Origin of the sequence: Nocardia sp. NPDC051052, from assembly GCF_044456045.1 — a bacterium.
GTDB lineage: Bacteria > Actinomycetota > Actinomycetes > Mycobacteriales > Mycobacteriaceae > Nocardia.
Map to the genome: position 1 here is coordinate 170,020 of NZ_JBITFL010000005.1, position 223,577 is coordinate 393,596.

The following is a 223,577-nucleotide window of genomic DNA, read 5'->3' on the forward strand; positions in this document are numbered from 1 at the left end:
GGCCGATCTCCGGCAGCCAGGTCCGGCCGGGTCGAGTCCAGGTGCGGTCCTTGATCATTCGGCGGGCCGCCCGCTGATTCCGCCCGATCAGCCGTTCGAGGTAGAGGCGGCCCGCGAGGTGGTCGGTCTCGTGCTGCAGGCAGCGCGCCAGGTATCCGGTGGCTTCGACGGCGACCGGCCGACCGGTCACGTCCACCCCGGTGACCCTCGACCAGTGCGCACGCCCGGTGGGATACCACTCGCCCGGCACCGACAGGCAGCCTTCGAGGTCGTCGTCGGGGTCGGGCATGGTCTCCGGAATCTCGGAGGTCTCGAGGATCGGGTTGACGACGCAGCCGCGGTGCCGAACCTCGTTGTCCACCAGGTCATAGACGAACACCGCCCGGCCGTCGCCGACCTGATTGGCCGCCAGGCCCGCCCCGTTGGCGGCGGTATTGGTCTCGTAGAGATCGTCGACGAAGGCCGCGAGTTCGTCATCGAAAGTGGTGACAAGTGTTGCCGGAGTAGCCAACCGAGGGTCGCCCGCGATCAGTATTGGTCGAACAGCCATGCCCCACAGATTACTCAAATCGACCACCAACCCGACCACCGCCGGCCGGACCAGAACATCGTCGACGACCTGATAGTCGACCACGCGGAATCCGCGTCCCATCCGAAATAGACTGGCACAAAACACTTCTCGCCAACATCGATAATCTCGACGCCGCCCATTGACACCGGGCCCCGGATCCTGCCCGCAGTCGACCGACGCCGCCGTCATGATGGGTGGGTGGCTGAATTCTTGGTATTGGTCAATGGGTTGCCAGGGGCGGGGAAGTCGACGTTGGGGCGGCCGTTGGCGGCGGCGCTAGGTGGGACCTTCCTGTCGAAGGACGCGGTCAAGGAGGCTTTGGCGGAGTGCGTTGGTGATGACGCGGTGATTCCCGCGTTGGGTGGCATTGCGATGGACGCGGTGTGGGCGTTGGCCCAGGCGGTCTCGGGGACTGTCGTCGTTGACTCGTGGTGGTTCAGGCCTCGGGATTTGGGGTTTGCCAGGGCGGGGATCGAGAAGGCTGGGGCTGATCGGGTTGTGGAGGTCTGGTGTGACGTCCCGGCGGAGGTGGCGAAACGTCGCTATGTGAGCAGGCGGCGGGGGGCGTTGTACTGCGACGAGCAGCGTCTCACCGAGCAATGGGATACCTGGGTTGCGCGGGCCGTGCCGCTCGGGCTTGCGCCCATTGTGTGGGTCGATACGACACAGCCGGTTCGGCTTGCCGACCTGGCCGCGCAAATAGAGCGGCTGGCGTGATCGCGCGGAAGGGTCGAGTTGGGTTGTGGGGCAGATAGGTTCGCGGTCAGTGGCGGCGGATGCGCAGGACGTTGTCTTTGCGGACACCGGGCTGACCCTCGGGGCCCGGTTGCTCACGTTCGGCTAGGCCGTCGACTTCGACTGTCCATTCGGCGGGGTCGAGGTGCAGGCCGTCCAGGACCTCGGCGGTGGTCGGGAAGTGGACGTCGTGGGGTGGGACCGCTACCCAGGAGGGCCATTCGGCGTGGCCGACGATCAGGAGCTGGCCGCCGGGGGCGACTGCCGCGGCGGCGCGGCGGAGGATCTCTTCGCGTTCGTCTGTCTTGGCGACGGGGGAGTGCAGGTATTGGGCGGTGACGAGGTCGAACTGGCCGGCGGGGAAGGTGTTCGCGAGGTCGTGGCGCTGCCAGTCGATGTCGGTGTAGCCCTGTTCGCCGGCGCGGGCGCGGGCGCGGCCGAGCGCGGTCTCGGAGACGTCGACGGCGGTGACCCGCCAGCCGCGTTCGGCGAGCCAGATCGCGTCGGCGCCCTCGGCGCAGCCGAGATCGAGTGCCGAACCCGCCGGCGCCGCCTCGATCTCGCGGACCAGCAGGAAGTTGGGCGAGCCGGACCAGACGCGTTCCCGCTCCTGGTAGAAGTTCTCCCAGAACTCGACCGCGGTGCCGTCGGCGTCGTGAGTGTGTGTCTCGGTCATGGACACCACGATCCCCGGCACGGCGCTATAACGGCAAACTTCTTTGCTGCTTCGGCAAAACTATTCGGGCGTCGGCTCGGTATCCGGGCGTTTCTCCAGCGACGGTCCGGCCTGCTCCTCGGCTACCGCACGGTCCTCGATGAGCATGGCCGACCGCTGCCCGGATCCCCAGCCCGCGTGCGCCTCGGTCCGCATCCGCTTGACCATGTGCGGGTAGTGCAGCTCGAACGCCGGACGCTCGGACCGGATCCGCGGCAGCTCGTAGAAGTTGTGCCGCGGCGGCGGGCAGGTGGTCGCCCACTCGAGGGAGTTGCCGTAACCCCACGGGTCATCGACCGTGACAACTTCGCCATACCGGAAGCTCTTGAAGACATTCCAGATGAACGGCAACATCGAGGCACCGAGAAGGAAAGCCCCGATGGTGGAAATGGTGTTCAGCGTGGTGAAACCGTCGCTGGGCAGGTAGTCGGCATATCGTCGCGGCATACCCTCGGCCCCCACCCAGTGCTGCACCAGGAACGTGGTGTGAAACCCGACAAAGGTGGTCCAGAAGTGCCACTTACCGAGCCGCTCGTCCATCATCCGCCCGGTCATCTTCGGGAACCAGAAGTAGATCCCCGCGAACGTCGCGAACACGATGGTCCCGAACAGCACGTAATGGAAGTGCGCGACAACGAAATACGAGTCGGTGACATGAAAGTCCAGCGGCGGACTGGCCAGGATGACACCGGACAGCCCACCGAACAAGAAGGTGGTCAGGAAGCCGAGAGACCACAGCATCGGCGTCTCGAACGTCAACTGCCCGCGCCACATGGTGAAGATCCAGTTGAAGAACTTCACGCCGGTCGGCACCGCGATCAAGAACGTCATCAGTGAAAAGAACGGCAGCAGAACCGATCCCGTCGCATACATGTGATGCGCCCACACCGCCACCGACAGCGCGCCGATCGAGATCGTCGCGTACACCAGTGCGCTGTAACCGAACAGCGGCTTGCGCGAGAACACCGGGAAGATCTCGGTCACGATGCCGAAAAACGGCAACGCCACGATGTACACCTCGGGATGCCCGAAGAACCAGAACAGATGCTGCCAGAGCAGCACACCGCCGTTGGCCGGGTCGTAGATGTGCCCGCCGAGATGCCGGTCGATCGCCAACGCGAACAGCGCCGCCGTGAGGATCGGAAAGGCAAGCAGCACAAGGATGCTGGTGACCAAGATGTTCCAGGTGAAGATCGGCATCCGGAACATGATCATGCCGGGGGCGCGCAGGCAGATGATCGTGGTGATCATGTTGACGCCGCCGAGGATGGTGCCGAGGCCGGACAGGATCAGGCCCATGATCCACAGGTCGGCGCCCGCGTTCGGCGCGTGCGCCATGGTGCTGAGCGGCGTGTAGCCGGTCCAGCCGAAGTCGGCGGCGCCGCCGGGGGTGAGGAAGCCCGCGGTCGCGATGGTCGCCCCGAACAGGTACAGCCAATAGCTGAACGCATTGAGCCGGGGGAACGCGACGTCCGGGGCCCCGATCTGCAAGGGCAGCACGGCGTTTGCGAAGCCGAACACGATCGGCGTCGCGTAGAACAGCAGCATCAGCGTGCCGTGCATGGTGAACAACTGATTGAACTGTTCCGTCGACAGGAACTGCATTCCCGGCCTGGCCAGTTCACCGCGCATCAGCAAGGCCATCAGGCCGCCGATGAAGAAGAAGCTCATCGCCGTGACCAGATACATGATCCCGAGCACCTTGGGATCGGTGGTCGTGATCATCTTCCACAGGTAGGAACCCTTGGGCCCCAACCGACGCGGATACGGTCGAACCGCCTGAAGTTGTTCGGTCTGCGTCACACTCACAGCCGTCGCCACCTTCCGAACCGCCGGGCAACTCGAGGCCGGCGCGACCGGCCTGCATCAACCAAACCATGTGACCGCTGTCTCACGCCACCCCTAGATCGACTTTGCCAAAGGTTTGCCATGCGGACGCGAATGAGTCCCGCCAACTGGGCTTCTCCGGCTAGGTCAGCGCTCTGCGGCCCTCGTGGAGTGATACGTCCTGGGTATCAGGGCTATCTGCGACCGGGGACTGATGCGCCGCGGCACGCCGGTGCGTACCGTGAGGACCTACCGACCATAGGCGGGGGCCGATATGAAGAGCTGGATTCGTTGGGCGATATTGCACGGTGTACCGAGCATCTACCTCGGCAGGCGTGCCCGTCGCGGTGAGCCGCTGTCGGAGATCCTCACGAACTCGCACGCCGGACAGAATCCCTACCAGTTCGGCGACCGCATTCGCGCGCAAGGCCGACTGGTACGCACCCCGGTCACCTGGGTCACCGCCGACTACGAAGTGTGTCGAACAATTCTGCGTGACAAAAACTTCGGCACCACCCCGCCGGACGCGCTGAACCTACCCCGGCCGATACTGCGGCTGCTGCGGGCGACCGACCTGAAGCTGGCCAACCCGGTCGAGCCGCCGTCGATGCTGATGGTCGACCCGCCGGAACACACCAGGTATCGCAAGCTCGTCGCGCAGGAATTCACCCCGCGCGCGGTCGGCAGGCTGCACGACCGCATCGTCGAGGTGACCGACGAGCTGCTCGCCGGACTGGCGGCGCGTCCACAGGCCGACCTGATCACCGACTTCGCCAGGCTGCTTCCGGTGGCGATCATCTGCGAAATCCTCGGTGTGCCAAGGCAAGACCAGGATTACATGCTCGAGCTGGGCCACGCGGGCGCACCGCTGCTCGACGTCGGCATCTCGTGGCGCACGTTCCGTACCGCCATCGCCGCCTTACGGGCGAGCGAGGAATTCGTGGCGGGGCATATCGCCCGGCTGCGCGCCGACCCCGGCGACAACATCCTCAGCGAACTGGCCGTGAGCGGCAGCCTGACCATGCCCGAACTGAAGGCAATCGCCACGCTGGTGGCCGGTGCCGGCTTCGAAACCACCGTCAACCTGCTCGGCAACGGCATGATGGCGCTGCACGACCATCCGGACCAGCTCGACCTGCTGCGCGCCGAGCCGGACCGGTGGCCCGCCGCGATCGAGGAGATCCTGCGATTCGACAGCCCGGTGCAGCTGACCTCGCGAACCGCGTTGTCCGACACCGAGATTGCCGGACAGCCGATCGGCGGCGGCGAGTCGGTCGCGCTGCTGCTCGGCTCGGCCAACCGCGACCCCGCCGTCTTCGCCGACCCCGGCGCCTTCGATGTCACCAGGGTCAACGCGCGCGAACATCTGTCGTTCAGCAGCGGCGTGCACGCCTGCCTCGGCGCCAGCCTGGCCAGGATGGAGGGTGCCGTCGCGCTGTCGGCGCTGTACGAACGCTTCCCCGAACTGCGGCTGGCCGGCACCGCCGAGCGGCGCGGTCTCGTCAATCTCCGTGGCTATCAACGGATACCGGCCGTACTGGGACTGCCCGCGGCCAGTCGCACCGCTTGAATCCGGCTCAGCAGTCGAGCGGATCCTCGATGAGCATGCCCTCGACGGCGCGCAGGCGGTCGCTCATGGTGGACAACAGGTCGATGGAGTCGTGCGAGAGACCGACCGCGGTGTGCACCAGTCGGCGCAGCCGCGGGCTGTCGAACGAGCTGGCCACGGTCGCGTCGTAGTCGGTCGGTGTGCTGCCTGAAGGTCGGACGAGCTGGTCGAGATCCACGGCGAAGTACTCACAATCGGTCATCTGGCCCCCTTGGACCATTGTGGGCGCGCTGGACCGCGCGCCTGCGCGATGTGCCGCCGGCGAGTACTGCCTGATGCTGCGACGCACACCGCACTCACTTCGTCGCTGCGCCGACCCGGAACGTTTCGTGTGTAGTTCTGGACAATACGAACGTAAACGGCAACTTCACGACCTGCCCGCGTGAAACGATGGATTCGGCCGAACAAATACTGATCTGGTGGGGGGGGGGGCCGGCATGGGCAATCTCGACGGCAAGGTAGCGGTGATCACCGGCGGCGCCCGAGGTCAGGGGCGTGCGCACGCGGTGGCGCTTGCGGTGGCCGGCGCGGACATCGTGGTGTGCGATATCGCCGAGCAGGTCGCGAGCGTGCCGTATCCGATGAGTTCGGCGTCCGATCTGGCCGAGACGGCCAAGCTGGTCGAGGAAACCGGACGCCGCTGCGTGCCGCTCGAGGCCGATGTGCGCAGCCAGACGGCGATGAACGCGGTCGCCCAGCGCGCGATCGATGACTTCGGTCACATCGACATCCTGATCGCCAACGCGGGCATCGCCACCAACTCCTCGATCGCCGAGATGGGCGAGCAGATGTGGCAGGACATGATCGACATCAACCTCAACGGTGTCTTCCGCAGCTTCCGCGCGGTGGTGCCGCACATGATCGAACGCCGGTGGGGCCGCATCGTGGCCACCTCCTCCATCGTGGCCAGGATGGGCGTGCGCAACGCCGGGCACTACGCGGCCGCGAAATGGGGCGTAATCGGGCTGGTGAAGTCGTTGTCGCTGGAGGTGGTCGAATACGGCATCACCGTCAACGCGGTACTGCCCGGCGGCGTGGACACCGACATGATCCAGAATCCGGACATGTATCGAATGATGCTGCCGGACATGGAGAATCCCACCAAAGAGGACGTGATGGCGATGTTCGCCGCCGGCCCGCCGAACGCCGATCTGATCTCGCCCGCCGAGGTCGCCGACGCGGTGCTGATGCTGGTGTCCGAGCAAGGGCGCCACTTCAACGGCGAGGCATTGACGATCTCCGGCGGGCTCAGCGCCAACACCGTGTAACTCCTGGCTCCACTATCGAAAAGAATGTGACCTGCGTCGCAGTCGCGGCGGCACCGGAACTTTCCCGGCACCGCATCCGACCGGTCAGCGAGACCTGGTTCAGGTGCAAACTTTCGTTCTCGAGGGATGGTGGGCGTCAACGTGCAGGTGAAGCGCTCGACAGTCCACCTCGTCTGGTTGGTCGCGGCGGCGGTTCTGCTTGCCCTCGTCATCGGCTCGGTGGTGGAAGCGGGTGACGCGCCCTACCGAGCCGCGGGTACCGCCTACCCCGGTTTCGCGGACGTGCTCGGCTATGTGCTGCTGCGCGTCGTCGCCGCGCTCGCCGGTGCGACCGCGCTCGGCGCGCTGGTCTACGCGGTGTGCTGTACCGCCGTCACCGGCCGCGGCCGCCTCGACGTCGACGGTTATTCCGGGCTGCGACTCGCCGAGCGGGCCGGCCTGGTCTGGCTGCTGTCGGCGCTGGCGCTGATCCCGGCGACCGCGGCGAATGTGGGTGGGCTGACGGTCTCCGGGCTCTTCCGGATCGGCGCGCTCGGTGCGCTGATCGATGCCAGCGAGAAGCCGAAGGCGTGGATCGTGGTCGCCGTGCTGGCCGGTCTGGTGACGCTGGGCGCCCGAATGTTGTTGTCCTGGAACGGTGCGGCGGTGCTGCTGCTGGTGGCCGCCATCGGCGTGCTGCCGCCCGCGATGGTCGGCAACGCGGGGGAGGGGCCGAATCACGACTACGGCACCGGCGCGATGATCATTTTCCAGCTCGCGGTGTCGGTGCTGCCCGGACTGCTCTGGTGCGTCGCGGACCACCTGCGCCGCAACGGATCACACGCGCGCACCGCGGTCCGGCGTGGCGCGGTGATCGCGCTGCTGTGCCTGGCGGCGGCCACCCTCAGCGGCCTCGTGCTCTGGCTGATCCTGCTGCCGTGGTCAGCTGTGCTGACCACCGGGTACGGACGGCTGGCGCTGGTGGTGGTCGCCGTCGCCGCCGACCTCGGGCTGACGATGCGCGCGGTACTGCGGCACCGGGAGCCCGGCGCTCGTACCGCCTTCATGATCGCCTGCGGCGGAGCGCTTTCCGCGATAGCGCTGGCCGCGACCGTGGCCATGGCGGTACAGCCCGCCCCGGCCTTCGCCGACCGATCGTTCACCGCGCAGGAGGTGTTCCTCGGGTTCGACCTGTTCGATCGGCCGAACCTGCTGCGGCTGATCACGTTGTGGCGCTTCGACATGGTGCTCGGCACCGCCGCGCTGGCCGCGATCGTGCTGTACACGCTCGGCGTGCTGCGCTTGTGGCGACGCGGCGACACCTGGTCGCGCTGGCGCACCACCTCGTGGATCGGCGGCTGCGTAGCGCTGCTGATCGCGACCTCCTCGGGCATCGGCACCTACGGTTTCGCGATGTTCAGCATGCACATGATCACGCACATGGCCTTGAACATGTTCGTGCCGGTGCTGCTGGTGCTCGGCGCGCCGGTGACCCTGCTGCTGCGCGCCGTGCCTGCGGCCAAGCGCGGCCAGGTGCACGGCGTACGCGAATGGGTGCTGGCCCTGCTGCATTCGCGACCGACCGCGGTGATCGCGCATCCGGCGACGGCGCTGTCGTTGTTCGTGATCTCGCTCTACGGACTGTATTTCACGCCGCTGTTCGAGAGCCTGATCCGCTATCACTGGGGGCACGTGCTGATGAACGTGCACTTCCTGATCGTCGGCTACCTGTACTACTGGGGCATCATCGGCATCGACCCGGGCCCGCGCCGACTGCCGCATCTGGGCAGGCTGGGCGTCCTGTTCGCGGTCATGCCTTTTCACGCCTTCTTCGGCGTCGCGGTGATGTCGATGAACACCGTCATCGGCTCCCGCTTCTACACCAACCTGCAACTCCCATGGAACATCGACCTGCTCGCCGACCAACGCGTCGGCGGCGGAATAGCCTGGGTCTCCGGCGAAATCCCGATCCTGCTCGTAGTCGGCGCCCTACTCACCCAATGGGTAGCCCAAGACCGCCGCACCGCGGTACGCACCGACCGCAAGGACGACGACTACGCCGACTCCGACCTGGCCGCCTACAATGCCATGCTCGAGCAACTGGCCCAGTCCCGCCGCTAACCCCCCGACCGAAGGTTAGCGGTTGAAGCGAACTCGCCGCAGTCGCAGGCTGTTCGAGACCACGAAGAAGGATGAGAAGGCCATCGCCGCGCCGGCGATCAGTGGGTTGAGGAAGCCGAGCGCGGCCACCGGAATGGCGATCACGTTGTAGCCGAACGCCCACACCAGGTTTCCCTTGATGGTGCGCAGGGTGGCGTGTGCCAGCTCGATGGCGTCGGCGACCGCGCCGAGATCCTCGCGGACCAGGATGACGTCGGCGGCCGCGATCGCGACGTCGGTGCCCGCGCCGATCGCCATGCCGAGGTCGGCGGTGGCCAGCGCGGCGCCGTCGTTGATGCCGTCGCCGACCATCACCACGCGATGCCCCTGCTCCTGCATGCGGGCGATCAGTTCGACCTTGCCCTCCGGAAGTAGTTCGGCGACAACCTCATCGATGCCGATCTCGTCGGCCACCGACTGTGCCGCGTAGGCGTTGTCGCCGGTGAACATCAGCACCCGCAGCCCGAGCCGGTGCAGCCGGGCGATCGCGGCCGCCGCCGTCTCCTTGACGGTGTCGGCCACCGCGATCACCGCGACGACCGCGCCATCGACGGCGACGAGCACGACGGTGCGTCCGGACCGTTCCTGCTGCCGGACAGCACGATTCATGTCCTGCGGGATGTCGATGCCCTGATCGTCGAACAGCCGGGCCCGGCCGACCAGCACCGTGCGGCCGTCCACCGTGCCGCGCGCACCCAAACCTGTTAGGGCTTCGAAGGATTCGACCGAGGGCAGGTCGCCGGCCGTTTCGCGGGCGTGGCGCGTGATCGCCGCGGCCACCGCGTGCTCGGACGCCGCCTCCACCGCACCGGCCAGGCGCAGCACCCGCGCCGCGGTGAACGGCTCGCGCTCGGTCACCGCGACCACGCTCATCGCGCCGTTGGTGACCGTCCCGGTCTTGTCCAGCACCACCGTGTCCACGTCCCGGGTGGCTTCCAACGCCTGATGGCCCTTGATGAAAATGCCGAGCTGCGCACCACGTCCGGAGGCCACCATCAGCGCGGTCGGAATCGCCAGACCCAGCGCACAGGGGCACGCCACGACCAGTACCGCCAGCGCGGCCGCCGCGGCTCGATCCGCACCGGAGCCGGTGGCCAACCAGATCACGAAGGTCACCGCCGTCACCAGGAAGACGAACGGAACGAACACCGCGGCCACCCGATCGGCGATTCGCTGCATCCGCGCCTTGCCGGTCTGCGCCTGCTCGACCAGGCGGATCATCCCGGACAGCTTCGTATCCGCCCCTACCGCAGCGGCTTCCACGATCAGCCGCCCGGTGAGCGCGGTGGTGCCGCCGATCACCGCCATGCCCGCCGTCACGTCGACCGGGATGGATTCACCGGTCATCGCGCTGGCATCGACACTCGAATCACCGGACACCACAAGGCCATCGGTGGCGATGGTCTCGCCGGGTCGCACCACGAAGCGCTGCCCCTCCACGAGTTCGCCGATGGGCACCCGCATTTCGCGATCGTCGCGGGTCAGTACGGTGACCTCACGCGCACCGAGCGCGGCGAGCGCCCGCAACGCGCTGCCCGCCGACCGCTTGGCCTTCGCCTCGAAATACCGCCCCGCCAACACGAACGCGGTGACGCCCGCGGCCACCTCGAGGTAGATCGCATCACTGGCCCAGATCGCCGCCCACACCCCGTCGGGCGCGGGCCCGGAACGATTGGGGTGCAAGAACATGGTGTCCAGCGACCACAGCGTCGCGGTGAGCACGCCGACCGAGACCAGCGTGTCCATGCTCGCCGCACCGACCCTGGCATTGGCAAAAGCCTTGCGGTGGAACGGCGCCGCCGACCAGACCACCACCGGCAGCGCCAGCACGGTGAGGATCAGCTGCCACCCGGTGATCCTGGTGCTCGGGATGGTGGCGAACATCACCGACAGGTCGGCCAGCGGGAAGAACGCCATCAGCGCCACCACCAGCCTGCGCAACAGGTCGTTGACCGCCGCGTCCTCCGGCGCCGAACCGATCGGCTCGCTGCGGTCGGTGATCGGCGACGCACCGAACCCGGTGGCGTCGACCTCGGCACACAGCTGCTCGGCGGTGATATCGCCGACCGCGTCGATCGTCGCGATCCCGGTGGCATAGTTCACCGACGCGGTGATCCCGTCGATCTTGTTGAGCTTGCGTTCCACCCGAGTGGAGCAGGCCGCGCAGCTCATTCCGGTGACGGCCAGGGAGATGCGGTTGGGGTCGGTGCGAGTGATCGAGTCGAGCTCGATGGTCATGACATTCCGTTCAGGCGGCGGGATCTTGGGTCGAGCGGAGGTGGCGGGTGCGCCTGCCGAGCTGAGCGCCCGGCGGCAGCACCAAGTCGGTGGGGACGCGGTCGCTGGTCGGCGGCGATGTCTCCGGGCGGCGCGTCCGATGCACGACAACGACCAGCGCCAGGGCGACGACGAGCAGCCCGTGCGAGAGGACCCGGGAGATCGGCACCACCCCGGAGTACAGATCGGACACCACGAATGCGCTCAACGCGGCGACCAGCACACCGAGCACCGGCAGCACACCGGCGGCGGCATGCGGCCGCAGCGCGCAGTAGAGGAACCCGACGCCGATCGCCAGGCTCCACGCGGTGCTCTCGTTGAGCAGGTGGCGGGTCATCTCGGCGCCGTGGTGGTGGCTCATGCCGAAGTCGAGCCCGGCCAGCTGGGCCAGCGCCAACGCGCATTGCACGACGCCGAGCACACCGAGCAGGACGCGGGCCGACGCGATCCGCGAGGTCGGCACCGCGGCACGCAGCCTGGCCAGCGGCGTCGGCCGCGGCCGCTCCAACTCGGCGGCGGCGAAGATCGCGTCGGTCAGGTCCGGCGCGTACGACGAGGCGCCGCGCAATCGCTTCGAGGTCTCCACCGCGGCGACGTACCAGGAGCAGCACTCGGCGCACTGCTCCAGGTGCTCGTCCACCCGGGCGGCGGGCACGGTTTCGCGCTCACCGTCGATCCGGGCCGACAGCGCCGTCCGGCACACTTTGCACTCCACGTCCAGATTGTCGTCTATCCGGACACCGAAGTTCCCGGCGGTTGTGATTGGTGGCCGCGCTCACTGAAGCGGCGGTGGTGACGCAGGTTACGGCGGGTCGGCCGGTTATTGTCGACACCATGCCGACGCCCGCCGAGGATGACGAGACGACCCGCCTGGCACTGGCGGCGGCGCGTGGCGACCGGCGGGCGCTGGAAGGTTTCATCCGGGCCACCCAGAAGGATGTGTGGCGGCTGCTCGCGCATCTGACCGAGGTCGGCCGGGCCGACGACCTGACCCAGGAGACCTACCTGCGGGCACTCGGCAGCATCAAGCGTTTCGAGGGCCGGGCCAGCGCGCGCACCTGGCTGCTGTCCATCGCGCGCCGGGTCGTGGTCGATCAGGTGCGGATGGCGGTGGCCCGGCCGAAGATCGCGCACGGCGTCGACTGGGTCGCGGCGGCCGACCGGCAGGTGCCGCGCCGCGACGGGCTCACCGAGATCGTCGAACTCAATCTGCTGCTGGACGATCTCGCGCCGGAGCGGCGGGAGGCGCTGGTGCTCACCCAGGTGCTCGGCCTGTCCTACGCCGAGGCCGCCACGGTCTGCGGTTGCCCAGTCGGCACCGTCCGTTCCCGGGTGGCCCGCGGTCGCGAAGATCTGGTCGCCGCAACCCGATTCGGCATGCGCCGCAGCGCCAACGGCTGACCTGAGCGCCGTAGGCAGCACCCTCGGTTGGGATCTGCCTGGCACCGGGGTATCGCAAGACCGCGTACCAGGTGGCTCTCGGGGGTGAGGTGTATCCGGCCAGAGCTTCCTAGCATGAGTTCTGCCAACGGTTGGAGGACCAAATGCGAAGGCACACCTATATTTTCGGCGCTCTGTGCGCCACGGCCGCACTGACGCTGTGCGCGTGCGGGACCGGCGACCATACGAATACCGCGGACTCGTCCAGCTATACCGACGTACAAAACATTCTGCGGCGATTGACCACCGCCGACGGCGCACCGGGAGCGCTGCTCGAAGTGCGCGACGCGCGCGGCCGGACGGTACTGAAGAGCGGTGTCGCGGATGTCAGGACCCGTGCGCCGATCGCCGACGACAGCCGGTTCCGCATCGGCAGCATGACCAAGATGTTCGTGGCCACCGTGGTGCTGCAACTCGTGGGGGAGCAACGGGTGGCACTCGACGCGCCGGTCGAGCAGTACCTGCCCGGCATCGTCGGGGGCAACGGCAATGACGGACACGACATCACTGTGCGTCAGCTGCTCCAGCACACCAGCGGACTGCCCGACTACTTGGACTATCTGTCCGTGGAGCAGGTCCTGAAAGCTCCACTCGAACACCATGATCGACTGGAGCTGGTGCGCCTCGCCCTGGCCCACCCGCCGTCGTTCCCACCGGGAACCAGCTACGCGTACTCCAACACGGATTATCTGGTAGCAGGCCTACTCATCGAGAAGCTCACCGGCCTGCCGTACGCGGAGGCGATCGGCCAGCGCGTCATCGCGCCGCTCGGCCTGCGCGATACGTCAGTTCCCGGGGATGGAACGAGCATCCCGGGCGATCACCCGCGGGGTTACCTCGCGCAGGGAAACTCCGGTCTCGTCGACCTGTCCGAAGTCAATCCGTCGGTCGCGGGCTCCGCCGGGGGGATGATCTCCAGCGCGGCGGACCTGAACGAGTTCCTCGCCGCCCTCGTGAACGGTGACCTCCTGCGCCCGGCGGAACTCCAGGAGATGATGTCGACCCGGCCGACCGGCAATTCCTACCACGATGCCTACGGGCTGGGTCTGCAGAGCACACCGCTGCCGTGCGGTGGCTTGTACTGGGGACACGACGGCGGCTTCCCGGGCTTCCAGACGATGGGCGTGATCACGACCGACGGCCGCGGCGCGACGGTGATGGCCAACCTCTACCCGGGCGAAAGCGACGCGCAGGACGCGGATGTCCGTACCGCGCTCGCCTCGGCACTGTGCGCGAGTAGCCCCGCGAAACCCAAGCTCTGACCCGGCAAATCAGCCCGCACCGCGCCTGGCCGGCCCGGCACGATGCCACCGCGGGTGGACGGACTCAGCTGGAGGCGTCCATGCGTTGGGTGCCGATGACCGACAGCAATTGCATGGCTTGCTCGGTCGGTGAGCCCGGGGTAGCGGTGTAGATCACGACCCGCTGATCTCGATCGGTGATGTCGAGGACATCGCAATTGACGGCGATCGGACCGACCAGCGGATGTTCGAAGGTCTTGCACAAGGCGGGCTCGGCAGTCACATCGTGGGCGGCCCACAGGCGCGCGAACTCCGGGCTTCCGGCGAGGAGCTCGGCCACCAGCTCGGTCACCTCTGGATCGTCGGGGTAGCGGGCGGCGGTGGCGCGCAGATCCTGGGCCGCGCTTCGGGCGAACGTGTCCGCGTCCGACACTCCGTACAACCGCCGTCCGTGCAGGCGCGGGCCGAGGAAGGTGCGCCGCACCAGGTTTCGGTCGCGTCGCGACAGGGCGGAGAAGTCCTCCATCAACGCGGTCGCCAGCTCGTTCCAGGCGATCACCTCCCAGGTAGCCGACGTCACGATCGCGGCGGCCTGCGGCAGCCGATGCAGCAGGTCGAGGATGCTCTGCCGTACCTCGCGGGACGGCCCGGCGGGTGGGCCGGGTGGCGCCCCGGCGAGGTGGTGCAAATGGCCCCGTTCGGCGTCCGAAAGGCGCAGTGCGCGAGTCAAACCGCTCAGTACTTCGCGCGACGGACGCGGACCGCGGGCCTGCTCCAGCCGCGTGTAGTACTCGGTCGAGATGAAAGCCAGCTGTGCCACCTCCTCGCGGCGCAACCCCGGGGTGCGGCGGCGTGGTCCCGCCGGCAGCCCGACGTCGGCCGGGGTGATCCGCTCGCGCCTGCTGCGCAGGAAGTCCGCCAGTTCTCGTCTGTCCACACCTTCAGTCTGCTCGGCGGTCGCGGAACCGAGCCAGGTACAGCCGGTACCTGGCTCGGCTCGGCATTCGAGCCGAGGCTCGCAACCATGGAAAACACACTGACTACGCAGGCGGGCCTCCTGGCGGACAAGGTCGCCTTCATCACCGGTGCGGGACGCGGTATCGGCGCCGCCGCGGCCCGACTGTTCGCCAAGGAGGGAGCTCGGGTAATGCTCGCGGCACGGACGGAGGCGCAGCTGAAGGCGGTGACCGAGGAGGTCAGGGCGGCGGGCGGGACGGCGGACTATGTGGTGTGCGACCTGGCCGATCCGGATAGCGTGCGCGCTGCCGTCGACCACACGGTCGAGCGGTACGGACAGCTCGATGTCGCCTTCAACAACGGTGCGGCATTGGTGCCGTCCGGTCCGATGGATCAGGTGCGGGAGGCCGACTTCGACTACGTCTACGCCGTGAACCTCAAGGGCCCGTGGCTGGCCATGGTCGCTGAGGTCGCGGCCATCCGGGCGACCGCGGGCACCGGCGCCATCGTCAACACCTCCAGCGTCGGCAGCCTGATGGGCAACGCGGAACTGCCCGCCTACGGAGCGATGAAGCGGGCGCTCAACAGCCTCACCGAATCGGCCGCTGTCACGTACGGCCCGGAGGGTATCCGGGTGAACGCGATCGCGCCGGGCAGCACGCTGACCGAGATGATCCAGGACTGGGAAGCGGACTCGCCGGGCGTCATCGAGCGACTCAACGCGCTTACCCCGCTGGGCCGGGTGGCCGACCCGGACGAAATCGCCCAGGCCGCCGCGTGGCTGCTCAGTGACCGCTCCTCCTATGTGACCGGCACCGTGATTCGCGTCGACGGCGGCCTGCGCGCGTGAAGTCAGGAGTCCGCCAAAGGCTTTGCAGCGTAATGCAACCGGATGATGCCGTCGTCGTGGCGGGTTGCGGTGGCATGCACGCCGAACACTTTTCGGAGTAGTTCGGGCGTCATCACCTCGAGCACCTCGCCCGCTGCGACGACGCTGCCGTGGTCGAGGACGACCAGCCGGTCGCAGCAACGCACGGCGAGGTCGAGCTCGTGCAGCACCGCGAGGGTGGTGATGCCGGTCGTGCGTATCAGCTCGAGTAGCTCGAACCGGGCTCGGACGTCGAGATGATTGGTCAGTTCGTCGAGCACGAGCAGGCGCGGCTGTTGGGCAAGTGCCCTGGCGAGCAGCACGCGCTGGCGTTCACCGCCGGACAGCGAGCCGATGGTGCGGTCGGCGTAGGCGGTGCTGCCGGTCCGCGCCATGGCGTCGTCGACGGCCTGATGGTCGGCCGCGGAGTCCCGGCTGAACAGGCCGTGGTGCGGATTGCGGCCGAGCCCGACCACCTCGGCGACGGTGAGTTCTGGTGAGCCGGAACCATTCTGGAGAACGGTGGCGGTCGTGCGTGCCGCAGCGCGGATCGACATCCCGGAGATGTCGGCACCATCGATCGCGACAATGCCGGTGGTGGGTTGGAGCGACCGATAGATGGTGCGCAGCAGGGTGGTCTTGCCGCTGCCGTTGGGGCCGACGATGCCGACGACCGAGCCCGGCGGTGCGTGCAGGGTCACCTTCTCGAGGACCGGAACGTCGCCGAACGTGACACTTACTCCCGCAACGGACAATTCGGCCGAGGACGTCATGTGAGCCCACCGTTTCGGCGCAGCAGCCAAAGGAAGAACGGGGCGCCGAAGGCGGCGGTGAAGATGCCGAGGGGCAATTCGTTCGGGGCGTCGATGGTGCGCGAAAGCAGGTCTACCGCAACCAGATACGCGGCACCGATCAGCGCGGACAGCGGCAGCACCCGCCGATGATCCAGGCCGAAGGCGAGGCGGACCAGGTGCGGAATCATCAAGCCGACGAAGCCGATGCCGCCTGCCACCGCGATCAGCACGCCGGTCAGCAGCGAGGCAAGCACCAGCAGCACGATCCGCAGCGTGCGCACGTCGACGCCGAGCGCGGTGGCCTGTTCATCGCCGGTGCCGAGCACATTGAGGCGACGACCGAAGGCGAGCACCACGGCGACGGTCGCCAGCACCACCACGGTGACGGTGCCGAGCCGATCCCAACTCGCCCCGGCGACGCTGCCCATCGTCCAGAACATCACCGCCCGTAGCTCATTCGGGGTCGCGCGCAACTGCAGATAGTTCGTTGCGGCGAGCAGTAGATAGCCCACCGCGACGCCGGCCAGCACCAACCGAGTCGGCACCAGGGTGCCGCGTTGCTGCCCGAGCAGGAACACCACCGCGATGGTCGCGATCGCGCCGCAGAAGGCCGCGGCGGTCACCCCGACGCCGCCGAGTACGCCACCCGCGGTGACGATCACGGTCACCGCGCCGAGCGAAGCGCCGGAGGACAGCCCGAGCACATACGGGTCGGCAAGCGGATTGTTCACCAGCGCTTGCAGAATTACGCCGGCCACCGCGAGACCGCAGCCGCACAGCGCGGCCAGGATCACCCGGGGCAGCCGGTAGTTCCAGACGATCTGGTCGACGGTGAAGCCGACATCCGGTGTCTTCCCGGACAAATGGGCAAGAATCACCCGGCCGGTGTCGGCGGCGGACACGGTGACCGAGCCCGCCGCGATCGACAGCAGCATCACGGCGAGCAGTACCGCCGCCGACGCGGCGAGCACGATCGGCAGCGGCGCCGCCGCCAGTGGTGGCCGGGTGGTGGTCGCGCTCCTGCCGGTCATCGGAACTGCTCGGGGTGCACCAGTTTCGCGATGTGCCGCACCGCGACGTCATTGCTCGGGCCGAGATAGATCGAATCCGCAAGCACCGCGTAGTTATTGGTTTTCGTCGCGGTCCACTGGGGGAACTGCGCGAGGATTCGCTCAGCGACCGCGTCGATGTCGGGGCTGCGGTAGTTGACCACCACGAGTCCGTCGATCGGCGTCACCGCGAGCTGCTCCTTGCTGATCGTGACGAAGGTGGTGCCGTCGGCACGGTTGAACGGGTTCACCGCGCCCGCCTTGTCGATCACGTCGTTCCAGATGCCGCCCGCCGCGATCGCGGAGAAATCCGAGGAGTCGCCCATGCCCATGCCGGGGAACACGAGCAGCACGTTCTTCTTCGGTTGCCCGGCCACCCGACCCGCGGTGTCGGCGATCGCGCGTTGCGAGTCGGCGACGAGGCGTTCGGCTCGGCCTGGCACGTCGAAGATGGTGCCGAGATCGCGCAGCAGGGCGTAGCTGTCCTCGATCGTCGGTGTGCCGGTGACGGCACCGGTCACGCCGCAATTCGCGCGGGGCACATAGGTATTGGCGCCCGCGGCGGCCAGCTCCTCGCGGGTCGCGAAGCCCTGGTCGGCGGCGAAACCGCCGCCGCCGGTGGAGATCACCAGGTCGGGGTGCTGGCCGAGCATCGCCTCGCGGGGAATGTCCTGCAGACTGTTCGGCGTGAACTTGCCGGTCGGAATGGCCTCGATCGCGGCGGCGCGGTCCGGTACGTCGGAGGCGCCGTAGGACTGCGCGTTGGCCACCACCCGGTCGGCGACACCGAGCGCGATGAGCGAGGACACCTCGCCGACCGAACCGCCGTTCATCACGACCACGCGTTTCGGTGCTTCGGTGAACGTGTAGGTTTTGCCGCAATTCTCCAGGGACACCGGATATTTGGTGACACCCTCGGTAGCCGCCGACGGTTTGGCGTCGGGGGTTTCGGTCACCGAGGTGCTGCAGCCGGTGACGGCGAGGGTGCTTGCCGCGAGTGTCAGTAGCAGCGCGCGCTTGATCAGCATGGGTGCCTCTTCGATAGTTGCGCCAGAGCCGGGACGGCCGGTGGCGCGGGGAGGAATCGGGTCTCGATCAGGTAGTCGATCCCGGCGGTAAGCGCGGTGGCGGAATCCGGTTGTGGGAGAGCCGAATCGGTGAGTGCCGCGTGCAGGTTGCCGCGTCCGTAGGTGACCGCGTCGCCCGGGGGAGCCAGGTGTGCGGTGTGCGCGCGGGCAATCGTCAACGAGTGGTCGCCCTGTGCGGACGCACGATCCGCCATGGCGGTCAACCGGGCGCGCCAGATCGAGGACGGGACGGCCGAGACCGGGTAACCGCGATCACGCAGCGCGTCGACGATGGTGGCGAACGGCAGCGGATGCTCGCTGGTCAGGTGCAAGGTCATGGCCGTCGGCCGGCGCGCGACCAGGTGTGCGATGGTGGCGGCGACCCAATCCACCGGCACCATGTCGATGCTGCCCGCGTCGTAGATCTCCGCCGGGACGGCCTCGAGCACGACCATCGCGCGGATCAGGCTCCAGAACGCGTCTTCCGGGCCGGACGCTCCGGTCCGCGAGTGACCGCCGATGCGACCGGGCCGGTAGACGGTGACCGGCACGCCGCGGTGTGCGGCGGCGTACACCAGACCCTCCGCCACCCACTTGCTCGCGACGTATCCGTTGTGCGGCAACGAAGTCGCGGCCACGCGTCGGTCTTCGGTGAGGATCGGCGGATTGCCGTCAACGGCGAACGCGGTGTCGACGGAGGAGACGAAGTGGACCGGCTTGGGCGTGCCGGTGGCCGCGAGGCGCAGAATGCGTTCGGTGCCTTCGACATTCGCCGGGCGCAGCCGGGAGTACGGCTCGAAATGATGCACTCTGGCGCCGTTGTGCACGATCGCATCGACGGTGTTGGCCAGCTCCTGGTAGCGCGTGTGCGAGAGGCCGAACTGGGGGAGTGCGAGATCGCCCGCGATGGCGGTGATCCGGCGCGCGAGGCCAGCTGTCGGTGTGCTGTCGAGACGATAACGGGCGAAAGCGGATTGGATGCGATGGAGCGCGGCAGGATCATCGTTCGCGCGAACCAGGCAGTACACGTGCAGGTCGGTGCGTTCGAGCAGAGCCGCCAGCAGGAACGCTCCGAGGAATCCAGTGGCACCGGTGAGTAACACCGCGCGCGCCTTCGCCGGTGGCTCGGCCGTCGCGCACATGGTGCCGCCGAGCTGCACATCCGCATCGAGATCCACCGGTGTCCAAGACAACTCGTCACTATCACGGCCGGATTCGAGGCGCTCCGCGAGTCCGGCGACGGTAGGTGTGTCGAACATGGCGCGCAGATCCCACCGCACCCCGAAGGCCGCCCTGACCCCGTTCAGCACCCGCGCCGCGCGTAGCGAATGCCCACCGCGCGCGAAGAAGTCGTCGTCGATGCCGACCGACTCGACCTCGAGCGCCTCGGCGAACAGCCGGGCCAGCGCGTGCTCGGTGGGGGTACGCGCTGGCCGCTCGGTGAACTCGCCATCCGGCGGCGCGGGCAGCGCCGCTCGATCCAGTTTCCCGTTCGCGGTGTGCGGCAGCCGATCCAGCGCGACGTACACCGACGGCACCATGTAGTCGGGCAGCCGTTCGGCCATGTGCACGCGTACGGACTGCGCCGCCGGTGCACCCGAGCCGGGGGCGGGCACCACATAGGCGACCAGGACCTCCGCGTCGACACGCACCGCGGCCGCGTCGACCTGTGGATGGGCGACAAGTGCGGCCTCGACCTCGCCGACCTCGATCCGATAGCCGCGCAACGACATCTGGCTGTCGCCGCGGCCCAGATACTCGAGGTGACCGTCCTTGTGCCACCGCACCAGATCGCCGGTGCGGTAGAGGCGGCTGCCGTTCGCGTCGAACGGGTCGGCAACGAATCGCGCCGCGGTCGCCGCCGGCTGGCCGAGATATCGCTGACCGACCGGTGTTCCGCCGACATACAGTTCGCCGACGACTCCCGGCGGCACCGGACGCAGGGCGCGATCCAGCACATGGCAGCGGCCATTGGCGACCGGAACCCCGATAGATGGCGCGGTATGGGCGGCGATGCCGGTCCAGGTGGCGTCGACAGTGCATTCCGTTGGGCCGTACAGGTTGTAGACCGAGACCCCCGGCGCAGTGCGCAGCGTGGTCCACAACGCCGGATCGGCGGCCTCACCGCCGAGCGCGATCACCGTCGGACGGTGCGCTCCGGCGAACAACCCGGCGGTCAGCAGCTCCCGTGCGAAAGTCGGTGTCACATCGAGAAAGTCGATGCGCTGGTCCTGGATGTAGCGCACCAGACGATCCGGATCGCGTCGCAGATCGTCATCGATGAAATGCAGCTCATGCCCGGCGAGTAACCAGAGCAGACCCTCCCACGCGGTATCGAAGGTCATCGACGCGGTGAGCGCGGCCCGCATCCGCCGCCCGCCCTGCGCCGCGACCGCGGGCTCGATCAGATGTTCACGATGGTGGTGGTACAGGTTCACCACCGACTGGTGCGAAATCACCACGGCCTTAGGTGTTCCTGTGGTTCCTGAAGTGTGGATGATCCAGGCCGGATGCTCGGGGTGCAGCCGGACCGGCGGACGCGCGTGCTCGGTTGATGGTGTTGCGGTACTTGGGGTTTCATCGAGCTTGATGGTGCGGTCACGCAATATGGAGGGAATCAGCCCGGCCAGCCCGGTCGTGGTGATAATCGCGGCTAGTGGTGCCCTGTCGGCGAGGTCCTCTAGAAGTAGCGCCAATCGGGGCGGAGGCTGCCCGGGATCGAGAGGCACATAGGTTGCACCGCAGATGAGTACGGCGAAGAGTGCGGCAATGGCGTCGCTGGTGCGAGGAAGCAATACCGCCACGGCGTCACCGTGGCGAGTACCCGCTGACATCAGCGCGGCACTCACTATCCGTGCCCGCAGCGCGAGTTCGGCATAGGTGAGAGCGTGTTTCGTCCCGTCCGCATTCGTGGCGACGAGTGCGGTAGCCGTCGTCGTGCGGGCCACCTGGGCGGCCAGCAGATCGTGCACCGTGCTGTCCGGCCATGGGCGTTCCGCGCCGCGACCGTTGGTGCGCAACCACTCTCGTTCGCCAGGTAAGAAGAGATCGGCGGCATCGAGCGGTTGATCCGGTGCGTCCAGAACGCGGCGGAGGAACGTGGTGAATCGCCTCAGGTGGGTGGCCAACTCGGTCGACGTGTACGAGCTCGGATGCCCGTCGAGATACAGCGTGGGACCGGTGCCGTCGATCCGGTCGTACAGATTGAAGACCAGGTCGTCGATCATCCCCGCGGTGACATTGCGCACCACACTGGCGCAGTAGCCGAAGCGCAGGTCGTAGTCGAACAGCATGATGTTGACCGACGGGCCGTACATGCTGCGATCGCTGCCGACCAGGCCGAGGTCACGGCGGACCTGTTCGCTGCGGTAGCGCTGATGGCGCCGGCCGCGGACCAGATGCCGCGCCACCCGGCCGGTCAGCTCGGTCAGCGTCGGATCGTCCGCGAAGTCGGTCCACAGGGCGACTCCGTTGAGCGTCATGCACGGAACGCGCAGCGCCGGTGTGCCGGTCCGCAGCATGACCGGAAGCGCGAGACACACCTCGCGGGCGCCGGTCATTCGGTGCACGTACCCGGCAATCGCGGCGGTGAGCACGTCGGTCCAGTTGGCGCGGGAGGTCTCCGCGACGTTCCGCAGCAGCGCGACGGTCTCGGGATCCAGTGCGGTGTACTCCCGAAGTGCCTGCCCGGCGACTGATGTCGAGCGTGGTGCCGCGTCGGACAGGGTCACCGGGGCAGGCCGATCGCGGAGGTAGTCGAGCCAGAACGCGCGGTCGCGTTCGAGATCCGCGGAATCGGCGTACGCGACATCCGCGTCGACCACGGCGTACCACGACCCGAATGCATAAGGCGGCTGCGCGGTTCCGGTCACCCTCGCCGTGTACAGCTCGGCGACACGTCGCGCGATCAGCGCCATCCCATAGCCATCGAGCAGGATGTGATGCACCCGGTGGTACCAGAGTGTCCGCCGCGTATCGAGCCGGAACACGATGTGCGCGAACAGGATGTCGCTGGTCAGGTCGACGGGCCGGGAAACGTCTCGATCCATCAGATCCAGCGCGGCACGCAACGGATCCGGTTCTCCCGAAACATCCACCACCCGGACCGCCCAGATGGGCGACTCCGCAATCTGCCGTGGACCATCATCGATGAACCGAACGTGCAGCGCCGCAGCCTCATCGATGGCCGCGTGAATGGCGGCCACCAGTGCGTCCACCACAACCGATCCGGAAATGTCCACGTACTCCGCGATATTGAACACCGCAGAGGTCGGGTCGAGCTGCTGACCGAGCCAGACGCCCAACTGCGCGGAGGTCAGCGGCCGCCCCGAACTCACGACCGCGCCTCGCTGACGCTCGCTCACGGCGCGGGCCGCGGCGCGAGCAACGGCCACCATGCGGCCAGCGTCGGATTCTCGGCCAGGTCGACGAAAGCCGGTGCGGCGCCGCGCGACTTCCAGCGTTCGATCAAGCCGATCAACCGCACCGAATCCAGTCCGGCGGCGAACAGGTCGTCGGTGTCGGTCAATTCGTGCGGCTCCAGATAGAGCACATCGGCGATATCCGCCCGCACGGTGTCGTAGGTGAGTTGTTCCATCGCGCTCAGTTGACCTGTCTCTCCCGGTCGGCCCAGAACCGGTCGCGCAGCTGCCAGCGCAGGATCTTGCCGCTGGGATTGCGCGGGATGCGTTCGACGAACTCGAATCGCACCGGAATCTTGAACCACGCCAGGTGCTCTCGGCAGAACGTCATCAGCTCGCGCACCCGGACCTGCTCGCCCGGCCGGCACGCGACGAACGCGTGCACCGATTCGCCGAGCGCGTCGTCCGGCACGCCGATCACCGCCGAGTCCGCCACGGCCGGATGCCGGGCGAGGGCGTTCTCGATCTCGGCGGGATAGATGTTCTCGCCGCCGACAATGATCATGTCTTTCAACCGGTCTCGGATGTACAGGTAGCCGTCGGCATCGACGTATCCGGCGTCCCCGGTGTGGATCCAGCCGTCGATGAGCGTTTCCGCTGTCGCGTCCGGCAGATTCCAGTAGCCGAGCATGGCGGCGGGCGAGTGCAGGCAGATCTCGCCGACCTCACCGGGTCGTCGCGGCGTGCCTGCCGCATCGATGATCCGCACGGACACACCGGGATACGGGCGGCCCGCCGCGGCCAGCCGATGATTGCCGGGCACGTGTTCGGTGGGCGGCAGGCAGATCGCGGTGTTCCCGGTTTCGGTCAGACCGTAGATCTGTGCGAACTCGGCACCGAAGAGCTCCAGCGCTTCTCGCAGCAGCGTCGCCGAAATGGGCGATCCGCCATAGACGACCTTGCGCACCGAGCCGACCGATTCCGGCGTCACGCGCGGTTCACCGAGGATCAGCCGCAGCATCGACGGAACGACACACATGGTGGTGATCCGAGCCTCTTCGATGAGGGCGACCGCAGAGGTGCTGTCGAACCGCGGCATCGCCACATTGGTGATCCCCGCCGCGAAACCCTGCATGGCCCACCAGATGCCACCGACGTGAAAGCCGGGGATGCCGATCAGATTGCGGTCGCCGTCGCGGAACTCGAGCCAGTCCAGCCCGGCCTCGTCGAGTGCGTCCGCGATGGCGAAGAAGCTGCGCTGCGCCAGCACAACACCTTTGGGCAGCCCGGTGGTTCCGCTGGTGTACAGCTGGATCAGGGCGTCATCGCGCCCCGAGGACCGCTCGTCGGGATCGGGGTCGGCGACACCGGCCAGCCATGCGGTGAACTCGTCGCCGTCCATCCGGACCGACCGCACTTGCGGTGCGGCCGACCGGGCGATGTCGGCGGTATCGGCATCGACCAGCACGAGCGCGCTACCCGAATCGCGAATGATGTGCTCGACCTCCGGCGCGGTGAGCCGGAAATTGATGGGCACCAGCACCGCGCCGAGCCGCGCGCAGGCGAAGAACACGCCGTAGTAGTAGACGGACTCCTTGCCCAGGTAGGCCACTCGGGCGCCGTTGTCGATCCCGGCAGCACGCAGCGCACGCGCCAGCCGGATGCTGTCGGCACGCAGTCCCGCGTAGTCGAGTCCCGCCCCGGCGCACGCGATGGCGAGGGTGTCCGGACGATTCCGCGCGTGCTCGGCCAGCATCGACGTCACGGTGCGCGTTCTCAACGCACCGCTCCCAGCGGACGTGCCGCGCCAACGATGGCCAAGCGAACGGTGCCCGAGCAGTGCCCGCCGTTGTCGTCCCAGCACCGAAACGACGTGTCCAGCGAGGTGAACGGCGCACCGTCGACCGAGCTCGTGCGCTCCTGGCTACCGCCGAGGGCGAACTCGCCGTAGAACCGTCGTGGATCGATCGGCCGTCGATATTCGCTGTCGAGCCGGGTGATCAGGATGTCGGGTAGCTGGCGCCGCCAGTACTCCGCCATCGTCCAGTCGCCGAACAGCGCGCCGACGCGGTGCCGTACCAGCACCGCGATGGTCTGATACAGCATCTGGTTGTAGCAGATGTTCACCTCGACCGAATTGAGGTGACCGGTCGCGTCGATGTAACAGGACTCGGGAATCTCGAACGTTCCTGTGGCACTGGCCTGTTCGCCCCGCGCCTGGACCGTGAGCTCGCGCAAATAGCGGCAGTGCGGCTGGTAACAGCGCAGCACCTCCGACAGCAGCACCGGATCGTTCGGGAACACCTCGCCAGTCATGCCGGGATGCCCTCGTCGTCGTACACGGTGACCCGGTGCGAGACCGCGGGTTCACAGGTGGTGTTGTGCAGCGCCCGGTGCACCAGGCTGCGGTTGTCCCAGATGAGCAGATCGCCCCGCTCGAAGGTCTGCAAACGGATCGCCGGATGCTCGAAGGTGTCGTCGAGCTGCCCTGTGGCGGAGAGCAATTCGTGCAGGAGATCCGGTCGGTCGGTGCCGTCGGCCGCGGTGATGGATTCGGTGAGCCCCTCGCTGACGTACACAACGGGCTGGCCGGTGTGCGGGTGGAGGTGCACCGTCGGCAGTTGCACCGGCGGCGTCTTGCGGTCGATCTCGGCGAGCACCTCCGAGATCGGCCGGTAGACGTCGCTCGGGCGGATCTTGAAGTAGCGGCGGACGCTGTGCGTCGCCACCGTGTCGGCCACGGATCGCCGCAACTCGGGGCTGAGCTGCTGGTAGGCGGCGGCGAGGTCGATGAAATACGTGCCGCGACTGTGTGTCGGCACCACCTGGGTGTGGGTGAAGGTCAGGTCGAACGGGCGCGCCATGAACTGGTAGTCCGAATGCCAGAACTTCCCGGTCTTGGGCACCCCGACCCGCTGCTTACCGGTGTCGACGTTGGACGACACGAACACTTCCGGCACGTCCGGGTGGTGGTAGATCGGCTCGTAGTACCGGATCGGCTCGCCGAAACCACGTGCCAGCGCGACGAATTGGCGCGGATCGAGCTCGATGCCCTTGATCACCGCGATCCGCTCGCGGTACACGGCGCGCTTGACCGCACGGATGTCATCGCGCGATGTGGGATCGAAGTCCTCGACCGCCACACCGAAATCTCCCTGCGGGCTGATCCGCATGGCTGTTCGCTGCATAACCACTTAGTCGGCCCACTACGCCCTGTAGTTCCCGGAGATTCAGGGCGGTCGCTGTGAGCTAGCTGACACTCGGCGAGTAGTGGTTGCACGGTGCGCCCGACTGGGGCTAGCGTCCTTTCGCGGTAGCGAGTACCGCTCCGCACGGCGACCCGGCCAGTCTCGGCTGATTCGCCAATACTGCTTCTCTGCAACAATTTTCGTACTCAGTAGTGCGTCACGGACGCACGTGAGATCGCGCGCCCGGATTGTGCTGGCATCGGCTGCATGGCGGGCGGTGCGCTCGTCGGTGCGGCGACGGCGGTCCCGACCATCGTCGTCCTGGCCGTCCTCTGAGGCTGCCTGGTGACGGGCGCCGCCGCAGCCCGATCGGCGCGATCCTCGGCACCATCGCACTCGGCCGTACCCGCCGCGGTCATCGGCGGCCTGCTGTTCGCGGGAGCGATGGGCAAACAGGCGACGAGCTGACCGACTCAGGCCGCTGTACAGACCTGACCTGCCATGCTTCACTTGGTAGAGAGGTCTGTCCCGTGTGGTGGCAGGCCGAGGAGTCGGCATATGTCCCGCAACGACGACGACCGGTTCGCTGCCCCACCTTTGGACCGCTCGGTACCGGAAGTCACTGACGTCCTACGTTTTTCGGTGTGCCGTCCGCGCCGCAATATCGTCATGATGCTGGTCGACGGCGAGATCGATCTGCGGACCGCGCCGAGCTTCCGTGATCAGCTTTGCCGGGTCTTCGGTGCCGGTCCGGTCACGGTCGTCATCGACCTGTCACCGGTCACCTTCCTGGGTGCCGCTGGGCTCCGGGTGCTGGTCGACGCTCAGGCACAAGCTGAAAAGAGCAGGCGCCGCCTGGTATTGATCACCGCGGCGCGCGGTGTCGATCGCGCGCTCGAGGTGACCGGCTTGGCGCCCAGCTTCCATCGGGTGAGGTCGCTGGACGCCGCACTGGCCGACGCCGCTGTCGGATACGAGGAAACGGCCTGACTTTCGGTTCAGTTCAGCTTTTTTTCGACACGGTGCCGCGCGGTATCGGCGAACCGGCCCCCGCGCTTGCGGGCGGTGTCGGCGAGCTCGGGACCACGCTCCCGTGCGGTGTCCGCCAATTCGGCACTGCGTTCCTTGGCGACCTCCGCGAACTCGGCGCCGCGCTCCTTGGCGAGTTCGGCCCATTCGGCCCCACGGTGTTTGGCTACATCGGCGAGTTCCGCGCCGCGTTCCCTGGCGAGTTCGGCCAGCTCGGCACCGCGTTCGCGGGCGAACTCGGCCCACTTCGGTCCGCGTTCCCGCGCGAGTTCGGCCCATTCGGCGCCGCGGTGTTTGGCCACATCGGCGAATTCCGCGCCGCGCTCCTTGGCGGTCTCCGCCAGCGGGGCGGCGTGTTCCTTTGCGGCAGCGGCCCATTCGGGGCTGTGCTGCTGCACGGTCTCGGCGAGCTCGGAACCCTTGGCAGCGGCCGCGCTACCGAAACTGCCTGCCGCGGAGGCGACTTCGTGTGCACGGCGCTTCAGCACCTCGCCGGTGGCGCTGTCCGAGGAGCCGGTGAACGGCAGCGCGGCGGTGACCGTCGCGGCCGCGTCACGGGCGGCACGCTTGCCGCGCCAGCCGAGCGACGGCTTGCCCTCGGTATCCGCCGCGGCGATCATCAACCCGCCGAGCAGCCCGAGGTCCTTGAGGAACGCATTGCGCTTGGTCGCCTTCTGCGCCGGGTCCGGTTCGTTCCAGAAGTCCTGCTCGGTGACCGTGGCCGGGATGACGGTCGCGGCCAAGACCAGTGCGGCCAGGCGTGGCGCCTTGCCGAGGGCCAACAGCACACCACCAGCTACCTGGGCCCCCGCATTGATCCGAACCACAGTTCCTGGATCGCTCGGCAACTTCGCGGCGTATTCTTCGGGCAACTGACGCTGGCCTCGCTGCACCAGCTCGGTCGCCGCCTTGACGCGCGTTTCCGGGTGCCGCAACGTATCGACACCCTCCACGACAAAGACAGTGGCCAAAAGCGGGCGGGCAAGTCGGCGTAACAACATGACGGATCCCTTTCCTCGACGGCTCTATTCGACCGGGTTCCCGGAAGGTCTCGCATCAAACCCGGTGGGCGGGGAGTAACGGGCGTAGCTTATCCGCCTCTCCGCGTATTCAGGCCAGACTCAGATGCGGCGCCAGTGGCGTTGGCGACCGGCGGTGGTGTTCGTGTGGGACTTAGCTCGTCCCCGATGAGTTACCCATGTGCAAACGAGATCTGTTGTCTCTGGATAAGAGATTCAGAATTGCCGGTCGCAGTGAGTGTCGCAGTGTGTTCGGACAGCTTCTCGGTGTGACCCGGGCACCGCTGTGAGGTGAGCGGTCAGGAACCGCCGACGGCCTTCGGGACCGTGGCCCGGCTCGTCGTCGCCAGGAAGTCGGTGATGATCGAGGTGACCTTGTCCGGGTCCTCCACCATCGGAAGATGGCCGCAGTCCGGCAGCTCGACCGCGGTGTGGGCGTGCAACGTGCGATTGAGGCGGGCACCGGCGCGGGCCGAGAGGATGCGGTTCTGCTTGCCCCAGATCGTGCAGATCGGCGGGAAGCCGGGCGGCGGGTCGAATCGGTCGAGGGCGGCGTAGGCGGGGAAGTCCTGGACGAGCTCGTGCAGCGCGTGCAGGCGGCCGCGATCGGACCAGTGCGCGCGCAGGCGCGGGGAATGCTGCAGCCGCTGGCGCTTGCCGCGGGCTCCGAGCTGGTTGGCGACGATCAGTGAGACGGCGCGGCCGGGCAGCGCGAGCCTGCGGGCCAGCGGTCCCAGTGGCAGCCTGGCATCCGCCCAGGCCATCGGCGCGGATTGGCCGGAGCTGACGGTGTCCCAGGTCAGCGGGTTGATCAGGACGAGGGCCCGCACTCTGTCCGGATGGCCGATGGCGTAGCTCAGCGAGGTGGCGCTGCCGAGGCAGTTGCCGACCAGCACGACGTCGGTGAGTCGGTGGGTGTCCAGGAAGGCGCCGAGCATGTGCGTGTAGTCGGCGAGGCGATAGCCGTCCGCAGGCTGGTCGGATTGGCCGTAACCGGGCAGGTCGATGGCGAAGACCTGATGGTCGCGCCGAAGCTCCGCCACCTGGTCGTCCCAGATATGGCGTTGGGTGCCCGCGTTGTGCAGGAACACCATCGGCGCGCCGCTACCGGCGCGGTCGAAGGCCACCGCTCTGCCCTGATGCTCGAAAATGTCCACGTTGACTCCTCGCGAGCGGCCGGGCGCACACGTCGCCCGATCCGTCCCAATTTTACGATGTAGTCAAGGGGTGAGCTGGGCCTTCGGCGATACCGTGCGGGCGGGCCCGCGGTCACACCTCGATGCCGGTGCGCACCACCTTGCCGGTGGCGTTGCGCGGTAGCGCCGTGGTGGTGAGCCGCCAGCGAGCGGGCACCTTGTAGTAGGCGATTCGCTCGGCGGCGAAAGTGCGTAGCTCCTCTTCCGTTGTCGCCGAGGCATTGTCGACGACGACCAAGGCGGCGACCTGCTGACCGAGGTCTGCGTGCGGCACGCCGACGACCGCGCATTCACGCACCGCGGGATGCTCCTCCAGGCACTGTTCGATCTCGGTGGGATAGACGTTCTCGCCGCCGCGCAGGATGAGATCCGAACGCCGACCGGATAATCGGAGCCTGCCGTCGGTCAGTACGCCGATATCGCCGGTACGCAGCCATCGGTCCGCGGTGATCGCGGCCGCGGTGGCCGCCTCGTCGTCCCAGTAGCCGAGCATCACGTACTGGCTGCGCAGGCAGATCTCGCCTTCGGTGCCGTCCGGAACGGCGTTGCCCGCGCTGTCGCGGATCTGCACGGTGACCCCGATGACGGGGCGGCCCACGGTATCCGGGAACGCGGCGAGCTCGGCGGGACTGGCCAGCGTGGCCGCGGTGCTGCACTCGGTGAGCCCGTAGCTGATCACCAGCGCCGCCTTGGCCACCGGAAGTTGTTCGCGCAGTTGGTGTTGCAGCGATGCCGAGGACGGCGCCGAATTCAGCGAGAACGAGGCCAGCGAGGACAAGTCGTACCGGGACAGATCCCGCTCCAGCAGCCGGGTGGCCATGGTCGGCATGGCGCCCCAGTTGGTGATGCGTTCGCGTTCGATCAGTCGCAGCACCCGATCCGCGTCGTAGGAGCCCTGGTAGAGCACCGAGGTATCGCCGGTCACCAGCCGAGGGACCACCAGGTTGTGCAGGCTGGCGATGTGGAACAGCGGCGAGGTGAGTAGAAACCGCCGGCCACTCGGCGGTTCGCTCGCGCCAGCGAACTCGGCGGCCAAGGCGTCGTTGAACTGGTGATATCCGATGACCGCCAGCATGTTTCGGTGTGAATGCACCGCGCCCTTCGGCCGTCCGCTGGTGCCGCTCGTGTACAAGATGACTGCCGGGTCGTCTTCGTCGGTTTCGGTGCGCGGCAGTGCGCCGCTGGCGAATTCGGCGATCAGCGCGGGCAGATCGTTGTCCATGGTGAGCACGGGCACGCGAATATCCAGCTCCGCCACCAGCGCCGCGCGTTTCGCGTCGACGACCAGCACGCTGGGCTTGGTGTGCTCGACGCCGTAGGCGATTTCGCGCGGTGTCCACCAGGCGTTGTAGCCCACCGCGATCGCGCCGAGGCATTGCGCCGCCCAGAACGTCATCACCCATTCCGCGGTGTTCGCGGCCAAAATGCCTACCCGGTCCCCCTTTTCGATGCCGAATCGGTCGCGCAGCGCCCTGGCCAGCGCGCCGACCGCGGCCGCGTGCTCGGTGAACGACATCCGGCGGTTCTCGGTGACGAGATAATCGCGTGCACCCCAGGTGGTGGACGCGGCGAGGACGTCACCGAGCGATGTCCCTCGATGCCGCAGCACCGGCAGCCGCGCGCCGAGCACGTCCTCGACCGTCATCTCGAATCGCCCACCGGACCCGGTCAGCCGGGCCACCGCCGCGGCGGCGAACGCCTGTGCATCGAAAGGCTTTGTCATCTACCGCCACTCTCTTTGTCTATGGAATCAATACCGCGCGGCCGGTGACCAGACCACGCTCCAGCCGGTCGAGCGCGTCGCGGCCTGCCGCGAGGTCGTAGCGCTCGACCTCGACCCTGAGCTTGCCCGAGCGGGCCAGGGCGACGGACTCGATCAAGTCGGATTTGGTGCCGCCGTACGACTTTCGAATGGAGGCTCCCCACGGCCAACCAGGCCCACCCGCCGGACCGGCCGTGATCTCCGGTGCACCACCGCCGAGGCCGATCATCCGGTAGGCGCCGTTGGGCGCCACCGATTCCACGGCGAGCGTCGCCGTCTGGTCGACGCCGACGAAGTCGAAGACCGCGTCGGCCCCGCGACCGCCGGTACGGTCGAGAATCTCCCGCGCGGTGTCGGCGCCGGCGAGCAGACCCTCGGCCGCGCCGCAGCGGGCCGCCAATTCGAGCTTGTCGGTGCCGATGTCTATGGCGATCACCCGGGTCGCGCTGGTCGCGGCGAGAATCTGCACCGCGACATGGCCGAGCCCGCCGATGCCGATCACCACCGCGACCGAGTCGGGCCGAAGGTGTTCGCGGGCACCGCGAATCGCGTGATAGCTGGACAGCGCCGCGTCCGCGAGCGGAGCCGCCTGCGCGAAGTCGAGGTCACCGATCGGCACGAAAGAGCTTGCCGGAATGCGGATGTACTCGGCCATGCCGCCGTCCGGGCCGAGCCCAGGACACGGCGGCATCGCGGTGCGGCCCGCGGCCAGGCAGACATTCTCGTTGCCGCGCACGCATTCCCGGCACACACCGCACGACCAGCACAGGTAGACGATGCCGCGATCACCGGCGGCGCGGCCGTCGACCTCGGCGCCGACCGCCTCGATGGTGCCCGCGACCTCGTGACCGAGGGTCAGCGGCTCGTCGCGCATGCGGAACGGAATGTGCAGCACATGCAGATCGGAATGGCAGATCCCGGCCGCGCCGACCCGGAGCAGTAGATCGGTGGGACCGATCTCGGGGATCGGCACCTTGCGCAGCTCCAGCACGCCGGGCTCGGTCAGTTGCAGCGCCCGCATCATGCGCGGACCCCGACGGCGGTGAAGACCGAGCGTAGGTAGGCGTCGGCGCGCGCGGACCCGATCAGCCCGGGTGCCATTTTGTTCATGGTGTAGGCGAAGGTGATTCGACGATCGAGATCGTTGACGACGATCGCGCCGCCGAGCCCCGCCCACCAGCAGACCCGGCCGTCGGGGACCTGCGGTGCGGTCTGCGGCTGGGGGAGCCCGTAGCCTATGCCGAAGCGCAGCGGCACCAGCAGCGCCAAATCGGCGCCGTCCGACTGCTGCTCGAAGATCAGGCTGATCGTCTTCTCCGACAACATCCTTCGGCCATCCAACACGCCGCCGTTGGAGACGAGCGCCTGGACCCGCGCCACCGAGCGGGCATTGCCGTGGCCGTTCACCGCGCCGATCTCGGCCTGCCGCCACGCGGCGCTATTCGCCTCCTGAAGGTCGAGCAGGGGACTGGTGAGGGTCTTGACCAGAATGCTCGTCTGATCGAGCGAGGCCATGTCGAATTCCAGCATCGGCGGCGGGACCAGCGGCGCGATCCGGTGATGATGCTCGGCGCCGGTGCCGATGTGGAAGTCCGCGCTCAGCGGACCGGCGAGCTCCTCGGCGAAGAACTGCCCTAGGCCACGGCCGGTGATGCGGCGGATCACCTCGCCGACCAGATGCCCGTAGTTCAGCGCGTGATAGCCCGAGGCGGTGCCCGGCTCCCACCATGGCGGTTGCGCCGCGAGGCGGGCGCTGGCCGCTTCGGTGTCGTAGATATCGGCCAGCTCGATCGGTCGCTCCCAGCCGGAGACGCCGGAGGTATGGCCGAGAATGTGCCGAATCTCGATGTCGCCCTTGCCGTTTGCCGCGAACTCCGGCCAGTAGTGGCCGACCCGCTGCCGCACGTCCAGCTCGCCGCGATCGACAAGCAGCAGTGCGGCGAGCGCCGTCATCGTCTTGCTGATCGAGAAGACGTTGACCAGGGTGTCCTCGGTCCACGGCACGGTGCGCTCGATATCGCGGTAGCCGCCCCAGAGGTCGACGACGGGTTCGCCGTCGACGGTCACGCAGATGGCCGCGCCGAGTTCCTCGCCCGAGGCCAGTTGGTTCGCCAATTCTTCTCGCACACCGGCGAATTGGTCGGTGCAGCAGCCCGAAGTCGTCATCGTCTCACGCGTTCTCGAGCACCCTGGCGGGCACCGGTAGCGCGTAGCCGTTCGCGGCGGCGCGCTTCGCACCGCGCGCCATCTCCTTGTTCAAGTCGCGCACGTACGGCTCGAACTCGATCTGGATGGTGTGCCGCGGTGAGTGGTAGTAGCGCCCACGCCGACGCTGCTCGGCTACCCGGATCGCCTCGTGCATCTCCGGCTCCGACGGCGGCAGGTACCTGCCGATCAGATAGGCGGCGACCAACTTGCTCTGCTGCTCAGCGAAATTTACCAGCGTCGGCAGCGGCTGCGCCAAGCCCATGAAGAACAGGTTGTCCACGCCGGGCTTCATCATCTGCTTGAACAGCGGGATGCGGTTCTGTTCGTCCGGCACCAGGTTCGGATCCGAGAAAAACGGGAAGCTGATGTGATAGCCGGTGGCACAGACGATCACGTCCACCTCCTCGGTGCTGCCGTCGGCGAAGCGCACGCGCGGGCCCTCCAGCGCCGTGATGGCAGGCTTGAACGCGATATCGCCGCAGCCCGCGCGGTGCAGGAATTCCTCGCTGGCCGACGGGTGCGCCTCGAACGGCCGGTGATCGGGCTTGGGCAGCCCGTAGAACTCCATGTCGCCGCGGAACTTGCGGACGAAGCGCTGCTTGAGTTTCATGCTGACCTTGCGCGGAATCCACGCGGGCACACTCTGCTTGTCGCCGACCTTGCCGTGCACGTATTTCGGCAGCACCCAGACCCCGCGCCGGGCGGAGACGGTGAGCTTTTCCGCGACGAAGCGCTGGGACAATTCCGAGGCGATGTCCAGCCCGGAATTTCCCATGCCGACCACGACGACCTTCTTGCCGCGCATATCGACCGGGTCGAACGGGTCGTTGTAGGCATGGCTGTGGATCAGCACGCCGTCGAATTCGCCGGGGTAGTCGGGGGTGCGCGGATCCCAGTGGTGTCCGTTGCACACGATCAAAACGTCGTAATCGCGGGTACGGCCGTCGCTGGCGGTGATCAGCCAGCGGCCGTCGGCGTGCCGTTCGGCCGCGGTGACTTTGGTGTCGAAGAGGATCTTGTCCCGGAAGCCGAAATGGTCGACGTAATCCTTGAAGTACTGGAACAGCTGCGAATGGTGCGGGAAGTCCGGCCAGCCCGCAGGCGCCGGATAGTCCTCGAAGGCCAGCCGGAACTTGCTGGTATCGATGTGCAGCGACTGGTAGCAGGCCGACATGCCGTTGGGATTCTTGAAGTACCAGTTGCCGCCGACCTCGTCGGAGGCTTCGAACAGGTCGAACGGAATTCCGAAGTCCTGCAGCCGTTTCGCGGTGGTGATCCCGGAGGGGCCCGCGCCGATGAGGCAGACCTTGGGCAGAGTGGGTTGGGTCAATTCACTTGTCCTCGTGCTGGGAGGGCGGTCACCTGCCTGCGGCGGCGCGCCCGGCGCCGAAACCGTCCGTAGCCGTGTGGCTTCCGGAGTGACGTAGGCAACAACGTAACATTGGCTAGACAGCGTGTCTAGTGAATGACGTATTGTCTAGTAAAGGCCGCGGGCGGCGCGGCCATCAGTAGACTGCTCACCGAAAGTCGCACGTCAGCAGAACTTTCGACCGACACGAGGTAGCCGTTGCGTACGAACCCGAATCCGGCGGGCCCCAGCCTGCGGGATGAGCAGAAGCAGCAGACCAGGGCCAGGCTGATGGCCGGTGCCAAGGAGCTGTTCAGCACGCGCGGTTACGCGGCGGTGCGGGTCGACGACATCGCCGCCGCCGTCGGCTGCAGTCGCGCCACCTTCTATCTGCACTTCACCAGCAAGCTCGAGGTGCTGCGCGCGATCGCCGAGCAGACCACCGCCCCCAGCGCACTGCATTTCTACGAGGACCTGGATCGGGTGCTGGACACCGGCTCCCGTGTCGAGTTCGTCGCCTGGATGACCCGCGCCATCGAGTGGTTCCACGAATACCGCGACCTGCTGCCCGCCTGGGACGAGGCCACCGCGCTCGAACCGGAATTCCGCGAGATCGCCCGCAACGGGATCATCGCCCTGCCCAACGCGATGACCTCATACCTCGCCCGCTGGCCCGCCGACCGCGCCGACGAGGCGCGGCTGCGGGTGGAACTGCTTGTCGCCCAACTCGAGCGCTTTTTCACCCGCTGGGCGGTCCAGGGCACCATCAATGTCTCCGCCGAGCGGGCCGCCGAGGTGCTCACCGATATCTGGTTCCCCGCGCTGCGGGCGCCGGCCGAACAGGGCTGAGTGGCGCGGCGATTCGCGCTCACCCGGGCATAGCTCGATATTCGCTGGCCGCGCGGAAATCGTGTTCTGGGACTCGATTTGGAAGCGGAGTGTAAATCTGTCGGTGCGGTGCGGCATCATCTGTGCACGCAGCCATCCACGAATATTGCTCGGAGTCACCATGCCGTCGCCTAAAACCAAGCCCAAGCCATTGTCGGACAGCGAGATTCAGCGGATCGCCACGGATATCGCCGGCGGCCGCCCGCCCATGGTGTGGTTCACCGCTGCCGCGGTGGGCGTGCCGGAAGGACGGTCGGGAAAGGTGATCTCCCTCGGCGATCCGGCCGATGGAGACTTCCTGCAGGTCCGGCCCACCGGATCGAAGGATGTACTGTCCTTTTCTCCGACAGAAGTGACGTTGACCAAGCCGCCACGAGGGGCGGCAACCGTTTCCACTGCCCAGCCGAAGTCGACAACCAGGAAGGAATCACCCGTGACCCAGCCGTCGACCTTGACGAGCACTGCGACACCAACCACCCCCAGTTCTGTCACGCCGCCACCGGTCGTCCCGAAACCCGTTGCGAGCACACCGGAATCGGACGAACAAGACAGCGGCGCGAGCAAGCCCGCGCCCAAGCCTGCCACCGCGGGCACCGCCGCCAAGGCGGCGAAGGCCCCCGCGCGACCGAAGGCGAAGACGCCCGAGGTCACCGTCACGCTGACCGGCACCGCCGACGGCGAATGGTCCGTCGACGTGGTCAGCGGCAAGAAGCGCGCCGTGCGTGGACTCGCGGTGCCGAGTTCCGCCGTGGCCCAGGCCGCCAAGATTCTGCACCCCGAGGTGGCCGAAGTGGTGGCGGGCATCCTGGACGCGGCCAGGGAAGCGCAGGAGGCCAAGGTGCAGCAGTTGCAGGCCGAGCTCGAGGCGGCCCGGCGACTGCTCGACGAGCTGGTCGACTAGGTCAGACCGCGGTGCTGGTGGATCTGGTGCCCGTGCGCCAGATCCGCCGGCCCGACTCGTTCGCGTTGTGCCGCGCCGGGTCGTTCGCCATGTGCCGCACGGTGTCCGGCGCGTGCCGCGCGTCGTCGTGGAACGCGTAGCCGAGCGAGTATTCCTTCGCGTGGTACATGGCCGAATCGGCGTCCCGGATGAGGTCGTAGACGGTGGACTCGGTGCTGCGCGGGCCACCGCAGGCGATCCCGATGCTCGCGGTAATCGGGATCTCGCCCGCGCTCAACTCGAACGGCCGGACAAACGCCCCGAGCAGCTGTTCGGCGAGCGTCGCGGCCTCCTGCCGCCCCAGCGGGGACAGCACCACGAACTCGTCGCCGCCATAGCGCGCGACCACGTCGTCGCGCAGCACCACCCGTCGAATTCGTGAGGCCGCGTTCGCGATCAGCTCATCGCCGACCGCGTGCCCGTAACTGTCGTTGACCATCTTGAAGCCGTCCAGGTCGATGAACAGCAGACTCACCGGCCGCTCCGCCCACCGCTCATTGTTGAGGTTCAGTGTGCGAAGCAGCGCCGATCGATTCAACAATCCACTGAGCATGTCGTGGTCCGCCTGATACTGCGCCCGCCGCTCGCTGCGAGAACTGCGCACAATCGCCCGCTCACTGCGCACCAGCACCCCGATGAGCAGCAGCGCGAACAACGACGACACCACCACCCGGTTCAGCGTGTCCAGCGAGGACCCGACCACCGGCACGAGCGACGCCACGATCAAGACGATCGCGATGAAGCTGGCGCGCTGCCGGGAGTGGTGCGGATGGATATGCCGCGGCGCGCCCAGACTGGTCATCGTCGGGTGCAGTGCCGCGACGCCGGCGATCGCATACGCCGCGAGGAGTGGCGCCAGCTGTATATCGCGGCTGAGCGTCGCGGTGCCCGCCGCGGTCAGGTTGTCGGCGAGATCGCCGATCAGTGCCGCGATCAGCGCTAGATGCACCAGGTCCAGCGAGGTTTCCGAACGGGTCGAGGTAGCCACCGAATGCGCGACCAACGTCAGCAACATCGCGTCGAGCACCGGATAGGCGGCGGCCACCGTCATGTTCAGCACGGTGTCGTGCGACTGGAGGATCGGCGAGATGAGGAAGGTCCACGACGCGAGGAGCGCGCCGAGCCCGATCAGCCCCGAGTCCAGCAGCAGCTCATAATTGCCACGCACCCGCCGCGGGCGCAGCCAGATCAGGGCGGCTAGGCCGACTGTCAGATAGCCGAGCAGCGTGAACGCGTCATTGAGGCTGTTGTCGGCATCGCGCAACGCGGCTCCCGTCGCGGACAACACGGCCGAGCACGACAGTAGATACCAAGGCAGCGGATTGGCAGGCCGGTGCGCCCACAGGCCGAAGCCGATCATGGCCAGCGTGCCCGCCACGGTGGCCGTCATCGTGAGATACGACAGCAGGGCGGAATCGACCGTCAGATGGAGCGCGATGATGACCCCGCTGACCCCGAGAAGCAGTGCGTACCATCGTCTTCGGAGCAGGTATCGCCGCTCCGACTGTCGCTCTGCGACTGCCATCAGCCCCCCTAGTTCGCTCCATCCCCGGTGAACCAAGCGCCGTAGAAGGTTAGTGTATCCTCCACCGAGACCTCGAGGTTCGCTGCGCCGAGCATTGTCAACACGCGTTCGATGAACCAGGACCGCGTGTTGTTGTACGAGCAGATGTCCCAACCGACCGCAGCACGGTCGGCAACCAGAACCTGGACAACTGATTCGATCATGGCACGAAACGCGGGTCCTTGTCGTGCACTTGGCGCAACAAGAGTGATACCGACATAGTAGATTGCGTCGCGCGCCGCGTGGTCCGGGAATCGAGCGGTGAGGTATTCCGGACTGATCCACGAGATAGTGTCGAGGTGTTTGGTCAGTGTGGTCAGCCCGATCGGCTCCCCGGCATCGTTGCGCACCACATGTTTGTCCACCCGGGGATCGACCATTTCCGCGCGGAATTCGTCAGGATCCAGCACTTGCTTGACGAGCGTTTTGGTGCGTAGCGGGCCGAACGCCTCCTCGTAGAGGCGGTGGAATACGGCTATCTGGTCATCCGGAATCTTGGTTTCGATGGTTAGGTGCACGTTGTTCAATGGGGCCAACTCCAGCGGATGGTGTGGTACGCGGCCAGCCCCCGTGCGCAGATCGGTGTGTCGTCGGAGCGAGTTTCGGTCGTGCACAGGCGGACGGACCGAAGGTTCTCGGTCGATTGATTGTCATGTCTTCAAGCCTTGACAGGATCGCTTGCGTACCCGGCCGAAGGGTTCCAGGGTGAGCCTCTGATCAGGCCATTCCCGTACCCCCACGATCGTGAGCTGTGACTTGAATGACCCTATTTCGTCTTCATCCCTAGTATTACCCAGGTGACGTACGAACCCGCAGTGTGGGCCGCCGTAGCGATGGGGGCGGTGCTGGCCTATCGGATGCGCTGGTGGCAGAACTTCCCTGAATCGCGGCTGTTCACAATGGCATTCGGAGCGCTCGGTTCCGCTTACATCCTGGCCATCTCGCCGGTCGTCGAGGGACTCAACCAGATCTCGATCAACGTCACGGGCAATGCGATCGCACTGCTCGCCTCCGTCCTGCTGGCGACGCTGTCCTTCAGCTCTCTTGCCGTGGCCGCGCTCGAAATCCTCACCGGCTCTCGACATTCCGGCCGCTATGTCGGCACGGCATGGGCGGTGGGGGCGGCGGTTTTGATCGCATGCTGGTTCACGAGTCAGGCGCGGCACGCCAAGACCTTGAATTCGTTTACTGCGCTTGACGTGTCCGCGCGAGTTTTCGCCATCACCTACGTGGTTCTTTCGATCGCCACAGGGGTGGCCACCCTGGTGGCGACCTGGCCGATTCTTCAGCGAAAAGGCTTGCGCCCCAAGCTTCGCCGCGCCGCTGGCGGATTGTTTGTGACGGCAGTCTGCTTGATCGGGCTGGCCGCCACGCTGCTGCTCAACGCGCTGGTGTTGGACCTGTCGTCGGGAAGCGCCCAGATCATCGAGCAGATTTGGTGGGTGCCCATCACTATCGCTCTCGTGGTCGCGGGGTTGTGATCGAAGCGCGGGTCTTGCGGTTGACCGTGTTCGCCACCAGCTCAACGTGATTGCCCGCGATTCGCGATGGGCACGCTGCCAGGGCGGTCGGCGCCGCATCGCAGCGGCGAGCAGGGCGCCTGCCAGAGTCGCCTCGGCGTACCGGATTACTCCAGACCGATCATGCGGCCATAGATTCTTGCCGCTCGAGCGGATGGTTCCTCCCTGCTGTCGAGCACCTCGGGGGGAGCGGCAAGACCGCCAGGGAGAGCGGTCTCATCGAGGGATCGCTTCGCCTCGTTGATGATGCCGACGGCTGTCGTGTCAAGCGCCCAAGCGATTAACTCGAGGCGGCCGACGTCCGGCAAGGTCTCGCCCTTCTCGATCCGGTCGTAGGTGGCGCGGGCCAGTTCGGCTTTCGTGTAGACCTGCTCCCTCGTCATCTCCCGTTTGCGACGGCGATCCCGGATAACTCGAGCCACGGCGGTATTGAGCCGGTCGCGCGCTACGGCGTTCGGCGGATCCTCTGTCGCCATCGGACCAGCGTATCCGTGGCATGCCCAAGTGGGTGCTTCCCACGAAAGTTCTCCCGGGTAAGGCGGTGAGTACCTGGGAAGATCGGGTCTTGTGGTACTCAGATGTGAGTAATAGAGTCTCCTGCACGGGCATCGACCCGACGCACCGGCCGCAACAGATTCGAGGAGGCTGGCCGACGTGACGCGCTCACGAACGTCACCAATCGCCGACAGGACTGCTGATCGAACTGGGTCCGCTGTGCATGGCGCTGGAAGTTATCGACCACGCCAGCGGGCTTGCGGGGCCGGTGCGTCTGGTTCGCAGAATAGGACTTACGGGCGGTGCGCCGATCCTTGACTAAGCGGAGGGGGAATATCGGTTATCACGCTGAAGTGCGGCGGACTGACTTACTGGGCATATCGCTGAATGCGGTCACACCCTCTTGGGTGGTGATGTGATGCGGCCATAATTGCAGTCGCCGAAATAGGGTCAGACGCTGAAATTATCGCATTGCCCGGCATTTCCGTATGCGGGGTGGATTGGCATTCAACGCTTGTACTGTCGAGCGCATACATGGCACGCAATGGTGTTTTCCGGGGGGCCCGCTGAACTCTGGCTGTCCACCGCAGTCGGGCTCGGTGCCTCGGGAGTGTCCACTGTTCACCGCCGGAAATTCTGACATCAAGATGGCGATGTGAATAGGGCCCACGCCACTAGTAGTAGCCAATCGGGGGAGTCGGACAATAAGGCCGACAATTGTTGGCCCGGGCCTGCCACGCTGACGATGCTCATGTGCCCGCACCCGTCGTTCGTATTGTCTGATCGGCTATCAGCCTGGGGAAGGCAAGAAGCGGAACTGAACAGTTTCCGTAATCGTCTTGCGCCGGCGATCGGCCGTCCTACTTTCAGCGCAGTGCGTCTGAGCGGTGCACCGATCTGAACAATATGGAGGGGAGAGATCGGTGCACCGCCCAGACGCTCTGTCATCAACCTGTCAGGGGGTGTCGAGGAGCAGGTCTGGTCGTGTGATGAGGGCGTCGGGCCCGGTGGTGGCGTCGGCTTTCATGGTCGTCATTGGCACTACGCTCGTTGGTGCCGAATCCTGATCGAGTGTCCATGCTGCGCGTCCCCAGTCGGGGGGCTTCGTGCCCGTTCGGCGTCCACCCCGGTGTGTCTCGTAACGTGTGGCAAGGCTTGGTGAACACGACAGACAGGGAGGGCATGTGCGGACGTGGGTAGCGCCGGGACGGGTCAACATCATCGGTGAGCACACCGATTACAACGATGGTTTCGTGCTGCCCATCGCGCTGCCGCTGGTGGTGGAGTGCGCGGCGCGGGTGCGCGCGGACGCGATGGTGCGGGTGGTCTCGCGGCAGCGGCCGGACGAGACAGTTCTCGTCGCGGTGGCTGAGCTGGCGGTCGAGCGGGATCGGGTGCCGGGATGGTCGCGTTACCCGCTCGGCGTTGTTGCCGAATTCGTGCGGCGCGGCCATGCGATCGGCGGGGTCGACCTCGAGTTGGACGGTGCGGTGCCGATCGGCGCGGGGTTGTCGTCCTCGGCGGCACTGTCCTGCGCGGTGGCGATCGCGTTGCGGGATCTGTTCGCGCCCACTGTCGCCGATCGTGAGCTGATCGAGATCGCGCGCGCTGCGGAGAACGACTACGTCGGCGCGCCGACCGGTTTGCTGGATCAGTCGGCCTCGATCCTGTGCACGGCGGGGCACGCGCTGTTCCTCGACATCCGGCGCTTCGTCGAGATCGGCCGTGATGATGATACGAATACTGTTGCGCACGAACAGATTCCGTTCGACCTCGCGCGATTCGAACTGGAGCTGTTGGTGATCGACACCGGCCAGCCGCACGAGCATGTCGACGGCGGTTACGCCGAGCGCCGTGCCCAATGTGAGGCTGCCGCCGCGCAACTCGGTGTGCCCGCGCTGCGCGACGTCGATTCGGTGGCCGCGCTGGACCGGATCGCCGACGACGTGTCGCGTCGCCGGGCACGCCATGTGGTGACCGAGAATGCCCGAGTGCTGACTGTTGCCCAAAGATTGCGAGATGGTGCCGATCCGCGCACGATCGGGTCGGTCCTCACCGAGGGACACGCCTCGCTGCGTGACGATTTCGAGGTGTCGACACCCGCGCTGGACGCCGCCGTTGCCGCCGCACTGGGGGCCGGGGCGCACGGCGCGCGGATGGTCGGCGGCGGATTCGGCGGCAGCGTGATCGCGCTCGTCGATCGGGACAGCACCGACGCCGTGGTGGCCGCGGTGCGGAATCGGTTCGCCGACGCGGGCTTTGCCGAGCCGCGCACCTTCGTCGTCGGCCCGGCGGCCGGTGCGCACCGCGCCGATTGAGCGACCGCCCAGGTTTTTGTGCACGATTGTGGCCCGCGAGTGAGGCACAATCACGCAGAGTAGGTGTCGGCCGAGACACCATTCGGCCGGCGACGAGTGAGTCGCGCGCCATGCAGTACCACCCGTAGACGCACGATCTCGCACCACGAAAGATCTCGCTCGACGCCCGGTTTCACCGCCAGGAGGGACGCTGTGCCGCTTGCCGATTCACCTGTTCTGACGTCCGCGCTGCTCGCCGCCGAACCGCGGTCGACGGCATCGACCTATTTAGACGCCTCATCGACCCTGCGGCTGGACGCGGCTCCCGTCGACTTCGCCCTGGTCGCCCTGTATTTCGTGTTCGTGCTCGGCATCGGCCTGCTGGCCAGACAGCGCGTCTCGTCCAGCATCGACTTCTTCCTGTCCGGGCGTTCGCTGCCCGCCTGGGTTACCGGTCTCGCGTTCATCTCCGCGAACCTCGGTGCCGTCGAGATCATGGGCATGTCGGCGAACGGCGCCCAGTTCGGCTTCCCGACCTTCCACTACTTCTGGATCGGCGCGATCCCGGCCATGCTGTTCCTCGGCGTGGTGATGATGCCGTTCTACTACGGCTCCAAGGTCCGTAGCGTGCCCGAGTTCATGCGCAGGCGCTTCGGCACCGGCGCGCACCTGGTGAACGCGCTCAGCTTCGCCATCGCCCAGGTGCTGATCGCGGGCGTCAACCTGTATCTGCTCGGCACCATCCTGAACGTGCTGCTTGGCTGGTCGCTGTGGCTGTCGGTGATCATCGCGGCGGTGATCGTGCTCTCCTACATCACCCTCGGCGGGCTGTCGGCCGCCATCTACAACGAGGTGTTGCAGTTCTTCGTCATCGTGGCCGCGCTGCTGCCGCTCACGCTGGTCGGCCTGCACAAGGTCGGCGGCTGGGATGGCCTGCGGGACAAGGTGACCGCCTCGCCGGGCGGCGGGGCACAACTGGAATCCTGGCCGGGTAACGAGCTGAGCGGATTCAGCAACAACATCCTCTCGGTGATCGGTATCGTGTTCGGCCTCGGGTTCGTGCTCTCCTTCGGGTACTGGACCACGAACTTCGTCGAGGTGCAGCGCGCGCTGGCGACGCACTCCATCTCGGCGGCGCGGCGCACCCCGATCCTCGGCGCCTATCCGAAGATGTTCATCCCGCTGATCGTGGTGATCCCCGGCATGATCAGCGCGGTGCTCGTCCCGCAGATGAGCGAGTACAAGGCGGCGAAGGTGGCGAATCCGGACTTCACCGGCGACACCACCTACAACCAGGCGTTGCTGTATCTGATGAAGGACGTGCTGCCGAACGGCCTGCTCGGAGTCGGCATCGCCGGTCTGCTCGCGGCGTTCATGGCGGGGATGGCGGCCAATATCTCCGCATTCAACACGGTGTTCAGCTATGACCTGTGGCAGCAGTACGTGCGCAAGGATCGCCCGGACGGGCACTACCTGACCGTCGGTCGCCTGGCCACCGTCGGCGCGACGGTGACGGCGATCTTCACCGCCTTCATCGCGTCGAACTTCAGCAACATGATGGACTATCTGCAGACCCTGTTCAGCTTCTTCAACGCGCCGCTGTTCGCGACGTTCATCCTCGGCATGTTCTGGAAACGGATGACGCCGACGGCGGGCTGGATGGGTCTGGTCTGCGGAACCGGTTCCGCCGTGGTGATTTTCATCCTGCATCAGACGAAGGTGTTCCACCTGTCCGGCCAGGGTTCGAGTTTCGTGGCCGCGGGCACCGCGTTCGCGGTCGACATCGTGGTCAGCGTGCTCGTCACGCAGGTGACCACGCCGAAACCCGTCGCCGAACTCGTCGGCCTGGTCTATTCGGAAACCCCGAAGGAGGTGCGCACCGATCCGGATCAGGCCTCCCTGCCCTGGTATCAGCGCCCGGTGCTGCTCGCGGGCATCGCCCTTGTCCTCGTCATCGCCCTCAACATCCTCGTCGGATAAGGAGCCGCAATGCTTTTCGACATCCGCACCATCGTCGGCGCCCTACTCGGCTGCTACGGGGTGGTCCTTGTGATCACCGGTCTGGTCAGCAATACCGCCGCCGACCAGGCCAAAACCGGCAATATCAATGTCAACCTGTGGGCGGGGCTCGGCATGGGGGTCGTCGCCCTGCTCTTCATCGCCTGGGTGATCCTGCGCCCGATCGCGGTGCCGGACAAGTCCCCGGCCGCGGAGCTCCCGGACGAGCCGTCGGAAACTCCCTGACCCGTGCGAAACCCCGCCAGGACCGCCCTGGCGGGGTTTCGTGTCTCTGGGCCTGTTTGTGTCATCCGGACGACCGATCGGTCTGGTGATGCTGTTCACAAGTAGCTGACCAGCAGGTATTTCTGGGTGAAATGCGTTTGTTCGATGCCGGTCGCGCCCCGTAACGTCACTTCGGTTTTGTTCACCGACAAATCAGAACGGAGTGAAACCGCCATGAAACCAGTGACTGAGCGCGACATCAGGTCGTCGTTCATCAACTGTTCCAAGACCGAGGCCAAAAAACTACCGGTGCCAAAGGACCTCGACGACCGCCCCTGGGACGATCTCGACTTTCTCGGCTGGAGCGACCCGTCGCTGCCGGGCCGGTGCTATCTGGTCATCCCGAAGGACGACGACGAGCTCGTCGGGGTCGCGCTGCGCTACGAAACCGGTGGGTCGGGCCGAGCCCAGATGTGCTCGATCTGCCTGACCACGCACACCGGCACCGGCGTGTCCCTGCTGACGGCGGCCAAGGCAGGTCCGTCCGGACGCAAGGGCAATACGGTCGGCACCTACATGTGCACCGACCTCGCCTGCTCGCTGTACGCGCGGGGCAAAAAGACACCGGCACTGGGCAATCGGTATCGGGAGAATTTGAATCCCGAGCAGAAGGTCGAGCGGATGCTCGCCAATATGCAGGCGTTTGTCGCCAGGCTGTACACCTAGATCCAGCCGCTAGCCGACACTGACCGCTAGCTGATCACGTCCGCACTATTCGAAATGGAGGTAGATGCCATGCGCCGACACTTGACACTCGGCTCGCCGAACCCGCACCCCGAGTTCCGCGACAGCACAAGCACACTCAGGGTACGCGAGGTTCCTCTCCGGTCGAGACGGCCTGGCTGCCGTTGCACGCAGCGCTGACCAGACCGCCTCATCCGGAGAGGAACCGCCTACCGATTACGCGCTTCGCAGCCTTGTCCCCAGACCGATCAACACGTCGATGGCAAGGAAGGCGAGCAGGCTCGACCCGACCAGCGGGACGAACCAGCCGACCACCAGCGCCGCGGCGACCACCGACACCGCCAACCACGGCGAGGTCCGGCGCAGCGCGCCCCGCTTCGGCGCCCGGCCCAGTGCGGGCCGTCCGGTTCGGCGCGTCGGCCGCCTGCGCCACCACATCAGATAGCCGCGCACCAGCACCGTGATCAGCCCGATCATCACGGCGAGCAGCAGCAACTGGTTGAGCAGACCGAACAGCAGACCCATGTGGAATTGGATTCCCCAGTTGGTGAGCTTGGCCATCAGCGGCCAGTCGGCGTAGGCGAGCCGGTCGGTGACCGCGCCGGTGGTGCCGTCGACCGCGACCGCGTCGACCGTGTAGCTGCCCGACATCCGGCGCTCTTTCACCGCGAACGCCTGATCCGACGCGGACGGGAAGGTGATCTCCGCGGCCTGGGTCACGCCATTGGCGCGTGCGGTCTCGAAGACGCGGTCTACCTGGGCGACTCGGAAGATCGGGTCGACCGGGGCGGGCGTCATCTCATGGCCCTCATGGTGCCCGCCGCCCGAAGTGTGTTCGGGTGCTGCGGTTCCCGGCAGCGCCGTGGTGACTGCCGGTGTGGTCCAACTCAATTGCTGACGCAGGTCGGTGATGTTCGCGCCCGCGTAGGTCGACCAGGTCATGCCGGTGGCGGACAGCAGCAGGATGATCGGGAGCACCCACATGCCGACGGAGCCGTGCCAGTTCACCGTGCGGCCGCGGCCGTGCTGCGAGCGGTCCGGGGCGAACAGCCAGCCCGCGGAGTTCCGATTACGGCGGGTGCGCACGCGGCGCACCCAGACGACCAAACCGGCCAGCGCGATGACCCACAGCCAGGACGCGGCAAGCTCGCTGTAGAGGCGGCCGGGTTCGCCGAGGTGCAGGTCGCGATGCAGGCGATCGATCCAGGTGCGCAGGGGGAGTGCACCGGAGCTGCCGTAGACGACGGCGTCCCCGACCGGCTCGGCAGTGTACGGATTGACGAAGACCGCGCGGCGTTCGGACTCGCCGAGCGACGGGTCGTTGAAGAGGGTGCGGGTGGTGTCCTCGGCGCCGGGAGCGGGTGCGACCGCGGCCAAGGTGAGGTTCGGCTGGGTCGCGACGGCGGCGTTGATCTGCTCGGCCAGGGGTTTCGGCGCGCCGCCCGCCTCGACCGTCAGCAGGTCGCGCGACACGATCGATTCGAGGGTGGGTGAGATGGCGTAGAGGGCGCCGGTGACGGCGGCGATGAGAATGAAGGGGGCGACGAATATGCCCGCGTAGAAATGCAGGCGCATCGCCAACGCGTACAACCCATTTCGAGCTGTCGGTTTGTTACGTACCTGGGACGGCTGCGGTTCCGGTGCCTGCGGTGGTAATTCGGCGTCGGGGGTGATGGTTTCTGTTGTGCTCACGGTCATTTCGTTTCTTCGGCTCGGGAGCGCGAGGGCGCGTTGTTCCCGAATAAGCGGTCGGAATATGTGCTTCGGCCTTGGCGCGCGTCGGCGGCATCGAGGGGACGACCGCACAGGTCGAGGAATTGCGTACGGCGACAACGAAGTCGGCGCAACGGCGCGGACAACGAGACGGCGATGTCGACGCGTCGGCAATGCCGGTGACGCAATGCGTACACCGGAACATGCGCTGCATATTAGCGCTGGAGCGAAGTCAGCTGGCGACGGCGAAGGGTGGCCCGCGAGTCCGCAGCGATGCCGCGGCGAGGACACGCAGAATCACGCGGTCCCGGTGCGCGGTCCGCAGTGCCGCCGGATCGGCGAGAACAGGTGCGGGCCGATGCGGTCGCAATACTCGGAAGAGCGCCGCGGTAGCGGTCCGATAAGCGGCCTCGGTACTGCGGATAACAAGTGCGGCGACAACGGCCGCGAGCAGATGTGCGCTGAGCATCGGCGGCGTCAGTTGCGCATCGCCATGGTGCAGGTGCCCGGAGCTGAACCCCATGGTCAGATGCCCGAGCAGCTGCCCGGCGACGAGCGCGGTGACGAGTCCGGCGGACGTATCCCGCAGCGGGGCGAGCCCGGCCACCAGCGCGCCGACCACCGCGGCGGCGGCCACCAGCAGCGCGAGCGTCGTACTGTCCGGCGACATTCCCCCGGACGCCCAGCCGTGTGCCGCAACGGAAATGGTCCCCGAGATCGCGCCGGCCGAACCACCGCGCACCCGCGCGACGGCGCCGCGATGCTCCGCGACAGATCGGCCGAACTCGATACTCACGCGCTGATAGTAGCCGACGAATTGCGCGCGAATTCCCCAGTGACAAACGCCCGGAGAACGGCAGAAATTACCATCGCACGCCCGTTGATCTTCCGCACCGGCATCGCATGCGATTATCGGAGGGAAACATCGAGGGGCGTGTGCGGGTGGTCAGCTCGCTTCGATGTCCATCTCGATGAGCGGTTTGCGGAGCAGCTTGCCGGTGGCGTTGCGGGGGAGTTCGTCGAGGAAGATCACCTCGCGCGGCACCTTGTAGCGGGCCAGGTTCGCCTTGACGAAATCCTTGATCTCCTGCGAGTCACGCTTGGAGTCCGGGCCCGGGACGACGAAGGCCCGCAGCCGCTTGCCGAATTCGCGATCGTCGACGCCGACCACGGCGGCCTCGAAGATGTCCGCGCGCCCGGCGATCAGGTTCTCCACCTCGAGCGGGAAGACGTTCTCGCCGCCGGAGACGATCATGTCGTCGTCGCGGCCGTCGATGTAGAGCAGGCCGTCGGCATCGAAATGCCCGACGTCGCCGCTGTTCATCATGCCGTCCACGATCTCCTTGGTGCGGCCGTCGGTGTACCCGCTGAACGCGAAGCCGTTGTCGACGAAGATGGTTCCGGTGACACCGGGCCGGGTGATCGGCTTGCGGTTCTCGTCGAGCAACACGATCCGGATCCCGACCGGTGCCTTGCCCGCGGTGGTCGGCGCCTTGCGCAGGTCCTCGGGGGTGGCGACCGTCATGACGGCGCACTCGGTGGAGCCGTACAGGTTGTAGAGGGTGTCGCCGAAGTAGTCGAGGGTGCGGGTGACCACATCGGGCGCGATGGCCGAGCCCGCCGCGAAGATCACCTTGATGGTGCTCGGGTCGTATTTGGCCAGCACCGCGTCGTCGAGGTCGAGGATGCGCTGCAGCATGGTCGGCACCACCACCAGCGAATCGGCGCGGTACTTCACGATGTTCGCCAGCGTCTGCTCCGGGTCGAAGCGGCGCTGCTGGAAGATCACCCGGTTGCCGAGGGCCACCCCGATGGTGAACTGGGAAAGGCCGGTGCCGTGGAAGATCGGCGCCGCCATCACCATGGTGCCGTTGTGCGGCATCGGCACCCGGTCGACGAACTGGGCCGACGCGAACGGGCTCACCTTGTCGCGCGGCGCGCCCTTGGGGGTTCCGGTGGTGCCGCTGGTCAGGATGATCATGCCGCCCGCCTTCGCGGGCGCGGGCAGCGCGGCGGTGGACTGGCCCGCGGACAGCGACTCGATGGTCGCGATCGACGGATCGACATTGTCCTTCGCGTCGACCCAGGTGAGTACCCGGGGAATCTCGGCGGGAATGGCGCTCATCAGGTCGACGAACTCGCTGTCGTGCAGCACCGCCTTCACCTTTTCGCGCGCGGCGACGTCGGCGAACTGCGGCTTGGCGAACCCGGTGTTCATCAGCACCGCGCGCACCCCGAGCTTGCCTGCCGCGAGCAGGCTCAGCACCATGCCTCGGTGGTCGCGGGCCAGTACCGCCACCACGTCACCGGGCTTGATGCCGTGTGCCGCGAGGCCGCGGGCAAACGCGCTCGACTGCTCGTTCAGCTGGCCGAAGGTCAGCTCACCGCGCTCGTCGACGATGGCGCCCGCCTCCGGCCTGGTCTGGGCGGCATGCATGGCGACGCCGGCGAACGGGCCGAACTTGGCCACGTTGAACGCGGAACGCGCGGCATGATCGAGCCGGAGCGGATTGAACAGCCGCCGCTTGACCATGACGTTCACGCCCAGGGCGAGATCGCTCGCTTTGCGGGCAGTGCCACTCAACGCGGGGAGGGAGACAACCATTCGACAACAACCTTCCGGCGGCCCCACCCGGTGTGAGCCAAGGGGTGGTGCGGACCGCAGCTTCGGGATCCAGTGCTATCGCTAACAATAGCAAGCATCTGTAACCCGATGTGTCACGTATCTCAACAATAGCTACCGATGGGTAACCAGTTGGGGTTGCCTCGCCGGGATCAGGTGGTGACCTCGTACTCCACCAGCACCCGGCGCAGCAGCTTGCCGGTCGGGTTGCGCGGCAGGTCGTCGAGGAACACCACCTCGCGCGGCACCTTGTAGCGGGCCAGGTTGTTCTTCACGTAGGCCTTGATCTCCTCGCTGTCGGGCGTGTGGCCCGGCTCGGGAACGACGAAGGCGCGCAACCGCTTACCGAATTCGGCGTCGTCCACCCCCACAACGGCCGCGTCGAAAATGTCCGCGCGCTCCAGCAGCAGGTTCTCCACCTCCTGCGGGAAGACGTTCTCGCCGCCGGAAACGATCATGTCGTCGTCGCGGCCGTCCACCATCAGGAGGCCGTGCTCATCGAAGTGACCGACATCACCGCTGGACATGTAGCCGTCGATGACCTGCTTGTGGCGACCGTCGGTGTAGCCCTCGAACGGCGTGCCGCTGCGAATGAAGATGCGCGCGGTCGTGTTGATCGCGCTGACCTGCTTGTCGTTGTCGTCGTAGAGCCGCACCTCGCAGGTGATCGGCGCGCGTCCGACGGTGCCGGGGGCCATCGCGAGCTCCTCCGGATTAGCGATGGAAGCGACCGAGCACTCGGTGGAGCCGTAGAGGTTGTAGAGGACAGGCCCGAACGCCTGGGTGGCCTTGATGGTGAGCTCTGGCGACAGCGCCGAGCCCGCGAGCAGGATGACCCGCAGCGAGGAGATGTCGTACTTGGCGCGGATCGCCGGATCCAGTTCGGTCATCCGGTGCAGCATGGTCGGCACCGCGACCAGCAGTTCCGCCTTGTGATCGGCGATCATCTTCAGCGTTGCCTCGGCGTCGAACCGCCTGCGCATCACCACTTTGTTGCTCATGGCCATGCCGACCAGCCAGCTGCCGAACCCGGTGCTGTGGAAGATCGGCGACACGATCACCTGGGTGCCCTTGAACGGGAACGGGACTCGGTCGAGGAACTGCGCGGTGGCCAGCGGCGACACCTTGACGCGGGTGGCGCCCTTCGGCAGGCCGGTGGTGCCGCTGGTGAGGATGATGAAGCCGCCGGGCTTGCTCGGCTTGGGCAGCTCGGCGCTGGAGTTGCCGGTGACCAGATCGTCGAGAGTCTTTGCGCCTTCGGGCAATTCGGTGCCCTCGTCGACCCAGGTGAGGAAGCGCGGGAGGTCGGCGGGCAGCGCGTCGAGCAGGCCGAGGAACTCGCTGTCGTGCAGCATCGCCTTGACCTTCTCGCGCTGGCACACCTCGGCGAACTGCGGCTTGGCGAACCCGGTGTTCATCAGCGCGACGCGCACGCCGAGCTTGCTCGCGGCGACCATCGCCAGGATGAGGCCGCGGTGATCGCGGGCGAGCACGCCGACGACGGTGCCCTCGGTGATCCCGGCCGCCTGCAAACCCCGCGCGATCGCGGTGGACTGCTTGTCGATCTGTCCGTAGGTCAGTTCACCGCGCTCATCGGCCAGGCCGATGGCCTCGGGATTGATCCGCGCGTTGTGCCGGATCAGCGTGGCCTGCGGGCCGAATATCTGCGATTCCTTCAGTGTCCGAAGGGTTTCCAGCGGCTTGCGCGGGTCGGAAACACCGCGGGACCTGAGCACTCCGAGCGCCTTGAGGCTCTCGAGCGCGTGCGCCATCTTCATGTCGAACACCTCCACCAGCAAACTCGCGTCGGTACTCGACCTAGCGATATCGAACGGCGTAACTGAGGTCATAACCGTAGCAGCGGCGTGTCGGGTGTCACACGGCTACGCCTCGAGCATGGGCCCTCGGCGTTTCGTGCCGACCGCACCGGTGGCTATTTGACAGCGCACCATCGAGCGCGTTCGATACCGGTAGGGGGTAGTCGAACAAAGAATGGAGCTGAGTCAATGATGATCATCAAGCTTGTTCGATCGACTTCGGTACCTGCGGACTGCTCATGCGGTCCGTCCTGTCAGTGCGGGTGCCAGTCCGGCGGCGCGTGCAGCTGCGGTAGCGATAACTGCTGACCCCGTGGTCAGCGTCGTGCGCTGGCCAACGCGATGAGTAGTGGCACCAACCGGGCCGCGGGCACCTCGAAACGCCCGCGGCCCGCCGTGTGCAGCCAGCCGACCGCCGCCAGCTGGCGCAGATGGTGATAGACCTGCCCGGAGGTGCCGACGCCCTCCAGTCCGACGAGTTCGGCCGCGGTCCGTCGGCCACCGATGATCTCCCGCAGCAGCCGTAGTCGCACCGGATTGCCGAGCGCGGCAAGGCATTCCGCGGTCTCGGCCCAGTCGTCCTCGATCAGATCGCCGGTGGTGAACGTCGCCTGCCACCCGTAGTGCTCGTCGGTCGGTAGCCGCACCGACCCGGCGAAGAGGACGCCGCCGTTCGGCTCGTCGTCCGCGACGAACTCCTCATGCAGGCGGACCGCCGCCCACCGGTCGTCGGTGGTCGTCGCCACCTGCCCGTTCGCGTGCTCGCCGGCCAATTCGTCGAGCCGCCGTTCGAGTTCCGCAACCCGCTCTTCCAGACTCACGTCACCGAAACTACGGAATTACGTAATTCCAGACAAGAGGTGAATTCGGTGACAGGTCGGGCCCCACGGCGCATGCCGCGGGGCCCGAAGGGTCGAGTCGATCTAGTTGTAGACGGCGCCGAACGAGGGCACCGAGATCGTGCCCAGCTGGTACTGGAACCCGTCCGGATTCGCATCGCTCACCGGAACCGACCAGCGGTGCCACAGGCTGCCGTACACCGCGGCCACGATCATGCCGCCACCCGTGTCGAGGGGCCTGGTGCGGATGGTGGTGTCCACGGGAACGTCCTGGTGCTCGTACAGCACCTCGGTCCCGCTGCGCCCGTTGGACAGGTTGATCCACAGCACTTCCAGCTTCGCCCCGCCCTGATTCGGCGCGATCGTGCCCGGTCCGCCGAAGAATCCGAAGCGGAAGCCGTCGAGTCCGAGTGCGATGCCGGAGCCGTACACGCCCGGCCCGTCACCACGTCCGATGTCCGACTGCGCCGGAATCTGGAACGGTTGCGCGGGCAGCGCAACCTGCCCGGCCTTGGTCATCTGCCCGGAGGCCAGCAGCCGATCCACCGCCTGTTCGGCCGCCGGGTTGCCCGCGGCCGCGACCCGTAGCTGCCGCGCGGCACCGGCCAAGTCCACGGTCGCCGGTGCGGCACCGGCATTACCAGCAAAAACACTCGCTACGACCGCCGTGGTGGCGAAAACGGTAGCGAGGCGACGCGTCACGCTCAGTCGTTCCATATCCAGTTGCTCCTCGAGGTCTCTGGTACAGCTCGAAAGAAATAAACGCAGGCCGTTACGTTGCCAGCGTTTCCCTGCCCGGTCCACTATCCGCCTGAACGTGTCCCGTTCGGGCTAAGGGGATCTCGGAGGCGCGCGTGTCTCGACCGAAGACCGACAGGGACGTAGCGGCCGACCGCCCACCTGCGCGTGAGCGGTTCGAAAGTGAAACGGTCTCGTTCGCACGGATTTGCGAATCGGGCCGAAAGTTGTTGGTAGGCCCAGGGATTGTGATGCCACTTCCTCCCGAGGGGCGATGGACACGGTCCAAACATCGCGCCCAGGGAGGAGGTGGTGGGGAACGGCGAAACATCGCCGGGGGAAGAGCAAGGCCCCGGTCGATTACGGCATCGTGCTTGCAACAAGTGTCGTAATCGCCGGGGCGCTCATCCTGGTCCGCCGAGTTTGGCAGGCTAGATAACCCGCCAGGTGGGGCCGCTGTTAGCGCAGCGGTCTCACCGCTCGGCATCACTCTCGTGATGACTGCATCGTACCAAGGTGTGCGCCGTGCGGACATGTAGTTCGAGGCGCCGCTCCGTATGCGAAATGTGAAACTGACGTGTTCGCACAGGTTTGCGAATCGGGCCGAAAGTTGTTGGTGGGCCCAGGTATTGTGATGCCACTTCCTTCCGAGGGGCGATGGACATGGTCCAGACATCGCGCCCAGGAAGGAGGTGGTGGGTATGGCGAAACATCGCCGGAAAAAGAGCAAGGCCCCGGTCGACTACGGCATCATCCTTGCAGTTGCTGCCGTGATCGCCGGGGCGCTCGTTGCGGTCCGCCGAGTGCGGGCGCATAGGTAATACCCACCAGGTGAGGCCGCTGTGTACAGCAGCGGTCTCACCGCTCGGCATCACTCTCGTGATGAGCCGATCTTACCAAGCCTTCCGGCCTGTCTGCAGGTAGTTCGAGGCGTCCTGCGGTGATGTCTTCCTCGTGAAAACTGGCCGTGGCGCCTAGCTACTTAGGATGCTAGCATCCTAGTGTGGGCGATGAGGAGATCAAGCAGTTCAACGTGTACCTGCCGATCGGGCTGATCAAGCGGGTCAAACACCACTCCATCGAGTCGGGGCTCTCGCTGTCGGCGTTGGTCGCCGCGGCGCTGCGCGCCTACCTCGACGACGCCGACAGGCAACAGCGGAACTCGACCGAGAAGGAATCCTGATGACTACCAATGGCATTGAGGCCGTGTTCCTGGAGACGCACAACTGGGGCAAGGCGGCGAAGTTCTTCCAGGCGCTCGGCTACGAACTGGAGTTCTCGACCGACCACAACTCCGGTCAGCTCCGAAACGGCGACGGCCCTTACGTATTCATCGCCGAGGTCCCCGAGGATCGAAAGCCCGGAATGCAACTCGTGCTGAAAGCCGCCGACGAGGACGCGCTCGCCGCCGATCCCGCCATCGAGGTGGTCACCCCATTCGAGGAAACCCATTACGGGACAAGGGAAATGACCGTTCGTGATCCCGACGGGCGGCTCTGGACCATGCAGGTCGAGAAGTAACCGTAAGGAGAACTCTGATGGCAGAGGTGCCGGACAATACGGCAGTACGAACCGCCCTGTGGCGAGCGATGCACGTTCGGGTCGACCCGCCGCCGCACGTGCTGGAAGACGAGATCGGCCTGCGACTTGTCGCCCCCGACGCGGACTGGCGCAGCCGCCCGGACATGGATCCTATTGGCACCAGCGGGTTTCGGGCATCGATGGTGGCCCGCGCGCGGTTCGTCGAGGACCTGGTTGCCGAACAGGCAGACCACGGTGTCGCCCAATACGTCTTGCTTGGCGCGGGTCTGGATACCTTCGCTCAGCGCAGACCAGAGATCGCCTCGCGTCTAACGGTTTTCGAAATAGACCAGCCTGATACCCAGGCCTGGAAACGGCAGCGCCTGACCGAGCTCGACCTCGGCGTGCCGGACTGGTTGCGGCTGGTGCCGGTCGATTTCGAGGCGAATCAGTCCTGGTGGGCGCAACTGATCGCGGCCGGGTTCGAACCGGCTCGCCCCGCGGTCGTCACCTCCACCGGCGTAAGCATGTACCTCACCAAGGAAACCACTGCGGCGACCCTGCGTCAGCTATCCGCGCTCGCCCCCGGATCGACCCTGGCAATGACCTTCCTGCTACCGACCGACCTACTCGCCGCCACCGACCGCTCCGGGCTCAAAGCCTCCGAGGATGGCGCACGAGCCGCCGGAACCCCGTTCATCAGCTTCTACACCCCACAGGAGATGCAGGACCTAGCCCGCGAAGCCGGTTTCAAAGCCACCCAACACGTTTCAGGAACCGCCCTCGCCGACCGCTACTTCACAGACCGCACCGACGGCCTTCGCCCATCGACCGGCGAGGATTTCCTACTCGCCACCACATGAGACAGAAAACCGGCGCCGGTCCACCCTGGGCCGACGCCGGTTTCGCTGTGCGACTTACTACTTCAGCTCGGCACTGGTCTTGCCGAGCACCCGGCGAGCCACGATGAGCTGCTGGATCTGCTGGGTACCTTCGAAGATGTCGAGGATCTTGGAGTCGCGGCCCCACTTCTCCAGCAGGGTGCGCTGCGAGTAGCCGATGGCGCCGGCCAGCTCGACGGCCTTGAGGGAGACGTCGGTTCCGGTGCGGCCTGCCTTGGCCTTGGACATCGAGGCCTCGAGCGAGTTCGGCTTCTTGTTGTCGGCCATCCACGCGGCACGCAGCGACAGCAGGTAGGCGGCCTCGTAATCGGCTTCCATGCGCAGGAATTCGGCGGCCGCGGCGTGCTGGTTGTTCGGCGGGGTGTCGTAGGAGATCTCGACACCGGCGTCGGTCAGGATGGCACGCAGCTCCTCGAGGGCGGCACGGGCGACGCCGACCGCCATCGCGGCAACGAGCGGACGAGTGTTGTCGAAGGTCTGCATGACCCCGGCAAAACCCTTCTCCACGTTGACTTCCGGGCTGCCGAGGATGTTGTCCTTCGGAATCCGGCAGTCCTGCAGCAGCAGCACGGCGGTGTCGGAGGCCTTGATGCCGAGCTTGTGCTCGAGCCGGGCCACCGAAAGACCCGGGGCATCACGCGGCACGACGAACGACTTGATCGCCGCGCGGCCGAGGCTCTTGTCGACCGACGCCCACACCACGATGTGGGTGGACCGCTGGCCCGCGGTCACGAAGATCTTCTCGCCGTTGAGCACCCACTCGTCGCCGTCGAGCACGGCGGTGGTGGTGACGGCGGCGGAGTCGGAACCGAAGGACGGCTCGGTGATCGCCATCGAGGCCCACACCTTGCCGAAACGGCCGAGCTGCTCGTCGGTGGCGACGGCCGCGATGGCCGCGTTGCCCAGACCCTGGTAGGGGATCGACAGCATCAGGCCGACGTCACCCCAGGAGGTCTCCAGGGCGTTCAGTAGTGCGGACATGTTGCCGCCGTTGCTGTTTCCGAGCAGCTCGGTGGCGTGCGTGTCCGACTCGCTGTCGTCCTCGCGACCGCCCGCGGCGCCGCCGATCTTCTGGGTGCCGGAGTCGGCGAGGCCTTCCACCATGGCGGCCATGGTGTCCAGCTCGACCGGGTACTCGTGCTCGGCGAGGTCGTACTTGCGCGAGATCGGCCGGAAGATCTCGGTCGCGACCTGGTGGGCCTGGTTGGCGCTGGCCCGCAGCTTCTTGGGGAGTTCGAGATTGATCATGGGAAGTCTCCTGGAAGGTAAGGAACGAGCCGGTTAGATGAGCACGACACCTTCGGCGACGCCGATGCTCCGCAGGTCGCGGTACCAGCGCTCGACCGGGTGTTCCTTGGTGAAGCCGTGGCCGCCGAGTAGCTGCACGCCGTCCAGGCCGATCTGCATTCCCTTGTCCGTGGCCAGCTTTCGGGCCAGCGACGCCTCACGGGCGAAGGACAGACCCTGTTCCGCGCGCGAGGCACCGCGCAGGGTGACCAGCCGCAGGCCGTCGAGCTCGATCGCGATGTTGGCGACCATGAAGGCGACCGCCTGGCGGTGCGAAATCGGCTCGCCGAACGCTTCCCGCTCGTTCACGTACGGAATCACGTAGTCAAGCACGGCCTGTCCGGTGCCGACCGCGAGCGAGGCCCAGCCGAGGCGGGCCAGCCGAACGGCGTCGGCGTAGTCCTCGGCGCGCTGCTTGGCGTCACCGTCGCCGAGGATGGCCTCGGTGCCGACCGCGACATTGTCGAGCAGCAGGCGACCGAGACCGGCGGCGCGCAGCCCCATGCTCGGGTCGGCCTCGACCACCAGGCCCGGGGTGTCCGACGGAACGATGAAAAGCGCGGGGCGACCGTCGAGTTCGGCGGCGATCAGGAACAGCTCGGCATCCGCGGCGGCGGGCACCAGGCTCTTCAGCCCGGAGATCCGGTAACCGCTCGGCGAGCGAACGGCCTTGGTCTGCAACGCGAACGGGTCGAACAGCGCGCGCGGCTCGCTGATCACCACGGAGGCCTGCGGCACGTTCTCGCCGGTGAAGGCGGGCAGGTAGGTCTTCTGCTGGGCGTCGGTGCCCCACTGGGACAGTGCGACCGCGACACCGCTCGGCGCGAGGATCGGCAGCGCTAAGCCCATGTCGCCGTGCGCAAGCGCCTCTGCCACCAGGGAATTGGTGACCGCGCCACGCTCCGATGCGGCGCCCTCGAGCTCTTCGGGGACGTTGATCAGCGTGATGCCGAGCTGGGCGGCGCGCTCGAGCAGGTCGCGCGGGGCCTTCGCGGCGGCATCGGCGTCGTAGGCGGCCGGACGCAGGATCTCCTCGGAGAACTCCCGCACCGTCTCGACGATCATCTGCTGCTCGTCGCTGGGGGTGAGGTCGAAGAAGTCCTTCGTCTTCGCCTCGTTCGGCGCGAGCCGCTTGGGCTGGCCGCTACCGGTGACCTTGGCGAAGGCACGGGTGGCGGCGCCGAGCGTGCGGAAACCGGTCTTGGTGCCTTCGTAGGTGACTCGCTCGATCGGCTTGCGCAGGTTGTACTTCTCGGCGAGCTCCGACCCGGTAATGGTCGTCATCACCCGCATGGCCGCGCCCATCCAGTCCCGCTTGGGGTGGCTGAGGCCGACGGCGGACGTGTCTGGACTTCGCTTCGTTGCGCTGTCTCGAGTGCTCATCATCACCTGTTTTCTCGGATGGGTGGGGTGAGGTCTTGGCCCCGGCTATCTTACTCCTGAGTAAGACTATCTTACTCCAGAGTAAGAACCGCGTCGAGGTGCAGCATACGCCGCTTATCTGTGCCAGGCTGAGCGGGTGCCCATCGTCGCGGTGCTGTTTGCTGCTGTCCTGTTCGCCGGTGCCCCGCGGTACGGGTACCACCGGGACGAGTTGTACTTTTTGGCGGCCGGCCGCCACCTCTCGTGGGGGTACCCGGATCAGCCACCGCTAACGCCGCTCATTGCCAAGGCGATGGCCGCGATCGATCCCGATTCGTTATTCATACTGCGCTTGCCCGCGGTGCTCGCGGCCACCCTGGTCGTGGTGTGTGCCGGGTTGATGGCGCGGGAGTTCGGTGGCGGGCGGGGAGCCCAGGCGTTGGCTGCCGTCGCGGTGGCGAGTGCGGCCGTGGTCATGGGGACCGGGCACGTGTTGAGCACCGCGGTGTTCGATCTGGCCGCGTGGTCGGTAGTGTCGCTGATGGTGCTGAAGCTGATCCGCGGTGCACCCGACGAGGCCGACCGGCTGGCGGAGGCCGGGCCGATACGCCGAAAAGCGTGGTGGCTCAGTGGTCCGCGGTGGTGGCTGGTGATCGGCCTGGCGATCGGTGTCGGGCTGCAGAACAAGCTGCTGCTGATCTTCCCGGTGCTCGCGTTGCTGGTGTCAATGCTGGTGTTCGGGCCACGAAAGCTGTTCGCCACCAAGTTCTTTCCGATGGCGATCGGCATCGCGGTGCTGCTCTGGCTGCCGTATCTGGTGTGGCAGACGCGCAACGGATGGCCGCAATGGGAGATGAGCCGGGCGATCGCGGGCGGTTCCTCCGGGACTTCGGATTCGCCGATCATGTTCGTGCTCTTGCAGTTCGGTTTGATCGGACCGCTGTTGGTGCCCTTGTGGGCGTTCGGCTTGTGGCGACTGGCTCGGGACAGCCGGTATCGCGCTTTCGCAGTCGCGTACGCCCTGCTTTTCTTGCTGTTCGCGGCGACCGGTGGGAAGGCGTACTACCTGGGCGGGATGTATCCGATCATGCTCGCGGCGGGGGCGGTTCCCTTCGCCGCGTGGTTGGGACAGCGACGAATACGTTGGGCAGCAGTGAGTTTCGTGGTCGCGTTGAACGTGATCTCGTCGGCGGTCCTGTTCCTGCCGGTCCTGCCAATTTCGATGCTGAAGGACTCGACGGTCCTCGGGATCAACTACGACGCGGGCGAAACGATCGGCTGGCCCGAGTTCACCCGCGAAGTCGGGGAGGCGCGTGCGCGACTCGGTGGCGACGTCGCCATCCTCACCGCCAACTACGGCGAGGCCGGGGCCATCGAACGGTTCGGCGGCCCCTACCACCTGCCGAAACCTCATTCCGGCCACAACTCCTACTGGTGGTGGGGGCCGCCGAACGACACTGCCACCGCCGTGCTGACGGTCGGGCTGAATCGCGACTACCTGACGCGTTTCTTCGCCGACATCCAACCCGCCGGCCGCATCGACAACACCCGCGATATCGACAACGACGAACAGGGTGCACCTCTGTTCATCTGCCGAAATCTTCGTGCCCCCTGGTCCGAGCTATGGCCAGCGGCCAAGCACCTGGGCTGATCCCCACCCCCCGGTGCCGGGTGGCGATGGCCGAGCACACGCTCGACCGATGCCGCAGTGCGGGTGATATTCCGATCACCAGTGGGCTCGCCGTACGAGTTAGAGCCGGTGGCGGTAGAGGAAGTCCTCGACGGTTTTACGCCACAGCTCGGGTTGCTCGGCCATGAGGACGTGCCCCGCCGGGATCTCCGAATATTCCGCGCCAGGGATGGACTCGGCGAGGAACCGGGAGTTCGCCGGGTCGATCAGCAGATCCTCCGTCGCATTGATGACGAGCGTCGGGACGGCGATGCGACCCAAATCGTCAGTGGTGTCGACGATTTCGACCAAGCTGGCCTGTTGGAGCGTGCCACCCGGAATGGTTGTCGCGCCGATCCGCACGAGCTCATCGACCTCGTCGGCGGGCAGACCGTTGAGGAACGCGGCGCTGAAGGCCTGCGAGAGTGCTAGGCGGGCGAACGTCGCGGTGTCACCGCGATCGAGCAAGTCCTGCCAGATCTGCACGGCGAGGCGGGCACGGTTGTCCGCCTTCGCGAATCCCGCGGCGAGGATCAGCCCGCGTACCCGGTCCGGATGGCGCGCGGCCGCGCGCACGGCGACGGTGGTGCCGAGGGAGTAGCCCACGATGGTGAACGTCTCGACGCCGGAGTCGACGGCCGCCGCGACCAGCGCGTCGGCGAGACCGTCGAGGGTGAGCTGGATATTGCTGTCCGGATAGTCGGCGGCGACCACGGTGTGCGTCGCGGCCAGCACGGGAATCAGCGCGCCGAAGTTGGTCTCGATGGTGCCGCTCGCGCCGTGGGCGAGGACGAGGCCGGGCCCGGTTCCGGTCACCGCGGTCCGCAGGGGAATTGCTGTCATGCCAGCCAAGTTAGGAATTCACATGAGTGTGAAGGCAAGCCGAGGGTGAGGCAGGTCATATGTTGATCGGAGAACTGGCACGTCGCACCTCGGTGAGTACTCGCTTGCTGAGGTACTACGAGGAGCAGGGTCTGCTGCAACCACAGCGCGACGCGCTCGGCTACCGCTCGTACGCCGACGACGCGCCGGAACAGGTCGGCCACATCAGGGACATGCTGGCCGCCGGCCTGTCGACCGAGGACATCCGCAGCTTGCTGCCGTGCACGATCGACCACGCCAACAAGTGGATTCAGGCTTGCGACGCATCCCTTGGCATCGTCGAGAACCGCCACGGCGACCTGGACCGGAAGATCGCCGAACTCGAACAGCAGCGAGAACGGCTCACCGCGAAGCGCACGTCGATCAGGGCGGCCATGCCCGCCGCGCACTGACGGGCCCGGTCTCGTCGGACAATTTCGGTGCCGTACGCCGGAATTCCGCCGCGCGGGACAGGAAGTGTCCGCGCAGACCGCCCCTGATAAACAGCGCGAGCCAGCCCACCGGACTGGCTCGCGCTGTGTGGTACCGCCGCTATTCGCGCACGTAATACCGCAACGTCCCATACGCGGTCAGCGCGGCGAACACGATGCCGACCGGCGCGATCACCAACGCGACCATCGCGATGTCGTCGCCGGTGATCCGCGGAAACACCTTGCTGGCGAACAGATCTCCGAGCGCCCGATCGATCACCAATGGCCGCGCGAGCAGCAGCCCGCCCACCGCGACGAGCGAACCGGCCAGCGCGGCGACCACCGCCTCCAACAGGAACGGCAGCTGGGTGTACCAGCGGGTCGCACCGACCAACCGCATGATGCCGACCTCGGTGCGCCGGGTGAACGCGGCGATCTGCACCATGTTCGCGATCAACAGCAGCGCGGCCAACGCCTGCAGCACGGCCAGCCCGAACGCGGCATTGCGGAGCCCGTCGAACAGGCTGACCAGCCGGTCCACGATGTCCTTGTCGTTGCGCACCATGCCGACGCCTGGCCGCTGATAGAACTTCTCGTAGATCTGCGGATACAGTTCCGCGTTCTTCATCTTCACCCGCAGCGACGCGGGCAGCGGTGTCTCGCTGACGTACTTGGCCAGCTCGGGCTGGTCCTTGAACGTCTTCTCCTTGGCCTCGCGGACAGCGTCGTCGCGGCTGAGGTACTGGACCGATTCGACGTCCTTGGTCGCCTTCAGGTCCGCCATCAGCGTCTTGCATGGATCGCGGGAGCAGTCCGGGTCGTTGGCGGAGACGTCCTCGGTGAGATACAGCCGCACCTCCAGCCGATCCAGGAAGTACTGCTCGGTCTTGTCGGCGATCCGCACCGCGAGCAGGCCGCCACCGAGCATGGTGAGCGAGACCGCGACGGTCAGGATCATCGCGATGGTCATCGTGACATTGCGCCGGAGACCGGCGAAGACCTCGCTGAACAGAAAACTCGCGCGCATCAGCGATCCACCCCGTAGACACCGGTCGCCTCGTCGCGCACCAGGCGGCCGCGATCGAGTTCGATCACTCGCCTGCGCATCGCGTCGACGATGTGGTTGTCATGGGTGGCCATCAGCACCGTGGTGCCGATCCGGTTGATCCGCTCCAGCAGCATCATGATGTCGCCGCTGGTGTCCGGATCCAGATTGCCGGTCGGTTCGTCGGCGAGCAGCACCAGCGGCCGGTTGACGAAGGCGCGGGCGATCGCCACCCGCTGCTGTTCGCCACCGGAAAGCTCGGACGGTAGTCGATCGGATTTGCCGCCGAGACCGACCATGTCGAGCACCTCGGGGACGGTGCGGTCGATGAACTGGCGCCGCTTGCCGATCACCTCCAGCGCGAACGCGACATTGTCGTGCACCGACTTCTGCTGCAGCAGCCGGAAATCCTGGAACACGCACCCCATCCGCTGGCGCAGCTTCGGCACCTTACGGCCGGGCAGCCGGTCCACTCGAAAGTCGGCGACCTGTATCTGCCCCGCGGTGGGGCTTTCCTCTTTCAGCAGCAGCCGCATGAAGGTGGACTTGCCCGAGCCGGACGGTCCGATGATGAAGACGAACTCGCCCTTGTCGACATCGACGGTGATGTTGTCCAGCGCGGGTCGCGTCGAGGTCTTATACGACTTGGTGACGTTCCGCATGGTGATCACACCAGCCCCCTAGCCGGGCAGCGTAGACCCGCACGTCCAGGCGTCTGATCCCTTGTCTTGCAGGGCATTTCGCTCCAATCGTGGCACTGCTCTACATCGGTGTACATCGGTCCGCATCGGCACAAATCGGGCTCAATTCGTGCTACAAATCGTGCTATGGCGTGCTACCAGCCGACAGTCCAGCTAATCCAGGGGTAACCCGCGCCAGCGATCCTAGCTCGTACCGGGGTACGGCTCCGGGACCATGGGCGAAATGCGAGGCGGCCCCCAAACCGTTGCCACGTCCGTATCCGTACGGTCACCTGTTGGGCGCAGGCGACCGTAGAGGATTCGTAGACAGACTCACCGCGGGTTGCTCCGCCACCAACTACCGTGGGGCGACACGTCCCTCCGACGTTCGGGGGCAGCCATGGGGAGGATTACACCGATGACCGATATAGCCAGCCTGCGCAACTGCCCGTCATGGTGTGTAGACCACCACGACCCTGACGAACCCGACGCAGGCCACATGCACTTCGCCGCAGAGGCAACGATGCACGTCGCCCGCCACGCCAATCCACGCCGTGTGGGACTCGGCCGCACCGACAGCACAACCGCGGGGCAACCACCGCACACCACCATCGTTGTCGACCTCGGTGACGGGGGCCACGAAATGACCGTGGAGGAAGCGACCGAGCTCGCAGGCTTAATCGCTGTTCAGGTAACCCGCGCCACGGGCGACTGATCACCTGCGCACTTCCGAGTCGTCGGTGATGCCGCCGGAGAGGGGCTCCCCGGCGACACCTGCACCACCTCGAACTGTCGCCCTCAGCAAGAGCGACGATCAGTTATTCGCGAGGCGCCCGTGTATGGATGGCTGATCATTCGGGCCGCTGCCGAATTCGGGGCCGTCCCGCATGCGACTACGCAATCCGGAAACCCGTACAGCCGCTCGACTGCTATGGGACGCATTACCGCTACCGGCGGTGGGGCACCGACGCCAGGGCCTTGGGCAGCGAGTAGCTAACGGCTATCACGTGTTATTCCACGCGTACGGTCCGGTCCTTGCCCTGTACCGCCGCGCTCGACCCCCGGCGCGTGACCGGGCGGCTCCAGTACTGCCCCTAGCGGGTGGACTGCCTGCCCTAGCCAGACGAGCCGTTCCATCTCCGTCGCGCGATCTTGGCGTTCCTTGATCGCAGCGTCTCGCGCCAGATTCAGCTCCGCCAACTGGGCGGCTCGACGCTCATGTACTTTCGTAGCTTCGCGTTCTGCCGCTTCCCGTTCCACGCTGGCAGCGTCGGCCAACTCCGGGGCAGCTCGGCCCCCAACCTCGACGGTTTCTCGGTCATGGGACTGGCTAGCCACTGGGAACGGGAATTCCTTCAGTACTCGTTCGGCGGATTCCCTTGCGACCCTGTCTCGTTCGGTTTCCGATGCTGCACGTTCCCGCGCTACCTGCTTGAGCACGTCGAGCGTTTTGCGTTCCTGCTCGACCCGTTCAGGGGCGTCCGCCCGCCCGCGCGCGGCGGCTTCGCGAAGCTGCTGCATTTTGCGGTTTTGCTCGGCACGCACTTTTGCACGCTCGACGGCTTGCTGCTGCGCTTTACGCTGCCGCTCTTTCTCGGCCCTCTCCTGGGCTCGGGTTTCTTTCTCCTTGGCCTGGCGCTGCTTTTCGACATGTTTACCGATTGTGAGCGCTAGACGCCGCTGCTCGCGGGTGATCTCGTTAACGATAAATTGACCGCGATATTTTTCTTGGAGCTGCTTTAACCTGGCCTGAACTTCTTTGTCGAATCGGGCGCCCTCCACAATTGTCCAGTCGACGGATGCGCCCGGTACCTCGCGTATATATCGTTCATCCTTGTCGAGCTGACGAAGCGTTTTCTGCTTGTCCGACCCACCGGCCTTGTATTCTGATGATCTGGCAATACCGACGTTGGCGACATCGCTGATACGTGGACCGAGTGAGGTTTCTAAACGAACTTCTTTTTCGTAGCCACGTTCGGGTGTCTGACCGCGAAATAGTGCCATACCGTCGCGGAACCGGTTGCCCATCTCGCGGGACCGCTGCCACTGATCCCGCGCCCTGCGGTAGCCCTGACGGTCTCTGGCGTTAAGCCCCTGGAACCATTTTCCGTCGACATACCGGCGGTAGTCGTCTTCTAACCTGTCATTCCATTCATAAGCCATTGGCTGCCCCCGAGCCGGTGAAGCTTAGATGATCAGCGTTAAGTCACTCGGCTATAGTTGGGCGGCCCGACTCGATCCAAGCTTGAAAGTCCTCTTCGCTATAGGCGAAGCCTTGTGCCCAGATATCGCCAACCCGGCGATCAATCGCCGTTGTCAGCGTCTGTATCACTCCCAGATAGAACTGTGCGAAGGGCCTTTGAATCACCGGACCGAATCCTCGGCTTCGCTCCGCGTCGTCAAATGTCGGCACGTTGAGCCAGACGCCTTCGAAGTTGCGTCGGAATACTTCGCCCACAAACCGGTGGAACTGGTCGGCCACGTCACGATTTTCTGATTGTTCGACTGATGCGGTAGTCGGGAACAATTCAAGTGCGGCTTTCTCTGCCCGCCGTAACCCTTCGGCCGACCATGGGTTATTTGGCATATCGGGCACGGTCTCGTTCAAGAATCGGTCGATCTGCTTGTCCATGTCGGCAAGCCACGCCAGCCAGCGGGGGTCTTGCTGGTCCCGCTCCGTCTGCTGAAGCTCTGCTTGCGTGTACGGCCTATCTCCGCCCATGAGCACCCCTCGCGTTAGGTCAGAACAGATCAGTGTCCCGCGTGCATGGTCAACATACAAGCAATGCCGGCCGACGGCCGGGGGTGCCGTGTCCATTACCGCCGACCGTGTCACGTGCCTTCCGGGAGTGTGGGGCGGGGGCGGCTCCAGCGTGAGGGGTGAAACCGCCAGCGGGCGTGTGTGTCTTCGGGCATCACGGTGATCACGTCGACTTCTCTTATCAGCTCGTCGGGGATGACCGAGCCGTCAAAATGTATTGCGGCGGGTACGATTACAGCTCCTGCACGAGCGCTTCGCAGCGCGCTCAGCAGCGCGTCTATCGGGTGCTCCACCTCTGGACCGAAGACGATCGTCTTGGCGAAGTTGTAGCCGAGTCGCTGTGCGAGACTGCGGCATTGGGTCTCGTGCCACACTTGGGACTGCCCGGATATGTCTTTGCGGAGGTATCCGAGTGCTGTAGGTTTTCCGCTCATCGGACCCGCCTTCCCTTTACGTTCCGCATCGACTGTCCGCGTTGGGTGATCTGGAATGCGCCGCGTCGTGCGGAGGTGTCGCGCGGCACGATCAGACCCCGGTGCATCAGCCGGGCTACCGCGCCGCGAGCCGACCCGGTGGTGAGCTGCGCCGCTGCCGCGAGCTGAGACAAGGTCCGAACCTTCTCGGCTGCCACGGCATCGAGGACGGCGATCTCGGCTTCGAGGCCGGATTTCGTAACCGGAGGTTGATCGGAAGCGGCGGCGGTCGCAGGGACGGTGTTCATATGCTCACTCCTCGTTGATGAGAGGTGAGGGAACGGTCTGCGGGAAAAGGGTTTCGGCCCCGCGCAGGACTTGAGAGACGCGGAAGATGCGCCATCCGATCTCGAGTTCGACGCGATAGTTGTTGTTGTCGTCCAACCACTTTCCGCTGGGGAACGTTCGCGCCGTTCCCCGCAGGCACTCGAACATCTCCGCTTGCGTGCCCGCACGCATTGCGGTCCCGCACTCCCGGCCGTCGGACGGGTCGGGGACCATCTCCAGTACCCACAGGTCGGTCACGGGACCAGATTTGTTCCTACGCGCCATGATTCAACCCTCCAGCCTGCACACCGCGGACAGCACAACTAGGCGGGTCTCGGGTAGTTCCGGGTCCAGTGCCTGTTGTACCGGTACCAAGCCGGGCTCGGGGATGTCGAACCCTTTGATGAGCAGTTCGATCTCCTCGCGGGTCCGGAACGTGGGTTCGGCCGGTGAGTTCTTGGTGTCTTTGATCATCTGATGGCGAAGGTCGGCGTCAGACTCGTCGCTGGCGTGGGTGATCACGAGGCGGCTGCCCGGTGCCATCGCCTCACGCAGTGCCCTGATGATCTCCTCGGGCTGCTCGTCGGCGCTCACGTAGTCCATGACTTGGGTCATGAGGACCGCGACCGGTTCAGCGAAGTCGACCACCGACTCAGCTTGGATCTTCTCGATAAGGTCGCGCGATCTGATATCGGCTTTGAGCGCTGCCGTGCCAACCCAGCCGGTCAGCAGCGCGTCACAATGCGCGTGCACGATCGGATCGTTGTCCACATAGAGAATCCGCGCGGACGGCTCGATCTTGCGGGCCACTTCCCTCACGTCGGGATAGGTGGGCATTCCTGCGCCGAGGTCGATGAACTGCCGCACGCCTGCCTCAGCGGCCGATTGCACTGCCTGACTATGGAAGTCGCGGCAGAGCCACGCGAGTGTTTTCGTGTCGGGCGCGATAGCGAGCATCCGATCAGCCACTTCGCGGTCAGTGTCGTAGTTGTCCTTGCCGCTGATCAAATAGTTCCAGATCCGTGCAGAGGCAGGAACATTCGGGTTGTAATCCGGCTCGCGGGTCATAGCGGATTGCGTCGATAGATGGTCGCTGTGCGCGCGTGATCACGGGCTGTAGTCAGCTCGGTGAGGATCGCCACAGCGGTGATGCCGGGAGTCAGGGTGATCGTGGTATCGGTGTCGAGGTGATATAGCCTCAGTCCGGGAGTCGGGAATGTTCGCGCGTACCAGGCGGTGATGAACGCAGCGCTGGTTTCGCTCGCGGGATCGAGATACGCCTGAAGCCCGTTGGTGTGCAGCGAGATACCGAGCGCAGGCAGGGGCGGGGCGATTATCAGTGCTTGAGTGGGCATCACGTCGCCTTCGTCCCAGCCGATGTCGGTGAGGGATACCGGAAAGCGCTGGCGAATCGTCGCCAGGAACGGACGCAGATCCCGTCGCGTCATCCGGGATTCGGTCGGCCAGGAGATGACGTACTCCGGAACGTGTCCGCGACCGCGAGCCATTTTGACGGGGTTGCACTTTCGTATCGCCTTCGCCCGCGCCTCGTGGTGTAACGGGGCACGCTGGTGTTCACGGGTGAGAGCGATACTGTCGGGATCGATCCGTCCCCGCCGCGCCAGCTCCGCCATCGAGAGCTTGCGGTGTCGACAGCATCCGGGATGGGTCTCGTGGCTGCGAAAAACACGCCAGACCGCTTCGATCGTTTGCATCTCGACCGGCGGATGATGACACGTCAGCCACGGGCACGCCCCTTGGCAATCGTCGTCGTCCTCAATGCCCATAGTTGGAGTCCTCTCCATGATTCGTGACGGCGGGAGTTATGCGACTTGCCTTGCAGCGTCACCGATTTCGTGGACTTCTTCCAGGCTCCACTCGTCGGTGATGTAGTCACCGGCCATCGGATCGACAGCGAGTAAGCGCAATTCAGGCTCGGGTTCGGTCGCATCGAAAAACGCGGCCTCGACCAACACGCACAGGTCGTGATGCTCGGGCAACAGGTCCTCAACGAACGACAGCGGCGGGCGTTCGTGCGCTTCCCCAAAATAGACGTAACCTGGTGTGCCGTTGGGTATTTCGACTCGCGTTCCGTCTATCCGCACTCGATAGGCGGGGGAAAGTTCGATGCCCTCGCGGTAGTCACGAACGCTGTCCATCCAAATCTGGCGGTGTGCGATCCACCAGACGGCTTCGCCTTGGGAGTTGGATGTGATGTGCAGCCTCATCGCAGTAGTCGTCCGATCTGTCGGCGGTGCTCGCGTTCGTAACAGGTGTCAAGGGCGGCGAGTACCGAGGTCAGGCCGGGTCTGAAATGGTCGCGCACCGGTGTGTCCCATCCCCGCGTCTCGTCGCCTGGGGTGGGCAGGATCAGAGGGCGGCCCCGATTGAGCAGGACCGAGCCGGTTCGATACAGCGACTCCAGATACCGTGGGTATATCTCGTCCGGAACGAGGGGGCCGTTGGCGAGGATCACCAGCCACTTGGTGGGGTGCCACATAATCGGAGCTGTCAGTCCGTCTCGGTTCAGTTGCGCTTTCACCTGGTAGCCCCAGTCCTCGGGCGTGCGCAAACACAGAACGTCCCCGCCGACCGGCAGATTCAACAGCCCATCCTCGGCGACGTGACACGGGAGCCGACCGACCGTGCGGAGGTAGTGGCACGCCCTGAGTACTTCGGCATCTGCGGGCGGCGTGGGCGTCATGCGCCCCCTCCACGGCCGGCGATTTGATCTCCGAACCGACCGACAGGCCGCCGTAGGGAACAAAGCTGGTCGATCTGAGCGATCACCAATGCCACGGTCAGGGTGTCCATAACTTCCCGCAAATTCAATGGATGGAGGTTGCCCGTCCAGTAGAGGAGCGCGCCGAGTGCTACCCAACCCTCCCACCACTCGATGTCCTAAAGAAGGCCGTTCGAGCGGACATATCGCGGCCATTTCATGGCCCATGGGGACATTTATCGCCCCGTGATGTCTAGAATCGGGCCATGACCAACCCGGAGAACGCGCTCCGATCTGCGCGCCAAGCACTCGGCTACCGGTCGCAGGAGGCCCTGGCGGATGCGCTCAACAGAGCCGCGCGTGACATCGGACTACGGGTCTCGATCACCGCAAGGACGGTCCGACGCTGGGAGTCCCCGAAGCCGCCATGGCCTCAGCCCGAGCACGCGACCGCGCTGGAAACGCTGTTCGAGCGTCCGCTCTCCGACCTCGGCTTCACGCCGTCTCGTATGTCGGGCGGCGGGCAGCCGCCAGCCCGCTCACACGCAGGCGGGTACAGCGAGACGTGGGCCTCGCGTCATTCCGGTGGCGCGGGCGGTGTGCTCCCGCCAACGGTCGCCGCGGACTTCATGGCCGGGACGGCTTCGTTCCGACGCTTGTATTGGTCGATTCCGGCCGCGCGCCTCCAACGATTGGTGTCCGAGCACGCGGCGCTGGCCTGGGATCTTCTCCCACAAATCCCAGGACCGGCGAAAACGGTGATGGCACGCGCAGTCGCCGAGTCCAGCCTCCTCGCTGGCAGGCTCGAATTCTTCGACCTCCAACAGCCCGAGCTGGCCAAACCGAGTTTCACCCTCGCCCTGCAGGCCGCAGGCGAAGCGGTCGACGATCTGCTCGGCGCCGCAGTGCTGGCGCACATGGCGTTCGCTCCGGCGTTCACGGCGGATGGCGATCCCCAGCAAGCCGAAGACGCGCGCGACAAACTTCGGGGCGCGCGGGTGTTCGCCCGCCGCGGAAACGTCAACGCGGAGATGGAGGCATGGCTCGATGCGGTCGAGGCCGAGGTAGAAACCCGCCTCGGCAACACTCGGCAAGCCTTGCAGCTACTTGAGCACGCTGACCACACCTACAGCCAGTACGACCCAGACGAGAACCCCAGCCCGCCGTGGCTGGACTGGTTCTCGGCGACGCGGCTCGCGGGCTTCAAGGGCAACACCTTGCTCGCGGCGGGGCGGGGAGCCGAAGCTCGAGAGACCTTGGAGCAGGCGCTGATCGACCTTCCGGTCGAGGCGATCAAACAGCGCGCGGTCTTCCTCGCAGACCTCGCTGCCGCCGCAGTGTTGGAGCGCAACCCGGAGCAAGCGTGCACACACCTGGAGGAAGCACTGACGGTGCTCGGGACGCACTGGTACGCCACAGGGATGGACCGGGTGAAGGTGGTGCGCCAGTCCTTGCACGAATGGGATTCACTACCGCAGATACGCGCACTGGATGATCAACTCTACAACTGGCACACCATGATCAGATCGCTATCGAAGTGACGAGTCATTCTCTGTGGCAACGATTCCCGGCAACTCGGTGAGGTCGAGGATCTTCCAATCCGACAGCTCCGAGACCTCCGGCTTGTCGCGGTGGATCCACCCCCACGGACCGCGCTGAATGTAGGCGGTCCGCATACCCGCCGCTTTCGCCGGTGCTATGTCGTTCTCGATCCGATCCCCGACATAGACGATCTCATCGCCACTGCACGGCGCGACCTCGATGACCTTCGCGAAGAACTCCGGCGAGGGCTTCTCCACACCCCAATCATCGGATGTGGCGATGAAGTCGGTCGGCAGGGCAAGGCTGCGCAGGATCTGACCTGACCTGACGGTTTGATTGCCGACGATCCCCACCCACACGCCCATATCGCGAAGCTTCGACAGGGCCGGTCGAACGTCGGGGTACAGGTCCTCTTCGGAGTAGGTTTCTGGCTGGCCAGACCGCGCTCGCGCCTCTCGTTGCTCGCCGAGATCGAAGCCGGGCCGGAAGACCTGGAAGGTCTCGCGGTAGTCCAGGCCGCTGGCGATGACCGCACCGAATACTGAGACGAAGGTATGCCGAGGAACGCCAAGCCAATCCGCCCACGTCCCATACTCTCTCGTCTCGTCGACGAGCGTTTCTCCCACGTCGAATACCACTGCCCCGATCATTGGCACCACGCTACCGGGCGCGCTTACCGGCAAGCGAACAACAGCTCGACCACTGTCCCCAGGCCGCAGCCTTCCCTGGCGCCCTTGCGGCACCGCCCGCCCCGCTCCTCGATACCGGCGGAAGGTGCGGTTGTTCCCGCGGTCGACTTCGGCTCGGTCCGGTCGGATGGATCGTCATTCAGCGAGGGAACGCTGTCGGTGCTCGGGCTCACAATCGAACATGTGGAATCTGGCGCGGCTGCGAAACCGTCGACTGCGGTGGGGGAGCCAGGAAATGGGGAGGCTTGGCATGTCGGTTGAGCAGGATCGCTTTTTGCAGGTGGTGTGGGCGGTCGCTCGGGAGCGCGGATATCGCTGCTACCTGTCCGGACCCGACGTCGTCACGTTGTCTGGCCCGGCGACGTTCACGCTCGTACTAGGAGATGTCCGGCGCGCGGCTGCCTCGTGCCCGATAGAGGAGTGGGCGATGTTGGTAGCCGACCGCATCGACACCCACGTGATCACGATCGAGACCGATACCGAATACCCGCTCGACTACACCGATTTCACCGTTATGCAGTACTTGGTCCGCACCCGCTTGTACGGGACAACGTCGGCTGGCGTGGACGGGGTACGGCGGATGGTGGCGACCGGGCTGGTCCAGCGGGTGCTGATCGATCACGTGCACACGGTCACCCATGTCACCTACGACATGCTGGCGCACTGGCCGGTCACCGAGAGCGAGCTGTTCGCCTTGGCCGAGCGAAACGTGCGCGCCGACGGCGGTGTCGACATCACCCGCGACGCCTTCGACATCCCGATGGCGAAGGGCCTTCCACCGATCGCGTTGCTGACCGGTCCGGAGTATCTGACCGCCCACGCGCGCTGGCTCGGCGATCATCCGGTCACCGGCAGGGCTGGGGCGGTGCTGATCATGCCGTCGAAGGAGTGGATGTACGTGTACCCGGTCACCGGTGTCGAGGTTATCCAGTCGATCACCGTGCTCGCCGATCTCGCGGCGCTGCACACCGACGATCCCTGGCCGATCAACTCCAGCGTGTACTGGTGGCGCGACGGCGCTCTAGATCTGGCAGCCACCACCCACCGCGAAGGCCACACGGTGGTCATCCAGCCCGCCGAAGCATTCCACCGACATACTGCCACCCTCGACGATCCGGATGCCGCCAGCGAACGTGGCTAACCCGCCAGCGCTATAGCAAACGATTGCGGCCGTGGGTTGGTAGACGTCAACGTCGCGTGCCACGACTGAATTCGTGCCATAAACGTGCTAGGGGGGGTGAATCCCGGTATTCGTCCAGCTCAGAGCATCTCGCAGTGATTCCGCATCGTGATCACATCAGCCCCCTAGCCGGGTGTTGCAGACCCGCACGTCCAAGCGTCTGATCCCTTGTCTTACAGGGCATTTCGCTCCAATCGTGGCACTGCTCTACATCGGTATACATCGGTCCGCATCGGCACAAATCGGGCTCAATTCGTGCTACAAATCGTGCTATGGCGTGCTACCAGCCGACAGTCCAGCTAATCCAGGGGTAACCCGCGCCAGCGATCCTAGCCTCCAGGGAGATCCGACTACGGGAGCGCGGGTATGCAAGCCGCGCGCTATCTCGCCTACGAGTGCGCCAGGAGTACCGAACTTCATGACGTGACAGTGCTCCGGGGCGAACCATCTTGTTGTGCGTGGTGTACTTACGTACTGTCCCGACGCACGCGGGGCTCATCGAGCCCGGCTCAATACATCCGAGCCGGGCTCACCCCGCGGTAGGCGGCGTCGCCTGCTGCATCGCGCGAGCTGGCGTTATTGCTTGGCCGCCTTCGTCATTGCGCTCCATTCGTAACGGTCAGCGAGGATGAGGGTTTCGATGTCCTCGGGTGGGATCTTCATGTCTCCGTGGCAGTCGCAGCGTTCGATGGCGTGGCGTAGGACGCTTTCTGCCCATTCTTTGCCGCGCACATAGAGGACCGATTCACCTTTTTCGAAGGTGGTCAGATCGGGCGTCTTCGCGGCAGCTAATTCCTTACCGAGGGCGTGCAGGATGCTCAGCCGCTGCGGATCGAGCGTTGTCTTCATTCGGAATTCTCCGATCAACTTAGCGTGGTTCTCATTCTCGAATGACCGGTGAACGCTGGCGTCCGCTCAATTTCCAGTCCAGTAAATCTTACTCACAAATCATGGTCATGCAATTGTGTTCGAAATGTCGGCGACGAGGCGATTGCTGGTATTTCCGTGGCTGCTGCGGCGAATCGTTTTTGAACGGCTGCTTCGTCGGCGGCCTTGTATCGGGCGAGGCAGCCGATCGCTTTCGTCCGGCCGTTGATCGCGTTGCGGCAGTAGTGCTGTGGCGGTGCCAGGCATTTCGGCTCTGGGCATGCGACATCGATGCAGTCGGCGTAGGCGTCCTGTACCGGGTCAGCCATTGAGGTAGACCCCGGTCAGTCGCGCCAGCCTTGCCGCGTTCCAGTCGAGGATGTCGCCGAGTTGGTAGACGATTCGTCCGTCGATCGTGTATCTCGGGAGTTTTCCGCGCTGGCCGGCCTTTGTCAGGGCGTCTGCGGTCACACTGAAGCCGCCGACCCACGGGAGCAGACGCGCCCACTCCTCGGCGTCACCGAACAGTTTGGCGGCCCGGCGCAACATCTCGGCACGCCGAGCGGGCACATTAACCTGGTCGCCACAGTGAACGCATTCAGCGATCTGCTCACCTGCTGTGCAGTCGATGTCGTTGCCGCAGGCTGCGCAGGCGCCGAGGTGCCAGCGTTCTGGTGGGCGGTCGATCACATCCATTGCTCGGTAGTAGGCGGCGGTGACAGCGTGGGCGAGTCCGCTCAGGACCGGCTCGGTACCTGCTACGAACGGCAGCCGCTGCCGTAGCCAGCGAGCTTGTCCGGCGGTGTCTTCGGGCGGCCAACCGTCGCCGGTGCGGTTGGCGATGCGATAGGAGTACACACGCAGGACGACGTGCAAGGCGTCGATCGCGTCGGAGGCGTCGACGCGATAGGGCAGCGGCTGCGTCGACCCCGCGGGTCGTCCGGTCTGGCCGGGCAGGGTGAAGCGGTGGTCGCGTGCCAAGGTGGTGTCGAGTTCGCCCAACAGGTCGGGGGTTTGCGCCAACTGCGTCATCAGCTGGGCGCGCTGGCTGTCGTCGAGGTACTCCTGGGGCGTGTTCTCTGTGGTCATTCAGTCCCGCCAGAACTCAGGATCGGCGAGCAGATCTTCGAGACGCTGAGCGGCGACCGCCGGTGTGTGTCCGTCCCACTTGGTGGCGCGCTCACGTTCGGCGATGTGGAACTGGTCCCAATGAGCGTCCTCGTAATGGTTGCTGATCTGCCCGTTCGGAGTTTGGATCACAACGATGAACCAGCCCCCACCGAACGGCCGTGTGCCGTCGTGGTGAAGGCGGCTCTTATAGACGTCCCATTGCCTCATTCGGGCCCAGAGGTTGGCACCCAGCGCGTTGTACAGCCGCCGGTACCGATACAGCTCATTGAATGTGTGGTACCCGTCGGACATCTCGCCGAGGTCACCAACCGTCATATCAGACTCCAAGTAAATATTCGTGCGGGAGGTATTCGTGAGCACGATCCTGCCCCGCAGTTTGCAAAGTTGAATAGACGACAGACAGTCGCCCTGCCATCCCCGGTTCGCGAATATTGGATCCGGACTGAATGCGTGTGAATCAACGCACACTCTTCGGGGTGAGCATCGGCAATTCTTGCCGCACCCCGTGACTTCTCGGCACAATCGTTGATATGGGGAGCAACCGGGAAATGCCACCACCGCCACCGTGCACTGATCGCCCGATCGATTGGCTGCAACCCGGCGAAACCGTCGAGTGGCACGAGCTTCCGCGCACACAACGCGCCATCACTCGATGCCGCACGAGTTGCCAGCGGTTGCGTGAATGCGCCCGCGACGCCCTGAGCCTCGGCACGGTGGCGTGGGACATCGAGCAGCTGCCTGCGGCCGGCGTCGTCATGGCCGGTATTGCCTGCAATGGAGACGAGCCGACTCGCGAGGCCCTGCAAACCGTTCTCGGAGACCACGGTCACGTCCGACAGGCCGCGTGCCGCCGCTGCCGCCGCTCCTTCACCGGCCGTGACGCCGTCACCCACGCCGCCCACGAGCTGTGCCGGGGCTGCTACAGCAGCCTGTACCGCTCAGGCAGCCGCCAGCCCAGATCGCCGCGGCCATCACAATGTGGCGGCTGCCAACGTCCTCTCACCACTCGAGCGAAACGGGCGCCGGGGCACGTAGTGCACAGTGCGCACGGGCTGTGCACGACGTGCCACCGTTCGGCACTGCGTGCTCAGGCGGGAACGCCGGACACCGAAACCCCTTCTGCCGCCTAGATTTGCGCGTCAGGGGCGGCGGATCAGGTTGGCGGCGGCGCGACGCTGGTAGCCGATCGTGCTGCCCTCGAACACATCCATCAGCGACAGTGGCCGATCGAGACGTTCCACTGCGGCCCGCAGGACGCGAAAGTAGGCAAGTGGCAGCAGCGCGGTGATGCATTGCAGGCCGGGATATTCGGCGTCCAGCTGTTCCGCCAATGCGTCATCGCTGATCGCGGTTCCGTCGCCCACCCGCACGTCGTAGGGGTCGATCTCCCTATCCAGAGGCAGCAGGCCGTGACAGGCGGACAGGATCACGACGGCGGACAGATGGCCGAAGTAAGCGGCATCGGCGGTGGCTGCCGCCTCGGCTGCACGTAAGTTGAGCCGGAAGTTCGGGCTGGTGTAGAGATCCCGTGCGGCCGCACGTCGGTTGAACTTGCGTGCGGCACAGGGGATCACGAACAAGGTATGTACGTCGAGCATCAGGCGTGGACCACGATCGGCCGACCGCATTCCGTGCATTCGGAACTCAACAGTGCGGTGTAGTTCAACCACTCCGTCTCCTGTCCGATGTCCTGACAGGATTTGCTCACCTCCTCGAACGGCGCTATGCACCCCTTCACTCCGCAGAGGGGGCAGTTGGTCCACTCGCTGGTGCAGTGATCGCGCACGAGCTTTCGAGCCTGCTGCACGATCGGGAAGCCGGTGCCCGCCGGGCGGCAGCCTTCTTCCCGGCGAAGTTCGAGGAATCGCTTGTCGTTGAAGGCTGTTCCGATGTCCATGCGCGAGTCGCGATGGTGGCCGATCTCCGCCCACCATCGGCCGAATGCGACCGCCTCGAACGCGGGCACCGACGGCCCCGCGTTGAAGGCATGAACCGTCGCTGACGCCGTCATCAGATCCATGGCCTCACGCCTGGCGCTCGGTGAACATGCGTATTACCTTGTTCAGTCCCTGTTCCAAGTCCTTCTCGCAATGGCCGAGCATCGTGGCCAACCGCATTGCTGCTTCGACGGTGTCGAGTACGGCCTTGTTCAGCTCGGGATGATCTCCGGCGAGGTCGACACCGGGACCCGCCAGGGCGAAACCGGTAGCGACCGCGCCCATGTAGGTGGTCATCGCCCAGCCACCGGGGTCCTGGCGCTGCAACCTGGACGTCTGCTTCTTGCTTCGATTCTTCATCGTTCGTGACTTTCTCTGTGCGCGTTGATGATCCGGACCCGCGCATGCGGGACCGGCTGTGTTATCCGAGGTTCTGCGAGAGAGCGGCACCGGCTGTGCGCCGTCCGGTCTTTCACTGGGGAATGGGTCGCGTATGCGCGCGCGTGTGCGTGTGAGAGGCTCCGGATTATTCGGGCGGGACGCGACGGTGGGAGCGCCCTGTGCTGGCGTGGCTTACGGGGTTTCGTCTGCGGCTTGGGGCAGCGGAGGGTTGGCGTGCCAGTCGGTGGGCAGGGGTTGCCCGTTGGTTAGTGCGTTGTCGAGTCGTTTGAATTCGCGGGCGAGTGCTTCGGCGCGGTTGGACCATTTGTAGGCGGGTCCGTGAAGTGCGATGCCGTCGGTGATCGTCTGGCGATATTCGTGTGTGATGTGCTCGGTGAGCGCCCGTAAGGTGCTCAGGTATTTTTCGGTGTCCACGGTTTCCTGGTGCGCTGTAGTTGGGGCGGTTGAATCGCGGGTGGGAGGTCCGGGGCGGGTCGTGGTGGCCAGCCGCTCGGATCTCGCCAGGGCACGTCACGACCTTTCGGGCCGTTACCGCAATTCGTTGTCGCTGTAGACGCCGGTGTAGCCACTGCGGGGTCTTTCGGTCAGGACGCGGTCGTGGGCAAGGTTCCAGTCCTGCGACTCCAGCAGGATGTCGTAGGTGCCGATCTCGCAGTTGTCCGGGCGGTAGGCGGTGACGCCTATGTATCCGTCGAGGTGGGGTCGGGGTGAGTTCCTGCGCCACACTGCGTAGGTCTTGGTGTTGTGGCGGTTCATTGGTTCTCCTGGGCTCGTTGGCACATGGTTTCGGCGAGTTCGTGGCCGTATTGACGGGCTAGCTGCTGGAGGTTTTCGAACCACCAGGTGGTGGCGATGGTTGCGTCGAAGGCGCTGCGGAGTAGGTAGTAGACGCGCACCATGCATTGGGCCTCGGCTGCGCACATGTGGATGGCGATGTCGTGGGGTAGTTCACCACCGATCGATGTGCGCAGTCTGGCGAACGCGAGGTCATTCATGCGAGGTTCCTCCCGAGAGGCCAGGATAGTTTCCGGCCGGGAAATTGTGTGAGGCAAGCGTTATGAAATTCCCTGTATTGATGGCTGGCAAATTTCACTACTTGCAAAGCTGACACTACACCATGCGTGCCTGGTGTCAAATTGATTATCTAAGAAAATGCTGACTTATTCAGCAATCTGGGGCAATGCAATTACCGCCCTCTAGCGTTAATCCTGGGGCTGCTTCGGGGGGAGTCCATAGCCTGGGGCTGTACTGGATTGCTTCTGTTGCCCAGGGCGAAATTAACGATCGGGTACAAGCGGAATTCCACGGCGCGGTATACGTCAAGACCGAACGATGGGACTTCATCTAACCCGGCACGTAATAGAAGGCGGCCACCAGGCGTGGCCGCCTCCCGCGGATTGGTGTCGCGATCGGTGCGGAGGGTTACTGCCCGCCAGCGTCCGTCACCATGCTGTGCACCAACTGCCGTGTCGCGCCCAGCGCTTCGCCCAGCTCTCGATACGACACCCCCGCCGCGTGATATGCGGCCAACAGCGTCACGACAGCGCGGCCCTGCGCGCTGTCCGGGTCATGGCCAAGCCCATTGCGTCCGGGCGGCACCTGCCCCCACAGCGTCTCCAGCTCGCGGGTCTGCTCGGTGGTCAAAGACTGGGCAGGCTTGCGCGCCGGCTGTGCTTCACCGGTGGCACGGCGGTAGATCCTGGCCACCGTGCTCGGGTCGCGCCCCAGATTCATCTGGTCCGCGATCTTCGCCCACGACAATCTCTGCTGGTCACGCAGACGCACCAGCTCGTCGACGTCGACATCGTCGGCTGTCTCCGTGGTTTCCGCGGCCGGGCGTCGTTGGACACCTTCCGCGTCGAGCCACGCTCGCACCGTCGTGTCGGACACCGCGTAGCCGTCGGCAGCGAAGGTATCCATGATGGTCACGATCGACGCGCCGTTGCGATACAGCACGGCGGCGCGCTTGGCGGCCACCGTGTCGTTCTTCTTCGGCCTCGTCATCAGCCCAGTCAACACCATGGCCGCTCGGTGTCCAATTGGTTGCATCGCGTCACCTGTACTGGACTGTCGGTCGTCTATGCACTTGTCCATTGGTCACCGTTACGCTCTCAGCGTCGGCGACGAACCCCACAGGCTCGGGTCGCGCGCTCACCCACAGGGGCTCGTTCCCCGCTGGGTTCGATGCAGGCGCGGCCCGCCCGGTCACCACGGGCAACCCCTTCAGGCCGCGACGCGGTGGACGCACACGCTTGCGTTCGTATTCCCTTCACGCGGCGTCCTTCCCGGTTAGGTGACCAAACGAAGAAACCCGGCCGCCGCCGTTCCCGCAACGGGAAGGCGGCGGCCGGGTTCGCTTGTGGGGCGCCGCCGCCTCCTCGGCTCAGCCGAGGACTTCGAACACCTTCTGCGTGAGGGCGTTGATGATCTTCTGCCAGCTGGCTGCCGCGGTATTCGGCGAGCTATCCGGGTCTGCGATTATCGGCGACGTCGGATCGGTGACCTTCATCTTGTCGGCTGCCTCGAGCGGGTAGCGGTAGGTCCGCTGCGGGATCGACCACAGCTCATTCCACACGCGATTGGCGCGGTCGTATGCGTCGGCTCGGAACATGCATTGGTCGATGTAGCGATCGAGGTAGAGCTGGTAGCGCACCTTGACGTCGTCGTAGGTGGCAAGTAGCACCACCTCGTTGTTCGCACCGGAGCTGTCGCCGATGTCGCTGGCCGCGAGCTGAGGTGTGCCTTCTTTGATGTCAATCATGGAGATTGGCCTTTCGAATGTGAGAGTCCGGCCCGCGGTTGCGGGCCGGACTCGGATCGATCAGGAGGTTGTAGTGCGGTTCGGGTATGTCCAGCACGACTCGGGTAGCGGTTAACGCCGGGACCGGTGGGCTGTGCGGCAGGCTCGGGGGTTCAGTAGGCGTCGTCGTCCCACGATTCACCGGCATAACTGGGGTCGAAATCGGCGGGTTGATGCTTGGGATAGCGCTGCCTATGGGCTTGGTCGCGCTCTACCGACTGGTCCATGTGGTGGCCGCATTCGTAGATCGTGGTGCCGGTACCAGCGAAGGAGGCGCGGGCGGTAACCTCGCCTCGGCAGTCACCTTGTCCGCTGCGCAGGCACGGCTGTTCGGCGGCGTAGCGGCGGGCCGCCTCGATGGGGTCGGGCACGACGGATCCGCAGTCGTAGCACCACATTTCGCCAGGTTTCAGGCGGGCCTGTTCGGGGTAACACGGCGGGTTGCGGTAGCCGCATCCGCTGTTGTGTTGGCATTCGTGAGGGGCTGCGGTTGGGGGCATGCGCAATGCCTTTCGAGTCGATTTGGCATGAGCAGGTCGCTTGGACAGCTCGAATGCGCCCAGCCCGCTATGTGCGGGCCGGGCGCTGGGTAGATCAGGTGGTGGTGGATTGGTCCGGGCGTGGCTGCCACGGTTCGGGTAACGCTGCGCCGCCGGTGAGCGCCTTGTCGAGGTCGTCAAACAACTCGATCATCTCGGCGAGCGTCTCGTGGGGCTTGCCTGCGGCAGGGAAAAATCCCTGGTCTTCGAGTTCAGCTGCGCGTCTTTCGGCGCGCACCAGCTCGCGCAGACCACGGAATGTCCATTCCGGGGTCCGGGGTGGTCTTTCGGACATGCGCGGGTCTCCTCGGGCACGGTGGTGAGGCACCTGGCCCGCTGCGTGCGGGCCAGGTGCACTGTGGGTTGGTCAGGCTTCGATCGCGTTGCGGCCGTTGCCGAACCGGGTTTGACCGATGTCGGCGGTTCGCCCTGCTGCGGCACCTGCTGCGGCCCCGGCGTTCGAGCTTGTGGTGGGACGCCACGATCCGCCTGCTGGGCCGAACACTTTGTCGGCCCAGCCATTGGCACGCGCCTCGTCGTCGTCGATGAGCGAGGTCCACCGCGCTCGTTCACCCTGGTAAATGCGGTCGGTCACGGTGGTGGCGAAGTGGATCATGTAGGACTCGCGTCCCGCGTGAACGGCATCGGGATCGAACATGTCGATCCCGATGTCGGGCATCCATTTCCCCGCGGCCGAGAACATCTGCATCAGCAGGAACGGGTAGAGCGCCTTGACCCGGTCGGTGTGGCGTTTGGCCCCGATGTAGAGGACCGAGTCGTAGCCGATCCGCACTTGGCAGTGCAGGACGGCCGCCAGGTAACCGAGCAGGTGCTGGCGTTGCTGGCGGGCGTGTTCCGGGACCGGCATTCGGACTTTCACCATCTTGCCGTGGACCTTGTCTTCATTCCAGGTGGCGAAGACCTCGGCGATGTCGAGCCCGTAGCGGTCGAGCAGATCCTCTGCCTTCTCGCGAGCTCGTTCAGCCTCGTGTTTGTCACTGCCGTGCTGGTCGGTGCTTGCCGCACGTTCGAGCAGCATTCGGATGCGTTGGAGCATCCGGGTTTTGGCCGCGCCGGTGAGTCCGCCCTCTGTGGTATCCATCGTTGTCCATCTCTGTTGTACGGTCGATAACGCCGGGACCAGGCAGCTAGGAACTGCCTGGTCCCGGCGTCGCGGAGTGGGGTTACGCCGATGCCTTGGCTGGCTCGACGTCATCGAGCAGGGACTCCTGGTAGCCGACGGTGCCGGAGGTGCTGGTGTCCGCGGCTGCGGGCTCCGGCGAGTCCTCCTGTCCGGCGTCGTGGCCGGATCCGGCTGGCAGTCCCCGAGTTTCGGGGTCCAGGGTGGGGGCAGCGTCGGACTCCGGAGAGTCCTTCTCGGCTTCCACGTCACCGTCGGCTGGCTCGGCCGCTGTGTCGGTGCTGTCGTCGGAGAGTTCTTCCTCCTCCAGCACTTCCTCGGTGGCGTTGTCGACCTCGCTGACCTGTTCGTCGTCGGTTCCCTCGGCGATGGGTTCGAGAACCCATTCGGCGACGGACCGGCCGATGTATTCAGCCAGCTGTGCGGGGGTGCGAATTTTGAGGTTCGCCCCCGCCTTGGTGGTGATGTAGTAGCCGGTCTTCTTGGTGTCGACACGCCATTGACCGTCGCGCAGAATCCAGCTCGCGACGACCTGGCGTTTGTCGATCCTCTGCTTTCCCGCCTCTGTGACAGGGGTGCCGACCATGGAATGTTGCAAGTTGCCGTCGACGACGCGTGTACGCACCGCCATATCCCAGCCACATGCAATAAGTGCACCTTGAAGAAAGGCTGCTCCCGTACTCTCTTCCCACGTCAGCCCGTCGAGTTTCCACGGACTGTTCGGCAGTGCGGCGTATTGCATACCGCACGTGGAGCAGATTCCGGGAATCTGTTCGGACTCGGCGTCTTTCGAACCCTTCTTGGGCACGGTTACTCCATTCGATTCGATGGATTGCAGGCCACTGGCCTGCATGAAGTCCGGGAATCACACTATTGAGTTCTCAAGGTACGAATTGGGCGGAAAGGCCTCGGGTAAGAAGTCTCACGGAGTGATGAATCCTGTTGACTTCCCCTGGTGGGTTTCTCTCCCAACAACTATGAATCTACACCATGCATGCCTGATGTCAAATGGTTAATAGAGATCCAAACCACATTTCTATAAAAGTGCAGGTGGGCAACCTAATGTGCATTCCTGGAGAATCTGCCAACAGGCTCTCTGTGCCTCTCACAGCCCAGAAATGGCCCAGCCCTGCCCCAAGCACACCCCAGCAGAATTGCAGCTCTCACAAGCCACACAGAGGGCTGAAACTTGCCAGAGACACCCAGGGGACAACCACAGGCCACCAGGGCAAGCAGAGGGCACCAGGCAACCAGCAGAAAGGGGAGCCACCGTGCCCCAACCACACCCAAACACCACCTGCCGGCCGCACAGGAACGAGGGCCAATGATCACCCTGCCCGGTCGCCCCACCAGCGCCGAGCTGCTCGACCGGCTGGCCGCAGACGCCCGCCCCGTCGTCCTCAACTTCAGCCGCGGCAAAGACTCCCTCGCCGTCTGGATCGAGCTGCACCGCCGCGGAATCCCCGTCATCCCGGTCCACCGCGCCGTCGTGCCCGGCCTGAAGTTCGTGCGCGACGACCTCGACCGCTACGAGCAGTACTTCGGTACCCACATCATCGACGTGCCCTCATACGGTTTTTATCGGATGCTGCGCAACCTGGTCTACCAGCCGCCACAGCGGTGCGCGGTCATCGAAGCCGCTGCATTCCCCGACGTCGGCCGAGACGATTTCGACGACCTGATCCGCACCGTCTACGCAGATCCTGACACCTGGATCGTCGACGGTGTCCGCGCGTCGGACTCGGCGACTCGGCTCATGGCGATGAAGAAGTACGGGCCGATCAAAACCCAGGCCCGCCGCCAATCGGTGCTGTGGGATTGGCAGCGCGCCGAAGTCATGAACGTCATCAACAAGGCGGGGCTCACCCTGGGCCCTGACTACGAGATGTGCGGGCGCAGTTTCGATTCCCTGCGCTACGTGTGGATCTCCCAGATCCGCGACCGCTACCCGCAGGACTGGGAAACCATCCGTTTCTGGTTCCCCCTCATCGACTTGGAAATCATGCGCGTCGAGGAGATGCATGTCGAAGCTGCCTGACGAGATCCGCGCCAAGCTCATCGGCGGGGGCTCTCCCGTCAAACCCAGCCGTGCCGACCTGAAAGCGGCATTCGCGAAAACCCCGCCCCCCGACCCGTTCACGGCCGAGGAACGCGCCCGCAAGAACGAACTCAACGCCAGTGGCGGCGGCTTGTCCGGCGCATCCAAGGCGTGGGCGGAGAAGTTCGACCGCATCAACGACAGCGAATTCTGGATCGCGCTGTGCTTCCGCACCCCAGCAGCGAGAACCCGGTTCCTCACCCACCTGGGCATCGCAGAGTCCGGCGTCGAACTGGTCAACGGCGACACTGTCGCCGCTAAGCTCGGCGTCGCACTCGATCAGACCGCCGCCGGTGCCGACGACGTACGCGCCAAACTGCGAACGGCTACCGCGAGGCTGAAAGTCTCCCGCGACGAAATCCGCAACGCGCTGCAGATGCGACCTCACCCCGATCCGCTCGCCGATACCGCCGACCACCCCGATGATCTCGAAGCCGAGGCTGCCGCCGAGTTGGCGGCGCTGGCCTCGCACCTCGCGGCACCCTCGCAAGCCTGGTACGAGCGATTCGGCACCACGCTGGATTCTCCCCACTGGGTGGCGGTGTGCTTCCGCGACCGGGCGGAGAAAGAGCGCTTCCTCAACCTGACCGGGCTCATCCAGCTCGGTGACAAATACCTCGACGGGGACAAGGCCGCGATCGTGCTCGACATCGACCTCGGCGCCTGAACCCGGTTCCCGCGACTCGTGAAAGGAGGGAAAAGACCATGCGTAACGGATTTGCGCGTCTCGGCCAGCGTCTGCGCGGAGTCTTCCGCCGCGGCGGCGGCCGCAACCGCGGAGCTAGCTCGTCTGCCGGTGGCCGCGTGTACACCAGCTGACCGACAGCGTGGCCGCCGTGGATCACATCCATGGCGGCCACGCCCGGACCTCACCGTCTCATCGAAAGAATCCGGTCGTGAACCTGCCCGCCGACTATCCGGTCATCCCACTGCATCGGCCCCCCGCCGCCGGCCCCGACCACGACGCGGTCGACGCTGCCCCGGAGCCGCCGGAATGGATGACGAGCAACGGCCGCGACGCCTGGCAACGCCTCACCCTCCACGTGCAGGTGACCGCGACAAACCGCGACGAGTTCGCTGCCTACTGCGAAGCCATCGCCGAGTTCCGTGAGTCCACCGAAATCATCAGCGAGACAGGGTTGTTGATCCTCGACCCGGCGTCCGGGCAGCCCGCACCGAACCCGGTCACCATGGTCCGAGACCGCGCCGACGCCAAGATCGCCCGCTGGGCACAGCGGTTCCGGGGCCAGCAGTGACCGCCGGGGCGCGCAGGCCTCGCGGCGGCCGCCCCACCCTCACCGACGCCGACAAACAACACATCGTCACCCTGCACGGACAAGGGAAGGGCCGCAACGAGATCGCCGCCGAACTCGGCGTCAATCCGCGCACCATCACCTATTGGGCGGAGAAGCTGAAACTGCGCTTCGACGCCACTCAGACCGCCGCCGCGACCGCCGCGCGACTCGAGCAGCTCAAAGCCCAGCGGATCGGCATGGCCGAGCAGTTGGCGGCGAAACTCCCTGTCCTGCATGACCGGATGTGGCAGACGCACACCACCTACGAACGAGGCACCGGCCCGTCCGGTGCACCGATCCTGATCCCGGTCACCCTGCCGCTGCCCCCGTTGCGTGATGTCCGCGAGGGCTACACCGCGTACTCGATGGCGTTACGCAGCTTCACCGAACTGATCGACAGCCAAGCCAACGAAACTGTCGCCTCCGATCGATCCATGCTGGGCGACCTGTTCGGCCGCCTCAAGGACGCGGTCGACACCGACCGAGCAGGAGGGGAGCCGACACCACCGTGACCCGTTTGCTCGACGATCTACCGATCTCACGGAAACAAGCGGTCAGCATCGTCGAAGCCGATGGCCGCGCGAACATCTGGGACGGCGCGATCCGCTCCGGCAAGACCATTTCCAGCATTCTGCGATGGCAGATGTTCGTCGCCGACCCGCCCCCCGGCGGGCAGCTGGTGATGGTCGGGCGCACCCGAGACTCGCTGGCCCGCAACGTCATCGAACCGATGCTCGACCCGGCCCTGTTCGGACCGCTGGCATCGCGCGTCTCCTACACCTTCGGTGCACCCTTCGCGACCATCCTCGGCCGCCGCGTCTACATGCTCGGCGCTCACGACGTGGCCGCAGAGAAGGGTCTGCGCGGTCTCACGGTCGCCGGGGCCTATGTCGATGAGATCACCGTCATCGAGCAAGGCTTCTTCAAACAGCTGCTGGGGCGTATGTCGCTCGATGATTCGCGGCTGTTCGGCACCACCAACCCCGATTCGCCGTATCACTGGTTGAAACAGGACTTCCTCAACCGGATCACGACCGGCGAACTGCCGGACTGGCGAACCTGGCGGTTCACCCTCGATGACAACCCCGCCCTGAGCCAGACGAAAAAGGACCAGTACAAACGGGAATACACCGGCCTGTGGTTTCGACGGTTCGTCCAGGGTGAATGGGTCGCCGCTGAGGGCGCGGTCTATGACATGTGGGAGCCGGACCGTCACGTCGTGGCCTGGGATCAGCTGCCGCAGATGGCCGAGATCCTGGCGCTGGGCATCGACTACGGAACCACCAACCCCACCTCGGCGATCCTGCTCGGCGTCGGCGTAGACAGCCGCCTGTACCTGATCGACGAATTCCGGCACGAGGCCGCCTCGGATGCGGCCCGCCTCACCGATCAGCAACTGTCCCAACGGTTGCGGACCTGGCTGCCGCGCCAACACCTACCCGGCACGAACACAATCGCGACACCAGAGGCGATAATCGTCGACCCCGCCGCCGCGTCATTCCGAGTGCAGCTGCTCGAAGACGACATCACCAGCCATCCGGCGAACAACGAAGTGCTCTACGGGATTCGGCTGCTGTCCTCACTGCTCGGCGCGGATCTGCTGCGTGTCTCCGACCGCTGCACCGGGTTCATCGGAGAGGTCACCGGCTACGCCTGGGATTCGAGCGCCACCGAGCAAGGCGTCGACGCCCCGATCAAGGTCAACGACCACTCACTCGACGCCGCCCGCTATGCGATCACCACCACCGAGCGGCGTTGGCGTCAGCACGTCCGCTTCGACACCGTGCCCACCACCTCATGACCGGCACGACACCACACCTCGGAGAGGAGGTGAAACCCATGCTCACCGTCGCCGCAGACCTGCTCAAGCTCCTGTTCGACCTGCTGCCGATCGTCGGCCCGCTGTTCGGCTCCGCCTAACCCCCAGCGCGGCACTGGGTCACCACCGCCGCACCCACAACTGAATAGCGCCGTGCCCCGGCCCGCGAACGCCGTCCCTACCGCGCCGCGGGCCGGGTACGGGCACACCTGATGTCCGAAACCGTCTGGGGGCAACCGTGTTCCGTCGCATACGAGTCAAGGTCGGCCTGCTGCTGATGAAACACGGCATGCGGATGAGCGGGCATTGGCCCCACCGTGCCAAGCCCATAACACCTGGGTCGATTTGGCTGCCGCACGTGCCCGCCGTCCCCCTCAACACAGGAGCACACCATTGAACTCGACTCCCCACAATCCGACGCTGATCCCCACGATCGAGGACACCCGCACCGCGGACGCTCACACCGATGATGCCGCCGCCGAGGGCGGCGTCCTCGCCGTCGACGTGAAGGTCGTCTACCCCGTTCGCGACGGCTCCCACCCTGTCCACGTCGCCTAGTCGCTCTGTCGCGAAAGGACCACCGTAATGGCGCTTCCCGATGGAGGTGGCAAATGGCCACCCAAGCCATTCGACCGCGCCGCGAAAGACATGGCGGTGTGGAATGCCTGGTACACCGGCAACTTGACCGACCTCGAGACGATCTACATTCAGAACTCGGCCATGCGGCCCACGATCCTGCCCGGCGGCATCCTCGGCCGGATCCAGCGCTTCTTCTGGGGCCGCGCCGAGCAGCCTTCCTCGACAAAACTGCACCTGCCCGCCCCCGCCGATTTGGCGCGAGCCTCGGCGGATCTCCTGTTCGCGCAACCACCGTCATGGAAGATCGCCGACGACGACACCACCATCAAACGTGTCGTGGCACAGAAGCGGCTCGACCTGATCTGCGCCTCCGACGAGGCAGTAGCGAGCCTGCTCGAGGCGGCCGAGTTGTGTTCGGCGCTCGGCGGCACCTACATGCGCTGCTGGTGGGATACCAGCATCGCCGACAATGTCGTGCTCGACGCGGTCTCCGCCGACTGCGCAGTGCCGAGCTGGCGATACAACCGGCTCGAAGCGGTCACGTTCTGGACCACCACTTACTCCGACGCCTCCGGCCCGGTCGTGCGTCACCTCGAACGCCACGAACGTGGCCGCATCCTGCACGGCCTCTACCTCGGCGACCACGGCAACCTCGGCCGCCGGATCCCGCTGACCGAATCCCCTGAAACCGCATGGGCCGCCGAACTCGTCGACACCGACGGCGCCATCGCGACCGGGGTGAACCAGTTGACGGCCGCCTACATCCCCAACGTGCGTCCCAACCGCGGCTACCGCACCACCCCTGGCCTCACCCAGCTCGGCAGATCGGACTACGACCAACTCGAGCAATGGTTCGACGCATTGGACGAGGTGTACACGAGCTGGATGCGTGACATTCGAGTCGGCAAAGCCCGACTGTTCGTCGATGAGAACCTGCTCAAGACAGCGAAACCCGGTCAGGGCGGCACCTGGGACACCGAACAGGAAGTGTTCACCGCGCTCCGCGCCGGACTCGGATCCGCGGCCGACACCGGAAACGGCGTGCAGGCCAACCAGTTCGCCATCAGATGGCAAGAACACTCCCAAACCGCGGCCGAGCTGCTCAACGTCGTGCTGCGCGCAGCGGGATTGTCGGCCAACAACTTCAGCGACAATGCCCTCACCGTCGGCGTCATGACCGCCACCGAGGTTCAGTCCCGCGACAAGCTCTCCGAACGCACCCGCGCCCGCAAGATCTCGCTATGGCGGGCGGCGCTGCGGCGGCTAGCGCACACCGCCTTGCAGATCGACGCCAACATGTTCAAAACGGGTGTCCAGTTGTCCGAGCTGCCGGAGATGAAATTCCCCACCCGCTCGTCGGTGACACCGAGCGAGATAGCCAACACCATTGCCGCTCTGGCTGGCGCACAAGCAATTTCGACCTACCAGATGGTGGTTGAACAGCATCCGGACTGGTCGACCGAGGAAGTCAACGCCGAGGTAAAACGGATCATCAGCGAACGAAAGGCGACGGCCGCCGCCAGCCTGCCGGACCCCACGAATATCGGCTGGCCCGGCGACGGCGACCCCGACACCAGCGACGACCAGGACAACGAAGACGTCACCGCCGCATAGCACCAAACCTGAAGGGGGACAGGCGATGCCGATGGACCCCGGCCAGGCCAGCCTGCTCACGCACACAGTCGCCGACATCTACGCTGACGCCGAGCAACAGCTGATCGATCTGACCGCCCGCTACGCCAGCCAAGGCGTCGACGGCCCACAATGGTCCACGCACCAACGCACCCAAATCGCCCGCTTCCGGGCCGCCGTCACCCAACTTCTGCACCAACTGGGCAATACCTCCGCCAACCGGATCCGTTCCGCCGTCCTCGAAGCCGCAACCATCGGCGACCGAGCCGCGCTAGCCGACCTCAGGCGGCGGCTCCCGGACTCCGCGGTCCGGCACTCCTCCACGATCGACCCCGCCGCGATACATGCCCTGGCCGTCGACACCATCCGCGCCATCACCGGCACACATCCGCGCATCCTGCGATCAGCAGAAGACCACTACCGCCACATCATCACCCAGGTAACAGGTCGCACGGTTACCGGCATCGTCACCGTGCGCCAAGCCCTGCAACAAGCACTCGACCGGTTCGCGTCTGCCGGTATCGAGGGATTCACCGACACCGCTGGCCGCCGATGGAGCATGGACACCTACGCCGAAGTGGCGATCCGCACTGCCCTCGTGCGCGCTCTCAACGCCGGGCACGCAGCACGGCTGGTCGCCGCGGGCCACGATCTCGTGGTCGTGTCCGCTCATCCGCGCCCGGCGCCGCAGTGCCGACCCTACGAGGGGCAGGTCCTCTCGCTGACCGGCCGCACCCCCAACGGGCCGAGAACACTGCCCGCCGGCCTCGGCACGGGCAATGCGACTGTGGTCGTGGTGGCGTCGCTGGCCGAAGCCCAGGCGCGCGGACTGCATCACCCCAACTGTCGGCACCGATACACGGTATGGCGGCCGGGGCTGCGGCTTCCGGATATACCGCCCGACGACCCACAGGGTTACCGCGACGAACAGCGGTTGCGTGCCCTCGAACGTCGGGCGCGGGCCGCCCGCCGCGTCCAGGCCACCGCCATCACCCCTGCCGCAGCGCGCGCCGCGCACGATCGCGTCGCTGCCGTCGAAGCTGCGATCACCGCCCACGTCGCAACATCCGGTGTGCAGCGTCAGCGTTGGCGTGAACGGCCCCGCGTGGCAAGCACTTTCAGACGTCCCGCGTGATTCGACCTCGCCGGTCCGGTACCGCCTGACCAGCCTCACGCGCTCACCCCTGACGGCCAGATGCCGGGAAGGGATCTCTTGTTCACCACACCCAGTGCCGCCTTCGATGGGCGCGCACGGGGTGTCTTCGGCCGCCTGATGCGGCAGAAGGGTAACGCATGTCAACCACCACAGTCCCTCCCGAACCCCTGGACAGGGTCGACGCCGCCGATGCGGCTGTCGCACAACCTGATCCGAACCCTGCAACTCCAGCAGCCTCGGCGGCCGAGCCCGCCACTGCCGATGCGCCCGTCCCGTCCAGCGAGGGGGAGCGCATGTTCCCCATCTCCTATGTGAAGGAGTTGCGCGACGAGGCAGCGAAGAATCGGCGCGAACTTCAGCAAGCAATCACCGACTCCGAAGCCGCCGCCCGCCAAGCCGCCGAAGACGCGGCATCCGCGGTCCGTGAAGAACTTGCCCAGAGCCTGGGCAAGGCCCTCGGCCTGGTCGGAGACGAAGTCCCGCCAGATCCGCAGGTACTGCTGGAACAAGCCAGCGTGAAAGCGCAAGAAGCCCAGCAGCTTTCGGAGAAGCACGCAAACGACGCGCGCCAGGCCAAGGTTGAGCTGGCACTGTATCGGGCCGCTGATGCGGCCGGAGCCGACGCGAGCGCGCTACTCGATTCCCGGTCGTTCCTGTCCGACGTCGCCGAACTCGATCCGACCGCAAAGGATTTCGCGGCTCAGGTGATTGCGGCGATCGAGAAAGCGATCGAAGCGAACCCGCGGATGAAGCGTGCGGCTGCGCCTCTATCCCGTAGCGGCGGTGACCTATCGGCAGGCCCGGCAGGTGCGAATCCCATCACTGACGACACCTCGGTGGACGCGCTCCGTAAGGCGCGCAAGGACCGGCGCGGCCGGTAGCGGGCACACGAAAACAACTGAATAACAACTGAATAGGAGCGCCCCTGTGGCGAACGCCCTGCTTACCCCACAGATGATCGCCCGGCAGGCACTGGCGACCCTCTACGAGACGCTGTTGATGCAGTCGCTGGTCTACACCGACCTCAGCACGGAGTTCACGACTCAGAAGATCGGCAACGTCGTCAATGTCCGCAAGCCTGCCGTCTTCGTCGCCAACAAGTTCAACCGGGCGACCGGCATCCAGCTGCAGGACGCGACAGAGGACAAGATCCCGATCGCGCTGGACCAGATCGCGGACGTGTCGTTCGCGGTCACCAGCGAGGAGCTGACCCTGTCCATCATCGACTTCGACAGCCAGCTGCTGTCTCCGGCGATGATGGCGATCGCACAGCGGATCGACCGCGACCTGCTCGCACTGCGCAACGACATCACCCAAAAGGCCGGCCTCAGCGGGCAAGTCGGCAACGAATGGTCCAAACCCGAAGTCCTCATCGAGGCCGGGCGGCAGCTCGAGCTGATGAACGTCCCCGACGACGACCGAGCCGCGGTTGTCGGACCGACCACCAAGGCGAAGTGGCTCAACAGCGACGTGCTGAAGCTGGCCCAGAACTCCGGCTCAACCGAGGCCCTGCGCCGCGGCTCGATCGGCAACGACCTGTTCGGCTTCTCGGCGTACTCGACCCAGAATGTCGGGCAGCCGTCCGCGACCCCGGCCGCCGGGCAGCCCCAAACTGAAGTCGGTCTCGCGTTCCACCGCACCGCATTCGCATTCGTCTCCGCGCCGCTGGAGATCGCGCCCGGCAGCTTCGCGGCCGTCGAGGCATACCGCGGCTTGAGCATCCGAGTGGCCTACGCCTACGACATCAACAAGAAGCAGACCACGGTCAGCATCGACACCCTCTACGGGGTCAAGACACTGGACAAGAACCGTGCGGTGCTGCTCAAGGGCGACGACAAGCCCGGGGCCTAACGGTGCCGACGTATCGCGAAGTCACCACGGGCCAGGTCGTGACCGTCGAGGACGATCCCTCGTATTTCACGCCCCTGGCCCGATGGGAACGCGTCGAGGAGGAGCCCAGCGTTCCAGCACAACCAGAGCCCGCTACCCACACCCAGAACCCTGACCCGATTGCGCCGCCACCGATCCCGATGCCTGCGCCTGGCGCCGATCGCGAGGTCTGGGTAGCGTACGCGCTCGCACATGGCAAGACCGCGGCCGATATCAAGAATGTCAAGACCACGGTGATCGCCAAGTGGTTCGCCACACCCACCGAAAACGAATCGGGCCGGTGAGGTCGACCGGCCCCACCGCTGATGTACGTGATCAGGTCGCCGAACGGTCGGCCGGGTTGTGCGAACGGTGCGGCCAGGAGTGGGCAGCACAAATCCATCATCGCCGCCCGCGCGGCGCCGGAGGCTCCCGATTGCCCGACACCAACAGCCTGAGCAACCTCCTACACATCTGCGCTCAGTGCCACGCCTGGATCGAGTCGTTTCGCGAGCAGGCGCTGGCGTTGGGCTGGCTTGTCCGGCAGGGGAATTCGCCCGCTGAGATTCCGGTCTCCTACCGCGGCGAACTGCGGTGGCTCCAACCTGACGGCGGCGTCGACTACCACGCCGCTGACGCCGTATAGGAGCACCGGACACGTACACCGGTCTGTGGAGAGCATCGGCGCACGCAACAACCCTTGACCACGAAATCTGAGCAGCGAGACAACAAATGGGCCTTTCATCCACCGAGGTAACTTTCACCCGACATGCGCTGCACCGGATCCTCGACATGGGTCTCGATGCGCAAGACGTGGTGCGATGTGCGAGCGCTCCGGACCTCACTCGAAAATGCGCACGGCACCCCGAGTTCACGTACTTCCACAGTGACCAGATCACGTTGAGCGTCGTTGAACGCCCGGACGGATCGATCCGGGTAATCACCGTGCTGTGGCGCACCCCTGAACAGTGGCAGACGGATCTGGAACGGGGCGAGTACGCAGGCCGAAAGCTACGGCGTCAGAGCCGAACCCAGCTCGATACCCGTGTGCCGGTTGTCGTCCGGTGATGCTGATCTACGCCACCGCCGCCGACCTGGCCCCGGAATGGCTGGCAACAGCACCGGCGAACGCCGCCATGCTCATCCGCTACGCAAGCATCCGCATCGGCTACGCCACCCGCTTCGCTCGCTACGACGCCGACGACACCGGCCTACCCACCGCCCCCGCAGTCCGGGCCGCGATGCGCGATGCCGTGTGCGCCCAGGTCGCCGAGTGGTCCACCGCGAAGATCGACCCGGCCGCCGGCACCGCCGGGCAAGCGCCGGTCATCGCTTCTCAATCCGTGCCCGGCGGGTCGGTCACCTACGCGACCGGCTTGACCCAGCAACAACAGGCCGACGCGGTCACCGAACTGTGCGACACCGCTCGGGAGATCCTTTCCACCGCCGGGCTGATCTCAACTGAACCGAGAATGTTGTGACAGGCCCACCGCACACCTTCTTCACCTGAATCCCCGTCTTACACAACTGAATATGAGGTCCTCATGGCATTCGGAATCGTCACTGTAACCGGCATCCCGTACGTACTGACCTATCACATCCCCGGTTTCGTCCGGATCGACGAGATGCGTCAGCTCAGCGGCATCGACGGAACGTGTGAGTTCACGTTCGTCTACGACGACACCAAGCTGCACGAGATATCCGAGGTGCTCATCAGTTCCGACTACTACCCGGAACGCCCGCCGATCGTCCTAGACCACCGGCTCGGCACCGTCCACCTCACCGACGGATCCCGCTGGTACGTGTACTGGTACGCCCGCCCCGTGCCGCCTGAATACGACGGGGTCAGCCTGATGGTGGTTGCCGACAAGCTGGACCGCTTGGACTTCTACGTTCCCGGATTCCTGCGCATCGACCAGTTCCGGCAGCTCGATGATGATCGGCTCGAGTTACACGTCATCTACGACCCGAAGCGCACCGGCGAAGTCCATCACCTCAAGTTCAAGAACGGGGGCATCGACCCCGACCCGACTCCAGCCCCGACCACGCTGGGCATCGTGTACCCCCGCCGATATGGCGGCTGGTACTACCTGCGTTACGAGGACACTCTCGTCGCGCTGCCCGCGACGAAGAGCTGACCCTCCGCGGAATCCACCGTTGTGACAGACCTGTATTTCACGGCGGGGGTGATGCTGACCGTGCTGCGCGCACCAGCATTGGACCCGCACGGGGACGGGGACTACGCCGAGCACCATCAAATCGGGCCCGCCGACATCCCGGTCACCTCCAGTAGTGATCTGCGGGTTGGTGATTCCCGCGCCACCCGCACGGTGCCGGTACGCATCCCCGCTGGCCAAGATATCCGGTTCACCGATCGGGTGCGGTTGCCGGGCGGGACGGTCTGTGCGGTCACTTCTCACCCCGACACTCCCGCCAACCCGTTCACAGGGTGGCGGCCGTTCACGTATTTCACGCTGGAGGGCTGAACCGATGCGTTACTCCTCCGAAGGGGCGGACTTCAGCCAGGCACTGCGCTCTGCCGCTGTCAAGCGGCTGGTCCACCGTAAAGCTGAGGCAGGGGCGGCATTCTGGCAAGCCAACTCCCGGGCGCGCACCGGATACAACGCCTCCCACGTCCGGGTTATCTCCACGCTCTCCAATGGCAAGGAGATCGCGGTGATCCACGCGTGGGGGTATTACGCGAAGTGGCGGGAGCTCGGTACACGCTGGAATCAGCCTGAGCGGGTCCTCTATCGCGCCCGTCCCATCATCAAGGCCACCCCATGACCGCCCCCTACCCGGCGCCGGGGGAGTTCCCGGACTTCGAGCAAGTGCTCATCGACCTGCTGACCCCCATCGCCTACACCTGTACGAGCCTGCCCACCGATGAGACGGCGTTCAACGCTGCGCTGCCGTTGATTTGGGCTCGCCGCACAGGCGGGGGCATCGATGAGGACCAGGTCCTCGACAGCGCGGTCATGCAAGTGGATGTGTTCTCCCACAGGCGCTCTGACTCCCAAGCGTTGGGGAGACGGATCACCCGCGCACTCCTGGCCGCCGCCGGTACACGCGTGGCCGGGGTGCTCATCGACTGGGCGGAGCAGCTGACTGGCGGCGCGGGTGGCATCGAAACCCAGGACATCGATCCTCTCAATCGAGTCGCGCAGCTGGGGTTCCGTCTGGACGCGCGCCGCCAATTCCCCTGACCCCCAGCATCCCTCACACTTTCCGCCTCGTGGCCGATTGAAGGAGAACAACCAAACATGGATTTCGCGCTGCTCAAGAAGGCCAAGGCGCAGCTGCTACTCAAGCCGTTGGACGCCGTCATCTTCCTGGCACCCTGGTACACCGCCGCACCGGCCCAGTTCACCGACGCCACCACCGGGTTGCAGACGCTACCCACCACATACAACTCCGTTGGGCTGATCAGCAAGAAGGACGGCATCGCCTTCGCCCGCAACATCGAGACCGGCACCATCGACTCCTTCGGTGAGCTGGAACCGACCCGCATGGACATCACCGGAGACTCCACCACCCTGTCGTTCACACCACAGGAAACCAACAAAACCGTGTTGCAGCTGACCACCGGCGCGGACCTGTCCGCGGCAACCGCCAACGCCGACTCCGGTGAAGTGTTCTTCGCCCAGCCCTCCGCACCGCAGGTGACGTTCTACTCGTGCATCGTGATCGGCCGAGATGGTGACGACACCAACCCCATCTACGTGTTCAAGGTGCTGCCCAAGGTCGCGCTGTCCAAGGCCGACGGCGAAACCTGGTCCAAGGATTCCAGCGCCGCCCAGAAGATCACGCTGACCGCTTTCCGCGACGCCACCGCCGGATACTCGGTCGGTCACGGATTCGGCGGCCGTGGATGGAAGCGCATCCTGCAAGACGCCGGGTTCGACTTCAAGGTCACCGCGATCACCGTCACCCCCACCACGTTGCCGATCACGGCGGGCGCGGACTCCAACGCGCTGGTAGTCAAGGACCAAGCCCTGAACGTGATTCCCAATTCCAAGGTCGCGTTCACCACCTCGGCGGACAACAAAGCCACCGTGACCACTGCCGGTGTGGTTCATGGCGTCGCCGCCGGCACTGCAACGATCACCGCCACCTATCAGGGCAAGACCTCGATCTGCACGGTCACCGTCGCCTAAATCCACTGCCCCCATGCCTATTTCGCGCCCACAACTGAACTTCGGGTGTTCGCTGACCGCCCCGCGATCCTGGGCCCGCGCCGTGCTTCTCCGGTCCCAGCGCGGGCGCACACCCCTTTCTCTGACCGGAGAAGACAAGGCAGCCAACATGTCCGAAGAATTCGCCCAGGTCGTGGTAGTCAAGGACGGTCACGAGTACGTCGCGCAAACCCCTGCCGCACTGATCAATGCCCTCTACGGGCAGGGATACACCGTCAAGGAACCCGACGCGCCGCGACCGACCACCACCGAGAAGTCCGCGCCCTCCAAGGCGGCCAAATGAGCGCGCCCGCCCGCCCCACGCCCGCCTCGCGCCCTGGGATGACGCCGCCGCTGACCCCGTCCCCGCACCCGCGCCCCGCGCCGGTAGGCCCCCACAATCCGGTGCTACCCGCCCCGTTCCAGCCGATCCGCAAGATCTGAACCCCTTCCCTCGCAACACGACCGGAGACCAAACCGTGAGCAATAACCCCACCAAGAAGGCTGGCCAGTCCGACGAGGGTCGCCTGTGGGAGATTCAGCAGGAACTAGCCGCGCGCCGCCGTGGCCCCTACGTGCTGACCGCTGATATCTCGATCCAGCCCCTTACTCGCCGTCAGGCCAAAGCGATTCGTGCAGCGACCAACGAGGACGACCAGCTGCGCATCCTGCTCGGAGACCAGCACGACGCGATCGAAGCACTCTTCGATGACCGTCCGCTCGATGAGTGGGTCATGTTCCAGCGCGACCTGCAAAACCACTTCTATGGTGACGGTGCTTCGGAGCTGCCGGGGGGATCGGTGGGCTCGTAGGTTTCTGGGATCGGTTCGGGCCCGCCCTGGAGTATGACCTGCACCAGCAACTGCACCTGGATGTGCGGGACTGCTGGGGCGGTGGCCTGGATTGGCGCACCGTGTGGCGGCTCAAAGAGCGACTACCGCGCGAATCCCACTACAAGACCGCCCTCGCGATGGACCGCGACCTCGCCGAGGTCGCGGCGCGTGAACCCGAACCCGAACCCGGCGGCCTCGAGCCACCCAGCCCCTTGGGCTACACGCTCGACACCTACCTGCTGCTGACGTTGATCGACTGCGTGCAAGGCGTCCAGGCGGCGGTGATCGCCTCCACGGGCACCACTCCACCTACTCCTCAGCCGATGCCGCGCCCGATCACCATGCTCGAGCGTGTCCGCGAAGAACAGTGGCGACACCGGATGGACCGCATGACCGCTTTGTTCGCCCCACACGAAGTCTAACCCTGCGCTGAAAGCGTTGGGACACAACTGAATATCGAGAGGTCTTCTGTGACCGACTACGGCGCTTTCAACGCTGGATCCGGGATCGTGACCATCGAACCTCAACTGGCGGACAGCTTTCGGGACCAGATCAACGATGACCTCGCCACCATCCACATCGACCCGTTGCGGGTGGGCGTGGAGTTGGACGCGGACGCCGCACGCGCAGGGATCGCGGAACTCGCCGCTCAGACGATCACCATCGCCGTCGATGTCGGTCTCGCAGTGGCCGCGGCGCGATTGGACACCTTCGTCGCCACGCCCCGGCGCATCAACGTGGGGCTCAACATCGACCCCGTCGCCACCAGCACCACATTGGAGTGGCTGACCACTGACCGCCTGGTCCGCATCGGTGTGGAGGTGAACCCCGACGACATCCTGGCAGCGGAAACACTGCTCAACCACACTGCCCGCAACCGCAGCGTGTCCTTCGGGGGCAGCCTTGACGAAGCCGCGTTCGCGGCGTTGGAGGCGAGGCTCGACCACCTCGCGCGCAACCGCCGCGTGGACATCGACGTCAACGGCGTGGGTGGAGTCGCTTCCCGCGCGGAGGGCGCGACACGGTCACTGACAGCGATGTCTCTGGTGAAATTCACCGGAGTCGTTGCCGGTATCGGCGCTATCGGTGCCGCTATCGGTGGTTTGGTGGGATTGGCCGGCGGCGCGGTCGCCGTGTTGGGCGCGATCGGTGGTGTCGCGGTCCTGGGGTCCGCCGGGCTGGGAGGCGCGTTCAAGGCGCGTTCCGCCGCAACCGATTCCGCTGGGGCAGACGCGGAAGCGAGCGCCCAGGCACGCAAATCCGCGACCGACGCGGTTACTGACGCCCAGTACGCGCTGACTGAGGCCAACCGCAACGCAGAGCAGGCCCAGCAGAGGCTCAACGATTCCTACCGCGACGCGGCGCGCGGCCTGCGAGACATCAATGCTCAGCTCAAAGACGCGGAGCTATCCCAGGAGGGTGCCGCGTTGGCGGTGGCCCGTGCCCGGGAACGCCTGGCACAAGTCAACGCGAACCCCAAAGCATCCTCGCTGGACCGCCAAGAGGCTGACCTCGGGCTGCGTACCGCACAGCAGCGATACGAGGAATCCAAAACCAAAACCGCGGACCTGCGGGTTGATGTCGCTGACGCCAACGACAAGGGCATCCAGGGTGCGGCCCCGGTGGTCGCGGCCAAACAGGGCGTCACTGACGCCCAGCATCAGGCCGAGACCGCGGCGCGCCAGCTCGCTGACGCCCAGCTGGCACTCGCGGAAGCGGGCAAGCAGGCTGGTGCCGGACAAGACGCATTGGACAAGGCGCTGGCGAAGTTGTCTCCCAACGCACGCGACTTCTACGAGCACATCGTCGCGTTGGGCCCTGCCTGGTCTGAGCTGCGTGCAGCAGTGTCCAACCAGATGTTCGATCAGCTGGGCGCGTCCTTCTCCGACCTGGCCAACCATCAGATGCCTGCCTTCAAAGAGGGCATGGTCGGCATCGCGGGCGCACTGAACACCGCGTTGCGCGACACCTTTGGATCCCTGGATTCGATGTTCTCCGGGCTGGTCGCCAACGGCACGATGCAGCAGTTCGTGGCCGGGGTATCTGGCGCACTGTCCGGTATGGCGCCCATGGTGACCGCGCTGTCGCAGGGGTTCATCCAGATGGGTGCGGTGGTGGGGCCGACCTTGGGCCCGTTGTTCACCAGCCTCGCTGGTGTCATCGCAACCGTCTCTCCCGCGCTCGCACAGCTGGGTGCGGTGTTCAGCGAATCGTTGACCGCGATCATGCCCACACTGGGCGAGTTCATCAACGCGATGGCGATCAACCTCGCGCCGATCCTGCCGATCATCGGGGGTCTGCTCAATCAGCTTGGGCAGGCGTTGATTCCGCTGATGCCCGCGCTGTCTCAGATCGCGCAGATCGTGGGGACAGCGCTCGCGGAGACCTTCCAGGCGTTAGCTCCAGCGCTGCCTCCGATCGCGAGCGCGTTCACCGAGATCGTGCGGGCGCTCGCTCCGATCATGCCCGTCATCGGGCAACTGATCGGGTCATTGGTTCAGGCGCTCGCCCCGGCGATCCAGAAGATCGCCCTCGCGCTCGCCCCGGTGATCAAGCAGTTCGCCGAGGCGCTGGTCCCGATCATCGAGAAGCTGCAACCGGTGCTCAGCCAGGTCGCGGGGGTGATCGCGGACATCCTGGTCCAGGCGATGGAGGCGCTACTGCCCGCGATGGTGCAGATGGCTCCGCTGTGGATGGCGCTGCTGGAGGCGATCCTGCCCCTGATTCCACCGATCTTGCAGTTAGTGATGCAGGCGATCCCACCGCTGATCAACATTTTCGAGTCGCTGATACCGGTGATGGCGGTGGTCATCAAAATCTTGACCGATGTCGCGAATGCGATTGTGCCGATCCTGATTCCGGCGATCAACACCCTCTCCGAGATCGTGGCGAAGCACTTCAGCCAGATCGCGGAACGGGTGACATGGGCGGTCAACGAGATTGTGTTGCCGACCCTAACCACCATCGAGAACTTCATCAAGAACACGCTGGCTCCCGCGCTGACCTGGATGTATGAGGACGTCGCGAAACCAGTGTTCGAGGGCATCGCCAACACGGTGAAGATCGCGTGGGACAACACACTCAAGCCGTCCTTCGATGCCTTGACCACCGGGCTGGAGGGCATCAAGACGGTCTTCACCACCGTGGGTGAAACCGTTCGTGACGTGTGGGACGGTATCGTCGGCAAGATAAAATGGGCGGTGGGCTCCATCGGCGGCCTACTCGCGAAGATCCCTGCCAGCGCACCCATCCCAGGCGCCGAGACCATGCACAACCTCGGCGTGAGCATGACCGAGTTCGCGAATCGGGCGCGCGGTGGCCCCATCGCCGGCCCTGGGGGCCCGACCGATGACCTCATCCCGATCATGGCGTCCAATGGCGAGTACGTGATCAACGCCGCCGCGACCGCCCAGCACGCACCGCTACTGGAGGCGATCAACTCCGGTGCACTGCCCGGGTTCGCCAGCGGCGGCCCGGTCAACGCGGTCCAGTTCGCCAAGGACCACCCCAATGTCCCGTATGAGTGGGGCGGGGAATCGGTTTCGGGTGCAGACTGCTCCGGATGGGTGGGCCTGCTCCAGCAGGTGTCTACCGGTGTCGCCGCCCCCACCGCACGGTTGGGCACCACCGAGGACGTGATGTCCGGACGGTGGCCGCAGTTACTGCCCGGTGCCAGCAAGACCGATGCGTTCGTGATCGGGTCCAACATGACCCACATGGCCGCGACCATCCTGGGCACCAACGTGGAGGCCCGCCAACCCGGCGAGCGGGTGCGGATCGGAGATGCCGCCGCGGGTGCGTGGGCGAGCCAGTTCACCACGATCATGCACGTGGACCCGGCGGTGTTCCGGCCCGCCTACATCGCACAGGAGAGCCCGGCACCGTCCACGGGTGCGCAGCAGTCGGACTTAGATGACATGACCGATGTCCAAGCCGCCCAACCCCTCCCGTCCACCACATCACCGGCCACGGGCTCACCCGCAACGCAGGCCGCGGCCTCCTCCTGGAGCGGGCTGGCGAGTAAAGCGGCCAGCGATGCGGTGGCAGCGGCGTTGAACGAACCCGCCGACAGCAAAGCTCCGCAGTGGGGCTCGGTGGCGGGGGCGTTCGTGGGCGGGATGCTCGGTGACGTGCTGAGCGTGTTCGGGGTACCGGACTCGCTGCCCTCCTGGGCGGCAGCGGGCCAGCAGTTCCTGATCGACAACCCCGACGTGCTGGACGCGGAGGCTCGACGCCGGAAACAGGAGGACGCCAACCGTGCCCGATTCGCCGCTGGCGGATCGGTGTGGGGTCCGGGCGGCCCGACCGATGATCGCATCCCCGCGTGGTTGTCCAACGGGGAGTTCGTGATGAACTCCGCGTCCGCGCACGCGAACCGGCCGTTGCTCGAGGCGATGAACGCCGATGGCAGCGCGCTGGGCAACTTGATGGCTCCGGTCGCGTCGGCGGCGCCGGTCGCCGCGGCGGTCGCTGCCGGGAACCGCACCAGGGTGGACAACTCCATGGAGATCAACCTGTCCACCCCGGACGTGGACACCGCGTACCAGAAGGCCAAGACCTGGCAGGCGCAGCGCGCGCTCACCTACACCGGCCGCTGGTCCTGACAAGCACGAATTGCCCTGTCCACCTCCATCTTTCGGAGGTGGACGGGGACGACAACTTCATAGAGGGGTGATGGGCTGTGGCGGCTGCCGCGTTGATCGAACTGGAAGGCGTTGACGGCTCCCAGTGGGTGCTCTCCGGCGAGGGTCAAGGCGAACAAGGCGTCGAGCTGGGGACCAGCCCCACCGGGATCTATGACGCGCCGGTGTCCACGGAGTGGGTGTCGAGCGCGTTTCAGTACGGCGCAACGCATGTGGGCACCAACTGGCTCAAGCGCGATGTGGTGTTCGGGGTCAACATCTTCGCAATCTCCTCCGCCAGTTGGGAAGAGGTGGACTCTGCGTGGGCGCAGGCGTGGGACTACGACGCGGACGCCACGCTGGCGATCACCACCGACGACGGGACGCGCCGGTTGCGGTTGCGGATGTCGCAGCAGATGGAGCACAAGGTCAAACGCGACCCGCATCTGAACCAGTTCTCTCAGGTGAGCATGACCTGCACGGCCGGGATTCCGTGGTGGGTAGAGGATGACATCACCTACTCCGCGATCACCACCACCGACACCCGATCTTCCGGCCCGGCTACCCCGCAGAACCCGGAGAAGACGGAAACGCTGTGGGTGCCGGTGATCAACATGACCGACCGGCCCATGTATGTGCAATGGGTTCTGTCCGCGCCCGGCCGATGGACCTTGCCCGATTTCTCTTGGCGCGACGATGAATTCAGGGCGCGCACGGTCACGCTGCCCACGCTGAGTGCGGGACAGGACTTGTCGGTGGATACCGATCCGATGGAGGAGTTGATCACCGCTGCTGACGGGTCCTCGGTGTGGGCGCGCATGGGCGGCAAGCAGTTCCTGCACGCGGTACCCAAACGCACCGGCCGAACCCTGGTTCCGGTAACGGTGACCGGCACGCCACCGGGTGCGGTGGTCACGGTGCGATGCCCGCAGAACTGGTCCCGGCCCTGGGGGCTGCATTGAGCGCGTCGACCGTGTCCCCGCCCGCACCCGCGGAGGCGGTGGCCCGCTCAGACGCCATCTACGACACCACGATGACGACGCGCAAGCGGCGCAAGGACTCTCGGCGCTCCCGGCCGCTGGTGCGGTTGTGGGACGGCAACTGGGCGTTGCGCGGGATCGTCGCCGCGGAATACGACGCGAGCTTCGGGTGGATGCTCAACGAGACCGGAGTCGCGCGGGTGACGTTGCCCGCCGATCACTACCTCGCCCGATGGGTGATGGACGCACAGAAGCGCACCACCCAGAACGTGCACATCACCGCCGACCACCTGGGAGCCCGGTGGGGCGGGCGACTGCGCAAGGCCACGTTGAAGAAGTCCGAATCCGGGCTGATGACAGTGGTTTTGACGTTCGCGCACGACGTCGAGGAACTCAAGTTCCTGACCGCATGGTCGAACCCTCTGCTGCCCGATTTCGTGCAGTTCCCCAAGTACTTCACCCTAGTCGGGCCCTCGGCGTGGACGCTCAAGCTCACCCTGTTCCTGAACCTGCTCCGCTTGCAGTTCAGCGATTTCGTCCTCAGTGACGACCCGCTGAACCCGGCCACCTGGTTCGACTGGGATCAGTCCCAGTGGCCCATCGTGGTCGCACCCGGCACTCTGCTGAGCGACACCTCGCTGTGGTGCATCATCAACTCCCGCTGGACCAACTTCTTCGACCTGGCCAAACCCATCCTGGATGACGCCGAGTTGATGGTGGTGTGCCGCCGCTGGCTCGAGGGCGATCCGCTGCCGTGGCCGGGCGCGCGCCTGCGCAACGGCGCGCTGGTGGTGGACATCGTCGACCGCTCCGGCTGGTACTCCGGGGCCACCTCGGCGGGCGGCACCATGTGGGATGGACTGCGCCGCACCGTGTTCCAGATGGCGACAGACCTGGTCGAGGGCGTGCTGGTCGATGCCACCGACGCAACGGATGCCTCGGAGTATCTGCTGGAGAACTGGATGGGCACCAAGCCCGAGCATCCGTGGGTGGTGTACCGCGAAGACGACATCACCGGCATCCAATCCTCGGAGTTCACCATCGTTCCCGCGACCGCCACCCGCATCGGTGTCGGCGGAAAGAGCGCCCCTGGTGTGAACGAGGGGATCGGTATGGCCATACAGGCCGCGGGCGACGCCCTGGCGGCAGTACCCTTCATGGTACCCGTGGGGGGTATATTGGACACGCTGCTGAAACCCGTGTACGAAAATGCGCTGCTCGCCTGGATTTCGATCAATAATCCGTTGCGGGCCAAGGCATTAGGGTGGTCACACTACCGGGAGCATTTCCAGCGTGGCGCGGACCGCGCCTACACCCTGTCCAGCCTGATCGCCCTGCGTGCGGGCTACTACGCCACACGGGGTTTCCACTCCCACAAGCTGACGATCGCCGATGGCTCGCCCTACTACATCGGCGAGAACGGGCGCGGGCACTTCTTCCTCGGTGATCGGATCGGCGCGAGCATCGCCGGCGGGCCGCCCGGCAAGGTGTTCGTGGACCGGGTGACCGAGCTGGAGCTGTCCTGGAAACGTGGCCAGGCACCGGCGTGGGCGATCACCGTGGGCCAGGACGCGGACACCGACCCCTTCGCCAAGGTTCTCCAGCACATCCAAACCATCATGGGCGACCTGCACGCCATAGGCGTCATCTGACACCAACGCTGTTGCAGCACAACTGAATACACAACTGAATAGAGGTATGCCATGGCGCTGCCGTTGCAACACGAATGCGACCCGGATGACCCCGCGACCACGTTCCTGTGGGCGTTCCTGGCGCTTCCCGGCCCCGCTCAGGGCCCCATGCTGGTGCCCGTCCAAATCCTGGAGCAATGGTCGGAACGACTGTGGCGGTTGGGATTCCGGCACCACCCGGACTTGCAGGAGCTGGAATACCAGCCTCCCGCACCGACCGGCGGGCACTGGCTGGCCTCGCCGGGCCAGTGGGTGCCCCGCGGCACCGCCGTGGCCCCGGAGGTCGGTACGCCGGACATCTCCGAACTCACCATCGCCCAACGCACCCAGATCATCGCCCAACTCCGGGAATCCGGAGAGCTCGCGCACCTGGTGGATGCGCGGCTGCTGGAACCCGATCAGGCCAGCGTCGGCACCGCCCACACCACCACCCCGCTCGGCGCCGATGGCGATGGCGGCGCGCGGTGACTTCCCCCAACCCCCAGATCAAACCGGATGGCGCGTGGACCAGCGGCGGCCCGAACTCCATCTCCGGCGCACGCAAGTGGAACGAGCAGAACGCCAAGGCCGCGATGTCCGGCGGTGTGGGCACTTCCCTGACCAAGGCCCAGGCCGCCCTGCACACCACCTACAACGACCGCATCGATGACCACTCCCAATCCATCGGAGAGCTGAAAGCCGCCTACAATCAGCTGATCTTGCAGGGGCACGCGATCGTGTTCACCGGCAACTCCACCTACCAACCGCCCGACGCGCTCGTGTCACTGGATGTGATCCTGATCGGAGCAGGCGGAGGGGGCAGCAGCGGATCGATGGACCTCGCCATCGGCGCACGCTCCGGGGGCGGGGGCGGCGGAGGCGGCGAGCTGCACACCAACGTCCCCGCCTCCCTGCTCCCCATGGCCAACGGGCACTTCCTCCCGATCCCGATCACCATCGGCGCACCAGGCAAAGGCGGTCCGCAGGACCGTGCCGTCGGCACCGGAGGCGGAGACACCAGCTTCGGCAACTTCCTGACCGCCGGCGGCGGCAACGGCGGCAGTTGGGGCAACCCACCAGAAGGCTGGAGCGGGATCGGTGGGGCGGGAATGATCCCGGGCGGCAACGGCGGCCGCGGCGGACACGTCGCCAACACCGTCATGTACCCGCCCACCAACGCCACCAACTCAACCTCCGAATACGCCCTCTACGGCGGCGGCGGTGGTGGCGGCGCGGGAGCCAGCGGCCAAGGCCCCGGCACCTCCGGCGGAATCGGCGGAGCCTCACCCGGCGGATCACCTGCCAACCCCGGACAACCCGGCAAACCACCCGGCCAGATCGTCGCGACCGGAGGCGGGGGTGGAGGCGGCGGCATCGGTGGAGCCAACGGCGGCGGCGACGGCGCGTTCCCCGCAGGTGGAGGCGGCGGATCAGCGTGCAGCACCGGCGGCGCGTCCTTCGGCGGCCGCGGCGGCGCAGGCATCCTCTACGTCATCGAACGGTTCATCTGAGATGGGTGTCTCGGTGATCTTCCGGCTCTACACCACCTCCGACACCTGGGTGAAGCCACCCCGGCTACAGCGCATCGACCTGCTGGTCAGATCCGGCGGCGGCTGCGGATGGAACAACGTCGGCGGCGGGGGCGGCGCGGCGGTGCAATGCCTGCGCCTGGCCGCCGCGCTGCTCCCGGACACCGCCAGCGTCGTCGTCGGCGCCGGAGGCGTCAACGGTGCCGGTGGCAGCCCCTCCTCCTTCGCTGACCTGATCTGGGTGCCTGGCGGCGGCGGAGCGTCCACGGGCGGGGCGGGCGCGATGATCGCCGGGATGCGCGGCGGAGACGGCGGTGCCGCCGGAAAACCCGGCACGACAGTCTCATCCGGCAAAGTGCGCCTACTCTCTGGCGGTGGTGGTGGCGCCGGTTCCGGGTCCACGGGCGGTGGCTCCGGCCGCGTGCCCGCCAACACCACCCGGCCACCGTTCTGGGAATGGTGCCAATCCGGTGGCGGCGGCAACGCAGGTCTCGTCGGCGGGTTCCCGTGCGGCGGAGGAGGCGCCAACGCCGCAGGCGCGTCCGGCGCGATCACCCTCATCGAATACATCGCCGACCCACCCGCCCCCCACAGCTTCACCCTCCTGACCGGAAGGAACTCAATTGCCAACGGCGACACTGCATATCGCTGACGTGGGCGGCTTTGCCGGGCCTGCGCGCACCTACAAACTCGAACCGGCCGTCACGATCGACGGGATCGAAATCCGGTATGTGACCCTGTGGATCCAGAAGGGCTATGCCCACCAGCTTCCCGAGATTGTGCTCATCCCCGCTGATGAGCAAGGTGACTCGATCAACCTGTCGCTTAAGCGCTTTCCTGGATCGCTGGTGCTGCGCGAGCTGCCCGACACCCCCGAGCACATGGATGGCATCTACTGGTCGGCGCTCAAAGTTCTCGGCGATTACGACTTCCCCGCCCTACCGATTGAGTCGGACTCAGTACCTGGGCCGCCCTAGCTGCTCCCCCGCGAGGTTGAAGTCGTCGCCGCGGCCCGGATGAGGAACAGGTCCGGCGGGTCATGCGGCGAGGTCGAGCAATGCTTGGTTTAGAGGGCGCCCGCCGACCTATCATTCATCCTGATCGGGGTTACAAGGCCGGCATCGCGCCGATTAAGCGCAACGAACGGGGGCTGTGATATATGAAGCTGTACTTTGCCTACGGTAGCAATATGTCGCCGGATACAATGACTGCGGTATGTCCCAATTCTAGATTTGTAGGTGAGGCACGCCTATCGAATTATCGATTGCGATTTAGTCGACGGTCGATCAGGACACACACTGGTGTTGCGGATGTTGTCCCGACAGAGGGCTTCGGTGTGATAGGGATGCTTTACGAAGTTCCAGAGAACGAATGGGAGGCTCTGGAGCGTAAGGAGGGATTGCGGTTGGCATCGCCCGCCTATCGCGAAATATCGGCAACCGTATTCTCATACCGCACAGGCATGCAGGTGCCTGTTTCGGCATTCGTGGTACGCGTACCGGAGGTGCATGAGCAGATACCGTCACCGGAATATCTCCAATCAATGATAGAAGCCGTCGAGCGCCATAACGAATTCATGCCCTACCTTGAGTTTTTGAAATGGCTAAAGCGATGCGTCGAAACCTCCAATCCAGACATCTTCCGACGAGGAACGCTCGTGCTACCAACCAGTGTGCGCAACCGCGCTCATGGTCGATACTTGATCCGCGCCAATCCGTCAGCAGTCGATTTGCCGCGTAACGCAAGGCGGGTATTGGTAGAGTTTGACGGAAAGACTACTGTCGCAAATTTCGACCCGAGCGCTGACATTCCAGATAATGTTTGCGAGATGGATCAAAATCTGCGCCACGCTCTCGGAATGTCCGGCAGGGACGGATATGGCCAGACCGTGACCTTACGGGCGATTAAGCGCAGGCGGATTCCACGCTACCTGGTCGAATCGCGCAATCTGTGTCTGAGGGTCCAGCCGACCAACTGGAACGATAGCGAAAAGCGCATCTGCATCTTGCACCCCAAGAACATTGTGTTGCTCGGACTTGAGGAGGGCGAGCATGTCGAAGTTGAGTGCTCGACCTTACGGAACCATAAAGTAATTACGAAGGTGGCGCGCTATCGAGTCCATAGCTCGGAGCGTCGGCCCGAACAATCACGAAACTATCCAGAAATAGACTGCGTATATCTAGATCGTGAATGCCGTGACGAGCTGGCTCTACCCCGCGAGTTAGACCCTTTTCCGAATTGGCCAGTGCTGGTGCGGCCTAGCATTTCTCACCTGCTACGTCGCCGCGTCGCGGTCTATGGCATTACCTTCCTGCTCGGCATAGCATCTCTAGGTCAGGTACTGGGACTACTTTTGCCTCAATTTAATGGCATTCCCCGAGGGGTGGCGGCCGTTATTTTATCGATTATAGCCACCGCTTTAGTGGCGTGGATTGATGTTCGCGCAAAGGTCCGCTATTAGATGACTGACCGTATTCAAAGTGAATTCTGCATATTCTCGCATCGATTGCATGCCTGACAGGCAGCGCCTGGCTAACCTACCGATCTGGGTGCCTTCGCGCGACCTTTATCAAAACCGCTCACCGCCTCAAACGCGGCGGTGAGCCGACGTCCTTAGACGCGACACCTAGCCAAACTCTGATCTCTGCCAACACACCAAAGTATCGGTAACGCACCTGCGTGACCGGCATTTTCGTGCCCGCACCCGCTTCACCCCGCCCGCCAAAACGGTGGCGGCACAAATTCATAGAGGAGAACTGTGGCGACCGCAGTGGACTACGCCGCCCGACAAATCGACCCAGCCGCGGTCCGCGACGCCGGACATAGCGCCGTCATCGCCTACGTGTCGCCCTCGCGACCCGGCGCGAACTTCGGTGCCAAACCCTTGACTCGCCCGTATGCGGACCAGATCCGCGGCGTCGGCCTGGACATCGTATCCGTCTGGCAGTACGGCAAACCTGGCGGCAGCGCACCGAGTGATTGGACGCTGGGCTATGACGGCGGCTACCAAATGGGCCTGGCAGCACGCGAAAACCATTTCACCGCAGGCGGACCCGGCTACTGCCCCATCTTCTTCGCGGTGGATGAGGACCTGTCCTTGGAGGACTGGAACAGCACCGCCGTCGAATTCTTCCGAGGCGTCAATGCGGCGATCGGGCTGGAATGGACCGGCATCTACGCGACCGCGCGGGTGTGCGCGTGGGCGACCGAGGACAACGTGATCGGCGGCCGTGAGGGCCACCGGTGGGTGTGGCAGACCCGCGCCTGGTCTGGCGGGGAACGCGAGCCCGCCGCCGTGCTCTATCAGGACGTCATCGACACCCCGTCCTCGCCAGGCCCTCAGATCGATGGCAGCGCAGTGGATGTCAATTCCATCTTGGCGAATGATTTCGGACAGTGGTCCCTGGACCGCGCCCCGGATCCCACACCTGTGCCTGCGACCACGGCCCGGCCGGAGTTCGTGGAGTACGACCAGACCGGGATCTCCCCGAACTGCTCCAGCCGTCAGGGTGCGCCGGTGATCTGGTTTTTGGTGCACACCCAGGAGGGCAACGGGTCCGCGCAGACCTTGGCGAACTACCTTCAATCTCCCAGCTCACAGGTGTCTTACCACTACACAGTGGACAACGACCACCAGGTGGTGGACGTGGTCGACACCGACCAATCGGCCTGGTGCGCGCTGGACGCGAACAACAGGTCGATCAACCTGTGTTTCGCCGGTTCCCGCGCCTCCTGGACTCGGGAGGAATGGCTGGACCAGATGAGCGACGGGATCGACATCGCCGCCTATCTCGCGGTGCAGGACTGCCGCCGCTACGGCATCCCGATCCGGGTGATCAGCGCTGCCCAGCTCGGCGCGGGCGAACCCGGCATCGCCGACCACTACGCGGTTACCGCCGGCCTCGGCGTCGGCACACACACCGATGTCGGTGAGGGGTTCCCGTGGGACACCTTCGCCGCGGCGCTGACCAAATACTCCACCACAACTGAACAGGACGACGACATGGCATTCACCGACGCAGACCGCACCCGACTCATCGAGGTGTGGGACCAGCTGCGCGGCCCTGATGGCAACGGCTGGCCCCAGCTCGGCCAGGGCGAGCACGGAGCCAATCTCACCCCCGTGGACGCCCAAGCGCGAGACCACGCGGACCTGACCGACATCACGACGCGTCTGACCGCGATCGAGGCCCTGCTCGCAGGGAAGGCAGCGGCATGAGCGCGGCGGGAGAGTTCGTGCGCCGCAACGCCAAAGCGGTCGTGTCCGGCGTCGGCGGCATCCTCACTGTCGGTACCGCATTCGTTGCTCTGCTGCAGCTCGTGCCGGATGCGGCTGTCCCGGCTGGTGTGGTCGCGGCAGTGCTGACGGTGCTTGAGGTGCTGCGCACCGCCAACGTGTGGCTGGTGCGCAACGGGCCCGCGCTCGGCGACGTGGTGGACCGTGGTGCGGAGCTGGTGGCCGAGGTGCAGGAGGTCATCGCGCACGGCCGCCATCCAGCGGTCGCGCGGGGTGATGGCCCGTGAATGATTGGTTCCAGCAGATCGCGGTGTTCCTGGGCGGTAGCGGCACCGCCGAGGTGATCCGCTGGATCGGCGGCCGCCGCCGCGCCCGCGCGGAAACTGATCGCGCCGCCGCGGAGGCGGACGCCGTCGAGGTCGCCTCCGCGGCTCGGGTGACCGCGATGGCATTGAGCCTGCTCGCCCCCTACGCGCGCGAGCAGGAGCGCCTGCTCGGCGAGGTCGGTCAGCTGCGCCGTCAGGTGGATGAGTTCGAGGTCAAGCTGTCCGCGTCCTTGGCCGAGCAGGACCGCATCACCAACCTATTCCGCCAAGCGGTACAAGCGCTGCGTGACTTCTTCACTCTTGCTGTCCTGCATGACCTTCCGACCCCGCAGATGTCTGCGGAGCTGGAAGCAGAGATCACAGGGCAAGCTGATGGCTGATCAGTTGGGGTTCGAGCCCACCACCCGCGCCCTGGTGCTCTCGCGCGGCGCGGACTTCATCCAACCCGTCGTACCGGATGACGGTGCGGTGTTCCCCACCGGCACCGCCGTGCGCATCGTGGTGGTCACGTCCTCGGAGACAGTGCTGGCGACGTGGGAGGCGGTCGTCACCGTGCGGGAGGCGATGTTCACCGTCGCCTCCGAATTCGCCGATCTGATCCCGGCGGGCGCGAAGTACCGCATGTATGTGTCCTATCCCACCACCCCCACCACCGAATACCTGTGGTTCTACGGGCAGGTGCGGCGCAAACAGTAACCCGTGCCGCAACGCCGCTGAAACGTCTTTCTATGCCGATGTCCGAGTGATTGACAGCAAGGTCTTTCCGGTCGCGAAAGATCTAAGCCCCCAACGTTTCGCGTCTGGACCATCACGCGGACGCGACGAAGTGAAGGACTGCCGATGAGTGCTTCAGCGCCGAGTACGTCGATAACGACCTCCAAAATCTTCACCGACTACGGCTCTGCCGCTTGTCCCAACAACGTGTCACCCTCTAGGCGAAGTCGAATACCGAAGTTGCAGGGAGTGGTGTTGGGTTGCAACGTCTGGACATGGGGTTACGATGAAGTCGGCCACCGACTGCAACGGTGGCCGACCCCTCCGGTCAGTGCATGAGTATCCAGATGATGAGCATCATCAATAGCTGACCAGAACAAGCGGCGGAGACTCCGACTAAAATGTCCGGAGTCTCCCCCTTCTTTTGATGCTTCTTAGGCATCGACTCTGCCTCCTCTCTCAGGAAGCGGCTCAGGATTCCCAGAGTGGGCCTGACACCGCATCCAGTAGAGAGGAACTGCCGCGAGCTGGCGTTAGCTCTACCCGTCCGTGACGTCGCTCAGAGTAGCCCATTCTCCGAATTTACCGCAAGAAAACCTATCGCTGACCTGGGGATTGATAGGCGGATGTTCCTCTTAAATCCCGATTTGTCCGAAATAGCTGCGGGTTGCTGGAGTGATTGATGCGACGTCAGTTAAACCGCGGGTCCCAACGGGTGGTGGCCGACCTTGGCCGGTCGGCCACCAACACCTCTGGAACGGCCGGATCTGCCGCATATCGCGCGTTTATGACGGGTAAGACCGGTCGTCACACCCCCTTAGCCCTTCCGTTCCACGACAACTGAATAACAACTTCATAGGAGAGTCCTGATGGCGATCGCCGTCCCCACCACCCGGCAGGCCCTGGCTGATGCCTACAAGAATCTGACCGGCACAAACACCGCGTTCGTGTCCATCCACACCGGAGACCCCGGTGCGACCGGTGACCGGGAAGCCTCTAGTGGCACACCGGCATACGTGCGCAAGCAGACCACCTGGACCTCCGGTAGCGGTGGTGTGATCACCGGATCGCTGGTGACCATCGACGTGCCCGCCGGGACCTATACCCACGTCGGGCTGTGGAAGACGGTCAACGGTGGAGCCCCGGACTTCTTGGACAAGGTCGCGATCTCCGCGACCACAGTGGGCGCACAGAGCCAGATCCTGGTGACCCCCACCTACACTCAGTCCTGAACGGAGCCTCGGTGACCTCGATGCCGTGCACTGTGGGGGCACCCCTACCGGTCTCCCAGGCCGTGACCGCCCGGCTACCGGCAGCGTCAGCACGCGTGATCCGGCTGCCTGCCGTCACGGTCGCGGTCATCGACGGCTCCAGGGTGCCGGTAATCCGGCCCTACCACCGCGCGGAATTCACTGGCAGCAGTGCATTCCTGGTGGCCGCCAACCTGATCAGAGTGTTCGAGCACTGGATTTCGGCCGGCGGAGGTTCGTTGGCTGTCACGTCGTTGTGGCGGGCCTCCGCCGCGGCCGCCGTGGCGGGGGCCGGGCAGGTCTCCGCGCGCATCGGTGTCATCGGCAAGGCGGTCCTGGTCGCGGAGTTCACCGGTTCCGGTATGTCTGCCGCGCGTATCGGCGGACGCGGTCCAGCCGCGGGCACCGCCGAGGGCGTGTTGTCCGTCGCGATGTCGGTGACCCTCGCCTTGGATGGTGCACTGGGCGGTGAGGGTGTTTTCTCCGGCAACGCACCGCAATTCCCCACGCACCGCGCGACGGGCACGTTGGCCGTCGCTGTGGTGGTGCTGGGTCCGCTGCGGGTGGACCCGATGCTCACCGGCGGCGGCGTGCTGGACGCACAGAGTGTCGGGGTCGTGCCGGTGGTCGCCGGGTTCACCGGCGCCAGCGCGGGCCAGGTCGCGGAGCGACCGCTCGTCGGCGCGGAACCGGCGTTCGCGAGCACCGGATTTTACGACCCGGCCTTCCGGCCGATCGCCCCTGTCACCGCCGAGCTGGCAGGGGCCGGTGGTGTCAATGTCGCGGCGATTGCCGCCGCGCCCGTGGACGCCGGACTCGTTGGAAACGGCCAGCTTTCGGCTCAGGCCAACGACGCCAGCTACTTACGCCAGCCCAACCTGACCGGTGGTGGTCTATTCACGGTGCTCATGCAGCCACTGCGGCAAGGGCTGTCCGGCGGCACCGGTGAGTTGACGGTGTGGATGTCCGTGAAGGCCCAGTATCTCGGTGAGTTCTCCGGTGCCGGGGCTGGGGCGGCGGTGCAACAGGTCGCGGTACTGGGGGAGTTCTCCGGTGCCGGGTTGGGGAGTGCGGTCGCACAGGGCTCGGTAGGCGACAACTTCAACCGGCAAAACGGCGGGTTGGGTTCGGACTACATCACGATAGACAACGCACCCGTCATCGCCACCAACCGAGCACAGGCCGGGACACCCGGAAATGGTTCAGGCACCGTTCTCTACGGAGCCCGGCACAAGACACCTTTGACCACGGGAAACCAGCAGATCCTGTTCACCGTGATCAACCCGGACACGCCCGCCGGCCAAATCAACCTGGCATTGAACGGTGGATGCTTCCTGCGTGGCAGCGCCACAGACCCGAAAATCCGTGTCGAGGCGTTGGTGTCCGCGTCCCAAGCATTCATCGTCACCCGCGTCGGGTCGGTCCTCACCCGAGCCAGCGGGCCTATCCCGACCCCCTCGGCAGTGCGGTTCACCGCGATCGGCAACACCTACCGCGTCTACATCAACGGCAGTACGACGCCCGCGGCGACGTGGATGGACACCGATGGCGCGATCGGAACCGGAACAGCCAACCTCAGCGTCGGCGTGGTCACCTTCGCCGACACGTCCTTTGGCGGTGCTACGACTCGAGGCTACGCAATCGACGAATTCAGTGCCCGAGACACCTGAGCAACCATGGACGCACCCTGGCGGTGTTCATAGAAGCGCGAAAACGGTCCTCCACCATCTCGAACCGAGATGGTGGAGGACCGTTTTGTGTTTTTTGAACCTATTTGGGTTGGTGTCCGATCGCGTGGGCGAGGTTGCGCAGGCAGTGAAGGATCTCTATGTGCGGCCCGCCCGCGAACTCGTCAGGTTCTCCGCGGTATCGGGCGACGGTGCCTTCGGCTACGTCCAATTCGATCCACCAGAATCCCTTCCATCGGGTTGCGATCCATACGAAGACAACGTCCTTGGCATGAGGATCGTCGAGGACGACGCGTGCGTCTTTGCTTTGGAAGTCGGCGGAGACGCGAGGGCGATTTGCGATCCTCGCTTCCAGGCGCATCCCATACCCGATCAACGGCCCTGGATCCGGGGGTCCTGCCCCGATTCCGGCGGCGATCTTCTTAGCGATGCGCGACATCGTGTTTTTCAATGCGGCGGGGTTCTCGATCGGGAACGTTGTCGTGGATCCGATGAAGGGTTGCTCGGACGTCCCGTACAAGCCGAACATGAGCGATTCCCCGAAGTGCTCCACGAGGATCTCAGCGGCCAGTGGGGTTACGGGGTCGCTGATCTCGCGGTCGTTCATGATGTGAATGCCTTTCTCGCCCACTTCTCGGTGTCGGTGGACAGCAGGTAGTGCAGGGCCCACCGGGAGATCTCGAGGTAGACGGGGTGCGCTGGGGTAGGGATGCGGTCGGCGTGGCCGAGGATGTGAGTCAGCTTCTCTCCGAGGTCGGCGAGGGTGCCGGTTTCGGTCTCCAGCCTCGTTTCGCCATCAGGGTCGACACCGGTCCAGGTGACTTCCCATGCGACGGCTTCGCCGTCGCATGTACGCAAGTGAAGCCACCGGGTATCGGTGGAGGCTGTGTTGACCATCAAATGCGGGTCGGAGGGAACCCCCAGACATGCGGCGATTTCACGGTCAGATAAATGCGGGATGAGGTCGATACTCAGATCGGTGATCACTGATGTCTTCTGTCTTTCTATGCGGCGCGGTGCTCGACTGTGTTCGGGTCGATGCCGTCCCCGGCGATGGCAAGCTCTGCGGCGGACAGGTAGGCAGCCCAGTCGGCGAAGGTGACGAGGTCCGCGGGGGTACGTCCGTAATTGCTTGCGATATCTCGGGCGGTCGTCCACACGAGCGGTGGGATCTGGCGGACGGGACGGCGGCGATTCATCGCGCCGCGTCATCGCCGGGAGACTCGGCCTCGAATACAGCGTCGTAGTCCTGCTGGTCGACCAGCTCCAGGTATGCCCCCAGCAGCCAGCCCGCATAGCCGATCCCGAGTGCGTGGGCCTGGCCGTCGGTGGCGCCTTCGGTCAGTTCGCTATTGCGGTCCAACTGATGTCGCAGCCGGTTGTTCATTTCTGTGAAGAAACTGCGTCCGTCGCCGACCGGCGGGACGGGGGCAAGGATCTCCCGTACGGTGCGGTCTATCAGATCCTGTCGATATTCGATCTCGATCAGCAGCCATTCGAAATGATTTGCCACCGCCCGTGCAACCAGGCCGATAGGCAAGCCGGTAGCCACAGAGTAATTTGTCATGCGTGGGCCTTCCTCAGTCTTTTAATTCATAGGTGCCCGGATTGCTCCAGAATTGGCGTAGGGAATTGCACCCACTCAGAATTATTACACATATTGGAATGGGTTTTGCATTATATCCGAAATTGTTCTGTTCAACATCGTCAAGCAGGAAATCCGGAAATGGTGCGGCGGATCTGATCCATCATTTCCCGCCGGTGAGAGGTCGAGGCGGTTGCAGCTCCGGCCTGGGCCAGGAGCTGTGATGCGGGGGGCGGCATGGGGGTCGGTGCAAGGTGCGCGCGGGGGGTGGAGCGGACGAAAGCGGCCCGATCCTGAGCGATTTGCTGAGCCCTACGCATCCACCCGTACCAGGCGCGTTCGGGATCAGCGTGGATGCGGCCGGTGGCGAGGTTGTAGTTCCGCCATTCTGTGGTCGCGGCTGTGACATCGACCGAGGGGCACGCTTGCGCGGCCCAGCGTTTCGCTTTCATTGACGGCTCAAAACCAGTCAGCGTCGATGGCGGCATACTGTTTCGGTCGCCGTGATGACTTCCGTGCAAAAAAACAACGTTAGTTGTTTTTTTAGAATCTTTACGTGGGGTATCCCCTAAAGGGGATACCCCACGTAAGTGATCTTCGGGAATTACCGTTTTCGAAAGGGTATCCAGAACCGTTCCGGATACGGTATCGGCAGAGGCATCGGGTACAGGACCGACCACCGCGACGACGGCAGGATGAACCCAGCCCGCCGGGTCCGCGGCCACTAACCCGGCCAACACCTCGACCGCCGCAGCACGCAACCGGGGAGAGCGAATCACCGCGACAGCCTTCGCAACGGCGGGCCGCATCTTCGGCGACCGGACCGCGAGCCCGGCGCCGATATGCCGGGCGAGCCACAGTTCACGCTCGTCGGTGTCGATGAGCACCATGCCGGCGCTCTCCAACTCTGCAGCCGCTGTCGTGACCTGTTCGGTGGTCCAGCCGTTTGCCAGCTGTGCGACTCGTTCCGGACGCCAGGCCAGCACTCCGGCGTGCCGGGTAGGTGTCTGTTCGTGGACCAGCTCCCCGAGGAGCAGCATCAGGTGTTGTCCGGCAGGGGATAGGTCCCGGAACGTCGGATCGTCGATCATTCGTTGCACCACAGCGTGTCTCGTTCCTCGGCAGTGTGTGGATGGGGGTCCAGGCCGAGCGCTGCACGCAGGCGTTCGACGTGATGGAGGGTCATGAGGGTGTACTCGCCGATGCACCGATCGCAGCAGCCGAGCTCGTGTAGCTCGGTGACCAGCAGTCGCCGGTCGTGGCTGTCGAGTACGTCGGCTGGATCCAGGCGTCGACGCACCCGCTGGTACAGCAGCGGCGCGTGCGGTGTCCTAGGCGGTGGCGGCGGTCCCTCGACAGCGTCGAACCACCGTGCGCGCCCGGCCTCTTCTGCACACGGGCGGCATTCGCGGTGCCGCACCGGATGCCCGACTGCCGCCGCGTGACCGGGTGCTTCCCAGGGGAACTCGATGTGTTCCAAGTACAAGTCGCCAGGTGTGATGGGCGGGCAACTGCCCCCACACGCCAGGTGTATTTGCTGAGCACGCTTGACCATAGTTTTCACAGGTGCGCCACCTTCAGCTTCCTACGCGGCGCATCGCCGCTTCTCGACCGGGGAAGGGGTGAGTCGCTTGATCCAGGTGATCGCGTTCTGATCACCTCGCCAGTGGCCCTGCTTGCTGTGCAGGACGAGCGCTTTCGGCGTCTTGGGGTGGATGAACCGCAGATGCCCGCGGCGGGTTGTGCCGTCGAAAAGCCACCCGTGCTCACGTGCGTAACGGATATCGGCTCTGTTCTTGTCCCAGCGGATGGTCATCAGCGCTTCCTTCTGTACGAGCGGTGCCCACGGCTCGGCCACGCGGTGGCCGAGAGTCGCCCGGCCCAAAACCCGGTCAGAGCGAGGGCAAGGGCGGCGAGGGTGAGCGAGACCGGCGTCATGCCGGGGCTCCCTGCGTAGGCTCTTGACGACTCGACTGGTCCGCATCGGAATCGGTGTCCCCGGCTGGGATATCGAGCGATTCGGTCTCTTTGGCGGCCTGTTCCAGCGTGTTCTTCAGCAGCTTCCATCGGTCGACCGCAGCCTTGTCGACCTGGGGCACGTGACCGTAGATGGCGCGGAAGTCGGTGATGATGTCCACGACCGTGCTCTGTTCGGTCGCCGCGTCGATCTTCATCACGGTCGCCTCGGACGACACCTTCAAGTCGCGGACGAACGCGGAGGCCGGATTGCAGCGCATGTGCTCCCAGATCAGCCACTGCAACGTGAAGTCGGGCTTCACCAGCGGCTTGTCCTTACCCGGTCGGATACCGGCGAACACGCTTCGGACACCGATCACTGTCGGCGGTTCCTCTCGTCGTAGCCGCACCCACCCGGTGACCTGGTATCCCAAGTTCTTGGCGGCGTCCACGCTCCACACCCGTTGTCCCTCAACCGGATTGCCGTCGTCTCCGAACTCGGCTGCCTCCTTGCCGCGCGCGGTCAGCACGACTACGCCGGGGAACGTCATCAACAAATCCATCAATGTGCGGTTACGGGCGTGCGTGTCGTTCCAGTGATGGGGTGCTGGCTTGATCGGCACGTCCGGATTGAAGTCCCCAGGTCGTTTCCCCAACTTGGTCTTCTGCGCTCGCACGTAGGTCCAGTCTTTGAGCAGTTGCCACACCCCGGAGATCGAGTCGATCACCAACAAGGTCGGTTTGCCGCCCTCGGCGACTTTGACGTCGATCGCTTGGTTGCGTACCGCGCGTACCTGGCCGAGGATGTCGTGCCAGCTGCCGTCGTGCTCGATCAACTCGTAGTCCGCGCCGTCGATGGCGTAATACTCATCGCCAGCTGCCTCCCCGACATCGAGCCAGTACTTCGCGCCGAGGCGTTCGTCGGCGGTGAATTCTGCTGCGGCATAGCTTTTTCCGGATTTGTCTTCGCCTTCGAGCAGGATCAGCGGCCAGGGAACGGCCCCGGTGGGTTTGCGTGATCTGATGCCGAATCGGTCTGTCTCAGCCATGGATTGGTTGCCTTCCAAGGGCACAGTCAGGACCGGCGTGCCCGGTCACAGGCACGCCGGTGTGGGAAGTCAGCGGGTCTAGGTCGTGGCGGGCATTCCGCACTGCGCGACGGGGCGGCGCAGGGATGCGGAGTTGTGGTTGGACCTCTGGCCCAGCGGTTTGCCGCCATTGCCGACGCGGCGGCGGTGGTAGTGCGCCTGGTACCGCGCCATGTCCTCGGAACACGGGTCGCATTGGCAGCCCCACCCGGTATAGATCGAGTAATGGCCATGCTTGGGTGCGCCTGGATGGAAGCGTCGGCCATTGTCACCGAGCACGCATTGAGCGCGACGAGTCGACACCGAGACCTGACTGCCTACGTGGCCCCGGCCGGACGGAGACTTGCTGTCGCTCATAGGATTTCCTCCGGCGACGAGGGCGCAGCAGCCAGCGCCAGCACATCGGTCAGTGCCATCACCTGGTCGCGAATCATGGCCGCCACCTCAGCGACCCCGTCGATGCCTTTCTGACGGTCGAACCGACCATGCGGATCTGCCGTCGCGACGGTGACACCGGGCGGCAGAGGTTGGCGTGCTTGGGCTGCCTTCTTCGCGGCTTCCTCGACCGTCTTCTTCCACTGCGCAGTAAGTTGCGGCACATGCTCGATGACCTCGTCGGGCGTCACCTTGAAGGTATCGACGAGCCAGGCAGCGACGACAGCAATATCGACGATGGCGACGGTGGTATTGCCCGGCATGACCGAGACCTGGCCGAGACGGATCGGGTTGCCGTCGGCATCGCGCCGATGAGAGGTGACGACTCGCCGTTCCCCACTGAGGTGGCGTCCAGCGAATGTAGTTTTGCTGGAATCGAATACGGCTTTCGCAGCGTCGGCCAAGATCCCGGCCACCGCGATCCGCATCGAGAGGTCGTCTGCGAGTTCGACGCGGCGGTCCGGCACCGGGATCACCACGCGGCGAGGCACGTGGCCATACCGATCCCGGCGAGCCCGGCCATGCCCACGAGACCGATCACGGCCACCGCGATCCCGCTGATGACAATGGCACCGGATAGCCCACCCAGGGCGCGCTGCCGCTGGCGAGTCCAATACGGAGGGGCCGTGTGACGGCGAAAGGGTGCACGGCCGGGAGCGGCACGGTGGCGGGGATGACATGTCGAGCGCGGGAATGTAGTATTAGCGCGCACCGATGTCATGATTGGCTTCATTAGCGTGGGCCTTCTTCTCGACATGGGTATTCGAAAGCCCGACCTGATTTCGCTGCTGGCGTAGGGAAATAGCGAGGTCGGGCTTTCGTCATTCTTGCGGAATCTATCCCGGGACATCCACCGGTCGGCGCGTCATTGCGGACGATTCGGCCAGTCCAGGACTTCCAATATCAGACCCTAATGCCCTATTTGATGGAACGCAACCAAAAGGAAATAGTCTGCAAATAGACGCCTTTACTTTCCGGATCGGCAATACATTGCCCGGCAATCAGTGATTCAGGCGTCACAGGAATCGGTATTGGTGCTGCCGAATCGGAATCCGGTCTATTGGCGTGATCTGGCAATGGCGTGACGTACTCGTCGCCTGCCGCCGGGGAAGCAGACATCGGGGCTCCGTCGTCAGCCACGGCACCGAGATGAAGTTCAGCGGTATGCCTGCCGGGTTCAGGATGATAAGTTCTCCGGCATGTCTCGCCGCGATGAGAAGTCCGTCGGCCTTGTCCTGGTCACCTACGGAAGCGCCGACGACCTACCTCCGTTTCTGGAGTCGTTGCCCGCGGCCGTCGAGCCGCTCGCACTCGAGGTAGTCGGCGTCGATAACGCATCTACTGACGAGAGCGTGGAGATACTCGAGAAGTTCGGTGCGCGCGTGGTCTGTAACCGTGAGAACGTCGGTCTCACCCGCGCAATCAACCAGGGCGCCGCCGAGCTGGATACCGAGTGGCTGTTGATCGCGAATCCAGACACCCGGCTGAATCCTGGCGCTATCGCCGCGCTGGTGGAGACAGCACGGTCCGACGACCAGATTGGATTGATCGGTCCGCGGGTGTCTCGACTCGACGGCTCGCCTTACCCGACGGGGCGTCGGTTCCCGTCCATCGGCATCGGGGTCGCACACGCGATCCTCGGGTCGGTATGGCCGGCCAACCCAGCGACGCGTGCCTACTTCGGGAATCCGGTGATGTCGGTCAGCGATGTGGACTGGATCTCGGGATGCTGCATGTTGTTCCGCCGCACGGCTTTTGATGCCGTCGGCGGATACGACGAGCGGTACTTCATGTACTTCGAGGAAACCAAGATCGCCCTGGACATGCACCGCGCCGGGTACCGCGTAGTGCTCGACCCGACAGTCGAGATCCGGCATCGCGAGGGCGGCAGCACGCGGCACGCGCCGTTCCGCAAGGTGCGCAACCATCACCGCAGCGCCTTGCGGTTCTACATCGACTACAACCGCAAGTCGCCATGGATCTTGTTCACCCCGTTGGTAGCGGCCGGTTTGGTCGTGCGCGGCGGGCTGTCGGTACTGCGGACCGCGCTGGCGCGCGGCCGTTAGTCATGCAATGGTCGAAGCGACTGCTACAGCGACCCGCTTGGGTTCGATGATGTAGCCGTCGCGTTGATCTTCCCGCGCCCACTCGGTGACCTGTCGGAATATCTTGACCTGCTCAACCGTGGTGGGCGCGTGATCCCAGATAGGGATGTTCGCGGCGAAGTAGGTCGGGTACTCGTCGACAGGTATGCGTAGCTCACCATCGAGGAAGTCGACACTCACCGACTCCCAGTACTCGAGAAGGGTCTGTTCGAGATTCTCAGCGTTGACACGCGAAGTCGTGAATCCTGGTAGGCCCCAACCGAAGTCACGGTGGATCCGCTGACGATAGTCGGCTGTATGTGGGTAGGCATGCAACGAGTTCGCGGTCGCGATGTAGGTGCCTGGTTCGTGCATTACTCGTTGTGCCTCGCGCATGGCGTCCGGTAGGTCGGTGATGTGGCTCAGCGTGTGGACGCAAGTGATGGCGTCGAAGGTGTCGTCCGGAAACGGCAGATACTCGGCGTCGCCTGCGGCGTACCGCTTGCGTGGGGTGTCGGCGATTGACGGGCGAACGAGATCGAGGCCGAAGAGTCGGCCTGCGTGCCCCATCTGAGCGAAGGCCTCGATCAGATGGCCGGTGCCGCAACCGATGTCGAGGAGGTCGATGTCGTTGGGGATCCCGGTGCGGGCCATGATGGCCGCGGGCAGGTCGATCGGGATGCTGCTGTAGCGAGCGTGGAAATCAATCTTGGTCTCCAGCACGCTTCCATCCATGTAGACGTCGCGGAACTGCCGCTTGTCCTTCATCACTTCCACCATCCTGGGTGATCGATCATCCAATCCACCGTGTCCTTGAGGCCGGTCTCAAAATCGGTCGCCGGAAGCCATCCGAGTTCGCGGCGCGCCTTGTCGTTGCTGGTTGTGTATCGGTAGTCATGGCCGGGTCGATCATCGACGAACGAGACCGCCTCGGAGGCAGGTACTTCCAGCTGATCGGCGATTCGACCGACAACGTCGAGTGTGGTCAGCTCACGGTCGCCACCGATCAGGTACGACTCGCCACCAACACCATGATCGAGTGCGGCGATGAGACCAGCTGCGGCATCAGTAACGTGCAGCCAGGTCCGGGACTGCCGGCCGGTGCCGTAGACGCGGGCGGGCTCACCGCGCAGCAGACGCGTCACGGTGACCGGTATCAGCTTCTCGGGGTATTGCCAGCGCCCGTAGAGGTTCGAGCAGTGGCAGATCACTGCGTCCAGGCCGTGGGTGACGGTATAGGCGCGTACGAGGTGATCAGCTGCGGCTTTCGTTGCCGCGTAGGGGTTTCGGGGGCGATAGGGCGTCGATTCGGTGAAGGGTTCGTTGGTGGCCTCTCCGAACACTTCGTCGGTGGAGACGTGAAGCAGTCGCCGCGCGCCGAGGGTCCGCAATGTCCGTAGCAGCACCGCGGTGCCGGTGATGTTGGTTTCGACGAACAGCTCGTCGTCGACGATCGACGCGTCGACGAATGTCTCGGCGGCGAGGTGCACGACTGCCTCGCAGTCGGCAACCAGGTGGGTAACCAGCTCTGCGTCGAGCACGCTGCCCTGCACGAACCGGACGCGCTGCGAAGTCGGAAGGGCTTGCGGCGCTGCGGTGTGCCGACAGTTGTCGAGCACGGTTATCGAGGTGACGTGACGCACGCGCAGCAGTTGGTCGATGAGGTGCACGCCCACGAATCCGAGTCCGCCGGTGACAAGGACTCTCATGTCGGAACCTCAGTCATATCCGGTGCGAGATCGAAGTAGTCGTTGTCGTCGAGCACGTGTACCTGGTGAGTGCGAGTGTTGAACAGCAGGGGGAATCCGTCTTGCTCCTCGCGCAGTCGATAGCGACTAGGACTCCGCCGGATCGCGAGCCCCAGTTCACCGACGTCAACCCCCAAGGCGGACGGCACTGGGATGTCCCTGGCGAACTCCTGCACGGGTGCGGCAGGCGCACCGCGCTCTACCGCGCCGACGTCGTGCATGTCGGTCAGAATCAGCGGTGCGTCGGCGCCGATGCGGAACTTTCTGGCGACTTCCTCGGTGCGTGTGAACGCCGAAACCTGTTGTGCCGGTGTGCGAAGGATCTGTGACAGCGGAAGCTCGTTGAGGTTTCCGATGCTCTCGTCGGTGCGCCAGGTGCGCCCCCATGCGCGAATCTGGGTGCGCACGTCGCCGTCCGGTCGCACTATCCGGTGCCAGCCTTTCCAGTTCTCGGTGAACTGGTGGATTCCCATCGTCCGGGTCTCCAGCGGGTGAATGAGTTCATCGTTGAACAGCAACGCGATCTCGGGGACCTCGGCGGCGACCTGCTCGACCATTGCGTGCACCTCGGCGAACTGCTGTGCGCTGAGCCCGCGATAGTTCCTGATGGCATGGCCTGCGGTGCAGACCGGCGTCAGGTGGTGGGCGGAGACACCTTCCTCGGCAAGCAGACGGGTCAGTTGCGGCCACCCGGTGTGATTGGTCGAATCAACCACCGAGATGACCGCGAGGTTGTCGTTGACCTTGCGCAGCGCGCGGATACCGCGGAGCACGCGCTCGTATGCTCCGCCACCGCGGTTGCGGTCGTGAACTTCACCGATGCCGTCGAGGCTCACACAGATCCGTGACAGGTTGGCAGATTCCATCGCTCGTAAGACTCGCGGCGGTGTTGCCATGGCGTTGGTGATCAACAGCAGGCTCGCGAATTCCAGTCGCGTCGATTGCTCGAGCAGCGGGACAAGGCCCGGCCACAAAGTGGGCTCTCCGCCAGTGACAGTGATCTCGAAAGTTCGGAGCTGGTCTGCTGTTTCGAGCAGATCAGGGATCACAGCGGGATCGATCTCCGGACCGCGATAGTCAGGGCCTGAAGAGGAGTGGCAGTACCAGCAACTCAGCTGACAACGCCTGGTTGTGTCGAGGTTGATCCGAATCGGCGCGGACGGGTGGGTGAGGTCCATGACGGGGTCTCCTGTTGCTCGGGCACGGAATGGTTGAAACCTCGGCGGAGCGCAAACAGCTCCGCCTCACGCAGGAAGGCGGGGGAAACCGCAGCGTCGAACCAGCGGCCGCACAGGCGGTCGAACGTCAGCTGGCCTGTCCGCATGAATCCGCGGACTATGTCCATCGCTTCGCGCTCACCGCGTGCGTTCGGGCGCACTGCACTCACCGACCGGAACAGGGTCTCGGAGTCGAACAGCATTAGCCCGGCGCACACTGTGTTCGCGGTGGGCTCGGCGGGCTTGTCGATGATGTCGGTGACCCGCCCGTCGTGCACTGCGGCGACGCTGAAGTGGTGTGGGGCAGTGGATTCGGCCACGGTGATCATGCATGGGGCGGGGTCGGCGACGAACCGATGCACTGTCGATCGTGGTGTGACTTCGAACAGGTTGTCACCCCATAACGTCGCGACGAAGGGCTGCTCGACGCTGTCTGCGCACCGTTGCAGGGCATCCGCGGTGCCCAGGGGCCGAGGTTGAACGACGTAGGTGATCGACAATCGTGGCGCGACGTTCACGAACAGTCGCTGGAAGTAGGTTGCGTCTTCAGGTGTCACGACAGCGGTGATGGTTTCGATGTCGCAGCGGCGCAACAGTTCTAGGCCGTATTCGGCCATTGGACGGCCACCGATAGGGATGAGGTGCTTGTTGCCGGTGTAGGCCGGGCGCAGACGGCTCCCGCTGCCTCCTAGCAGCAGGATTCCGTGCACGTGATTCTGGTTAGGCACGTGGATATCTCCTTGGTGATCAGGCTGGATTAGGGCTCGGAGCGCGGCACGGTGCCGTAGGGCGTCACGAGTTCGCACGCCAGGCTGACCGCTCGCACAGCGCCGCCGAAATGGTCGAAGTCGGGCGTGAGGATCGCCGTCGCGCCGAGCTTGTGCACCGTCTCCACGACCAGCGTTGTGGGCATGTAGGTGTCAGGCTTGATCGTGAGAAGTCCCGCGAAGTCGTAGCCGCCTTTGCTGACCAGGTCAGCGATGACTTGCTCATCCCGCTTCCTGTCGTCGGTGGTGTCGAGGCGCAGTAGTCCGATAGCTTTGGGCTGCAAGGGTTTTCCCTTCATCGAGGGCTGTGGAGCTACGACCGATGTGCGTTGCTCGAAGGTCGAGTCATCACCGGTTTTCAGCCCCTACTGCGACGCTCGTTGTTCGTCGGCGAGTTTGCGCTGGATGTCGGCGACGCTCGGGCCGTGGCGCCTATCCGGCCAGAGGACAACGACGACAGTGAAGGCCATCCCCAGCCCAGCGGCGAATGCGAAAATCCACAGAATCGCGGCCATAACTCACTCCGAATCCCACTGATCGGTGACGCTCGGCGACATATGCATGTCTGTGCCTCCCGGTAGGGCACACCGACGCCGGACCGACCGAGCGAATCCAATATCCGCCAGCCGGCTTCGCGTACCCGAGAAGGGGGATCGCCTGTGCGCCCGGCGTCGGGTGCTGTATTTCAGGTTCCGCCCGTGCGGTACCTGCGGTGAAGGCCGTTCCGACGCCCTTTTGAGGGAGGTTTGAGGGAGATCAACTGCGGAACGACCACGTGGCCGACCTGCCGGTGCGATGATTTCGATAGAGGTTGCCGAGCAAGGACCACGGACCATTGCCTGAACCGAACCATCAGTTGCGCGAGGCGCGCACCCGAACCCGTTCCCACACGACCGGGCATGAATTGCAACGCCCAGAACTCGCCGATCTGGTCAATGCCTGGATCTACCGCGACAACGGGAACGTGGTTGAACTGTCCGGCAACTACATCGGCAAACTTGAGCGCGGCGTTCATCGCTGGCCCAGCGAACATGTTCGTGCCGGACTTCGTGCCGTACTTGGTGCGGTCACCGACGCCGAGCTTGGATTTCGTCCCGTGCGACGAACCACGTCTCTCACTAGCATGGGGCCGGAGACCGATTCGCCGACGCTGCTCCAGTCGGCGGGGAAAGAGGTTGACGACGTGCTACGCCGCACTTTCCTTCTCAGCGCGACAGCCGCCGGAGTCGGCACAATGCTCGGCTTGGAGTCGGCGCGCCACGGCCTGAACCGGGCCGTGACAGACGGGGCCTCAGCCGATTTGGCGGATTGGTACGAAGTAGTTCGCGAGTACGGCGATGTACACGTGGCCTACACATCCACCGAGCTCCGCGAACTACTGCTGGTCGATATCCTGAACCTTCAAATGGCACTGAGCCTTTCGACAGATCCCGGCCACCGGCGTGAGCTGTACAAGGTCGGGGCGCTCCTGAGCCACTACATGGCGCAAGCAGTCGGCGACATCGGACAGCGACGCGACGCGACGCGTTGGTGGAGAACAGCCCACATGACTGCCGACTCCTCCAGAGACATGCACATCATGATGTACATCCGCGGGCGCAAGGCCATCCGAGCCATCTACGACGGCCAGCCACCGCAGGTAATCATCGACGAAATCAGTAAATCCGATGAACTGATCAAGCAGGGACCGGTCATCGGTCGGCCCAGTCTCGTCGCTGCCCGTGCGCAAACAATGGCGCTGATGGGCCGGGCCGATGAAGCCGAATCCTCCCTGATCGAATTGCGAGATACCTTCTCCGCGTTACCATCTGACATGACCGGCGACCACAGCTGGCACTGCTGGGCCTATCCCGAGGAACGGCTCAGATTCGCCGAGAGCTTCGTTTACTCCCACCTCGGCGACGTCCGGTCCGCCGAGAAAGCGCAGCAGGCGGCACTCGCGCTCTACCCGCCAAGCAGCCTACGAGGACCGATCCAGATCCACCTGCAGCACGCTCTGTGCCTGGTGCGCAGCGGCGACCACGACGACGGCGCCAGCCGCGCCACCGAGACCCTCGCGAGCCTGCCTAGCGACTACCGAACGAGATTCGTGATGGGCCTCGGTGAACAAGTGCTAGCCGCCGTACCACGGGACCACCGGCATCACCCCGCAGTGAAAGACCTGCACGAAGTACTGCGCGATGACGCCGAGCATTCACGAAAGGCAATCGAAGCGTGAGCACCGACGAGACGGCCCTCAAAGTCGTCCGCTACAACGCGGCGGAGACACTGCTGCACGAAGACGACATCAAGACGGTCTACCTCGCCTCACACCAGCCCCAGCAGGACAACCCGTGGTACAGCCCGGCGAAGTTCTGGGAACGACTCGAAGAGCTATACGCACCGATCCCCGATTTCGAGCTCGTCGCCGGGTGGTGCGACGGCCAAATGGCCGGCTACGCCTTCGGCACTTCGTACCGGCGACCGAAGGAAGTCAGAGCCAAAGCAGTCCAAGTCTTCCCGGAGCTCGCTGCCGAAACTGCGGACGCGCCGGTCTACATCTTCCGAGAGTTCTCCGTGCACCCCGACCATCAGGGTCAGGGCTATGCACGGATCATCCACGACGCGCTCCTGTCCGAACGTCCCGAACGGCTCGCATACCTGCTTGTACGAGTCGAGAACCCGGCCAAGTCGATCTATGAATCATGGGGGTGGCAAGCGATCGGACAAGCTCAACCCTTTGCCGATTCGCCGGTGATGGATGAGATGGCAAAACGGCTGGCCTGACAAGCTAATCGATCATGTCTACGCTATTTGTTCAGTGCAGGCCCGGTGTCTGACCGCCGACAACAGCTGTTAATCGGAGGTCGAGAAGTGGCCTGAATTGCCGTCGAGATTCGAACATGAGTTCGAACTAGGCGGTATGGTCGAAGTATGACCAGCGTGCTCTACACCGTCGACGGCCGAGTAGTGCCGCCGCGCGAACTGGTGCGCACCGCGAACGGCTGGGCCGAGCCTGTGCCCGTGCGCTGCCCCGCCGGTCACCCGCTCCGTAGCGGCCGCACGCTGGTCGGCTGGATCCCCTGCCTCGCTCCAGGCCGGACCGGACACCGAACTCACCAGTGCGAATGCCGACAGATCGTCTGCACGCCAGAACCCGACGACGCGTGCAGTTGCCAGCTGGGACAGGTCAATGGACGCAAGGTTTGAGCAGCTAGTAACCGTCGTCGTCGACGCCATAAAGCCCGGCAGCGACGTCACCGCCGCAGAAGTCCACCGCGCCGTCTGCTCCGAGATGAAGTCGCCGCCATCCCTCGACCGTGTCGAAGGCATACTGGAAGTGTTGCGCAAGGAAGACCTGCGGTACCAGCCCGGCGAAGTCGGGTGGCATGTCGTGGCGAGCTCCGGGACCTCGAGCACCTGGCCGATTCGGCGCGGGCACACGACACACCGCCACCGCCCTGTAGGGTTCTCAGTTCCCGCGTCATCTCACGAAGCCGTGACCTGGTGGTTTGCGACTCGTCTCACGAGCCCCGCGAAGCGCTTTGTCTCACGAACCGCTGCATTTCCCTACGACCCGCCACCAATGCGAGGTGGTCATCGTCGGCGAAGACACCTCACCCTCACCTGCACTCCATTTCTGGAAGAGCCACAAATCGGGTAGCCGACTACGCTAGCTGCACTCTGGTGACCAGCGAGACGATAGCGTTCAGCCAGGCCACAGCATGTTCGCTCGCTATGATTCGCAGTAGCTTCCGCCGGGCGTGTTCGACCGGCGGGCTAAGCGAAAGGACACGGGGATGATCCTCGCCAGCGATTTGGAGAAGTACATCGGCATCCTGCCGTACGACAGCGAGATGTTCGGCGTGTATCAATCCTTGCTTGGCTGGAAGTCCAAGCACATCGAGCAACGCTTCGCCAGCGGCCTGAATGCCGACAAGTCGCAGGCTCTGCATCGCATCACCAGCACGTTGAATCCACAGGTCGAAGTCAACTTCGCGAGCAAATGCGAGGTGGAGTTCACAATTCACCCGGCTGTGCTGACCGGTGGCGACCTGCGTACGTTCGACAGCTATCTGATGACCGAGCTTGCTCGGGACCTGCCGTCGTTCGGCGAATATAGCCCCGAGGTGTGGCGTGATCACGTGAGTCTCGACCGGATACGCGAGATGGTCGAGACAGCTGTCGATGAGATCATCCGCGAACATTGGCATCGCGTGTGCCGCGAGTCGTTTGAGACGCGACAGCTTACGTCGCAACAGGTCGACACGATGATGCGCGCCTCGTTTGTTGAACAGCTTCGGTACGAGTCTGCCGTAGCCGGCACCTTGATCCATCTCGTCGCCAACGAGCAGTGGGGGCAGCTGAAGAACCTGTTCTACGTCGACAAGGACGCGACACTGACCGCTCTCGGTCTGACGAATGTCCTTACCGCGAGCTCCGCGAAGGAAGCCTACCTCGATATCAACACACTCGACCCGACGCTACGCGAGCACCTTCAGGCGGTGGGACTCTCGCCGATCAGCGTGGTGCATTTGTACCGTCAGTACTTCTTCGAGTTCGCCTCGTTCCTTGGCTCTCCCGTCGGTCATGTGTGGCTCAGCCCGGGATCGCAGGTTGAGTTGATCGAGGTCAGCACGCGCCGTCGCTACGTCGAACAAGTCCTGGAGGAGGAGACCCAGGTTCTGACCCGACGCGAAACCGAGACCATGGAGAACGACGAGTTGTCCGACGCGGTTCGCGAGGACAACCGCAATGACATCGGCTTCGGCGCGACCGGCGACGTGCATCAGGGCTGGGTGGGCGGTGATGCCAACGCATCGGTGAGTTTCGACATGAAGACTACTCAGGGCAAGGCCCGCGAGGTCACTCACAAGAGGATGCGCCAGCAATCCGAGAAGCTGACGAGCGAGATCCGTAAGAGCGTCAAGTCCACGTTCCGCACGATCACCGAGACTACCGATACCTCGAGCAAGCGATACATGCTGAACAACACCACCGGGGACCTTGTGAACTACGAGATGCGGCGCAAGATGCGTCAGGTGGGTGTGCAGGTGCAGGACGTCGGCACTTACCTTTGCTGGCAGACTTACGTCGACGACGCTGGCCGCGATCTGGGGCTCGGCGAACTTTTGCATATCGCCAAACAGCCCGATCTCGGATCATTGCGCGCCCCGGACGAACTACCGATGCTCAAGCCCTATACGACGCAAAGGCCGCTATCGGTGCCGTTTAAACAGACCTCCGAGGATGAAGGAGATAAGGACGAGGGCTACCGCAACGGCGTGGAGGTCGACTCCGACTTCAACGAGGGCGACCTTGAGAAGGTCCAGTACAAATTCACCTTCGAGGCCTCCTGTGACCGCGCCAACTACGTCCTACAGAACGTAGCGATCGACCCCAACGGCGAGTCGGTCGAAATCGACCCCGAAGCGATCAACATCCAAGGCAGCGGAACGAAGTGGACCTTCGACGTCGTCCTGAAGTTCGTCAACTTCCGCGGCAAGGACGCGGTCAACATCGGTGCCACCCTCTATTGGTCGCCGGTAGAAGCGGCGAACACCGATGTCGCCAACGAAAACAAATCGAGGCTCGACAAATATGACGCGCTGATCCGCGCCGCCTATGAAAAGGAGTTCATCGAGTCTGCCCGCGAGCGAGTCACGCTGGCGTCGAAGATCAAGCAGCGTCCCTATAGCGAGCTGCGTGAAGAGGAACGCATCGTCGTGTACCGCGCGCTAATCCAGGGCCTGCTGACCAGGGGTGTTCCCCAGCCAGATGACCGTTCCCGGCACGTCGTGGCCGAGTTGATCAACGCAATCTTCGACGTCGAGAAAATGCTGTACTTCGTATCACCCGAGTGGTGGCGCCCGCGATTGCACCATAGCCACCAAGAGCTCGGAAAGCTTAAGGCGCCGCCGGTCAATAATCCCAACTCGCCGCAGCTCAAGAAGGTCGCCGCGATATCTCCGGCAGCGGCCGCGGTCGCGCTTGCGATCCCCAAGTTCGCCGCCGTTGTAGAGGCGGCGGAGGTCGCTGCGGCTAAACCCAACCCGCTCCTCGCCAACGACACAGTCGGTTGGGGCGGAATCAGCAGTTGGCGCGGCGACAACTACTACATCACTGAGAGCTCCGCCCCTGCACGCCTGGGGTCATCGCTGGGCTGGCTGATGCAACTGGACGGGGACAACCTACGAAACGCGTTCCTCAATGCGCCCTGGGTCAAGGCTGTGCTGCCGATCCGGCCGGGAATGGAGGAAGCCGCGTTGAACTGGCTCGTCAAGATCGAGGGAACGAACGGCATTGGCGATGAAGACGTCTATCACACCAATAATCCGGCCGAAGTCGACATCGACGGAAATCCCCTCGACGGGCAGAAGATGCTGGACGTACTCCACGATCTGGCCCGGCAGGTGGAAGCCAAGCATGCAGCGGCGATTATCAGCGGCAAGTACCCGAAGGTCGACCAGACCGGACCGGCAAACCCCGTGCTTGTCGACAACGCCAATACCGTAACGGCGACTCCTGTTGAACGGGTTTACGAGCACGGCTTCTACCCCCTGGTCGGTGGTTTCCGAAACAACGTCGGCAACCAACTCTACGAGACGGTCGATCAGTGGGTCGAGATCCTGCCCACCGACCAGGTGGTGCCGGTCGAAGTTCGTTACGACCCGAAGACTGGACAGCTGCTGTAACTATGACGACGGCAATGAGCTTCCGTGCGTACATCGCACTGATCGATGCTGCGGAGAAACTGCTGACCAAAGCCGGCCAAAAGACCGCCGAACAGCGACTCATCACGCTGCGCGGCATCTACTACGGCACGACCTGGTCGCTCGATTACGACGTCGAGAGCAAACGCTCTGTGCCAGCTGCGCTGATCCGCAATGCGGGATTTCTCACCTACACGATGGGCAATTCCCCGAAAGACCCCAGACCCGCGTTCGGCAAGACCACGCTGCTCCGTGATCTGAAGAACTCACAGAGCATGGTCGACAGCGGTCGCTCGGCTGATATGGGGCATCTCCTCATCGGCTTGGAGACCCGCACGAACTCCGCGCGCACAACCATGTTTCCCGAAGGCGGAACCGGTCTTGAAGTTGTGACGTGGATGGGCGACCTCGGCGGTGGCGCAGCGAACCTCGCGAGGAAAAGAGTGAAGACGCCCTCGCTCGCTGTCGACTATGTATTCCATAACTCGTCCTCCGACTATGGTGTCTCCGACAACCTCGAAGGCGACGTCGCCGCCTATCTCGTGGCCGCCGGCGGTACGCCGGGCGGGGCGGCGGCCTTCGGCTCTGGTGGCGTGGCCGACGTGCTTCGTGCGTATCTGCTGCCAGCCACGGCCAGCGCCTGGCGCGACCGAGCGGCCTCGTTCGTGAAAGCGGTCGGCGGCACCACGTCAAGCAAGGGCATCACCAATAAGACTGACTTGATTAATTCACTGGCGAAGAAGCTCACCGAATTCGGCTACTGGTATGCAGCGACGCGCTGGGTTCCCACCGGTGAGCTCGTCGGCCAGGACGCCCGCCGCACCTGCGAACTGATGCAGGGTGCCGCCCGCGAGATCGCGACGGTGTTCGTGGAAACATTGTCGACAGCGATCGCCGCCGCACCAGCGAAGATAGACGCGGAACCCCCGTACCCCACGCCAACCTTAGGGGGTACGTGCAACAGCGTCCTACTGAAGCTGGCCGCGATCGGAGGCAGCGTGCAAAAACCATTCAAGGGGCTCTTGGACTGATCGGCCCCAACGGCTCACGCGAGGCCGGATTCGATGAGAGAGTCTCACGACGGCTTCGTAAATGAAGCCGAGACGAAATCGCTCGTGAGATTACGAAGCGCGCTGTGAGACCCTACACGCCCGTCGATGACCGCTACTAGCGCCGGGACAAGCCCAGGACACCTGTACCGCCACCCGGAACCCGCGCGCTCCGGGCGGCGTCAAATCTGAGCATGGACTTCGATGAGCGGCAAGCCCTGATCGATGATGGATTCGACCCGGATGATCTGCGACTTCAGCTGAGGATGGCCGCTGCCGTCTACTGGCTGAGACGTCGGGCCATCGAGGCTGGGATCCGCCCGGCGCGGCGACCTCGGCGGCGGGGGTGTTCATCGGCGAGGTGAGATGGCGGGCGCTCAACTGCTCTGTGCGCCAGCTCAATTGAGGGATACACTGCGTCGGATTGCTGATCTTTCAAGGGGGCTTAATGAAGAACCGCGTCCGGGATGTTGCTCTGATTTCAGCGCTCAGCGCTGCGTTGATTGCGGGACCGGGACTGCTATCTGCGGTCGCGCACGCTGATGCGAACGAGGAGGGCTACCTCATGTTCCTCGGGCAGCACGGCCTCGAACGTGGCGGGGCCAACCGGCAACCAGCTCTCGATGCTGGCCACAAGGTCTGCCAGGCCCTCGACAGCGGAGCCGACGCAGGAGCTGCCACCAAGGCAGTGGGGTTGAGCGATTGGTCGAACAGTGTCGTCGCCTACGCCGCTACCCACAATCTCTGCACCCAGTACCAGGATCTGATCACGACCTGGACCGACATGCCGCCCTACGTTCCCCCGGCCGGACCGACCAACACGGAACGGGAAGGCAACTTCGTCGACGGACTCATCCGTATGGGACTACTGCAATCGAACGCGGATGCCGGAGTCCGGACCTCCGCGACGAAGGTCGGATGGGCCATCTGCGGCGAGTTGGACCAGGGGAAGAACAAGGCCGACGTGACGATCGAGTTGTACAAGTACCACTCGAAGCGAGACGCGGCGATGTGGGTTGCGGTCGCTATCGACGAACTCTGCCCCGCCTACAAGTAGCGGGCGTTCGAGTGCCCTTCAGAATGTAGACCGGACGAGAGATGGCCGCCCTGACGTTCGGGGCGGCCATCTCGTAGCGTGTGGTCGATCGCCTACTGGAGTTCGAGCTCGTCGGTCACGTCCTCGCCGTCGTAGGCGACTCGCACTTCACCACCCCGCTCGATCACCATCGCGAACAGCGGCTTTCCGTGCTCCAGCAGCTGGGAGAATACGGGCCCGAAGTCTTCCATCAGGGTTGCTGGTCCCGTGACCCGGAGGACGATTTCGCCAGTTCGGCCTTCCTCGTCGTGAGTGGCGGGCATAGCTCCCTTTCCTGTTTCGGGTGGCCGCAAGTCCGCGGCCGGCGGATGTTCAGGTGCTGCCCGGCAGGAGGAACCCGCCGGGCAGCAACCGGCCTACTCGGTCAGCTTGTCGCGCACTTCCATGACTGCGACCCTCAGCCCATGATGTTGAGGGTCGCCGAGTGAAGTGTCCAATCGGTGAGTCGGCGTCAGTGGGAGAAGGGGAATCGTTGGTTGATCTCGACGGCGGGGAGCTTGTCGAGGACCTTGCTGTACTCGATCGGCTGCGCGAGTTCGCCGGGAAGGGCGCGGAAGACCTTCACCCCCACGTCGTAGCGGCCCTGCACCGACAGCGATTTCGAGTTGACCCGCACCACCTCGTGCCAGACACCGACTCGGAACGAAACGAAATCACCTCGCTCGAAATCGTCGCGGCACCACAGCTTCGCCCCGGAGTGCTCGAGGACCTTGTGCCAGTAGTCGATCTCCTCTAGCCGTTCGAACATGTCGGCGCGCTCGATCAGCAGAGCCACACCGTTGTATTTGCCGGAGTCGATGCCGCGGATGGTGCTTCGAAGTTCGGCCTCCAGCCGCTCGATACGGCGCCGGGTGGTGCCGGTGTGTTCGGTGTGCGTTTGGAACTGAGCTGCCGACTGTGCGAGTGCGAACAGCTCTTTGGCGTCGTGATAGAGCTGCCACGCGCGGCCTTCCCGTTTCCACAGCCGGTCCAATAGCCGCAGATGCCGGGGAGCTGAGTAGTGGTCCAGGAGCACTGGTGTGCCAGCCAGTGCGTCGTAGGTGGTCCGGTTTTCGGACATGATGTGTTCGTGGGTCCACATGTTCTTGCGGGCCCGATATTCGCGGTAGTTGGCCCGGTTCGCCGCTCGGTCGTACTTGTCTTGCATGTGTTCGGCGAACCCGACTGCCGGTGTGACACTGTCGATGTCGACCGCGATGGTGTTCCCGGCCTCGATGAGCCGATGTTGTGCGGTCTCGATTTTCCAGGTGTTGGCGCGGTGGCGACGGGAGTTCGGCAGATACCAATAAGCCTCTCCGAGGTCTTCGTCGTCGGGCAGATACTTGGAAGGCCGGAAGGTGCAGGGCCACTCGGTAAGTGATTCACTGACACGGCGTGCCGCGAACGTAGCCCCGAACACGAGCGTGCCTTGTTGCCGGTTGTGCCTGATAACGAGATGGGTCACGGCTGGTACCCCGTCAGGTCGGCCAAGCGACGGTTTACTGTGCGCCAGCGCGAATTCAAATCGGCGATCGTGGCACCGATCTCGTGGAGCTCATCCATCGTGTGAACGATCTTCGCGTCGTGCAGCCGCTGTGGGGTGTGCCAGTACGCCAATACTTGGCGAGCGAACTCGGCCAGCAGAGGCGTCATTGGTTGTGCTCCGAATCCGATCCGGAATACGCCGTCGGTCCAGAGCGTCCCGGCTTTGACTGGATCGAATCGTGTTCGTTCGTCTTCGGCGACCAGTTGCACGTTGCCGGTGTGTCGCCCGGAGCTGATCATGAGGGGCCGTTCTGCGTCCGGGACGGATTCGTGGTCGGCGTTGAAGGTGCTCGGGGATAGGTCGATGACGAACAGCCAGATGCCGTGTGCGTCGTGATCGGAGTGGTTGGCGTGGGATCGCTCGTAGTGGACGCTGAGCTGGCCGTTGACAGGGCCTTCAGCATCAAGTGTCGGGTGGCGATCGGCATCGAAATAGGCTGTCTCACTGAATACTTGGGGTAGTACGGGCATGGTGGGTCCTGGTCTCACGGCTGAGTGTGGGTGAGCTGAGCCTGATAGGCGATGGCCTCGGCGTGTAGGCGTCGTTGGAGAGCGATCTGCTGTTCGGTCGCAGCGATCCACCTGCGTGCGTGACCGAGCTTCGCGTCGCGCAGCCGCTCGGGCGTATGCCAGAACCACATCACTTCGTCAGCAAGCCGCTCGAGGGCAGTGTGGTCACGCCGAGGGGCCGGGCTCGGATCTCCTTGGCGACGGCATTCGAAGTAGTAGAGGTGGCCGCGGGCCGCGTAGCCGGAGTCGCGCGGATCCACCTCGGCCCAAATCCGCACATGTCCGTGATACGTGTGGGGCTCGCCGCCATCGTCGTCATCCACCAGCACCCCCTCGCGGCGGCTGCCGCCGTCCTCGAGGCGGATCGTGGGGGCATAGCTGATATGCAGATGCCAACCGCCTCCGTTGTAGTACTCCAACGCATACGGCTCGTACCGCACAGCGACACGGCCGGTCACCGCACCATGCACCTCCAGCACGCTTTCACCGCTCAGGGTGCGTATCTTCGTTTCGGCAATCGTTGCTTGGGACATTAGTCTCTCCCGGAAAGTGACCTCTATCAGGCGATCTCAGCGATGTACGCCGCGATCAGCTCCAAGATGGGCAGGGTGTGCGGGTGGGTGACGTCGATGACGAAACGTGACCCGTCGATGAGACCGGGTGTGTTCTCGCTGAGCGAGTGATCGGTGAGGACCTGCACAAACCTCACGTCGGTTCCCTCGAGCGCCAGCTGCACGCGGGCACCGTCGATGAACACTTCGTGATCGCTTGCGGCGCTGAGTCGTTCGCCGAGCTGGGCAGCCAAGGCCTCGCAGCCAGCGGCCGTGCGTGCGGCGTGCGACTCGGCGTCGATGGCCTTGGCGATCGCCGATTCGTAGCTGCTGGGGTCGTCGGGGTCGAGGAACGCCTCGGTGATCTGAGCGGCGATCCGTTCGTCTGCGGTATCGATCGGCACCGTCATCGTGTGGAAGCGACGGGTGTCCACGAACCGCACGAGCGCAGGCTCGATGACACCACCGATCCTGAGGTCGCCGTTGTCGGTGTCGAAGGTGAGCAGCAGACAACGGCGCAGCGGGGCGCGAAGCACTGCCTCCAGGGGGAAGAAGGGCTGGCTGACGGTCCACTCGAGGCCGAGATAGCGGCTGATCTGGTGAGCGCGATCAAGGGCAGTGGGCTGAGTGTTCATGACTCGATTTCCTCAAGCTTGTCGTTGGGATCGCAGGGCACGTACGCCGATCGGGCCCAGAGATTGGCAGTCGGCGGAGGTGTGTTGTGTTGTGCTACAAGGCGTTTGCCGCACACGCAGATCTGCATAGTCCGGGAGCCGCAACAAATAACGGCAACCCGTTGGGGCACAGCCCTGCGAGTTGCCGTCGTATGCGGTCGACCTAGTCGTCGCTGGTCTTTACGGGGTGCCGTGATGCTTCGTCGGCCTCGGCGAGGGCAATGTCGGGGGTGTCGGTGACCCGGCCGCCGGTCACGTAGCCGTTGGGGTCCAGCCTTAGCCAGACCGCGCTGGTCGGCAGGGTGACCACCAAGTAGCACGCGCCCCGCACGCGTTTGTCGTAGAAGTGACCGACTCGGGTGAGGTGGAATGTCCACCCGTTCTTCGCCGCTAACTGCGCGTCCATATTCAATTCTCCTGCTGGCGTAGGAATGCCATTACTGGCAGAAATGACATTACATCACAATTCAATATTGGCAAGATCAGAAGATTTCTGTTGCTTTCGCATTCTGTGACTCAGTAGTGTGCCTGGAGTCAGCAATGACATTCCCTACGCCAAGGAATACCCCATGTCAGTAATTATCCCCGTCAATGAGTCTGCCTTTACTCAGAACTTGTTGGACCACTACGACCGGCGAGCCATAATCGCACGTCTGAGAGGCCGTGAGCTGCGGTATCCCCGCTGGGCCGCTGAGGGTGATTGGGTACGGATGCCCACAGGAGAGACGCATCGAATCGCCTATATCAACGGCACCGAGGGACACCGGAGAACACAATTCGCCAACGACCCCGAGCGTCAGTTCTTCCTCGAAATCAACGGACTGATGAACTACCGCGGCAACGTCCGAGCGGGCGTACCGCTGGAGATTCTTCACGAAACCCAAGAACGGAAACGAGCCCGATGCACGATTCTGCATCACCGCGACTCCCGCTTGATTGAATTCGACACCGAAGTGACCGTATGGCGGTGCCCGCCACTGCGACAGCACTAACCTGGCGTGACTCGGTGACGACGTGCAGGGCCGTGCGCTGCGGTATGTCGGCATCGTCTTCAGCACCCTCGCCCACGCAGACTCCGGCGATCTGCTGCAGGTCCGACTCCACGTGGCTGCCGAATCGGTGGTCATCGCCATCCATGCCGGAGCCAGCCGTGCCGACATCGACACAGTCGTCACGGCCGCCATCACCACACCCCCTGACAAGGACCGACCCAGTGACCAAGTCCGACAACCTCAACCCCAGCCAACCCGACCAGCCGTCCGTCTTGATCAGCCAATCCTCGTCCGGCGCAGGTAGCCATCAACTCCAACAACGCACGACCACCGAGGAAGCTGACGCGATCGCTGACCTCGCCCAACCCATGTCCAAGAGCATCGAGGTTGTGATCCTCGGTCCGAATCTGCCTGACCAGGACAACCATTGGGAGTTCCATGTGCACGTGGCCGGGTGCACCACACTGGACGATCCGCTCTACGACCGGCATGCCGAAGACAAGGCAGTCGTCCACCGCCTCCGCTCGCTCCGCGAAGCCACGTTGGAAGCCTTCTCTCCCAGCGAGTTTGGCTACGACCCGTCGAACTGGCCCGACTTCGCCGAAGACCTGAAAGTCTGCGACTGCGTCCGCTGGCCTGGTGAAGTCCGACACGACTCCGAATAATCTTCCCGCAGGATCGAGCAACACTGGCGATCCGATGTGTGAAGGCATGCGGTAGTGAGCCTTTGGGGACGATAGCGGCGCGCTGCGATCCGCTCCTCCAGGTGCAGGCGACGGTGGCTGCCTAGGTTGAAGCGGGGGCCGGTCCGATCGAGACATTCCGCTCCGGAACGGCGGACACGACCGCCGGCATTGACACCGCGGGAAGCTCACATTGCCGCCTTCATGGTGGCCTCGGCCTCGGCTGTCAGATGAGATAGAGGCACTCGCAGCCAGCCGGAAGCCGCCAGTAGCTCATCGATTTCGAACGGGTACAGGCCGCTGAGGCGGTTACGGGCGGTCCGCGGTGAGCATCCGATGGCTCGGGCAAGTTCGGGTGTCTTCTTCTGCTGGCGTGCCATCTCCATACGGACTGCTTCCGCTACCAGCTGTGTTTTGTCGTGTCCGCTCATTACCAATCCGTTGAGTCGGGGTTGCCTGCACGCCGGACAATGACCATGCATTGTGCAGGGCAGTCTTGTATCCTCGCCGTCAGCGATGTCGTAGCGCTTGGAGCCGTAGCGGCTCCGCGCTGGGGGTACGAGGTTGTTCAGGGGGAGTTATCTGCTCGCACGAATGTGTTTGCGTGTTCGAACTTTTCGATGTCGGACCACCGGTATCGAACGGCGCGCCCGTACTTGATGAACTTCGGACCCGTGCCGTGGTACCGCTCGTCGGCGAGGCTTTGCACCGTGGTTCGCCGGTACCGCGCGTACTCCTCTGGCGTGATCAGTTCGGGCTTCATGCGACCACCTGCGCCCGCCGGACCCGAACGAGGGCCGCCTGCTGAGCCCCCACATACCTGTCGAACGAATCGCGGTCGATACGGAGCCGCGTCTGCACCCTCAACGCCGAGAGCTGCCCTGCCGCAACCAGATTGTTGACCGTGCGGCGCGAGACCCGCAGCCGTGTAGCGACCTCCTCCAACGTCAGATACGTCGAATCCTTCGACGAGGACTGCGGTTCGGATTGGACAGAGGTAATCGCCAGCACATCGATGTCGAGTGCCTCGGCGAGGGCATCGGCCAGTTCCGTCGTCAGCCGCCGGCGACCGGCTTCGATGTTCCCGAGATGCGCCGGATTGACACCGATCGCCTGCGCGAGGTCTTTCAGCGGCAACCGTCTGACGGTTCTGAGAGCCCGGATGGTCGCCCCGACTCTCTCATCTGTGTCGTGTCTCAAGTTGTTCCCCACGAACGCAACAGTAAGAACGCGCGTTCCCATTCGTCAACGCCTCTGAACAGCTACGTTCCTGTTTGTATCAACGATAGAACGCTGCTATGGGTTCCAAAATACGAAAGTAGCAGGTCAAGACGGCTAGACAGTAGGCAAAAATTTTCGCATAATGTGGCTGTGCAAGAAGACGATTGGACACGGCTGGGACGCTACGTGCGTACACGCAGGAAGGCCGTCGGCTTCGCGACGGCCCGCGCTCTAGCCGCTGAGATGGAGGTGCACGAGCGGACCATCGGAAACATCGAACGAGGAGCGCGAGACTCGTACAACGCCAGTACGTTGACTGCTCTCGAAGGCGCACTGGGTTGGTCTCCCGGGGATACCGGGCGGATCTTGGACGGCGGCGAACCAACGGTTCGTACAGCCGAGACGAGCAACCCCCTCGGCGTAAACCAGCCACTCGAACCGAAAGACCTACGGCTGGAATCGGCGCAAGTCTTCGAGTTCTTGCGAGTCACCGAACACTTTTCGGGTGTGCTCACATCCAATGCAGGTAATCCGATCGACTGGAACGATGTCAAAAGCATCTACGACGAACTCGTCGCCGCCGTGACAGATCTATCTCGCGAATACATCACCAGAATGGTGGAGCTAAATGGACGGCCAGGGGGGCCACTATCGCCACTTGTTGAATTTGCTATCCGCAACTATCTGGATGAATCGCCCTACATCGGTACACCAGATGATCGGGAATTGATCGAACGCAAGTATCGTCGGTGGCTTGCTGGCCGAAACGTCGAGCTGACACCCGCCGAGGAACTGATGTTTGGGGAAAGGTGGCGAAGAAGTGCTGGGTGACCTATCGGTAGACAGCATTAGTGAGGAGCTATCCGCGATACTAGGCAGACCGGTGTCTCCGCAACATGTAAACGACGCGAATCTTTCCATCGAAACGTGGAACAGGCTTATTCGTCTACGGCGGTATCAAGGTTCAAATCTTGGGGTGCGATACCGAGCGACCGACTTGACCGGTGAGCGTCTCGCCAAAATCGTAAACGCGTTATTGCTACAAATCGACGGCGTAGTCTGATGGAAGAGAAGGCGCGCCGTGCGGTAAGCAGGCTGCAATTTACGCGACCATGGACTATCGCCCAGGCTGTGGAGGAAATATCAGCCAAGGGTGGAAAACCTATCAAGCTTCGTCCGGTGTCTGGTGAAAAAATCATCGACGACTTCGGTCCCGAGGTATCTTCCGTATGTATTAGCTGGAAACTAGAATACATTATTGTTTATTCGAATGACACCCCAGTGCCTCTACAGGAGGTATCGATTGGCCACGAGTTGGGTCATATAGTCTTTGGCCACTTCTCCAAGAGTGACACGAGCATGCTGTTCAAATGCGGGTTCCACGATGATCACGAAAGGGAAGCCGAATGGTTCGCCACCCATCTGATGGCACGTGCAGACGACTATCGGACGGAATTGCTTCCGAGTTCGATAACGGGGCGTAAGCGACGGATCCTAACAAAATTTGTTAAAGATCTGGGTTGGTCAATGTGACATTTCTATCTATACAAGCTGCCCTGCATATCTGTATCGGGGCCGTGTGCGTAGCTGTTGTAGCAAGGCAATTGTTAACAAGAGGTATGCTCGGCGAAATTCATTGGTTTCTGATCTCCTTCCTGCTAGTAATTCTGGTCGATGATGCCATAGTTTTCGATCCGGCGATCCAGGAATTGACCGGCGTCGCTAACCTCTCTAGATTGATCCTATTAAACCTCTACGCAGTGTGTTTCTTGCTGGTCTCCGAGGTGGCCGGTATATTGACCGGCGATGGGAGGATGGCGCGCGTTATTTCGCGTCTTTTGACCGCGGCATCATGTCTAGTCTTTAGCATCGGCTTCCTGAATTCACCGGCGGCACGGATCCCATCGAAACACATCTTCTCCGACTATGGGCACACTCCGGCGCTGACTGTAATGCGAGTGGGTTTTCTACTCCCTGCACTGATTGCATTCGCAAGGATCTGTATCGGAGCACTTCTCGCGAGAAAAGCGATCGGCAGATCTGAAGTTTCACAAGTTTTCTATGCACTCTTCATTGCTGGAGCCTCTGGGGTATTCACCGTAGGTTCTGTGGCACTACGCAGTGTATCGAATACAACGGAGGGGGACGGTTTTGCCTTCGCGCGCGATATCGGTCTTAGCGCCATCGCGATCAGTCTCGCATATGCGGCATTGGCATACAATTGGCTAAAGCTTCGAAAGCGGCTTATTCGATTTAGCTCCTTACGGAAGCAAATCGAAGCGTGGCGCGGGATCGAGGACCGCTCGGGAATTCTGGATCCAAACATCGTGACAGGGACGAGCCTTGCCGCGCTCTGGAACGCTGCCGCAGACAGTAGGGCCACATATCGCCTGATGATTGAGATTGCGGAATCGCAAAAGAGGGGCATAGCGTACTGAATATTCCATAGCTGAGGCGAAGTTATGCTCAATAATTTTCGGCTGAATTAGTCGCAAGGCACCGCAACGGTCAAGTAAATACGAAAGGTAGCGAAATGATATCGCAGACACTTGAAATGCAAAGGGTCGTACCGGCCGACCTTTCCTCCGGCGTAGGTTTAGCGGAGCAGCCGCGACGCTATGCATTCGCCATTACCTACGTGGACGTCGTCTTCAACTCCCGTGAGGAGTCGGCCCGCATCTTAGCCGCACTTGACGCCTGCGATATTTCGAATCGCCACTTATTCCAGACTCGAATAGAATGTCTCAACTCGAGGTCGGATAATGAAACCCTCGCGCGGTTCAGGACCGAATGGTACGACGCGACCCTCGCTCGAACCGGGCAGGGCGATTTAGCGGTGCTGGTTGCAAAGAAATTCGGAATCGATGTAGGTCGTCTTGCGGTGACACATCAGGAGATTATCAACTAGTCTTTCTGTTAGTCATGATGGGGTGCGTGATTCGATCACGCGCCCCATTGCTTTTCAAATTGCATCAACAAGGAGTTGGCCCGCATGAGCAACGTTCGGCTAGCGGAGGGCAAGCGCGGTAAACCAAGAGCGTACGAAGACAAAAAGCGGAAGGATGCAGGTAAAAAAGACTACTGGCGGGGCGTGTGCGCCTATCGCTGCGTTGGTATGCCTGAGCCCAAGAATGCTCAGGCATACCGAGAATCGGCGGCTAAAGCCGAGCGCGCAGCGTCGGATAGGGCCGATGAGTTCCTGAGAACCAAGAAGCCGGCCACGGTCGGAGGTATACCGACGAACATAACTGTGTTCGGTCTGTGTGACCTGTGGATACGTCGGTACGAGAAGAACACGAAGAGTCGTGACCAGTCCGTCGGATACTACAAGCGGGTGATCTACAAGGCGGAGAAGCGTCCGAAGCCCGGGGTCGTGAAGATCGAAGGCTCAGACCTGGGGAAGATGACCGCCGTGGGCGTCCTAGCTTCACATGTCGAGGCGCACCTGGACCTCGTGCGGCACACGCCCGCCGTCGCGAAGAAGCATCGACTGGCCCTGAAGCAAGCCTTCCATCTGTTGTACAAGGAAGGTCTCATACCGTTCAATCCTGCCAAGGAATCTGACCCCATCACTCTCGAGAGGCCGGAGCCCAAACCGTTCACGCCGGAGCAGTACCAGCGCTACCTACATCTTGAGAAGGTCTACTTCGCCCGGCATCCGAACGCCAACCGGGAGCGATATCAGGATGTGCGACAGCTCATGTATGACATCGTTGGACGGCCAGGCGAAGCCCTAGCGACACGGATCGAGGAAGACCTCGAACTGGCCGAGCAGGTTGTGAAGGTGCAAGGGACGATCATCGTCTACGGCGCGGACGGCGGCCGGTGCAAGCCGTATCGGCAAGACATGCCGAAGACCGATGAGTCGGTTCGAAGCGTCAAGGTGAGCGTCGCCACGGTGGTGATGCTTCGGCGGCGGAAGCTCGCCGCGGCGCCAGGACAGACGCTTGTGTTCGTGAACCGCAACGGCAACCCGATCAGCCCCCAAGACTTCTGGGAAGTCTGGGCGAAGATCGTCAAGGGCTCAGACCTTGAGTGGAGTACCCCCAAGGCGCTCCGTAAGACGGCCATGAAGCGCATCAAGGAGAAATACAAGCTTCCGGCCGCCCAAGCCGCAGGCGGGCACCGTACGGGCTCACGCGTGACAGAAGACAGCTACACGGGCCGGGATGTGGTCGTCGCGGACTTCAACGACGCACTCCACAGCTAATTCGTGCCATAAACGTGCTATGGGGGCTGGATCCTGGTGTCTGTGCAGCTCAGAGCGCCGGACTGTGATTCCGCATGGTGATCACGGGGAGCCAGTGTAGCCAGCAACGCTGGGTACACCGCGTTGCCGATCACCGAGGCCCGGCGAGTCCGCCGAGCTCAGCGTGGCGTTTGTCTGGTTCAGCGTGGCGCGACCGCCGGATTCACCGCTGCGGGAACGGTGTTCAGGCTGGGCTCGGAGCCAGGTGTGAAAGGTTGATCGGGCTTGACGAACAGGTAAAGCACGAACGTGGCGACCCAGGTCGCAATCAGGATCGCGTGACGGCCCGCGCGGTCACGTCCCTGCGTCTGTCCGATACCGCCACGCTCGGCGGAAATGGGACGTTCCAGCACTGTGCGATAAGTTGCCGGACGTGAGAACCGGTGACGGTTGGAGTGGCGGACCCGGCCGATACGTGAATTGATGAGCCTTCGCGCTCGGGACGCTGTGCGTGACTCTATGGGCGGTATCGTGCTCCGCGAGATCGACGAGATGTGGCAGGACGAATGTTCTCGCCGTCCGCAGGCGGCATGCGACATTTGACGGATCTGCGATTACTCCGGACTGCGAGCAACGTGGTACTGCTCCCAGCATTCCGTCAAGTATTCGCGCAGTCGCTGTTCAAGTCCCGCGACACCGGGGGTTGAACCCGCAGGTGGCGGCATGAACGGTATGAATGGCTCCATTGCGGTCGGATAGTCGAAATCGGCGTACAGCATCTCGATCGTCTTGAATGGGTCATCGTCGAATTCCGACGGATTTTCACAAACCCAAGCAACCGTGAGATATACCCATACTCCCATTTCGTCGGCCACTAGGCCGTCAATCAAGTCGCGAACTTTATACAATTCATCGGAAAGAAGTAAGGACAGCGACTCCACAACCTGCATGGGCTTGATTTCGTTCACGATATTTCCCATTGCAAGCTGGATCACGCCTTTATCGGATATCCAATCGTTCTGGAATCCGTAGTGGAGTTCACGCGGGGTCAGTATCGCTCTCGCTTCTATGAACGACGCCGGAATCTCGAACTGTATCAACTTATCGCTCATGGCGTGATCGGCTTTCCATTGATTGTCCCGTTCTTCACGAACATCTGGTGTGTCACTTTTCCGTCCTGAAGGATCCACTCAAATCTTCCCGTCACTCCATTGAGCTCGCCGGGCATCTGGACGAGTGTTCGCGCAGCCCCATCACCACCTACTATATCGAACACGATACCCTTGGTTCCAATGTCCTCGGCGGCGAAGGTGGCTGAACGGTGGTACTTGTCAGACTTCAGGCCGGATCCAGTCCGCTCGGCTTCCCGGATGATTTCATCGGCCTGCTGCCGAGTCACCCCCTGGCCAGTGGCTTCGCTCGACTGAATGGTAGCGTTTCTTTCGGCTGCTACAACCTTGCTGTCGAGCGTCTTAACCGCGAGTGAATCGATTTTGTTCAGATCGCTGGCAGCGGCGGCGAGTTCATCCTCTGCCTTGGCGGCCTTCTCGAAGATTCGTGCCAGTTTGCTTTCTTGGATGACCTTGGCAATTGCCTTGGCGCACCTCTCTATCTCCACGGCCCACTTAGCGGCCGTGGCAGCTCCCAACAAAAACCCAACGCCAGCGGATACTATGTCTACCAATATGTTGACAACAATGGACTCTTCGATAAAATCGATCAGCTCATCCAAGAGATCCTTCATCTTTTTACGGATCTTCTCGAGTTCATCCCTGTGGTTGTTGCAATCGGCTTCGAGGGAATAGGTGGACAGAGCGAGATTTCTGGCAACAGTGCTGAGTGAGTCAAGACTTTCGCGGATGTCGGGGATTTCAGGGGAGTTGATGTCGTTGATGTGCGCCATTGCCGAGCCGATGATGAGCTGCGCGTCGGTGACGGCTGCACAATTGGAAAAGGCGTGCCATGCCTCAGCGGCGGCCTTAAGCCTGTCAGTATGCCCATCCGGAACAGGAATACCGATCTGTTCCAGAAGATTCGGAATGCACGTTTCCAGGCCCTGTCCTCTGCCTCCGGCCGCTGGCGGGTACTGCCAATTGGACGAGGTCGGTACCACGGGATCAGCCGGTCGTTCAGGGGCGGCATTCCAGTTGGGGTTGACCTGGGCGTTGAAGTTGGCAACGTAGTGGTTGTAACCGGCCAGCTTGAGAAGTCCAGAGTAATAGCGCATGGATTGGCCGAGTCTGTGGGCAGTATCGGTCGCGCTGATTGCGCGTGTGTCATACCCTTTTGCCCACGCCAAGGCACTGTCGGTCGCTCCAGCCATCGAGCCTGTCGCCGCCAGGGAGCCGGTCAGGGTCTTGCAAGCCTTGTCGAGTTCGTCGGCCAGGTCGGACAGTTTTTTGGCACTGTCGTAGTAGACGATCGGGTCAACGACCAATGCCATTCGCTCAGCCCCGCTCAGCCCCGCTCAGCCCCGCTTGAACATGGTGATATTGGCTGCGATGGCCGCTGTGTACTGTGTGTGAGCGTTGCGAGCGGCGGTACTCATATCCGCGACGCCTTGATTGACTTCCTGCGCGGCCGTCGTCCATTGGCTGTGGGCGGCGCGATGTGCGTCGGCAGTGGCACCACTCCACGATCCAGCGTGGACCTTCGCCACCTTCTGGTCGAGGGTATCCAGGTGTTCGGCGATGAATCCGGCAAGCCCGGCCAAGCGGGACACGATTTTGTCGAGCTGGTCGAGGTCGACACTGAAGGCGTCGGTCACGGAAGGTCCAGGCTGGAGTATTCGCTGGCGAATTGGTTGTCATGCGCGGCGATGGTCTGCGCGGTGACTCCGAGCGATGACGCCATGCTGGACAGTGCTTCGATGATCTTCTCGCCGCCGTCGTGGACTTCGTTCCAGCCGGTTGCGTAGCTATCGGATGCCGAGCCTGTCCATTCACTGGAAGTCAGCGTGGTGACCTCCAGCGCGGCTGATCTCAGCGCTGACCGCAGGATGTCGGCCAGGTCGTAGGCATACTTGCCCAGCGCCGTCACCTCTTCTGGAATGACCGATAGCTCTGAGTTGCCGCCCCTGCCCCCACTCATTGGCCGACGGTATCACACGGATCGAGTTCCCACTCGTGGGTCCAGCCGCGGCCATCGCTCATGGCGTGAGCCAGGTCCAGGACTTCAGGCCAGTCACGAATTGTCCGGTGCAGCAATCGATCTCCGGAGAACTTTGGGAAGTCTGGGGAGGATCACCGAGGCTCGGCGAGTCCGCCGAGCTCAGCGTGGCGTTTGTCTGGTTCAGCGTGGCGCGACCGCCGGATTCACCGCTGCGGGAACGGTGTTCAGGCTGGGCTCGGAGCCAGGTGTGAAAGGTTGATCGGGCTTGACGAACAGGTAAAGCACGAACGTGGCGACCCAGGTCGCGATCAGGATCGCGGTGGATCGACGTGGTCTCGATTCCTTGAGCAGTGCGGTGGGTCGCACCGCTTCCTTCAAGAGCGAGATGGTTCTACGTGGTCTCACTGATACCCTCCCGGCGCAACGCCGCGGCTACTCGCACCCGCAGTTCGCGTCCGACTTCGAACTGTTTGCCCGGCAAGGTGCGGGCAACCATTCGGATGTTCATCTGGTCAACGGTCAGATCCTCGACGCCCATCACGGTGGGCTCGTCGAGTAGCAGTGGTTTGAGTCGAGGATCTTCGTACGCCTTTGTACCGACCTCGTGCAGGATCTCGTTGACCCTGGTGATGTCCGCGCTCGCGGACACCGGAACGTCGATTGCCGCGCGTGCCCAATCCTTCGACAGATTCGTCACTTTCACGATCTGGCCGTTGGGCACGGTGATCACTTCACCGTCGGAATTGCGCAGTGTGGTGATCCGCAACGTGACGTCCTCGACCGTACCCTCTGCCATCTCCGCGGCTCCAGTCACGGCGATGCGAACTACGTCACCAAACCCGTATTGCCGTTCGGTGATCAGGAAGAACCCGGCCAGGATGTCCTGCACGATGCGTTGCGCACCGAAACCGAGCGCGGCACCGAGCACCGCGGCGGGGGCGACCAGGCCGGTCACCTCGAACCCGAGCCGTCGCAGCACCTCCATGCCGATCAGCACGTAGGCGATGGTCAGCACCACCCAGGTGACCACCTGCGCCAGCGCGTGCCGGTGTTTGGCCGCCTCGGTGCGCACCAGCGCGTCGCCGCCGCGGAATTCGGCGTCGATCTTGCGGGTGATCCGATCGCGGAGGAAAGTGGCGAACCGGCTGAACAGGATGGCGCCGAGGATCAACAGCACGATCTCGAGCCCGTTGGAACGTAGCCAGTTCGTAGTTTCCGAGGTCGTTGCGAGTGACATGGTCAACACCTCGACTGAACTCCCAACTGGACGCACGCCAGACAGGTTACCGCCGTACGTCCTACGATTCCGCGCAAGCGCCCGCGTCCAGCGGCGATTGCGCTACCCGCAACGATCTAGCTCGGTTCCCGCATGCGCCAGCGGATGCCCGACTCGATGAAACCGTCGATATCGCCGTCGAGCACCGCCGACGGGTTGTTGACCTCGTAGTTCGTCCGCAGATCCTTGACCATCTGGTACGGGTGCAGCACGTAGGAGCGCATCTGGTTGCCCCAGGACGCGCCCTCGTTGGTCTTGAGCGCGTCCATCTCGGCGCGTTCTTCCTGCCGCTTGCGTTCCAGCAGCTTGGCCTGCAGCACGCGCATGGCCGAAATCTTGTTCTGCAGCTGCGACTTCTCGTTCTGACAGGTGACGACGATGCCGGTGGGGATGTGCGTCAGGCGCACCGCCGAGTCGGTGGTGTTGACGCTCTGCCCGCCGGGGCCGGAGGAGCGGTACACATCCACCCGGATGTCGCCCTCGGGGATCTCGATGTGATCGGTGGTCTCGACCACCGGCAGCACCTCGACCTCGGCGAACGAGGTCTGACGGCGGCCCTGATTGTCGAACGGGCTGATCCGCACCAGGCGGTGCGTGCCCATCTCCACCGACAGCGTGCCGTAGGCATAGGGCGACTTCACCGCGAAGGTGGCGCTCTTGATGCCCGCCTCTTCGGCGTAGGAGGTGTCGTAGACCTCGACGGAGTACTTGTGCCGGTCGGCCCAGCGGATGTACATGCGCATCAGCATCTCGGCCCAGTCGGCGGCGTCCACGCCACCGGCGCCGGAGCGGATGTTGACCAGCGCGTCGCGCTTGTCGTATTCGCCGGACAGCAGGGTCCGGACCTCCAGCGCTTCCACGTCCCCGTGCAGTGCGGCACGTTCGGCGTCGGCGTCGGCGAGCGCGGTCTCTCTCGACTCGCCCTCTTCGCCCTCGGCCAGTTCGTACAGCACCGGCAGATCGTCGAGTCGCTGCCGCAATTCCTCGACGCGACGCAGTTCGCCCTGCGCGTGCGAGAGCTCGCTGGTCACCTGCTGAGCGTGATCCTGGTCGTTCCACAAATCGGGATCTGCGGCTTGGTGCTCGAGCTCGTCGATGCGTCGGCGCAGCTCCTCGATGTCGAGGACCGATTCGACCGTCTTGAGGGTGGCGTCGAGTTCGGCGAGATCAGCGGAAACGTCAGGATGCACGATGGTCAAGCCTACTGGTATGGCGTTGCCGGGATAGCAGCAGTGCGGCTCGAATGGGTTGCGTTCGGCGATCGGTTGGCGCGGACGAGGTTGCTGGGGTCAGGAATACCGTCTGCGCAGGGTGAACATGCTGAGTCCTCGTGACCGACCGCCAAGCTGCGTGGCAGGTGAAGGCCGCCTCGAGTCGCTCGGTAGTGGAACTTCGAAACCGTGCCCGCGAACTAGACCGCGCGGAGGGCCCCTGGGCGCAGGCCCGCGAGCTTGTCGAGGGCGGTGGCGGTGGATTCGTCGGCGGGCAGGTGCACGATCAGGTGCTGGTCGTCGTCGGCGGAGAGGTCGAGGATTTCGTAGGCCAAGCGCAGCTGGCCCGCGTCGGGGTGCACGAATCGGGTGATGCCGGTGGCGGCGGGAAGGCTGGGGACGGTCTCGACGCGGTCGGTGAATTCCGGGCCGACGGTGACGGTGAGTTCGTCGGCGAGCGCGGCGATGTGCGGATCCTTGCGGAAGGGACCGTGTTTGAGGGTGGCGACGGTCTGGTCGGCGAGGTGCTGCCAGTCCGGGTAGGCGGCGCGGGCGCGCGGGTCGGTGAAGACGAAGCGGGCCAGGTTCGCCTGAGTGCTGTCGAGTAGCCCGAAGGGTGCCATCAGGCGCTGGTAGCCGTCGGTGTAGGCGAGGACCTCGGTGAGCCTGTTCACGACCACCGCGGGCGCTGGTTCGAGACGGTCGAGGATGGCGCGGACCGTCGGGCGCACGTCGCGCGGCGGCTGGGCGCCACCCAGGCAGTGGAAGCCGACGTCGGCGGATTTGGTGAGGCGGTGCAGATGGACTCGTTCGCTCGCGGTGAGGCGAAGCGCGTCGGCGAGCGCGGAAAGCACCGGCGGTGAGGGGCGGCGATCGCGGCCTTGCTCGAGCCGCGTGATGTATTCGACGCTCACGTCGGCCAGCATCGCGAGTTCGGAGCGGCGCAGGCCGGGGGTGCGGCGACGCGCTCCGGCGGCCAGGCCGACCTGGGCCGGGGTGACCGCCTCGCGCCGAGTGCGGAGGAACAGGCCCAGCTCGTTGTCGCTCACTCTTCGAACTTAACAAGTGGCGGCGGCTGGAGGGTGTCCCTGCCACTACCACTCTTGCGGCGGTCTTCCTCGATGTCGCGGCGGCCAGCAGATTGGGAACTGCGGCCGAGAACGGTCGCCGAATCTGTGGGAGGAACGAGATGTCGGCATTGAAACTCGCGGTGATCATCGGCAGCGTCCGAGAAGGGCGCTTCGGACCGGTGGTGGCCGAATGGTTCACCGAGCACGCCAGAGGGCACGGCGCGTTCGAGGTGGACGTCATCGACCTGGCGGAGGCGGACCTGCCGCTCGCGTTGCCTGCCGTCTCACCGGCGATGGATCCGAATCCCGAACGGCCCGATGGCATGCTCGAGCTCACCGAGCGGCTCGCAGCGGCGGACGCGTTCGTCATCGTCACGCCCGATTACAACCGCAGCATTCCGGCCGCGCTGAAGGCCGCCATCGACTGGCATTTCATTCAATGGGACGCCAAGGCAATAGGTTTCGTCGGGTACAGCGGCGCGAGCGGTGGGCTGCTCGCCATCGAACATCTGCGGCAGATCTTCAATGAGCTCAATGCGCACACGGTCCGCAACTATGTGTCGTTTCCGCGCTACTACCTGCTCTTCGACGCTGAGGGGCGGCTGCTGGAACCGGACGAGCCCGCCGCGGCGGCGCTGGCGATGCTCGACCAGTTGCAGTGGTGGGCTGATGCTTTGGCGGCGGCGCGGGCGGTGTCCGCGGTGGCATGACGTGCCACGCGGCCTGGGTGGTGGGGTGACCGGATAGGGTGCGGGCGTGGCTGTGGACTCTTCTGACCTCGAACTCGCGCTGCGGTTGGCCGATGCGGCTGACGGCATTACCCGGGCCCGGTTCGGTGCGCTCGATTTGAAGGTGGACGCGAAGCCGGACCTGACGCCGGTATCGGATGCCGATCTGGCGGTGGAGAAAGCGATTCGGCAGGTGCTTGCCGAACAGCGGCCCGGCGATGCGGTGCTCGGTGAGGAGTTCGGCGGGGACGCCGAGTTCACCGGGCGCCAGTGGGTGATCGATCCGATCGACGGCACCAAGAATTTCGTGCGCGGCGTGCCGATTTGGGCCACGTTGATCGCGCTGCTGGAGGACGGCGTGCCGGTGGTCGGCGTGGTGAGTGCGCCCGCGTTGTCCCGGCGCTGGTGGGCGGCGGCGGGCTCGGGTGCCTGGAGCAGCTTCGACGCCGAAGCGCCGACATCGCTTTCGGTGTCGGCGGTTGGCGAGCTGAGCTCGGCGAGCCTGGGCTTTTCCAGCCTGTCCGGGTGGCGTGAGCGTGGGTTGCGGGAGAATTTCCTCGCGCTCACCGACGACGTATGGCGCGTGCGCGGCTATGGCGATTTCTTCACCTATTGCCTGCTCGCGGAGGGTGCGCTCGATATCGCGACCGAACCCGAAGTGTCCCTGTGGGATCTGGCCGCGCTCGACATTCTGGTCCGTGAGGCAGGCGGGCGGTTCACTTCGCTCGAGGGGCAGCCGGGCCCGCATGGTGGCGACGCGGTGGCGTCGAACGGTCTGCTGCATGACGAGACGTTGAGTCGTTTGCAGCCCTGAGTCGCAGGCGGGCCTCGGTGCGGAGGGTGGTAGTGCTGGGACTGTGCCTGTCGGGTCACGCATTCGGTGCGGTCGAGGCACGGCTTGCTCAGATGTGCAGGTCCGGCGGAAAGCCGGTCCACCGTAGGTCCGGTGGGAGGTGGCCGGTGTCGTTGAAGAGCAGCACGGAGTCGGGTCTGCCTGGTGCGTAACGGATTACGGTGAGCGCGGCGTTGGCGGGACTGAATCCCATCCAGCGCCACTTGGGTGCGTCGAGCGCGGCCCGCACCAGCCAGCCGATGAGGAAGGCGTGCGTGACGACGAGCTCGTGGCGGGGTGCGTCGCCCTCGACCGGGCCGGTGAACTGCTCGACGGCTTCCCGTGCCAGCCGCGGTCCGTGGTCGCGCTGCTCGGCGGGGAACTGGGCGAGGAAGCCGAGCAGGGCGTCCGCGGACTCCGCCGGTAGTTCGTCCATCCGCGGCAGGTAGGGCAGGTAGTCGCCCGCGGATGCCGCGGCGCGCAAGGGCACCCCGTCCAAGCGGTCGGCGATCAGCTGCGCCGTCTGCGCCACCCTGGACAGCGGACCGTGGTGGACCTGTGTGAGCGGGCTGTGCCGCAGCCGCTCACCGAGCAGCCAGGCCTGGCTGCGACCTCGTTCGCTCAGCGTGCTCTCGTCCGGTGTCGCCTCGCCGTGCCTGGCGAGGTAGAGGTACCGGGTGGCCGTTCCGGTCATCAGGCCAGCATCTTCTCCATCAGTACGACGTTGAGCGTGCCGTGCAGGTGGAACCGGGGCGGTAGTGGTGCCTCGCGCAGCGCGGTGAAACCCCGTGCGGTGTAGTACTTCCGGAGCACCGGGTTGTTGGCGGAGAAGTCGAGGCGTTGCCGAGTGACGCCGTTGGCGAGGGTGTAGTCGGCGCAGAACTGGATGATCCGGTCGCCGACGTCACCTCCCCGCCATTCGGGTGCGACCATCAGCCCGTGAATGTAGCCCGCCTCGGCATCATCGGTTCCCCAGAATTCCGGGTCGTGCCAGATCACGCGCACCACGCCGATCAGTGCGCGGGTTTCGTCGCGCCACAGGAACCATTCGCCACGCGCCGCCTCCTCGGCGACCGTTGCGGCGGGGTACTCACCGGGCACCCACGCCTTGATGTCTTTGTCGACCATCCACTGCGCGAGCCGGTCGCGCAGCTTGGCGATGTCCTCGGCATCGTCGGGCGTGGCCACGATCATCGGAGCCGCTTCCGGCATGTTCGGTTCCTTTCCACGAACGCCCGCCCATCCGTGTTCGGAATCCGGGCAAGCTCCTTCGTTTCTACCGGGTTGGCGTGGCCGGCGTGAGGTCGATGTCCGCCGGCGGCCGTAGTCGACGCAGCGTTCCGTCCATGCCGGTGATGTACAAAGCCCAGCTGTCGCCGTCGCGGGCGATGCGGACCGAGGTGGTCCCGTCCGGTGGATTACGCATCGGGCCGGGCTTGATCAGGCCGGTGATGATCGCGCAGGACGCGCCGGTCGCGGTGTTCACCTTGTTGATCGAGCCGAACGCGTGGTCGGCGACGTACAGGGTGTCCGCGCGGGTGGCTTCCATGTCGTCCGGTACCGAGATCAGGTTCGGAATCCCGGCGACGACAACCTGATTCGCCGGGGCATCCAGGGGGATGCGGAAGATCCGCATGGTCAGGTTGTCGGCATAGATGGATTTTCTGTCAGGGGCCAACGCGATGCCGTTGGACAGCGGCAGATCGGCCCAGGTGCGGATGTACTCGCCGGTGGACGGTCGGTAGCGGGCGATCCCGGTCGGGGTGCCGGTGGTGCCGATGGTGGTGAACAGGAGATCGCCGTCGGGTAGTAGCAGTAGTCCGTTGGGGCCGTTCAGGCCGGTGAGCAAGGTGGTTACCGCGCCGGTCGCCTTCTCGTACCGCTGCAGCGTGCCAGGCCCGGCCGCCATCCCGTCGCCGGTCAAGAAGTACACATAGGGGCCTGCGACCCGCACACCCGCCGGATAGTCCAGTCCCGTCAACAGCTTCTCGAATCGACCCGCGCTGTCCACATGCGCAAAGAACCCGTCGACGATGCCGGTGACATAGAACCCGCCGTTCCCGTCGGCGTCGAGGTTCTCCAGATTGCCCACCCCCTCGACCAGGGTGGTCGCCTCCCAGCCGTCCGCACACATCGCGGGCAAGGTGTCCGCCGCGGTCGCCGTGGGTGCCGCGGCGACGACACCCGCCGCAACCGCCACGGCGAGCAGCGCCGCTCGAACTCGATTACTCCCCATCCCTATTGCCATGTGCGTCAACCTAACAGCAGCTCGAAACATGAGCAGCGCGGTGAATTTCGGCCGATCGGCCGGAGTCACAGGTCAGCGCCTCGGGGTCGCTCAGCCGGTGATTGTTTATCCACATGTGGACCAGTCGAGACCCGAGCTGGGAAATCCGGGCGACGTACCGGTAGCGCCGCGAGCGCGCGCTCGTAGGATGGGCCGGGTGACTCCCACCGATGCATTCGCGGCCACGGCGACCGACACCGATCGCGGTGCGGGCGCCGGATCCGGTGCGGCGCAAGAGGTTCTACGTCGAGTCTTCGGCTACGACAGCTTCCGTGGTGATCAGCGCGAGATCGTGGAGCACGTGGTCGAGGGTGGCGACGCGCTGGTGCTCATGCCGACCGGCGGCGGTAAGTCACTGTGCTACCAGGTGCCCGCGCTGGTGCGTCCGGGCGTCGGCGTGGTGATTTCGCCGCTGATCGCCTTGATGCAGAACCAGGTGGACGCGCTCAGCGCACTCGGCGTGCGCGCGGGTTTCCTGAATTCGACCCAGTTCCCGGACGAGCGCCGCGCCGTGGAGGCGCAGTTCGTGGCGGGGGAGTTGGACCTGCTGTACCTGGCGCCGGAACGGCTGCGGCTGGAGTCGACGGCGCAGCTGTTCGATCGCGGCAAGGTGGGGCTGTTCGCCATCGATGAGGCGCACTGCGTCTCGCAGTGGGGCCACGATTTCCGGCCCGACTATCTGGCGCTGTCCATGCTGCACGAGCGCTGGCCGGATGTGCCGCGCATCGCGCTCACCGCGACCGCGACCGCGAAGACCAGCGACGAGATCGTGCAGCGCCTCGACCTCGGCGCGGCCCGTCGCTTCGTCGCCAGCTTCGACCGGCCGAATATCCAGTACCGGATCGAGCCGAAGAACAAGCCCGATCGCCAGCTGCTGGAATTCATCCGCACCGAGCACGCGGGCGACGCGGGCATCGTATACTGCCTGTCCCGCAATTCGGTGGAGAAGACCGCGGCGTTCCTCACCGAGAACGGCGTCAGCGCGGTGCCGTATCACGCGGGTCTGGACAACCGTATTCGCGCGGAGAACCAGACCAGGTTCCTCCGCGAGGACGGTCTGGTGGTGGTCGCGACCATCGCCTTCGGCATGGGCATCGACAAGCCGGACGTGCGCTTCGTCGCCCACCTGGACCTGCCGAAGTCCGTGGAGGGCTACTACCAGGAGACCGGCCGGGCGGGCCGCGACGGGCAACCCTCCACGGCGTGGATGGTGTACGGCCTCAACGACGTTGTGCAGCAACGCAAGATGATCGATTCCTCGGAGGGCGACGCCGCCCATCGCAGGCAACTACAGCTGCACCTGGACGCCATGCTCGGGTTGTGCGAGACGGTGAGCTGTCGGCGGGTGCAGTTGCTCAACTACTTCGGTCAGCACGACCAGCAGGCGTGCGGCAACTGCGACACCTGCATCACCCCGGCCGAGTCCTGGGACGGCACCGTTCCCGCGCAGAAGCTGCTGTCCACGGTGCTGCGGCTCAAACGCGAACGGGGCCAGAGCTTCGGTGCCGGCCACATCGTCGACATCCTGCTCGGCAAGAAGAACCCCAAGGTGCTGCAGCACGATCATCATGAGCTGAAGGTCTTCGGGATCGGCACCGATCTGCGCGATATCGAATGGCGCGGCGTGGTGCGCCAATTGCTCGCGGGCGGGCTGCTCACGGTGCACGGCGACTACGGCGTGCTGACGCTCACCGACGCGAGCAACGAGGTGCTGTTCGAAGGACGTCAGGTGTTGTTGCGCCGCGAACGCGAACGACCGACCAAACCGGCGCGTGCGGCCAAGTCGGGCAAGGCACCGGCCGCCGACATGGCACCGGCGGACGCGCCCGTGTTCGAGCGGCTGCGCGAATGGCGGGCCGCGACCTCCAAGGAACAGGGCGTGCCCGCGTACGTCGTCTTCCATGACGCCACGCTGCGCGAGATCGTCGCGCGCAAGCCGACCAGCCTGGCCGAACTCGGCAAGGTCACTGGTGTCGGCGAGAACAAGCTCGCCAAGTACGGCGAACAAGTGCTGGAGGTCCTGGCCGGAGAGTGACATTCTGCACCTTCTGGTCAAACGGCCAGAAAGCTGGATGCTCACCCTCTTCCGGGTGAAAGTCGCTGTGCGACAGCGGTACACGCTTGTCGGACGGCTGGTCGACTCATGCGGACATGCTAATGGGAAATCGTCCGGTAACCGCCCGGTTGCCCGCTATGCCCTTTTTGTTCAGAAGCGATCGCAAGGCTCCCACCAACCGACGTATCTACGAACAATGGAGTTTTCGCTCATGCCCCCTGTCTCGTCGCGTTCCATGCCCCGCCGGTTCCGCGCGGGCGCCATCCTGGGCGCCGCCATCCTCGTCGGGACCCTGGCCGCCTGCGGTTCGTCCGATTCCACGAAGCAGGGCAACGGCGATCTCCTCACCCCCAGCGCCAAGGGCACCGTCACCGAGAACGGTGGCGCGCGCCGCACCACCGGCGACCGGACCGACGCCCTGCGCGCCTCGCTCAACGGCAACCAGGCCAAGAACGTCATCCTGCTGATCGGTGACGGCATGGGCGACTCCGAAATCACCGTGGCGCGCAACGTCGCCGAGGGTGCCGGCGGCTACTTCAAGGGCATCGACGCGCTGCCGCTCACCGGCTCGTACACCCACTACTCGCTGGACAAGACCACCGGCAAGCCGGACTACGTCACCGATTCCGCGGCCAGCGGCAGCGCGTGGTCGACCGGAACCAAGACCTACAACGGCGCCATCGGCGTCGACGTCAAGGGCGCCCCGCAGACCAACCTGCTGGAGATCGCCAAGGCCAACGGCAAGGCCACCGGCAACGTGACCACCGCCGAAATCCAGGACGCCACCCCGGCCGTGCTCGCCGCCCACGTCACCGACCGGAAGTGTTACGGCCCGGAGGAGACGGCACTGAAGTGCCCGACCAATGCGCTGGAGAAGGGCGGCCTCGGCTCGATCAGCGAACAACTGCTCAACACGCGTGCCGACGTCACCCTCGGTGGCGGTTCGAAGAGCTTCGACCAGAAGGCGGCCGGCGGCCAGTGGCAGGGTCAGACCCTGCGCGACCAGGCCAAGGCGCGCGGCTACAACCTCGTCGCCGACAAGACGGGTCTCGACGCGGTCGCCAAGGCGGACCAGGACGCGCCGGTGCTCGGCCTGTTCAGCTCCGGCAACATGCCGGTTCGCTGGACCGGGGACAACGCGGTGCAGAACGGCCTCAACCTGCCGGCCCAGACCTGCAAGCCCAACCCCGAGCGGGCCGCCGCCCAGCCCGACCTGGCGACCATGACCCGCAAGGCGATCGACCTGCTCGAGCCGCGCAAGGATGGCTTCTTCCTGCAGGTCGAGGGCGCCTCGATCGACAAGCAGGACCACAACGCCAACCCGTGCGGTCAGGTCGGTGAGACCGTCGACCTCGACGAGGCCGTGCAGGCCGCGCTCGAATTCGCCAAGAACGACGGCAACACCCTGGTGATCGTCACCGCCGACCACGCGCACAGCAGTCAGATCGTGCCGCTGGAAACCAAGTCGCTCTCGCTGACCAGCAAGGTGGTCACCAAGGACGGCGCCGAGATGGGCGTGTCCTACGGCAACGCCGAGGCCGGCGGTTCGCAGGAGCACACCGGCACCCAGCTGCGCGTCGCCGCCTACGGCCCGCACGCCGCCAACGTGGTCGGTCTGACCGATCAGACGGACCTGTTCTTCACCATGTCCGACGCGCTCGGCCTGGACCGGAACAAGAAGCCGGTCGCCGCGGCGAAGTAGTTCTCCCCAGTTGATCCGGTGCCCCACCCCGCATCGCCATCGTCCCGCCCCATGGGCGAGGATGGTCGCCGGGTGGGGTACCGGACTGCGGAGGACATCGCATGCCTGACAACAGTTTTGGTCGACGGGGCTTTCTGGCAGGCGCGGCGGGTGTCGCGTCGCTGGTCGGCCTCTCGCCCGCGCAGGCGGTGCCGATCGCGTCCGGTGTCACCAAGTTTCCCTTCCCGACCGGACGCCGCCTTCGGGTGCTGGTGACCGGCGACGCGGGCACCGGAACACGCACCCAGTGGGCGGTCGCCAATGCGATGCGCGAGTTCCAGCGCAGCGAACCCGTCGACCTCGCGCTCGGCCTCGGCGACAACATCTACGAGCTCGGCCCGAACAGCGGCACCGACCGCCAATTCGCCGACAAGTTCGAAAACCCCAATGCCGGACTGGATTTCCCGTGGTTGATGGTGCTCGGCAACCACGACACCAGTTCCGTACTGCCCGGTGACGGCGGCTGGCTGGTGCGCGGCAACCACGAGGTCGAGTATCACGCGAACTCGCCGCGCTGGTGGATGCCGAGCCGGTACTACTCGGTGCGGGTGCCGGAGCAGAACCCCGTTGTCGAGTTCTTCGTCCTCGATCTCAATCCGCTCGCCGCCTACATTCCGCCGATCCTTTCGCCGTACTGGGCGGTCGACGGGCCGTTCATGAATGAGCAGCGCGCCTGGCTCGACCGATCGATCGCCGGATCCGGCGCCACCTGGAAGATCGCCTGCACCCATCACCCGTACCTCAACAACGGCCCACACGGCGACGCGGGCCGCTACGAGAACCTGCCCATCGAACCGATCAACGGCATCCACGTGAAGCGCTTCATCGAGGAGCACGTCGCGGGCGCCTGCCAGTTCCTGCTGTCCGGGCACGACCATTCGCTCCAGGTGCTCGAGCCGACCGTCGAATCCAAGGGCACGCGCCAGATCGTGTCCGGCGCCGCCGCCAAGACGGTTTCCGCCGAACCCGCGGTCACCCCCCGTGGCAGCCACCCTGCGTTGTTCGAGAACTATCACGAGCTCGGTTTCATGGTGTTGGATCTCACCCCGACCGCCGTCGACCTGCGCGTGTTCACCGTCGACGTCTCGACCGCGGCAGCAACCCAGGCCTTCGGCCGACGTCTCGTCTGAGTACCAACTATGTTGCGGCACGCGGGAATTGCGGCGTGTCGCGGCCGTGCGGGCTACCGTGCTCGCTATGGCTACCGGTGACGGCCCGGACGACGGGGGCGACACGTCGGGCGATTCCCCCAGCTCCGAGGTGCCGGACGCGCCGCCGAACACCCGCAGGGGGATCGACCCGACCGTGGAGGGTGTGTGGCTGCGCCATCGGCCGCCCCCGCGACCCGGCAGACCCCGATTTTCGACGGTATTGCTGGTCGCCGCCTTCATCGCGCTGCTCACCCTCTGGGTCACCCTGCGCCCCGGTGGCTAGCACCGCGGGTGCCGCGCCACGACCTGGGAATAATCCGGTTGCCGCGTCACTTAAGGTTGATCGTTATGAAGGAACAGGGGCGCAAGGTCATCGCGACCAACCGCCGGGCGCGGCACAACTACACGATCCTGGACGTCTACGAGGCCGGGATCGCGCTGGTTGGCACCGAGGTCAAGAGCCTGCGTGAGGGCAAGGCCTCGCTGGTCGACGCGTTCGCGACGGTCGACAACGGCGAGGTGTGGCTGCGTGGGCTGCACATCCCGGAGTTCAGCCACGGCACCTGGACCAACCATTCGCCGCGCCGGATCCGGAAGCTGTTGCTGCACAAGCGCGAGATCGACCGTCTGGTCGGCAAGTCGCGGGAAGGCAATCAGACGCTGGTGCCGCTGTCCATGTACTTCTCCGACGGCAAGGTCAAGGTCGAACTGGCCCTCGCCAAGGGCAAGCAGGACTACGACAAGCGTCAGGATCTGGCGAAGCGCGACGCCGAGCGCGAGGTCACTCGTGAGCTAGGGCGGCGGATCAAAGGCATGCGCTGACTGCCGTCCTATTGGCGCTGGTAGCCGCCCTCGGCTACGGCGTGAGCGACTTCTACGGTGGTGTCGCGGCCCGAAAGGTGACCGCGCTGCGAGTCGTCATCTACTCCTACCCGCTGTCGGTACTGCTCGTCTTGCTGCTCCTGCCGTTCGTCGACGGGACCCCCGACGCCGCATCGATAGGGTGGGGTCTGGCGGCCGGCCTCGCCAGCGGTGTCGCGGTCTGGTGGTTCTATGCCGCACTCGCGAGCGGCCCGATGGCGGTCGTCTCACCGCTGACGGCGGTGCTGGTGGCGGGCGTCCCCGTGTTGGTCGGGCTGGTGATCGGGGAGCGACCCGGGCTGCTCGCCTTCATCGGTATCGCGTTCGCGTTGGTCGCCGTGCTGCTGGTCAGCCGGGAATCGCCGGACGCCGTCACCGAGGAGATCACCGGTGGGCGCGAATTACGATTCACCAAGAAGGTCGCCCTGTTGACCATCGGATCCGGACTCGCATTCGGCTTCATGTTCGTCTTCCTGCACCAGACCGCGGCGTCGTCCGGGCTGTGGCCGTTGCTCGCCCAGCGTGCGGCGGCCACCGCGGTGGTGTGGGTGACCGCGCTGTCGGCCAGGCAGTTCAAGCGCTTGCGCGGTGAGCCGCTGCGACTGGCCTGCTACATCGGCGCGCTCGACGTCGTCGCCAACATCGCGCTACTGCACGCGTTCCACGGCTCACTGCTCTCGCTCGTCAGCGTGATCGGCTCGCTGTACCCGGCGGCCACAGTCCTGCTCGCGATGGTGCTGCTCGGCGAACGCGTCGGTCGTCAGCAACAGGCCGGCATGGTGCTCGCCCTCGTCGCGGTCGGGCTCATCGCCGCAGCGTGAGGACACCCGCCGAATAATGGGAAGAACCGGGCTCTGGCCGGTGTTAACATGAACAGCCGGCAAGGTGCCGGGACGTACGGGGCTGAACGGTTTCGACTTTGTACGTAGATTCAGGGGAAGCGTGTCGGTGCAGGCAAGAGACCACCGTAAGCGTCATTGCAACCAATTAAGCGCCGATTCCAATCAGCGCGACTTCGCTCTCGCTGCCTAAGTAGCAGAGCAAGTCTGTCAGTCCGGGTTCGTCCCTCGACCCGGGTACTGGCATCAGCTAGAGGGACTTACCGTCCTGGCCGGTCGCGGACCAGAATGGAACATCAAACAGCGACTGGGATCGTCATCTGAGCTTGTTCGCGAGACCCAGAGATCCAAGTAGAGACACAGCGAACTGCACACGGAGAAGCCCTGGAGACGCGGCAGAGGACCCGGGTTCGATTCCCGGCAGCTCCACAAGGGTGGTCTTACTCGAACTGGGGTCCTTAGGGACCACAGGGAGGGTAAGGCCACTTTTCGCGTTTCTGGACCTTCTACCTGAGCGGACTGATCCGCTGATTGCCTGGTGGAAGGTTCTGCCGGTTCCGGCCGCGTCATGCAGTTCAGTGAAGGGCCCGTTGAGCAGATCCGTCCTGACGCCCTCGATGTCCAGGTAGAAGCGCTCGTAGAACGTCTGGTTGAGGTGCCGCCGGACAACGTCGCTCCCTTCCTCGTACAGCTTCTGTGGCTCGCTGAGGAGATCCAGTGCACTGGCCAGCACCTTGATGCCGACAGCCAGTTCGGCCCTGGTGGCACTCAGGCTCGCTTCAATGCTCGCGCGATCGTTCTGGATATGGCGCAACCGTGTCTTGATTTTCGGCTGTGGCAGGGCGTTGTCTACGGCGAGGTCGAGTAAGCGCTCCTCCTGCGCGTCCAACTCCTTGAGTCGCTTCTTCAGTGCTGCATGCATCTCCCGCAGGCTTATTTGTTCGTCGGCCAGTACTTCATCAAGCAGGCACTGAACGTCGGACACGAATCCGCGCGGGAGCTGCAGGGTGGTGTAGTGGTCGACAATCGCTTGTTCGACTCGTTCCGCAGGGAGGTAGGGCAGGTCGCACAGACCGTCCTGACGGCCACGGCACAGGAAGTAGCTGTAGCGATTGCCGTTCTGGCTCCGTGCCTCGGTGTAGATCAGGCGGGAGGTGCGGTCGGCCTCGTTGCACCGATGGCAGAAGAGATTGCCCTTGAGGTAGTGCTGGAGGACGCGGTCACGCTGTCCCAAGCGGCTACGCAGGTCCATGACGTCCTGCACGCGGTCGAAAAGTTCTTGGGTGACGATCGGATCGTGCCTGCCCGGGTACAGCTCCCCGTCGTACTCAATCCATCCGGCGTAGTACGGGTCTTGGAGCATCTGATGCAGACGCTTGAATGACGCTGGCCGCTCGGGGAACTTGCCGCTGGCACGTGCAGTCAGGCCAACATCGGCCATCGTGGCTTCCAACTGTTCCAAACCGTATGTACCGGTGGCGTACAGCTCAAATGCCTTCAGCACCAGCGGGGCTCGTCGTTCGTCCTGCTTGACGGTGTTGATCAGCTTGCCCTCGTACTCGACGCGTACGTTCAGATAACCGAGCCTGGCGACGCCGAGGGTGCCACCGTTGACCGCCTTCATCCGCATCTTTTCCTGAATGTCCAACCCCTGCAGGGTGTTCATCAGGTGGTTCATCACGTCGAGCATGCCTTCCATCGCCACGGCATGCGGTCCCTCGCCGAAGTCTTCCTTGGCGCTGATCAGACGGACGCCCATCTTGTTGAGCTGGGCTTCGATGATGGCGGCGTCGAATCGGTTACGGAAGGCGCGGGAGCGCATGTAGACGATGACGTACTTGATCTCGGGATGTTCAGTCAGGAATTTCAAGAGTTCCCGGATGACCGGGCGTTTGTCGATGGTCTTCGCTGAGGTACCAGGTTCGATGAATTCCCTGATGACCTCGGCCCCGAGGGCATCAGACTTCTGTTGTCCGAGTTCACGTTGAGTAGCGATCGAAAGACCATCGGGGTCGATGTCGATTGCGGTGTCCATCTGCCGCTTGGTGGAAACGCGGAGCAGCAGAACAGCTTTCTTGAGCTGGATTGCTCCCTGTGCTTGATTCTTGGTCACTAACTGCCTCCTTAGTCGCTGTGATCGGATCGGAGAGGGGAATTGGTGAATGGCGTCACGATCGGCGTGAGCGCACTGAGGAGCGGAACCCACTCCCAAAGCACGAGATTTCCGTCGTTGATCTGACGGCTACTTTTGACGGCTACACAGCCAAGAATGTGCGTGTTTGTGCGTGCGCGCAGCTCTTCAAGCACAGGGGTGCTAGCGGGGTCGCGACGGAGGTGGTCCATTTTAGTGGAAAACTTATCAGCGTAGATCCGCAGATCGGCGTTTTGTCTCTGTTGAAATGCCCTTTTAGGTACCACTAGATCGACATTTGACGGCTGCATTTGACGGCTACCGCCACTGTTACCAGCGCCCAGTAACGCATCCTCAATGCGGCTGAGCGCTAACTGCTGGGCCTCGCCATCGCCGTGTTCGTAGATTTCCTGGGTAGTGGTGACACGGGAATGCCCAAGGATAAGTTGGATGTCGCGGTCCGGTACGTGACTGTTCTTTAGGAGCGTCGCAACTGTGTGTCGAAGATCGTGAAGGCGGATACGACGCAATCCTGCCTTTTTGGAGAGTTTCTGGAACAAAAAGTAGAAGTTCGACGGTCCAAACGGCCGACCATCATCATCGACAAATACGAGGCTGTCACGTGCCGGATGGATATGTTGGTCTTCGATGTCTATCTGATACTGGTTGAGTGCTTGGCGCACGAACGCGAGTAGTGGTAGGTCTCGCTTTCCCTTTGCGGTTTTTACAGGCCCGATGTAGTTCTGACCGCGTATCACTTGGAACTGCTGCCGAATTCGTAGAACGTCATGGTCCCAGTCGATGTCACCCCATCGAAGGCCGAGGGCCTCTCCACGCCGGAGGCCATAGAGGCTGAGCAACAGAAACGCAGGATACATCCGATGCGATTTGGCGACCGCCAGGAATCGGGCAACTTCGTCAATTGTCCAAGGTACGATCTCTTTTCGATCGTAGCGAGGAAGTACCACCAGGCGTGCCACGTTGCGGACAACCAGGTCTTCACGCATTGCCCGAGTGAGCGCAGCGCTCAACACAATCCGGACGTGAACGGCGGTGGGCAGCGACATGCCGTGGGCGATACGCTGATCGAATACCTCCTGGAGTCCTGTAACCGTAAGACGGGTGAGCGAGTGCGATCCGAGCATCGGCTTGAGATGCCCCTGAATGACGTTGCCATATGTGTTAATCGTCGTGGGGCGGAGAGTCTTTGGGGCAATATCTCGCATGAAGTAGTCAAGGTAGGCTCCGACCTTCCAGGATTGTTCTGGAAGCGGGATGCCGCGCTTGGTATCCGCCAGGCTCATGGTGAGTTTCTCGCTGGCCTCTTTGCGCGTCTTGCCGTACACCCGCAGGCGTCGGATTCTGCCGCTTGCTGTGGGCAGGTAGGCTGCGCCTTCCCACCGTCCGTCGCTTCGGTGGTAGAGCGTGCCTTCACCTTGCCCCCGCCGAGTCATCGCGAGCCTCCTGCGGTTACGAGGTCGCGGACAAACCGTTCTACTTCACTGACTGGCACAAAACGACGTGCGCCGACCTTTACCGTTGTTAGTTCGCGCTCATGAATGAGCCGGTATAGGCTCCACTTGCTAATGCGTAGTCGTGTATGCGCTTCGGTTACGGTGAGCAAGTCGGCTACGTTGGTAGTCGTAGACGGCTTGTTATCGACTACGCCAGTTAGCTCGCTGCTGAGCCGGTTGATATCAAGCGGCTCGCCGTCCGCGAGTTTGAGTGCCAGATTACCGAGAGTGCGTAATGCCTGTCGACCTTCGAGAGAAAGAGGAGCCTTGACACCAATGGCCACGGGTTCCTTGATAACTGTCGTTTCGGGGTAGCGGGGTGATGTTTGGTGCATAGTTCTCCTCCTCTCGGACTAGATTTGATACGTCGGTTGCTACATTTTATGAGTCGCTTCCGCTTCGAGGTGACTCATATGCGTCTATCTCAAAAGAAACGCCATAGTGTTCGGTAAGTCCAGCAAAATAGACTTCGATTTCCTCGAATGCCGCAGGCGGTAGCTCGCAATACTTCGTGCGCATATATGGCAACAGAGAGGGCAGCTCGCCTGACGGGAGCCATCCAATGCTTGTAAACATGTCGGTGCAGGAAATATTGAGCACTCTGGCGATGGTTAGCAATTTCTCAACACGAGGGCTCGCGCTCGCTCCGGTCTCGATTCGCCAGTACGTGGAGTCACGCATCGCAGCTCGTTTAGCGACTTCGTATGTGCTGATCCCAAGCGCCTGCCGTCTCTCGGACAAGACTTTCCGCAGTGCTTCATTTTCTTTCGATTTCATTTTTATTTAATATCTCCGTTTGTTGTACACTTCATAATAACGAATTCCATTGCCCAAATGCAATGAAATCGCACAATTCCACAACACAAATTGATGTTTCGGTGTACTATTTCAGGTCTTTCTCATGTTTATGTTGTTGAGCCAGAAGGGTGACAGTCGAGCGGATTTCCCGCTGATGTGTCACCCTTCCGGCCGTACCGAGGGCTGGGTGTGCTCAGCCTTCCGGTTGTTCGGTTGCCCGCCGACCCCGACGGGTCGGCTGGGCTGCCGCGTCACCCTCGCCCGCTGCCGCTCCCTGGAACAGGTTGGCCAGTGCCTCTTGTTTGGCCTTGGCATCCCGTTCTATGGCGGCCCGTACCTCGTCAGCCTTCGCGATCAGATCCGGATCGTGTTTGGCTGCTTCGATGTGGGCGTCGATCGCCTTCAGGAACTCCGTGTTCATGGTGCTGCCACGAAGTTGGGCGATCCAGGTGAGCTGCGTGTGACGGTAGGGGTTGAGTCCGACGGCAAGTTTCTTTTCTTGTGCGTCGGGTGTTTCCGGAGCGGACATTGCTACCTCCTCGGTGTTGGTGCGGCCGGTAAACGCTTGTCGCGCTTACGAGTACGGCCGCATGGCACCGACGAGGCAATCCATCTACGCGGCGTTGCCTACGGGGCTGGCGCGTGCTGCGGTCTCCTGGCGACGTGAACGTGCTGCTTCAATGCGTTCGGTTGCGAGCTGGGCAAAGTCCATATTCAGCTCGATGCCGCTCCAGTCTCGGGCTAAGTCTTCGGCGGCAACCGCAGTGGTACCGCTACCTATGAAGGGATCGAGCACGATGCCCGGTTCGCTGGCTGCATCGCAGTCGCAGGTTGCGCTTGCCGCAGTGCGCAAGGCTTTGCCGCCGAGCAGGCGTATTACTCGCCTACGCCAAGGGCGCCGGCATACCGTGCAGCGCACCTCGGGGCACCCGGCCTGAATCGCCTTGGTGGCTAAGGAGAGTGGAAACGTGGCGTGGTGCGCGCCGCGAAAGTTGGATGTCGCCAGCTGCCAGATATCACCGGGGTTCTTGCCGAGCGGATGACCAACTCGGCCTTCACGTTTCAGTACGGCGAGGCCACCGGCTATGTCGCCATTGGGGCCGCGCCAGTGCTCGTTGCCGTGCTGCTGTGTTTTGTAGCCCTTTGACGCGGTTGAACGGTGCGGAACGCGAACAGCATCGAGATCGAAGAAGTACGCCGGTTGTTTGGTCAGGACGTAGATCAGTTCGTACGTACAGGCCAGCCGGTCGGGGACGTTGCTTGGCATCGGATTCGGCTTCGCCCAGACGATCTTGTTGCGCACCAGCCACCCCGAGCGCTGGAGATGGAGCGCCAACCGTTCTGGCGCCATTACCAGTCCCTTTCGAGCGGTGCCCTGACTGGTGTGGGTCGAGTAGGTGTCGCCCAAATTCAACCAGTAGGTGCCGGTCGGTACCAGCGCTCGATGAATTTCCTGGCTGACGGCTGCCAGGCTGTCGACCCAGCTGTCGACATGGGATTCGAGCCCAATCTGTCCCTCGGCGTCATAGTTGCGCAGTCGGAAGTACGGTGGACTGGTGAGCGCCATGTCGATGCTGCCGTCTGGAAAATCGCGCAACCGTTCGAGTGCATCGCCAACCAGAAGGTGATTCCGGATGGCTGCCGTCATAGATCACTACCTTCCTGCATGAGGTCGACCAGTGCGTCCGGCGCGATGATGTGGAACAATTCGCTGGGCAGAGCGCGGTCTTTGTCGATGGCCTGTCGGAGGGCAACACGTCGGCGCTCAGCTTTGGCGGGATCGTTGGCGCTCATGCTCCAGACGATCTGCGGGAAAGTGCCTTCACTCCGATCCTGTTCGATGCCGCTTCGTCGATAGGCCTCGTAATCTCGGCATTTCCTGACCAGCGTGGGAATGCTTTCAGTGCCACGGTCGACCTCGATGAACCAGCTGTCCTCGTACTCACTGTCGGCAGAAATTGCGGTTTCGGCATACAGATCTGGCTTGAGCCGCAAGCGTGCCCCGCCGATGCCGATGTACTGCCGCCAGGCCGTTGGTTCGATCTGCATCGCCAGCAATTCCAATCGTTGCTCACGATGGGCAGCCGCGAGCGAAACATGGGTGTCGGCGATAGCGAGGGTGTGCTTGAGAAAAGTTTCGCTGGGGTCCGTTAGGTGACGGCGCACTGGTTGGCCTGATTCGGCTTTCAGCAAGCGTTCGCCATTGGCATCGACGTAATGCACCAGTCCAGCCGAGCCGGCGCGCACCCCACCTACGCGGCGTTCAAGTGTTCCGAGTAGCCGAAGTTCGCGAAGCCGGACGAGTACACGCTGAGCGATTCGGAGACCGGAACCAGAGCTGAGGTCGGCAAAATGCAGTGCGTGAATCTGGCTGACGCTCAGGAATCGGTGTTCGGCCACGGAGCGCAGCACGGCCCAATCTCGATCACTGAGGGTGTCGCCGATGCTCCAAATATTCTGACGCACACTGACAGGCCGACGTGATCCGCTCGGGTGTGAGGTGCCCGAATGGGCACCATCAGTCGTTGCACGAACGACGGAGGATTGGGAGTTGACCAGGGATGATGTGGCTGTACGGGTTGACGCGAAATGGTGAACCACACGACTGTCTGCTGCCGGTCGAATCTCCACATGCACCTCCACGTCAATCTCGCTTGTGTGTTGTCTGTTCATGCCTGCCTCCTCTTCCGCCGTGTGGTTGTTGGGCTGTCACTGGTGTGATCCAGCAGCTCGGCGAAGCCGGCCTCGATCTTGTCCAGGGGTTGGCCGTACCGTTCGCGGCTGAGGCGGCGGATTCCATCTGGATCGCTGGTTTTCGGTGGCGGGGGCAAGGTGGTGCCGGACGCCCACGGCTGGAGGCTGTTGTCTCGGATGACGCTGGCGTAGACCGCATAGGCGGGAAGCGAGCTGAAATCATCAGGCGCGACGACGGATTGTCCGGCTGCAACGTCCTTGGCATCTCCGGCTTGGAGCTGGAAGAAGACCCGTGAGCGCGCATTGTTCTTGAACGCCTCCAGCATCGACTTGGGGAGCTGCGCTTCATGCTGATGGGCCAAGTGGAATCCGGCCTTCAGGCTGCGAGCGAGGGCTAACGCCTCGGCGATGTCGTCCGAGAATTTGAGAAATTCCTGTACCTCATCGACGTAGACCATGACAGGGATGCGAGAGTTCTCGGGAGTTCCAGCACGTTCGAGGATGGCTTGCCACAGTTCGTAGAGCACCGCGGCCGACAGCAGTTGCGCTGCTTCCGGTCCGATCACTCCCTTTTGCAGCGGAACCAGCAGCACCTTGCCTTCAGTAAGCACTTGTCGGATGTTGAACTTCGGATTGCGCTGTGCGAGGACGGCTCTGAGCTGTTTGGTCATCAGCGGTCGGAGCTTGTTCGATAGGGGTGCCACGATGCTGGCGGTCGCCTCCGGTGACAGACCGTCGAACCACTGCCAGAACGGACCGGCGGCGTAGGGATCTTCGCGAATGACGTGCTGTGTCAGGGAACGGCGAAATCCTGGGTTAGTCAGCAGTAGGGGCAGCATCACCAGGGAGGCATCATCACGTCGGGCGAGGACTTCCAGGCAGTTCCGCAGGATGTCAGCGGATCGGTGTCCAAGACTGTCGCCGTAGATGGCTTTGAACATGCTGAACAGCGAATCGGCCACCACCTGCGGAGTCCGACCACCTCTGTGCTTGCCGTCGAGCGGGTTGATGCCAATCGGTGCGCTGTCCAGCGGATCGAGCACCACCACGTCGTCTTTCCGGCTGTCCGGAATCCGCGCCAAAATATCTGTCACCAGGTCTTTTGGCTCGATCACAACGACCGGTCGACCAGCCGCCAAGTCCGCAACGATGAGATTCAAAAACAGGCTGGACTTGCCCACTCCACTCGGGCCCATCGTCCAAAAATGTCGTAGGGAATCATCGACGTTGTAACCAATTGTGCCGTGCGCGCCAGGGGCATTGGCGGTCGCAATAATCCGCTGACCGGCCTGAGCGGCGGCGGTCGGGCGAACAGGCTTCGGATGGCGTGGTGGCTGCCCGGGGAACGGCTCGTCGTTGTCACTGACCGGCCACGCCAGCAAGTGACTGACCTCGGGCACGCTGAGATGCTGCGACGGCATGAACAGTGACCAGTTGGAGCGTGGTGTATTGACGCGGCCAGGCTTCTCGTCGACGAGTCGGAGATGGACTCCGGCCGCTTCCACCGTCCCGATCGCGGCTACCAGCCCCAACAGCAGCGTTCGGCGCCGCTCAGCAGTGACGGCATGGACGCCGAGTCGAAGGACGACCTCGAAGCCGTGCTGGCCGAGCTTGCGGGCAAGTGCCTGGCGAGCGTCGGGCCGATGTTCGGGCAAGACACCATGCAGCACTTTGCTGGTGAAGGACTGCTGGTCCTGTGACATCTCGGCTGGTGGCAACGAAGGTCCACGACGAGGGCCAAGAACCACCTGGATGACCAGCCGTTCGTTCTTCTTCACGGTGGTGAGTGCGCTCAGGATCGAGCGGTGAGACGAGACTGCGTCTACCGGCTGGATTGCGCGTGCTGTTGTGGTGAGTTTCAGGCGGCGGGCCGTGCTGATGGTGTTTCGATCGGTCGGATCAAAACGTGTGACCACACTGCCACGTACCAACTGCTCGATGGTGCGTCGGACGGCTTGAGCATGCCGGAGTTGGCTTCCGACCAAATATTCGACGCCGGTGATATCTGAGCGAGCTTCGAGTATTATCTGTGGCGCGTGTTTCTGTGCTGCCCAGCTGGTCAGCAGCGACAGGGCAGCGGCCTCTTTGAATGGCTGCGGCCAATACGGCTGTTGCCACACAAGCGATTCTGCATTGAGGGAGAGCGGGAGTTGATCAGTCGTCATGGTTCACCTCCTCAGTAGTTGCGTCACTGGAAGTCGTTGCCTCATTGGCCTGCGCGGCTTCGGCCGCTTGACTCGCTTTCTCGGCTTCGGCATCGGCCAACGCCATCGCGATGACCGCACGGCCGAGTTTGCGAAGATCAGGCGGTGTGCGCTGATCACCGCGAACCGTGATGCGTCGCTTCGGCCGCGTGGGGGTGTTGCGTCCCTTTTCGAGCCTGCGGTAGTTGTAGCGTCCTGTTTTAGACATAGTTCGGGCCCTCCTTGAATTCTTTAAATAATTGCTATTGCTGGTTTTCGGCCTGATGTGGCCAACTGCTTGGCTATTGCGTCAACGCAATGGCTGTGTCCCCTACTATGTATTGCGTTGACGCAATGAACAATGATGATTGCTCATTCCACAACATCGAAGCGTCAGCCTCGTCTTTCGGTGAAAATGCTTGAAAATAAGCTCATTTCACCAACGCTCTTTCCATGTACGAAATACAACGATCCCCAGCCACATCGCGCCGACGATGCCACCGATCAGCAACAGCGTCGGCAGGATGGATTTGATCAGGGTGACGGCAAGGTAGAGAGCGATCGCCGCGAGAAACAGGCTGAAGCAGCGACGGACGGTCTTGTCGACAAAGCCAAGCGGATCTTCGTCACTCATGCTGGCCACCGCCGTACCCATGCGGTGACTTCGCTCGCGATGCTGGCCGCCAGGTGGATGGCGTAGCGGCTGCTGACTGGCGCTTCTTCGAGCCGCAGTGTGGCGTAACGGTTCAGAGCGTCTGTTGCCTCCAGCATCCTGTCCAAGACGAAATTTGCAAGGTCGCCGGCTGCTGCTACGTCGTCGCCATCAGGAGTCCGCAGGCGAAGTCGGTCAGCAAGCTGTGCGCGGGTGGTGTCGTCGGTGTCTTCTCTCGTCACGCCGCCACCGCCTGCACCTGTTCGGGCTGGCCGTCTTCGACCGGATTCAGCTGCTTGAGCAAGTTGTCCAACACGGACGTATCGACACTCATCATCGGCAGCAGCGCGCCGTACACCGGCTCACTGCCAGACGGCACCAGTTCGGCCTCGTGCCCGCACCCCTGGTGATAGCTCCGAGCCTGGAGTATCAGTTGATTGGCCGCCGCGAGGGGTTCGCTCATCTTCGTCACGGTGGCGTCGTAGATGCGGAAGCCTGCCGACTGGAGCCGCTTGAGGCGTGTCGTCAGCTTCTCGGCTTTCTCCTCGAACTGCCGTTCGGTCAGCCGAACCGGCAGCAGCTGCTTGGCGTGGTGATCGAGCTCGTCGGTCTGGGTGGAGCCGTCGCGGTAGTTCACCGCGAAAATCACCACGTTCAGAGCAATCACGATGATTGCGAAGAACACGCCGAGGATCGAGCCGCCGAGCAGGTCACTGCCAGCCGACAGCGACTCGGAAATGATTCGATAGGCCATCACCACACCGCTGCCGAGCGTCACCGACACCGACAGCCCGATGAAGGTCAGCGGGACTACTTTCGCCTGGCCGCTCGGCAAGCTGATGTGCCCGCGGTTGTCCTTGTATGCCTTGAGGTCTCGCCCGAACTTGTGCAGCGCCAGCGCGATAGCGACCGTGGCCAGCACCGCAAAGACCCCACTGGTGATGAGCGGAATGATGCTCTGGGAGAGGGCAGACCAGTTGACGTTGAAGATCTGCGAACAGAACCAGAGCATGACCGGCCCGTCGAGCACGACGACGAACGGTGCCAGGCGGACCAGCCAGCGAGATACGCGCCGATGCTTCAGGCTGCCTTCGTCGGTTTCCTTGGTGACGACAGCCTGAACAGCGGCCATCCGAGCTTCCGCCTGGGTGGCGGTGAGTACCTCACCGTTCGGACCGGCGACCGGCAGCGTCGGTATTTGGAGCAGTTCGGCCTTCAGGACGATCAGCTCTGCGCGGAGGTTGTCGAACTGTTCGACAACCTTGCTGAGCTTCTTGGCTCCCTTGTCGCGGGCTTCCTCGGCCCCGGTGACACCCTTTGCCGTGACCGTCGCTTCCAAGTTGCTGTACCTATTGGCGGGCCGCTTCGCGCCAATGCGCCACTGTTCCTTGACCAGAGACTTGACCGTTATGAGCCATTTTTTCGGGATCGGTCCACGTCCGGTGCGTGAACTGCGCTGTTCGTCCTTGGGCACATCCTGTTGGACATATTCGGCTGTATCAGCGGCGGGCGGTGTCGCTGCCGATGGTTTGGAGTTGGGGCGTGAGGTTCGAGTAGCCATTATTTTCTCCGTTCGTGAGGTGTGCGGGTGGGCAACTGATGCGGACGGCGATCACCGCGTGCCAAGGCGGTGAAAGCTGAGTTCGGTGCGACGGTTCTGCTGGGCCTTGGACTCGTCGAACTGGCCGCCGGTGAAGTTCGGGATCACCGGCTCAGTGGCACCGCGGCCGATCACAGTGCCGAGAGCTTGAGATGGCAGGCCGAGCACGATCAGCCGATCTGCCACAGCCTGGGCACGCCGGCCACTGAGGTTGCTGGAATCTCCGGCAGCCGTGCCGATGTCGGCAATGTGGCCAGCAATATCGACCGACAGATTGCAGCGCTGCGCCGCTTGGATGATGGGAAGCAGCACGACATCAGCTTCCGGTCCGAGTACCGCACTATTGGGGGCAAACCTCAGCTCGGAATCGGAAAGTGTTGCCCACACCGGACAACCTCCGTCGGTCCGGCTGGTGGGCACTGGTACCACCGGAACAGGCAGCGTCGAGATAGGCGGCTGTACCGAGACCGCTCCCTGCGCGGCGGTGCAACTGCTTGCCCCCATTCGCTGGCACAGCGACACCCACAGGTTCGCGATCGCAGTACGCGCGAAGGGCGCCAAGCGAGGCTGGGAACCTGCAACGATGCCAATTCCCTCGAAGGTGACCGTGTGTCCAGCGAGGTCCGGCAACTCACCCTGCCGTTCTATGCCGTCACTGACGTTGTCCGCCTGGAAGTCCCAACCGAGTACGCGCAGGTCGGTTGGATTCTCAGTGGTGACGAGTGAAGACAGAACATGGATATCGGAGTTCGGGATCTGGCCGGCTCGGTCGAGTAGCGGAAGCGTCGACAACCCAGGGGTGTCGGCCTTGGCGTCCGCTACTAGTTCGGCCAAATCATCTATGCCAGTGGTGATCTTGCGGTCAGCGGCGGCGCTGGCGTGCTCCACCTCGCCATTGCTCCGGACAGGCACAAGATCCTTTTCGATGATGGGTCCGGTTGCTGAGCTGATAATGCGGACCGTTGCGTCACCGGGCTTTTGCGCGTGGTGGGCACGCTGTTCCAGTTCGGCACGAAGGGAATCAGAAAGGGCGGGACGCGGTTCGGCGCTCGTGCCAGTGATGACGAGCGTTTCGGAACTGGCGGGCTGATTCGGTTGCGGGTTGGTGCAAGCCGGAAGCAGACCCAGCGCCACGGTCCCAAATAATCCAGCGGCCAAGAGGCGACCGATCAGGGAAGAAACTGCCATATAGATACTCCTTTTGCTTGTTGTGCAGACCCAGACTGTTCTCGGTCAAGGACCAAGGTAAGTCGCTCGAAAAGCTGCGTCTACCAGCGCAAACGGGTGGAGCAGGCCAGATATTTGACAGGCTTCTGACAAACCGCAGCCCACCCCATTTGCCACGACATGACAGGTTTCCGACAGATTGCTTCAGCGACCGTCGGTGTGCCTGAACGTGAAACGCCCGCCTCCGGTTGGAGGCGGGCAGCGTTGGGCGCGCAGGCGGATACTGATTGGTTGGTTGTGTAGTGATTGCACCTCGGCCACGAAGGCGGCCGACGTGTCAGAGGTGTTTCGGCTCGCCGTCCATGACGTCGGGGCCGTAAGTAACGAGCGGCCAGTGCTCGGCAATGCCGGTCACGAGTTCGAGCACCGAGGCGCGTTCCCGCTCCTCGGCGGTCGGCGGCTCGTCGCCTTCCTCGGTGTTGAACTCGCTGTCCTCGACGACGGGAAGTTTCTTCGTAACCCGCCGTTCGATCCGAGTCTCCTTGCCAGTGACCGGATCACGTTCGATCAGGTCCAGCTTGGACGGGTCCTGGTCGTATGCCTCACAGATCACCAGGTAGATGTTCGGCACGTGGCGGAGAAACTGCCGCCATATGGCTTCACGTTCCCTCGGATCGAACAGAAACCCGCCACCCGAGTTTGAGTAGAGGATGGGGGACAGTTCGGTCAGCCAGCAGTCGACGTAGTTCCAGAGCGAGCTGCGCACCGGCAGCGGTTCGCCCTCATCGAGCCCCATCTGCGTCCGGCCGTAGGTTGAGATGAACTTGAAGAAGTCGTCGCGAGCGGCGAAGATCTGATCGGTGAGGCTGTTGGCCACGGACCGATTGTGGTCTTCGATGATCTTGTCGTAAATGTGCTCTCTGCGCATCAGGAGGTTTCCCTTCATCTGAGCGCGCCCACCATATTGTGGCATGATTTGTACCAAATGGCAACGAGCGCAACATATTTCGCGTCGTAAGGCCAGATGGCGTAGCACGACCCAGGCGGCAATGTGGACGGCTACGATCAGCGGAAGAGCACTCACAAGCCCGTTGGAGGGAACGACAGTGACGGACGACGACCGCCAGATAGATGCCCTCCGTGTCGCGGCTATCGAGGATCTGAAGGGACTGTACGAGTCTTCCGAGAGCGGTGCGTGCTATCTCGATCAATTAGGTCGACGCCAACGCCTTTGCCATTTCTTGAGTGTCCTGGTCGGTAGCAAGAAGATTAACTCAACCCAGGCGCGCCTCCTACGTGAACTACTGATCTCGGTCAATTCATATGCGGTGAACCACCCGACTGTCATACCCGAGAAGCGGTCGAAAAAGGACCTGACGAAAACTCGAATCGTGCAAGCTGTCGGCGTCATGATCCGACTTTATGACATCTATCCAGCTGAACTCGGAGAGCGGAAGAATAAAGCGGCAGAGCTGATCGGCTACGCCTCCAGGGATATGGAGGACCAGCCTGATCGAAACCTTCCTCACTACCGGAAAAAATACATCGAATATATCGAGGGCATCCTCACCGCCCCTCATTCTCGTGCAGAGGTGCTGAAGCCCGTCGAGGCATTGCTCGAAAAGCGTAGACCAGAGCCATCGCCTGTCAAAGAAGATCAAGAACTGGCAGAACAGCAAAAACTCGAACGAAGGAGTGCTGTTCTCAACGGACGTGGACTATACGACACACTTCGTGCCCTCTATCCCTCCTATGAACTACTGGAACTCTGGGACGTTACTCACCCAATCTGCGTATTTTCCGCTCAGTCATCGGTATGGAATAACTTAGAGTCCGCCCTCGGTAGGCCACCTTCAAACTTTCTGCCTCATCCGCTGCGCTGGCCACGCGACGAGTACTACCACCCACCTGCTGAAGAGCAGTTCAACAAGGATGTAGCCAAATTCAGGCATCCAGATACCAATACAACCAGGTTCTTTCCCGGTCCAACCTATTCCTTAGACAAGCTGCATCTTCCCCTGCCGGGCCAACCGTTGAAGATTGACTTCAAATTCGGGCGTTTCTTCACTAAGACGGCTACCTCGGAAGACCTCGATCCGGAAATGATGAAAGCGCTGGCAGCCGACCCGGATACTCCGGTTTCGCTGGAGCAGTTGCCTATGCGGAAGTGGCTTCATGGTGAAGTGGCAGATATTGTCGTTGACGGTGCCCACCGGGACGGAGCGGTATCTCATGCCACCACGATCATGATTAAGAACATTCAAGGTGGCTATGATCTTTTCTTGACCCGCAGGACCAACGACGTCGCAACGCACGCAAATTTTAGCCATGTCTGCCCTTCTGGGATTTTTTCGCCGCACTATGACGAATCAAATCATGAAAACAGCAAGGACGAATTCTCGGTGTGGCGGAACTTCTTCCGTGAGTTCTCAGAAGAGATGTATGACAAGCAAGAGCAGCAGTTTCCGCATTACCACATAGAAGGAGCGACTGATCCGGCAGACGAGCCGGAGGCTCGACGGCTGCGGGCTTTGTTGGCCAGCGGTCAAGCATTCTTGACGTACACAGGCGTCTCAATAAACCTCCTCACCATGCGGCCGGAAATCTGTTTATTGCTTCGTATCGAAGACCCTGACTGGCTGCGAAGGGAGCGGCACATGAAAAAGCCCAATCGCAGCCTCAAGTTGAACTGGGAATATCACGACCAAGCCGCTGCCGAGAATTTGATCACTGAAAAACAGTGGAGTCACTGGCGGATCGTTCTCGATAGCGATCTGCGGCCTGCGGACGGAAGTGTCTTCGAGCCGAGCTGGACTGTTCCTAACGCAGCAGCGGCCGTGAAGCTCGCGATCGACGTGATGAAGGCTCAAGGTTTATAACTCCTGTTGACCGCGCGATCCTCAAAAGACTTTGTCGAGTTTCTGTCAGGTTGGGTCATATAGCCGATCTGCGGTTTGTCACGAGTCTGTCGGAAATCTGGCTGATAACCAACATCTCCGCAGGTGGATGACGGTTTCCTCTCGGCCTACAGTCCTCATATGCAGATCACCACCCCTTGGCTTGCGGTAGCGATGAGCCCTTGGCTTGCATTGCCATTGGCCGTCGTGGTCTCCGTCGCGGTAATCGTGCTTGTGACCATTATTCTCACCAAGAAGCAGACTGGCGATAACGCCACCATCAAACTCCTGTGGGCGAAGATCGACATCACCAACACTCCTGTCAATCAGGATGGGCAGAAACAGGATGCGATCAAAGTGTCTCCGAATAAAGACACTCGACCGCACAAGCGATCTCGTCGCTTGTGCGATAGGCGGGTTCCTCCCTCGGCGCAGTAGCTATAGTAAAATAGATGAGGTTCCTTTAATATTAAGAACAAATGACCATTAAGTGGAGTATCAAGTATGTCTCACGCCAAAACTTTTCTAGAATCGTCGCCTGCCAAGCAGGGTGGCAGCATTTTCGTCAACCAGTGGGGCGAGTTTGAACACGGCTGCCTCTGCGGTAGTGGTGACTTCTATACTGTCGTGCTCCGCGATGGACAATGGATTGAGATTGAACCTGTAGAGAACTGGGACGGTTGGGCCTGCAACAGCTGCCTCCGGGTATTCACTGATAAGGGCGAACTGATCACACATGCTTCGGATGTGAAGTGGCTCGAATATGCGGTTGGTTCGTCCGACCGGCGCTAACCGGCTCGATTGACCGTGTATGTTCTCTTACAGTGGATCACTGCCCGGTGTCCCTAGGGGCAGCGTTCGAGTTGGTCGATGGCCGGTCAAATAGGATTGGTAGTTGCTCTGTATCCGCCTCTAAATCGTCTGCTGGAGGAAACGCGACCATTCGAGTTGGCGGCGGCGGTGAAAGTGGTTGAGTACTCGACTTGGCCAGCGCGTGTCGACCATGCAGTTCGGCCACTTTCCACTGATATCCCAACCGAAAGCAGACCACGGCTACCAGTAAGAGGCTCAGCGGCCAGAGCGCATATACCATCGGCACCGCTCAATCCCAGAGCTGTGTACACGGCAATGTCGGAAGGTCCTCGGTCACATAGTCGTCGATGGTGACCACGAACTCTGGCAACCCCTGCGCCAGTTCATCGGCGACGTCCTGTACGTGCTCCGCAGGCGCCTGGTAGTCCAGCCTCAGTGCGCCGGATTCGATCCGGATATGCCGTGGTTTACGCATTTCACCACTCCCGTTCCGTTCACGGCCAAATCACCTGGTATCGAGGGTGATTCCGTATCGCCGCCCGATCCATGCCCCGACCCGTTGGTCGGTATACGTCCGGCGTATATCGGGCGATCGGCCAGGGATCTAGGCTCGGTGCGTTCAGGGGAACCACGTATCAAACAACCAGTTCAACGACTATGAAAGGAGACATTTCAACCAATGAGCGACACAGCAACTAAACCCACCCAGGAGGTAAAACCGCAGCGGCACAAGGTGACTGGCGATGTCCACCTGCTGCTGCGTCGCGGCAACGAGGTGCTGCTGGGCCAGCGGCAGAACACCGGTTTCGAGGATGGCGCATGGCACCTGCCCTCTGGCCACCTGGAAGCCGACGAATCCGTGGTCGACGCCCTCATCAGAGAGGCCGAGGAGGAGATCGGCGTCAGGATCGCGCCAGAGGATGTGCATTTCGCCCACATCATGCATAACTCGTCGTCTGGTGGCCGGATGGCCTTCTTCTTCACCGTGCGGAGCTGGCAGGGCGAGCCCGAGAACCGTGAGCCGGAAAAATGTAGTGACCTGGCATGGTTTTCGCTCGATGATCTGCCTGACCACATGATCGCCTACGGCAAGACGGCCATGAGCCACATCGCCGATGGAACAGCTTTCTCGGTCTACGGCTGGTAGATCCATGACGCTCCAGTCCGGCCCAGTGGTGTGCATCAGCTACTTGGCACTGGCGGAGTTGTGGACGGTGCCACGGTTTCCTCTTGCCAACCAGGGGGCCGAAGTCCGAACCATTGAGTGGTCGGTCGCGGCGGATGGGCCGATGACAGCGGCGGTGCTCGCCTCGTTGGGAGCATCGCCGCTGTTGATTTCAAATGACATCGGGGCCGATGAGCACGGCCGATTTGTTCGCGGCTGGCTGGACGATCGTCACGTCGAGATGGTTGGCGCGATGAGGCCGGAGGTCATCACCCCGCGGGTCGTCGTGACTGCCGACGACAACGCCACTCGCACGTGGTTTGCTCATCTGCCTGGGGTGGTCGATGGTTTGGCTCGCGTCGATCTGTCACCCCTGGCGAGCGCATCGTTCATCTACCTGGACGGCTACCAACTGATTGAGGTAGCAGCCGCTCGTGCGGTCGAGGCCGGCGCCGCCGCCGAGGTGCCGATTTTCCTCAACCTTGGTGGCTCGGAACTGTCGCCAGCGGTGGCAGCCGCACTACACGGGTGCTCCAACCTGATCGTTCAAACCAATGTCGATGATGATGCCCATGCCGAAGCGCCCGCCTTGGCCAGACACCTGCTGGCCGAAACTGGAGCAACCTGGGTGATCGTGACCGCTGGTGCCTGCGGTGCCGTGGCAGTCAGTCGCTCGGAACTGATCTCGGTGCCTGCCTTCCCCGTGAGGGTCCGGCATACCCACTGTGCGGGCGCGGCCTTCTCCGGTGGCCTGCTTTATGGCCTGCGCGCCGGATGGCCAATGCAGCGCAGTATGTTGCTCGGATCGGCCAGCGGGGCGCTCCGGTGCGCACGACACCAGAGCGCCCCGCTGCCGACCTTGGCCGAGCTTCAACCGTTATGCACTCGCCAACCCTGGGGAATGGTGAGCAGCGGCTATCGCCCTCTCCCGTAACTGCCCGGTTTGTCTTACCCTGTGGTCATACAGACGGCTGCTCGCATGAGATTGGCGGAGATGCTGCATGACCCCACCAACGTTTCCTCCTGTCGATGCCGTGGAGGTGACCGCGCTCGCTGGTCTCTACCAAGCGGAACGTGCCGATCAACAAGTGCATATGAATGTTTCGCTAACGCTGATCGCTGGAGCGGTGGCGTACCTCGGCTTGGTGGTTAGCCAGTTTCAGAGCTTGAAGGAATCACGAACTTGGCCAGTGCTCATCGCTGTCCCACTTTGGATGGTGGCTGCCTTTCATGTTCTGCTCATGGCAAATATCCTGACCAGGAACAAGTCGATCCAGATCCTTGAAGCGCGTCTCCATGCCGCTACTCAACTCGGTGCCATGGGCGTAGCCGCTAGTGAGATCGGTGCTGAGCGTGGCCGCAAGGTGATGGATATCAATGTGCAGCCCTGGGCCTTGAAGATCCAGACGTTGGTTACCTATGTGGGGATAATCGTGACGTTGTTGACCTTCACCTACTACTGCATGTGGAGTGCGTACGACACTCAGGGGTGGACCAAGGTGGTGGTCATCGGTGTGGTCGTGTATTCGCTTGCGGCGGTGGCACTTGCCGCAGCATGGATCAAGGCTCTCGTCGCTTTAGCGTGAGGGCCTTGATCGTTCGGCCTGGCCGCTTCAGATCAACTGCCACTCCCTCAACTGCCCTCGCACCAGCTGTAAGCGTTCTGGCGTCAGCCGCTTATGTTCGGCCTCCTCAGCCGATTCTTGCTTCGTCCCGTACTGCCACCAGCTCTCGCCGGTCGTTCGGTCCATCACTAAGAACTTCTCCTTGACCGCAGGGCCACGGATCACCAGTGACACCGTGTACGGCTCAGCCACAACGGCGTGCACCATCGAATGATGCAGGGCGTAGCTGGTGCCGACGGGTTCCTCCCGTGCCTGTAGCACCGGCAGTTTCGCGGGGTCGACCCGTTCGTCCAGCTCGGCATTGCCGAACAGATAATGCCGATACTGTCCGCGCAGGATGCGGCTGGCGTAGGACCAGCGGTGGTTGTGTGGCCGGTCGAAGTAGCCTGGCAGAAAGACGTGCAACCGGATACGGACGCCAGGGTCGTCATCACTGAACAGCACAAGCTTGTCCAGGATGTCGTAGTGCTCGCAGAGGTTCAGCAGCTCCGGCCGGTTGGGCAGATCATCGAGCCGTGCGCGGATAATCCGAGGTTCGGCGGCGAGTTCGTTCAAGGCCTCACGACAGTTGAGTTCAACATCGTCGATGTCGTTCCAGTCGATCCAGCACAGGTTTTCGGCGATGCGGTCCATGTCGTCCATTGATTTCCTCACTCCTCGGCTTCGGATTCGTCTTTCGCGCTGGATTTCCACAACCGGCAGACCGGCACGATGTCCTCGTAGGCTTCGCAGGAGGCTTTGCCCATCACCAACTCCTCAGCAGGGCAACCGCCCATGCAGGCGCTGGCTTTGCAGCCGCCGCAGGAACTTTCAGCAAGTGAGCTGGTGAACAGATCGAACTCATTGGTGCCGTGGTTGAGCTGCACCTGGCCGTCGACCATCTGCGCGAAGTGCAGGTCGGTGTCGAACAGGTACGAGCACACGTAACAGCGGCCATCGGGAAAGATCGAGATCCGATCCAGCGTCCGGCCGATGCACCCCTGATAGCCCTCGGCGGCGTAGCGCGCCATTTCGTCGCGGCGGGCGTAGGTCGGCTGGTACCACACTCGCGTCTTGTACTCGGGCGCAACAGTGTTCAGGTTGTCGCAGAAGTCCACCCATTCGGGCGGCGTCATGGCCATGTCTTCGTTGCCGTGTCCGGTGCCGATGGTGGAGAAGACGTGGAACTTCACGAGGCTGACGTTCAGCTCGTCGGCGAGGTCGAGGAGCCGCAGCACGTCACCTTCGTTGGCCTTGTTGACCGTGCAGATGATCCGAGTATCGAACCCGCGGCCGGTCAGCTCAGCCGTGGTTTCGAGTGCGGTGTCGAAGGTGTTCGGCCCACGGATGGCGTCGTGGCTGGTGCTCGTGCCGCCGTCCAAACTGACTTGGACGTAGGCGAGGTCGTCCGGCTCCAACTTACGAAACTTTTTGAGCGCGGGCTTCTGGGCGTTGGTGGTCGTGATGACGTGCTCGTAGCCGAGCTGACGGCTCAACCGGATCGCTTCGCAGAAGTGGGGGTGGAGTGTCGGCTCACCACCGAGCAGGGTCAATTTGCTGCCACCCAGCCGGCGCCACATGCTGAGCGTGTCGACAATCTGGGGGAGCGGCATCTTGAGCGCGCGTTCCAGCCGTTCGCCCATATAGCAGTGCTCGCAGCGCAGTTGGCAGGCTTCGGTGATGTACAGGTACACGTTGCGAAAGCGTCCGTAGGCCACGCGGTCGATGCGATCCGGCCTGGGCACGTCGGCTCCGCGCGGCATCCGAGCATGGCCGTAGCCATCACTCCTGATGCCAGGCGTGGGTAAGGAGATTGCAGTCATAGGGATCTACTCCGCGAAATAAGAAGCGGGGCAAGCAGATCTGCCGCCCCGTCGATGGTGTTGGTGGTGTCGAGCTGGGTGACGGCGATACCCGAATCGGTGAAGCCAGCGCGAATCCCTGCCGCCGTCTGGTGGTAGCGCTGCAACCGCGCCTTGAGGAGACGCGGCGAATCGCCCCGCCGTGGATGCAGTAGCCCGCCACAGTGCGCGCACTGCCAGGGGTCTTGGCTGCTCGGAATGGCTGGTAGTCGAGGATCGGAGATCGGATCGCGTTCGCAGCGATGGCAGACCTTGCGAGTCTTGGCCCGCTGCTTCAGCGTTTTGATATCCGTCACTACCTCGATCGGCTCGATGTAGCACGGTGGCGTCAGCGTCCACAGTGTGGTCAGCAACTGGTCCACCTGGCTGGCAGATCCTGGGAAGTTGTCCAGCAGCACGGTATGAACGTCGGGATTTTCGTGAGCGGCCTCGAAATACGAGCGCAGTGCTTCAGCCACGGTGAACTCGTCGATCCAGCCGAGCCGCTCACTGCTGGTTGCGGTGGCGGCCAGCACCTCCTTTGAAACGTGCTCGCGCAGGCGGAAGATCTGTCGACCTGGTGCCTGGCCGAGCCGGAGAGTGAGTGTGGTTTTGCCAGCGGCCGGAGGGCCGAATATGGGGACTACGAGGGACAATGCCACGGCCTACCCCTTTCATTGAGGCCCGAATGTGTCCGGATCTCAGGGTCGGTTTTCGGGCCAATTGGCACCACGACCACGGCGTATGCGCGGTATGTATGAAACGCATACCGATGTGGAAAATGGGTGGTAGCGTCCTTTGACCAGGGCAAACGGGGGGTTTGGGGACCCTCGGACAACATTTCCGGAGCGGTCAATGACAGGGATTCCGCAGGATCAGCGCTACTGCGCACGCTGTAGCAGCCGATTGAGCCGCTACAACGCCGGAACCTTGTGCGGCCCTTGCGAATCAGGCTCACGTGGTGAGTTGGATCGTCCGCCAGCGCTGCCGCTGAGCTTCTGGCAGACCGACCAAATCCGCGATGCACTGGCCACATGGCACATGGGCCGAGTCATCTTCGCCTATCGGATGCACCCGTACCACGGCCGACCGCTCCCGCAGGAAGTTGTCGGTAGTTGGTTGGATCTGACCCAGGCGCAGCTCAGCCGGATCGAGAAGGGGGCTGCGCCCGAGCAGTTCTCCAAACTTGTTCGGTGGGCGCAAATTCTGCGCATCCCTGGCAATTTGCTCTGGTTCAAATTGCCGGATGCCGACGGCGGCGTGGCATCGCTACCAGCCGAAACCGTCAGTGCCACCAGTCATGACACCGTGGCGCTCGCCCGTTGGCTGGCCTCTGATGGCACCGGCACTCCGCCGCCCAGCCACGCCGATGACCTGCAACGGGTCGGCCTGGCGTTGGAGGACGCACGCAGATATTTCGACGGCTCCGTCGTGGAGTTCTTTCGTACTCAGCTCACGCAGTGCAAAACCGATGATGGCTCATTAGGACCAGCGGCAGCTCTTCCGCTGGTCCTCGGTGTGCTGGGTGCAATCCGGAGGCACAGCAAGGACGTTCAGCCGGACGTCCGCCGCTCGTTGCTGGCGGTTGGTGCTGATGGTGCGGAGTTCGCCGGGTGGCTGTACCGCGATCTGCACGATCCGCTGATGGCGACCTTTCTGTATGACCGAGCAATGGAGTGGGCGCAAGCCGCGGGCAGTCTGCCGATGCAGGGCTATGTGCTGCTCAAGAAGTCTCAGATGGCCTATGACACCCGCGACACCGGCACGTTGCTGTCGCTGGCGCAGGCGGCGAAGGAAGGCCCGTGGCAGTTGCCGACGCGGGTGTTGGCCGAGGTGGTGCAGCAAGAGGCATTGGGCCTGGCCATGATTGGCGAACCGACCAATGTGGTGGAGCAGGGGCTCGGCGACGCCCAGCAGCTGTTGACGCAGGCGAACGGCGAGGACGATCATCAGCTGGTCAGTTACTTCGATCAGGGGACGTTGCTCGTGCGTTCGGCCTGTTGCTACACCGAAGCGGGCAGGCCGCAGACGGCAACGGAGTTGTTCGGTGAGGTATTGGCGGGCGGTTCACTGTCTCGGCGCGACGCTGGATTTTTCGGGGCTCGGCAGGCCAAGGCACTGGCACTGAGTGGCGAGCCGGATGAAGCCGCCACGGTCGCCGTGGACTCCGTGACCGTGGCGCGCGAAACCCGCTCGGAGCGGACCATGAACGTGATTGTCGACGTCGTTCGCACACTTGACCCGTGGAGCCATCGTCCCGCGGTACGGCAACTGCGCGACGCGCTAATGCCGCAGCGTTGAACCCGTCGTCAGCCACTGCGCGACGGTGCGGATGACGTCGGCTTGGTACACCTGGCTCTGCGGATTGAGGTACTGAGGATCGTCGTGGACCGCAAAGCCGTGCTGCGAGCCTTCGATTTCGACAAGTTCAACAGGCGCGGTGAACTGAGCGAGGGCAGCGCGAGAACCGTCGATCGGCACCAAGGTGTCGGCGTTGCCGTGGACGATGAGCGTTGGCGTCTTGATCTCACCAAGCACCTCGTTCGGCTTCAGCCAGAAGACTTCGTTGAGAAGCGGCCGACCGTGCTTCAGCGTCGGGGTAAAGCGAATCGCGCCAGTCTCGTTCAGCTCGCGGGCGGCCTCGTCGTTGATGATGTCGTTCGTCCAGTAGGGACGAGTGTCGATCGTCCGCTTTTTGTAGTCGAACTGAGGATTGAGGAGTACCAGGCGCGTCAGCTCGTCGGGACGCTTGGCGGCGTAGTAGCCACAGATCCCACCGCCGAAGCTCGCGCCAAGAAGGCTGATTGCCTGAGTACCGCTGGCTTCTCGGAGATACGCCAGGCTGACGCGGATGTCGTTGAGGATGGTGGACAGCGTCAGCTCTTCCTGACGCCCTTCACTTTCGCCGTGACCGCGAAGGTCGAACCGCAGCGAAGCGATCCCAGCTTCGCCGATGCCGGCGGCCAGGCGAGTGAAGAAGCCGCCCTCTTCGCGGGTGACACCGCCGCCGTGCACCATGACCATGGCCTGCGATGACGGTTGATCTGGGATGACGAGAGTCGCAGCGAGTTGAAGGCCATCGAGGGTGCGGACGCTGGTGATGGTGCTGGTCGGAACCACGGGAATCAGTCAACCAGATTCGGGTCGACGCTTCGAGTGGTAGTCCCATGTCGTGGTCGCCAGCTTGCACCACAAGCCTCCCGGGAACATAAAACCGTTACGACCTTGGCGTCATGTGGAGTATGTATAGGAACACATACAGACGTGGAAGGTCGGCATGGCGAAGAAGATCCCAATGATATGGCCCGGAATCGGGCACGCTGTTGCTCACGCCGACTTGGCTCTACATCTATTCCGTGCGGCATCGCTTCATGGAAGGCGCGCGCTCACATCCTCGTCGGACGACGAATTAGAGCTCTTGGACTGCGCAATGTCTATCGGGACATCGGTTGAGCTACTTGCAAAGTGTGCTTTGGCGACAATTTCCCCGACACTGATAGCTGAACGAGATATAAAGAGCGCTTTGCTGTTCTCGGGGTTCTCGGGCGTTGCGGTCCACAGAGGGAAGTCGCGCTCCGTCGCAGACTGCATGAATCTGCTCAAAGAGGCGTACACGATCAATTACGATCAGCAGCGACATGCGTTAGTTTTTGACGTACGGAACGCTGCTGCTCATATGGGCTTCGTCGACATCTCCGAGCTTGACGAAGCTTTAAATAAGATGGTCGAAGTATGTGAAGAATTGTTGGTCGTAGTCAGCAGCGAGCATGCTGAGCTGCACCGCGAAGCCTACTGGGGGAAGTCTCTAGTCGCGCAAGTAGATGAACGATTAAGACAGCAAAAGCGCGAACGCCGGATTCGATTTGAGCAACTCAAAGGGCTTGCGGCTCGCGAGCTTGAACGATTGCGTAAGCGGCTGGATGATGATGCACTGTTTGAGCTCGCAGAGAAGGAACCTGATAGTTACTTCGATGACTCGGACCACTCCGAGGAGCGGTATCGTCGCAGGCTTTGTCCGGTCTGCGGCTTCGATGGCTGGTTAGAATATATTATCAATAGAAGCGGAATCATAACGGACGGTGACTACGAAGGCAGCTTGGTGAGATACGTTGACCTCACCGCAACGCCCAAAGAATTCTTTTGCCGAGCCTGCTCACTAAGGTTGGACGAAGAGCTTTTGCCTGAAGCCGGTATGAGCGAAGAGCACCATCTGGAACCTGCCGAGCCTACACAAGAAGAACTGGATGCTGAGGAAGAATACGCTATCGACTCATATCTTGAGCAACGGCGAATTGCGGGAAGGTCCGTACCTAGAGTGAAATTTAATCTTTGATACAATGAGGTAAATGGACAAGGTGTCATACAATGCAGCCAAGCGGCTTCTTCAAAACTGAGCGCGACTCGTCTTGGTCTATGAATGGCGACCCGTGGGCGTTTAGGGAGGTGCTCAACAGCGACTTAGTTGCGGAGATCGCCAAGGGTGCAGTCGAGAAGGCTAGTGATCTTGATGTTGCACACGCGCTCACCCAGTTGGTTCATGATGAACTGCGGGGTTTTGGAACAGATTCTGTTTATAAGCTCACCAACGATGAGATTTCGGTAGCGCTACGAGCGTTGCGAGCTGTCCTGCGACGGCTCGGACTCGAATTCAAACCGCCCTTCAGGGATTTTTCTGGGTTTCATGACTATTGGAGCCGCGAGGGAATGAGCGGTCCGGGCGGGTGGGCGGCGCGCCGTGGCTATCTCAGCGTACTCTTTGAGCCGATTTGGAACGGTTTATCTGATCTCGACGAAGTGGGTGACGCTAGTACTTCCGCTCGCGGTGTCGATGGTCATCTCAAGAACATTATCTTTGCGTCCTCTGGTCCTAAACCTGAAATCGTGCTGCGCGATGCCGTAAACAATGTTGTCGAGATCGTCAAATTTGCCGATCGCTGCTTGGTGTACGACAAACCTCTGCCTGAGTCTGGTCTCGCATGGGGAGACCTCGTAACGTGGTGGGGAGGCTTGGACGTTTCGGGCTCGGACCTTGAGAAGGCACGTAGTCTCTATCGGCGACTCGACTCGTCGCTCGGAGATAATTCGGTCGAACGAATCGTATTTCGTACGTACTGCGAGAATTATCGGGGCGAGTCGGGCTTAAAGGTTCCTGCGTTGTTGCCACAGGTCTATCTTCATTTTGACCCGCTGACTGGCGCTGAACGCCGAACGCTTGGAAAGCCGAACCGTCTGAGGCGCGAACGAATGGATTTCCTTCTCTTGTTGCCCGATCATGTTCGCATAGTCATAGAAGTGGACGGAAAGCAACATTATGCTAACGGTGACAAGGCGTCACCTCAGGAATATGCCAAGATGGTCGCCGAAGATCGTGCACTAAGGCTTCGCGGATACGAAGTATTCCGATTCGGTGGATACGAGCTGATGCAACCAGACGCGCCGGACATGTTGCGTCGCTTCTTCGCTGACTTGTTCTCCGTGCATGGCATACTTGAGCGTTGACTCTCACGTAGTCGTCGGCCAGTCTATAGTTTCTCTCCCTCCCTGCGGCATGTCTGAGTTCATTGCACAAGAGGACGAACACATTATTGCGATACCGAGCCCTATCGAGTAGACCGAGCGATGGGGCGCTGTCCGCCCCTCGGCCGGATCTCCACGCCTGCCTCTCGTAACACCCTCGCTACGGTCCGCTTAGCCATGTGATGCCCGACCTTCAGCTGAGCCATCGACGCGCCCGCCTCGTACTCGGCGACGATCTGAGCCGTCTCCTCCGGCGTCAGTTGCTTCTTCAGCCCGCCAGTGGTCTGCGGCCGTGGCGGCTTCGGCCTGTGCGGTCCGCTTATTTTCATCCGTTTGTGCAGTTCAGCGAAGTCTTCCAAGATGTCGGTCCGGTTCGAGTAAGTTCCCGCCATGTCCACTCGATGCGCGGCCCATGCCCACGGAGGGCGTGGGCCGCGTCTCGTTTCGCGTGTCTTGTGGGGGCGAAGCCCCCACACCGCGCGCGGCGGGGCTTCGCCCCCAGAACCCTTTCCCCAGGTTCGCTAGACACGGACCGTTTGCCCCCGGACCCTACCTCGGCTCGCCAATCCCGAAGCCGTGCCCCTGGACCCCCACTTCTGGTCGCCGACTTGTGGCCGAGCTGGCGTTGGATCGTCTTCACGTGCGCGCCGCTCGCGATCATGAGTGACGGTGCCGTTTGCCTGAGTTGTTGCACGGTCACGCGCGGGAACGTGGCTGAGCCGCTGGGCTTGCTGTCCGCACCTCCCACGTCTTCGGTGCGCCGATCACACTGCGCGAATTGACCTTGCTTGCCGATCGCACGATACGGATGCACCTGCGGTCCGGGGTCTGCGTCTCGCGGACGTAGCGCGGCCATCTCTCCCCAGCGCAGCCCGGAGTAGGCCAGCAGCATGACTATCTCCGGGTGCTTCGCCTCCGCTGCGAGAACGGCCACCTGGTCATGCGTGAGGTAGTTGTGCTACACCAACTCGCAACGCGGAATCTTCACCTCCCGCGCAGGATTCACGGTTAGGCGTTTCTGCTTCACAGTGTCGTCAAGGATGGCGGCGAATTACGTAATCCTGATATCGGTGATTTTGATGTCACGATGCTGCTCAACGTCTCAACATGTCGGATCTGACTCCAACACTACGGACGCTGAAGGGATTGCTAGCCGTGTCCGAGTTCGCCAATTATACGTATACACTAAACCGTTTCCGGCGCCGACGAAGAATACGCAGTCTGCTGTACTTATCCCAGTTATGTTTGGGTTAATGATTGAGAGACGCCGTTTCTCAAGGGCGAATATTTTCAAGTCCAATCCGAAATCAATACTAACTTCGCGTCCGTTATTGACGGATGATACGATAGCATGGCTAGCTGCCCATGGTAATGTGGCTAGGCCGATAAAAGATATCGCGAGGATGGAGATGTGTCGCACCGCGCGTGGAGGTGACTTCGTCGCACGTGCGCGGTTAATGCCCCTTGCGGCAGCATATACCGGTACAAATATAACAAATAGAGCGAGTGTGCCAAATATTAAGACAGAGTGAAGGCTTAAATTGTCGCGAAACAGGGAAGTGGCATCAATACCCAAGAGTAGTAAAGTTAGTATCCAAGCCAGAGGTTCTCGCACATCTAGGCCAAGTGAAATTGGAAGTACGATGAAGCTCAAGCCGATCAGGGTCAGTACCAGGGCTGCGGCGACCGCACGCACAATGAGCCACTGAGCATTTACCCCAACGTCGGATGGATCGCAACCTAGTTGTCGATATACGATTAGAGCGATGGGCCAGGCTACTATTAGAAGTAGAAGACTGACGCCGGCGCTGATCTCTGTGACAATCCGTGCCCTCTCGCGAATATGGTCGAGGTTGGATTGTCGAGGATCAGGGCTAGCTGTCGTCATCCGATCAGTATCCCAGCAGCGAGCAATGTTTGCTACACTTGCTACATACTCGATGAAAAGGATGAATCATGATCGTAGATTCGCTTGACTTCAAGGTCGGCCGGAGCGAGGCACCGGCACTTCCGGTGGAATTCTATGCAGGTCATGGCGGTTTATTGCTTGATCTGACATTGAATGCGAAGGTTGATCCAGAGGTCGACCGCGACGAAGCGGCGATGGGTAATTAGCTTTGCTGTGTATCAATACCCAGGTGTCGGAAGCTTATGCCGAGCTCGATTCTTGACGCCGCGAACGTACCGAACGTGGACCTGTATATACTTGGATACGGGCTAACCGTCCCCGGTGATCTTACTCTGAGCACTGTAGCTGCACTCCGTCACTCGCGTAGGGTATTTATGCTCCCCAAGGTGCTAATTGACGATTTCGTCAACGAGCCGCCGGTGGACTTGGCTCGGCATTATGGAATCGGTGACCTACGTCAGGATTCATATCGGATCATGGCGGATGAGGTTCTCGCCGCGGTCGATGAGGAGCCTCCTGTAGCGTTCATTACTTACGGTCACCCGTTTGTGGGATGCCGCGTGGGGCATATTCTCTTTCGAGAGGCTGTTTCGCGATCGATTAAAATGTATGTCGGTAATGCTCCATCGAGCATTGAAACGGTCTGCAGCGAGTTGGGTATCGAGCCATTTAGCGGGTTGCAAATATGGGGCAGTGATCAATACCTTCGCCGAAAGCCTCAACTAGATAGGTCTGGCTGGTTATTTCTGATGCAAGTTCCATATGTCGGCACGGTCACTGCGACACATCTGATGGCAGAAACTAGGTACGACGAGTCATCGGTTCTGGAACTAAAATCCCTGCTCACGGCACAGTATCCCTCGGATCATATCGCCTACTTTGTCCGGGCATCAATGGTTGGCTTGCCTACATCTATTCGTCGCTTCTATTTGAAAGATATGGTTGAGGCGATTCCTCAGAATGGCGCTACGATGGTAATTCCCCCGATTGAATCGTATTGCTAAGGTTGGCTAGGTCCAGGTCTGTCGCCTCTGAGAGATTAGAAATCTTGACCGTCGACGCCGATATCGATACTGACAAGCCGCGTCGTGCGGCGAATGACTTTAGTCCAAGAAGGAAACCAAAGACTGCATTGGCTGTACTAGCTGTGATTAGCAGTTCGAGAGCGGCGCTTCGTTCTCGAAAGCCACGGTCGTTCTGAAAGTCGATCGTCAGACCACGGAATCCTCGAACAAAAGCAGTTAGATCGCGATTTTCTTTGGCTACTGATGAATTTTGATCGGCTACTATTTCAAGTTGCAGTATCACTATCATCATCCCTTGACAGCCTTATCGCAAGCCGGATTTGCTCTGATGAGAGGTTAGCGTGTACGGTAACGAGACGCCTCATGTTATCTCTAATCTGACTTAGTGCTAGATCGTTTCCGGATCTTCTACTCATCTCCGCAGCAGTACTCATCTCGATCTCCGACTGGTCTAATCTTCCTGTAAGCAGTAATACTGCGGCATTGTTTGCAAGGGTGTAGATGTGATACTCGCTGTTACCTGATGTGAGTGGAATCAGTCGGCCTATATAGTCTGACGCCAGCTCGGTGTCACCTCGCATGACAGCAACGGACGCGAGTGTGTTCCATAACTGCATTTGGGCGGTGGTTCCCATCGATTCGTCATATAGGTTCTCGACATCCGTGAGTACAGAAGAAAGCTCGGAAGACCAGGGGCCGTGGGTTCTGATTTTCACCTCGACTAATGAGCGGTACATCTCCATCAATATCTGCGGACCGCATACCTCACGAGCATAGGCAATACCTTTGCGAAGTTGTAGCTCGGCATCCTCAAGTCTTCCCACCTTCCAGCTAATCTCCCCCAGATTTCCCCAACCGATTGCGACGCCGATGTCGTCGCTTACGCGTGTCAAACGTTGTATTCCATCCCGGAATAGTTCGCGTACCTGTTGAAGTTCCAAACCTCTCAGCCCTAAGCTGCTCGCCAACATGATCTGGCTCCAGCCGAGCGTTCGCTCGTCAGAAGCTGGGTCATCTATTACACGTCCGAAGTCTCGATCTGCTTCGCGCCAGTGCCCGAGAAACCAACTCGCAATTCCTCGACTTAGAAGAACCTCTGGGACATGACGCTGCGGATCTATGCTGTTGAGCAATGAAATGGCGTCATTAAAGTCACCATGCCACCAGAGACGTTCGGACTCGAGGAGATCCACTTCATCACAATTTGTCTCGGTCATTGACGTCTTGGCACCCCGCAAGATATAGAGCAGCCGGGCGGCGTCGTCATGGTGTACGGAGTGGACGAAGACGCCGGCAAGCGCAATGGTCGCCCTTGCCCAACCTGGTGAGGTTCTTTCGGTCGTACGGGACAGAGCATCGACTAGCGATCGCAACGGTCGCAGATCGCGAGCAAGGCGCAGTTCTTCGATGACCTCAGGCAACGTACCAAAGGCGATGTCTACTTCACTTGCTCTTCCGAGTAGCTGAACTACGGAGCGAGCAGCCCGTGGCGTCGCATTACTCGCTTGGATTTCCAGAATCCAGTACGTGAGAGCACGTTCATCGCGCTCGGGTTCCCGAGTGAAATTTCGAGAATCGGCCACTGAATCGTGTGCAACGAAACATTCGTCGGAAATTTGGATCAGGCCTCGGCCGATCAACTGTCTTACCGCAATCTGGTTCAATTGCATCACTCGGCTAAACAGGTCGATATCGACAAATCCGCCGGTCGCTTCAACCGCGTCAAGTGCTGATCGTTCATCTTCGGATAGTTGACGGTCGAACCACTCTTGTATGTCAGTCCCCTGAGACGCAAGGAAGTCTCGCAATCTCAGAGGGCTACCTCCGCTTAACATTGTCAGCGACTGAATTGGAAGCGTATTCATCGCAGGACCATACTGCGCGACGAATCGTGCCACGTCGGATTCTGAAAGCAACGGTGCCTCGATTAGATGGCATCTAAGCCTGGGCGGCGATGGTGCGCGCCCGATTAGGATCAGCTCATCCAGTCCACTGCCAACAATGAGCGTCGCTAGCTCAGACAGATCTGCAGGATCCAATCGGTCGAGGTGGTCGACGGCTAAAACTATCGGGGTTCTCGATGCCGCCAGGATTGACAAAGCTCCGAGCAACCCATCGACAGGTGCACGGCCAGATGGAAATAGCGCAGGAGACTGTTCCGCAATCTCAGTTGCGAGCTGATCCATTACTTGTTCTAAGATTTGCGATTGACTGTAAATACGTGGTGGGACGCTAGAGACGATTACCGCCCGCTCAGCGACCAGTCCGATATGCTTTGCAAGGAGTGTCTTACCTCGGCCAGATGGTCCCCATAACCAAACTGGAATGCCAAGCGCGAGTTGCTCAATAATACTGCGGCATGCTTCGGGACGCAGCACGACGTCCCCAACGGCAAGGGGGGTTATTGGTGCGATTTCGCTCGCTGCTAGTCCTTCCATTGGTTTGATCCGTGCATTGCCGCGGAGCAGGGATTCTGGGGTAGGGCAACCGATAGCCTGTAAGTCTTGCGCTACTAGATCGGCGATTTGAGAGCATGACAATTGTTCCGTGGTTGACAGAGCTCGGACTACTGTTTGAGTGAAGAACCCGCCAGCATTCGGGTCCAAGCTCTCCCTCGCCCGATTCCCTGGCGCAGCAAACATACCGAAAGACACTCTTGACCCGATTCCGGATAGCTGTCCGAAATCTAGCTTTTCAAAAAGGTGTACGCTGCCGACCTCGCATGCGTCAATGAAGAAGTAGACTTCCACGGGGCGGCTTCGGCTGATTGCCTCTGCAAGGTCCTGGACGCGAATCCCGGTTGCTGCAGGATCTTCTGGGTCAGCGTCGTGTGTGAGTAGTACTGACGTATTGATACCTGTTTCCTCGATAGTAAGACCGTGGCCAGAGAAGAAGACGAATAGACGAAGGTCGGTCAGTCGGAATCTTCCAGCCCATACGCGGAGAGCGGACAGGCAGTTCCTTCGAACAGCCTGCTCGTTTGGAATCAGCAGAAGGTTGGAAGGTGGCAGCCCGCGATCCATGAATAGGCGTCGTATATTCTCCAGATCTGCACGTGTTCCATCGAGCTTCGTAAAGGCTTGAGATTCGTATGTTCCAACGCCGATCGCAACTACTAGCGTGCCACTTCTCATCGTCATAACAGGCTAATGTCTACATCTACGTAAGAGACTTGTTGAGAGTAGATATCAGTTCAGTTGGATTCTCGCTGAATGGAAAGTGCCCACAGTTCTTCAGGAGGGAGACCTCGCTAATCTGGCTCAACTCTTGAGTGCCCGATGGAATGAAATAGTCATCTTCTCCGTAGATCAGAGCAACTTCTACTTCTTCGAGAAATTTCGTTACGTCAATTTGGTTATAGCCTTCGATGCTCGCTGAAACCGATGCGTTTACAGTCGGATTGTATCTGCCAATGCTGGGTCTCGCAGTGGATTGGTGTCCCCCTGCCAGGTATGCGTAGGAGACCAGCTCCATCAGCTTCTTACCAGATTCTTCCGTACCCTCAGACTCAAGTTGGTCAACACGTGGCAGGTCATCTTCGTCGACGCGAGACACAAGCCGCTCACCGGCAGAGGCAAACCGGTCCCAGGTAAGTGGCATTGGACTTATCAAAGCCATGTGGCTGACTTTTGAGATCGCGGGCCGGCGAGCAACTTCCAGTGCGAGATAGGTGCCCCAAGAGTGCGCAATGATTCGTATGGAGCGTTTATCGGTGGCTATCGAATTGAGAATGTCTTCCAACTCATCGACTTGCTTGGACGCTGTTGGATTCGGATCCTCGACCCCCGCTTCGGGTGTCTGCTCATAGAAGAACAGTTCGTACTTAGATTCGAGTGCGATTAGCGTCTCGGTCATATATGAATAGTCCATCCCTGGCCCGCCATGAACAACAAGAACAGGATTTCCTTTTCCTGTCCTTAGGATCTCCTTTTTGCCAAGCTTTGTCTGCACTTTATTCTTCTTCATTTGTTGTGCTCCGTCTATGTTGATCAATTAGGTGTCTGGGTTATTGAAATGTCGAGCGCGGAGTCCATATTGAAGATACGAGTCAGATTTCAATGACCATTCAAATATCTCCTGCATTAGCTCTAGTGTCGGAGGCGAGTCCGTGGCTACATGGGCATGCAACAACATCATGTGGTGCAGGTAGTATTTGTTTATGGATGGCACATTCTGAACAATTATGTCATGCGTGCGTCGAAGTCGAAATCCTGCATCGGTCCATATCTTTTCTGTGCGGTTCACGACATCGCGATTCCCTCCCGTTGCCTCAATTCGCTTGTTGTTTTTAGACTGAGCTTCCGCGAATAGGGGAAGATCTGGGAATACCTCGTAGAGATCGTCAGCTGCATCTATTATTACGACATCCTGTGCCTTTGTCTTGGCCCACGATGCGATACCCTCTGGTTGTTTCACATACATTGTCACCAGTCGACTGATAAGAAGATCGATCCGGTCGAATGTTTCTAGTGCCGTGAAATCGCCGTTAATAAGTTTTAGATTCTTCGGGTGGGGACGATTTTGGCCGTACGCAATTAGGTCAGGGTCTGGATCTACTCCCGTTACTGACGAGCGCGGAAATGCTTCAGCGAGTAGAGAGGCGTAAGTTCCATTGCCGCACCCTAGGTCCACTATCGTTCGTGATTGTGACACCTGCGGCGGTCGATAAAGGGCGTATTCAGTCCAGAATGACGTATTTGCTTGCATCGTCAAATAGTGATCGTATGCGTCCATGGTGGTGTACAAATGTAGTCCCCTTTCCATGACACCTTCAGCCTTGATGGGTTGAGCGTGTGAGGGACAGGGTGGTCCCCCCATCTCCGTGGCGTCGATTATCCACGGCTGTTCGCCGATGACGGGTCGAACGAGAGAATAATCGGGATCGTTGTGCGTTCAAGCTAGTTTGGCTTGCTGTTCCCGCTGGGCCAGTGTGAGGGTGGGTGGAAATTTTTCGGTTGCGGCTGTGCGCGGCTGACTGGGATCTGCCGGTAGTTCGGCATTTCACCGGTCGGTATGTCCGAGTTGAGTGGTTCGGCATAGCGGCCGATACAGCCCAAGTCCAATCCTCAACCACCACACTGTACTGGGCAAGAACTGAGCTGGAAGTGACATGGGTGTGTTCGCGTGCCGCCATCACTACCGGCTGCGTTGCCCGCCTCTTCGTCTAACCTCGACACCGGCCCCCCGAAGGATCGTCGCCACAGTCCGTTTCGCCATCTGATGCTCCACCTTCAGCTGTGCCATCGATGCGCCTGCGGTGTACTTGGCGATGATCTCGGCCACCTCGGCTGGCCCAGCTGCTTCTTCGCTCCACCGGATGGTTTCGGCGGGGTTGGACTTGGCCTGTGCGGTCCGGTTTCACTGAGGCGTTCGCGCAGCTCAGCGAAGTTCTGCAGCAAGTCGGTCCGGTTCGAGTAAGTTCCCGCCATGTCCGCTCCGCAGGCACAAGGCGGGTCTTACTCGAACCCGCAGACGACGGTGCCTGGGTCGGTGGGCCGACTGTTCCGGGTCAGAAAGCTACCGCATGATCTCGGCATCGGGCGCGGTGCGTCGGACCTACTGCAGTGCCTGTCGCACAGCTTCCACCATCTTGCGGTGGCTACCAGACAGTCCTTCGAGATTTCTGAGTCCAGACTCGACGTCGTCGCTGTTGTTGGGTGAACCGCCACGGGTAAGGGACCGGCTTCGGTTTTCAGACCAGCGCCGGTCGGCGTGGTGCTTGTTGAGCGTAGTAGGCGGCTTCGTACTCGGCCGGGGTCAGGTACGCCAGCCGCGAGTGCAAGCGGGCGTTGTTGTACCAGTCGACCCATTCCATACCCGCGAATTCGACCTCGGTGACGGTCTTGAACGGGCCATGTCGGTTGACCACCTCGGTTTTGAACAGGCCGATTATCGATTCCGCTAGTGCATTGTCATAGGCATCCCCAACAGAGCCCATCGACGCCGAGAGCCCTTGCAGAGCAAGTGATTCGGTGAAACGAACCGATGTGTATTGGGCGGATTCAACTGGTCGACGCAACGCTTTTCTGTGGGAGCGATTGTAGGTGACACTCCATCGCTTCGGCGGGTGTGCGCCATCCGAGAACCTTCCGCGGCCGCGTATTGAGGGCATGCGCGACTGCGGCGAGATCCCGTGCGGTCCAACGTGATAGATCTGTTCCCTTCGGGAAGTACTGCCGCAGGAGGCCATTCGTGTTCTCGTTGGTTCCGCGCTGCCAGGGACTGTGCGGGTCGGCGAAGAAGACCGGGACACCGGTCTTGGAGGTAAAGGCCGCATGGGCCGACAACTCGTTGCCTCGATCCCAGGTCAGAGACTTCAGTGCAGGTTCGGGGACCTTCTTCAACGCCGTGGACAGCGCCTTATTCATCGACTAGGCCCCGTAGCCGCTGAGTGCGGTGCCGTTCTTGACAGGCGCGGACTTGCCCCACCCGACCTCGCGCGGCAGATGGACCAGCACCGTGAATCGCGTAGACCGATCGACAAGGGTGCCGATCGCCGAGCGGTCGGTGCCGATGATGAGGTCGCCCTCCCAGTGGCCAGGGTTAGCGCGATCCTCGGCTTCAGCGGGACGCTTGCTGATCAGCACGTCGGGCGTGACATGCGCCCAGGCCGCACGTTTGGACCGGGCCCGAGGCATACGCAGCGACCGCCCGGTCCGCAGAGTCAGGATCAGTTCACGATCGAGTGCGCCGCGCCCCTCGATATACAGGGACTGGTAGATGGCTTCGTGGCTGATCCGCATGGACTTGTCGTCAGGGAAGTCGATTTTCAGGCGCTGAGAGATCTGCTCCGGGCTCCAGGCTTGGACCCATTGCCGGTCCGAGCGGTGCGGTTTGTTCCGGCCGGTCCAGGATCCCGTCGTCGGGCCGACGACGGTCTTGCCTTTCGGGTCGACGACCTGACCGGCCAAGCGTTGCTGAACGTATTCCCGAAGCTGTTTATCCTCAACGAGTTTGGCTGTCTTCGGGCGTCTGGCGAACAGTTCGGCCTTCCACTGGGCTGAACAACGACGCGTTCGTCGTGCTTGGCGCGCCGGACGTAAGTCGCTTCCGCATCAGACGGTAGTTCCGGCACTGACGCGTCCGGCGCTCTGAAGCTGACGCGGCCACCAGCATCGATAGCCTGCGCGACGGCCGACAGCGCTGCTGCGGCACGCGGGTAGGCCGATGTCAGTCCAAGAAACTGGTTCGGCCCGGACGGTGGCTGTCCGTCACTTCGGCGCGCTGCTACAAGGTGAGACAGTGGCGCGGAGGCGTAGGTCGTCAGAAATTTGATACCTCCAGATTCAACTGGACCGTGTGCGTGGGCGACCTCAAGCTGGCTGTTGCGGACCACTACGGTTACCGCCGCTCTCTGCTCCATTGATGCGTCCGGCGGATCGTACGCCGCTACTTCTTCGAGAAATGGTGCACTCAAAGTCCGCTGGGTGTCCCTATCGAGTGCGGCGAAAGCGTTGGCGCGCTGCAAGATATCGACGGCGATTGCCGCTGCGTGGCCAACCTCGACACTGCAGGCTTCATGGAGCAAGTGCGGAAGACGGTCCGTGCAGAACTGCGCCATAGCATCGGGATCAGGACGGGGCACCTACGACTCCTTGGCATTTCGTGGTTGGGCGGCCAGCTTCTTGTACGCGAAGACTCCGTGCTGGTCTCGAATCATCAGGTTCTCGCCAGGGAGTCGTTCGTACAGCACCTCGATATCAGCGGGTGTCTTGCTCTCTGCGTTGAAGTGTGTGCCGTCCGACAACGTTCGGCAGAGATATGAATGGGGACATTCGCAGGTCAAGTGGAACGCATAGATGTCACCGCGCACGAAGGCGTTGTGTGCCAAGGCTGCCGGGTAGTACACCACGTGTTTGCCGCACGGAGCGGGCAGCTCGATCATCCCGTCGGAGAGGCCGCTTCTTGGCAGGTCAACGGCGGGGGTCCATGGGCGCACAGCGATATCCGGTTCGGTCGAACGCAGATGCATGCCGCGGGCGAAGTCTAGGAACGCAATATCGTCGATCGGATCACCGCTGGGCCAGGCGACTGGTGCGGTGGTTGGCCAGAACTGGGGAAGCTGCCAATCTGTGGCGGTCTCTACTTCCAAAGCTGTTGTCGTGAACCGGATCCCGTGCAGGATCAGTTGACCGAGCACGATTGTGGTCGTATAGCCCTGGGGGACATCAGCTTCCGGTATGCCGTCGATTCGCACCGCTACCGGCGTGACGTCGACAGCGAAGCGCTGGCTGCCGCTGTAGCGGCCCATCCAGAGGCGGCTGGCGGGAAGCGGTCGACTCTGTGCGGCCAGTTCGTACAGAGCGTGGTACTCGGTGACAGGCACTCCGTAGCCATCGGCGCGCTCGCCTTCGGATGAGACGAGCATTGCGGTGAGCCCCGTCTTCTGGACCCACGCCGCGATGGGAGCGGCATCGCCTGGCTCCAGCGTGCCTGGTCGACCGAGCATGAACGGTGCCAGGCAGCGCTTGGCCTCATCCTCGAGATCGCTCATCCAGCCGTTGTTGCACGGGCCGCATGTGTCCCGAACCTTCTGCTGAAACGGTGGGTGCGCCCCAAGGTCGCGCACGAGCCCGTTCCACCGCCCGGCACCGTGCGGGACTGGCGCCAGGCTCAGGCCGATGCGGGATAGCCACTGGCCCAACACATGCTCGCGAGTCAGCGGGCCCGTAGATCCGCAGAAGGCGCAGGCTTTCATCGTATCCGTCCCGTCTGCTGATAGCTGATGCCTATGTGAAGTACACCCCATTGCGCAAGCGAATTAGTTCGGTCGAGTGCTCGCCCAGCAGTAGCCTTACTGCGATGGAGACGCCCGTGCGGCGACTGCCCGGCGTTCGAGCGTCAAGTACCGAACGCGACTTTCGCCCGGATCCGTTCACAGTTGCCGCTGCCCACCCCTCGGTCGGATCGTCACCCCTGCTTCCCCTAGCACCCTGGCCACCGTTCGCTTCGCCATATGGTGCTCGACCTTCAGTTGAACCATCGCGGCGCCGGCTTCGTACTTGGCAACGATCTGAGCGGCTTCGGCCTGTCCCAGCTGCTTCTTGGGTCCGCCCGATGTTCGCGATGGTGATGGCTTCACCTGCGCGGTCGCTTATGTCAACGCATCGTTGCAGCTCAGCGAAGTTCTCCAGTATGTCGGTCCGGTTCGAGTAAGTTCCCGCCATGTCCACTGTTGGGCCCTTCACTTGCGCCGCAAGTGAAGGGCCTTTTTCATGCTCTGGCTACCCGAAGTTGGGCTGTGTGGGCACATTTTGGGCACACCTTGCAGCGGCAGCGAGGACGCACGCGAGCCGGAAACGGCAAAGGGTCAAGCTTCAGAAGCTGATCGAGTTACTCGAAGGACAGCAGGGCGACATACGACAAGAAGAGGCGAGCCTGCGTTATTGGCGTCGAGCGGTCATTCGGTCTCGTCACGCCCAGGGCGGGACGTTGCCGCCGTGGCTACCCGTTATGTGGCCGCCGCATCGGTCACCCCCGGCACATGCACATGATGACGCGCGCCTTCCACCGACAGCCCGACCATGCCGCCGTCGGAGGCGACACCTAGGGAATTTGGGTCGCGCCCGCCCCGGCCAACCCTGTTCCGCCAGCCGCAATTTCGGTTTCGGGGTTTGCCGACCTTCGTTCACGCGGAGTTGTCGCGCGCGCTGTGCGCACTATCGGCACCGCCGGTCGGTTTCACAAGGCAACGCCGGACGAGCGGCCGTCTGATGCATGGAATAGACGGCCGCACGGGCTTGCTGTCCGAAATCGGGTGGGGCAGAGCGAATGTCGGCGATCCCGTGGCTAACTGGGAGTGGCGCCGACGCCCGAACAGCGGGTCGTGCGGATCAGGACTGCTGCACTTTCAGGTCGGAGTAGTTGTCGACCCAGTCGTGTACGGTGTTGCCCTTGTCGTCCTTGAACTGGGTGGCGCCGCCGTACTGATAATGGTGGCGCAGGCTGTCCGGCCTGGTGGATCCGGCAGGGCAGATCGGCTCGAGCCGCATTGTCTGCGGGAATGACTTCTTCGACGTCAGCTTCACCTCGAGTTTGTCTCGCTGATCCGGACGAATGGTGTACTCCCCGGTGAAAGTATCGTCGAAATTGTAGGGGGCGTCGCGTTCACCGTCGACCTTCTGGGGCGGATAAAGGGTGATCTTCCAATCGACGGAAGAGGACCGCTGAAGCCGCCCCTTCCACGTACCGAAGTATTCCTCGGCGTGCGTTCCGCACTCCTCGGTGTCTTTGGCGTCAGCGGTCGCGGCACCGATGCACCCGACGGTGACCAGCGATATCACCAGCGACAGCGATCCCATTGCTCGTTTGATTGTTCGACGCCTTCCGTGCGAGTGTGCCTCGATAGACTGTATCGATTTCATTTGATCGTGCGCTTTTCTGTGATCACCGCAGCGTCCTCGCCGTCCATTTCCAAGGTCACCTCAACCTCTCCGGATCGGAATTTGCCGCCCTTGCTCGAAGCGATGGTGAATTTCTTGGTTTGATCGCTTCCGTCACACTCGGCCTCCGCCTCGGCTCCGCCGACGACCTTCTCGCCGCCGGACGTCTGCTCGACGAGGAGGACAAGGCCGTTGACCTCGGCCCGCTGGCACGAATAGTGCACTGTGACCTCGAGACCGGAATCGGCCAACTCGACACTCTCACCTATCGACGCTGTGGGTTCACGGTCAGACGGCGGTGCGGCGTGTGCGACGGCGGCCATGCCGACGAGCACCGTGGCCCCAGCGGCGACAACGGCCGAACCGAACATGGAATGCTTCATAGATACCCTTCTGTCGGATTCGTTGTGCCACAGGCTGATGGACCGCACGGGAAGCTCGCGCTAGTTCCACCTGATAGTGACAATGCAACTTCTTCGGAGCCGGGAAGTATCCGGATTGGTCCGACCCGCCATGTTCGATTCGCGCGCCCCGCCGTCAGGGAGTGCACGCTGCGCGATGGACACGCTGTTCTCTTACAGGTTGCTGGCGGGTGCAGAGCGCGACTGCCGATGTGTTGTGATTCGACGGGCGACAGAATGGGCAGCGACTGGAGGTTGGGATGGCGGGGTTTGAGACGGTACTGAGCCGCCGTGCTGTTCTAGCCTCGGCCTTGGCCGCAACCTTGGTGCTGGCGGATTGTTCTTCGGGCAGCAAGCGGCGGGACGGGGCGGGGGATCCGGCTCATACGGATGTGTTGTTCGTCGGCGCGCATCCGGACGATGAGGCGAGCAACCTGTCCACCTTCGGGCAGTGGCATGAGGATCTGGGGTGGACCACCGGCGTCGTCACCATCACGCGTGGCGAGGGTGGCGGTAATGCTGTGGGGCTGGAGGAGGGGCCTGAGCTGGGGTTGATTCGCGAGACCGAAGAACGTAGGGCGACCGCCCTCGCTGGGATCGAGAACATTTACTATCTCGACAAGCTGGACTTCTGGTACACCCTTTCCGCGCCGCTGACCGCGCGGATCTGGGGCGAGCGGGACACCATGGCAAGGCTGGTGCGACTGGTCCGCATGACCACTCCGCACACGATCGTTGTGATGGATCCTCGGCCGTTCAATCAGCATGGTGGACATCAGCTTTCGGCGCGCCTCGGGATCGAGGCGTTCCGGCTGGCGGGCGATCCGGACGCATACCCCGAGCAGATCACCGACGAGGGGCTGACGCCGTGGCATCCCACCAGGCTCCTTGCCCAGAACTATGGCTTCGACTCGTTGCTCGGACCGGACGCATCCGGACAACGGCGCACCGATCCGACCTCCGGGTTGCCGGTCATGGGTGTGTGGTCCGGAGTTCGCTCGCGCCAGCACAACGCGACCTGGGCGCAGGTGGAGCGTGACGCGGCTCGGCTATATCTGACACAGGGTTTCGCCGCGAAACCCGCTCAGGTACCGACGGATCCGCAGCAGCTCGACTCCGACTGGTTCACCGTGCTGGCGGAGGACGGCCGGTACGTCGAGGTGCCAGTCCACCGGCAAGTTGGACTGAAGCCGCTGTATGCCGAGTTCGCTGACTGGGCCGACCGAACCGGGTTGCCGTGGTTGGCCAACCGCGTCCAGCCCGACTACCCGCCGAACCCGACCACTACGATCCCGGCCGTTGCGACCGCGCCGGCCTTGAACGGTACCGAGGGGCCAGGGGAGTACCCGGGACCTGAACTGCCGCTTGCGGTTTGGCAAGGTGGCGGCAGTTGCGCGGCGACGGCGAAGCTCGCCAGGCACGACGACGACCTGTACGTGTTGGTCAACGTGACCGACGATCGAAAGGGCGCCGAGCTGTCGGCCGATGACATCAAAAGGCATTGGCGCACAGACTCGGTCGAGATCGCGATCGATCCCCGCGGCGACTCCGACGACACCTCAACCACTTTCAAAACCGGCATCCTGCCGTACACCCGAAACGGTCCGGCGGCCGAGCGAGACGCCGACAATCATCAGGGCGCGACGCCACCGGGGATGCAGGTTGCCGCGATCGTCACTGAGCCGTACCGCGGTTACTCGGTCGAGGTGAAGATCCCGCTCACCGCGCTGCCCGCACCGGTCGATCCCGCCAGGTTCGCGATGAACATCCTCGTCTACGACTCCGACACCGACGACGAGACCGGCCAAACCCGTCTGGCTTGGTCGCCTTTCGGCAGTGCCCAGGCAGACCCCTACGTGTGGGGCACCGCAATCCTCGCCGACTACCAACCCCCGCCGACAGCCGAAATGCCGCCCGCCATACCGCAAACCGCCGCGCACAGCACCGACTCGCCTGCGTCGCTTGCTCAGGCCGAACGCACCGGAGTTCCGATCGCGGGTAACCGTCGCTAGCTCGGCCCGGACGGCTGCGCCCGGTACCGTGAAAACATCGGCGAGTGAGGGATTTCGGTACGTCATGAGTGAGCAGCAATCATGTGTCGTCGACATCGAGACGATGCCGCGCGGCGGCCCGAATGCCTCATGGCTCGATCGGCGGATGCAGACCAATGTGCTGGAGTACATCGATCGCTACGATGTGTCGGATCGCATCAAGCAGGTGGTCATCAGCGAGCTCGACCGGCAGGACTGGCACGAGGACAATGCCCGCACGGCACTGGCATCGGTTGCCGGCATCGACAGCCCGCGGATTCTGGAACTCGGTGCGGGACATGGGAAACTGTCGGCGAAGATCCTCGAATTGCACCCGACCGCCACGGTGACCGTCACCGACCTGGACCCCACCTCGGTCGCCAACATCGAGGGCTATCTCGGCACGCGACAACGCGCGACTACCCGGGTAGTCGACGCCACCGCCATCGACGCACCCGACAACAGCTATGACCTAGTTGTTTTCGCTATGTCTTTTCACCATCTACGCCCTGCACGCGCGTCGCGCGCCATCGCCGAAGCCACCCGCATCGGCACGAAATTTCTGGTGATCGACCTAGCCCGCCTACCAACGCCGGTACTCCCACTGATCCCTGCGCTCGGCGTTCTCATCGCGGCGCCGGGCGCGCTGCGCAAGGGCCCGTTGACCATCCTGCCGTTCCTACACGACGCCATCATCAGCATGCTCCGCGCCTACCGCCCGCAAGCGCTAACCGCCCTCGCAGCCGCCGCCGACCCCGCAATAAAGGTCGAATTCCTACCAGGAAGCCCCCCACTTCTGCGCGCCGTCTTTTCCCGTCCGTGAGCGAGTGCCGGCACGGCCTCGCGCCCGAAAATCGTTCCTAGCCAACGCGAAGAATTGCGGCCTTCGGGACTTGCTCGCGGCTATGTGGCTCAACGGCCGAGGTGGTCGGTCGTGTACTTGACACCGCCGAGGCCGCCGATGATGGCGCATACGACGACCATCGGGACGAGGCTGGCGGGGCCGAAAATGGCGGCGAGGATGCCTCCGATGGGCAGGCCGGCCAGGATGCCGAGCACGACGCCGAGGGGTACCCAGAAGGCGAGTTTGCCGATCGTCCGGGCACTTTGGTTGGGATCGTGGGATTGACTGGGCATGGCGGGGACTCCTTCATACGTGCTGGTGGCGATAGCTTTTGCCACGCAATATGACCGTACGCAGCGCACTGTTGCAGGTCTGTACGCCGATCGACTGATACTTCGGAGCTCTCGGTGAGTCATAGTGGGATTCTTTGTCCGGAGTTTGTCGATCCACGGTGTCAGTCGAACAGCGGATTGTCGGCGAGATAGCTGCCGGATACCGTCCTTTTTGACGCTTATACGTCAATCGAAAGGCGACTCGTGGGTAGGTCAAAATATGCAGTGTCCGCAACTGTAGCGATGGGAATAGGGCTCGCGCTGGCAGCGCCGGGTCAAGCAAACGCGGCGAACTCTGGCAGTGCGACGTGCGTTGACGGCGCTAATGTCGTCGGCGTATGGGTGGAGGTCAAGGGTGGTAACAGCGGCTGGGCAAACCGGTCGGGGCGTGGTAGTCGACAGGGCTGGAATTTCAACACCCAGGGCAAAAAATACAAGTTGACGGTCGGGTGTGGAGGCTCACTTCAACGATGGGCGGAATCGACGTCAACGCCCAGCTTCCAGAACAATTGGCAGTCCGTTAATTGTTGGCCCGGTCCTGCCGACAAATACGGTGACGGCGGAAAATATGCTCCGATCGGCCTATGCGTGCGGTAAAAGGCGCGCGCTCCGAGCGCGGCCGATAACTTCGGAATTCTTGGTGATCAAGCATTGCATGCGACGACCAGGAAACCCGAATTCTCTTGGCACCGAAGACATCGCCGCCGGGTGTGTCCGGCAGCGGGTGTCGGGTGTGGAAAGTTAAGGTCGGGTGGACTGCACACTCCGAGCCTTGAAGGGGGCGGCGCCGATGCTGGCCGATCAGCTTGTCGCGAAGTTTCGCTCTGTCGACACGACCGCGCTTTGCGATGCCGGCAAGTCGATTCGGGTGATGGACAGCGGGATTCGGGCGCGGTCGGCTGAGGTGCGGGTGGCAGGGCCCGCGTTCACGGTGCGGTGCCGGGGGGACTTCTTCGGTGTGTTGCGGGCGATCGAGTCCGCGGCACCCGGCGACGTGATCGTCGTAGACGGCGGGGGGAGCGAAATCGCCTTTGCCGGAGAGATGTTCGCCCGCGGCGCGGTTGTCCGGCGGCTCGGCGGGATCATCGTCGACGGTGGGTATCGTGACATCGGGTACGTCCGTGGTTGTGGACTGCCGATTTACAGCCGATACGTCACTCCCATGGCGGGGACCACATCCCAGCTCGGTGAACTCCAGGTCCCGGTGAGCTGCGGTGGCGTGTCGGTGGCTCCCGGTGAGCTGATTCTCGCTGACGAAGAAGGCATGATCGTTGTCGAGCCCGACCGGGTCGAGGCGCTGCTCGACGCCGCCGCGGCCATCAAGGCGGCCGAGGCCCGGGTCGTCGCGACCTTGAATTCCGGCTCGACCTTGAGCGACGCCATCAACGTCGACGCGCACACCGAGGCCCTCCGAAGCGGTGCACACTCGACTCTGCGGTTCCTGTCATAGCCCGGTTTCCGGTGTCTCGACGTTGCGTCGACGGTCCGGTAGATTGCGCAGCAGAGTGTCGATAATCCCTCGAAAAGGAGGGCGGTGCAATGACTTACGGACATGAGCCGGACTCATGCGGTGACTCGAGGATCGGTGTCGTCGACTGGTAGCGCCTGCTCATCGAGCGGGCGAAGACGGCGGTTCGCGATCTTCGGCAACGAGCTGCCGGACGGGGTGGGGTGGGTGGCACTCGCCGTCCTGGTGGCGCTTTCGGCCTGCGCACGCGTCGATCCGGGCGAGGCCCGACCCATCCCGGGACTGGACAGCGGCTGCGATGCCGCCATGGTGCTCTTGTTCGACGTGTCGGCGTCGATGCAGGCGACGGACGTGACACCGGACCGGCTCACGGCCGCCCGGCAGGCGAGCAAATCCTTCGCGGACCGGCTGCCGAAGGAGACCCGGCTCGGATTGGTCGAATTCGCGGGCACGACAACGGAGTTGGTGGCGCCGACCACGGACCGCGATATCTTCAAGGCCGGGCTCGACCACCTCGAGATGAATGAGCGCACGGGCACGGGCGCGGGCATCTTCACGGCCTTGTCATCGATCCGGAACCTGCCCGCCGCTGGCCCGCCCGCCCGGCCAGCGCGGATCGTGTTGCTTTCGGACGGCAAACAGACGGTTCCAGAAAGCCTGGACGACCCGCGTGGCGCTTATACGGCGGCCCGCGAAGCCAACCGCGCCAACGTGCACATTTCGTCCATCGCGCTGGGCACGGACCACGGCGTGGTCGACCTCCCCAATCCTGGTCGTCCGAGCAGCCGCGTATCCGTATCGGTGGATCAGGACTCATTGCGCGAGATTTCTCGCCTCACCGGCGGAAGCTTTTATGCCGCAGTCAGTCTCGACGAATTGAACAAGGCGTTCGACGACCTGACCTGCCACCGGTGAGCGGGTTCCGAAGCTGCGGCTTGTCGTCGCTAAAGCTCCGGTCCGATCTCTCGGATCACCTGGACCAGCAGATCCGCTTCGGGTTCGGTGATACGCCAGTTCACGAAGGTTGGTCGCAAAGCTGTCATGCCTCGGTAGGTGGTGGTGCCGACGTAGACGCGGCCGTCGTCGAGGATGGCCGCGCCGAGGCGGGCGTTGAGGGCGTCCAGTTCGGATTCGGGCACCCCCGGTGGGCGGTAGCGGAAACAGGTGACGCACAGCTGCGCCGGAGCAAGGAGTTCGAAATCTGCTGCGTCGTCGACGACTCGGCCGAGGTGGGCGGCGACATCGAGATGGCGTTCCACCATTTCTCGGTAACCGTTGCGGCCGTAGGCTCGCAAGGTCGCCCAGATCGGGAATGCTCTTGCACGGCGGGAGGATTCGGGGCCGTGCATGTTGTAACTGATCTGGTCGTCGTCGAGCGTCGGCAGGTAGGCCGCGCCCCAGCCACCGAATGTCTTGCCTAGCAGCGAGTTGTCTTTGATAAACGAAAACCCGCTCTCCTGAGGCACATTCAGCCACTTGTGGCCGTCGGCCGTGACCGAGTCGGCTCGCTCGACGCCGCGGGCAAGATGCGCCGTGCGCGGCGAGAGCGCCGCGAACAGTCCGAACGCGCCGTCGACGTGCAGCCACGCCCGGTAGTGCTCGGCCAGATCGGCGAGGTCGTCGATGGGATCGGAGTCGCCGGTATTCACCTCCCCGAGGTTGCCGACGATCACCGCGGGCGCGCCGTCGAGCTCGACGAGCGCTCGCTCCAGCGCCGCCAGATCGATCCGCCCGGCGTCGTCGCGGACGAAGGCGCGCAACGTATCTCGGCCACAGCCGAGAATCTGCAGCGCCTTGCGCGTGCTGGCGTGCACGTATCCACTCGTCAGCACCGGCAGCCGCGGCAGCCCCGCCAAGCCGTCGGCGACCACATCCACCCCGTGTTTTTCGGCCCACCAGTAGCGGGCCGCCGCCAGCCCGGTCAGGTTCGCGAAGGTGGCACTCGGGGTGAGCACCCCGCCGAATTCCTGCGGCAGGCCGAACAGGTCCTTGAGCCAGCCGAGCACGACGGTCTCGGTGCGCGACGCCAGCGGCGAGGTGACCCACAGCCCCGAGTTCTGGTCCAGCAGTGCGGTTGCCCAGTCACCGGCCAGCGCCGCCGGGGTCGCGCCGCCTACCACGAGATGGAAGAAACGCGGCCCGGCGGTGTGTACCGCCGCCCGGGTGCCGACCGCGAGCAACTCCTCGATCGCCGCCAGCGCGCCGCCGCCGTGCTCGGGCAGTGGCCCGCCGAGGTCGTCGATGAGGGGGTCGTGGGTGGCGTCGTGCACGAGTCGCTCCGGCAGGCTATCCAGATACGGTCCCGCCGCCTGGTGTACCAATGCCAGCGCCTGCGCCGCGACGTCCTGTTCGTTGAGCGGATCAGCCATGCCTCACCGAACCTCGCAACGGCCCCTTTTGTAAATAGCCAGTCGGCCAAGGTGATTGACGACCCGCGACTGCGGCACGCCGAGACGACAGGCGATCTTCGGCCGCGGTACGCGCGATAAAACGGCCGAAATCACCGCGTCAAGATTTGAGTGTCAAAGTAACTTGATAGGAGACTGCAAGTAGCTGGCTACACTGTCGTCCGTGACAGCGGACCTGCCTGAAGCGGACCTGGGTTATCGCCTGCTCGCCGAGCTCCGCACGGTATCCGACCAGCTCGGCGCCGCGCTTGTGAGCGTCCTGCGTGAATTGGATCTCACCGTGCCGTCTGCGAACGTGCTCTGGCACCTCACCCCGATGGCCGCGCTGCCATCGATGTCCGAGCTCGCCCGCCGCACCTGCAGCGACCCGTCGACGGTCACCTTCATCATCGACAAGCTGGAGAAGCGCGGCACCGTCGAGCGATTGCCCGGACCGGACGACAAGCGGGTGAAAGTGGTCGCCCTCACCGCCGCGGGCTTTGCCCAGCGCGAGAAGTTGGTCGACGCGATGACCCAGCATCTGCCGCTGCGCCGACTGTCGGCCAGGGAGCAGCGGCAATTACACCGGCTGCTGTCGAAGGCCAATTCCAGCGCCTGATCAGTATCGAGAGCCATTAGCTATCAATATGTTTCGCGGTATCGAGGTGCTGCTCGTCGATCGCCCGCATGAGAATCTTTCTGGCGCTTGGAGTTACGAAACGCCCGCTAATCTGAACCCATGATCACGCTCAAGAAAGAAGACGGCGCCGCGGATCTCGCCGGCGTCACCAAGCTGAGTGTCGGGGTGAGCTGGGATCCTTCGGCGGGGACCAGCGGCGGGGCACTCGGCTGGGCACGCCGCAAGAAGGGCGTCGACCTGGACCTGATCGCCATCCTCATGCAGGGCGCCGAGCCGGTCCGCTTCGCCGGACTCGACTCCCTCGACCCGCTGGGCAACGGCTCCGTGCTGCACAGCGGCGACGAGCAGACCGGCGCAGCCGCAGGCGACGACGAGACCGTCTCGGTGACGTTCTCGGACGTGCCGGGCGGCATCGACGCCATCGTTTTCGTCGCGGCCGCCTTCAAGAAGGGCAGCTCGTTCGAAAAAGCCAACAACATCAGTTTCAAGGTCTACGACGCGAGCGGCGGCAGCAGCCAGCAGGTCGCCGACATCTGGCCGTCGCTGCTCGGCGCGGACAACGCCAATGCCGTCGCCCGCGCCTTCCGCTCCGGCTCCGCGTGGCAGCTGGAAGTGCTGAACCGCAAGGGCAAGATCAAGCAGGGCGACAAGCAGGCGCTGCTCCGCTTCGCGATGGCCTAGCGCAGGCTGAGGTAGCGGCTCACTCGATGTGCTCGGTCTTCGCGACGGAGATCGGGTCGCCCGAGGTGAAGACGTCGAGCAGCATGTCTTCGTCGTGATAGCCGGCCAGCGACGTCAAGCCCTGGGTGGTTCGGGCGATGGCGTGCACGTGGTCGCCGGACAGCGGGTATTCGGGAACTTTCCGGCGCCAGTGCACGCAGACCAGGGTGCCGTTGCGTTCGAGGTGTTCGACGGCGTGGCCGAAAGCGGTGCGCAGGCTTACGGAGTCGAGATAGTAGGCGACTTCGCTGAGCACGATCAGGTCGAAATGTTCGTCGGGCCATGGTTCGCCGAGCGCCCAGCGGCGGAATTCGACCGCGCCGCGTGCTGATTCGGGTAGTCGGTCGATGCGCTGGCCCGCCGAATCGAGGGCCTGGGCCGCGATGTCGGTGCAGACCAGGCGATCGCATCGGTCGGTGAGTTCCGCGGAGAGGGTGCCGATCGAGCAGCCGGGCTCGAAGGCGCTACGGTAGCGCGGCTTCGGCAGTGCGGCCATGGTGAGTGCGCGCTTGCGTTGCTCGTACCAGCGGGTGGTGAAGCCCCACGGGTCCGGATCGCTGGCGTACATGTCCTCGAAATAGTTTGCGGCCAAACCGGTCTCGCTCATACGAAGAACGTTTCCGTGTTGCCGGTGAACCGGTCCAGCACGTACGGCGGCAAGATCGGCTGGTCGGCGGGATCCGCCGACATCGGCAGGATCTGGCTGTGGAATTGCGAGAGGGCGCGTAGCTTGGCGTCGACCGCCGGCGCGGGCAGGGTCAGCGTTCTGGCCCGGCTGGCGGGGACCACCGGATGTTCGGGAGTGGCCCAGTGCCACATCCAGACCGGGAACTCCAGCAGCCGGGTCGCGGTGCCCGCGACTGCCGCGGCGGCGGCCCGGCCGACGGCCTCGTGGTCGGGGTGCCCGTCGCGCCGCCAGGTCGTCGCGCACCATGCGCCCGCGTGGCCACAGTCGCCGAGGATGCCGGACAGCGCCTCGGTGACCGCCTCCTCGGCCGCGGCGACCCGGCCGTCGCCGATGCCGAGCCGGATGGGCGGCGCGACACCCAATTCCGTAGCGGCACGGCGAGATTCCGCCACCCGCAGCTCGGCGAGTTCGGTCGGCGAGCAGGTGGGCGAGCCGGGGTGCGACGCTTCGCCGTCGGTCACCGTGACGACGGTGACCGGCAGATCGTGCGAGCGGGCCAGCGCGACGAGGCCGCCGACGGCGAGCACCTCGTCGTCGGGGTGCGGCGCGACGACGATCAAATGCCGCCATCCGGTGAGGGACAGTTCCGGGCGACGGTTACGCCACCGGCTCCAGGTGCGCTCGGGAGTGCCCCGGGCGGCAAGATCGATCAGCGGTTCGGCAACCATGAGAACTCCTTTTCCGCGTAGTCACGGCCGAGATCGGCCAGATCCCGCTCCGCATGACTCTGGCGGAGGTAGACGGTGAGGTCGGCGACGCGTCGCGCGTGCTCGGCGTCGGCGCACAGGGGACCGGCGCCCAGCGCGCGCCCGACCCGGTCGATGGTCGCCGTCGCCGCGTCCTCGACCACCACCCGCACCGCCCTGGCGCGGATGCGCGCCATGCCGGAACGGTCGGTGGGGTCGGCGTCGATCTGGCCCGCGGCGTCGGTCAAACACAGTGCGGCGGCGTGCAATCCGCTCATGACCGCGCCGAGGTGGGCCAGCGCGTGCGCGTCGGTGGCGCGATCATGCAGGGTACGTGCGACGGCACAGGCGCCGCCGTACCAGCAGGCGGCAACGCCGATGGCGCCGTGCCAGAAGCCGGGCCGCGACAGGTACGCGCCGGGGCCACCGACGGGCTCGGCCGCGGCGTTCATGAAATCCACTGCGCCGGAGTCGGATTCCTGCATTCCCACGGCGTGCCAGGTGCCCGGCACCGCGCGGACCGACGACTGGCCGAGATTGACGGCGAACAGCCTGCGCGCGTCTCCGGCCCGCGCGGTGACCAGGGCATGGGTGCAGATCGACGCACCGGAACACCACGGCTTGCGCCCCTCCAGGGTCCAGCCGCCCGAGCCGAATCGCGCTTGCAGCACCGGCTTAGGCGGCTCGGCGGCCCACACTCCCCAGATCTGCCCGCGCTGCACGGCGGCACCGTCGAGCTCGGCCAGGATCGCCTCGGCGTCGGCATGCGCCTCCACCATCCGCCCGACCACCACGTTGCCGAACGTGAGATCGGCGAGCGAGCGCCAGCGCTCGATGGTGCGGCCGGATCCGGGATAGGGCAGCTCGAGCCGACCGGCCTCCGCGAGCCGCCGCAGTGCGCTCGCCAGTGCGCTCGGCGCGCCGGCGAGGACCTCGGTCGGCGGCATCAGGCACTCCTGCTCTCGGCGCGATACGTACTCTCGATTCTCCGCAAATGGGCAGCGAACCCTTGCGGTGCCCGGCCAACGCGGCGCGCCGAGGTGGTGACGAGCACGTCCTCGGCCCACCCGACCGGTGCCCCGCTCGCCACCATCCGGGTCACCAGGTCGACGTCCTCGCCGGTCCGGAGGTGCCGGAAGCCGCCGACCCGCCAATAGGCGTCGGCCCGGAAGCCGAGATTCGCGCCGTGCACGTGCCGATGTGCGCCGGCCGTGCGGTACTGCTGCTCGTACCTCCGCCGGGTCTCGGCGGCATGGTCCGCCCAGCTGCGCACGCCGACGATTCCGGCAACCACATCGCTTCCGGTGTGCGCGTACTCGAGCTGGCTGCGCAGCCACAGCTCATCGACTTCGGAATCGGCATCGGTTGTCGCGAACCAGGTCTCGGCCGAACAGGTCGCCCCCGCATGCGCGAAGCCCAGCGCGCGAGCGGCGCCGACATTGCGTTCGTCGACCGCCATCACCTCGACGTTCGCGGTGGGCACGAGCGCGGAATCGTCGGTGCACGCGTCGAGCACGAGTTGGACCCGGACCGGAACGTCGACGCGCCCGGCCGCCCGTGCCAACGCCGCGAGGCAGGCGGGCAGTAGTCGCTGCTCGTTGCGTACCGGGACGACAACCAGAATCCGCGTGACGGCAGCCCCGAGCGCGGCGCCTTCGGGCCGGTCGGCGTGCGTAGTACGGACTCTGCCGCGGGGACGGGAGTCGGTCATGGCTCCCGGCTACCCGGCGGCGACTCGAGCAAACGGTCAGCGCGTCTCGATGTGGTGAAACTCGCCGCCCTGTGTGGACCGCTCGTCCGGGGGTATGACCGGCGCAGCGCGCGTTTTCCGGCGTGCCAACGACCAACAGGAGGACATCATGCTGGGTCTCGGGATTATCGGATGGATCATCATCGGCGGTCTTGCCGGATGGATCGCCAGCAAGATCATGAAGACGGACGCCCAGCAGGGCATCCTGTTGAATATTGTCGTAGGCATTGTCGGCGGCCTGCTCGGCGGATTCTTGCTCAAGTTGTTCGGCGTCGATGTCGAGGGTGGCGGGCTGTGGTTCAGCTTCTTCACCTGTATCGCCGGCGCGGTAATTCTGTTGTTCCTGGTGGGTCTGGTCACCGGTCGGCGAGTGTCTCGATGACAGCGGCCGCCCAGCAGCACCGTCTATAACGCGGAGGAGTCGACTATGACCACGGTTGCGGAAATGATCGTCACCGCGCTCGCCGATGAAGGCGTCACCCATATCTGGGGTGTCGTCGGCGACGCGCTCAATCCGATCACCGACGCGATCCGTCGCGAGGATCGGATCGAATGGATCGGCGTGCGACACGAAGAGGTGGCTGCCTATGCTGCTGGTGCGCAAGCCCAGCTCACCGGCACCATCGGCGTGTGCGCGGGCACCGTCGGCCCCGGTTCGATCCATCTGCTGGGCGGTCTCTACGACGCCAAGAAATCACATGCGCCGGTGCTGGCCATCTGCGGTCAGGTGCCGACCTCCGAGATGGGCAGCGAGTACTTCCAGGAGGTCGACAACGACGCGGTCTTCCGCGACGTCTCCGAGTTCACGGCAACGGTAACCAGCGCCGCGCAAATGCCGAGGCTGCTCGAACAGGCCGTGAACGCGGCGGTGTCACGCCAGGGCGTGTCCGTGCTGACCATTCCGGGTGACATCGGCGGCCTGAAGCTGGACACCGACGTGCGCCCGCGGTTCGTCGCGCGTGACCGCACAATCGTGCCCGGCGTGACCGAGATCGTGCAGGCCGCGGAGACCCTCAACAAGGCGGCCAAGGTCACCTTGCTCGTCGGCATCGGGGCTAGGGAAGCGCGCGACGAGGTGTTGCGGCTCGCCGAACAGCTCTCGGCGCCGATGGTGCTCACCATCAAGGCGAAGGAGGGCCTCGAGCACGACAACCCGTACGCGGTCGGCCAAACCGGATTGATCGGTAACCCGGCCGCGAATGCGGCGCTCGAGGACTGCGACGTGCTGTTCATGGTCGGCACCGACTTCCCGTACCGCGACTGGTATCCCACCGGCAAGACCGTCATCCAACTCGACGCACGGCTCGACCACATCGGCCGCCGCACGCCGGTGGATGTCGCGCTGGTCGGCCACACCGGCCCCTCGCTGCGCGAACTCCTGCTGAAGCTGGACACCAAGTCGTCCGACAAGCACCTGAAGAAGGCGCAATCGGAATATCATCGCTGGTCCGAACTCCAGCAGCGCCTGGCCGAACCCAAGCACGACCGCAAACTGCTCGGCCGCATCCGCAAGCACCTGGACAACCCGGACCAGCTGATCCGCCCGGAGGCGGTGGCCGCGGCGGTGAACACGCACGCCGCCGACGACGCGATCTTCACCTCGGACACCGGCATGTCCACGGTGTGGCTGTCCCGGTTCCTCAGCCTGCGCGGCTCCCGGCGGTTGATCGGCTCCTACAACTTCGGATCGATGGCCAACGCTATGCCGCAGGCGCTCGGCGCGCAGATCCTCGACCGCGAACGCCAGGTCGTCGCGTTCTGTGGCGACGGTGGGCTGATGATGCTGCTCGGCGACCTGCGCACGGCGGTCACCTACGAGCTGCCGGTCACGCTGGTGGTGTTCAACAACGGGCGCCTCGGCATGGTCAAGCTCGAGCAGGAGGAGGGTGGTCTGCCCGAGTTCGGCACCGTGCTCGACAATCCGGATCTGGCCGCCGTCGCGGCCGCGATGGGCCTGGAATCGCGCCGAGTGACCGATCCCGAAGATCTGGACAAGGCGGTCGCGGACGCTTTCGCGCAACGCAGGCCGGTGCTCCTCGATGTCGTCACCAATCCCGACGAGATCTCGATCCCCCCGAAGCCGACCTTCGACCAGGCGTGGGGCTTCGCCATCGCGAAGGTCAAGGAGTCACTCGAGAGTCGCGCCTGACCGGTTGTCGCGCGCGGCGACCGGGCCTCGGTCCGATCATCGGTGGATCTCATGACAAGTGGTCTCGGAATGGTTACTGTCCGAGGACATTCCAAGGTGATCGGGTTGGGGCGCGGTGAGATCGTTCGCGTCCCGGTGGTTCCCGGTGACCCGTTCGAAATCGGGAGAACGCGTGAGATTCACAAGAGCTGGTGCGCTGCTCGCGGCAGCACTCATGGCCACAAGCCTGGGGCTGACCGCATGCTCGTCGGACGATGGCAGCGGCGACGCCGACCTCGTCACGACCAATGCCGGTGAGCCGCAGAACCCGTTGGTGCCCACCAACACCAACGAGAACATGGGCGGGCGGGTGGTCGACCGGCTGTTCGCGGGCTTGAAGTACTACGACGCCAGCGGTGTCGCGCACGACGAGCTGGCGCAGAAGATCGAGACCACCGACCGGCAGAATTACAAGATCACCATCAAGCCGGACTGGAAGTTCTCCGACGGCAGCGCGGTGACGGCGAAGTCGTTCGTCGACGCGTGGAACTACGGCGCCCTCGGAACCAACGCTCAGCTGCAGAGTTACGTGTTCGCCCCGATCGTCGGGTTCGACGAGGTGTCGGCGAAAGACGCCAAGGCACAGACGATGTCGGGGCTCAAGGTGCTCGACGATCACACCTTCACCGTGGCGCTGAAGCAGCCCTCGATCGACTTCGAGACCGAACTCGGCTACGCGCCGTTCTACCCGCTGCCCGACGCCGCGTTCAAGGACATCAAGGCATTCGGGGAGAACCCGATCGGCAACGGCCCCTACAAGTTCGCGCGCAACGGCGCGTGGGAGCACAACGTCAAGATCGACCTGGTGCCCAACCCGGACTACAAGGGTGGCCGCGCGCCTAAGAACAAGGGCCTGCGGTTCGTGATGTACCAGTCCTTCGACACGGCATACGCCGATCTGCAGGCGGGCAATCTCGACACCCTCGATGTCATTCCCGACAGCGCGATGGGCACCTACAAGAAGGACCTCGGCGATCGCGCCATCAACAAGCCGATCGCGTACAAGGCGGCCGTCGGCATCCAGTCCACCGCCCCCCACTTCGGCGGCGAAGAGGGCGTGCTGCGTCGCAAGGCGCTCTCCATGGCGATCAACCGAGAGCAGATCTGCGAGAGCATCTTCCACGGCACCCGCGTGCCCTCGCTCGACTTCACCGCGCGTACCCTGCCCGGGTTCAACCCGAACGTGCCCGGCAACGAGGTGCTGAAGTACAACCCGGAAGAGGCCAAGAAGGTGTGGGCCCAGGCCAACGCCATCGCCCCGTGGTCGGGCCGCTACGAGATCGCCTACAACTCCGACGGCGGCCACCAGGGCTGGGTCGAGGCCACGGCGAACAGCATCAAGAACACCCTCGGTATCGAGGCCGTCGGCACGCCGTACCCGACGTTCAAGAACATCCGTGACTCGATCAACGCAGGCACCATCGGCACCGCGTTCCGCTACGGCTGGCAGGGCGACTACCCGACCATGCTGCAGTTCCTGAGCTCGCAGTACTACAGCTTCTCCGACGGCAACGACGTCAAGTACAAGAATCTGGACTTCGACAAGCTGCTGAACGCCGCGCTGGCGGCGCCCAACCTGGACGAGTCGTACAAAATCATCGGCCAGGCGCAGGCCTTGCTCTTCAAGGACATGGCCGACATCCCGATGTTCGATTACGCCGCCGCGGCGGGCCGTTCGGACAGGGTGAAGAAGGCCGAGCTGGCCTGGAACGGCCTGTTCGCCTTCGAGGGCATCGAGAAGTAACCGATCGCGAAAGGCCCGCCGACGTTGCGCCGGCGGGCCTTTCGTTGTGCTCAGCCCTGCGGGGTTGGCACCACGATCATTTCGGCGATGTTCACCCGCTTCGGGGCGGTGACCGAGTAGGCGATCGCGTCCGCGATGTCTTCGGCCACAAGGATTTCCATCTCCCCGCGCCAGCCGGCGAGGACGGTCTTCTGGTCCTCGTCGAGCATGCCGGCGCCGAGTTCGGTGCCGACGAAACCGGGTTCGATGGTCCGCACCCGGACCCCGCGCGGCCCGAATTCGGTGCGCAGGTTGCGGGTCAGGTGCGCGACGGCGGCCTTGGTCGCGCAGTAGACGCCGTAATTGGGGAACGTGAGGTGTCCGCCGATCGAACCGATGTGCACCAGGTCGGCGCGTTCGCCGTTGCTCGCCGCGGCGAGCAGGTCATCGATGAAAGCCTTTGCGGTGTAGAGCAATCCATTGATGTTGGTGCCGACCATCTGGTCCCACTCGTCGGTCTGCGCCGACTCGAACGGTGCGCCGAGCATGACGCCGGCATTGGCGACCACGAGGTCGATCGGTCCGAACGCCGCCCGCACGGTCGCCGCGGCGTCGAGCATCGACTGCTGCACTGCCACGTCGGACGGGACGGCGAGCACCTCGCCACCGATCTGGGCGGCCAACTCCTCGAGCCGATCCTTGCGCCGTCCGAGCAGCGCGACCTTCGCGCCGTCCGCCGCGAGCCGTTGGGCGGTGGCGGCGCCGATGCCACTGGACGCTCCGGTGACGACCGCGACGCGGCCGGTGAGGTTGTTTGTCATGACCACAACATTCGCGCTGGTCACGGCCTCGTGCCAGGGTACGGACTTCCTGGTAGTAGCAGGGCCACCCAGCCTGCGCACCCCTCGCATACCCTCGAGGTATGAACTCCGACAACCGACTGGGCGCCTTTCTCCGCGCACGGCGCGAGCTGGTGCGCCCGGAGGATTTCGGGATGTCCGGTGGTGGCCAGCGCCGGGTGGCGGGGCTGCGTCGCGAGGAAGTCGCGATGCTTGCGGGGATGAGCGCGGATTATTACGTGCGGCTCGAGCAAGGTCGCGACAAGCACCCCTCCGAGCAGGTGGTTGTCGCGCTGGCGCGGGTGTTCGCGCTCGACGAGGAAGCCGTCGCGCATTTGCGCGAGCTGGCCCGTCCGGTGGTGCGGCGCAGGCGCGCTGCGCAGCGTCCCGAACGGGTGAGTCCCGGCCTGCTTGCCCTGATGGAGGCGTGGCCGAACACGCCCGCGCTGGTGCTCGGCAGACACCTGGACGTGCTCGCCGCGAATCCGCTGGCCGTCGCGGTCAACGCGTGTTCGGTGCCCGGCATCAATCAGGTCCGGATGATGTTCCTCGATCCGGAGGCGCGAAATGTCTACCCGGACTGGGCCATCCACGCCGCAGAGACGGTGGCGAGCCTGCGGGCGTCGGCGGGCGATCTCGACGATCCGCGGCTGACCGAACTGGTCGGCGAGCTGTCGCTGAAGAGCGACGACTTCCGCAGGCTGTGGGCGCGCCACGACATCAGGGGAAAGACCGCGGGCAAGAAACGTTTCCGCAACCCGATGGTCGGTGAGCTGACCTTGGCCTACGAGACGTTCTCCGTAAACGGCGCCCCGGGGCAGTTGCTCGTTGCCTATCACGCGGAACCCGACTCCGAGTCCGAGCGCGCGCTGGCGTTGCTCGGCAGCATGGTCGCGATCGGGGACCCGCTGCCGCGGGAAGCACGCGCGCCGTCGCTCGACTAGACCGTCGGTTCGGTCAGCGATCCGGATGCTGGCGGGAGTCGCGCCGGGTGGACATACTCGATTACAGGCGCAATTGCCGCGCGGGTGGACCTGTGCCGCTTCTCGGGAACATGGTTTCCGGCGTCGGAGATCGATAACCGGGCTACCCTGCTGTGGTCGGCAGTGACGTCAATTCGATTGTGGCTGGACCTGATTGGGGCAATGGTGACCGGACAAGCATCCCCGGCGACAGAACTACTCGCTGCGGCGCGCGCCTTCGCACCGGAGGTGGCGAAGCGACGGCAGGAGATCGAGGCGGCCCGGCAGCTGCCTGTCGATATCGTCGAGCGGCTGCGGTCCATGGGCATCTACGCGATGGGATTCAGTGCCGAGCTCGGCGGGCCTGGACTGACCTCATTGCAGCAGCTGGAGGTGTTCGAGGCGCTGGCCTACGGCGACACCGCCACCGGCTGGTGCGCGATGATCGGGGCGGCGACCGGCGTCTACGCGGGGTTCCTCGACAAGCAGGCGCTCGCCGAGCTGATGCCGACGCGGGACCTGATCACCGCCGGACTGATCGCGCCCTCGGGGCGCGCGGTGCGGACCGACGGCGGCTACCGGCTGACCGGGCGCTGGAAACTGGGCAGTGCCATCAACCATGCCGACCTCGTGGTCGCCGGTGCGATGATCTTCGACGGCGACGAACTCGCCATGGCCGACGGTGCGCCGATCGCGAAGATGTTCTGCATGCGGCGCGACCAGGTCCAGGTCTTCGACACCTGGGACAGCACCGGCCTGCGCGGTAGCGGCAGCAACGACTACGCGACCAACGACCTCTTCATCCCCGAGCATCATTGCTTCGACTTCTACGAACCACGAAGCGGCACCGGCAAACTCGCCGAACCGGAGACCCTGGCCCGGGTGATGCCGGGCATTCCGCTCGGCGCGACGCGGGCGGCACTGGATTACGTCCGGGATCTCGCGCAGGACAAGGTTATTGCGGCCACCGGGCAGAAGTGGGCGGATAACTATCGGGCGCAATACATTCTGGGTGAGTGTGAGATGGCATACATCGTCGCCCGCGGCGCCGTCGTGGACAGCCTGCGCACGCTATGGGATGCGTTGGACGAGAACCGTTTCGCCGAAATCCCGCCGGACATCCGGATTCAGACCCTGTTGACCCGCACCCATTCGTACCGCGCCTGCCGCCAGATCGTCGCCCGCCTGTGCGAGCTGGTCGGCACCGAATCCGTCTACAAACCGAGCCCGCTCGACGTGTGGTTGCGTGACATGAGCACCATGACAACCCATCTCATGGCGCACGACCAGATGATCCAGACCGCAGGTGCGTTCCTGCTCGGCGGCAAGCCGGAGTTCCCGCTCGTGCTGGGTGTGCGTTAGGGAGATCGGCTGTCGAGGGTTGCTCGCGCACACCAATGACTCGGTCTGCTGTCGGCAGACACAGCGGCATCGGGGCGTCCCGCGGGGATAGACCTGAAGCATGATCGAAACATCGCACCTGGACTACCGGGGACAACTAGCCGACAGATTGTTCCGCCATCGGACGATCCAACTGACCGGTGAGGTCGACGACGCGATGGCCGAGCGGGCGTGCAGCGAATTGGTACTGCTGGCCAGCGAGGACGACAAGCGCGACATCGTCCTCTACATCAATTCGCCGGGCGGCTCGGTGCTCGCCGGGCTCGCCATCTACGACACGATGAAGCTGATACCGAACGACGTGGCGACCGTGGCCGTCGGGTTCGCCGCGAGCATGGGGCAGGTGCTGCTCGCCTCGGGCACCAAGGGCAAGCGAATCAGCTTGGCGCACAGCAGGATCATGATGCATCAGCCCTCCGCGGGCATCGGCGGCACCGCGATGGACATCGCGATCCAGGCGGAGAACCTGGAGTACATGAAGCTGCAGTCGGAGCAGATCCTGGCCGCGGAGACCGGGCATTCGCTGGAGGAGATCCGCTCCGACAGCGACCGTGACCGCTGGTTCACTCCGGAGCAGGCGCGCGAATACGGCATCGTCGACGAGATCGCCGCCAATTTCGCCCAGATCGCACCATTCACCAACGCACACCGAGCGGGGTTGTGACCATGTCTCAGTACACGATTCCTCATGTCATCGAGCGCACCCCGAACGGCGAACGCTCCTTCGACGTCTTCAGCCGCTTGCTCAACGACCGAATCATCTTCCTGGGCACCGAGATCGACGACGGCGTCGCGAATGTGGTGATGGCGCAACTGCTGCATCTGGAGTCGGAGTCGCCGGATCGCGAGATCAGCCTCTACATCAATTCACCCGGCGGCTCGAACACGGCGATGCTGGCCATCTACGACACCATGCAGTTCCTGCGGACACCGGTGGAGACCATTGCGATGGGTCAGGCGGTGTCCGCCGCGGCGGTGCTGTTGTCGGCGGGTACAACGGGGCGGCGGTACGTCCTCAATCACTCCCGCGTGCTGCTGCATCAGCCGTCGGCGCAGGGCCAGGGCACCATCTCGGACCTGGCGTTGCAGGCGGCGGAGGTGATGCGGATCCGCTCGCAGACCGAGGCCATTCTCAGCAAGCACACCGGTCAGAGCGTCGATCAGTTGCGCAAGGACACCGCCCGCGACCGGGTGTTCACCGCGCAGGAGGCCGTCGAGTACGGCCTGGCCGACGAGCTGATCTTCACCCGCGACCGCTGAGGTCAGGCCGCGAGCAGTTCGACGCGCGCCTCGGAGACCGGGCGGCTGAGATGCCGCAGCGCGCCCAGTCTCCGAGCGCCGCGGAAAAGCAGCGACTCGATCGACAATCCGAGCGCACCGCAGATCGAATGCAGCATCTCCGAGGACGCTTCCTTGCGTCCCCGCTCGATCTCGGACAGGTACTGCTTGGACATGCCGACCTCGGTCGCGACATCGGCCAGCGTGCGGTCCTGATCTCGGCGCTCGTCGCGCAACACTTCGCCATAGACGGCACGCAGCAGCGGCGATGCCGCATCGACCGGGTCGCGGCGTGGCTCGGGTGCGACCCTGCTCCGCCGCGGCTCGCTCCGACGGTGCGCATCGAGATCGACTACCACGCCATCCTCTGCTGCTGCCATATCGACGAGTCTGGCACCTCGCGGATCCGATCCGGCCGATGTTCGCCCACGGCAGACAAGCGGACTCGGCACGCGGGCGGGATCAGGCGCCGTTGCTGTCGATGTATTCGATGCCGGTGATGATGTCCGGGTCGATCACGATCAGCTGACCGTCCAGCACGGTCTCCGGGTGCAGGTGGGGCTGGTAGTAGGCGAGCTCCTGCTGGTCGGTGACGGTGGCGGCGACGCCGGTGATGATCACGCAGCGGCCGAGGTTGGTCTGGTGATCGATGGTGTCGACCTCGTAGGCGACGACCTGTCTGTGCAGGGTGCGGATCATGGCCGGGTCCGCGGCGATCACGATGCAGCCGTCGACGACCGTGTGCCGGACAGGGCGGATCGCGGGTAAAGCATGCCGCGAGAACGCGATACGGCCGAATCGGACGGTGTGGAGCAGGTCCAGGGAGTCCTCTACCGACAGCTCACGCGTCTCGCTTGCGCGGTATGCGGGCATGACTCCATTGTCCCACCTGTCGCGGATCGTTTCGGGGCATGGACAGGCGATGGCGAAAATCGCACGAGTATCCGTAAAATTGGACATTGCCTGGAGTCCCGAAGGGTGGCTCGAGTGTGGCGTCGAGCCATGTATCGATCGAGGAGGACTACATGCCATATTCTGCGCGGCTCGGCTACACGGGCAACTCCACCCGCGTCCGCCTGCCGCACCGCTCCGTCGACGCCCCCCTCGAAAAGCCCGGCAGCAGCGCCGAATTCGCCGATGCCAGCGACCGGCTGGTCCGCCACCTGTTCGATGTCGGACTCCAACTCCACCACGTACTCGACGCCCTCGACCCGGTCGCCCAACCCCAGGTCCGCGACACCATCACCACCCTCGTCGAAGACCTCGACATGCTGATCCGCGACACCGGCCTCGCCATGCTCGCCCTCGCCAGCGAACGCCAGGAAGCAACACCCGCCGACGGCCAGATCCCCCGAGCCCGCCTCCGCCGCCGCTGATCACCCCGGCTGTAGTTCCGACTTGACGTAGGTTTGACGTTCTTGACGCAGGCTGCAGCACACGTCAAGTGGATGCAATGTGCGTCAAGTCGATGCGGTGCCCGGTGGGTGGGATGGGTGGTCGACGGGGGTTGGTTGGGGTGTTAGGACGGGGGTGTGAATTCGATCGGGCCGCTCGGCGCTGCTGACGAAGGTTTCAACCATCAGATTGTCGATACCGTTGCTACGGTCGGCACCAGTGACTTGGCGTGGACCGAGAAGGTGTGCGCGATGGCGTGTGCGCCGGATGGGTCGGTGCAGCTCGGGTTCGGGTTGGGGCAGTACAAGAATCGCAATGTGCTCGATGGGTACGCGGGGGTTTCGCGGGGGGTTGAGCAGGTGACGGTGCGGGGGAGTCGGACGTTGATGCCGACGCCGGAGGTGCTGTCGGTGGGGCCGATCCAGTACGAGATCGTGCGGCCGCTGCGGGAGATTCGGTTCAGCCTGGCGGAAAACGACTGTCAGCCGGTGTCTTTCGAGTGGACGTTCGAGGCGGCGATGCCCGCGCAGCTCGAGGATCGCACGCACATGCGGCGCGGATATCGGGTGATGTCGGATCTGGTGCGCTATCACCAGATCGGTACTGCCTCAGGATGGGTCAGCACCGATGGGGTGCGGACCACATTCGAGGACTGGGTGTCGACCAGGGATCACTCGTGGGGTGTGCGGTATGACGTCGGGGTGCCGCTCGGTGATGTGGAGTCGATGGATTTGCCGCCGGAGGTGTCGTTCCGGATGATCTGGGCGCCGATTCTGATGACGCGGGCGGACGGGTCACGGTACGGACTGCACCTGCACTACCAAATCGTGCAGATGGACGGGTTTTTCAGCAAAACGGTGATGGGTGGTGTCGAGCACGCCGACGGCCGGTTCGAGAAGTGGCAGGACTTGGTGCCCGACCTGTCCTTCGACCCGGACAATCGGCGGCTGCGTGGTGGTGAGATCCATGCGACGACGGA

General features: G+C 63.8%; 244 protein-coding genes, 1 other RNA gene and 2 pseudogenes (2 of these 247 only partly in view). 111 read left to right on the forward strand and 136 right to left on the reverse strand.

What is annotated here, in order from left to right:
• Positions 1-550 carry the 5' portion of a peptide deformylase gene (locus ACIBCN_RS18320; protein ID WP_396993307.1) on the reverse strand. It extends 23 nt beyond the left edge of the window, so only the first 550 of its 573 coding nucleotides appear in the window; it begins with the start codon at positions 548-550; the stop codon falls past the left edge of the window.
• A gap of 219 nt (positions 551-769) precedes the next feature.
• Between ACIBCN_RS18320 and ACIBCN_RS18325 the strand changes: the two genes are divergently transcribed.
• The gene (locus ACIBCN_RS18325; protein ID WP_396992743.1) at positions 770-1,288 is read left to right on the forward strand and encodes an AAA family ATPase; all 519 of its coding nucleotides are present in this window, start codon (positions 770-772) and stop codon (positions 1,286-1,288) included.
• A gap of 46 nt (positions 1,289-1,334) precedes the next feature.
• On the opposite strand, the gene ACIBCN_RS18330 is transcribed toward ACIBCN_RS18325, so the two are convergent.
• Positions 1,335-1,982 (reverse strand): class I SAM-dependent methyltransferase, encoded by a 648-nt coding sequence (locus ACIBCN_RS18330; protein ID WP_396992744.1) that lies wholly within the window; start codon positions 1,980-1,982, stop codon positions 1,335-1,337.
• Positions 1,983-2,042: 60 nt separating this feature from the next.
• Positions 2,043-3,746 (reverse strand): cytochrome c oxidase subunit I, encoded by a 1,704-nt coding sequence (ctaD, locus tag ACIBCN_RS18335; RefSeq protein ID WP_396993308.1) that lies wholly within the window; start codon positions 3,744-3,746, stop codon positions 2,043-2,045.
• A 376-nt stretch (positions 3,747-4,122) separates the two neighbouring features.
• Between ctaD and ACIBCN_RS18340 the strand changes: the two genes are divergently transcribed.
• Positions 4,123-5,418, forward strand: a complete 1,296-nt coding sequence (locus ACIBCN_RS18340) for a cytochrome P450 (RefSeq protein WP_396992745.1) — start codon at positions 4,123-4,125, stop codon at positions 5,416-5,418.
• A gap of 7 nt (positions 5,419-5,425) precedes the next feature.
• Here ACIBCN_RS18340 and ACIBCN_RS18345 read toward each other — a convergent pair whose 3' ends face one another.
• Entirely contained in the window at positions 5,426-5,659 is a 234-nt protein-coding gene (locus ACIBCN_RS18345; RefSeq protein WP_396992746.1) for a hypothetical protein, read from the reverse strand.
• A gap of 217 nt (positions 5,660-5,876) precedes the next feature.
• Between ACIBCN_RS18345 and ACIBCN_RS18350 the strand changes: the two genes are divergently transcribed.
• Entirely contained in the window at positions 5,877-6,725 is an 849-nt protein-coding gene (locus ACIBCN_RS18350; protein ID WP_396992747.1) for a mycofactocin-coupled SDR family oxidoreductase, read from the forward strand.
• Positions 6,726-6,851: 126 nt separating this feature from the next.
• Positions 6,852-8,825 (forward strand): cytochrome c oxidase assembly protein, encoded by a 1,974-nt coding sequence (locus ACIBCN_RS18355; protein ID WP_396992748.1) that lies wholly within the window; start codon positions 6,852-6,854, stop codon positions 8,823-8,825.
• A gap of 15 nt (positions 8,826-8,840) precedes the next feature.
• On the opposite strand, the gene ACIBCN_RS18360 is transcribed toward ACIBCN_RS18355, so the two are convergent.
• Together ACIBCN_RS18360 and ACIBCN_RS18365 are read right to left on the reverse strand one after the other, a co-directional pair.
• Entirely contained in the window at positions 8,841-11,102 is a 2,262-nt protein-coding gene (locus ACIBCN_RS18360; protein WP_396992749.1) for a heavy metal translocating P-type ATPase, read from the reverse strand.
• 10 nt (positions 11,103-11,112) lie between these two features.
• Positions 11,113-11,856, reverse strand: a complete 744-nt coding sequence (locus ACIBCN_RS18365) for a zf-HC2 domain-containing protein (RefSeq protein ID WP_396992750.1) — start codon at positions 11,854-11,856, stop codon at positions 11,113-11,115.
• Positions 11,857-11,975: 119 nt separating this feature from the next.
• Between ACIBCN_RS18365 and sigC the strand changes: the two genes are divergently transcribed.
• Positions 11,976-12,542 (forward strand): RNA polymerase sigma factor SigC, encoded by a 567-nt coding sequence (gene sigC, locus ACIBCN_RS18370; RefSeq protein WP_396993309.1) that lies wholly within the window; start codon positions 11,976-11,978, stop codon positions 12,540-12,542.
• 143 nt (positions 12,543-12,685) lie between these two features.
• Positions 12,686-13,843 (forward strand): serine hydrolase domain-containing protein, encoded by a 1,158-nt coding sequence (locus ACIBCN_RS18375; RefSeq protein WP_396992751.1) that lies wholly within the window; start codon positions 12,686-12,688, stop codon positions 13,841-13,843.
• A gap of 64 nt (positions 13,844-13,907) precedes the next feature.
• Here ACIBCN_RS18375 and ACIBCN_RS18380 read toward each other — a convergent pair whose 3' ends face one another.
• Positions 13,908-14,759, reverse strand: a complete 852-nt coding sequence (locus ACIBCN_RS18380) for a helix-turn-helix transcriptional regulator (protein ID WP_396992752.1) — start codon at positions 14,757-14,759, stop codon at positions 13,908-13,910.
• 87 nt (positions 14,760-14,846) lie between these two features.
• Here ACIBCN_RS18380 and ACIBCN_RS18385 point away from each other — a divergent pair, with 87 nt between their 5' ends.
• Complete coding sequence (locus ACIBCN_RS18385) at positions 14,847-15,629, forward strand: SDR family NAD(P)-dependent oxidoreductase (protein WP_396992753.1); 783 nt, start codon at positions 14,847-14,849, stop codon at positions 15,627-15,629.
• Positions 15,630-15,631: 2 nt separating this feature from the next.
• Here the strand turns inward: ACIBCN_RS18385 and ACIBCN_RS18390 are convergent, their stop codons facing one another.
• The 8 genes from ACIBCN_RS18390 to ACIBCN_RS18425 are packed head-to-tail and all read right to left on the reverse strand — an operon-like array spanning position 15,632 to position 26,106.
• A complete protein-coding gene (locus tag ACIBCN_RS18390; protein ID WP_396992754.1) occupies positions 15,632-16,420 on the reverse strand; it encodes an ABC transporter ATP-binding protein in 789 nt (262 codons plus the stop codon).
• Positions 16,417-17,472, reverse strand: coding sequence for a FecCD family ABC transporter permease (locus tag ACIBCN_RS18395; RefSeq protein ID WP_396992755.1), 1,056 nt, complete (start codon positions 17,470-17,472; stop codon positions 16,417-16,419). Before ACIBCN_RS18395 ends, ACIBCN_RS18390 begins: the two co-directional genes overlap by 4 nt.
• Complete coding sequence (locus ACIBCN_RS18400) at positions 17,469-18,518, reverse strand: ABC transporter substrate-binding protein (RefSeq protein ID WP_396992756.1); 1,050 nt, start codon at positions 18,516-18,518, stop codon at positions 17,469-17,471. The genes ACIBCN_RS18395 and ACIBCN_RS18400 overlap by 4 nt, the downstream gene beginning before the upstream one ends.
• Positions 18,512-22,954, reverse strand: a complete 4,443-nt coding sequence (locus ACIBCN_RS18405) for an amino acid adenylation domain-containing protein (protein ID WP_396992757.1) — start codon at positions 22,952-22,954, stop codon at positions 18,512-18,514. The genes ACIBCN_RS18400 and ACIBCN_RS18405 overlap by 7 nt, the downstream gene beginning before the upstream one ends.
• On the reverse strand, positions 22,918-23,154 hold the full coding sequence (locus ACIBCN_RS18410) for a phosphopantetheine-binding protein (protein WP_396992758.1): 237 nt from the start codon (positions 23,152-23,154) through the stop codon (positions 22,918-22,920). Before ACIBCN_RS18410 ends, ACIBCN_RS18405 begins: the two co-directional genes overlap by 37 nt.
• Before the next feature lie 5 nt (positions 23,155-23,159).
• Positions 23,160-24,698 (reverse strand): long-chain-fatty-acid--CoA ligase, encoded by a 1,539-nt coding sequence (locus ACIBCN_RS18415; RefSeq protein ID WP_396992759.1) that lies wholly within the window; start codon positions 24,696-24,698, stop codon positions 23,160-23,162.
• Positions 24,695-25,234 carry an FcoT family thioesterase gene (locus tag ACIBCN_RS18420; RefSeq protein WP_396992760.1) on the reverse strand — a complete coding sequence of 180 codons (540 nt, stop codon included), beginning with the start codon at positions 25,232-25,234 and terminating at the stop codon, positions 24,695-24,697. Before ACIBCN_RS18420 ends, ACIBCN_RS18415 begins: the two co-directional genes overlap by 4 nt.
• On the reverse strand, positions 25,231-26,106 hold the full coding sequence (locus ACIBCN_RS18425) for a TauD/TfdA dioxygenase family protein (RefSeq protein ID WP_396992761.1): 876 nt from the start codon (positions 26,104-26,106) through the stop codon (positions 25,231-25,233). The genes ACIBCN_RS18420 and ACIBCN_RS18425 overlap by 4 nt, the downstream gene beginning before the upstream one ends.
• A gap of 558 nt (positions 26,107-26,664) precedes the next feature.
• Between ACIBCN_RS18425 and ACIBCN_RS18430 the strand changes: the two genes are divergently transcribed.
• Positions 26,665-27,096, forward strand: a complete 432-nt coding sequence (locus ACIBCN_RS18430; RefSeq protein ID WP_396992762.1) for an STAS domain-containing protein — start codon at positions 26,665-26,667, stop codon at positions 27,094-27,096.
• 8 nt (positions 27,097-27,104) lie between these two features.
• Here the strand turns inward: ACIBCN_RS18430 and ACIBCN_RS18435 are convergent, their stop codons facing one another.
• The 6 genes from ACIBCN_RS18435 to ACIBCN_RS18460 all read right to left on the reverse strand — a co-directional run bounded on the left by ACIBCN_RS18435 (position 27,105) and on the right by ACIBCN_RS18460 (position 34,650).
• Positions 27,105-28,136 carry a DoxX family protein gene (locus ACIBCN_RS18435; protein ID WP_396992763.1) on the reverse strand — a complete coding sequence of 344 codons (1,032 nt, stop codon included), beginning with the start codon at positions 28,134-28,136 and terminating at the stop codon, positions 27,105-27,107.
• Positions 28,137-28,453: 317 nt separating this feature from the next.
• On the reverse strand, positions 28,454-29,311 hold the full coding sequence (locus ACIBCN_RS18440; protein ID WP_396992764.1) for an alpha/beta fold hydrolase: 858 nt from the start codon (positions 29,309-29,311) through the stop codon (positions 28,454-28,456).
• A 112-nt stretch (positions 29,312-29,423) separates the two neighbouring features.
• Positions 29,424-31,073: a class I adenylate-forming enzyme family protein gene (locus tag ACIBCN_RS18445; protein WP_396992765.1), complete on the reverse strand. Its 1,650-nt coding sequence runs from the start codon at positions 31,071-31,073 to the stop codon at positions 29,424-29,426.
• 19 nt (positions 31,074-31,092) lie between these two features.
• Positions 31,093-32,133, reverse strand: a complete 1,041-nt coding sequence (locus ACIBCN_RS18450) for an NAD(P)-dependent alcohol dehydrogenase (RefSeq protein WP_396993310.1) — start codon at positions 32,131-32,133, stop codon at positions 31,093-31,095.
• On the reverse strand, positions 32,133-33,278 hold the full coding sequence (locus ACIBCN_RS18455) for a serine hydrolase domain-containing protein (RefSeq protein ID WP_396992766.1): 1,146 nt from the start codon (positions 33,276-33,278) through the stop codon (positions 32,133-32,135). The genes ACIBCN_RS18450 and ACIBCN_RS18455 overlap by 1 nt, the downstream gene beginning before the upstream one ends.
• A 4-nt stretch (positions 33,279-33,282) precedes the next feature.
• Entirely contained in the window at positions 33,283-34,650 is a 1,368-nt protein-coding gene (locus tag ACIBCN_RS18460; protein WP_396992767.1) for a flavin-containing monooxygenase, read from the reverse strand.
• 237 nt (positions 34,651-34,887) lie between these two features.
• On the opposite strand from ACIBCN_RS18460, the gene ACIBCN_RS18465 reads away from it, so the two are divergent.
• Positions 34,888-35,517, forward strand: a complete 630-nt coding sequence (locus ACIBCN_RS18465) for a TetR/AcrR family transcriptional regulator (protein WP_396992768.1) — start codon at positions 34,888-34,890, stop codon at positions 35,515-35,517.
• Positions 35,518-35,677: 160 nt separating this feature from the next.
• Positions 35,678-36,457: a DUF6319 family protein gene (locus ACIBCN_RS18470; protein WP_396992769.1), complete on the forward strand. Its 780-nt coding sequence runs from the start codon at positions 35,678-35,680 to the stop codon at positions 36,455-36,457.
• Between the two features lies 1 nt (position 36,458).
• Here ACIBCN_RS18470 and ACIBCN_RS18475 read toward each other — a convergent pair whose 3' ends face one another.
• Together ACIBCN_RS18475 and ACIBCN_RS18480 are read right to left on the reverse strand one after the other, a co-directional pair.
• Positions 36,459-38,021 (reverse strand): diguanylate cyclase domain-containing protein, encoded by a 1,563-nt coding sequence (locus ACIBCN_RS18475; RefSeq protein ID WP_396992770.1) that lies wholly within the window; start codon positions 38,019-38,021, stop codon positions 36,459-36,461.
• 8 nt (positions 38,022-38,029) lie between these two features.
• Complete coding sequence (locus ACIBCN_RS18480; RefSeq protein ID WP_396993311.1) at positions 38,030-38,578, reverse strand: hypothetical protein; 549 nt, start codon at positions 38,576-38,578, stop codon at positions 38,030-38,032.
• A gap of 279 nt (positions 38,579-38,857) precedes the next feature.
• On the opposite strand from ACIBCN_RS18480, the gene ACIBCN_RS18485 reads away from it, so the two are divergent.
• The gene (locus ACIBCN_RS18485; protein ID WP_396992771.1) at positions 38,858-39,541 is read left to right on the forward strand and encodes a hypothetical protein; all 684 of its coding nucleotides are present in this window, start codon (positions 38,858-38,860) and stop codon (positions 39,539-39,541) included.
• Between the two features lie 146 nt (positions 39,542-39,687).
• Here the strand turns inward: ACIBCN_RS18485 and ACIBCN_RS18490 are convergent, their stop codons facing one another.
• Positions 39,688-40,056, reverse strand: coding sequence for a helix-turn-helix domain-containing protein (locus ACIBCN_RS18490; protein ID WP_396992772.1), 369 nt, complete (start codon positions 40,054-40,056; stop codon positions 39,688-39,690).
• Positions 40,057-41,259: 1,203 nt separating this feature from the next.
• Here ACIBCN_RS18490 and galK point away from each other — a divergent pair.
• The 3 genes from galK (at position 41,260) to ACIBCN_RS18505 (ending at position 44,616) form a co-directional block, all read left to right on the forward strand.
• Positions 41,260-42,393, forward strand: a complete 1,134-nt coding sequence (galK, locus tag ACIBCN_RS18495) for a galactokinase (RefSeq protein WP_396992773.1) — start codon at positions 41,260-41,262, stop codon at positions 42,391-42,393.
• A 228-nt stretch (positions 42,394-42,621) separates the two neighbouring features.
• Positions 42,622-44,352, forward strand: a complete 1,731-nt coding sequence (locus tag ACIBCN_RS18500) for a sodium:solute symporter family protein (protein WP_396993312.1) — start codon at positions 42,622-42,624, stop codon at positions 44,350-44,352.
• A gap of 9 nt (positions 44,353-44,361) precedes the next feature.
• Positions 44,362-44,616, forward strand: coding sequence for a hypothetical protein (locus ACIBCN_RS18505; protein ID WP_396992774.1), 255 nt, complete (start codon positions 44,362-44,364; stop codon positions 44,614-44,616).
• 95 nt (positions 44,617-44,711) lie between these two features.
• On the opposite strand, the gene ACIBCN_RS18510 is transcribed toward ACIBCN_RS18505, so the two are convergent.
• Positions 44,712-44,870 (reverse strand): hypothetical protein, encoded by a 159-nt coding sequence (locus ACIBCN_RS18510; RefSeq protein WP_396993323.1) that lies wholly within the window; start codon positions 44,868-44,870, stop codon positions 44,712-44,714.
• Here ACIBCN_RS18510 and ACIBCN_RS18515 point away from each other — a divergent pair.
• A complete protein-coding gene (locus ACIBCN_RS18515) occupies positions 44,830-45,321 on the forward strand; it encodes an FBP domain-containing protein (RefSeq protein WP_396992775.1) in 492 nt (163 codons plus the stop codon). The two genes, ACIBCN_RS18510 and ACIBCN_RS18515, sit on opposite strands and share 41 nt — an antisense overlap.
• 234 nt (positions 45,322-45,555) lie before the next feature.
• Here the strand turns inward: ACIBCN_RS18515 and ACIBCN_RS18520 are convergent, their stop codons facing one another.
• The 6 genes from ACIBCN_RS18520 to ACIBCN_RS18545 form a co-directional block, all read right to left on the reverse strand.
• The gene (locus tag ACIBCN_RS18520; RefSeq protein WP_396992776.1) at positions 45,556-47,037 is read right to left on the reverse strand and encodes a PepSY-associated TM helix domain-containing protein; all 1,482 of its coding nucleotides are present in this window, start codon (positions 47,035-47,037) and stop codon (positions 45,556-45,558) included.
• 247 nt (positions 47,038-47,284) lie between these two features.
• A complete protein-coding gene (locus tag ACIBCN_RS18525) occupies positions 47,285-47,848 on the reverse strand; it encodes a hypothetical protein (protein WP_396992777.1) in 564 nt (187 codons plus the stop codon).
• 150 nt (positions 47,849-47,998) lie between these two features.
• Positions 47,999-49,657, reverse strand: a complete 1,659-nt coding sequence (locus ACIBCN_RS18530; RefSeq protein WP_396992778.1) for an acyl-CoA synthetase — start codon at positions 49,655-49,657, stop codon at positions 47,999-48,001.
• A 170-nt stretch (positions 49,658-49,827) separates the two neighbouring features.
• Positions 49,828-51,453, reverse strand: coding sequence for an acyl-CoA synthetase (locus tag ACIBCN_RS18535; RefSeq protein ID WP_396992779.1), 1,626 nt, complete (start codon positions 51,451-51,453; stop codon positions 49,828-49,830).
• A 356-nt stretch (positions 51,454-51,809) separates the two neighbouring features.
• Positions 51,810-52,313, reverse strand: coding sequence for an ArsR/SmtB family transcription factor (locus tag ACIBCN_RS18540; protein WP_396992780.1), 504 nt, complete (start codon positions 52,311-52,313; stop codon positions 51,810-51,812).
• A 102-nt stretch (positions 52,314-52,415) separates the two neighbouring features.
• Positions 52,416-53,048 (reverse strand): hypothetical protein, encoded by a 633-nt coding sequence (locus ACIBCN_RS18545; protein ID WP_396992781.1) that lies wholly within the window; start codon positions 53,046-53,048, stop codon positions 52,416-52,418.
• A gap of 1,024 nt (positions 53,049-54,072) precedes the next feature.
• On the opposite strand from ACIBCN_RS18545, the gene ACIBCN_RS18550 reads away from it, so the two are divergent.
• The 3 genes from ACIBCN_RS18550 to ACIBCN_RS18560 are packed head-to-tail and all read left to right on the forward strand — an operon-like array spanning position 54,073 to position 55,453.
• Positions 54,073-54,252, forward strand: coding sequence for a CopG family transcriptional regulator (locus tag ACIBCN_RS18550; RefSeq protein ID WP_396992782.1), 180 nt, complete (start codon positions 54,073-54,075; stop codon positions 54,250-54,252).
• Positions 54,252-54,590 carry a VOC family protein gene (locus tag ACIBCN_RS18555; protein WP_396992783.1) on the forward strand — a complete coding sequence of 113 codons (339 nt, stop codon included), beginning with the start codon at positions 54,252-54,254 and terminating at the stop codon, positions 54,588-54,590. The genes ACIBCN_RS18550 and ACIBCN_RS18555 overlap by 1 nt, the downstream gene beginning before the upstream one ends.
• 17 nt (positions 54,591-54,607) lie before the next feature.
• Entirely contained in the window at positions 54,608-55,453 is an 846-nt protein-coding gene (locus tag ACIBCN_RS18560) for a class I SAM-dependent methyltransferase (RefSeq protein WP_396992784.1), read from the forward strand.
• Between the two features lie 57 nt (positions 55,454-55,510).
• Here the strand turns inward: ACIBCN_RS18560 and ACIBCN_RS18565 are convergent, their stop codons facing one another.
• Together ACIBCN_RS18565 and ACIBCN_RS18570 are read right to left on the reverse strand one after the other, a co-directional pair.
• Complete coding sequence (locus tag ACIBCN_RS18565; RefSeq protein WP_396992785.1) at positions 55,511-56,740, reverse strand: acyl-CoA dehydrogenase family protein; 1,230 nt, start codon at positions 56,738-56,740, stop codon at positions 55,511-55,513.
• 33 nt (positions 56,741-56,773) lie between these two features.
• Positions 56,774-58,168, reverse strand: coding sequence for an acyl-CoA dehydrogenase family protein (locus ACIBCN_RS18570; protein ID WP_396992786.1), 1,395 nt, complete (start codon positions 58,166-58,168; stop codon positions 56,774-56,776).
• A gap of 130 nt (positions 58,169-58,298) precedes the next feature.
• Between ACIBCN_RS18570 and ACIBCN_RS18575 the strand changes: the two genes are divergently transcribed.
• The gene (locus ACIBCN_RS18575) at positions 58,299-59,792 is read left to right on the forward strand and encodes a glycosyltransferase family 39 protein (RefSeq protein ID WP_396992787.1); all 1,494 of its coding nucleotides are present in this window, start codon (positions 58,299-58,301) and stop codon (positions 59,790-59,792) included.
• A 99-nt stretch (positions 59,793-59,891) separates the two neighbouring features.
• Here ACIBCN_RS18575 and ACIBCN_RS18580 read toward each other — a convergent pair whose 3' ends face one another.
• Complete coding sequence (locus ACIBCN_RS18580; RefSeq protein ID WP_396992788.1) at positions 59,892-60,653, reverse strand: alpha/beta fold hydrolase; 762 nt, start codon at positions 60,651-60,653, stop codon at positions 59,892-59,894.
• 59 nt (positions 60,654-60,712) lie between these two features.
• Between ACIBCN_RS18580 and ACIBCN_RS18585 the strand changes: the two genes are divergently transcribed.
• The gene (locus ACIBCN_RS18585) at positions 60,713-61,084 is read left to right on the forward strand and encodes a MerR family transcriptional regulator (protein ID WP_396992789.1); all 372 of its coding nucleotides are present in this window, start codon (positions 60,713-60,715) and stop codon (positions 61,082-61,084) included.
• 139 nt (positions 61,085-61,223) lie between these two features.
• Here the strand turns inward: ACIBCN_RS18585 and ftsX are convergent, their stop codons facing one another.
• On the reverse strand, positions 61,224-62,129 hold the full coding sequence (ftsX, locus tag ACIBCN_RS18590) for a permease-like cell division protein FtsX (protein ID WP_396992791.1): 906 nt from the start codon (positions 62,127-62,129) through the stop codon (positions 61,224-61,226).
• The gene (ftsE, locus tag ACIBCN_RS18595) at positions 62,129-62,818 is read right to left on the reverse strand and encodes a cell division ATP-binding protein FtsE (protein ID WP_396992792.1); all 690 of its coding nucleotides are present in this window, start codon (positions 62,816-62,818) and stop codon (positions 62,129-62,131) included. The genes ftsX and ftsE overlap by 1 nt, the downstream gene beginning before the upstream one ends.
• 427 nt (positions 62,819-63,245) lie before the next feature.
• Between ftsE and ACIBCN_RS18600 the strand changes: the two genes are divergently transcribed.
• Positions 63,246-63,542 carry a DUF6907 domain-containing protein gene (locus ACIBCN_RS18600; RefSeq protein ID WP_396992793.1) on the forward strand — a complete coding sequence of 99 codons (297 nt, stop codon included), beginning with the start codon at positions 63,246-63,248 and terminating at the stop codon, positions 63,540-63,542.
• 278 nt (positions 63,543-63,820) lie between these two features.
• Here the strand turns inward: ACIBCN_RS18600 and ACIBCN_RS18605 are convergent, their stop codons facing one another.
• From ACIBCN_RS18605 to ACIBCN_RS18640, 8 genes are all read right to left on the reverse strand, one after another.
• Complete coding sequence (locus ACIBCN_RS18605) at positions 63,821-64,990, reverse strand: hypothetical protein (RefSeq protein WP_396992794.1); 1,170 nt, start codon at positions 64,988-64,990, stop codon at positions 63,821-63,823.
• A gap of 43 nt (positions 64,991-65,033) precedes the next feature.
• Positions 65,034-65,459 (reverse strand): hypothetical protein, encoded by a 426-nt coding sequence (locus ACIBCN_RS18610; RefSeq protein ID WP_396992795.1) that lies wholly within the window; start codon positions 65,457-65,459, stop codon positions 65,034-65,036.
• Positions 65,460-66,018: 559 nt separating this feature from the next.
• Positions 66,019-66,309, reverse strand: coding sequence for a hypothetical protein (locus tag ACIBCN_RS18615; RefSeq protein WP_396992796.1), 291 nt, complete (start codon positions 66,307-66,309; stop codon positions 66,019-66,021).
• Positions 66,310-66,313: 4 nt separating this feature from the next.
• Entirely contained in the window at positions 66,314-66,586 is a 273-nt protein-coding gene (locus ACIBCN_RS18620; RefSeq protein ID WP_396992797.1) for a hypothetical protein, read from the reverse strand.
• A 30-nt stretch (positions 66,587-66,616) separates the two neighbouring features.
• On the reverse strand, positions 66,617-67,396 hold the full coding sequence (locus ACIBCN_RS18625) for an SAM-dependent methyltransferase (protein WP_396992798.1): 780 nt from the start codon (positions 67,394-67,396) through the stop codon (positions 66,617-66,619).
• Positions 67,393-68,115: a hypothetical protein gene (locus ACIBCN_RS18630; protein ID WP_396992799.1), complete on the reverse strand. Its 723-nt coding sequence runs from the start codon at positions 68,113-68,115 to the stop codon at positions 67,393-67,395. The genes ACIBCN_RS18625 and ACIBCN_RS18630 overlap by 4 nt, the downstream gene beginning before the upstream one ends.
• A gap of 36 nt (positions 68,116-68,151) precedes the next feature.
• Entirely contained in the window at positions 68,152-68,556 is a 405-nt protein-coding gene (locus tag ACIBCN_RS18635) for a hypothetical protein (RefSeq protein WP_396992800.1), read from the reverse strand.
• Positions 68,553-69,032, reverse strand: a complete 480-nt coding sequence (locus ACIBCN_RS18640; protein WP_396992801.1) for a hypothetical protein — start codon at positions 69,030-69,032, stop codon at positions 68,553-68,555. Before ACIBCN_RS18640 ends, ACIBCN_RS18635 begins: the two co-directional genes overlap by 4 nt.
• A 284-nt stretch (positions 69,033-69,316) precedes the next feature.
• Between ACIBCN_RS18640 and ACIBCN_RS18645 the strand changes: the two genes are divergently transcribed.
• Positions 69,317-70,591, forward strand: coding sequence for a hypothetical protein (locus ACIBCN_RS18645; RefSeq protein ID WP_396992802.1), 1,275 nt, complete (start codon positions 69,317-69,319; stop codon positions 70,589-70,591).
• Here the strand turns inward: ACIBCN_RS18645 and ACIBCN_RS18650 are convergent.
• Positions 70,580-71,242 carry an HAD family hydrolase gene (locus ACIBCN_RS18650; RefSeq protein ID WP_396992803.1) on the reverse strand — a complete coding sequence of 221 codons (663 nt, stop codon included), beginning with the start codon at positions 71,240-71,242 and terminating at the stop codon, positions 70,580-70,582. The two genes, ACIBCN_RS18645 and ACIBCN_RS18650, sit on opposite strands and share 12 nt — an antisense overlap.
• 289 nt (positions 71,243-71,531) lie before the next feature.
• On the opposite strand from ACIBCN_RS18650, the gene ACIBCN_RS18655 reads away from it, so the two are divergent.
• Positions 71,532-72,422 (forward strand): hypothetical protein, encoded by an 891-nt coding sequence (locus tag ACIBCN_RS18655; protein WP_396992804.1) that lies wholly within the window; start codon positions 71,532-71,534, stop codon positions 72,420-72,422.
• A gap of 615 nt (positions 72,423-73,037) precedes the next feature.
• Here ACIBCN_RS18655 and ACIBCN_RS18660 read toward each other — a convergent pair.
• The 16 genes from ACIBCN_RS18660 to ACIBCN_RS18735 all read right to left on the reverse strand — a co-directional run bounded on the left by ACIBCN_RS18660 (position 73,038) and on the right by ACIBCN_RS18735 (position 81,903).
• Positions 73,038-73,310 (reverse strand): hypothetical protein, encoded by a 273-nt coding sequence (locus ACIBCN_RS18660; RefSeq protein ID WP_396992805.1) that lies wholly within the window; start codon positions 73,308-73,310, stop codon positions 73,038-73,040.
• A gap of 92 nt (positions 73,311-73,402) precedes the next feature.
• The gene (locus tag ACIBCN_RS18665) at positions 73,403-73,657 is read right to left on the reverse strand and encodes a hypothetical protein (protein ID WP_396992806.1); all 255 of its coding nucleotides are present in this window, start codon (positions 73,655-73,657) and stop codon (positions 73,403-73,405) included.
• On the reverse strand, positions 73,650-74,417 hold the full coding sequence (locus ACIBCN_RS18670) for a hypothetical protein (RefSeq protein WP_396992807.1): 768 nt from the start codon (positions 74,415-74,417) through the stop codon (positions 73,650-73,652). Before ACIBCN_RS18670 ends, ACIBCN_RS18665 begins: the two co-directional genes overlap by 8 nt.
• Positions 74,418-74,774 carry a hypothetical protein gene (locus tag ACIBCN_RS18675; RefSeq protein ID WP_396992808.1) on the reverse strand — a complete coding sequence of 119 codons (357 nt, stop codon included), beginning with the start codon at positions 74,772-74,774 and terminating at the stop codon, positions 74,418-74,420. It lies immediately after the preceding gene.
• Positions 74,775-75,598: 824 nt separating this feature from the next.
• Positions 75,599-76,057 (reverse strand): DUF6884 domain-containing protein, encoded by a 459-nt coding sequence (locus ACIBCN_RS18680; protein WP_396992809.1) that lies wholly within the window; start codon positions 76,055-76,057, stop codon positions 75,599-75,601.
• Complete coding sequence (locus ACIBCN_RS18685) at positions 76,057-76,479, reverse strand: hypothetical protein (protein WP_396992810.1); 423 nt, start codon at positions 76,477-76,479, stop codon at positions 76,057-76,059. The genes ACIBCN_RS18680 and ACIBCN_RS18685 overlap by 1 nt, the downstream gene beginning before the upstream one ends.
• A gap of 4 nt (positions 76,480-76,483) precedes the next feature.
• Positions 76,484-76,756, reverse strand: coding sequence for a hypothetical protein (locus ACIBCN_RS18690; protein WP_396992811.1), 273 nt, complete (start codon positions 76,754-76,756; stop codon positions 76,484-76,486).
• A 213-nt stretch (positions 76,757-76,969) separates the two neighbouring features.
• Entirely contained in the window at positions 76,970-77,212 is a 243-nt protein-coding gene (locus ACIBCN_RS18695) for a hypothetical protein (RefSeq protein ID WP_396992812.1), read from the reverse strand.
• 114 nt (positions 77,213-77,326) lie between these two features.
• On the reverse strand, positions 77,327-77,554 hold the full coding sequence (locus tag ACIBCN_RS18700) for a hypothetical protein (protein ID WP_396992813.1): 228 nt from the start codon (positions 77,552-77,554) through the stop codon (positions 77,327-77,329).
• On the reverse strand, positions 77,551-77,793 hold the full coding sequence (locus ACIBCN_RS18705) for a hypothetical protein (protein ID WP_396992814.1): 243 nt from the start codon (positions 77,791-77,793) through the stop codon (positions 77,551-77,553). Before ACIBCN_RS18705 ends, ACIBCN_RS18700 begins: the two co-directional genes overlap by 4 nt.
• Before the next feature lie 427 nt (positions 77,794-78,220).
• Positions 78,221-78,802, reverse strand: a complete 582-nt coding sequence (locus tag ACIBCN_RS18710; protein WP_396992815.1) for a hypothetical protein — start codon at positions 78,800-78,802, stop codon at positions 78,221-78,223.
• A 379-nt stretch (positions 78,803-79,181) separates the two neighbouring features.
• Positions 79,182-79,559 (reverse strand): hypothetical protein, encoded by a 378-nt coding sequence (locus tag ACIBCN_RS18715; RefSeq protein WP_396992816.1) that lies wholly within the window; start codon positions 79,557-79,559, stop codon positions 79,182-79,184.
• 152 nt (positions 79,560-79,711) lie between these two features.
• On the reverse strand, positions 79,712-79,969 hold the full coding sequence (locus tag ACIBCN_RS18720; RefSeq protein WP_396992817.1) for a hypothetical protein: 258 nt from the start codon (positions 79,967-79,969) through the stop codon (positions 79,712-79,714).
• A 223-nt stretch (positions 79,970-80,192) separates the two neighbouring features.
• Positions 80,193-80,432: a hypothetical protein gene (locus ACIBCN_RS18725; protein ID WP_396992818.1), complete on the reverse strand. Its 240-nt coding sequence runs from the start codon at positions 80,430-80,432 to the stop codon at positions 80,193-80,195.
• 72 nt (positions 80,433-80,504) lie between these two features.
• Complete coding sequence (locus ACIBCN_RS18730; RefSeq protein ID WP_396992819.1) at positions 80,505-81,239, reverse strand: DUF2786 domain-containing protein; 735 nt, start codon at positions 81,237-81,239, stop codon at positions 80,505-80,507.
• 82 nt (positions 81,240-81,321) lie between these two features.
• Positions 81,322-81,903: a hypothetical protein gene (locus ACIBCN_RS18735; RefSeq protein WP_396992820.1), complete on the reverse strand. Its 582-nt coding sequence runs from the start codon at positions 81,901-81,903 to the stop codon at positions 81,322-81,324.
• A gap of 699 nt (positions 81,904-82,602) precedes the next feature.
• On the opposite strand from ACIBCN_RS18735, the gene ACIBCN_RS18740 reads away from it, so the two are divergent.
• From ACIBCN_RS18740 to ACIBCN_RS18925, 38 genes are all read left to right on the forward strand, one after another.
• Positions 82,603-83,316, forward strand: a complete 714-nt coding sequence (locus ACIBCN_RS18740) for a hypothetical protein (protein ID WP_396992821.1) — start codon at positions 82,603-82,605, stop codon at positions 83,314-83,316.
• The gene (locus ACIBCN_RS18745) at positions 83,300-84,043 is read left to right on the forward strand and encodes a hypothetical protein (RefSeq protein WP_396992822.1); all 744 of its coding nucleotides are present in this window, start codon (positions 83,300-83,302) and stop codon (positions 84,041-84,043) included. The genes ACIBCN_RS18740 and ACIBCN_RS18745 overlap by 17 nt, the downstream gene beginning before the upstream one ends.
• 229 nt (positions 84,044-84,272) lie before the next feature.
• The gene (locus ACIBCN_RS18750; protein WP_396992823.1) at positions 84,273-84,632 is read left to right on the forward strand and encodes a P27 family phage terminase small subunit; all 360 of its coding nucleotides are present in this window, start codon (positions 84,273-84,275) and stop codon (positions 84,630-84,632) included.
• On the forward strand, positions 84,629-85,183 hold the full coding sequence (locus ACIBCN_RS18755; protein WP_396992824.1) for a hypothetical protein: 555 nt from the start codon (positions 84,629-84,631) through the stop codon (positions 85,181-85,183). The genes ACIBCN_RS18750 and ACIBCN_RS18755 overlap by 4 nt, the downstream gene beginning before the upstream one ends.
• Entirely contained in the window at positions 85,180-86,472 is a 1,293-nt protein-coding gene (locus ACIBCN_RS18760; protein ID WP_396992825.1) for a PBSX family phage terminase large subunit, read from the forward strand. The genes ACIBCN_RS18755 and ACIBCN_RS18760 overlap by 4 nt, the downstream gene beginning before the upstream one ends.
• The gene (locus ACIBCN_RS18765; RefSeq protein WP_396992826.1) at positions 86,469-86,591 is read left to right on the forward strand and encodes a hypothetical protein; all 123 of its coding nucleotides are present in this window, start codon (positions 86,469-86,471) and stop codon (positions 86,589-86,591) included. Before ACIBCN_RS18760 ends, ACIBCN_RS18765 begins: the two co-directional genes overlap by 4 nt.
• Positions 86,592-86,883: 292 nt before the next feature.
• The gene (locus tag ACIBCN_RS18770; RefSeq protein WP_396992827.1) at positions 86,884-87,048 is read left to right on the forward strand and encodes a hypothetical protein; all 165 of its coding nucleotides are present in this window, start codon (positions 86,884-86,886) and stop codon (positions 87,046-87,048) included.
• 27 nt (positions 87,049-87,075) lie between these two features.
• Entirely contained in the window at positions 87,076-88,683 is a 1,608-nt protein-coding gene (locus tag ACIBCN_RS18775; protein ID WP_396992828.1) for a phage portal protein, read from the forward strand.
• Positions 88,684-88,708: 25 nt separating this feature from the next.
• On the forward strand, positions 88,709-89,836 hold the full coding sequence (locus tag ACIBCN_RS18780; protein ID WP_396992829.1) for a phage minor capsid protein: 1,128 nt from the start codon (positions 88,709-88,711) through the stop codon (positions 89,834-89,836).
• Positions 89,837-89,994: 158 nt separating this feature from the next.
• Positions 89,995-90,738, forward strand: a complete 744-nt coding sequence (locus tag ACIBCN_RS18785; protein WP_396992830.1) for a hypothetical protein — start codon at positions 89,995-89,997, stop codon at positions 90,736-90,738.
• A gap of 46 nt (positions 90,739-90,784) precedes the next feature.
• The gene (locus ACIBCN_RS18790) at positions 90,785-91,708 is read left to right on the forward strand and encodes a P22 phage major capsid protein family protein (protein ID WP_396992831.1); all 924 of its coding nucleotides are present in this window, start codon (positions 90,785-90,787) and stop codon (positions 91,706-91,708) included.
• Positions 91,709-91,746: 38 nt separating this feature from the next.
• Entirely contained in the window at positions 91,747-92,031 is a 285-nt protein-coding gene (locus tag ACIBCN_RS18795) for a hypothetical protein (RefSeq protein WP_396992832.1), read from the forward strand.
• On the forward strand, positions 92,028-92,372 hold the full coding sequence (locus tag ACIBCN_RS18800; protein WP_396992833.1) for an HNH endonuclease: 345 nt from the start codon (positions 92,028-92,030) through the stop codon (positions 92,370-92,372). Before ACIBCN_RS18795 ends, ACIBCN_RS18800 begins: the two co-directional genes overlap by 4 nt.
• A gap of 86 nt (positions 92,373-92,458) precedes the next feature.
• Complete coding sequence (locus tag ACIBCN_RS18805) at positions 92,459-92,794, forward strand: hypothetical protein (protein ID WP_396992834.1); 336 nt, start codon at positions 92,459-92,461, stop codon at positions 92,792-92,794.
• Complete coding sequence (locus tag ACIBCN_RS18810; protein ID WP_396992835.1) at positions 92,794-93,207, forward strand: hypothetical protein; 414 nt, start codon at positions 92,794-92,796, stop codon at positions 93,205-93,207. Before ACIBCN_RS18805 ends, ACIBCN_RS18810 begins: the two co-directional genes overlap by 1 nt.
• A 63-nt stretch (positions 93,208-93,270) precedes the next feature.
• Complete coding sequence (locus ACIBCN_RS18815) at positions 93,271-93,864, forward strand: hypothetical protein (protein ID WP_396992836.1); 594 nt, start codon at positions 93,271-93,273, stop codon at positions 93,862-93,864.
• A gap of 21 nt (positions 93,865-93,885) precedes the next feature.
• Entirely contained in the window at positions 93,886-94,212 is a 327-nt protein-coding gene (locus ACIBCN_RS18820; protein WP_396992837.1) for a hypothetical protein, read from the forward strand.
• A gap of 4 nt (positions 94,213-94,216) precedes the next feature.
• A complete protein-coding gene (locus ACIBCN_RS18825) occupies positions 94,217-94,513 on the forward strand; it encodes a hypothetical protein (protein WP_396992838.1) in 297 nt (98 codons plus the stop codon).
• The gene (locus tag ACIBCN_RS18830) at positions 94,510-94,932 is read left to right on the forward strand and encodes a hypothetical protein (RefSeq protein WP_396992839.1); all 423 of its coding nucleotides are present in this window, start codon (positions 94,510-94,512) and stop codon (positions 94,930-94,932) included. Before ACIBCN_RS18825 ends, ACIBCN_RS18830 begins: the two co-directional genes overlap by 4 nt.
• 57 nt (positions 94,933-94,989) lie before the next feature.
• On the forward strand, positions 94,990-95,883 hold the full coding sequence (locus ACIBCN_RS18835; RefSeq protein WP_396992840.1) for an Ig-like domain-containing protein: 894 nt from the start codon (positions 94,990-94,992) through the stop codon (positions 95,881-95,883).
• Positions 95,884-96,031: 148 nt separating this feature from the next.
• Entirely contained in the window at positions 96,032-96,205 is a 174-nt protein-coding gene (locus ACIBCN_RS18840; protein ID WP_396992841.1) for a hypothetical protein, read from the forward strand.
• Entirely contained in the window at positions 96,202-96,345 is a 144-nt protein-coding gene (locus ACIBCN_RS18845; protein ID WP_396992842.1) for a hypothetical protein, read from the forward strand. Before ACIBCN_RS18840 ends, ACIBCN_RS18845 begins: the two co-directional genes overlap by 4 nt.
• A 35-nt stretch (positions 96,346-96,380) precedes the next feature.
• Entirely contained in the window at positions 96,381-96,713 is a 333-nt protein-coding gene (locus tag ACIBCN_RS18850; RefSeq protein ID WP_396992843.1) for a hypothetical protein, read from the forward strand.
• Positions 96,714-96,775: 62 nt separating this feature from the next.
• Positions 96,776-97,156 carry a hypothetical protein gene (locus ACIBCN_RS18855; RefSeq protein WP_396992844.1) on the forward strand — a complete coding sequence of 127 codons (381 nt, stop codon included), beginning with the start codon at positions 96,776-96,778 and terminating at the stop codon, positions 97,154-97,156.
• 87 nt (positions 97,157-97,243) lie between these two features.
• Positions 97,244-101,338, forward strand: coding sequence for a hypothetical protein (locus ACIBCN_RS18860; protein ID WP_396992845.1), 4,095 nt, complete (start codon positions 97,244-97,246; stop codon positions 101,336-101,338).
• A 77-nt stretch (positions 101,339-101,415) separates the two neighbouring features.
• Complete coding sequence (locus ACIBCN_RS18865) at positions 101,416-102,318, forward strand: phage tail protein (protein WP_396992846.1); 903 nt, start codon at positions 101,416-101,418, stop codon at positions 102,316-102,318.
• Positions 102,315-103,988 (forward strand): phage tail protein, encoded by a 1,674-nt coding sequence (locus tag ACIBCN_RS18870; protein WP_396992847.1) that lies wholly within the window; start codon positions 102,315-102,317, stop codon positions 103,986-103,988. Before ACIBCN_RS18865 ends, ACIBCN_RS18870 begins: the two co-directional genes overlap by 4 nt.
• A 51-nt stretch (positions 103,989-104,039) precedes the next feature.
• A complete protein-coding gene (locus ACIBCN_RS18875) occupies positions 104,040-104,495 on the forward strand; it encodes a DUF2744 domain-containing protein (protein ID WP_396992848.1) in 456 nt (151 codons plus the stop codon).
• On the forward strand, positions 104,492-105,517 hold the full coding sequence (locus ACIBCN_RS18880) for a glycine-rich domain-containing protein (RefSeq protein WP_396992849.1): 1,026 nt from the start codon (positions 104,492-104,494) through the stop codon (positions 105,515-105,517). Before ACIBCN_RS18875 ends, ACIBCN_RS18880 begins: the two co-directional genes overlap by 4 nt.
• 1 nt (position 105,518) lies before the next feature.
• The gene (locus ACIBCN_RS18885) at positions 105,519-106,187 is read left to right on the forward strand and encodes a hypothetical protein (RefSeq protein WP_396992850.1); all 669 of its coding nucleotides are present in this window, start codon (positions 105,519-105,521) and stop codon (positions 106,185-106,187) included.
• The gene (locus tag ACIBCN_RS18890) at positions 106,159-106,512 is read left to right on the forward strand and encodes a hypothetical protein (RefSeq protein ID WP_396992851.1); all 354 of its coding nucleotides are present in this window, start codon (positions 106,159-106,161) and stop codon (positions 106,510-106,512) included. Before ACIBCN_RS18885 ends, ACIBCN_RS18890 begins: the two co-directional genes overlap by 29 nt.
• A 182-nt stretch (positions 106,513-106,694) precedes the next feature.
• Positions 106,695-107,996, forward strand: coding sequence for a gamma-glutamylcyclotransferase family protein (locus tag ACIBCN_RS18895; protein ID WP_396992852.1), 1,302 nt, complete (start codon positions 106,695-106,697; stop codon positions 107,994-107,996).
• Positions 107,997-108,293: 297 nt separating this feature from the next.
• Positions 108,294-109,754 (forward strand): glycoside hydrolase domain-containing protein, encoded by a 1,461-nt coding sequence (locus tag ACIBCN_RS18900; RefSeq protein WP_396992853.1) that lies wholly within the window; start codon positions 108,294-108,296, stop codon positions 109,752-109,754.
• Positions 109,751-110,059, forward strand: a complete 309-nt coding sequence (locus ACIBCN_RS18905) for a hypothetical protein (protein WP_396992854.1) — start codon at positions 109,751-109,753, stop codon at positions 110,057-110,059. The genes ACIBCN_RS18900 and ACIBCN_RS18905 overlap by 4 nt, the downstream gene beginning before the upstream one ends.
• Complete coding sequence (locus ACIBCN_RS18910) at positions 110,056-110,478, forward strand: hypothetical protein (protein WP_396992855.1); 423 nt, start codon at positions 110,056-110,058, stop codon at positions 110,476-110,478. Before ACIBCN_RS18905 ends, ACIBCN_RS18910 begins: the two co-directional genes overlap by 4 nt.
• Positions 110,471-110,794, forward strand: a complete 324-nt coding sequence (locus ACIBCN_RS18915) for a hypothetical protein (RefSeq protein WP_396992856.1) — start codon at positions 110,471-110,473, stop codon at positions 110,792-110,794. Before ACIBCN_RS18910 ends, ACIBCN_RS18915 begins: the two co-directional genes overlap by 8 nt.
• Before the next feature lie 887 nt (positions 110,795-111,681).
• Positions 111,682-112,044, forward strand: coding sequence for a hypothetical protein (locus ACIBCN_RS18920; RefSeq protein WP_396992857.1), 363 nt, complete (start codon positions 111,682-111,684; stop codon positions 112,042-112,044).
• Positions 112,045-112,055: 11 nt separating this feature from the next.
• Positions 112,056-113,732 carry a hypothetical protein gene (locus tag ACIBCN_RS18925; protein ID WP_396992858.1) on the forward strand — a complete coding sequence of 559 codons (1,677 nt, stop codon included), beginning with the start codon at positions 112,056-112,058 and terminating at the stop codon, positions 113,730-113,732.
• A 100-nt stretch (positions 113,733-113,832) separates the two neighbouring features.
• On the opposite strand, the gene ACIBCN_RS18930 is transcribed toward ACIBCN_RS18925, so the two are convergent.
• The 10 genes from ACIBCN_RS18930 to ACIBCN_RS18975 all read right to left on the reverse strand — a co-directional run bounded on the left by ACIBCN_RS18930 (position 113,833) and on the right by ACIBCN_RS18975 (position 119,933).
• The gene (locus ACIBCN_RS18930) at positions 113,833-114,357 is read right to left on the reverse strand and encodes a hypothetical protein (RefSeq protein ID WP_396992859.1); all 525 of its coding nucleotides are present in this window, start codon (positions 114,355-114,357) and stop codon (positions 113,833-113,835) included.
• Positions 114,354-114,737: a hypothetical protein gene (locus tag ACIBCN_RS18935; RefSeq protein ID WP_396992860.1), complete on the reverse strand. Its 384-nt coding sequence runs from the start codon at positions 114,735-114,737 to the stop codon at positions 114,354-114,356. The genes ACIBCN_RS18930 and ACIBCN_RS18935 overlap by 4 nt, the downstream gene beginning before the upstream one ends.
• A 17-nt stretch (positions 114,738-114,754) precedes the next feature.
• Positions 114,755-114,949 carry a hypothetical protein gene (locus ACIBCN_RS18940; RefSeq protein ID WP_396992861.1) on the reverse strand — a complete coding sequence of 65 codons (195 nt, stop codon included), beginning with the start codon at positions 114,947-114,949 and terminating at the stop codon, positions 114,755-114,757.
• Positions 114,946-115,302 (reverse strand): hypothetical protein, encoded by a 357-nt coding sequence (locus ACIBCN_RS18945; RefSeq protein WP_396992862.1) that lies wholly within the window; start codon positions 115,300-115,302, stop codon positions 114,946-114,948. The genes ACIBCN_RS18940 and ACIBCN_RS18945 overlap by 4 nt, the downstream gene beginning before the upstream one ends.
• 155 nt (positions 115,303-115,457) lie before the next feature.
• Complete coding sequence (locus ACIBCN_RS18950; protein ID WP_396992863.1) at positions 115,458-116,426, reverse strand: hypothetical protein; 969 nt, start codon at positions 116,424-116,426, stop codon at positions 115,458-115,460.
• On the reverse strand, positions 116,423-116,821 hold the full coding sequence (locus ACIBCN_RS18955) for a hypothetical protein (protein WP_396992864.1): 399 nt from the start codon (positions 116,819-116,821) through the stop codon (positions 116,423-116,425). Before ACIBCN_RS18955 ends, ACIBCN_RS18950 begins: the two co-directional genes overlap by 4 nt.
• 99 nt (positions 116,822-116,920) lie before the next feature.
• Positions 116,921-117,151, reverse strand: coding sequence for a hypothetical protein (locus tag ACIBCN_RS18960; protein WP_396992865.1), 231 nt, complete (start codon positions 117,149-117,151; stop codon positions 116,921-116,923).
• Positions 117,152-117,269: 118 nt separating this feature from the next.
• Positions 117,270-118,340, reverse strand: coding sequence for a hypothetical protein (locus tag ACIBCN_RS18965; protein ID WP_396992866.1), 1,071 nt, complete (start codon positions 118,338-118,340; stop codon positions 117,270-117,272).
• 392 nt (positions 118,341-118,732) lie between these two features.
• Entirely contained in the window at positions 118,733-119,293 is a 561-nt protein-coding gene (locus tag ACIBCN_RS18970) for a hypothetical protein (protein WP_396992867.1), read from the reverse strand.
• A gap of 439 nt (positions 119,294-119,732) precedes the next feature.
• A complete protein-coding gene (locus ACIBCN_RS18975) occupies positions 119,733-119,933 on the reverse strand; it encodes a hypothetical protein (protein ID WP_396992868.1) in 201 nt (66 codons plus the stop codon).
• An 80-nt stretch (positions 119,934-120,013) separates the two neighbouring features.
• On the opposite strand from ACIBCN_RS18975, the gene ACIBCN_RS18980 reads away from it, so the two are divergent.
• Positions 120,014-120,880 (forward strand): glycosyltransferase family 2 protein, encoded by an 867-nt coding sequence (locus tag ACIBCN_RS18980; RefSeq protein ID WP_396992869.1) that lies wholly within the window; start codon positions 120,014-120,016, stop codon positions 120,878-120,880.
• Here ACIBCN_RS18980 and ACIBCN_RS18985 read toward each other — a convergent pair whose 3' ends face one another.
• The 6 genes from ACIBCN_RS18985 to ACIBCN_RS19010 all read right to left on the reverse strand — a co-directional run bounded on the left by ACIBCN_RS18985 (position 120,881) and on the right by ACIBCN_RS19010 (position 125,145).
• Positions 120,881-121,666: a class I SAM-dependent methyltransferase gene (locus ACIBCN_RS18985; RefSeq protein WP_396992870.1), complete on the reverse strand. Its 786-nt coding sequence runs from the start codon at positions 121,664-121,666 to the stop codon at positions 120,881-120,883. It abuts the gene before it with no gap.
• Positions 121,666-122,607 (reverse strand): dTDP-glucose 4,6-dehydratase, encoded by a 942-nt coding sequence (locus ACIBCN_RS18990; protein ID WP_396992871.1) that lies wholly within the window; start codon positions 122,605-122,607, stop codon positions 121,666-121,668. Before ACIBCN_RS18990 ends, ACIBCN_RS18985 begins: the two co-directional genes overlap by 1 nt.
• Positions 122,604-123,824, reverse strand: a complete 1,221-nt coding sequence (locus ACIBCN_RS18995) for a radical SAM protein (protein ID WP_396992872.1) — start codon at positions 123,822-123,824, stop codon at positions 122,604-122,606. The genes ACIBCN_RS18990 and ACIBCN_RS18995 overlap by 4 nt, the downstream gene beginning before the upstream one ends.
• Complete coding sequence (locus tag ACIBCN_RS19000) at positions 123,758-124,591, reverse strand: sugar phosphate nucleotidyltransferase (RefSeq protein WP_396992873.1); 834 nt, start codon at positions 124,589-124,591, stop codon at positions 123,758-123,760. The genes ACIBCN_RS18995 and ACIBCN_RS19000 overlap by 67 nt, the downstream gene beginning before the upstream one ends.
• Before the next feature lie 29 nt (positions 124,592-124,620).
• On the reverse strand, positions 124,621-124,914 hold the full coding sequence (locus tag ACIBCN_RS19005; protein ID WP_396992874.1) for a hypothetical protein: 294 nt from the start codon (positions 124,912-124,914) through the stop codon (positions 124,621-124,623).
• 81 nt (positions 124,915-124,995) lie between these two features.
• Positions 124,996-125,145, reverse strand: coding sequence for a hypothetical protein (locus ACIBCN_RS19010; RefSeq protein WP_396992875.1), 150 nt, complete (start codon positions 125,143-125,145; stop codon positions 124,996-124,998).
• 320 nt (positions 125,146-125,465) lie between these two features.
• Here ACIBCN_RS19010 and ACIBCN_RS19015 point away from each other — a divergent pair, with 320 nt between their 5' ends.
• The 3 genes from ACIBCN_RS19015 to ACIBCN_RS19025 all read left to right on the forward strand — a co-directional run bounded on the left by ACIBCN_RS19015 (position 125,466) and on the right by ACIBCN_RS19025 (position 127,819).
• A complete protein-coding gene (locus ACIBCN_RS19015; protein ID WP_396992876.1) occupies positions 125,466-126,848 on the forward strand; it encodes a hypothetical protein in 1,383 nt (460 codons plus the stop codon).
• The gene (locus ACIBCN_RS19020) at positions 126,845-127,396 is read left to right on the forward strand and encodes a GNAT family N-acetyltransferase (RefSeq protein ID WP_396992877.1); all 552 of its coding nucleotides are present in this window, start codon (positions 126,845-126,847) and stop codon (positions 127,394-127,396) included. Before ACIBCN_RS19015 ends, ACIBCN_RS19020 begins: the two co-directional genes overlap by 4 nt.
• 147 nt (positions 127,397-127,543) lie before the next feature.
• The gene (locus ACIBCN_RS19025; protein ID WP_396992879.1) at positions 127,544-127,819 is read left to right on the forward strand and encodes a hypothetical protein; all 276 of its coding nucleotides are present in this window, start codon (positions 127,544-127,546) and stop codon (positions 127,817-127,819) included.
• Positions 127,820-127,823: 4 nt separating this feature from the next.
• On the opposite strand, the gene ACIBCN_RS19030 is transcribed toward ACIBCN_RS19025, so the two are convergent.
• Positions 127,824-128,000 (reverse strand): hypothetical protein, encoded by a 177-nt coding sequence (locus ACIBCN_RS19030; protein WP_396992880.1) that lies wholly within the window; start codon positions 127,998-128,000, stop codon positions 127,824-127,826.
• Positions 128,001-128,409: 409 nt separating this feature from the next.
• On the opposite strand from ACIBCN_RS19030, the gene ACIBCN_RS19035 reads away from it, so the two are divergent.
• The 3 genes from ACIBCN_RS19035 to ACIBCN_RS19045 all read left to right on the forward strand — a co-directional run bounded on the left by ACIBCN_RS19035 (position 128,410) and on the right by ACIBCN_RS19045 (position 133,428).
• Entirely contained in the window at positions 128,410-131,304 is a 2,895-nt protein-coding gene (locus ACIBCN_RS19035; protein WP_396992881.1) for a hypothetical protein, read from the forward strand.
• A gap of 14 nt (positions 131,305-131,318) precedes the next feature.
• Positions 131,319-132,353, forward strand: coding sequence for a hypothetical protein (locus tag ACIBCN_RS19040; RefSeq protein WP_396992882.1), 1,035 nt, complete (start codon positions 131,319-131,321; stop codon positions 132,351-132,353).
• A 442-nt stretch (positions 132,354-132,795) separates the two neighbouring features.
• Complete coding sequence (locus ACIBCN_RS19045; RefSeq protein ID WP_396992883.1) at positions 132,796-133,428, forward strand: DUF732 domain-containing protein; 633 nt, start codon at positions 132,796-132,798, stop codon at positions 133,426-133,428.
• A 92-nt stretch (positions 133,429-133,520) separates the two neighbouring features.
• Here ACIBCN_RS19045 and ACIBCN_RS19050 read toward each other — a convergent pair whose 3' ends face one another.
• From ACIBCN_RS19050 to ACIBCN_RS19075, 6 genes are all read right to left on the reverse strand, one after another.
• Complete coding sequence (locus ACIBCN_RS19050; protein WP_396992884.1) at positions 133,521-133,730, reverse strand: hypothetical protein; 210 nt, start codon at positions 133,728-133,730, stop codon at positions 133,521-133,523.
• A gap of 188 nt (positions 133,731-133,918) precedes the next feature.
• Entirely contained in the window at positions 133,919-134,911 is a 993-nt protein-coding gene (locus ACIBCN_RS19055) for a DUF3560 domain-containing protein (RefSeq protein ID WP_396992885.1), read from the reverse strand.
• Positions 134,908-135,462, reverse strand: a complete 555-nt coding sequence (locus tag ACIBCN_RS19060; RefSeq protein ID WP_396992886.1) for a hypothetical protein — start codon at positions 135,460-135,462, stop codon at positions 134,908-134,910. The genes ACIBCN_RS19055 and ACIBCN_RS19060 overlap by 4 nt, the downstream gene beginning before the upstream one ends.
• 14 nt (positions 135,463-135,476) lie before the next feature.
• On the reverse strand, positions 135,477-135,980 hold the full coding sequence (locus ACIBCN_RS19065; RefSeq protein ID WP_396992887.1) for a hypothetical protein: 504 nt from the start codon (positions 135,978-135,980) through the stop codon (positions 135,477-135,479).
• Between the two features lie 80 nt (positions 135,981-136,060).
• Complete coding sequence (locus ACIBCN_RS19070; protein WP_396992888.1) at positions 136,061-136,687, reverse strand: hypothetical protein; 627 nt, start codon at positions 136,685-136,687, stop codon at positions 136,061-136,063.
• 202 nt (positions 136,688-136,889) lie between these two features.
• Positions 136,890-137,132, reverse strand: a complete 243-nt coding sequence (locus ACIBCN_RS19075; RefSeq protein ID WP_396992889.1) for a hypothetical protein — start codon at positions 137,130-137,132, stop codon at positions 136,890-136,892.
• Positions 137,133-137,295: 163 nt separating this feature from the next.
• Here ACIBCN_RS19075 and ACIBCN_RS19080 point away from each other — a divergent pair, with 163 nt between their 5' ends.
• Positions 137,296-137,718, forward strand: a complete 423-nt coding sequence (locus tag ACIBCN_RS19080) for a hypothetical protein (RefSeq protein WP_396992890.1) — start codon at positions 137,296-137,298, stop codon at positions 137,716-137,718.
• A 221-nt stretch (positions 137,719-137,939) separates the two neighbouring features.
• Positions 137,940-138,383, forward strand: a complete 444-nt coding sequence (locus tag ACIBCN_RS19085; RefSeq protein ID WP_396992891.1) for a hypothetical protein — start codon at positions 137,940-137,942, stop codon at positions 138,381-138,383.
• Between the two features lie 206 nt (positions 138,384-138,589).
• Here ACIBCN_RS19085 and ACIBCN_RS19090 read toward each other — a convergent pair whose 3' ends face one another.
• From ACIBCN_RS19090 to ACIBCN_RS19100, 3 genes are all read right to left on the reverse strand, one after another.
• Entirely contained in the window at positions 138,590-138,832 is a 243-nt protein-coding gene (locus tag ACIBCN_RS19090) for a hypothetical protein (RefSeq protein ID WP_396992892.1), read from the reverse strand.
• Positions 138,833-138,969: 137 nt separating this feature from the next.
• Complete coding sequence (locus ACIBCN_RS19095) at positions 138,970-139,164, reverse strand: DNA-binding protein (RefSeq protein ID WP_396992893.1); 195 nt, start codon at positions 139,162-139,164, stop codon at positions 138,970-138,972.
• Positions 139,161-139,643, reverse strand: a complete 483-nt coding sequence (locus ACIBCN_RS19100) for a helix-turn-helix domain-containing protein (protein WP_396992894.1) — start codon at positions 139,641-139,643, stop codon at positions 139,161-139,163. The genes ACIBCN_RS19095 and ACIBCN_RS19100 overlap by 4 nt, the downstream gene beginning before the upstream one ends.
• Positions 139,644-139,772: 129 nt before the next feature.
• On the opposite strand from ACIBCN_RS19100, the gene ACIBCN_RS19105 reads away from it, so the two are divergent.
• The 5 genes from ACIBCN_RS19105 (at position 139,773) to ACIBCN_RS19125 (ending at position 143,832) form a co-directional block, all read left to right on the forward strand.
• A complete protein-coding gene (locus ACIBCN_RS19105) occupies positions 139,773-140,453 on the forward strand; it encodes a helix-turn-helix domain-containing protein (protein WP_396992895.1) in 681 nt (226 codons plus the stop codon).
• A 231-nt stretch (positions 140,454-140,684) separates the two neighbouring features.
• Positions 140,685-141,155: an ImmA/IrrE family metallo-endopeptidase gene (locus ACIBCN_RS19110; RefSeq protein WP_396992896.1), complete on the forward strand. Its 471-nt coding sequence runs from the start codon at positions 140,685-140,687 to the stop codon at positions 141,153-141,155.
• Positions 141,156-141,241: 86 nt separating this feature from the next.
• The gene (locus ACIBCN_RS19115) at positions 141,242-142,060 is read left to right on the forward strand and encodes a hypothetical protein (RefSeq protein ID WP_396992897.1); all 819 of its coding nucleotides are present in this window, start codon (positions 141,242-141,244) and stop codon (positions 142,058-142,060) included.
• A gap of 95 nt (positions 142,061-142,155) precedes the next feature.
• Complete coding sequence (locus ACIBCN_RS19120) at positions 142,156-142,530, forward strand: hypothetical protein (protein WP_396992898.1); 375 nt, start codon at positions 142,156-142,158, stop codon at positions 142,528-142,530.
• Between the two features lie 84 nt (positions 142,531-142,614).
• Positions 142,615-143,832, forward strand: a complete 1,218-nt coding sequence (locus ACIBCN_RS19125) for a tyrosine-type recombinase/integrase (RefSeq protein WP_396992899.1) — start codon at positions 142,615-142,617, stop codon at positions 143,830-143,832.
• Positions 143,833-144,011: 179 nt separating this feature from the next.
• Here the strand turns inward: ACIBCN_RS19125 and ACIBCN_RS19130 are convergent, their stop codons facing one another.
• From ACIBCN_RS19130 to ACIBCN_RS19170, 9 genes are all read right to left on the reverse strand, one after another.
• Positions 144,012-144,224 carry a hypothetical protein gene (locus ACIBCN_RS19130; RefSeq protein ID WP_396992900.1) on the reverse strand — a complete coding sequence of 71 codons (213 nt, stop codon included), beginning with the start codon at positions 144,222-144,224 and terminating at the stop codon, positions 144,012-144,014.
• 201 nt (positions 144,225-144,425) lie between these two features.
• On the reverse strand, positions 144,426-144,923 hold the full coding sequence (locus tag ACIBCN_RS19135) for a DUF2247 family protein (protein ID WP_396992901.1): 498 nt from the start codon (positions 144,921-144,923) through the stop codon (positions 144,426-144,428).
• Positions 144,920-146,254 (reverse strand): hypothetical protein, encoded by a 1,335-nt coding sequence (locus ACIBCN_RS19140; protein ID WP_396992902.1) that lies wholly within the window; start codon positions 146,252-146,254, stop codon positions 144,920-144,922. The genes ACIBCN_RS19135 and ACIBCN_RS19140 overlap by 4 nt, the downstream gene beginning before the upstream one ends.
• 24 nt (positions 146,255-146,278) lie before the next feature.
• On the reverse strand, positions 146,279-146,578 hold the full coding sequence (locus tag ACIBCN_RS19145) for a WXG100 family type VII secretion target (RefSeq protein ID WP_396992903.1): 300 nt from the start codon (positions 146,576-146,578) through the stop codon (positions 146,279-146,281).
• Positions 146,575-146,901: a WXG100 family type VII secretion target gene (locus ACIBCN_RS19150; protein WP_396992904.1), complete on the reverse strand. Its 327-nt coding sequence runs from the start codon at positions 146,899-146,901 to the stop codon at positions 146,575-146,577. Before ACIBCN_RS19150 ends, ACIBCN_RS19145 begins: the two co-directional genes overlap by 4 nt.
• A gap of 201 nt (positions 146,902-147,102) precedes the next feature.
• Positions 147,103-147,327, reverse strand: coding sequence for a hypothetical protein (locus ACIBCN_RS19155; RefSeq protein WP_396992905.1), 225 nt, complete (start codon positions 147,325-147,327; stop codon positions 147,103-147,105).
• Complete coding sequence (locus ACIBCN_RS19160; RefSeq protein WP_396992906.1) at positions 147,314-148,159, reverse strand: mechanosensitive ion channel family protein; 846 nt, start codon at positions 148,157-148,159, stop codon at positions 147,314-147,316. The genes ACIBCN_RS19155 and ACIBCN_RS19160 overlap by 14 nt, the downstream gene beginning before the upstream one ends.
• A 116-nt stretch (positions 148,160-148,275) precedes the next feature.
• The gene (gene prfB / locus ACIBCN_RS19165) at positions 148,276-149,388 is read right to left on the reverse strand and encodes a peptide chain release factor 2 (RefSeq protein WP_396992907.1); all 1,113 of its coding nucleotides are present in this window, start codon (positions 149,386-149,388) and stop codon (positions 148,276-148,278) included.
• Positions 149,389-149,609: 221 nt separating this feature from the next.
• Positions 149,610-150,458, reverse strand: a complete 849-nt coding sequence (locus ACIBCN_RS19170; protein ID WP_396992908.1) for a helix-turn-helix domain-containing protein — start codon at positions 150,456-150,458, stop codon at positions 149,610-149,612.
• 140 nt (positions 150,459-150,598) lie between these two features.
• On the opposite strand from ACIBCN_RS19170, the gene ACIBCN_RS19175 reads away from it, so the two are divergent.
• The gene (locus ACIBCN_RS19175; RefSeq protein WP_396992909.1) at positions 150,599-151,189 is read left to right on the forward strand and encodes an NADPH-dependent FMN reductase; all 591 of its coding nucleotides are present in this window, start codon (positions 150,599-150,601) and stop codon (positions 151,187-151,189) included.
• Positions 151,190-151,235: 46 nt separating this feature from the next.
• Positions 151,236-152,021 (forward strand): histidinol-phosphatase, encoded by a 786-nt coding sequence (gene hisN / locus ACIBCN_RS19180; RefSeq protein WP_396992910.1) that lies wholly within the window; start codon positions 151,236-151,238, stop codon positions 152,019-152,021.
• An 88-nt stretch (positions 152,022-152,109) separates the two neighbouring features.
• Here the strand turns inward: hisN and ACIBCN_RS19185 are convergent, their stop codons facing one another.
• From ACIBCN_RS19185 to ACIBCN_RS19195, 3 genes are all read right to left on the reverse strand, one after another.
• Entirely contained in the window at positions 152,110-152,733 is a 624-nt protein-coding gene (locus ACIBCN_RS19185) for a histidine phosphatase family protein (protein ID WP_396992911.1), read from the reverse strand.
• Positions 152,733-153,251 (reverse strand): GNAT family N-acetyltransferase, encoded by a 519-nt coding sequence (locus ACIBCN_RS19190; RefSeq protein ID WP_396992912.1) that lies wholly within the window; start codon positions 153,249-153,251, stop codon positions 152,733-152,735. Before ACIBCN_RS19190 ends, ACIBCN_RS19185 begins: the two co-directional genes overlap by 1 nt.
• A gap of 64 nt (positions 153,252-153,315) precedes the next feature.
• A complete protein-coding gene (locus ACIBCN_RS19195) occupies positions 153,316-154,287 on the reverse strand; it encodes an SMP-30/gluconolactonase/LRE family protein (RefSeq protein WP_396992913.1) in 972 nt (323 codons plus the stop codon).
• A 187-nt stretch (positions 154,288-154,474) separates the two neighbouring features.
• Between ACIBCN_RS19195 and recQ the strand changes: the two genes are divergently transcribed.
• The 8 genes from recQ (at position 154,475) to ACIBCN_RS19235 (ending at position 161,842) form a co-directional block, all read left to right on the forward strand.
• Positions 154,475-156,361, forward strand: coding sequence for a DNA helicase RecQ (gene recQ / locus ACIBCN_RS19200; RefSeq protein WP_396992914.1), 1,887 nt, complete (start codon positions 154,475-154,477; stop codon positions 156,359-156,361).
• A gap of 232 nt (positions 156,362-156,593) precedes the next feature.
• On the forward strand, positions 156,594-158,084 hold the full coding sequence (gene phoA / locus ACIBCN_RS19205) for an alkaline phosphatase (RefSeq protein WP_396992915.1): 1,491 nt from the start codon (positions 156,594-156,596) through the stop codon (positions 158,082-158,084).
• Between the two features lie 101 nt (positions 158,085-158,185).
• Positions 158,186-159,253, forward strand: coding sequence for a metallophosphoesterase (locus ACIBCN_RS19210; RefSeq protein ID WP_396992916.1), 1,068 nt, complete (start codon positions 158,186-158,188; stop codon positions 159,251-159,253).
• 67 nt (positions 159,254-159,320) lie between these two features.
• Entirely contained in the window at positions 159,321-159,557 is a 237-nt protein-coding gene (locus ACIBCN_RS19215; protein ID WP_396992917.1) for a hypothetical protein, read from the forward strand.
• Positions 159,558-159,622: 65 nt separating this feature from the next.
• Positions 159,623-160,096 carry an SsrA-binding protein SmpB gene (smpB, locus tag ACIBCN_RS19220; RefSeq protein WP_357380491.1) on the forward strand — a complete coding sequence of 158 codons (474 nt, stop codon included), beginning with the start codon at positions 159,623-159,625 and terminating at the stop codon, positions 160,094-160,096.
• An 11-nt stretch (positions 160,097-160,107) separates the two neighbouring features.
• Positions 160,108-160,956 carry an EamA family transporter gene (locus tag ACIBCN_RS19225; protein WP_396992918.1) on the forward strand — a complete coding sequence of 283 codons (849 nt, stop codon included), beginning with the start codon at positions 160,108-160,110 and terminating at the stop codon, positions 160,954-160,956.
• A gap of 78 nt (positions 160,957-161,034) precedes the next feature.
• Positions 161,035-161,406: a transfer-messenger RNA gene (ssrA, locus tag ACIBCN_RS19230) on the forward strand.
• 106 nt (positions 161,407-161,512) lie between these two features.
• Positions 161,513-161,842 carry a hypothetical protein gene (locus tag ACIBCN_RS19235; protein ID WP_396992919.1) on the forward strand — a complete coding sequence of 110 codons (330 nt, stop codon included), beginning with the start codon at positions 161,513-161,515 and terminating at the stop codon, positions 161,840-161,842.
• Positions 161,843-162,046: 204 nt separating this feature from the next.
• Here the strand turns inward: ACIBCN_RS19235 and ACIBCN_RS19240 are convergent.
• From ACIBCN_RS19240 to ACIBCN_RS19305, 14 genes and pseudogenes are all read right to left on the reverse strand, one after another.
• Positions 162,047-163,009 (reverse strand): annotated as a pseudogene (locus ACIBCN_RS19240) (recombinase family protein); the annotation flags it as partial.
• Between the two features lie 89 nt (positions 163,010-163,098).
• Complete coding sequence (locus tag ACIBCN_RS19245; protein ID WP_396992920.1) at positions 163,099-164,559, reverse strand: tyrosine-type recombinase/integrase; 1,461 nt, start codon at positions 164,557-164,559, stop codon at positions 163,099-163,101.
• Positions 164,556-164,954 (reverse strand): helix-turn-helix domain-containing protein, encoded by a 399-nt coding sequence (locus tag ACIBCN_RS19250; RefSeq protein ID WP_396992921.1) that lies wholly within the window; start codon positions 164,952-164,954, stop codon positions 164,556-164,558. The genes ACIBCN_RS19245 and ACIBCN_RS19250 overlap by 4 nt, the downstream gene beginning before the upstream one ends.
• A 46-nt stretch (positions 164,955-165,000) precedes the next feature.
• Complete coding sequence (locus tag ACIBCN_RS19255) at positions 165,001-165,396, reverse strand: helix-turn-helix transcriptional regulator (protein ID WP_396992922.1); 396 nt, start codon at positions 165,394-165,396, stop codon at positions 165,001-165,003.
• A 214-nt stretch (positions 165,397-165,610) separates the two neighbouring features.
• Entirely contained in the window at positions 165,611-165,946 is a 336-nt protein-coding gene (locus ACIBCN_RS19260; RefSeq protein ID WP_396992923.1) for a hypothetical protein, read from the reverse strand.
• 84 nt (positions 165,947-166,030) lie between these two features.
• Positions 166,031-167,065, reverse strand: coding sequence for a DNA-methyltransferase (locus ACIBCN_RS19265; protein WP_396992924.1), 1,035 nt, complete (start codon positions 167,063-167,065; stop codon positions 166,031-166,033).
• Positions 167,062-168,090 (reverse strand): replication-relaxation family protein, encoded by a 1,029-nt coding sequence (locus tag ACIBCN_RS19270; RefSeq protein ID WP_396992925.1) that lies wholly within the window; start codon positions 168,088-168,090, stop codon positions 167,062-167,064. Before ACIBCN_RS19270 ends, ACIBCN_RS19265 begins: the two co-directional genes overlap by 4 nt.
• On the reverse strand, positions 168,087-170,276 hold the full coding sequence (locus tag ACIBCN_RS19275; protein WP_396992927.1) for a type IV secretory system conjugative DNA transfer family protein: 2,190 nt from the start codon (positions 170,274-170,276) through the stop codon (positions 168,087-168,089). Before ACIBCN_RS19275 ends, ACIBCN_RS19270 begins: the two co-directional genes overlap by 4 nt.
• Positions 170,266-170,523 carry a hypothetical protein gene (locus tag ACIBCN_RS19280; protein WP_396992928.1) on the reverse strand — a complete coding sequence of 86 codons (258 nt, stop codon included), beginning with the start codon at positions 170,521-170,523 and terminating at the stop codon, positions 170,266-170,268. The genes ACIBCN_RS19275 and ACIBCN_RS19280 overlap by 11 nt, the downstream gene beginning before the upstream one ends.
• Before the next feature lie 207 nt (positions 170,524-170,730).
• On the reverse strand, positions 170,731-170,928 hold the full coding sequence (locus tag ACIBCN_RS19285) for a hypothetical protein (RefSeq protein ID WP_396992929.1): 198 nt from the start codon (positions 170,926-170,928) through the stop codon (positions 170,731-170,733).
• Complete coding sequence (locus tag ACIBCN_RS19290; RefSeq protein WP_396992930.1) at positions 170,925-171,188, reverse strand: hypothetical protein; 264 nt, start codon at positions 171,186-171,188, stop codon at positions 170,925-170,927. Before ACIBCN_RS19290 ends, ACIBCN_RS19285 begins: the two co-directional genes overlap by 4 nt.
• Complete coding sequence (locus ACIBCN_RS19295) at positions 171,185-172,507, reverse strand: hypothetical protein (protein ID WP_396992931.1); 1,323 nt, start codon at positions 172,505-172,507, stop codon at positions 171,185-171,187. The genes ACIBCN_RS19290 and ACIBCN_RS19295 overlap by 4 nt, the downstream gene beginning before the upstream one ends.
• 51 nt (positions 172,508-172,558) lie before the next feature.
• Positions 172,559-173,734 carry an OmpA family protein gene (locus ACIBCN_RS19300; protein WP_396992932.1) on the reverse strand — a complete coding sequence of 392 codons (1,176 nt, stop codon included), beginning with the start codon at positions 173,732-173,734 and terminating at the stop codon, positions 172,559-172,561.
• 316 nt (positions 173,735-174,050) lie between these two features.
• A complete protein-coding gene (locus tag ACIBCN_RS19305; RefSeq protein ID WP_396992933.1) occupies positions 174,051-174,797 on the reverse strand; it encodes a hypothetical protein in 747 nt (248 codons plus the stop codon).
• Between the two features lie 22 nt (positions 174,798-174,819).
• Here ACIBCN_RS19305 and ACIBCN_RS19310 point away from each other — a divergent pair, with 22 nt between their 5' ends.
• From ACIBCN_RS19310 to ACIBCN_RS19320, 3 genes are all read left to right on the forward strand, one after another.
• On the forward strand, positions 174,820-176,592 hold the full coding sequence (locus ACIBCN_RS19310; protein WP_396992934.1) for a hypothetical protein: 1,773 nt from the start codon (positions 174,820-174,822) through the stop codon (positions 176,590-176,592).
• Between the two features lie 159 nt (positions 176,593-176,751).
• Positions 176,752-177,048, forward strand: a complete 297-nt coding sequence (locus tag ACIBCN_RS19315; RefSeq protein ID WP_396992935.1) for a hypothetical protein — start codon at positions 176,752-176,754, stop codon at positions 177,046-177,048.
• Between the two features lie 66 nt (positions 177,049-177,114).
• A complete protein-coding gene (locus tag ACIBCN_RS19320; protein ID WP_396992936.1) occupies positions 177,115-177,402 on the forward strand; it encodes a hypothetical protein in 288 nt (95 codons plus the stop codon).
• Between the two features lie 310 nt (positions 177,403-177,712).
• Here ACIBCN_RS19320 and ACIBCN_RS19325 read toward each other — a convergent pair whose 3' ends face one another.
• The gene (locus tag ACIBCN_RS19325; RefSeq protein WP_396992937.1) at positions 177,713-177,898 is read right to left on the reverse strand and encodes a hypothetical protein; all 186 of its coding nucleotides are present in this window, start codon (positions 177,896-177,898) and stop codon (positions 177,713-177,715) included.
• A 204-nt stretch (positions 177,899-178,102) separates the two neighbouring features.
• Here ACIBCN_RS19325 and ACIBCN_RS19330 point away from each other — a divergent pair, with 204 nt between their 5' ends.
• The 3 genes from ACIBCN_RS19330 to ACIBCN_RS19340 all read left to right on the forward strand — a co-directional run bounded on the left by ACIBCN_RS19330 (position 178,103) and on the right by ACIBCN_RS19340 (position 180,174).
• Positions 178,103-178,570, forward strand: a complete 468-nt coding sequence (locus tag ACIBCN_RS19330; protein ID WP_396992938.1) for an NUDIX domain-containing protein — start codon at positions 178,103-178,105, stop codon at positions 178,568-178,570.
• A 4-nt stretch (positions 178,571-178,574) separates the two neighbouring features.
• Positions 178,575-179,522: a carbohydrate kinase family protein gene (locus ACIBCN_RS19335; protein WP_396992939.1), complete on the forward strand. Its 948-nt coding sequence runs from the start codon at positions 178,575-178,577 to the stop codon at positions 179,520-179,522.
• 67 nt (positions 179,523-179,589) lie between these two features.
• Positions 179,590-180,174 (forward strand): hypothetical protein, encoded by a 585-nt coding sequence (locus tag ACIBCN_RS19340; protein WP_396992940.1) that lies wholly within the window; start codon positions 179,590-179,592, stop codon positions 180,172-180,174.
• Positions 180,175-180,201: 27 nt separating this feature from the next.
• Here the strand turns inward: ACIBCN_RS19340 and ACIBCN_RS19345 are convergent, their stop codons facing one another.
• The 3 genes from ACIBCN_RS19345 to ACIBCN_RS19355 form a co-directional block, all read right to left on the reverse strand.
• Positions 180,202-180,846 (reverse strand): hypothetical protein, encoded by a 645-nt coding sequence (locus tag ACIBCN_RS19345; protein ID WP_396992941.1) that lies wholly within the window; start codon positions 180,844-180,846, stop codon positions 180,202-180,204.
• A gap of 17 nt (positions 180,847-180,863) precedes the next feature.
• Entirely contained in the window at positions 180,864-181,937 is a 1,074-nt protein-coding gene (locus ACIBCN_RS19350) for a radical SAM/SPASM domain-containing protein (RefSeq protein ID WP_396992942.1), read from the reverse strand.
• Positions 181,938-182,011: 74 nt separating this feature from the next.
• Positions 182,012-182,695, reverse strand: a complete 684-nt coding sequence (locus ACIBCN_RS19355; protein ID WP_396992943.1) for a hypothetical protein — start codon at positions 182,693-182,695, stop codon at positions 182,012-182,014.
• Between the two features lie 193 nt (positions 182,696-182,888).
• On the opposite strand from ACIBCN_RS19355, the gene ACIBCN_RS19360 reads away from it, so the two are divergent.
• Positions 182,889-184,334, forward strand: coding sequence for an XRE family transcriptional regulator (locus ACIBCN_RS19360; RefSeq protein ID WP_396992944.1), 1,446 nt, complete (start codon positions 182,889-182,891; stop codon positions 184,332-184,334).
• Here the strand turns inward: ACIBCN_RS19360 and ACIBCN_RS19365 are convergent.
• Positions 184,317-185,153, reverse strand: coding sequence for an alpha/beta hydrolase (locus ACIBCN_RS19365; protein WP_396992945.1), 837 nt, complete (start codon positions 185,151-185,153; stop codon positions 184,317-184,319). The genes ACIBCN_RS19360 and ACIBCN_RS19365 overlap by 18 nt on opposite strands.
• Before the next feature lie 469 nt (positions 185,154-185,622).
• On the opposite strand from ACIBCN_RS19365, the gene ACIBCN_RS19370 reads away from it, so the two are divergent.
• From ACIBCN_RS19370 to ACIBCN_RS19385, 4 genes are all read left to right on the forward strand, one after another.
• Positions 185,623-186,366 (forward strand): hypothetical protein, encoded by a 744-nt coding sequence (locus tag ACIBCN_RS19370; RefSeq protein WP_396992946.1) that lies wholly within the window; start codon positions 185,623-185,625, stop codon positions 186,364-186,366.
• A 32-nt stretch (positions 186,367-186,398) separates the two neighbouring features.
• On the forward strand, positions 186,399-187,532 hold the full coding sequence (locus tag ACIBCN_RS19375) for a hypothetical protein (RefSeq protein ID WP_396992947.1): 1,134 nt from the start codon (positions 186,399-186,401) through the stop codon (positions 187,530-187,532).
• A gap of 1,974 nt (positions 187,533-189,506) precedes the next feature.
• Positions 189,507-189,665: a hypothetical protein gene (locus ACIBCN_RS19380; RefSeq protein ID WP_396992948.1), complete on the forward strand. Its 159-nt coding sequence runs from the start codon at positions 189,507-189,509 to the stop codon at positions 189,663-189,665.
• Positions 189,666-189,701: 36 nt separating this feature from the next.
• The gene (locus tag ACIBCN_RS19385; protein ID WP_396992949.1) at positions 189,702-190,463 is read left to right on the forward strand and encodes an SAM-dependent methyltransferase; all 762 of its coding nucleotides are present in this window, start codon (positions 189,702-189,704) and stop codon (positions 190,461-190,463) included.
• Between the two features lie 287 nt (positions 190,464-190,750).
• Here ACIBCN_RS19385 and ACIBCN_RS19390 read toward each other — a convergent pair whose 3' ends face one another.
• From ACIBCN_RS19390 to ACIBCN_RS19430, 9 genes and pseudogenes are all read right to left on the reverse strand, one after another.
• Positions 190,751-193,624, reverse strand: a complete 2,874-nt coding sequence (locus tag ACIBCN_RS19390) for a caspase family protein (RefSeq protein ID WP_396992950.1) — start codon at positions 193,622-193,624, stop codon at positions 190,751-190,753.
• 19 nt (positions 193,625-193,643) lie between these two features.
• Positions 193,644-194,450 (reverse strand): alpha/beta fold hydrolase, encoded by an 807-nt coding sequence (locus ACIBCN_RS19395; RefSeq protein ID WP_396992951.1) that lies wholly within the window; start codon positions 194,448-194,450, stop codon positions 193,644-193,646.
• A 27-nt stretch (positions 194,451-194,477) separates the two neighbouring features.
• Positions 194,478-195,191: a class I SAM-dependent methyltransferase gene (locus tag ACIBCN_RS19400; RefSeq protein ID WP_396993313.1), complete on the reverse strand. Its 714-nt coding sequence runs from the start codon at positions 195,189-195,191 to the stop codon at positions 194,478-194,480.
• Between the two features lie 985 nt (positions 195,192-196,176).
• Positions 196,177-196,596: an integrase core domain-containing protein gene (locus tag ACIBCN_RS19405; protein ID WP_396992952.1), complete on the reverse strand. Its 420-nt coding sequence runs from the start codon at positions 196,594-196,596 to the stop codon at positions 196,177-196,179.
• Positions 196,487-197,497 (reverse strand): annotated as a pseudogene (locus ACIBCN_RS19410) (IS30 family transposase); the annotation flags it as partial. The gene ACIBCN_RS19405 and the pseudogene ACIBCN_RS19410, both read right to left, overlap by 110 nt.
• A 572-nt stretch (positions 197,498-198,069) precedes the next feature.
• Positions 198,070-198,978, reverse strand: a complete 909-nt coding sequence (locus ACIBCN_RS19415; protein WP_396992953.1) for a hypothetical protein — start codon at positions 198,976-198,978, stop codon at positions 198,070-198,072.
• A 381-nt stretch (positions 198,979-199,359) separates the two neighbouring features.
• Entirely contained in the window at positions 199,360-199,566 is a 207-nt protein-coding gene (locus ACIBCN_RS19420) for a helix-turn-helix domain-containing protein (RefSeq protein ID WP_396992954.1), read from the reverse strand.
• 751 nt (positions 199,567-200,317) lie between these two features.
• The gene (locus ACIBCN_RS19425; protein ID WP_396992955.1) at positions 200,318-200,785 is read right to left on the reverse strand and encodes a hypothetical protein; all 468 of its coding nucleotides are present in this window, start codon (positions 200,783-200,785) and stop codon (positions 200,318-200,320) included.
• 59 nt (positions 200,786-200,844) lie between these two features.
• Positions 200,845-201,297, reverse strand: a complete 453-nt coding sequence (locus ACIBCN_RS19430; RefSeq protein ID WP_396992956.1) for a hypothetical protein — start codon at positions 201,295-201,297, stop codon at positions 200,845-200,847.
• A gap of 230 nt (positions 201,298-201,527) precedes the next feature.
• Between ACIBCN_RS19430 and ACIBCN_RS19435 the strand changes: the two genes are divergently transcribed.
• Complete coding sequence (locus ACIBCN_RS19435) at positions 201,528-203,279, forward strand: sugar-binding protein (protein WP_396992957.1); 1,752 nt, start codon at positions 201,528-201,530, stop codon at positions 203,277-203,279.
• Positions 203,280-203,343: 64 nt separating this feature from the next.
• Positions 203,344-204,120: a class I SAM-dependent methyltransferase gene (locus ACIBCN_RS19440; protein WP_396992958.1), complete on the forward strand. Its 777-nt coding sequence runs from the start codon at positions 203,344-203,346 to the stop codon at positions 204,118-204,120.
• An 89-nt stretch (positions 204,121-204,209) separates the two neighbouring features.
• Here ACIBCN_RS19440 and ACIBCN_RS19445 read toward each other — a convergent pair whose 3' ends face one another.
• On the reverse strand, positions 204,210-204,434 hold the full coding sequence (locus ACIBCN_RS19445; RefSeq protein ID WP_396992959.1) for a hypothetical protein: 225 nt from the start codon (positions 204,432-204,434) through the stop codon (positions 204,210-204,212).
• Between the two features lie 811 nt (positions 204,435-205,245).
• Here ACIBCN_RS19445 and ACIBCN_RS19450 point away from each other — a divergent pair.
• Both ACIBCN_RS19450 and ACIBCN_RS19455 read left to right on the forward strand, forming a co-directional pair.
• Positions 205,246-205,923 (forward strand): RraA family protein, encoded by a 678-nt coding sequence (locus ACIBCN_RS19450; protein ID WP_396992960.1) that lies wholly within the window; start codon positions 205,246-205,248, stop codon positions 205,921-205,923.
• Between the two features lie 225 nt (positions 205,924-206,148).
• A complete protein-coding gene (locus ACIBCN_RS19455; protein ID WP_396992961.1) occupies positions 206,149-206,856 on the forward strand; it encodes a VWA domain-containing protein in 708 nt (235 codons plus the stop codon).
• 29 nt (positions 206,857-206,885) lie between these two features.
• Here ACIBCN_RS19455 and ACIBCN_RS19460 read toward each other — a convergent pair whose 3' ends face one another.
• Entirely contained in the window at positions 206,886-208,310 is a 1,425-nt protein-coding gene (locus tag ACIBCN_RS19460) for a pyridoxal phosphate-dependent decarboxylase family protein (protein WP_396992962.1), read from the reverse strand.
• Positions 208,311-208,512: 202 nt separating this feature from the next.
• On the opposite strand from ACIBCN_RS19460, the gene ACIBCN_RS19465 reads away from it, so the two are divergent.
• Together ACIBCN_RS19465 and ACIBCN_RS19470 are read left to right on the forward strand one after the other, a co-directional pair.
• Complete coding sequence (locus tag ACIBCN_RS19465; RefSeq protein WP_396992963.1) at positions 208,513-208,947, forward strand: MarR family winged helix-turn-helix transcriptional regulator; 435 nt, start codon at positions 208,513-208,515, stop codon at positions 208,945-208,947.
• A 120-nt stretch (positions 208,948-209,067) separates the two neighbouring features.
• The gene (locus ACIBCN_RS19470; RefSeq protein WP_396992964.1) at positions 209,068-209,649 is read left to right on the forward strand and encodes a TerD family protein; all 582 of its coding nucleotides are present in this window, start codon (positions 209,068-209,070) and stop codon (positions 209,647-209,649) included.
• A 19-nt stretch (positions 209,650-209,668) separates the two neighbouring features.
• On the opposite strand, the gene ACIBCN_RS19475 is transcribed toward ACIBCN_RS19470, so the two are convergent.
• The 4 genes from ACIBCN_RS19475 to ACIBCN_RS19490 are packed head-to-tail and all read right to left on the reverse strand — an operon-like array spanning position 209,669 to position 212,773.
• Positions 209,669-210,295 carry an SAM-dependent methyltransferase gene (locus tag ACIBCN_RS19475; RefSeq protein WP_396992965.1) on the reverse strand — a complete coding sequence of 209 codons (627 nt, stop codon included), beginning with the start codon at positions 210,293-210,295 and terminating at the stop codon, positions 209,669-209,671.
• The gene (locus ACIBCN_RS19480) at positions 210,292-211,044 is read right to left on the reverse strand and encodes a PIG-L deacetylase family protein (protein WP_396992966.1); all 753 of its coding nucleotides are present in this window, start codon (positions 211,042-211,044) and stop codon (positions 210,292-210,294) included. Before ACIBCN_RS19480 ends, ACIBCN_RS19475 begins: the two co-directional genes overlap by 4 nt.
• Complete coding sequence (locus tag ACIBCN_RS19485; protein WP_396992967.1) at positions 211,026-212,009, reverse strand: acyl-CoA dehydrogenase; 984 nt, start codon at positions 212,007-212,009, stop codon at positions 211,026-211,028. Before ACIBCN_RS19485 ends, ACIBCN_RS19480 begins: the two co-directional genes overlap by 19 nt.
• The gene (locus ACIBCN_RS19490) at positions 212,009-212,773 is read right to left on the reverse strand and encodes a glycosyltransferase (protein WP_396992968.1); all 765 of its coding nucleotides are present in this window, start codon (positions 212,771-212,773) and stop codon (positions 212,009-212,011) included. The genes ACIBCN_RS19485 and ACIBCN_RS19490 overlap by 1 nt, the downstream gene beginning before the upstream one ends.
• A gap of 148 nt (positions 212,774-212,921) precedes the next feature.
• Here ACIBCN_RS19490 and ACIBCN_RS19495 point away from each other — a divergent pair, with 148 nt between their 5' ends.
• From ACIBCN_RS19495 to ACIBCN_RS19505, 3 genes are all read left to right on the forward strand, one after another.
• Positions 212,922-213,194 carry a GlsB/YeaQ/YmgE family stress response membrane protein gene (locus tag ACIBCN_RS19495; RefSeq protein ID WP_396992969.1) on the forward strand — a complete coding sequence of 91 codons (273 nt, stop codon included), beginning with the start codon at positions 212,922-212,924 and terminating at the stop codon, positions 213,192-213,194.
• A 45-nt stretch (positions 213,195-213,239) separates the two neighbouring features.
• A complete protein-coding gene (locus ACIBCN_RS19500; RefSeq protein WP_396992970.1) occupies positions 213,240-214,961 on the forward strand; it encodes a thiamine pyrophosphate-dependent enzyme in 1,722 nt (573 codons plus the stop codon).
• Positions 214,962-215,175: 214 nt separating this feature from the next.
• Positions 215,176-216,744, forward strand: a complete 1,569-nt coding sequence (locus ACIBCN_RS19505) for an ABC transporter substrate-binding protein (protein ID WP_396993314.1) — start codon at positions 215,176-215,178, stop codon at positions 216,742-216,744.
• Between the two features lie 50 nt (positions 216,745-216,794).
• Here the strand turns inward: ACIBCN_RS19505 and ACIBCN_RS19510 are convergent, their stop codons facing one another.
• Complete coding sequence (locus ACIBCN_RS19510; RefSeq protein ID WP_396992971.1) at positions 216,795-217,544, reverse strand: SDR family oxidoreductase; 750 nt, start codon at positions 217,542-217,544, stop codon at positions 216,795-216,797.
• A gap of 101 nt (positions 217,545-217,645) precedes the next feature.
• Between ACIBCN_RS19510 and ACIBCN_RS19515 the strand changes: the two genes are divergently transcribed.
• From ACIBCN_RS19515 to ACIBCN_RS19530, 4 genes are all read left to right on the forward strand, one after another.
• Positions 217,646-218,506, forward strand: coding sequence for a helix-turn-helix transcriptional regulator (locus ACIBCN_RS19515; RefSeq protein WP_396992972.1), 861 nt, complete (start codon positions 217,646-217,648; stop codon positions 218,504-218,506).
• 201 nt (positions 218,507-218,707) lie between these two features.
• Positions 218,708-219,886 (forward strand): acyl-CoA dehydrogenase family protein, encoded by a 1,179-nt coding sequence (locus tag ACIBCN_RS19520; protein WP_396992973.1) that lies wholly within the window; start codon positions 218,708-218,710, stop codon positions 219,884-219,886.
• Positions 219,887-219,986: 100 nt separating this feature from the next.
• Positions 219,987-220,589: an ATP-dependent Clp protease proteolytic subunit gene (locus tag ACIBCN_RS19525; protein ID WP_357380468.1), complete on the forward strand. Its 603-nt coding sequence runs from the start codon at positions 219,987-219,989 to the stop codon at positions 220,587-220,589.
• A 2-nt stretch (positions 220,590-220,591) separates the two neighbouring features.
• On the forward strand, positions 220,592-221,185 hold the full coding sequence (locus tag ACIBCN_RS19530) for a ClpP family protease (protein ID WP_396992974.1): 594 nt from the start codon (positions 220,592-220,594) through the stop codon (positions 221,183-221,185).
• Positions 221,186-221,187: 2 nt separating this feature from the next.
• Here the strand turns inward: ACIBCN_RS19530 and ACIBCN_RS19535 are convergent, their stop codons facing one another.
• Complete coding sequence (locus ACIBCN_RS19535) at positions 221,188-221,583, reverse strand: helix-turn-helix domain-containing protein (RefSeq protein ID WP_396992975.1); 396 nt, start codon at positions 221,581-221,583, stop codon at positions 221,188-221,190.
• Between the two features lie 82 nt (positions 221,584-221,665).
• A complete protein-coding gene (locus ACIBCN_RS19540) occupies positions 221,666-222,076 on the reverse strand; it encodes a pyridoxamine 5'-phosphate oxidase family protein (RefSeq protein ID WP_396992976.1) in 411 nt (136 codons plus the stop codon).
• A 152-nt stretch (positions 222,077-222,228) separates the two neighbouring features.
• Between ACIBCN_RS19540 and ACIBCN_RS19545 the strand changes: the two genes are divergently transcribed.
• Together ACIBCN_RS19545 and ACIBCN_RS19550 are read left to right on the forward strand one after the other, a co-directional pair.
• Positions 222,229-222,579 carry a hypothetical protein gene (locus tag ACIBCN_RS19545; RefSeq protein WP_396992977.1) on the forward strand — a complete coding sequence of 117 codons (351 nt, stop codon included), beginning with the start codon at positions 222,229-222,231 and terminating at the stop codon, positions 222,577-222,579.
• A gap of 156 nt (positions 222,580-222,735) precedes the next feature.
• On the forward strand, positions 222,736-223,577 hold the 5' portion of the coding sequence (locus tag ACIBCN_RS19550) for a hypothetical protein (protein WP_396992978.1). It continues 307 nt past the right edge of the window; only the first 842 of its 1,149 coding nucleotides appear in the window; its start codon is at positions 222,736-222,738; its stop codon lies beyond the right edge, outside the window.

Excerpts from the sequence above, each read along its gene's own strand:
- ACIBCN_RS18625 (WP_396992798.1), bottom strand. The coding sequence starts at position 67,396 with ATGACCCGCGAGCCGGATTACAACCCGAATGTTCCTGCCTCTGCACGG.
- ACIBCN_RS18780 (WP_396992829.1), top strand. The coding sequence starts at position 88,709 with ATGCCGATGGACCCCGGCCAGGCCAGCCTGCTCACGCACACAGTCGCC.
- sigC (WP_396993309.1), top strand. The coding sequence starts at position 11,976 with ATGCCGACGCCCGCCGAGGATGACGAGACGACCCGCCTGGCACTGGCG.
- ACIBCN_RS18975 (WP_396992868.1), bottom strand. The coding sequence starts at position 119,933 with ATGTCTGCTTCCCCGGCGGCAGGCGACGAGTACGTCACGCCATTGCCA.
- ACIBCN_RS19245 (WP_396992920.1), bottom strand. The coding sequence starts at position 164,559 with ATGACTCGGCGGGGGCAAGGTGAAGGCACGCTCTACCACCGAAGCGAC.
- ACIBCN_RS19405 (WP_396992952.1), bottom strand. The coding sequence starts at position 196,596 with ATGCCCTCAATACGCGGCCGCGGAAGGTTCTCGGATGGCGCACACCCG.
- ACIBCN_RS19530 (WP_396992974.1), top strand. The coding sequence starts at position 220,592 with ATGTCTCAGTACACGATTCCTCATGTCATCGAGCGCACCCCGAACGGC.
- ACIBCN_RS18655 (WP_396992804.1), top strand. The coding sequence starts at position 71,532 with ATGTCGGTTGAGCAGGATCGCTTTTTGCAGGTGGTGTGGGCGGTCGCT.
- ACIBCN_RS18875 (WP_396992848.1), top strand. The coding sequence starts at position 104,040 with ATGGCGCTGCCGTTGCAACACGAATGCGACCCGGATGACCCCGCGACC.
- ACIBCN_RS18435 (WP_396992763.1), bottom strand. The coding sequence starts at position 28,136 with ATGTTGTTACGCCGACTTGCCCGCCCGCTTTTGGCCACTGTCTTTGTC.
- ACIBCN_RS19375 (WP_396992947.1), top strand. The coding sequence starts at position 186,399 with ATGCAGCCAAGCGGCTTCTTCAAAACTGAGCGCGACTCGTCTTGGTCT.
- ACIBCN_RS19070 (WP_396992888.1), bottom strand. The coding sequence starts at position 136,687 with ATGAACACTCAGCCCACTGCCCTTGATCGCGCTCACCAGATCAGCCGC.
- ACIBCN_RS18405 (WP_396992757.1), bottom strand. The coding sequence starts at position 22,954 with ATGGTGGCCGTTGCTCGCGCCGCGGCCCGCGCCGTGAGCGAGCGTCAG.
- ACIBCN_RS18905 (WP_396992854.1), top strand. The coding sequence starts at position 109,751 with ATGAGCGCGGCGGGAGAGTTCGTGCGCCGCAACGCCAAAGCGGTCGTG.
- ACIBCN_RS18835 (WP_396992840.1), top strand. The coding sequence starts at position 94,990 with ATGGATTTCGCGCTGCTCAAGAAGGCCAAGGCGCAGCTGCTACTCAAG.
- ACIBCN_RS19490 (WP_396992968.1), bottom strand. The coding sequence starts at position 212,773 with ATGACCGACTCCCGTCCCCGCGGCAGAGTCCGTACTACGCACGCCGAC.
- ACIBCN_RS18560 (WP_396992784.1), top strand. The coding sequence starts at position 54,608 with ATGGCAGAGGTGCCGGACAATACGGCAGTACGAACCGCCCTGTGGCGA.
- ACIBCN_RS19535 (WP_396992975.1), bottom strand. The coding sequence starts at position 221,583 with ATGGCAGCAGCAGAGGATGGCGTGGTAGTCGATCTCGATGCGCACCGT.
- ACIBCN_RS19140 (WP_396992902.1), bottom strand. The coding sequence starts at position 146,254 with ATGGCATTGGTCGTTGACCCGATCGTCTACTACGACAGTGCCAAAAAA.
- ACIBCN_RS19050 (WP_396992884.1), bottom strand. The coding sequence starts at position 133,730 with ATGCCCGCCACTCACGACGAGGAAGGCCGAACTGGCGAAATCGTCCTC.
- ACIBCN_RS18610 (WP_396992795.1), bottom strand. The coding sequence starts at position 65,459 with ATGGACAAGCAGATCGACCGATTCTTGAACGAGACCGTGCCCGATATG.
- ACIBCN_RS19275 (WP_396992927.1), bottom strand. The coding sequence starts at position 170,276 with ATGACGACTGATCAACTCCCGCTCTCCCTCAATGCAGAATCGCTTGTG.
- ACIBCN_RS19035 (WP_396992881.1), top strand. The coding sequence starts at position 128,410 with ATGATCCTCGCCAGCGATTTGGAGAAGTACATCGGCATCCTGCCGTAC.
- ACIBCN_RS18565 (WP_396992785.1), bottom strand. The coding sequence starts at position 56,740 with ATGATCAATCTCGAACTCCCCAAGAAGCTGCGGGCCAGCGCCAACCAG.
- ACIBCN_RS18530 (WP_396992778.1), bottom strand. The coding sequence starts at position 49,657 with ATGGTTGTCTCCCTCCCCGCGTTGAGTGGCACTGCCCGCAAAGCGAGC.
- ACIBCN_RS18825 (WP_396992838.1), top strand. The coding sequence starts at position 94,217 with ATGCGTTACTCCTCCGAAGGGGCGGACTTCAGCCAGGCACTGCGCTCT.
- ACIBCN_RS18670 (WP_396992807.1), bottom strand. The coding sequence starts at position 74,417 with ATGACCACAGAGAACACGCCCCAGGAGTACCTCGACGACAGCCAGCGC.
- recQ (WP_396992914.1), top strand. The coding sequence starts at position 154,475 with ATGGGCCGGGTGACTCCCACCGATGCATTCGCGGCCACGGCGACCGAC.
- ACIBCN_RS19270 (WP_396992925.1), bottom strand. The coding sequence starts at position 168,090 with ATGAACAGACAACACACAAGCGAGATTGACGTGGAGGTGCATGTGGAG.
- ACIBCN_RS18345 (WP_396992746.1), bottom strand. The coding sequence starts at position 5,659 with ATGACCGATTGTGAGTACTTCGCCGTGGATCTCGACCAGCTCGTCCGA.
- ACIBCN_RS19425 (WP_396992955.1), bottom strand. The coding sequence starts at position 200,785 with ATGGGATCGCTGTCGCTGGTGATATCGCTGGTCACCGTCGGGTGCATC.
- ACIBCN_RS18840 (WP_396992841.1), top strand. The coding sequence starts at position 96,032 with ATGTCCGAAGAATTCGCCCAGGTCGTGGTAGTCAAGGACGGTCACGAG.
- ACIBCN_RS18685 (WP_396992810.1), bottom strand. The coding sequence starts at position 76,479 with ATGGATCTGATGACGGCGTCAGCGACGGTTCATGCCTTCAACGCGGGG.
- ACIBCN_RS18420 (WP_396992760.1), bottom strand. The coding sequence starts at position 25,234 with ATGACTGGCGAGGTGTTCCCGAACGATCCGGTGCTGCTGTCGGAGGTG.
- ACIBCN_RS18725 (WP_396992818.1), bottom strand. The coding sequence starts at position 80,432 with ATGTCCGAAAGACCACCCCGGACCCCGGAATGGACATTCCGTGGTCTG.
- ACIBCN_RS19385 (WP_396992949.1), top strand. The coding sequence starts at position 189,702 with ATGCCGAGCTCGATTCTTGACGCCGCGAACGTACCGAACGTGGACCTG.
- ACIBCN_RS18385 (WP_396992753.1), top strand. The coding sequence starts at position 14,847 with ATGGAAAACACACTGACTACGCAGGCGGGCCTCCTGGCGGACAAGGTC.
- ACIBCN_RS18400 (WP_396992756.1), bottom strand. The coding sequence starts at position 18,518 with ATGCTGATCAAGCGCGCGCTGCTACTGACACTCGCGGCAAGCACCCTC.
- ACIBCN_RS18715 (WP_396992816.1), bottom strand. The coding sequence starts at position 79,559 with ATGATTGACATCAAAGAAGGCACACCTCAGCTCGCGGCCAGCGACATC.
- ACIBCN_RS19390 (WP_396992950.1), bottom strand. The coding sequence starts at position 193,624 with ATGACGATGAGAAGTGGCACGCTAGTAGTTGCGATCGGCGTTGGAACA.
- ACIBCN_RS18745 (WP_396992822.1), top strand. The coding sequence starts at position 83,300 with ATGTCGAAGCTGCCTGACGAGATCCGCGCCAAGCTCATCGGCGGGGGC.
- ACIBCN_RS19120 (WP_396992898.1), top strand. The coding sequence starts at position 142,156 with ATGATATCGCAGACACTTGAAATGCAAAGGGTCGTACCGGCCGACCTT.
- ACIBCN_RS18665 (WP_396992806.1), bottom strand. The coding sequence starts at position 73,657 with ATGGCTGACCCGGTACAGGACGCCTACGCCGACTGCATCGATGTCGCA.
- ACIBCN_RS18535 (WP_396992779.1), bottom strand. The coding sequence starts at position 51,453 with ATGAAGATGGCGCACGCGCTCGAGAGCCTCAAGGCGCTCGGAGTGCTC.
- ACIBCN_RS18810 (WP_396992835.1), top strand. The coding sequence starts at position 92,794 with ATGCTGATCTACGCCACCGCCGCCGACCTGGCCCCGGAATGGCTGGCA.
- ACIBCN_RS19255 (WP_396992922.1), bottom strand. The coding sequence starts at position 165,396 with ATGAAATCGAAAGAAAATGAAGCACTGCGGAAAGTCTTGTCCGAGAGA.
- ACIBCN_RS18700 (WP_396992813.1), bottom strand. The coding sequence starts at position 77,554 with ATGAACCGCCACAACACCAAGACCTACGCAGTGTGGCGCAGGAACTCA.
- ACIBCN_RS19435 (WP_396992957.1), top strand. The coding sequence starts at position 201,528 with ATGGCGGGGTTTGAGACGGTACTGAGCCGCCGTGCTGTTCTAGCCTCG.
- ACIBCN_RS18520 (WP_396992776.1), bottom strand. The coding sequence starts at position 47,037 with ATGACCGTGAGCACAACAGAAACCATCACCCCCGACGCCGAATTACCA.
- ACIBCN_RS19190 (WP_396992912.1), bottom strand. The coding sequence starts at position 153,251 with ATGCCGGAAGCGGCTCCGATGATCGTGGCCACGCCCGACGATGCCGAG.
- ACIBCN_RS19295 (WP_396992931.1), bottom strand. The coding sequence starts at position 172,507 with ATGGCTACTCGAACCTCACGCCCCAACTCCAAACCATCGGCAGCGACA.
- ACIBCN_RS18965 (WP_396992866.1), bottom strand. The coding sequence starts at position 118,340 with ATGGCTGAGACAGACCGATTCGGCATCAGATCACGCAAACCCACCGGG.
- ACIBCN_RS19135 (WP_396992901.1), bottom strand. The coding sequence starts at position 144,923 with ATGAGCGATAAGTTGATACAGTTCGAGATTCCGGCGTCGTTCATAGAA.
- ACIBCN_RS18330 (WP_396992744.1), bottom strand. The coding sequence starts at position 1,982 with ATGACCGAGACACACACTCACGACGCCGACGGCACCGCGGTCGAGTTC.
- ACIBCN_RS18470 (WP_396992769.1), top strand. The coding sequence starts at position 35,678 with ATGCCGTCGCCTAAAACCAAGCCCAAGCCATTGTCGGACAGCGAGATT.
- ACIBCN_RS18980 (WP_396992869.1), top strand. The coding sequence starts at position 120,014 with ATGTCTCGCCGCGATGAGAAGTCCGTCGGCCTTGTCCTGGTCACCTAC.
- ACIBCN_RS19215 (WP_396992917.1), top strand. The coding sequence starts at position 159,321 with ATGGCTACCGGTGACGGCCCGGACGACGGGGGCGACACGTCGGGCGAT.
- ACIBCN_RS19115 (WP_396992897.1), top strand. The coding sequence starts at position 141,242 with ATGCTCGGCGAAATTCATTGGTTTCTGATCTCCTTCCTGCTAGTAATT.
- ACIBCN_RS19110 (WP_396992896.1), top strand. The coding sequence starts at position 140,685 with ATGGAAGAGAAGGCGCGCCGTGCGGTAAGCAGGCTGCAATTTACGCGA.
- ACIBCN_RS18995 (WP_396992872.1), bottom strand. The coding sequence starts at position 123,824 with ATGGACCTCACCCACCCGTCCGCGCCGATTCGGATCAACCTCGACACA.
- ACIBCN_RS19025 (WP_396992879.1), top strand. The coding sequence starts at position 127,544 with ATGACCAGCGTGCTCTACACCGTCGACGGCCGAGTAGTGCCGCCGCGC.
- ACIBCN_RS19030 (WP_396992880.1), bottom strand. The coding sequence starts at position 128,000 with ATGCCACCCGACTTCGCCGGGCTGGTACCGCAGGTCTTCCTTGCGCAA.
- ACIBCN_RS19525 (WP_357380468.1), top strand. The coding sequence starts at position 219,987 with ATGATCGAAACATCGCACCTGGACTACCGGGGACAACTAGCCGACAGA.
- ACIBCN_RS19370 (WP_396992946.1), top strand. The coding sequence starts at position 185,623 with ATGAATCTGCTCAAAGAGGCGTACACGATCAATTACGATCAGCAGCGA.
- ACIBCN_RS18615 (WP_396992796.1), bottom strand. The coding sequence starts at position 66,309 with ATGAACACCGTCCCTGCGACCGCCGCCGCTTCCGATCAACCTCCGGTT.
- ACIBCN_RS18960 (WP_396992865.1), bottom strand. The coding sequence starts at position 117,151 with ATGACCATCCGCTGGGACAAGAACAGAGCCGATATCCGTTACGCACGT.
- ACIBCN_RS18375 (WP_396992751.1), top strand. The coding sequence starts at position 12,686 with ATGCGAAGGCACACCTATATTTTCGGCGCTCTGTGCGCCACGGCCGCA.
- ACIBCN_RS19160 (WP_396992906.1), bottom strand. The coding sequence starts at position 148,159 with ATGTCACTCGCAACGACCTCGGAAACTACGAACTGGCTACGTTCCAAC.
- ACIBCN_RS18915 (WP_396992856.1), top strand. The coding sequence starts at position 110,471 with ATGGCTGATCAGTTGGGGTTCGAGCCCACCACCCGCGCCCTGGTGCTC.
- ACIBCN_RS19300 (WP_396992932.1), bottom strand. The coding sequence starts at position 173,734 with ATGGCAGTTTCTTCCCTGATCGGTCGCCTCTTGGCCGCTGGATTATTT.
- ACIBCN_RS18930 (WP_396992859.1), bottom strand. The coding sequence starts at position 114,357 with ATGAACGACCGCGAGATCAGCGACCCCGTAACCCCACTGGCCGCTGAG.
- ACIBCN_RS19095 (WP_396992893.1), bottom strand. The coding sequence starts at position 139,164 with ATGAAGCCCGAACTGATCACGCCAGAGGAGTACGCGCGGTACCGGCGA.
- ACIBCN_RS19260 (WP_396992923.1), bottom strand. The coding sequence starts at position 165,946 with ATGTCCGCTCCGGAAACACCCGACGCACAAGAAAAGAAACTTGCCGTC.
- ACIBCN_RS18490 (WP_396992772.1), bottom strand. The coding sequence starts at position 40,056 with ATGGCGACAGAGGATCCGCCGAACGCCGTAGCGCGCGACCGGCTCAAT.
- ACIBCN_RS19210 (WP_396992916.1), top strand. The coding sequence starts at position 158,186 with ATGCCTGACAACAGTTTTGGTCGACGGGGCTTTCTGGCAGGCGCGGCG.
- ACIBCN_RS19400 (WP_396993313.1), bottom strand. The coding sequence starts at position 195,191 with ATGCAAGCAAATACGTCATTCTGGACTGAATACGCCCTTTATCGACCG.
- ACIBCN_RS19395 (WP_396992951.1), bottom strand. The coding sequence starts at position 194,450 with ATGAAGAAGAATAAAGTGCAGACAAAGCTTGGCAAAAAGGAGATCCTA.
- ACIBCN_RS18355 (WP_396992748.1), top strand. The coding sequence starts at position 6,852 with ATGGTGGGCGTCAACGTGCAGGTGAAGCGCTCGACAGTCCACCTCGTC.
- ACIBCN_RS18600 (WP_396992793.1), top strand. The coding sequence starts at position 63,246 with ATGACCGATATAGCCAGCCTGCGCAACTGCCCGTCATGGTGTGTAGAC.
- ACIBCN_RS18640 (WP_396992801.1), bottom strand. The coding sequence starts at position 69,032 with ATGACGCCCACGCCGCCCGCAGATGCCGAAGTACTCAGGGCGTGCCAC.
- ACIBCN_RS18450 (WP_396993310.1), bottom strand. The coding sequence starts at position 32,133 with ATGCGGGCGCTGCAACTGACCGAGCCCGGCGTGCTGGAGCTGCGCAAG.
- ACIBCN_RS18645 (WP_396992802.1), top strand. The coding sequence starts at position 69,317 with ATGACCAACCCGGAGAACGCGCTCCGATCTGCGCGCCAAGCACTCGGC.
- ACIBCN_RS19545 (WP_396992977.1), top strand. The coding sequence starts at position 222,229 with ATGCCATATTCTGCGCGGCTCGGCTACACGGGCAACTCCACCCGCGTC.
- ACIBCN_RS19475 (WP_396992965.1), bottom strand. The coding sequence starts at position 210,295 with ATGAGCGAGACCGGTTTGGCCGCAAACTATTTCGAGGACATGTACGCC.
- ACIBCN_RS18990 (WP_396992871.1), bottom strand. The coding sequence starts at position 122,607 with ATGAGAGTCCTTGTCACCGGCGGACTCGGATTCGTGGGCGTGCACCTC.
- ACIBCN_RS19445 (WP_396992959.1), bottom strand. The coding sequence starts at position 204,434 with ATGCCCAGTCAATCCCACGATCCCAACCAAAGTGCCCGGACGATCGGC.
- smpB (WP_357380491.1), top strand. The coding sequence starts at position 159,623 with ATGAAGGAACAGGGGCGCAAGGTCATCGCGACCAACCGCCGGGCGCGG.
- ACIBCN_RS18690 (WP_396992811.1), bottom strand. The coding sequence starts at position 76,756 with ATGAAGAATCGAAGCAAGAAGCAGACGTCCAGGTTGCAGCGCCAGGAC.
- ACIBCN_RS19040 (WP_396992882.1), top strand. The coding sequence starts at position 131,319 with ATGAGCTTCCGTGCGTACATCGCACTGATCGATGCTGCGGAGAAACTG.
- ACIBCN_RS18845 (WP_396992842.1), top strand. The coding sequence starts at position 96,202 with ATGAGCGCGCCCGCCCGCCCCACGCCCGCCTCGCGCCCTGGGATGACG.
- ACIBCN_RS18475 (WP_396992770.1), bottom strand. The coding sequence starts at position 38,021 with ATGGCAGTCGCAGAGCGACAGTCGGAGCGGCGATACCTGCTCCGAAGA.
- ACIBCN_RS18410 (WP_396992758.1), bottom strand. The coding sequence starts at position 23,154 with ATGGAACAACTCACCTACGACACCGTGCGGGCGGATATCGCCGATGTG.
- ACIBCN_RS19480 (WP_396992966.1), bottom strand. The coding sequence starts at position 211,044 with ATGGTTGCCGAACCGCTGATCGATCTTGCCGCCCGGGGCACTCCCGAG.
- ACIBCN_RS19265 (WP_396992924.1), bottom strand. The coding sequence starts at position 167,065 with ATGACGGCAGCCATCCGGAATCACCTTCTGGTTGGCGATGCACTCGAA.
- ACIBCN_RS18680 (WP_396992809.1), bottom strand. The coding sequence starts at position 76,057 with ATGCTCGACGTACATACCTTGTTCGTGATCCCCTGTGCCGCACGCAAG.
- ACIBCN_RS18805 (WP_396992834.1), top strand. The coding sequence starts at position 92,459 with ATGGGCCTTTCATCCACCGAGGTAACTTTCACCCGACATGCGCTGCAC.
- ACIBCN_RS19520 (WP_396992973.1), top strand. The coding sequence starts at position 218,708 with ATGGTGACCGGACAAGCATCCCCGGCGACAGAACTACTCGCTGCGGCG.
- ACIBCN_RS19330 (WP_396992938.1), top strand. The coding sequence starts at position 178,103 with ATGAGCGACACAGCAACTAAACCCACCCAGGAGGTAAAACCGCAGCGG.
- ACIBCN_RS18775 (WP_396992828.1), top strand. The coding sequence starts at position 87,076 with ATGGCGCTTCCCGATGGAGGTGGCAAATGGCCACCCAAGCCATTCGAC.
- ACIBCN_RS19495 (WP_396992969.1), top strand. The coding sequence starts at position 212,922 with ATGCTGGGTCTCGGGATTATCGGATGGATCATCATCGGCGGTCTTGCC.
- ACIBCN_RS19345 (WP_396992941.1), bottom strand. The coding sequence starts at position 180,846 with ATGGACCGCATCGCCGAAAACCTGTGCTGGATCGACTGGAACGACATC.
- ACIBCN_RS19060 (WP_396992886.1), bottom strand. The coding sequence starts at position 135,462 with ATGCCCGTACTACCCCAAGTATTCAGTGAGACAGCCTATTTCGATGCC.
- ACIBCN_RS19010 (WP_396992875.1), bottom strand. The coding sequence starts at position 125,145 with ATGGCCGCGATTCTGTGGATTTTCGCATTCGCCGCTGGGCTGGGGATG.
- ACIBCN_RS19335 (WP_396992939.1), top strand. The coding sequence starts at position 178,575 with ATGACGCTCCAGTCCGGCCCAGTGGTGTGCATCAGCTACTTGGCACTG.
- ACIBCN_RS19080 (WP_396992890.1), top strand. The coding sequence starts at position 137,296 with ATGTCAGTAATTATCCCCGTCAATGAGTCTGCCTTTACTCAGAACTTG.
- ACIBCN_RS18660 (WP_396992805.1), bottom strand. The coding sequence starts at position 73,310 with ATGAAGACAACGCTCGATCCGCAGCGGCTGAGCATCCTGCACGCCCTC.
- ACIBCN_RS18445 (WP_396992765.1), bottom strand. The coding sequence starts at position 31,073 with ATGACAAAGCCTTTCGATGCACAGGCGTTCGCCGCCGCGGCGGTGGCC.
- ACIBCN_RS19515 (WP_396992972.1), top strand. The coding sequence starts at position 217,646 with ATGAACTCCGACAACCGACTGGGCGCCTTTCTCCGCGCACGGCGCGAG.
- ACIBCN_RS18985 (WP_396992870.1), bottom strand. The coding sequence starts at position 121,666 with ATGAAGGACAAGCGGCAGTTCCGCGACGTCTACATGGATGGAAGCGTG.
- ACIBCN_RS18555 (WP_396992783.1), top strand. The coding sequence starts at position 54,252 with ATGACTACCAATGGCATTGAGGCCGTGTTCCTGGAGACGCACAACTGG.
- ACIBCN_RS18920 (WP_396992857.1), top strand. The coding sequence starts at position 111,682 with ATGGCGATCGCCGTCCCCACCACCCGGCAGGCCCTGGCTGATGCCTAC.
- ACIBCN_RS18815 (WP_396992836.1), top strand. The coding sequence starts at position 93,271 with ATGGCATTCGGAATCGTCACTGTAACCGGCATCCCGTACGTACTGACC.
- ACIBCN_RS19100 (WP_396992894.1), bottom strand. The coding sequence starts at position 139,643 with ATGGGAACGCGCGTTCTTACTGTTGCGTTCGTGGGGAACAACTTGAGA.
- ACIBCN_RS18580 (WP_396992788.1), bottom strand. The coding sequence starts at position 60,653 with ATGACAGCAATTCCCCTGCGGACCGCGGTGACCGGAACCGGGCCCGGC.
- ACIBCN_RS19500 (WP_396992970.1), top strand. The coding sequence starts at position 213,240 with ATGACCACGGTTGCGGAAATGATCGTCACCGCGCTCGCCGATGAAGGC.
- ACIBCN_RS18830 (WP_396992839.1), top strand. The coding sequence starts at position 94,510 with ATGACCGCCCCCTACCCGGCGCCGGGGGAGTTCCCGGACTTCGAGCAA.
- ACIBCN_RS18675 (WP_396992808.1), bottom strand. The coding sequence starts at position 74,774 with ATGACGGTTGGTGACCTCGGCGAGATGTCCGACGGGTACCACACATTC.
- ACIBCN_RS18785 (WP_396992830.1), top strand. The coding sequence starts at position 89,995 with ATGTCAACCACCACAGTCCCTCCCGAACCCCTGGACAGGGTCGACGCC.
- ACIBCN_RS19280 (WP_396992928.1), bottom strand. The coding sequence starts at position 170,523 with ATGTCTAAAACAGGACGCTACAACTACCGCAGGCTCGAAAAGGGACGC.
- ACIBCN_RS19250 (WP_396992921.1), bottom strand. The coding sequence starts at position 164,954 with ATGCACCAAACATCACCCCGCTACCCCGAAACGACAGTTATCAAGGAA.
- ACIBCN_RS19415 (WP_396992953.1), bottom strand. The coding sequence starts at position 198,978 with ATGAGCGATCTCGAGGATGAGGCCAAGCGCTGCCTGGCACCGTTCATG.
- ACIBCN_RS19090 (WP_396992892.1), bottom strand. The coding sequence starts at position 138,832 with ATGAGCGGACACGACAAAACACAGCTGGTAGCGGAAGCAGTCCGTATG.
- ACIBCN_RS18765 (WP_396992826.1), top strand. The coding sequence starts at position 86,469 with ATGACCGGCACGACACCACACCTCGGAGAGGAGGTGAAACCCATGCTC.
- ACIBCN_RS19440 (WP_396992958.1), top strand. The coding sequence starts at position 203,344 with ATGAGTGAGCAGCAATCATGTGTCGTCGACATCGAGACGATGCCGCGC.
- ACIBCN_RS18885 (WP_396992850.1), top strand. The coding sequence starts at position 105,519 with ATGGGTGTCTCGGTGATCTTCCGGCTCTACACCACCTCCGACACCTGG.
- ACIBCN_RS18390 (WP_396992754.1), bottom strand. The coding sequence starts at position 16,420 with ATGACGTCCTCGGCCGAATTGTCCGTTGCGGGAGTAAGTGTCACGTTC.
- ACIBCN_RS18515 (WP_396992775.1), top strand. The coding sequence starts at position 44,830 with ATGAAACCAGTGACTGAGCGCGACATCAGGTCGTCGTTCATCAACTGT.
- ACIBCN_RS19510 (WP_396992971.1), bottom strand. The coding sequence starts at position 217,544 with ATGACAAACAACCTCACCGGCCGCGTCGCGGTCGTCACCGGAGCGTCC.
- ACIBCN_RS19315 (WP_396992935.1), top strand. The coding sequence starts at position 176,752 with ATGCAGATCACCACCCCTTGGCTTGCGGTAGCGATGAGCCCTTGGCTT.
- ACIBCN_RS18545 (WP_396992781.1), bottom strand. The coding sequence starts at position 53,048 with ATGGAACGACTGAGCGTGACGCGTCGCCTCGCTACCGTTTTCGCCACC.
- ACIBCN_RS18425 (WP_396992761.1), bottom strand. The coding sequence starts at position 26,106 with ATGCAGCGAACAGCCATGCGGATCAGCCCGCAGGGAGATTTCGGTGTG.
- ctaD (WP_396993308.1), bottom strand. The coding sequence starts at position 3,746 with ATGATCACGACCACCGATCCCAAGGTGCTCGGGATCATGTATCTGGTC.
- ACIBCN_RS19325 (WP_396992937.1), bottom strand. The coding sequence starts at position 177,898 with ATGCGTAAACCACGGCATATCCGGATCGAATCCGGCGCACTGAGGCTG.
- ACIBCN_RS18730 (WP_396992819.1), bottom strand. The coding sequence starts at position 81,239 with ATGGATACCACAGAGGGCGGACTCACCGGCGCGGCCAAAACCCGGATG.
- ACIBCN_RS19175 (WP_396992909.1), top strand. The coding sequence starts at position 150,599 with ATGTCGGCATTGAAACTCGCGGTGATCATCGGCAGCGTCCGAGAAGGG.
- ACIBCN_RS18505 (WP_396992774.1), top strand. The coding sequence starts at position 44,362 with ATGCTTTTCGACATCCGCACCATCGTCGGCGCCCTACTCGGCTGCTAC.
- ACIBCN_RS19485 (WP_396992967.1), bottom strand. The coding sequence starts at position 212,009 with ATGCCGCCGACCGAGGTCCTCGCCGGCGCGCCGAGCGCACTGGCGAGC.
- ACIBCN_RS18950 (WP_396992863.1), bottom strand. The coding sequence starts at position 116,426 with ATGATCGACGATCCGACGTTCCGGGACCTATCCCCTGCCGGACAACAC.
- ACIBCN_RS18455 (WP_396992766.1), bottom strand. The coding sequence starts at position 33,278 with ATGACGACTTCGGGCTGCTGCACCGACCAATTCGCCGGTGTGCGAGAA.
- ACIBCN_RS19285 (WP_396992929.1), bottom strand. The coding sequence starts at position 170,928 with ATGAGTGACGAAGATCCGCTTGGCTTTGTCGACAAGACCGTCCGTCGC.
- ACIBCN_RS18940 (WP_396992861.1), bottom strand. The coding sequence starts at position 114,949 with ATGAATCGCCGCCGTCCCGTCCGCCAGATCCCACCGCTCGTGTGGACG.
- ACIBCN_RS18360 (WP_396992749.1), bottom strand. The coding sequence starts at position 11,102 with ATGACCATCGAGCTCGACTCGATCACTCGCACCGACCCCAACCGCATC.
- ACIBCN_RS19505 (WP_396993314.1), top strand. The coding sequence starts at position 215,176 with ATGGCCACAAGCCTGGGGCTGACCGCATGCTCGTCGGACGATGGCAGC.
- ACIBCN_RS19470 (WP_396992964.1), top strand. The coding sequence starts at position 209,068 with ATGATCACGCTCAAGAAAGAAGACGGCGCCGCGGATCTCGCCGGCGTC.
- ACIBCN_RS18340 (WP_396992745.1), top strand. The coding sequence starts at position 4,123 with ATGAAGAGCTGGATTCGTTGGGCGATATTGCACGGTGTACCGAGCATC.
- ACIBCN_RS18585 (WP_396992789.1), top strand. The coding sequence starts at position 60,713 with ATGTTGATCGGAGAACTGGCACGTCGCACCTCGGTGAGTACTCGCTTG.
- ACIBCN_RS19150 (WP_396992904.1), bottom strand. The coding sequence starts at position 146,901 with ATGAGTGGGGGCAGGGGCGGCAACTCAGAGCTATCGGTCATTCCAGAA.
- ACIBCN_RS19340 (WP_396992940.1), top strand. The coding sequence starts at position 179,590 with ATGACCCCACCAACGTTTCCTCCTGTCGATGCCGTGGAGGTGACCGCG.
- ACIBCN_RS18635 (WP_396992800.1), bottom strand. The coding sequence starts at position 68,556 with ATGAGGCTGCACATCACATCCAACTCCCAAGGCGAAGCCGTCTGGTGG.
- ACIBCN_RS18895 (WP_396992852.1), top strand. The coding sequence starts at position 106,695 with ATGAAGCTGTACTTTGCCTACGGTAGCAATATGTCGCCGGATACAATG.
- ACIBCN_RS18510 (WP_396993323.1), bottom strand. The coding sequence starts at position 44,870 with ATGAACGACGACCTGATGTCGCGCTCAGTCACTGGTTTCATGGCGGTT.
- ACIBCN_RS18605 (WP_396992794.1), bottom strand. The coding sequence starts at position 64,990 with ATGGCTTATGAATGGAATGACAGGTTAGAAGACGACTACCGCCGGTAT.
- ACIBCN_RS18705 (WP_396992814.1), bottom strand. The coding sequence starts at position 77,793 with ATGAATGACCTCGCGTTCGCCAGACTGCGCACATCGATCGGTGGTGAA.
- ACIBCN_RS19320 (WP_396992936.1), top strand. The coding sequence starts at position 177,115 with ATGTCTCACGCCAAAACTTTTCTAGAATCGTCGCCTGCCAAGCAGGGT.
- ACIBCN_RS19185 (WP_396992911.1), bottom strand. The coding sequence starts at position 152,733 with ATGACCGGAACGGCCACCCGGTACCTCTACCTCGCCAGGCACGGCGAG.
- ACIBCN_RS18630 (WP_396992799.1), bottom strand. The coding sequence starts at position 68,115 with ATGGGCATTGAGGACGACGACGATTGCCAAGGGGCGTGCCCGTGGCTG.
- phoA (WP_396992915.1), top strand. The coding sequence starts at position 156,594 with ATGCCCCCTGTCTCGTCGCGTTCCATGCCCCGCCGGTTCCGCGCGGGC.
- ACIBCN_RS18650 (WP_396992803.1), bottom strand. The coding sequence starts at position 71,242 with ATGATCGGGGCAGTGGTATTCGACGTGGGAGAAACGCTCGTCGACGAG.
- ACIBCN_RS18710 (WP_396992815.1), bottom strand. The coding sequence starts at position 78,802 with ATGACGAGGCCGAAGAAGAACGACACGGTGGCCGCCAAGCGCGCCGCC.
- ACIBCN_RS19460 (WP_396992962.1), bottom strand. The coding sequence starts at position 208,310 with ATGGCTGATCCGCTCAACGAACAGGACGTCGCGGCGCAGGCGCTGGCA.
- ACIBCN_RS18430 (WP_396992762.1), top strand. The coding sequence starts at position 26,665 with ATGTCCCGCAACGACGACGACCGGTTCGCTGCCCCACCTTTGGACCGC.
- ACIBCN_RS19360 (WP_396992944.1), top strand. The coding sequence starts at position 182,889 with ATGACAGGGATTCCGCAGGATCAGCGCTACTGCGCACGCTGTAGCAGC.
- ACIBCN_RS18395 (WP_396992755.1), bottom strand. The coding sequence starts at position 17,472 with ATGACCGGCAGGAGCGCGACCACCACCCGGCCACCACTGGCGGCGGCG.
- ftsX (WP_396992791.1), bottom strand. The coding sequence starts at position 62,129 with ATGCGCGCGAGTTTTCTGTTCAGCGAGGTCTTCGCCGGTCTCCGGCGC.
- ACIBCN_RS19195 (WP_396992913.1), bottom strand. The coding sequence starts at position 154,287 with ATGGCAATAGGGATGGGGAGTAATCGAGTTCGAGCGGCGCTGCTCGCC.
- ACIBCN_RS18740 (WP_396992821.1), top strand. The coding sequence starts at position 82,603 with ATGATCACCCTGCCCGGTCGCCCCACCAGCGCCGAGCTGCTCGACCGG.
- ACIBCN_RS19075 (WP_396992889.1), bottom strand. The coding sequence starts at position 137,132 with ATGGACGCGCAGTTAGCGGCGAAGAACGGGTGGACATTCCACCTCACC.
- ACIBCN_RS19540 (WP_396992976.1), bottom strand. The coding sequence starts at position 222,076 with ATGCCCGCATACCGCGCAAGCGAGACGCGTGAGCTGTCGGTAGAGGAC.
- ACIBCN_RS19125 (WP_396992899.1), top strand. The coding sequence starts at position 142,615 with ATGAGCAACGTTCGGCTAGCGGAGGGCAAGCGCGGTAAACCAAGAGCG.
- ACIBCN_RS19380 (WP_396992948.1), top strand. The coding sequence starts at position 189,507 with ATGATCGTAGATTCGCTTGACTTCAAGGTCGGCCGGAGCGAGGCACCG.